The following is a 224,566-nucleotide window of genomic DNA, read 5'->3' on the forward strand; positions in this document are numbered from 1 at the left end:
GCCGGCACGTTCTTCATCACGTCGGCGGACAACCGGCTGATCGCGATCGATCCGGACGTCGCACGCACGAACGCCCTGAGCGAGCGCTTGCTGAGCCTCGATGTCGCGCATCGTGGAAGGGTGTCCGCCGAGCCGCTCTTTCGCGACGGCGCGATCGTGTTCAGCAGCAAGCTCGCGGCAACCGGCTGGACGATCGCCTATGTGCTGTCGTGGGCCGACGTGCTGGCCGGCATCGGCGTGCAGGCCGGCGGGCTCGCGGCGTCGACCCTCGTTGCGATCATCGTGATGTGGCTGCTGCTCGTGCGTTTCCACCGGCGCGTGCTTGTGCCGGTGTATGCACGCTCGGCCCGCGTGTTCGACAGCGAGGCGCTGTGCCGCAGCGTGATCGCGATGGCGCCGGTCGGCATCGGCCTCGTGTCGTTGTCCGACCGGCGCGTGATGCTCGCGAGCGACGCGCTCAAGCAGATGCTGCTGCCGCATGAAGGCGATTACCATGCGCTGTCCGCGCTGGCACTCGAGAAGTACGACGCGTTCGTCGCGAACGGCGGGGCCGGCCGGACGATGACGACCGAGCTCGTGCTCGACGCACGCGGCGATACGCCGCTGCACCTGGAGATCATCGCGCACGGCGCGCGTTATCAAGGCGAGGACGTGCTGATCGCGACGTTCGCCGACATGAGCGCGCAGTGCCGCCTCGTTCATCAGCTCGAGGAAGCGGTGCGCGCGGCCGATTCGGCGAATGCGGCCAAGTCGTCGTTTCTCGCCGCGACGAGTCATGAGATCCGCACGCCGCTGAACGTGATCCTCGGCAACCTCGAGCTGCTCGAGCGCACGGCGCTCGATGCCTCGCAGCAGGGCCGCGTGCGGACGCTGCGCGCGTCGGCCGAAGGGCTGCTCGCGATCGTCAGCGACGTGCTCGATTTCTCGAAGATCGAAGCCGGCGCGATGTCGGTCGAGTCGATCGAGTTCGACGTGATCGCGGTGATCGAGCGCGAGCTCGCGGCATTCGCGTCGGTCGCGAAGGCAAAAGGGTTGCCGCTGTTCGCCGATATCGATGCGAGCGGCGCGCAGCGCATGCGCGGCGATCCGACGCGGCTCGCGCAGGTGGTCGGCAACCTGCTGAGCAACGCGATCAAGTTCACGAGCGCCGGGCGCATCGTCGCGCGCGTGGCGGTCGGGCGAAATGCGCGCGGTGCGCCCGAGATCGCCATCGGCATCGAGGATACCGGCATCGGGATCGACCCTGCGCAACAGGGCAAGCTGTTCAAGGCGTTCTCGCAGGTCGATGCGTCGATCACGCGGCGCTATGGCGGCACGGGGCTCGGGCTCGCGCTGTGCGACCGGCTGGTCGCGGCGATGGGCGGGACGATTGCGGTCGACAGCGCGCCGGGCGTCGGCAGCCTGTTCACCGTGCGCTTGCCGCTGCATACGGGCATTGCGCCGAAATCCCCGGCCGGCGCGGGTGCCGGCCGGACGCTGATCGTCGTGTCGCCGGAGGACGCGTGGCGTGCGTTTGCCTTTCCGCATCTGCGTGCATGGGGGTTCGACGTCGCGATGCATCCGAGTCCGATCGGGATTGCCGCCGGGTGCCTCGCGCGTGCACACGCGATCGTGCTCTTCGGCGATTCCGACCAATGGCGGCGCGAGGAGCTCGACAGCCTCGGCGGCGGTACGCCGGTCGTGCTGGCGACGCCGGACGGCCCGCTGCAGCCGGACGTCGCGGGCCGCACGATCCGCGTGTCGAGTTATTCGCTGAACGGGCTGCGCATGGCGATCGCGCAGGCGCGAGTCGCTACCGCCGAGTCGCCGCGCGGGCCGGGGTGCGCGCCCGATGTCGGGCAGTCGGCGTCGCCGGCTTCCAGCACGCGTGTGCCGCGTGTGCTGGTCGCCGACGATGCGGCGGTCAACGGGTCGATTTTCCGCGAGCAGCTGGATGTGCTCGGTTGCACGGTCCGGTGTGTGTCGTCCGGCGGCGCGGCGCTCGACACGCTCGAGAGCGGCATGTGGGACGTGCTGCTGCTCGGTGCCGACTTGCCCGACATGTCGGTCCGGGAACTGGTCGAAGCCGTTCATGCGCGCGCGTTGCCGTGCGACATGATCGTCGTGGCATCGTATCTGGCGCCCGACAATGCCCGGCGCTACGCGGCATCGAACGTCGCGTATGTGTTAACCAAGCCGGTGACGCTGGCCGACCTGCGCCGCGGCCTCGCCCGCGTTGCGCGGCGGCGCGGGATCGCACTCCCCGCGGGCACGGCGGACAAGCGGCCTGCTTCGGGCGTCATGGCTGCTGCGACGATGCACTGGCCCGGACGGTAAAAAAGAGGCGGCGCGGGGGCGACGCAGATCGCCTGCGTCAGAACAGGGAAGGCAGACACGCCGCATTGCTTCAATGCCGCGTGATTTCGACTGAAGAAGGAAGGGTAAGGCCGTGCGCTATATGGGAAAGGTGTTCGGGCTGCTACTTGGATTCGCGACGTTGCCAGAGAAATCCAGACGGCATTTCCTGATGAAGCTGAACGAATTCATGATGATGTCGCCGTCGCAAAAGCGGCGGGCCGTCACCGAGTGGCAGCATGCCGTGGATGACGAGCCCGGCGAGCCGGACGAAACCGTGGTCAAGCACTAGGGAGCGGTTTCGGCCGCCCGGCGGGACGGGATGGATCGACGGCGTGGGGGCGCCGCCGATCGGACGGGCGTGGGCGGCGGACTGTCGACGGTTCATACCGCAATGTCGTGGTGCGCGCGCCAGCCGGCGAGATGGGCATGTGTGTCGACAGACCGCCACGCTTGATCGTACAGCCGTCTATTATCTTAAAATTGCGCTGCGCACCGCCCGGTTCGCTGGATGCCGCAACGCGATCGTGTTGCGGGATCGATTCGAGCTCCGGCGCGTCGCACAACATCGCACGTCGGGCCGCGTGTATCGGGAGAAAAGTAGAGATGGATGAATTTTTTGTGCGGGTGATGGTGGCGGACGATCATCCTTCGTCCGCGCTCGGGATGTCGCAGGCGCTCGCGGGCAGCAGCACGATCAAGCTGCTCGGCACTGTCTCGAATTCGACCGACCTCGTGGCGATGCTCGACGAGCAGCAGAGCGACGTGCTCGTCGTCGACTATGTGATGCCCGGCGGCAAGTATGGCGACGGTCTGTCATTGCTGTCCTTTCTGCAGCGTCGTTATCCGGCGCTTCGCCTCGTGACGATCACGATGATCGACAACCCGAGCGTGCTGCTCGCGATTCAGAAGCAGGGCGTCGGGTGCATCCTGAGCAAGTCCGATGCGATTTCGCATCTGGTGGGCGCGGTGCACGCGGCCTTCGTCGGGGCCAATTATCTGTCTCCGTTCGTCAAGAGGCTGCTGGAGGACTGCCAGCCGTCGGCGGGTGTCCGCACCCTGACCGCCCGCGAGATCGAAGTCGTGCGGCTTTACGGGGCCGGCCTGACGGTCGGCGAGATCGCCGTCCAGCTTCACCGCAGCAAGCAGACGATCAGTTCGCAGAAATCGAGTGCCATGAAGAAGCTCGGTATCGTTCGCGACGCCGATCTGATTCGCTACGCGAGCGAGGGCCAGCTGCCCGAATTGCCCGAGGCCAGTGCATAGACGGTGTCCGTCGGACACTACCGAGTGACCCGGACGGCGCACGACGCGGTGCCGGCGCCGAGACGACTTCGACGACACTCATGCCAACCAAACTGAAAGCGCTGATCGCGCATGCCGCGGCCGCGGGCCGCAAGCCGTTCGAACCGGGGCGCGTGCGACGGCAGCAGCAATGGCTGCTGTACGGAAGCGGTGTGGCGATCACGGTGTTCGTCCTGGCCTGCGCGGCACTCGTCGTGCGGCTCGACCTGCAGGAATCGGTTGCGCATGAGCGGTCGGAGTTCCTGGTCCGCAAGGCCGACCTGCTGGCGGAGATGGAGGTGGTCAAGGCCCTCCAGAATCGCTACACCGACATCCTCGAGTTGATGGCTCGGCACGGACCGACCACCCCGCCCGATGCACTCGAGCCGTTTGCCGACGGGCGCGGCAGGCTGGCCGTTCTCGGACACGCGGGACGCGTGGCGGTGGCCGCGTTTGCGGCCGATCCGTCGTCTCGGCCAGGGGGCACCTACGCGCCGTTCCTCGCGGCATTTCTCGAGACGGTCGAGAAGACGGGCGTCATGCCGCCGAGGCAGCCCGGCGACCCGGGCATGGGCGGATATCTGATCGATCTGGCGGGCGACTTCGTCATCGTGACCGGGTATCCGCTGGTGAAGTCGACGCTCGCGCTGCCGGCCGGTTTCGACGTGAAGGCATTGATCCGGCAGTTGCAGCCGCCGGCCGATTTCGTATCGGCCGCCGCCGCGCCCGGCAATCGGCCGATTTTTCTGGACAGGCGGCAGGATCCGCTGCTCGGGCGGTCCGTGCTGCGGTTCGCGCAGGCGGTGCGAGATACGCAGGGCAAGCCGATCGCATGGTTTGTCATCGTCACGCGGCCGGAGATCGACGACATCCTGCGTTCCGCGTCCGCCGGCCAGAACTATGCACTGGTCGATTCGAACGCGAATGTCCTGACCGGCCAGCAGGCTGCGCCCGTGCTGACTGCCCGTGCGCTCGATTACGCGCGCGCGGCCGGAGGTGAACGGGCTGCCGCACACCGTGTCGGCACGAATATCGTCATCGGCGATCGCATGCCGGGATTCGACGAGGTACTCACCGCGACGCATTCGTGGCGCAGTGTGTTCGACGACGTGGCCGTCCGCCTGGGTATCGCAACCGGTCTCGCGTTGCTCGCGATCGGAACGGTGTGGTTCGCGATCGTCATGTTCGACCGGCGCGCGCTGCGCCCGGCCAACCGCCGCGCGATCCGGCTGATCGAAAGCGAGGCGCTCAACCGCACGCTGATTCGCACGGCGCCGGCCGGCATCATGCTGCTGTCGCTGGCCAACGGCGACACGATGGCGCGTAACGAAGCCGCACGGATTTACGGCGACGCCGGCACGGCGCCGTTGCTCGGCAAGCGCATCTGGCACGCATACCGCGACAATATCGCGGGCGGACGAAAGCCGCGCGTCGTCACGCACGAATTGGCGGTCGACCGGGCCGGTGGCGGGGCCGCCTACCTGGCCGCGCACATCGTCCGCACCCGCTATCGCGGCGTCGACGTGCTGCTTTGCACGCTGACCGACATCACCGCGCGCAAACAGGCCGAAGACAAGCTCCATGAAGCGCGCGAAGCCGCGGACGACGCGAACAAGGCGAAGTCGACCTTCCTGGCGACGATGAGTCACGAGATTCGTACGCCGCTGAACGCCATCGTCGGCAATCTCGAATTGATGGCGCGCGCGGCGCTGCCCGCCGCGGAACAGCGCCGACTGCGGACGGTCATGTCATCGTCCGACGCGCTGCTGCGCGTGATCAACGACGTGCTCGACCTGTCGAAGGCCGAGTCCAACCAGATGGTGCTGGAAGCCGTGCCGTTCGACCTGCGTGCGGTGCTGCGCGACGTCGCGGCGATCTTTCGGCCGCTCGCCGACGCGAAACGGCTCGTACTCGAATGCCGCGTCGCGCCGGGGTTGGCCGACGGTTACGTCGGCGATCCGACCCGCCTGCGTCAGATCGTGTCGAACCTTGTCAGTAATGCGATCAAATTCACCGAGCACGGCAGCGTGACGATCGACGCGCTGCCGGCTGCCGCTTCCGGCAGGCCGCGCGGCGTCGAAATCGTGGTGCGCGACACGGGCATCGGCATCCCCGCGGAAGCGTTGCCGACGCTGTTCGACGTGTACGTGCAGACCGATCCGTCGATTTACCGGCGCTTCGGCGGCACCGGGCTCGGGCTGCCGCTCTGCGGACGTCTCGCGCGGCTGATGGGCGGCGCGCTGACGGTCGACAGCCGACCGGGTGCGGGGACGCGCTTCACCGCATCGCTGCCGCTGGCGGAGGCGCCGTCCGGATGGCGTGCCGCGTTCGACGACGAGCCCGCGGCGGCGGCGTTGCCGACGCACGCGGACGAAAGCGTGCCGCTGCGCGTGCTCGTCGCGGAAGACCACCCGGCGAGCCGCGTATTGTTGCGGGATCAACTCGATGCGCTGCGCTACGATGCGACGATCGTCACGAACGGCGTCGAGGCGATGCGTGCCTTCTTCGCGCGTTCGTACGACGTGGTACTGACCGATCTCGGCATGCCGGAACTAGACGGCTTTGCGCTGGCGAACTTCCTGCGCGAGCAGGGGGCGACGGTACCCGTGATCGCGATGACCGCGCACGCGACCGAAGAGGATCGCAGGCGGTGCGCGCAGGCCGGCGTCGCGGAAGTCGTGCTCAAGCCGCTGTCGATCGATGCGCTCGGGGCGGTGTTGCAACGCCATGGGGCGCGTGGCGCGACGGCGTTGCAGGCGGTCGATCGCGACGACCGGCAGGCGCCGCCAATGACGGACGCGATTCGTGAACAATTGCGTGCCGCGACGCTGCACTCGCTGTCGACGATCGACGCCGCATTGCCGCGCGGCGACCACGATCGCGTCAAGGGCGAACTGCATTCGATGCGAGGCGGCTTCGCGCTGGCCGGCGACGCAGACGCGAGCGATACGTGCGCGAGAGGCGAGCGCGTGCTGGCCGCGGGCGGTGTCGATGCACTCCGGCCGGAGTGGCCGGAGATGCGCGTGGAGGTGGAGGCTGCGCTGTCGAGATTGTCCGGCGTCTGAACGACGCGACGCCATGCTTGCGGGCGCGATGGCGGGCGATGCCTGCGACGTTGACGGCCGACGACCATGCGCGCCGTGCCGCCGCGCGCACTGAATCGTCGAGCGGTACGCGCCGGCCGAGCGTGTTCATGGACGGCGCGCGAAAACGATGAGGGGCGCACGGTCACCGCACGGCATCGCGCGGAACGGTGCAACGCTCGACCACCGGCTATCCCGCATGCCGCCGCCTCGGGCGGATGCCGAAGGCGGCAGCTTCATGACGCGGAATTGGCCGTCGTGCGCCGGATCGACTGCGGAAGCCCGTCAGCCGTTGCGGAAGATCTCCGCGTAAGCGCTCAAGGCCGGCACGCCGCCAAGGTGCGCATACAGCACCTTCGACCCCGGCTCGAATTCCCCGCGCCGCACCTTGTCGATCATCCCGTGCATCGATTTCCCTTCATAGACGGGATCGGTCAGCATGCCTTCGAGCCGCGCGCACATCCGGATCGCTTCCAGCGCGCCTTCATTCGGCAGCCCGTATTCGGGGCCGGCAAAACGCGTATCGAGCACGACGTCCCGCTCGTCGATGCGGCGCCCGAGTTCGACGATCTCGGCCGTATACCGCGCGATGCGCGTGATCTGCGCATGCGTCTTCTCCGGCGTCGCGGACGCATCGATGCCGATCACGCGGTCCGCGCGCCCGTCGGCCGCGAAGCCAACGACCATCCCGGCCTGCGTGCTGCCCGTGACCGAGCAGGCCACGATGTAATCGAACTTGAAGCCGAGCTGCGCTTCCTGTTCCCGCACTTCTTCCGCGAAGCCCACGAAACCGAGGCCGCCGAGCGGAAGCTCGGAACATCCGGCCGGAATCGGGTAAGGCTTGCCGCCCGCCTGCCGCACGCTGTCCATTGCTTCTTCCCAACTGCGGCGAATGCGGATGTCGAAGCCGTCGGCGACGAGCCGTACGTCGGCCCCCATCATCCGCGACAGCTGGATGTTGCCGACGCGGTCGTATACCGGATCGTCGTAGTTGACCCAGTGCTCCTGCACGAGCACGCACTTCATCCCGAGATGCGCGGCGACGGCCGCGACCTGGCGTGTCTGGTTCGATTGCACGCCGCCGATCGACACGAGCGTGTCCGCACCCTGCGCGAGCGCATCGGGAATCAGGTATTCGAGCTTGCGGGTCTTCTTGCCGCCGAACGCAAGGCCGCTGTTGCAGTCCTCACGTTTCGCATGCAGCTCGACCTTGCCGCCGAGATGCGCGCTCAGGCGCTTGAGCGGCTGGATCGGGGTCGGACCGAACGTGAGCGGATAACGGGTGAAACGTTGCAGGTTCGTCGACGCGCTCCGAGGGACGGTGGACAGGAAACCGGATCGGCGGGGTGCGGCTTGCACGCCGTGTCCCGATGGAAAAATGATTGGCAGGATGGTGCGAAATGGGCTTGCGAAATAAATAATGAAAACCTACGTTATCTGTGAGGTCAGGAATGAATGAATAATTTTGATTCGCAAAATTTCGAGGAAACGCAATGAAATTAGATCGCGTCAGTGCATCGCCGGCCGACGCCGCGGCGGCGCTCGACCGCATCGACCGCGCGATCCTGCGGCAGTTGCAGCAGGACGCGTCGATCTCGAACGTGAGCCTCGCGGCGAAGGTGAAGCTGAGCGCGCCGGCGTGCCTGCGGCGCGTCGAGCGGTTGAAGGAGATGGGATTGATTCGCGGCATCGTCGCGCTGCTCGACCCGAAGCCGCTGGGTGCCGGGATGCTGGTCGTGATCGGCTTCGTGCTCGATCGTTCGACGCCGGAAGCATTCGCCGAATTCGAGAAGGCCGCGCAGAAAGTGTCGGGGTGCGTCGAGTGTCACGTGGTGACCGGCGAATTCGACTACTTCATGCTGCTCCGCACGCGCGACAACGAGAGCTTCAACCGTTTGCATGCCGAACAGTTGCTGTACCTGCCCGGTGTGCGACAGGTGCGCTCGTTCATGGTGCTCAAGGAAATTCTGTCGACGCACGCGTTGCCGGTTTAGCGCGGAGCGCCGCCGATTCACGCCGGTCCGTGTGAGAGCGGCGCATGCGCCGCGGCGTGGAGGGGCCGGGCGAACGCGGCGCTCGGCGGCTTGAAGCCGCTCGACGTGCCCGGTCGCGTTGCCCGATCAGCGCTGCCATGGCGCACCGCCTGGATGCGAGGTCTTGCCGAGACGCTCGCGTGCGTCGCGCACGACGGTCGCATCGAGTGCGCCGTCATCGGCGAGCGCCTTCAGCGCGGCGAGCACGATGCTCGCGCGATCGACCTCGAAGAATGCGCGCAGCGCGTCGCGCGTGTCGCTGCGGCCGAACCCGTCGGTGCCGAGCGTCACGTAGCGGCGCGGCACGTAGGCGCGGATCAGCTCGGGCACCGCGCGCACATAGTCGGTCGCGGCGACCACCGGGCCCTGCGTTCCTTCAAGCATCCGCGTGACATACGACGATGCCGCCCCGTCGCCAAGCCGCGACAGCCGTTCGGCTTCCATCCCGTCGCGGTGCAATTCGCTGAAGCTCGTGACGCTCCAGACGGCCGCGTCGATCCCCCAGCCGTCCTGCAGCATCCGCTGCGCGGCGAGCACTTCGCCGAGAATCGCGCCGGCGCCGAACAACTGCACGCGCGCGGCCGCGTTCGAGGCGGACGGCAGCCGGTGCATGCCCTTCAGGATGCCTGCGCGACGAGCGACCGGATCGTCGCCGGGGATCGACGGCTGCGCGTAGTTCTCGTTCATGACGGTCACGTAATAGAACACGTCGCGCTGCTGCTCGACCATCTCGCGCATGCCGGCATCGACGATCGTCGCGACTTCGTACGCGAACGCCGGGTCGTACGCGCGGCAGTTCGGAATCGTCGACGCCGCGAGATGGCTGCTGCCGTCCTGGTGCTGCAGGCCTTCGCCGCCGAGCGTCGTGCGGCCCGCTGTCGCGCCGACGAGGAAGCCGCGCGAGCGCTGGTCGGCGGCGGCCCAGATCAGGTCGCCGATGCGCTGGAAACCGAACATCGAGTAGTAGATGTAGAACGGCAGCATCGGCAGGTCGTGCACGCTGTACGACGTCGCCGCGGCGATCCACGACGACACCGCGCCGGCTTCCGAAATCCCTTCCTCGAGAATCTGCCCGCGCGTGTCCTCGCGGTAGTAGAGCATCGAGCCGAGATCCTCGGGTTCGTAGCGCTGGCCGAGCGGCGAGTAGATGCCGACCTGCCGGAACAGGCTCGCCATGCCGAACGTGCGCGCTTCGTCGGCCACGATCGGCACGACGCGCGGGCCGAGGTCGCGATCCTTCAGCAGCGCTGCCAGCATGCGCACGAGCGCCATCGTCGTCGACATCTCGCGGTTCGCCGCGTCCAGCGCGAACGCACCCCAGGCCGGTATCGGCGGGACGGTCAGTCCTTGCGATGCCGCCATCCGCCTTCTGGGCAGATAGCCGCCCAGGGCAGCCCGGCGGGCATGCAGGTAACGCATCTCCGGGCTGTCTTCCGCTGGCTTGTAAAACTTCAACTGCTCGACGTCGCTGTCCGACAGCGGCAACCGGAAACGGTCGCGGAACGCCTTCAGGTCGTCGACGTCGAGCTTCTTCTGCTGGTGGGTCGTCATCCGCCCCTGGCCGATCGTGCCCATCCCGTAACCCTTCATCGTCTTCGCGAGGATCACCGTCGGCTGGCCGCGATGGGCGAGCGCGCGCGCATACGCGGCGTGCAGCTTGAGCGCGTCGTGGCCGCCGCGGCGCAGGCGGTCGATTTCCGCATCGGTCAATTGCGCGGCGAGCGTGTCGAGCGCCGGGTCGCGGCTGAAGAAGCGTGCACGGTTGTACGCGCCATCGTTCGCGGAGAAGGTCTGGAACTGGCCGTCGACGGTGTCGGCGAACGCGCGGGCGAGCGCGCCGGCGTGATCGCGCGCGAACAGCGGATCCCAGTCGGAACCCCACAGCACCTTGATCACGTTCCAGCCGGCGCCGGCGAACAACGCCTCGAGTTCGTCGATCACGCGGCCGTTGCCGCGCACCGGGCCGTCGAGCCGCTGCAGATTGCAATTGATCACGAACACGAGGTTGTCGAGCCCTTCGCGCGCGGCGAGCGACAGCGCGCCGAGCGATTCGGGTTCGTCCATTTCACCGTCGCCGAAGAAGCCCCACACGGTGCGGTTCGCGGTGTCCGCCAGGCCGCGATGCTGCAGGTAGCGCATGAAGCGCGCCTGGTAGATCGCGTTGATCGGGCCGATGCCCATCGAGCCGGTCGGGAACTGCCAGAAGTCGGGCATCAGCCACGGATGCGGATACGAGCACAGGCCGGGCCCGGCGATTTCGCGGCGGTAGTGCTTCAGGTGTGCCTCGTCGAGGAAGCCTTCGAGATACGCGCGTGCATAGACGCCCGGCGACGAATGCGGCTGGAAGTAGACGAGATCGCCGCCGGAACCGCCGTCGTCATGCCCTTCGCCCGTCGCCGCGCGGAAGAAATGGTTGAAGCCGACTTCGAACAGGTCGGACGCCGACGCATAGCTCGCGATGTGTCCGCCGAGCTCGCCGTATGCACGGTTCGCGCGCACGACCATCGCGAGCGCATTCCAGCGCAGCGCGGCCGACAGACGCGCTTCGAGATCGGCATCGCCCGGATACGGCGGTTGTTCGTGCGCGGCGATCGTGTTCACGTACGGCGTGACCGGGCCGCGCGATGCAGCAAGACCGCGCGTGCGCGCGTGCGCGGTCAGGCGATCGAGCAGGAACTGCGCGCGATCCTGGCCGACGTGAGCGACGACCGCGTCGAGCGCCTCCAGCCATTCGGCGGTTTCTTCGGGGTCGGCATCGGCATGCGCGAGGCCCGCGCGCCGCGTGGCGTCAATTCCGTTCGACAGGTCCGTCATCGCAGGTCTCCCGCACGCCGGTTCGGGCGGCGCGCAATCAGTGGCAATCGGTCGAATCATGCTACCCGTCGATCCGCAAAATATGCGTCTGATTTCATTGGAGTTTCACGGTCTGATAGTGTAAATATTCCGGTTATCGCCACTCTCTCGGAATATTTCGATCATGAGCGCAAACCCGCGGCGGCTCGACCGCATCGACATCGGCATCCTGAACCAGCTTCAGCAGAACGCGCGGATCACCAACGCGGAACTCGCACGCGCGGTGAACCTGTCGGCCACGCCGTGCTTCAACCGCGTGCGCGCGCTGGAGAAGCTCGGGCTGTTCCGGCAGCAGGTCACGCTGCTCGATCCCGAGCCGCTCGGGCTGCGGATCAACGTGTTCATCCAGGTCAGCCTGGAAAAACAGGTCGAGGATGCGTTGCAGCGCTTCGAGGAGGCGATCTCGCAGCGGCCCGAGGTGATGGAGTGCTATTTGATGTCGGGCGACGCCGATTACCTGTTGCGCGTCGTGATGCCCGACATGCGCACGCTCGAGCGCTTCATCATCGAGCGGTTGACGACGATCCCCGGCGTGTCGAACATCCGCTCGAGCTTCGCGCTGAAGCAGGTGCGCTACAAGACCGCGCTGCCGCTGCCGGCGGCGGGGCTCACGCTCGTCGATCCGGACGAGGCGGCGTCCGACTGGAGTTGAGCGCGCGCCAGCCGACGAAGCGGCGACGATTGCCTGACATGACCGAAAGGAACGGGCCGGGACGCCTGTGGGCTTCGCGACGCGGTGCGGCACGATCGCGTATGCTCGTTTGGTCGCCGGCGAAGGCAGCCGCCGGAGCCGGTTCATTCGTGTGGCGACCGATCAACGAGCGAGGGCATCATGGCAAGACAGACGATGGCGGAATACCTGGCGAAGACGCTGGCGGCAGCGGGCGTCGAGCGCATCTGGGGCGTGACGGGCGACAGCCTGAACGGCCTGTCGTTCAGCCTGAGCCAGATTGGCTCGATCCGCTGGATGCATACGCGGCACGAGGAAAGCGCCGCGTTCGCGGCCGGTGCCGATGCCGCGTCGACCGGCCGGCTCGCGGTGTGCGCCGGCAGCTGCGGCCCCGGCAACCTGCACCTGATCAACGGGCTGTACGACTGCCACCGCAATCACCAGCCGGTGCTCGCGATCGCCGCGCACATTCCGTCGACCGAGATCGGCCTCGGCTACTTCCAGGAAACCCATCCGCAGGAACTGTTCCGCGAGTGCAGCCACTTCGCCGAACTCGTGACGAACGCGTCGCAGTTCCCGCGCGTGCTCGCGCGCGCGATGCGTACCGCGATCGACGAGCGCGGCGTCGCGGTGATCGTGCTGCCGGGCGACATCGCGCTCGGCGACGGCCCGGACGAGGCGCCGGCATGGAGCGAATCGGCGCCGCCGTCGATCCTGCCGGCCGATGCCGATCTCGACCGGCTCGCGGCCCTGCTCAACGCATCCGACGCGGTCACGCTGCTGTGCGGCAGCGGCACGCAGGGCGCGCACGACGAAGTGGTCGCGCTGGCCGACACGCTCGGCGCGCCGGTCGTGCATGCGCTGCGCGGCAAGCAGTTCGTCGAATGGGACAACCCGTTCGACGTCGGGATGACGGGGCTGATCGGCTTCAGCTCGGGTTATCACGCGATGGAATCGTGCGACACGCTGCTGATGCTCGGCACGGATTTCCCGTACCGGCCGTTCTATCCGGCGAATGCGAAGATCGCGCAGATCGACTGGAAGGGCTCGCAGCTCGGTCACCGCGCGCCGCTCGCGCTCGGCCTCGTCGGCACCGTGAAGGAAACGATCGCGGCACTGCTGCCGCGCCTGACGCGCAAGACGCAGCGGCGTTTCCTCGAGAACGCGCTGAAGCACTACGCGGCCGCGCGCAAGGGGCTCGACGATCTCGCGGTGGCCGAGCCGCCCGGCCGCGCGATCCATCCGCAGTACCTGACGAAGCTCGTCGACGACGTCGCGGCCGACGACGCGATCTTCACGGCCGACGTCGGCACGCCGACGTTGTGGGCCGCGCGCTACCTGACGATGAACGGCAAGCGGCAGCTCCACGGCTCGTTCAACCACGGGTCGATGGCGAACGCGATGCCGCAGGCGCTCGGCGCGCAGGGCGCGCATCCGGGGCGGCAGGTCGTGTCGCTGTCCGGCGACGGCGGGCTGTCGATGCTGCTCGGCGATCTGCTGAGCGCGCGCCAGCTCAACCTGCCGATCAAGATCGTCGTGTACAACAACAGCCTGCTCGGCTTCGTGTCGATGGAGCTGAAGGCGGCCGGTTATCTCGATACGAACGTCGACCTGAGCCCGACGGACTTCGCGGCGATCGCGAAGGGCGCGGGTATCTTCAGCGTGCGGGTCGAGCACTCGGAGAACGTCGAGCACGCGTTGCGCACGGCGTTCGAGCATGACGGACCGGCCGTCGTCGACGTCGTGACGTCGAAGTACGAACTCGCGATGCCGCCGAAGATCGAGCTCGCGCATGCGAAGGGCTTCAGCCTGTTCATGCTGCGCGCGATCCTCAGCGGGCGCGGCGACGAGATCGTCGAGCTCGCGAGAACCAACCTGCGGTGACGGCAGCGCGTGCGCCGCATGGCGGCCGCGTCGGGAACGCCGGCGCGGCCGCTCGCATCGACGGCCGGCGCGCGCGCCGCGATAGCGGCCGCGCGGCAGCCGATCCGGCTCGTCGGCGCACGTGAGCGCGTGCATATGCTGCAGTGCGTCGATCGCCGGTCGGGCACGAATTGATCAGGCAAATCAGGGACAATCTTCACGTCGCCTTAAGTTTGCGTTTCCTAGAATCGATTGATCGCCGCGCGTCCCGCGGCGGACCGATTCGCCCAGGAGGATGCGCATGCCGAAGCACCGTGTCGCCGTAGCCTTGTTCCACGCAGTCATCCGCCTGTCGAGGCCGATGACGCAACCGCTCGAGGGTCGCCGATGATGTGGCCGAACGCATGGCGGGTCTCGGCGCTGTTCGTGCGCGAGTGGGTCGGCCGTCCGGCCGCGGTGGGGGCGTTGTGCCCGAGTTCGCGGCACCTGGCGCGCGAGATGGCCGACGCGGTACCGGCTGGCGACGGGCTGGTCGTCGAGCTCGGCGGCGGCACCGGCGCGATCACCGCGGCGTTGCTCGAGCGCGGCGTCGCGCCGCGGCGCCTCGTCGTGGTCGAACGCTCGCCCGCGTTCGTGCGGCATCTGCGACGGCGCTTTCCCGGCATCACGATCGTGTCGGGCGATGCGCGGCAGCTCGAGCGGCTGCTGCCGCCCGATGCGCGCGTCGATGCGATCGTGTCGTGCCTGCCGCTGCGCACGCTGCCGCGCGAGGACGTGGCGGCGATCGTCGATCAATGTCACCGCGTGCTGTCGGCCGACGGCGTGATGATTCAGTTCACGTACGACCTGCGGCCGCCGCGCCGCCATCCGCTCGGCGATGCGGCATTCGTCGCCAGCGGCAGCCGGATCGTCTGGGCGAATCTTCCGCCCGCGCGCATCGTGACCGTGCGCTGCGCCGCCGCGGAATACGCGGGCTGACTCGATCGAAACGTCGTAAGCGGACCCTGGCCGTTTTTTCCGTTTTCGCCGCCGCGCGACAGGGATCGCCGCCGCCGCGCTACACGCGTGCGCGGTTCGTCACTTGCACCGCCGGCCGTAACGCGAGCCGCTTGATCAGGCGGTCGAGCGGCGTCGCGTAGCCGCGCGCGATGACGGCACTCAACCCGGCCGACAGCACCAGATACGCGACGAGCAACGCCAGCTTGCCGTCTCCGTGCGTGCCCGACGGCGGCCACACCGTGCGCAACGCGCCGAGCACGATCAGGTGGAACAGATACAGCTCGTAGCTGAGCCGGCCGCTCCAGCGCAGCGGCGCGAGCACGCGACCGTGCGCGCGTTCGCGTTCGGCATGCGCGCCGATCAGCAGCACGGCGGTGCCGAGCGCCATCGCGGAGATGCCGGGCACATGGCTTTCGGCAATCGGCCACGCGAGATAGAGCGCCGTCATTCCCGCTGCGACGAGCCATTGCACGGGCGCGGCCGCGAGCACCTGCCAGCGCGCGCGTTCGGCCAGCAGCGCGGTGCAGCAGCCGATCGCGATGCCGTCGAAGCATGCAAAGTACGCATAGAGGAAGCCGCCTTCGTCGCCCGGATGCGTGTAGCGATACACGGGGCCGATCGCGGCGATCAGCAGCCAGAACGCGAACAGCCGCCCGTCGCGGCGCAATGCGATGCACAGCAGCGGAAACGACAGGTAGAACACCTCCTCGACCGACAGCGACCACAGCACGCCGAGCGCGTAATTGACCCAGCCGTATGCGCCGATCAGCACGTTCATCCAGAACGTGAGCGACGCGAGGTTCACGAGCCAGTACGACACGGCGATGCCCTGCGGCGCATGGTTCGTGAAGATCGGCACGCCGGCCGCCGCGAGGCCGTTGACGAGCGCGAGCAGCAGAAGCAGGCAAGGGACGATCCGCGCGATACGCGACACGTAGAACGCGCGTACGTCGAGCGCGCCGAGGCTGCCCCAGCGGCGGCGCGCATTCGACGTGATCAGGTAGCCCGAGATCGCGAAGAACATCGTCACGCCGTAGTTGCCGTTGCGCACGATCGCGTGGATCGTGTCCCAGCCGAGCACGCGCGCGAGCGCGGTGTCGCGCAGCGGATACGCGATGTTGAAGTGATGCAGCAGCACGAGCAGGATCGACACGCCGCGCAGCAGGTCGATGCGTGCGTTGCGCCATCCGGTGCTCATGGCGACCGGCCCGCTTCGGCGAGTGCCGGCAGCGCCGCGAGGAACGTGTCGCGCGAGCGCAGGCCGGCATTCGGCGTCTGCCGCGTGTCGTCCTGGATCAGGTTCGCGAACACCAGCGTGCGCGATCCCTTCGTCGCCCAGCCGACGAACCAGCCGTACGCATGCGCGCCGTCGTATTTGAGACCCGGCGAGCCGGTGCCGGTCTTGCCGTGCACGATCCAGCCGCCCGGTTGCGCGTCGATCAGCGTGATGCGCTCGGTCATGTCGTACGCATGCGCGCTGACGGGCAGCGTGCGGCGCACGATCTTGCGCATGAACGCGACCTGTTCGAGCGGCGAGATCCGCAGCGACGAATTGGCCCACGCGCCCATCACGCCGCTCAGTTCACCCTGCTTGCTGGTGACGTCGGCGTTGCCGTAACCGAACGCGCTGGTGTACTGCTGGAAGCGTGCCTGTCCGAGCGCCTGCGCGACCTGCTCCGAATACCAGAAGATCGACAGCTTCATCCAGCGCGCCGGGTCGGTCGGTTCGCGCCACGGCGCACCGCCCCAGTCGGGGTAGCCGGCGTGGAAGTCGAGCGTGGGCGTGTGCTCGTCCGTCAGCACGCCGGCGTCGAAACCCATCAGGCTGATCGCGACCTTGAACGTCGATGCGGACGTGACGCGGGTCGCGCAGTCGCCTTGCTGCACGAGCACCCGGCCGGTGGCGGCGTCGGCGACGACGGTGCAGACGGGATGGGCATGGGCGGATGCGGCGGCCAGGAGGCCCGTGGAGAAGGCCAACAGCGCGGGGCGCCAGTGCTTCAAGTGTTGCTCCCTGGAAAGCGTGCGGAAGTTGCGCGGGGCGGGCGGGGAAGCGGGCAGCCGCGCAATCGGAACGACGGCCTGCTTTGAAGGGGAGGGCGGATCGCGGCCGTCGGGATCACACAGTGTATCGGCTGATCGCGGGCCGTTGACCTGTCATGGTTGACGGGGTGCGTGCGGCTTTCGGCGGATGGGGCTGCCGGCGCCCGTCACGGCACGGCGTGATCCATGAAAAACCCCGCCGGCAGGCTGGCGCTTGCGGGCGGGCGAAGACACCTCGGGCCGACCGGCGCGGGTGTCGCGTGAAGGAGGGAGAACCGGGTTGCGTCAGAACTTGTGGCGCAGCGCGAGGCGCACGGCCACCTGGTTCGACGTCGACGACGGTGCGTCGGTGCCGGGGATGAAAGCGTTGTCGAGGATCGAGTTCGTCTTGTCGCCGGCGATGTGCTGGTACGCGGCCTGCACGTACACGTCGGTGCGCTTCGACAGGTTGTAGTCGGCCATCAGCCCGACCGAGTGGATTTTCGGCTTCGCGTCGCCGGTCGATGCGTCGTACTTCTCGAGCGACAGGACGTACTGCGCGCCGACCATGAATGCCGGCGTGATCTGGTACGAGCCGTTCACCTCGAAGTTCTGGTACTTGATCGCGCTGACCGTCGCCCCCGGCGCGATGATCGCGCCCGGCGTGCCGAGGTAGCCGTTGCCGGTCGGGTTCTTGTAGTTCGAGTTCGTATACGCGAAGCCGACGGTCGCGGGCCCGAACGAGTAGTTGATGCCCGCGCCGAACACGCGCATGCGCTCGGCGATGTAGCTCGCGTCGTTCGCGGTGATCGCACCGGCCGAGCCGTCGCCCGGGCGGTTCGCCTGCAGGTAGGCGGCGCCGATCAGCAGCCCGTTGTTCTGGTACTGCGCGCCGAAGCTGTAGGCGCGGTTGTCCGAGAAGTTCGTGCTGTTGCTGAAGCTGTACGCGCCGCCGAACTGGAAGCCGCCGAAGTTCGGGCTCGCGTACTTGACGGTGTTGTCGAGCCGGAACGAGTTGTCGGTGTTGTCGTTGTCGAATGGATGCGCGAGCAGGTAGCCGCCCCAGTTGCCGTTGGCGGTGGTCGGCGCGAGATAGTCGACGACGGAATCGTACTGGCGGCCGAACGTCAGCGTGCCGTACTGCGTCTGGCTCAGGCCGACGTACGCCTGGCGGCCGAACATGCGGCCGCCCTGGTTGAGGCGGCCGGTGTTCACGTCGAAGCCGTTTTCGAGCTGGAAGATCGCCTTCATGCCGCCGCCGAGATCCTCGCTGCCCTTCAGGCCCCAGCGGCTGCCTTGCGCGTAGCCGCTGGCCATCTCGTAGACGTGGCCGGTGCCGACGTTGTTCGTGTAGTTCAGGCCTTCGTCGATCACGCCGTACAGCGTGACGCTGCTTTGCGCGAACGCGGGCGCTGCGAAGGTTGCCGTCACGGCGAGCGCCGTCAGGGTCTTTTTCATTGAGATCTCCGGGATATCCAGCGTGTATCGGTTGTCGTGAGCGCGTCCGGCGAGGCGCGCCCCCGTCATCCGGGGCGATCCGGCGCCGCGCGCGGCGCCGGCAACGTGCGGCGGCGCGGCAACGGCAGCGTCGGGTCGTGTCTCCTCCGATGACACCGCGCATTCTTCCCAAGCCGATACGGATTCGAAAGCGAGTAATTTCGATGGACGGGATCGGGTTCGCCAATGGGGGCGGCGCAGGCCGTTTCGACAGTCGAAACGGCGGGGACGGCGCGGCCGTTCGACACCGGCCGGGCGGCGTTCGAACAGGCGCCCGCGCCGGGCCGTGACCGGCTGCCTGCAATCGCCTGCAAGGCCCGTCCGGCGGGCCTCCTGGGGGCGACGGCGATCGATTGGCGCCGCCGATTGCAATGATCGGAATTACTCGTTTCCCTAAACAAAATGGCCGCTCGAACATGCAGGCTGACCGGACGTGGATGCATTCACGATGCGCCGGTTGCCGCGCATGCCGCGACGCACAAACAACAGATTCGATTTGGAGACGACCCACCATGCAGATTCGACGACTGAAAACGGTCCTTCTCGCCGCCGCGGCGATCCTGTCCGCGCCCGCGGCCCATGCGGCCGGCGGCGCGTGCGCCGACGGCAAGACGGTCCATTTCGCGGGCATCACATGGGAGAGCGGGTCGTTCGCGACCGAGGTGCTGCGGCAGATCATGGAGAAGGGCTACGGCTGCAGGACGGACGTCGTGCCGGGCAGCACGGCCGCCACCGAAACGGCGCTCGCACGCAACGACCTGCAGATCTGGGCCGAGCAGTGGACGGGCCGCAGCGAGATCACCGCGAAGGCCGTCTCGTCGGGCGCCGTGAAGCTGATCGGCGACACGCTGCCCGGCGGCACCACCGAAGGCTGGTTCGTGCCCGACTACGTGGTGAAGGGCGATCCGGCGCGCAACATCAAGCCGGTCGCGCCGGGGCTCGCGTCGGTCGACGATCTGCCGAAGTACAAGCAGGTGTTCGCCGACGAGGAGGAGCCTGACAAGGGCCGCTTCCTGAACTGCCCGACCGGCTGGGACTGCGAGCGCGTGAACACGCGCCTGTTGCGCGTGCTGAAGCTCGACCAGTCGTACACGAACTTCCATCCGGGCACGGGCGCGGCGCTGGATGCGGCGATCGCGTCCGCGTACCAGCGCGGCGCGCCGATCGTGTTCTATTACTGGGGCCCGGCCGCGCTGATGGCGAAATACAAGTTCACGGCGCTGAAGATGCCGGCCTTCAACGAAGCATGCTGGAAGACGTTGCGCGACGAGAGCAGCACGCACCAGTGCGCGTCGTCGTACATGGTGTCGCGGCTGACGGTCGGCGTGTCGAAGCCGTTCGCCGATGCGAACCCCGATCTCGTCGGCGTGTTCGGCAAGGTGCGGTTTCCGATGGACTTCCTGAACCAGACGATCCTCGAGATGACGACGAAGAAGATCGACGGCGCGGCGATGGCCACGCAGTTCCTGAAGACCCGCCCGGACATGTGGAAGCAGTGGGTGCCGGCCGACGTCGCGCGGAAGATCGCCGGCAGCCTGAAGGGCGCGTAACCTGCGCGCGGCGGTGGGCCCGCGCTCGCCGCCGTCGTCACGCGCCTTCGCGGCGCGACGGAGAATCAACATGAACGGCTTCTTCCTGCACCTGTCGATCGCCGATTGGGTCAACCGCGCGCTCGAGACGTTCGTCGCGCAATACGGCGACAGTTTTCATCACTTCAGCACGCTGCTGCTGCGCTACCTGCTCGTGCCGCTCGAAGGCGCGTTGCGCATGGCGCCGCCGTGGCTCGTGCTGCTGGTCGTCGGCGCGATCGCGTGGAATGCGACGCGCCGCATCGGCCTCGGCGCGCTCTTCATGCTGCTGCTCTACGCGATCGGCTGCTTCGGCCTGTGGGACAAGCTGATGCAGACGCTCGCGCTGATGCTCGTCGCGACGGTGCTGTCGGTCGCGATCGGCGTGCCGGTCGGCATTCTGGCGTCGCGCAGCGCGTGGTTGCGGCGGATGCTGCTGCCGGTGCTCGACGTGATGCAGACATTGCCGAGCTTCGTCTACCTGATCCCGGTGCTGATGCTGTTCGGCCTCGGCAAGGTACCCGCGATCCTCGCGACGATCATTTACGCGCTGCCGCCGCTGATCCGCCTGACCGATCTCGGCATCCGCCAGGTCGATCCGGACGTGACGGAGGCCGCACGCGCGTTCGGCACCACGCGCTGGCAGCTGCTCGTCAACGTGCAATTGCCGCTCGCGCGGCCGAGCATCATGGCCGGCATCAACCAGACGACGATGATGGCGCTGTCGATGGTCGTGATCGCGTCGATGATCGGCTCGCGCGGGCTCGGCGAGGACGTGCTCGCGGGCATCCAGACGCTCGACGTCGGCAAGGGCACGCAGGCCGGTCTCGCGATCGTGATTCTCGCGATCGTGATCGACCGGATCAGCCAGGGCTTCGGTCAGGAGCGGCGCGCGCGGCGGCGGCTTGCGCAGCAGCGCCGGCAGAAGGGAGCATCGCGCGTGCCGTACCGGCTGCCGCGCAACGCGTCGGCGCCGAGCGTCGATTCGAATCAGGCGACGCAATCGTCGCGCGCATAGGAGCGGAGACAGACATGGCGACCATCGACGTCAAACACGTGCACAAGCTGTTCGGGCCGCAGGCCGCGCATGCGCGCGTGCTCGACCTGCTGCGGGCCGGCAGGCGCAAGGCCGACGTGCTGGCCGAAACCGGCTGCAACGTCGGGCTCAACGACGTGAGCCTCGGCATCGAGTCGGGCGAGATCTTCGTGATCATGGGGCTGTCGGGTTCCGGGAAATCGACGCTCGTGCGGCACTTCAACCGGCTGATCGAGCCGACGGCCGGCGAGATCGTGATCGACGGCAGCGACGTGATCAAGCTCGACGCGCACGGGCTGCGCGAGCTGCGCCGCTACAAGGTCAGCATGGTGTTCCAGAACTTCGGGTTGCTGCCGCACCAGACCGTGCTCGACAACGCCGCGTATGCGCTGCGCACGCGGGGCGGGAAGCGGCACGACGCGGCCGACGCGGCGCGCAACTGGCTGACGAAGGTCGGGCTCGACGGCTACGGCGATCATTACCCGGACGAGCTGTCGGGCGGGATGCGGCAGCGCGTCGGGCTGGCGCGCGCGCTGGCGGCCGACACCGACGTGCTGCTGATGGACGAGGCATTTTCGGCGCTCGATCCGCTGATCCGCACCGAGATGCAGGATCAGCTGCTCGAGCTGCAGACGACGCTGTCGAAGACGATCGTGTTCATCACGCACGATCTCGACGAGGCGCTGCGCATCGGCGACCGCATCGCGATCCTGCGCGACGGCACGCTCGTGCAGGTCGGCACGCCCGACGATATCCTGTCGCGGCCGGCCGACGATTACGTGAAGCGGTTCGTCGAGAAGCGCACGAGCGTGAACTGACCTGGCGCGTCGTCTTGCTCAGGCCGCACGGTGCGCGGCCGTCGTCAACACGATCTTGCCGATGTGCACGCCCGAATCGATCAGCGTGTGCGCATCGCGCGCGTCGTCGAGCGAGAAGGACCGAAACACCTGCGGCCTGACCGTGCCGGCCGCGACGTGCGGCCACAGGTGCCGTTCCAGCTCGGCGATGAGCGCGCCTTTCTCCTCGGGCGTGCGCGAGCGCAGCGTCGAGCCGATGTGCGTCAGGCGCTTGGTCATCATCGGCCACACGTCGAGTTCCTTCGCCGGCCCGTTGAGCGCGCTCACCTGCAGGATCCGGCCGTTCATCGCCGCGGCCCGGTAATTGCGCGCGACGTAGTCGCCCGCGATGATGTCGAGGATCACGTCCACGCCGCGGCCGGCGGTGATCCTGTCGACTTCGGCGACGAAATCCTCTTCCCGGTAATGCACCGCGTGATCCGCGCCCAGCCGCAGGCTCGCGGCGCGATGAGCTTCCGAGCCGACCGTCGTGATGACGGTCGATGCACCCATTGCCTTCGCGATCATCGTCGCGGTGGTGCCGATGCCCGACGCGCCGCCGTGGACCAGCACCGATTCGCCGGCCTGCAGCCGTCCGCGCTGGATCAGGTTCAGCCACACCGTCAGGAACGTTTCCGGCATCGCCGCGGCTTCGATCATGTCGAGGCCGGGCGGCAGCTTCATCGTGGTGAGGCGGTGGGCGACCGCGTATTCCGCGTAGCCGCCGCCCGTCACCAGCGCGCTGACCCGATCGCCCGGGACGAATTCGCGCACGGCCTCGCCGGTCGCGACGACTTCGCCCGCGAGCTCGAGGCCCGGGATGTCGGACGCGCCGGGCGGCGGGTGGTAGTGCCCCTTGCGTTGCAGCACGTCCGGGCCGTTCACGCCGGCGGCGTGAACCCGGATCAGCACTTCGTCGGCGTTCGGCCGCGGCACCGGGCGCCGTGTCGTTGCCAGCACCTCGGGGCCGCCGGGGCGGGTGATTTCGACTGCCGCCATGTCGGCGGGAAGGGGCGCGTGCGTACCGGACATGTTTGCCTCGCAACGGGTAGATGAGTGATCGGTGAAAAAAGTATAGGCTTCGGGGTTGATGAATTCGCGCAGCGATTTTCAAGACCACAGATGCAAATTTGCATCACTTCAGGAGAAGGCCTTTGAACTGGGACGACGCGCGGATTTTTCTCGCCATCCACCGGGAACGCAGCCTGCGCGGCGCCGCGCGGGTGGTCGGGCTCGACCAGGCGACGGTCGGCAGGCGGCTCGCGGCACTCGAGCGCGCGCTCGGCGCGACGCTGTTCCTGCGCACGTCGGCCGGTTACGTGCCGACCGCGGTGGGCGAGGTTGCGCTGCGCAACGTGGAGAAGATGGAGCAGTCGGTGATTGACCTGATGCGGCAGACCCAGGGCGTCGACCGGCGCCTTGCGGGTGACGTGCGCGTGACGACGACCGATACGATCGGGCTCGAATTCGTGATGCGCGCGATGCGCAACCTGCACGACGAGCATCCGGACGTGCGTGTGCTGCTCAACACGTCGACGCAGGTGGAGAATCTCGCCAAGCGCGAGGCGGACATCGCCATCCGCACGATCAAGCCCGACAACCCCGATCTGCTCGTGCGCCGGCTTGCTGCGTGGCCGACGGGGTTATACGCGTCGGCGGACTATCTGGACCGGCATGGCGAACCGGTGTCCGGCACCGGCTTCGACGGCCACGATCTCGTGTGCTTCCTGCCGCACCTGAATGCGCGCCGCCCGCTCACGATGGTCGGCGAGCCGGTTCGGGCCGGACGGATCGTGTCGGGGCTGAATTCGAATCTCATGCTGCGCGCGGCGGCGCGTGCCGGGCTCGGGCTCGCCGAACTCCCGGTGCCGATCGCGGAGCGAGACGGGCTGGTGCGCGTGTGGCCGGCGCGTACGTCGGCGCGCCCTTACGAAGTCTGGATGGTGACGCACAAGGATTTGCGGCATACCGCGCGGATGAGCGCGATGATCGATCACATCGTGCGGGTGTTCGACGCCGTGCCGGCATCGGGCGGTGCTTGGGGGGATGCCGGGCACGTGTGACGCGAGCCGGAAGGGCGGCAGGCCGCGACGGGATGCGGGCCGTCCGCGTCGATCGGCGCGGTGCAACGCGCCGCGCCGTGCCGTGCCGTGTTTCATTCCGGTTCGCGTATCGCCTGCCGTTACGGTTCGATCGACAGATACCGCGGATAGCGCCCGCTGCCGTAGTTGTCAGGCATCCTGCATTTCTGGTAACACTGCGTCAGCCGGAACGCGGCCTTCTCCCGGTCCGTGTCGTCGCCGTCCTGCAGCCAGATCGCGTGGCTTTTCTCCGCGAGCAGGATCAGCAGGCGCCGTCTGGTGGCCGACAGGGCCGAACGCTCCAGCAGGTCGCAGACGAGATTGGCCGTGACCATGCCGAACAGCCGGCGGTGCTCGCGGCAGTCGCTGGACGCGAGCAAGTGCATCGCTTCGGCGAATGCCGCTTCCGCCTCGGCCGCGGATTGTTGAAGCGTGATCGCGGGGAGCGCGAGTGCCGTGACGTAGAGGCGATCGTCGGCGTCGAACCGGTCGAGCGGCGCATGCAAGTCCCGCGATTTCTCGAGCACCGCATGCTGGCGATCGATCCGCCGGCGCGCATCGGCCGGTGCATCGTCGTGCGCGTCCACGAGTCGTTCGAGCGCGTCCATTCCCGCTTCCCAGTCGCCGAGATGCTCGCCGAATACATGCGTCACGAGCGCCGCCAGCTCGACGAGGTCCTGCGCGCCCATCGGGCGCGCCAGCCGTTCCCGCAGGCGGGTCGCGACCGCTATCGGCTGCTTCGTATGCTCCTGCCAGTCCCGGATCAGCAATTCGCGCAATGGCTCGTCGTGTACTTGCATTGTTTCCATGCATTCCTCCGTTCGGTTGCACAAATGGTAGGAGCGGGGATCGCGTGTGTACAGTGCAGGTTTGTCAGATATATGATGCATTCAACGCAAATCTGCGAGGAGCGCGGCGTTGAACCGGATCGACCTGAACCTGTTGCTGGCGCTGAAGGCGCTGATCGACGAGGAAAGCGTGTCGCGCGCGGCGCGCAGCCTCGATTTGAGTCCGTCCGCGATGAGCCGGACCCTTGCCCGCGTTCAGGACGCGATCGGCGACAAGGTGCTGGTACGCGCGGGCAAGGGCATGGTGGCGACCGAAACGGCGCGCCGGCTGAAGGCGCCGCTCGACCGCATCCTGCAGGATGTGGAACAGCTGCTCGGTGCGCAGCACCGGTCGATCGACGCGCAACGCGTGTTCAACATCAGCGCCAACGACGGATTCATCGATTCGTTTGCGGTGCCCATCATCGAGCAGGCGTACGCGGCATGGTCGCATGCGAAGCTGCGGTTCCTGCCCAAGCACGAGAAGACGGTGGCGCGGCTGCGCAGCGGCGAAGTCGATATCGAAATCGGCGTGATCGGCGAGACGGGGCCGGAAATCATGGTCCGCAAGCTGTTCGACGACCGCATGGTCGGCGTGCTGCGCAAAGGCCATCGGCTGGCGCGGCGCCGGATGACGCTGGACGCGTACCTGTCCGTGCCGCACATCAGCGTGTCGCGCAAAGGGCGGTTTCACGGGCCGATCGACGATGCGCTCGGCGAGCAGGGGCGCGAGCGGAACGTGATCGCTGTGGTGCCGAACTTCAAATCGGGCATCGAGCTGGCCCGGCGTTCGGACTGGATCGTGCAGGTGCCGGAGAAGCACACCGCTCAGGCCCGGCGAGACGTCGTGACGTTCGAGTTGCCGGTCGCGACGCCGGGGCTGGCGATCTCGATCATGTGGCATCCCCGCTTCGACCGGGACACGGTGCATGCCGGGCTGCGGGACCTGATCGTGAAGGTTTGCCGGCAGGTCGTGGACGCGGGGAACGGCTGAGGGCCGGCGGCCGCCGCCGGCCCTGCCGGCGTGGCGTCACTCACTGTGCGACCGTCTCCCGTTGCGTCGACGGCATGCCGGCCCGCTCCGCCAGCGCAGCCTCCGCCAGAATCAGGTCCGCGCCCTTCTCCGCGACCATCATCGTCGGTGCATTGATGTTGCCGGACGTGATGTTCGGGAAGACCGACGCATCGACGATCCGCAGCGCCTGCAGCCCGTGCACGCGCAGCGACGCATCGACGACGGACGTCGTCGCGTCGGGCCCCATCGCGCACGAGCCGCACAGGTGGTAGATCGATCCCGATTGCTCGCGGAAATACTGCAGCATCGCTTCGTCGGTGTCGACCTGCGGCCCCGGCGAGATTTCCTCGACGGTCATCGACTTCAGTGCCGGCGCGCGCATCAGCGCCCGGATCACCTTGCTGCCCTGCACGGCTTCGTCGAGATCCTTCTGCGTGGTCAGCGCGTTGATGTGGATCTTCGCGGCATCTTCCGCGCGGTTCGACGCGATCTCGATCGTACCGCGGCTGGTCGGCCGGCACGGGTTGAACGCGATCAGGAAGCCCGAATACGGCTCGGGCTTGATGCTCGCACGGTCGCTCTTCGGAATCCGGTACGACAGCGGGTTGAAGTACAGCTGCAGGTTCGGCTCCCGCACGTCAGCCGAGCCGCGGAAGAAGCCGCCGGCCTGGTTCACGCTCATCGCGAGCGGGCCGCGCTTCGTCAGCAGGTAGCGCAAGCCGATCTTCATCTTGCCGAGCAGCGTGCCCATCTCGTCGTTCAGCGTCGGCCGGTTCGCCTTGAAGTAGAAGCTCACGCACAGATGGTCCTGCAGGTTGCGGCCGACGGCCGGCAGCGCATGCACGAGCGGCACGCGCCGGCGCGCCAGCAGCGCCGGATCGCCGACGCCCGACAATTGCAGCAGCTTCGGCGTATCGACCGCACCGGCCGCGAGGATCACCTCGCGCGCCGCGACGAGCGTTTCGTCGCCGCCTGCACCGGCCACGACCACGCCGGTCGCGCGCGTGCCGTCGAACGTCACGCGCCGCACCATCACGCCCGAGCGCAGCGTGAGGTTCGCGCGCCCCAGTGCGGGCCGCAGGTACGCGAAGCTGCTCGAACAGCGCTCGCCGTTCTTCGTGTTCAGGTCGTAGATGCCGGCGCCTTCGAACTGCGCGCCGTTGAAATCGTCGGTGCGCGGCAGGTTCAGTTGAGCGCAGCCCTTCAGGAACTCGTGGACGATCGGATGCACGTCGGCCTTCATCGACGTGATGTGGATCGGCCCCGTCGAGCCGTGATGCCGCGGATCGGTGGCGCCGGCCGCGTGGGTTTCGAGCTTGCGGAAGTACGGCAGCACGTCGTCGTACGCCCAGCCGGGATTGCCGGCATTCGCCCAGTCGTCATAGTCGCTGCGTTGGCCGCGCACGTAGACCATCGCATTGATCGACCCCGACCCGCCGACCACCTTGCCGCGCGGGCAGTACAGCTTGCGGTCGGCGAGCTGCGGCTCGGGTTCGCTGTAGTACATCCAGTTGTAGCGGCGGTTGTAGTAAGTCTTCGTGAAGCCGACCGGCACCTTGAACCAGAACGAGGCGTCGCGTTCGCCCGCCTCGAGCAGCAGCACCGAGTGGCGGCCCGATTCGCTGAGGCGGTTCGCCAGGATGCAGCCGGCCGAGCCCGCGCCGACGATGATGTAGTCGTAGCTCATGTCGTGTCCTGTGCGCTCAGCCCTGCGCGGGCGCGAGATCCTTCACGTCGGCGGGTTTTTCGCCCATCTGCAGGTGCAGCCGCTCGCCCGTGTACGGCGCGTGATGGCGCACGACATCCATGTCGAGCTCGATGCCGAGGCCCGGCTCGTCCGACGGGATGATGTAGCCGTCTTCCCAGCGGATCGGCGTCTTCACGACCTCCGAATGGAACCCGCCCCACGTCATGATGCTTTCCTGGATCAGGAAGTTCGGCGTGCAGGTCGCGAGCTGGATGCTCGCGGCGGCCCCCACCGGCCCGTTGTACAGGTGCGGCGCGATCTGGGCGTAGTGCACTTCCGCGAGCGCCGCGATCTTCTTCGCCTCGAGCAGGCCGCCCACGCGCGCGACGTTCGGTTGCAGGATCGATGCGCCGCCGGCCTGCAGCAGCTTGTGGAATTCGTACTTGGTCGTCAGCCGCTCGCCGGCCGCGACCGGAATCGACGTATGCCGCGCGACGTCGGCGATCGCTTCTTCCTGCCCCGGCGGCACGGGCTCCTCGAACCACAGCGGGTCGTACTTCTCGAGCCGCTTCGCGAGCCGGATCGCCGACGACGGCACCATCTGCCCGTGCGTGCCGAACAGCAGATCGGCCTTGCTGCCGACGGCTTCGCGCACGCGCCGGCAGAACAGTTCGCAGCGGTCGAGCACTTCGAGCGACAGCTGGTGACCCGAGTAGGCCGTGTACGGGCCGGCCGGATCGAACTTGACGGCGGTGAAGCCGAGCTTGACGTTCTCGGCCGCGCATTCGGCCGCGAGATCGGGATCGTCGTAGTCGTATTCGCCCTTCGCGTTCTTCGGATACAGGTACGTGTACGAGCGCAGCCGCTCGTGGATCTTCCCGCCGAGCAGTTCGTAGACGGGCTTGCCGGCCGCCTTGCCGACGATGTCCCAGCACGCCATCTCGAGGCCGCTGACGACGCCCATCATCGTCAGGTCGGGGCGTTGCGTGAAGCCGCTCGAATACGTCTGGCGGAACAGCCGCTCGACGTGGTGCGGATCGTGGTTCAGCAGGTAGCGGTCGAACACGTCGTCGATGATCGGGCCCATCGCCTTCGGGTGGAACGTCGCCGAATAGATCTCGCCGACGCCTTCGATGCCGTCGTCGGTCTTCAGCTTCACGAAGATCCAGTACATCCCGCCGACGTGCGGCGGCGGCACGGCGACGATATGGGTGTCGAGCGAAACGATCTTCATGCGGACTCCTGGATGCGGTTGAGGCGGATTTTGAGGAACGCGGGGGCGCCCGCGCCGCAGAGCGCGATCGCCGCGATATAACCGAAATAGAGCTGGTAGCCGTGCGCGCCGGGCCAGGTCTGCGTCACGTAGCCGTTGATCAGCGGCACGAACACGTCGGGCGAGTAGCCGAGCACCGAGATCAGGCCGATCGCCAGGCCCGCGCAATGCGTCGGCACCTTGCAGTCGTCGAGCAGCGACCAGTACAGGCCGCGGATCGCGTAAGTGAGGATGCCGATGAACAGCACGAGCACGACGAGCATCGCCTGCGGGCTGTGCGCGGGCGCGGCGATCAGCCCGACGAGCGACAGCGCGGCCAGCACCAGCGCCCAGAACAGCACGGACACTTTCGACACACGGTCGCCGAGGAAGCCGCCGCCGATGCCGCCGACGGGGCGCATCCACAGCTTGAGCGTCGTGATGAAGCCGGCCGCCGTCGCGCTGAGCCCGAAGTTGCCTTCGTGCAGGTATGCCGAGAAGCTGTAGGTTGCCCAGAACACCTGGTAGCCGCAGAACACGATCGCCGCGACGAGCCACAGCTCGGGAATCGCCGCGAGCGTCCCGAGGTCGCTCAGTACGTTTCCCTTCGCGCGTTTCGTCGCCGCCGCACGGTTGTCCGTGCGTGCCGGATCCTTCGCCAGCACAAGCAGGATGCCGAGCGCGATGCAGAAGAACGCGTACAGGTGCACGACGAGCTTGAAGCCGGACGCGTCGGTGCCGCCGCGTGCCTGCGTGACGTACGCGAACAGCGTGATCGCGATCGTCGCGAGCAGTGCCTCGACGAGCCCGCGGCCGCCGTCGAGCAGCCCGAAGAAGCGGCCCTGTTCGTCGGGGCCCGCGATCATGTTCACGCGCTTGATCACGGCCGCCCAGAACGTGAGGCCGGTGGTCAGCCCCCAGCCGCCGAAGATCAGCACGAGCGTGTCGAACGACGGGCCGGTCGCGTAGACGAGCCCGAGCGCGCCCGTCGCGAGCAGCGAGAAGCAGATCAGCCAGCGCGGCGACAGGCGGTCGGCGAGCCAACCGCTCGGCAGGTAGCTGACGAGGAAGATCGTGCCGAGCGACGAGTACAGGTAGCCCAGCTGCACGTCGTCGATCCGGAAGAACTGCAGCATCGTCGGCTGGTACACCTGCCGCAGATACAGCATCGGGTAGATCGCGCCCGCGGCGATCACGAGCAGCAGCAGTTGCAGGTAGCGTTGCGCACGGGCGTGCTGCGGCGCGTGTGCGTCGTCGTGCAACGCGAGCGACGCGGCGGGCGTCGACGGTTGGGTCGGCATGATGTCTTCCTCCATCAGACTTCCTGTTCCAGGCGGTCTGCAGATTGGTCTTGTATTGATTCGGATCGGGGGCGCCGCGCACCGGAAACGGTGCGACGTCGTCGTCGCGTCAGTACTTCATGACGACGAGGCGCGTCTGCGTGAATTCGAGCATCCCGTGCTTGCCGTCGTCGCCGCCGAGGCCCGAGCGTTTCCAGCCGGCGTGGAAGCCCTGGTACGGATCGGCCGGCGTGCGGTTCACGTACAGCTCGCCCGCCTCGATCGCGTTCGCGACGGTCATCGCGGTGCGGTAGCTCTCGGTGTAGAGCACCGACGACAGCCCGAACTGGTGGTCGTTCGCGAAGCCGATGGCCTCGTCGATCGTCCGGTAGCGCAGCACGGGCATGATCGGGCCGAAGGTTTCCTCCTGCACGATCTCCATGTCCTGCCGGCAGTTCGTCAGCAGCGTCGCCGGGTAGAAGAAGCCGCGGCCTTCGGGGATCGCACCGCCGGTTTCGCGTGTCGCGCCCGCCGCGATCGCGCGTTCGACCATCCCGTGGATGTGCGTGCGCGCCGAGGCGCTGACGAGCGGGCCCATCCGCGTGGCATCTTCCGCGCGGTCGCCGCTGCGTACCGCGCTCATCTTGTCCTTCAGCAGTGCGACGAAGCGGTCATGCACGCTGTCGTGCACATACACGCGCTCGATTGCCGTGCAGAGCTGGCCGCAGTGGGTCGTCTTCGACGCGACGAGCGCGGTGGCCGCGCGTTCGAGGTCGGCGTCGGGCGCGATGATCGCGGGCGTCTTGCCGCCGAGTTCCAGCGACGGCTTCGCGATGTTCGCCTTGCAGTAGTCGAGTACCTTGCGGCCCGCGTTCACGCTGCCGGTCAGCGTGATCATGCCGACCGCCGGGTGCGTGCACAGCGCTTCGGCCGTCGCGTGGTCCATCGTCAGGACGTTGACGACGCCCGGCGGGAAGCCCGCGTCGTCGGCGGCCTTCGCGATCTCGAACGCGGACACCGGCGTGTGGTTGCTCGGTCGCACCACCACGGTGTTGCCGGCGATCAGCGCGGGCGCGACCTTGCGCAGCAGCGTGTAGACCGGATAGTTGAACGGGATCAGGCAGGCGACGACGCCGATCGGCTCGCGCTGCAGGAACAGGTTCTCGTCGGGCGTGTCGCTCGGGATGATCTCGCCTTCGATCCGGCGCGCCCACTCGGCGTGGTAGCGCGTGATCTGGCCCGCGTAGACGGCTTCGTTCGACGCGTCCTCGACGCTCTTGCCGGATTCCTGCGCAAGCGCCGCGCCGATGTCGGGCGCGCGCGCGGTCAGCGCGTCGGCGAAGCGGTGCAGGCAGGCCGCGCGCTCGGTGCTCGGCAGCTTGCGCCACGCCTTCTGCGCGGCGGCCGCGGCATCCACCGCGACGAGCACGTCGGCCGGCGTGGCGGCCGGCACGCGCGCGAACGGCGCCTCGGTGGCGGGATTGTGGACGACGAAAAACGCGTCGCTTTGCGGGGCGACGAAACGGCCGTTCACGTAGTTGCGTTCGGTGCGCATGAAGTGACTCCTCCGATGAATGCAGGCGGGTCGCTTCGGGTGGCGACACGCGCGGCGCGGGATAGAAGCCATTCTGTTCATGCGTTTAGCGCACGACAAACGACTTATTTTCGCGTCGAGCATGAGAAAAACGCACGTTACTCGGTGAATCGACCGGATTCGCCCGTCCGGCAAGGCTGTCGCGGCGGCGGTGGGACGGGCGCGGGAGGCGGCCCTGTTGCATTTTCCGACGGGTCCGAGTGCGGACCCGCGCGGGAGGCGGTATGGTGTCGCCCGCGGCCGACGGCCGACGGCCGACGCTGGCGCGGAGGCGGTGCGCAGGTCAGCCCAGCGGCACCTGCGGCAGCGGCGACGACGGTTCGAGGTGGCGTTTCGCGAGCCAGACTTCCTGCTGGAGCCAGTCGCGGAACTGGACGATGTGGGGCAGGTTCGTCTGCTCGGGCCGCGTGACGAACCAGTACGACTGGTGGCCGTCGACATGCACGTTGAGCACCTGCATCAGTTGCCCGGCGGCGAGCTCGCGCGCGACCATGTGGCGGTCGGCGATCGTGATCCCGAGACCGTCGATCGCCGCGCGGATCGCATGGTCGAGCAGGTCGAATTCGTAGCCGCCGCGCGTGTCGACGTCGGCGATGCCGGCGGCCTTCAGCCAGTGCTGCCACGTCAGGTAGCGCTGGTCGTCGGTCGCGAGCACGTGCAGCAGCGTGAAGCGGTTCAGGTCGATCGGCGCGCCGTCCTGTCGCAGCCGCGCGTACAGCGCGGGCGCGCAGACGGCGATATGCTGCTCCTGCATCAGCAGCGCGTTGTCGAAGCCGTCCCACTCGCCGTCGCCGAACCGGATCGCGCAGTCGAGCACGCGCGATTCGCCGAGGCTGTCGTGGATGCGGGTCGTCAGGCTCAGTTCGAATTCGGGATGCGCGTCGCGAAGCCGGCCGAGGCGCGGCATCAGCCAGCGCGCGGCGAAGGTCGGCGGCACGTTCGCGCGCAGGCGGTTCAGGTGGGTCTTTTCCTGCAGGCTGCGCACGGTGAGCTCGATCTTGTCGAACGATTGCTGCAGCGCGCGCAGCAGTACACGGCCGGCCGCCGTCAGTTCGAGCTGGTGATGGCGGCGCTCGAGCAGCGTTTCGCCGAGCTGGCCTTCGAGCTGGCGGACCTGGCGGCTCACCGCGCTCTGCGTCACGTTGAGCAGTTCGGCCGCACGCGTGAAGCTGCCGGTGCGGCCGGCCATCTCGAAGGCTTTCAGCGCATTCAGCGCCGGCATCTTGCGTCTCACGGGGCGGTGTCGTGTTTGGTGCGGGATGCTTATTGTAGGCGGGAGACCGAGCGCGCGGGGGCGACGACTGAAGCGATGAAGGATGCCGGACCTCCGGGTTTGCACGGCATGACGGCCGCCGATACGGCGAACGATACAAACGATACAAACGATACGAACGAAGGGGACACACATCATGCGACGCCTGCCATCGTTGATCGCGCTGCGATTTTTCGAGGAGACCGCGCGTCACCTGAGCTTCAATCGCGCGGCGGTTTCGCTGTGCGTGACGCAAGGCGCGGTGAGCCGGCAGATCCGGCTGCTCGAGGAAGCGCTCGGCGCGCGGCTGTTCGAGCGCGATCACAAGGGCGTGCGCCTGACCGACGCGGGCCGGCGGTTGCTGCCGTTCGTCGGGCAGGCGTTCGACACGATCGAGCGGGGCGTCGGTGAAGTCGCCGCCGCGCGGCCGGGCGCGAAGCGGCGCCTGACGGTGTCGCTGCCGCCGACGTTTGCAACGCAGTGGTTTTCGCCGCGCCTCGGCGCGCTCGCGGAAGCATTGCCTGACGTCGAGCTGTCGATCCGCACCGAGCCGGCCGACGATTGCCATTGCCACATCCGCTTCGGGCGCACGGCGCGCGCCGGAATGCAATCCGAACTGCTGATGATGGAGCGGCATGCGCTCGTCGGCGCCCCGCGTTATCGCGGCGACGCGCTCGACGTGCTGCTCGGCCGGCTGCCGTCGCTGCATGTGCTGCACGAGGGCAAGCGTCTCGCGCTATGGGCCGACTGGTGCGAGCAGGCGGGCATGCCGGTCACGCGGATCGGCGACGGTATCGAGTTTTCCACGCTCGAACAGGCGATTCGCGCGGCGCGCAAGGGCGCGGGGCTCGCGGTGGTCGACCTGAACATGATCGAGGAGGAGATCGGCGAGGGCAGCCTCGTTCAGTTGTCGCCGGTGCAACCGATCGGGCCGTTCGGATACTGGCTCGATGTCGAGCCGGAGAGCGTCGCGCTCGAGCATGTGGTTGCGTTTGCCGCGTGGTTGCGACAGCAGGCGGGGAAGCGGGGGTAGGCGTGACGATGTCGGTACCGAGGCGCGGCTGATCCGTTCGTGGAGGCCGGTCGGCTCGGTCCGTCCCCGCCTTGCCGTGCAGGGGTTTCGGTATCTGTGAACGATCGTTACCGGGAACGGGGCGGCGGCGCGATCGTTACCCGTTCGCGCCGCGCGGTTTCGTTTCGTCGCGGCGGTTACGAATCCGGGGGCAGCCCGAAGTGCGCCAGCGTTTGTCGGCGCGCCAGGGCTTCTGCCTGGGCATCCGTGAAGATCGGCAACTGGCACTTCGCGGGATCGATGCGCGCCACGTTGAAGACGTCGCGTCGACGCGGGGCGACACGCGATCGTGCGCAGCCCGGCGGACGGACCGTCGGGCCGAGTCGCGGCCGTGCGTTTTCCGCCGTCAGTGCCCCGACGCCTCCTCCAGCGTCAGATGCTTCGTCTCGGGTGCCCAAGCGATCGACACGATCATCCCGACGAGCAGCACGCCCGCCAGCGCGAACATCGTCGCGTGAAACCCGAGCGTCGCGATGCCGACCGGCAGCAGGAACGTGCCGATCGCCGAGCCGAGCCGGCTGCACGCGATCGCGAGGCCGACGCCGCTTGCGCGCACTTCGGTCGGGAAGCACTCGGGCGGGAACACGCCGACGAGGTTGCTGAACGCCGACATCGTCAGCGTGAACACCGCGAACGCGACCATCATCGCCAGCGCCGCCGACGACGGCAGCATCGCGAGCGCGGCGAGCGACGCGCACGTCACCGCGAACGAGCCGATCAGGAAGCCGCGCCGCGATAGCCGGATCGTCAGCCAGATGCCGATCAGCGCGCCCAGCACGAGGAAGCCGTTCAGCAGCAGGTCCGCGCCGAAGCCCTCGGCGAGGCCGATCGTCGTCAGGATCGTCGGCAGGAACGTGTAGATCGCGAAGTACGGAATCACGAGGCACACGAAGAACGCGCAGTTGAAGACGGTCCGGCGGATCAGGTCGCGCTGGAACAGTCGCGCAAAACCCGTATTCGCATGCGGTTCGGCCGAGCCGTCGAGCATCACGTGCGGCCCGAAGTGCTTCGCGACGATCGCACGCGCTTCCCGCTCGCGGCCCTTGCCGAGCAGCCAGCGCGGCGATTCGGGTGTGCCGATGCGCAGCACCAGCACGATCAGCGCGGGCAAGGCGGCCGACGCGAGCAGCCAGCGCCATGCGTCCGGCGTGACGTCGCTGTAGGCGAGGCCAAGCACGTTCGCGGCCACATAACCGATCGTCCAGATCACGCTGAACGAACCGAGCAGCGCACCCCGATGCTTGCGCGGCGAGAATTCGGCGAGGATCGCGTGGCCGACCGTGAAGTCGCCGCCCATCCCGAAGCCGATCAGCACGCGCAACGCGCACAGTTCGAGCGGCGAGCTGACGAAGCACTGCGCGAACGCGGCCGCCGTGATGATCACGAAGCTCGTCAGGAAGATCTTCTGCCGGCCCATGCGGTCGGACAGCCAGCCGAACACGAGGCTGCCGAAGAAGATGCCGATCAGCGCCGAACAGCCGATCATTCCCATCCAGAACGCGTCGATCGGCATCTGCCTGCCGAGCGCGGCGAGTGCGTAGCCGATCGTGCCGAGTGTGTAGCCCTCGGTAAAATGCGCGCCGAACGTCAGGCCGGCGATCTTCACGTGGAAACGGTTGAGCGGTACGTCGTCGAGCGCGACGGTGCGGCGCGGCGCATCGGCGCCGCGTGATGGCGGCAGCGCGCGTGCGGTGCCGGATTGAACGTGGGCTTGGGTCAAGCTGCCTCCGGAATTGTCATGCGTGAGGCGCGCGGGCGCCGGACGCGCCGCGCGAGTCGTGCGAAACGCCGCGCGGCCGGGCGGCGCGCGGCGCGGATCGACCGCCGGGCGCGGTCAGCGGCCGAGGCCGGCCATCAGCGTGTACTTGAGTTCCACGTATTCGTCGAGGCCGTACTTCGAGCCTTCGCGGCCGAGCCCGGATTGCTTGACGCCGCCGAACGGTGCGACTTCGGTCGAGATGATCCCGTCGTTGACGCCGACCATTCCGCTTTCCAGCGCGCCCGATACACGCCATGCGCGGCCGAGGTCGCGCGTGTAGAAATACGCGGAGAGCCCGAACGGCGTGTCGTTGGCCGCGGCGACGGCTTCGTCCTCGGTCGCGAAGCGGAAGCAGCCCGCGACGGGGCCGAAGGTTTCTTCTTCGGCGATCAGCATGTCCGGCGTCATGCCGGTCAGTACGGTCGGCTCGTAGAACGTGCCGCCGAGCGCGTGACGCTTGCCGCCGGCGAGCACATGCGCGCCTTTCGCGGTCGCATCGGCCACGTGCCGCTCGACCTTGCCGAGCGCCGCTTCGTTGATCAGCGGCCCCTGGTCGACTTCACCGGCGAGCGCATTGCCGACGCGCAGCTTGCGCACGGCGTCCGCCAGCTTGCGCGTGAATGCGTCGTACACGCCGTCCTGCACGAGGAAGCGGTTGACGCATACGCAGGTTTGCCCCGTATTGCGGAACTTCGACGCGATCGCGCCGACGACTGCCGCGTCGAGATCGGCATCGTCGAACACGATGAACGGCGCGTTGCCGCCGAGTTCGAGCGACAGCTTCTTCAGCGTGTCGGCCGACTGCTTCGCGAGCAGCTTGCCGACGCCCGTCGAGCCGGTGAACGACAGCTTGCGCACGACGGACGAACTCGTCAGCGTCTCGCCGATGGCGACCGCATCGCCCGACACGACGTTGAACACGCCGGCCGGCACGCCCGCGCGTTCGGCGAGCACCGCGAGCGCGAACGCGGACAGCGGCGTTTCCTCGGACGGCTTCAGCACCATCGTGCAGCCGGCGGCGAGCGCGGGGCCGGCCTTGCGCGTGATCATCGCGAGCGGGAAATTCCAAGGCGTGATCGCCGCGACGACGCCGACGGGTTCGCGCGTGACGACGATCCGCGAATCCGGCTTCGGGCTCGGGATCACGTCGCCGTACATGCGCTTCGCTTCTTCCGCGAACCATTCGAGAAAGCTCGCCGCATAGGCCACTTCGCCGCGTGCTTCCGCGAGCGGCTTGCCCTGTTCGCGCGTCAGCAATTCGGCGAGTGCGTCGCGGTGTTCGAGCATCAGCTCGCCCCAGCGCTTCACGCGGGCTCCGCGTTCCTTCGCGGTCAGTGCGCGCCACGCGGGAAACGCGTGCGAAGCCGCATCGATCGCGCGCTGCGTGTCGTCGGCGCCGCCTTTCGCGACCTTCGCGATCGTCTCGCCGGTCGCCGGGTTCAGCACCGGATAGGTTGCGTCGCTCGCGCCGTGCGGTTCATGCCATTCGCCGCCGATGTAGTGGCCGGTCCTCAGAAATTCGTTCATCGTGTGTCGTTCCCTCAGTGCTTCAGTCTGCCGCGAAACTGCCCTGCGCCGGGCGCGCTTCGCGCGCAATGCGCTTGCCGGCCGTGTAGTCGTTGATCAGGTCGCACGGCGTGTAGTTGCGCTCCAGTTCGTGCAGCTCGTCTTCGGTGAGCTGCGTTTCGAGCGCGCCGAGTGCCGTGTCGAATTGCGCGACGGAATCCGCACCGACCAGCATGCTCGCGACGCCCGGGCGACTCAGCACCCAGGCCTGCGCGATCTGCGCGGGCAGTACGCCGCGCCGCTTCGCGACCTTCGCGACAGACGCGGCGATCGCGAGCGACGACATATCGCCATACATCTGCGCGGTGAAGAAGTCGGTCTGGTTGCGCGTCGATTGCGGCTCGCAGGTGAGCAGGCCGCGCGCGAGCGGGCTGAACACCGACACGCCGACGCCCTGGTCGATGCAGTACGGCACCATCTCGCGCTCTTCCTCGCGATACGCGAGGTTGAGCTGCAGCTGCATGTTGATCGGCTTGTCCCAGCCGTTTCGTTCGCATGCCTGCATGATCTTCGCGAACTGCCACGTGTACATCGTCGATACGCCGATGTAGCGCGCCTTGCCCGCGCGCACGATGTCGTGCAGCGTGCTCATCGTTTCCTCGACGGGCGTGTTCACGTCGAAGAAATGCAGCATGAAGATGTCGACGTAATCCATCCCGAGGCGCTTGAGCGAGCCGTCGATACCGTCGAGCACGTGCTTGCGCGAATGGCCGCCCGCGTTCGGATAGCTGCCCATGTCGTAGCCGACCTTGGTCGTCACGACGAGCTCTTCACGGCGCGCGTTGCGCTTCAGGATGCGGCCGACGACTTCCTCGCCGACCCCCGTCGAGTAAAAGTCCGCGAGATCGACGAAGTTGACGCCGGCGTCGAGCGCGCGGCGCACGATCGGCTCGCTCTGCGCCTCGTCGAAGATCCACGGCTTCCACTCGGGCGTGCCCATGTTCATCGTGCCGAGACACAGGCGGGACACCTTCAGGCCGGACTGGCCGAGGCGGACGTATTCCATGCTTCCTCCTGGAGCGGCCTCGCCGGCCGCATGTTGTCTGGGTCCGTCAGTTCTTTTTCGGCGTGTAGAACGGGTTCGACACGTCGCGCGCGGCGGCGAACACGGCATCGCGATGCGGCAGCCCTTCCATCGCGGCGACGATCGCGTTGCGGCACGCGCGGTAATTGTTCTCGAACACCGCGTCGAGGTCGTCGGCCCGCGGGTTGACCCAGTTCGCCGACACGACGACCCAGTCGTTCTCCGCTTCCGGCGGCAGCGTGCCGTTCTCGAGCGCTTCGGCGACGGCCTTCGCGATGCCCGCCTGCGACGCGCCCCACGTGGCATTGCCGTGGAAGTCGTTGGCGATCTGCGCCTTGTTCACGTACAGCGTGAGCGGCTTGGTCGGCACGCCCGGCTGAGCGATCACGACGAACGGCGCGTGCCCGGCCGACGGCGTCGCGAGCGCGGTCGCGAACGCCTGCCCGGCCGGGCCGTTGCGCGGGCCGACCAGCACGTTGATGTGCGCGAGGTTGACGCCGGGGCCTTCGAAGCCTTCGCCGATGTAGAGCGGCCTGGATTGGGATGCGGTCATTGCGATGTCTCGTCGATGAAGTTGGTGTGAGGCGATTGTGGTGGGCCGCGACGCGGCCGGTGAATCGATGTTTTCTGATCGAGGTATGAGTTTTCGTCGTCTCCGGGAATGCCCTGGGCCCGGTGCGCAAACGCCCGCCGGGCGGCCCGCGGCCGCCATCGTGACGGCAGGCGCGATGGGGTTGGCGGGTGGGCGTTCGCGTACCGGCTCCGGGTTTGTCATACCCGGGCGGGGGTTGGAGGGCCGGACGCGTCTGGACAACAATCGGCGTACTCCAAGCCCTATCTTTCGTCGTCCCTTCCATTTTCGAAAGCGAGTAATTTCGATGGCTGCCATTCAGAAGCCCGATTGGTCGAAGCTCAGTTCCCTCGATCCGGAGCTGATCCGCGCATTCGTCGCGGTCGTCGAAAGCGGCGGCTTCACCGCGGCGGCGCGGCAACTGCATCGCACGCAGTCGACGATCAGCCTGCGTATCCGCACGCTCGAGGAGCGGCTCGACACGCATCTGTTCATGCGCAACAGCCGGCGACTCGAACTGTCGCGCGACGGCGAGAACTTCCTGATCCACGCACGGCGGATCATCCAGGTGCAGAACGATGCGATCCTCGCGCTGAAGCAGGCGAGCAGCGACCGAGGCATCGTGCGCTTCGGACTGCCGGAGGACTACGCGGAGCTGTGGCTGCCCGACCTGCTGAAGTCGTTCTATGCGATGCGGCCGGGGGCGCGCCTGCACGTGCATTGCCGCACGTCGCTCGAGTTGCTCGACCGGCTGCAGGCCGGAGAACTCGACGTCGCGCTCGTCGTGCGGCATGGGCCGAATGCGGGCGGGCGGCTGCTCGGCCGTCACGACGTCGTGTGGGCCGCGCATCGGGATTTTGCACTCGGCCCGCGGGCGTCGGTGCCGCTCGCGCTGTTTCCCGAGACGTGCTGTTACCGGCAGCGCGGGCTGCAGGCGCTGGCGAGCGCCGAGCGGCCGTGTCATGTCGTCTATACGAGCCAGAGCCCGACCGGCATCAAGATCGCGGTGAACCATGGCGCGGCCGTGACGATGATCGATCGCTGCACGCTGCCCGAGAACTGGCGCGTGCTTGGCGAGGCGGACGGATTCCCGCCGCTGCCGGCGGCCGATCTCGAACTGCATCGCTCGCCCGGCATCTGCGATCCGCTGACCGACGATCTCGTGTCGCTGATCGAATCGATGGTCGACGAACGACGGCGCGCGTCGCTCGAGGCGTTTGCATAGCGCAGCGGTCGCGCGGCAGGGGAGGCGTGGGGTCGAATCGGTACGGCGCGCTGCGCTCTGCATGCCGTTTTTTGCGTCGCCGCGGCATTTTTTTGCACGACGTTTATGCCGTCTCTTCTAAGCTGGGGGACATGTCGAACAGCCGGGACGGCTCCCGTCCGCTCCATGACCTTCATCCATCCCTTTCCCGCCTTCGATGTCGCCGGCCGCCAAATGCGCGCCGGCACCCGCACCCGCGTCATTCCGTTGCCGCCGCCGCGCCCGCGCCTGCAGTTGCCCGTCACGCTGACGGCCGATTCCGGCGAGCACGCGCGCGAGCGGCTCGCGGCGCTGCTGCATTCGCCGCTCGGCGTGTATGTCGTCCGCGCCCGCGCGGTGCGCGACGTGATCCACGTTCATTTCGAGATCGCGCCGGAAGACCTGGACTTCACGCTGCACATGCTGATCGCGCAGCAGGCCGATGCGGTGATCGGGCCCGTCGCGCGCCGGTTGCATGTCGGGCCGCGGGCCCGATGACGCGGGGAACGGTTGTTGCTCGTACACAGACGGTTCGTTTGCTCCGCCGCCGGATCGCCGGTCGCCATGGCTGTCCATCGGCCGGCGGCGCCGGAGGTTCGCGCGCCGCGTCGTGCGCGGCGCTACCCCCTGAATACGGAGTGACCATGTACATCCCGGAAGAAGTGCGTGTCGCGCGGCCGGCAAGCCGCCGCGCGCGGACGGCATCGCTGCCGTCAGGGCAGCAACTCGCGCGTCAGCTGCTGACGACGGTACGCGTGGCCGAAGTGCTGCTGCATCAAGCGATCGTCCTGCCGCCCCGGCATCAGTGGTCGGTCGACACCGAACGGGTCGACGCGATCGGCGGCCCGCTCGCGGCGTGGGAGACCTGCGTGATCTGGCGGATCGGCAAGGTATTCGGCGCGACGGTCAGCCCGGCCGCGCGCGTCAACGATCCCGCACAGGTGGCGGTCGAGATCCGGCTTTATCTGCCTGAGCAGGCGTATGTGGCCGAGCGGCGCGTGAGCATCTTCGGGCGCCGCCACGGCCACCGGTTCGGTGCGACGCTGTCGGTCGCATCGGGCGCGCAGTGGGGCGGGCGGCGCTCCGAGCACGTGGCGCCGGAACACCGGTACGTGTGCGGCGACACGCTCGAAGCGCTCGTCGATGCGGTCGCCGCGCATGTCAACGCGGCGCTGGGCGCGGCAGGGTTCGGCGCGACGCGCTGATCACGCGTCGCCGGTCTGCCCGGTCTGGCGCTGCAGGTCTTCCATCAGTTGTTCCGCGAGAAAGTCGCACGGCGGCCGCTTCGATTTCGTGCTGCGCGCGAGGATCAGTTCGAGCGGCGGCAGGTCCGGCAAGCCGTGCGAGCGGCCGAGCATCGACAGTTGCGCGGGAATCGCGCAGCGCGCGAGCGGCGCGACCGCGAGGCCGGCCTCGACCATGCTGAGCAGCCCGAGCAGGCTCGGGCTTTCATACGACGTGCGGTACGGCACCTTCGCGCGTTCGAGGCTGCGGATCGCGTTCTCGCGCGCGACGCTGCCCGGCATGAACACCGCGATCGGCAACGGCCGTTCTTCCCATACGCGCGGCCCGTTCGTCATCGCGGCCCACGCCATCGGCTCGTGGCGGATGAAGTCGCCGGTCAGCCCCTTGATGCGCGTGCCGCACACGAGATCCACGGTGCCTTCCTTGATCAGCGGCGCGAGCGCACTGCTCGGCAACCCCATCACCTGGATCTCGACCTTCGGATAGGTCGCCGAAAATTTCTTCAGGACCGACGGCAGCAGCGACGACGCGTAGTCGTCCGGCACGCCGATCACGACCTTGCCGGTCACTTCCGGCCGCACCACGGCCGCCCACGCCTCGTCGCGCAGCGCCAGCATTCGTCTGGCGAATCCCAGCAGCACCTCGCCCTCGCGCGTCAGCACGATGCTGCGCGGCTTGCGCACGAACAGCGGCCGGCCGATCGCGTCCTCCAGGCTCTTGATCTGCATGCTCACGGCAGACTGCGAGCGGTTCACGGCCTCGGCCGCGCGGGTCATGTTGCCGGTCTCCGCGACGGCGACGACGGTGGCCAGCACGTCGTGATCGAGCATCTTCATCGGTATCAGGAAAACTGAACGTAACGATCAACATTATGCGTTTTTATTGTTGATGTGTGTCTGCCATAGTGCGATCACGCTGGCGTCCTGCCCACGGGTGGCGCGGCATTCAGGCCGGTCGACCCGGTGTGCAGCACTGAACGAGGAAGCGTGGGGTATCGATGATCGACCATCCGTTGCGCGCCGCGCTGGCCGCCGAATTGCATGCCAGGCCGTTTCTGCGGCTCGCCGAAGCCGTGTCGCTCACGCACTACGCGATCTACGCGGACGGCCAGCCCGATATCCACGAAACGCTGCTGCACGCGCTGTGCCGCGACACCGGCATTGCCGCGCCGCACGAAGGCGCGACGCACCACGCGGTGCAGTCGCCGTGCGGCTGGCACCTGAAGTGGGAGCGTCACACCGAATTCTCGACTTTCACGTTCGTCGCGCCGCGTCGCGACACCGGCTACTTTGACGATCTCGCGATCGAAGGCATTCCGGCCGCGTGGTTCGCGCGGCTGGCCGGCATCCGTTTCGTCGCGGTGAGGATGGAACTGCTGTCGGGCGACGCCGCGCGACGCGTGTGCGGCGACCTGCGGCGCTGGATCGACGGGCCCGCGCTCGTCGGCAGCAACGTGCTCGGCGGCGGCAAGGTGTTCTGCGACTGGCACGTGCGCGACGACGGTTTCATGCGTTTTCTCGTCATCGACGAGGATTTCCGCGAGGAGCAGGGCGGCCGCCTGCTGCAGCGCCTGTATGAAATCGAAACGTACCGGATGATGGCCTTGCTCGCGTTGCCTGTCGCGCGCCGGATGAGCCGCGAGCTCGACGAGATCCACGCGGCGCTGCATGCGTTGATGCAGCGGATGGACGCGAGCGGCGCCGACGGCGACGACACGGCGCTGCTCGTCAAGCTCACGCATCTCGCGGTGCGGGTCGAGTCGCTGGCGGGGGCCGGCGCACGCTTCAGTGCGTCGCGCGCGTACGAAAAGCTCGTGCTGGCGCGCATTCAGGAACTGCGCGAAGAGCGGATCGAAGGGATGCCGACGATCGCCGAATTCATGGAGCGGCGCTTCGCGCCGGCGATGGAAACGTGCCGCAGCGTATGGGCGCGCCACGAGCAGATCGCCGCGCGGATCGCCCGCGCGGTCGACCTGCTGCGCACGCGCGTGAACCTCGCGCAGGAAAAGGACGTGACGCGCCTGCTGGCCGGGATGGAGCGCACCGCGCTCAACCAGCTGCATCTGCAGCATGCGGTCGAAGGTCTGTCGGTGGCGGCTATTTCGTACTACGTGCTGTCGCTCGCGACGGCGGCGTTCAAGGCGCTGCACGTGATGAACCTGCCGGTCGATCCGGAGCTGGCGGAAGGCCTGCTGATCGCACCGGTCGTGTTCGCGGTGATCCACATCACGCGGCGCACACGCGCGCAGCTTGCGCGGTCGGAAGCCGCGCATGACGGTGCGCCCGTGCAGGTGACGGCGTTGAAGCGCGTCGGTTAGCCGATCAAGAACACAATCAAGGAAAGGAGTGGAGATGACTTTTTCGCAGAATCAAGCGGGGTTTTACAGCGGTTTCGATGCAGCGTCCGACGAGCCGGCATCGGACGATGCCGGTGTGCCGGAAGCGGCGCGCGTGACGTCGTATCAGGCCGTGCTGCAGGAACCGATGACGTCGCTCGTCGGGAATACGCTCGATCGGCCGGAGGTCGCGGCGGTGGCGATTCTCGGGTACAACTGACGCGATCGTTCGCGCCGATCCGGCGTAGCGCCGGCGTTCATGATCCGGCCGTCCCTGGGCGTGCCGGACGTGGTTCGCCTTCTTTTTTCCCTTTCCCCGCCCCCAGCGCGAGCGCCAGCTCGACGAACGCACGCGCGGCCGCGCTCCGGTACGCGCCCTTGCGCTGCAGCAGCACGGCCGTGCGCCGCAGGACGGCCGGATCGAGCGCGACGGCGACGAGATCGTCATGCCCCGTCGCGATCGTCGCGGGCAGCAGCGTCGCGAGGTTCGTGCGGCGCACGATCTCGATCACCGCACCCAGCGAATTCGCCTCCATCAGCACGCGCGGCTGCACATCGTGCTCGCGGAAATAGCGGTCGATCTGCACGCGTGTCGCGAACTCCGCGGTGAGCAACACGAGCGACGCGTCGTGCAGCGCGCGCTGGCCGGCCTTGCGTTTTCCCGCGAGTGCATGCCGACGGCTCACGACGAGCGCGAGCGTTTCGACCAGCAGTGCCTCTACTGCGATATCCGCCGACTGCACGTCCTCGAATGCGATGCCGACGTCGAGCTCGTCGTCGACGAGCAGCGTCTCGATACGCTCCTGCGACAGCTCGCGCACCGACAGCGTCACGTCCGGATAGCGGCCGTGGAACGCCTCGACGAGCGGCCCGACGAGATAGCTCGTGAAGGTCGGCGTGACCGCGATCCGCAGCGAACCGCGGCTGAGATCCTGCACGTCGTGAATCGCGCGCCGGCCTTCAGCGAGATCGTGCAGCGCCTGCCGTGCGTAGCGGAAATACACGTCGCCGGCATCGGTCAGCCGCGTGACGCGCCCGGTGCGGTCGAACAGTTGCGCGCCGAGCGTCTCCTCGAGCTGGCGGATCTGCTGCGACAGCGCGGGCTGCGACACGTGCAGCGCGGCGGCCGCGCGCGTGAAGCTGCGGTGCTCGGCGACGGCCAGGAAGTAGTTGATATGGCGCAGCAGCATGGCGATTCCTATAAGGCGTACTTATCCGATTGATCATAAATCAGTCTTTTACGTTATTGGAAGCGCGGCGTAACCTGCCCTTCACCGATTCCACCTGCACCGGAGAACACGCGATGAAGGACATCATCGAAGGCTTCCTGAAGTTCCAGCGCGACGCGTATCCGGAACGCGCCGCGCTGTTCCGCGATCTCGCGCGCAGCCAGCACCCGCGTGCGCTGTTCATCTCGTGCTCGGACAGCCGGCTCGTGCCGGAGCTCGTCACGCAGCGCGAACCGGGCGACCTGTTCGTGATCCGCAACGCCGGCAACATCGTGCCGTCGTACGGCCCCGAGCCGGGCGGCGTGTCGGCGTCGGTCGAATATGCGGTCGCCGCGCTGCGCGTGACCGACGTCGTGATCTGCGGTCATTCGGATTGCGGCGCGATGACCGCGATCGCGACCTGTCAGTGCCTGGACCACATGCCGGCCGTCGGCCACTGGCTGCGCTATGCCGATTCGGCGCGCGTCGTGAACGAGGCGCGCCCGCACCGCAGCGAACGCGAGCTGATCGACTCGATGGTGCGCGAGAACGTCGTCGCGCAACTCGCCAACCTGAAGACGCACCCCGCCGTGCGGCTCGCGCTCGAAGAAGGACGTCTCGCGCTGCACGGCTGGGTCTACGACATCGAATCGGGCTGTATCGACGCCTACGACGGCGCGGCCGGCCGGTTCGTGCCCCTCGCGGACCACCCCGGTGTCCGCGCGACTCCCGCGACGCTTGCCGCCGCGGCCTGAATCCGGATTGCTCCCACCCCACCACGAGGAATTGCCATGATCCAGTCCCAGCACAGCCAGACTGCCCGCCACGCGCTTGCGGAAACCGTCGTGCTCGCGAAAGCGCGCAAGAACCTGTCGTTCGCCGAGCTCACCGAAGGCACGGGCCTGAGCGAAGCGTTCGTCACCGCCGCGCTGCTCGGCCAGCATGCGCTGCCGGCCGATGCGGCGCGCGTGGTCGCCGACAAGCTCGGCCTCGACGACGATGCGGTACTGCTGCTGCAGACGATCCCGCTGCGCGGCAGCATCGACGATCGCGTGCCGACCGACCCGACGATCTACCGTTTCTACGAAATGCTGCAGGTGTACGGCACGACGCTGAAGGCGCTCGTCCACGAGAAGTTCGGCGACGGCATCATCAGCGCGATCAACTTCCGGCTCGACGTGAAGAAGGTCGACGATCCCGAAGGCGGTTCGCGTGCGGTGATCACGCTCGACGGCAAGTACCTGCCGACCAAGCCGTTCTGACGTTTGCGCGGCGCGGTGGCAGCGGTGCCGCATGCGCCCGACGTGCGCCGGCCGCCGAGGGTGCAGCGGACGCGCGAGCGGCACCGCACGGCCGCCCGAAAGGCGGCGTTCTCGGTGGCGTGAGCGTGTGGCGGCGCGCTATAGTCATGCGACGCCCGCCGCGGGTACCGCGCACCCGGCGGCTTCATTCACGCACGCGTTCGCCCGATGACTACCCCTGCCGACGTCACCCTGCAACTGACCGATACCGAACAGCCGGCCGCCCGCCATTTCATCAGCCGCAAGCTCGGCGAATTCAACCATGCGATGACGGGGCGCGCCGACTCGGCCGCGCTCGACGTCTACGTGACCGATCCCGCGACCGGCGAGATATTGGGCGGCCTGACGGGCCGCACGTCGCTCGGCCTCTTTTTCATCGACCTGTTCTACCTGCCCGAATCGCTGCGCGGCGGCGGATTCGGCAGCCGGCTGCTGCGCGAGGCCGAAGCGGAGGCGAAGCGGCGCGGCTGCGCGCGTGCGGTGCTGTACACGATCTCGTTCCAGGCACCGGACTTCTACCGGAAGCAGGGCTACGAGACGTTCGGCGAAGTGCCTTGCGAGCCCGAAGGCGCGGCGCGCGTGTTCATGGTCAAGGTGCTTTGAGCGCTGCGTGGCGGTGCGGGCTACTTCCTGACGCCTGCCGACATCGCGGACGACCGGCCGGCACAGGCAACGCCCGCATGGCGCGCGTTACCGCCCCGGCGCGGCCCGCTCGACGATCATGTCGTAGAGCGCACGCGCGGCCGGTGACAGTTGCGCGCTCTTGCGCGTGACGAGCACGAGCGTGCGCGACACCGACGGCTCGACGAGCTCGATCGTGCGGATCATCGGATACGCGTTCTTCTGGATTGCGAGTTTCGGCACGACGGCCGCACCGAGCCCTTCCGCGACGAGCCCGAGCGCCGTCGAACTGCGCTGCACTTCGTAGAACGAATGCAGCGACACGCCGCTCGTCTTCAGCGCGCCTTCGAGCAGCCCGCGATTGCCGCTCACCTCGCCGGCGAAGATCAGCGGATGCGGCTGCAGCGCCGCCCAGCGGATGCGCCGGCGCCTCGCGAGCGGATGATCGTCGCGGCACACGAGCACGTAGGGATCGTGCGTGAGCGGCACGCTGACAAGTTCGGGATGCTGGTCGCCGGCGATGCTGATGCCGAATTCGGCTTCGCGCCGCAGCACGGCCTGCAGCACCGACGCCGACGCATGGTCGAGGATCTTCACGCGATCGTGCGGGCGATGCCCGGAGAACGCGCGCAGGATGCGCGGCAGGTATTGCACGCCGACCGTCGGCACGCACGCGATCGTGACGTCGCCGCGCTGGCTCAGGCCCGTCTCGCGGATTTCGGTCAGCGCGTCGGACAACTCGTTCAGCAGCCGGCGCGCTTGCGGCAGAAAGCGCCGGCCGATCTCGGTCAGCGTGGTGCGGCGCGTCGTGCGCTCGACCAGCGCGACGCCGAGATAGGATTCGAGCTTGCGCAGCCGCTGCGTGATCGCCGTTTGCGTGACGTGCAGCGTGTCGGCCGCCTGCCGGAAGCTGCCGCCGTCGGCGATCGCGACGAAGGCCTGGACACCGAGCGTATCGATCTTCATCAGAATTTTGAATCAATAACGATATTAAATTCATTTTACTGAAGGTCGGATACGGTCGCAGAATGCGCTGGATCGGCGGCTGCCCGGATCCCGGCGCGCATGCCGCCTCCGCCCACAAGGAGAATCATCGTGACGACCCCACTCGATCAATACGCGAACCAGTACGTGCGGTTCGAGGACGAACGCACGCGGCCGGTGCGCGACCTGCTGGCCGCCGTGCCGAAGACGCCGATCCGTACCGCGATCGACATCGGCTGCGGGCCCGGCAATTCGACCGAGGCGCTGATGGCACGCGCGCCGGACGCGACGATCCACGGGATCGACGCATCGGCGGACATGATCGCGGCCGCGCGCAAGCGGCTGCCGGCGTTGCGGTTCGATCTTGCCGATGTCGCCACGTGGGACGATCCGGGCGGCTATGACCTGATCCTGTCGAACGCGGTGCTGCAGTGGGTGCCCGCGCACGACACGCTGTTCCCGATGCTCGTCGGCCGGCTCGCGCCGGGCGGCCATCTCGCGGTGCAGATGCCGGACAACCTCGACGAGCCCGCGCACCGGCTGATGCGCGAGGTCGCCGCGGCCGGGCCGTGGGCCGACAAGCTGAAAGGGGCGGCGCGTACCGAGCGGTTCGATGCGCGCTACTACCATGCGCTGCTGTCGCCGCTGTGTTCGCGCGTGGACGTGTGGCGCACGACCTACTATCACCCGCTGCGCGGCGGTGCGGACGCGGTCGTCGAATGGTTCAAGGGCAGTGCGCTGCGGCCGTTCCTTGCCGCGCTCGACGATGCCGAGCAGCGCGCGTTCCTCGCGCGTTATCGCGACGCGATCGCCGGGCCGGACGGTTATCCGGTACTCGACGACGGCACCGTGCTGCTGCCGTTCCCGCGCCTGTTCATCGTGGCGACTCGGAAGTAATTCGGCCATGACGTGACGGGCGGCGGGGCGTCAGCGCACCGGCCGCACCGATGCGGGATCGACCGTGCGGCTCCGAGCGGTCTGCCCGTCGCGCAGGTCCTTGTACCAGAACAGCGCGACTTCCCCGGCGTTCTCGCCGCCTGCATACAGGAAGCGGTCGTGGCCGCCGAGCGTAAAGCCCGCGCGCGCATAAGTGGAGCAGGCCGCGACGTTGTTCGCCTGCGTTTCCAGCCGCATGAAGCCGAACCCGTGATGGCGCGCCCAGGCTTCCGCGGCCGCCAGCAGGAATTGCCCGATACCGAGGCGCCGATGCTCGCGGTCGACGGCCAGCTCGGCGATTTCGGCCATGCCGTTCCAGCGCTCGGCGACCGCGACGAACCCGGCGAACCGCCCGCCGGCGGTCGCGCGAAAGAGCGCTGTCTTGCCCGACGCTTCATCGGCCCAGCCGGCCGGATCGAACCCGTAGTTTTTGCGGCGCGCGGGCAACGCGCGCAGGTCGAGCAAATCCTGATACGGCGCATTCAGCTCCCATGCGATGTCGAACGAGAAGTCGCATTGGTCCAGCTCGTCGGCGGCAAGCGAGATCGCCGGTTCGATGCTGATGTGCTCGGCTCGGTCCATATGTCGGTGTCCTGTCTTCGGCGGAGGGTGTGGTCTCGTTGGTGGCGCGATCGCCGGCGCACCGATGTGCATCGAATCGCGCCCGTTCCCGTTCTTCGTTTTCTGCATCTGCACCATTCGCTGCATGCGAAACCGGTACAGACACGGCTGTGTGCCCGCCTGATTATGCTGGATTTCGGCGTCGTCACGGCGTTGCTGCCGGTGCGATGACGACCGCCGCGCGTCGTGTCTCCCATTCGCGACGGCAGTCGATCGTCAGCGGATGAAAGACGACAGGAAACCGAATGATTGTTTACCGTTTTGAACAACTCGACATGTTCTGTCAAACAGTTTGACGGTCTTGGCGCCGTCAAGCATCGCGTCGTCCACTGCTCCACGAATGCCGGAAGAGAGGCTGACCTGCATCGCCGGCGCAACGCGGATCGGCCTGCGTCACCGGTTTTTGCCGCGGCGCGCGTCATGCACGCGCGCCGGCCGGAACGTTGAAGCGACGACGAAACGGCCGCGACCTCAGATGCTGATCGCGATGGGGCCTGCCAGCGGCGTATAGCCGTCGTCGAACAGCAGCCACGCATCGTACTGGCCCGATGCAAGCGTGCTGTTCGCGGTCGACGAGAACAGCAGCGAGCCGATGCTCTTGGGCAGGTACGCCCACGACTTGTAGCCGCCCCGGGTCGGTTGCGCGCCGCGCGGATAGATGCCGACCCAGTTCTTCGGGCTGTGGCGCCACGGCGGCACGACGTAGTCGAACCGCAGCGTGGCGTACGACGACCCCTGCGACGCCAGCGCCGCGACGAATTTCCCGTTCGTATTGCCGATCGCCGAATCCGTCAGCAACGTGCCGGATTGCGTCTGCACGCAGCCGGCGATACGGCGCAGGAAGTTCGGATCGTTCGCGTCGCGGATGCTCGCGTCGTACCAGCCGGCGTCGCCGTACCACGTGACGGCCTGCGTCGCACCGGCCGGTACGCTGACCGACTGCGCGCGGTTCATCCCGTACGCATTGTCGACGAGCTGGAACGTCGTCGTGCTCGAACCGGCCGAATTGTCGAGCGTGATCTGCACGTTGCCGTTCTGCACGTCGTAGCAGAGCGACACTTCGCCGGTCGATCCCGCGTTCCCCGCTGCGCCGATGGTGCCGCGGAACGTCTGCAGGAACCCGTTCGGGCCGTAGATCGAATAGTCGTAGCCGCCCGCCGAATTCAGCGCGAGCGAATCCGTGAGGCACGCGCCGGTGCCGGCGTCGATCGTGTACTGCCGCGGCGTCGTGCTCGTGCCGTCGACCCATGCCTGCAGGTGCACGCCGGCCGCACCCGTGTTGGTCATCGTCAGCGCGAGCGTCTTGCCGGAGCGGTTGACGCGGCCCTGGACGAAGAACTCGTACGGCAGCCGGCACGCGGTGTTGCGGCCGGCCGTTTGCGCCGGAACCGCCGTGGTGGTGGCCGGCGGAATCAGCACCGTCGAGCCGTTCGGGTCCATGTTGCTGGCCGCCGCCGGAATCGCCGGAATCGTCTGGTCGGGATTCGCGAAGTCGAACGCCGACGTGAGATCGCCGCACACCGTGCGGCGCCACGGCGTGATGTTGGTCTCCTGCAGCCCGAAGCGCGCTTCCAGAAAACGGATCACCGACGTGTGATCGAAGACCTGCGAGTTGACCTTGCCGCCTTTCGACCACGGCGAGATCACGAACATCGGCACGCGCGGGCCCAGCCCGATCGGGACATCGCCGCTCGCGGCGCCGTCCGATGCGGCGCCGCTGCCGGCGACGAATTCCGCGGCCGTCGAGACCGTCGACCGGCCGGTGCCGGCGGCGGCGCTCGACGGGACGGCCGGCGGCACGTGGTCGAACAGGCCGTCGTTCTCGTCGTACATCACGAGCAGCACGGTGCTGGCCCACACCGCCGGATTCGACGTCAGCGCGTTGAGCACGTTGCTGACATACCATTCGCCGCCGCTCGCGGCCCACGACGGGTGTTCGCAATACGCATAGGGCGCGGCGATCCACGATACCTGCGGCAGCGTGCCGTTCGCGACGTCGGCCCGCAGTTGACTGAACAGACGGGTGTCGTACTCCGTGCCGCCGCCGGTCGGGTCGATCTGCGTGCCGTCGAGCGCCGGCGCGAGCGGATCATTCGCGCCGAGGTTCTGGTACTGCTTGAAGTTCAGGATGACGTTGTCGCCGTAGTTGCCGTTCCACCAGAGATCCTTGCTCGACCCGTTGTATTCGCCGTAGCCGTGGCCGGCATCGAGGCCGTTGCCCTTGTCCTGGTAGAACTTCCACGTGACGCCGGCCGTGTTCAGGCGTTCCGGCATCGTGGTCCAGCCGGTGCCGGTCATCGTGTTCGTCGTGTACGGCGAATAACCGGCGACGTTGCCGCAGCAGCCGGTCCACAGATACAGGCGGTTCGGGTCGGTCGGGCCGAGCATCGAGCAGTGGTACGCGTCGCACACGGTGAACGCGCTGGCCAGCGCGTAGTAGAACGGGATGTCGTTCTGCGTGAAGTAGTACATCGTGCCGCTGGTCTTCGCGGCGACCCAGTTGTCGTAGCGGCCGTTGTTCCATGCGCTGTGCGTGCCGCTCCAGCTGTGATCGAGGTCGCCGTAGTACGTGTCGCCGTTCGCGACGCCGGAAACGGGCGGCGACGGGTTGAACGGGAACACGTAGGACAGCGTCGATGGCTGGCGCCAGACCGGGTAGCCGCTGGAAATCACGACGGGCCGCGGATCGCCGAAGCCGCGCGCGCCGCGCAGCGTGCCGAGATAGTGGTCGAACGACCGGTTTTCCTGCATCAGGATGACGACGTGCTTGACGTCCTGGATCGTGCCGGTGACGGTGGCGGCCGGAATCGATTGTGCGCGCAGGATGCTTTCGGGCAGCATGCCCGTCACCGCGGTGGCGCCGGCGAGCTTCAGCGCATCGGCGAGGAACTGACGTCGTGTCGTGGGTTTGTTTTGCATGATCGCTCCTTGTCCTGGATGGCGGGTAGGGCCGGGGCCGGTCAATGGCACGCGCTTGCGCAGTGCAGGACCGGCGCGGACGCCGAACCCGGTGCCGACGCGCGCGCGGCGGCGACAGTGCCCGCCGCGCCCGGGTCGCCGTCGCCGCAGGCGGCCAGCGCGCACAGCAGCGCGATCATGAAAACGCCGCGCCAGTGCGGAATACGGCTTTCCGCGGGGCGAGGCGGGACGACTTGATTTCGATCCGATTCGAATCGGATTCCTGATTGATCGGGATGGTTGCTGCGTGCTCCGTATTTCATTTCCCCTCCAGACATGAAAATGGACAGCAGAGAATATCGCCCGAATCAGAACAACTTCATGACAGGCCAGCCGCGTTTGCCGGCGACCTGAGAAAGCTTCGAGTCGGGATTGGTCGCGACCGGATGCGTGACGTAGTCGAGCAGCGGCACGTCGTTGATCGAATCGCTGTAGAAGTAGGTCCGTTCGAAATCGGACGGCAGGTAGCCGAGCGATTTCAGCCATGCCGCCGTGCGCACGATCTTGCCTTCCCGGAAACTCGGCACGCCGATGCTGCGCCCGGTGAACCGCCCGGCCGGCGTGCCGTCGTCGGTATCGAGCTCGATGCCGAGCAGGTGCTCGATCCCGAACTCGGCCGCGATCGGCCGTGTGACGAAGACGTTGGTCGCCGTCACGATGCAGCAGAGATCGCCGTTCTCGCGATGCCGGTCGACCAGCGCGCGTGCCTCCGGTGTAATCGCCGGCCGGATCACCTCGTCCATGAACTGCGCATGCCACCGTTCGAGCTGCGCGCGCGAGTAGCGCGTGAGCGGCGCGAGCGTCACGGCGAGATACGCATCCATGTCGAGCGTGCCGGCCGCATAGTGGCCGTAGTGCTCGTCGATCAGCGCCGTGTGCGCGTCGTCCTCCTGCCAGCCGACCCGCGTGATGAAGCGGCTCCAGGCCTGGTCGCTGTCGAGCGGCAGCAGCGTGTGATCGAGGTCGAACAGCGCGAGATTCTTGTGCATGGGCCTTTCCCTGTATGGCGTATTTACGCGCCGATGAGCTTCTCGATCGCGTCCCTGGCGTTTTTCCCGTCGATGGTCGTGACGCCGTCGAGCCACTTCGACAGCACGCCCGGGTTCTTCTTCGCCCATTCCTTCGCGACCGCGACCGGATCGGCGTGATTCATGATCGGCACCATCAGCTGGTTTTCCTCGTCGGTCGTGAATTTCAGGTTGGTCAGCAGCCGGCCGACGTTCGGGCAGCGTTCGAGATAGCCGGGCGTGACGAGCGTGTAGACCTTCGCCGAGCCGTAGTTCGGACCGAACACGGTGTCGCCGCCGTCGAGATACGCGATCTTGTAGTTGATGTTCATCGGATGCGGCTCCCACGCCAGGAACACGATCATCCGGTGTTCCTGCACCGCGCGCGTGACCTGGACGAGCATCCCGGCCTCGCTCGATTCGACCAGCTTGAAGCCGCCGAGCCCGAATTCGTTCCTGTCGATCATCCGCTGGACCAGTGCATTGCCGTTGTTGCCGGCGCCGATCCCGTAGATCTTGCCGTCGAGCTGGTCGCGGAATCTGGCGATGTCGGCGAAGCTCCTGAGGCCCTTGTCCGACGCATACTGCGGCACGGCCAGCGTGTAGCGCGCGCCGACCAGGTTGGGTTGCGGCAGCAGGTGCACGGCGCCGGCGTCGACGAACGGCTTCACGGTCGGCGTCATGCTCGGATCCCAGTAGCCGAGGAACGCATCGATCTGCGCTTTCTTCACGCCGGCCAGCACGATCGGCGGCGACGCGATCGTCTTGGTTGCCTCGTAGCCGAGCCCGTCCAGGAGCATCATCGCGACGCCGGTGGTGGCCGCGATGTCGCTCCAGCCCACATCGCCGAGCGTCACCTTCCTGCAGGTATCGCCCTCGGACGCATGAGCGGGCGCCGTTAGAAATGCCGCCAGCAGCGTCGCAGCCAGCATCCATGCTTTCTTGATCATGATGGTCTCCTAAGCAAGTGTTTCGGATCGTGTTACCTGATTGGTCTGACGATTGATCGTGTGGATCGGATGAAACAAACGAACCTGGGTCTGGCTTTGTCGTTTTGCGTACCGTATATTAGAAAGCACAAAATCGCAAGATTGCACAAAAATACAACCCGGCGAACGCGAAGGCGAACGCGAACGCGAACGCGAAGGCGAACGCGAACGCGGCCGGGCGAAGCCGGGGCGAGCCGCGCAGCGGTCCGTGCGGTCCGTGCGTCATCAAGTGAATCCGTCAGGAAGGAGTGTTCGAATGATCAGTCAGCTGGAAATCGTTTCCCGCCTGTTGCTGGCGGCCCTGCTCGGCAGCATCGTCGGCATCGAGCGCGAGCGTCTGTCATGGGCGGCCGGGTTGCGCACGCATATGCTGGTGGCCGTGGGCGCCGCGCTGGTGATGATCGTGTCGGCGTTCGGCTTCGCGGATATCCAGGAGGCGAAGAACGTGTCGCTCGACCCGTCGCGGGTCGCCGCGCAGGTCGTATCGGGTATCGGTTTTCTCGGCGCGGGGTCGATCATGTTGCGCGGCGAGATCATCCGCGGGCTGACGACCGCGGCGAGCCTGTGGGTCGTCGCGGCGGTCGGACTGGCGGTGGGCGGCGGCATGTACGTGGCCGCGATCGCCGCGACGGCGATCGTGCTGGCGATCCTGGCCGGGCTGAAGCCGATCGAGAAGCGCTTTTTCGCCGCGCGGCAGCGCTGGGGCGTGCGCATCCTCGCGAGCCGAGGCGCCGTGAAACTGACGTCGCTGCAGTCGATGCCCGGCATCGACCAGGCGCGCATCGTCCAGTTCATCATCGAGCAGGACGACGCGACACCCGACGACGACCGCATCCACGTGGTGTTCTCGAAGATGACGAGCCGCGAATTCCAGGTGGTCCGTCAATCGCTGCAGACCCTCGTCGGCGTCAAAAAAATGGAAGAAAGCGCCGGGTAGACGGCCGTTCGAATAAGATTGACAGACTTTTCCGAGGACATTTCATGTGGCAAGAAGAGCGATACCAGAGGATCCGGCTTCTGTTATCGAAGATGCAGCGCGTGTCCACCGACCGAATCATGGCCGACCTGAACGTGTCGCGCGAAACCGTGCGCCGCGATCTCGTCGACCTCGAGGCGCTCGGTGAACTGAAGCGTGTGCACGGCGGCGCGGTGCAGGTCGGCGACGAAGCGCCGATCGCCGAGCGCGCGCAGACGCACGTGAAGGCGAAGCTGGCGATCGCGCGCGCGGCCGCGCGGCTCGTCACGGGCTCGCAGACGCTGTTCATCGACGCCGGCACGACCACCACGCTGCTGGCCGAGGAACTGGCGAAGTTGTCGGGCCTCACGATCGTCACGAACTCGATCGACGTCGCGCTGAAGATGCGCTCGAGCGACCCGGCGCAAGGCAGGAACGAAACGATCCTGCTCGGCGGGATGATCGGCAGCCGCGCGGCCGCGACGGTCGGCGACGGCACGGTCGCCGAGATCTTCCGCTACCGCGCCGATCTCGCACTGCTGTCGCCGGTGGGCGTCGATGCCGTTCGCGGCGCGACGAACTACGACCGGATGGAAACCGAGGTGGCGCGCGCGATGGTGAGCAACGCGGCGGACGTGGCGATCCTGGCCGATTTCAGCAAGCTCGGCACGAACAGCCGGATCAGCTTCTGCGAGCCCGCTCGGATCGGCACGCTGGTGACCGACCAGAAGGCGGAATCGGTCGACAGCTACAAGCGCATCAGGAAGGCCGTCGGGAACGTCGTGCTGGCATAGCGCCCGCGGGCAGGGGCGATCGGCTGCCGTCTACGGCCGATGTGGCGCGCCGTTTGCACCCGGACCGCTGTCGGCCGACGACGGCGCGCCGCCGCCGTTCCCGGGCGCCGACCGGCTGCCCGCGCCGCGCCGCGTGAAGCGGCTCGCCGGCATCGTCGCGCGCCTGCCGGGGGCCGGGCGCGGCGTTTTCCGTGCAGGCCATCGTGTATGCTTGCCCGCATCGATCACTCGGCGGACAACATGAAGACTTCGGCACACCCCAAGCCTGAGGTGCGGTTCAGGATGCGTATCCAGCAGGCCGACACGATCGCGCTCGGCCCGGGCAAGGTCGCGCTGCTCGAGGCGGTGCGCGAGCACGGTTCGATTTCGGCGGCGGCGCGCAGCCTGAAAATGTCGTACCGGCGTGCGTGGCTGCTGATGGACGAACTGAACCGTTCGCTGAAATCGCCCGCGACGGTGTCCGAGCATGGCGGGCAGAGCGGCGGCGGCAGCGTGCTGACGCCGGTCGGCGAGGAGATCATCCGCCTTTATCGCGGGATCGAGGCGCGCGCTTACGCGGCGTGCGCGGACGACATCGCCGCGCTCACGAAAATGGTGCGTCGCTGACGGGGGCGTTGTGCCGGCGCTGGCCTACCCGTGCCGCAGGCAGAAGCGTGACGGGTCGCTCGCGGCGCCATCCGGCGCGATGACGTCGCGTGCCCGTGCATCGAGCCGTCCGATCAATTCGACGAAGCTCGCGACGCTGGCGGTCCGCAACGGGTAGTACGCGATGTGGTGGCGTTCGCAGATACGCTTGAGCAGGTTCATCGAATCGTGATCGATGCAGTCGACCGGGAAGACGACCATCTGCGCGCCCGGCAGCGCGGCGGCCAGCAGGCCCTTGCGATCCTCGACGCCGCCGTCGTGCAGCGTCACTTCGCCGCCCGACGCCTCGACGATCCGCCGGATCGCCCGGTTCGAACCGGGCCGCCCGCCGACGTAGACGACGCGCCTGCCCTGCAGCATCGACAGCGCATTCGCCGCCGGGGCGGCCGGGTCGGCCGCCGACGCCTGCACCGCCTGTTCGATCGCGCTCGCCTCCGCGCGCAGCGTCTTCACCATCGCCGTCAGGTCGTCGAGCCGCGCGCGCATCGCGCGGGCGCTCGCCTGTTCCGCGGCGATCCGCTCCTCGGCGGCCTCGCGGCGGCTCGTGTGCAGCGCAAGCCGTTCGTCGCGCGCGGCCAGCGCCTCGCGCAGTTCGTGCACTTCGTCGCGCAACGCGCTTTCGGCGGCCAGCGGCCGCGCGTGGTGGCGGGCGTGGAGCGCGTCCCGTTCCTGCAGTGCTGCGTCGCGCTGCGTGCTCATCTCGTGCAGGCGTGCCTGCTGCCGTTCGAGCTTCGCATGCAATGCCGCGTTCTCTTCCTCCAGCGCGACCAGCCGCCGGATATCGGCGCGATTGGCCGCGCCGACCAGGTGCGACAGCATGTGCAGGTCGCCGAATGCGGCCTGGCGCACGCCCATCGTCGTGCGCGGATGCGTCATCAGTGCCCAGTACGCGGGCGGAATGTCGCCGCGCTTGAGCGCTTCCTTCCAGCGCGTGAGCAGTTCGTCCGCGTCCTTTGCGTTGTCGAACGCGCGTATCGCGCCCGCATGGCGTTCGTCGAGCGCCTTGTGCAACGCCTTGGCGCCGGCCGTGCCGTCGATCGCGAGCGCGACGGCCGCGTGATGGATGTCGAGGTCGGTCGCACGCTGCCGGTCGAGGTCGGTGAACTTCGGCACGAGCTTGCGCAGTTCGTGCGTGGTCAGGCAGGTGCCGATGATCGAGCAGTGCAGGTTCGCATCGAGTTCGGACAGGCGCGCGCGGCGCTTCAACTCGGCCTGTTGCGCGCGGGACGGCGCGCAGCACGCGTCGATCCGCGCGCCGGTGGCCGCGGACGGAAGGCCGCCGGACGACGGGAGATCCGCCGTGCGGGCCAGGCGAAAGGGCGGAGCGTGCATGTTGACCTCTATCCGGCACGATCGGACCGGAGACGGATGCGCGAAAGATTTGCGAAATATACCACGGAATATAACGGGAACAATTCCGGGGAAACCATCGGGCGATGCGGGGGATGGTCAGCAGGACAGCGCCGGACGGCAGGGTTGCGGTAGCGCGGCCGGCGCCGCGGGCGAAAGGGGGAGCGATGCCGGCGCGTGGCGCGCCATCACGGATTCGACGCACAGCCCGACGAACAGCACGTCGACGCGCTCGAGCGCGGCAACCGCGTCGCGCATCGCGACCGGGTCGTTGCTGAACGAATCGGAAAACACGTCGTCGCGCGTGCGTTCGAGGCCGCGCGCGTGGCCGATCGCGCGTTCGAGGTCGGGCAGGCGCGTGAAGCGGGCGGCGCGTGCGTCGCGTTCGAGCGTCGCCAGCAGTTCACGAAAGCCCATTGCCGACAACGCTTCGTCCGGCATCGCGCCGGTGTGCGCGGCGGAGAGCATCCGGATGAAACGCACGATGCTGCCGCGCAGGCGCCGGAACGCGTCGACGACATCCGTGACCTGCCGCGCCCGGGTGTCGCTCGACAGCGGCTTGAGTGCGCTGATCTTGCGCATAGGTGGCTGGTCGTGTGTGGCGCGTAGTAGAACGCGATCTGTCGGAATGTGAGGCGTGCTGCGTCTCCGGTTATCGATATATTCTATTGGATATATCAATGGCGGGGCCGACTGATAATGCACCGCTGAAGCTGCTGAGAGCCAGGAGACGTGTTCGAGCGACGCGTGAATCGAGAAAGCGGAAGACTTCGGTGTTGATTAGCGCGTTCCGTCGGTGAGGGATTTCAGTTGTGTATCGATCCAGGACCGGATAGCACCGTCGAGGCGAACGTAAATTCCACCGTCACCACAAGCAGCCAAGCCGGGTGTTTCGATCGCCCGCGAAGTAATGGCAGCCAGAACAAAAGTTTTGGCGCCGGTGATCGCGTCTTTGCTTTCTACAAACAGAGGGCCGCCGCTGTCGCCGTTGCATGTATCCCTGCCAAGCAAGGGGTGTCCCGCAACCAGTTCGAAATGGGCATTACAACCGTAATAGGACGTGTCGCTTGCGCGGCCGCTTGGTCCTTGAACGACACCGGTGCAATCCGGCGACGCGACCGGAAGATCAACCATCATCTTGCGACCGGTGACATTGTCTTCCGTACGCCCGAAGCCGACGGCTCGCAGCGTCGTCGCATTATTAATTTCAGCTGGCACGGCGATCCTGGTCGGTTCGATCCCATCCGGAAAAGCATTCTCCATGAAGACGAGGCCAACATCGGCCATGGTCGCTCGCGGTGAGCCGCACGTTTTCATGACAGCCGTGGACTTGACTCTATATTCGTCACCATTGCCGAGCATATCGGCTCCGACGAACACAGATTCAGTTGCGCCGTCACATATGCAGTGCTGCGCGGTCAGGACAGCGCTTTTGCCGATCACAACGCCGGTGCATAGTCCTTTACCCGTGAGGGCGACCGTATTCACGAATTGTTTGGTTGGGAGCCCGCCGTAGACGCGATCGCGAGATTCGCTTAGCAAGACTAGGAGATTGCGGGTGAATCGTGGATCGCTATCGGTTTTGGTTGGTAGGCGGGGGGGTATCGGTCGCTCTCCACCGTCGACGGGAGTGCCCCCGACGATATCGACGATCGACGAGTGCAACTGCTGCGCGGTTGCTTCCGACAAGTCTTTTGAGTTGTTCCGGAGGTAGCTGGAAATTTCGTTCATCGCTTTGGGTGACGACAGAATACTCGTCGGATAGGCAAGCGCTAGTGCCTTACGAAGCTCAGTGGTGAAGGTTGGTGTTCCCTTTTTTGCGAGTATGGACGCATAAGCGTTCGCCGCGCTTGCTGCCTTTTGCTGTGCGTCGACAAACCCTTGGCCGACAATCGGTGTTTGAACGATTTCCTTGTTGTCGTCGGCGCGGCATGTATTGATAGCGGAAAATATTGTCAGGACGATGTATACAGTTGGAATAACGTGTCTCACGTTCATGAGTAATATCCCCGGATATCTATTGCAATTAGCCTATTTCTGGATCGGGAACAGGGAGCCCCGCCTTGCGATACGCATCGTTGCGGCTGATCTTGGCTTTGAGTAATCCGATTCTCGCTGTCGTAACTTCGGAGCGCGGCGCATTAGCAGCCAAAAGCTCATCTAGTGAGTCTTGCGCACCTTGAACTGCCAGATCGGCGAGCATGACCCCTTGCGCGTTTTGCCGAGCGATATCTTGGGCAGTCTGGCGAGCCTTTTCCTGTTCCGACGGAAGCAGCGACTTGGCGGAGGTTTTGAGCGTTTCCTTGGAGTCGTCGATGGCCTTCGCGAATACTTTTGCCCACTCGGCGCCATGACGAGTTTCCGTCAAGGTTACGTTGGAGAGAAACAAACCGACAGGTGTACGTTTGTCGGTCAGATTGCACCCAGTTAGACGGTTGTCGGCCGTCACGCGGTAGTTCGGGCAGATTTGAGCCGCCCATGCTACTGATTCCCGACTGATCAGGGCGTTGTCTGTCGCGATGTCGAGACGAGCGCTTTCTGCTGCAAGATCGTGAATACATCTTTCATCGTAGTATTTATGATCGGCCGGAAGGGTCTTGTTCTTGCTCTGAATATCGGTGCAATATTTGCGCAGTATTTGCTGTACTTCAGGTCGAGAGAACTCGTCGGGCCGGGGTTCCGGTTTGGCGCGTCTCGATTGCCAGTCGGCATCGAGGATGGTGGCGGCCATGATTTCCCGCGCAGCCTTTTTTTCACGTTGCTTGCGTTCCGCTGTGATATCGGGAAACGACGATGGAAGCGATATTGGGCCGCTGACGAGTCGGCTGAGCGCTGCTGCGCCGAGTTTTCCGTCAGGACCAGGCGACTCGACGGTCATGGTGAATGTCGCAGATGCGAACGGAGCGGACGACGAAAACTGAGTCAGTGACACCGAAACGTTGTAGTCACGTTTTGAAGCAGAAAAGATAGAACGGCTTTCCACTCTGAGACTTTCTACATAAATTGGCTGTAGTCGATACACGCCTTTGTCGTTGTCGCTGTTAATTAATTTTGCTTCGAACCTGAAGTAAGGGGTTTGCAAGCCGGCCAGATCTCCAACGGCCCAGATGCCGAATTCGGGGGCACTTTTCGAGCCCTCAAAGACACCTCGAACGACCACAAGACATCGAATTTTTTTTGATGAATACAGTCCACCAGTTACATCGATCTCGTAAAGGTGGTCATCGATACTTGCAGAACTGGTTTCCGCTTTGTCGCTCACCGCCTTCGTAAGGGCCGCACTGGCATAATCGATACTGGCACCAATGGCATAGGGGATGAGCGCAGCCGCGATTGGAAATATGCGATTACCTGTGTCGCTGACGCGCGGTTCACTTGGACAATGTTCCATCCAAGTGACACGGGTTTGGAGCCCTTGCGCACATGCGAGCGGACATAGGAGCATTGCGGCCAGAGCGACCGTCAGTTTTTTGATGAACATGGCTACCCCCGAACGCGCCCATTTTGTATATAGCTGATTTGAATTTCTTTGTCATCGTGCAGTTTGAGTGATAGGTGATGGTTGCCGCGGATGCAAGCAACAATAGTGACTGCGGATAGCAGGAAACGTCGATGAGATTGATCAGATGATTGAGATCGTGCTGAGAGTTATCCAGTTGCGTCGATATGTCGAAGACGTTCTGTTCTCAAATGCGGGCTCCACGAGGGTGCAGGCGAATCCAGCGTCGAGAGTGAGGCGAGATATCGGGGCTACTGAATACAAGCAATATTTGGGCTGACCCGCATCACTTCAAAAAAGACGACACCGTGCCGCAAGGCAGGGTGTCGTCAACGGCCTGAACGGCCGCGCTCATCGGTTGACCGTCGCCGGCTGCGGCCGCGCGCGCGTCACGGGCGGACGGCAGGCACGATGCCGGGCGTCTCGCCGACGGTCGTGCGGCCACCGTCGCGAAAGAACGCCTGCTCGGCGGCATTGTTCATGACGAGGATGCTGATGCGGCGATTGGTCGGCTCGTCCGACACGTTCCGGTCGAGCGGCAGCACATCCGCGAGCCCGCGCACCTGCAGCAGCTTCGCTTCCCGCAACCCGCCGGCGACCAGCGCGCGCCGCGCGGCGTTCGCGCGATCGCTGGACAACTCCCAGTTCGAATAGCCGGTCGGGCCGCCGGGATAGGGCGTCGAATCGGTATGGCCGGCGATCGACACGCGGTTGTCGACCTCGTCGAGCGCCGCGCCGACTTGCGCGAGGATCGCGGTCGCATAGCTTTCGGGTTGCGAACTGCCCGACGCGAACATCGGCCGCTTGAGCGAATCGACGATCTCGATGCGCAGGCCCTCGTGGGTGATCGCGATCCGGATCTGGTCCTGGTAGGCGCGCAACGACGGACTCCGTGCGATCGCCGCGGTCAGCTTTGCCTTCAGGCGCTCGAGTTTTTGCGTATCGGCGTTGTCGGCGACGGCTGCGGGCGAGCTGGCCGGCACCGGTTGCGCTTTCGTGTCGATGGCCGGCGCGGGGTCCGACAGGTCGCGGCCGCCACCCTGCACGACGCTCGGGCGCGGCGCCTGGGCGTCTTTCCCGCCGGACAGGAGCGTCGACAGCGGCGTATTGAAGTAGTCCTCGATCCCTTGTTTGTCGTACTTCGAGACGGAGCCGAGCAGCCACATCAGCAGGAAGAACGCCATCATCGCCGTGACGAAATCGGCGTACGCGATTTTCCATGCACCGCCGTGGTGGGCGTCATGGTCGCCGCCTTTCTTGCGGCGCACGACGACGCGCGATGCCGAGGCGGGCTGCTTCGACGAACTGGAGCGATGGTCGGCCATGGCGTGTTCCGTTTCCTCGCGTATCCGTTATGCCGCCTTGGGCGACTTGGTCGCGCGGACGGCGTCGTCGAGTTCCTTGAAGCTCGGGCGATCGGCGGTGAACAGCACCTTGCGGCCGAACTCCACCGCAACCGACGGCGCGTAGCCGCTCATCGACGCGAGCAGCACGGCCTTCACGCACTGGAACGGCTTGGCCGCGGCACGGCCTTTCGCGTTGAGCAGATCCGCGAGCGGACCGATGAAGCCATAGGAGAGCAGGATGCCGAGGAAGGTGCCGACGAGCGCGCCGGCGATCATCTTGCCGAGCACGGCGGGCGGCGCGCCGACCGAGCCCATCGTATGCACGACACCCATCACCGCGGCGACGATGCCGAACGCCGGCAGGCCATCGGCCATCTTCTGGATGGCGTTGGCCGCGACCGACGCCTCCGCATGATGCGTATGCAGTTCCTCGTCCATCAGGTCCTGCATCTCCAGCACGTTCACGTTGCCGCTCGACATCATCCGCAGGTAATCGACGATGAAGTCGAGCAGGTGATGGTCGGCGAGCACATGCGAATATTTCTGGAACAGCGGGCTTTGTTCGGGCGCATCGACATCGGCCTCGAGCGCCATCATGCCGTCCTTGCGCGCCTTGTGCAGCAGCTCGTACAGCAGCGCGATCAGTTCGACGTACTGTTGTTTCGTATAGCCGCCGCCCTTGAAGCAGGTCGGCAGGGTCTTGATGGTCTTCTTCAGCGTCGTGACGGGATTGCTGACGACGAACGCGCCCAGCGCGGCGCCGAAAATGCACAGCAGCTCGAACGGCTGCAGCAAGGCAGGCAAATGGCCGCCCACGCCGACAAAACTGCCGATCACCGACCCGATCACGACGATCCATCCGATGGCTACAAACATGATTACCTCGTCCGCGACGTGCGCTGCTGGTTCCGTTGTCGATAAGCGGGCGGGACAGCCCGGCTGTCTCGCTCCATGCCCGCGACGCGATGCCGGTCGGCGGGTGTTGATGCAATAACGGCGCGCGTCGCGGCGGCTGAACCCGTGATTCCACGCATCCCGCGCGATTCGTGCCTGGCACACGTTTGCGGGCGCCGAAGCGCGCGATTTTGTTGATCGAGGTCAAAAAGTACGTGGCGATCGCGCGAGTTTCCGAGTGGAGGCGACCCGGAAACGTCGGCAGCCGAACGGCCTGGCCCGCACGCCGGCAGGGTTTTCATCAGGACATCCAACGCGCCGCACGATCCATCATGGAGAAAGCGCTGTCGCAGCCAACCGCAGGAGGGTGCCCCGTGAATTCCGATTCCACGCCTTCGACCGCCTTCGTGTTCGCCGGCGGCGGCAGTCTGGGCGCGATCGAGGTCGGCATGCTCCGTGAGCTGATCGCGAGCGGCGAACGGCCCGATTGCGTCGTCGGCGCGTCGGCGGGCGCGATCAATGCCGCCTATTTCGGGGGCCGGCCGGACAGGGACGGCGTCGCGATGCTCGCCGCGCTGTGGTGCAGCATCCGCCGCCAGGACATCATGCCGTTCTCGATGCGCGGCATCGTCGCGATGCTGCTGCGCAACCGGCCCCATCTGGTCGAGGCCGACGCGCTGCGCCTGCTGCTGGAAAAGAACCTGCCGTACCGGCGGATCGAGCAGGCCGCGCTGCCGCTGCACATCGTCGCGACCGACGTGCTGAGCGGTCGCGAAGTCGTGCTGTCCGCCGGCCCGGTCGTGGATGCCGTGCAGGCCAGCGCGGCGATTCCCGGCGTGTTTCCGTCGGTCCGCATCGGCGGCGTGGAACTGGTCGACGGCGGCGTCGCGAACAATACGCCGATCTCCGTCGCGATCGCGCTCGGCGTCAAGCGGATCGTCGTGCTGCCGGCCGGGTTCGCCTGTGCGTTGCGCGTGCCGCCGCGCAGCGCGATCGCGCATGCGACGCACGCGCTGACGCTCGTGATCGCGCGGCAACTGGTGCGCGATCTGGAGCTGTACGCGGCCCGCGCGCACATCCATGTCGTGCCGCCGCTCTGCCCGCTCGAGGTGTCGTCATACGATTACTCGAAGTGCGCGCAACTGATCGACGCGGCGGCGCAACGCACGCGCGCGTGGATCGATGCCGGCGGGCTCGCGCAATGTGCGATTCCCGACCCGCTGCGCGAGCACGATCACGCCGCGGCGCTGTCGCATTGAGGCGCGCTCGCGCGCCGCTCGAACGCGTGACCGGCGCACGCGGGCCGCCGGTCCTCTGCCTGGAAATCCGACGTGTACCTGAAAAAAGCGGCACCGTGCCATCCGCCACGGTGCCGCCAACGGCCTGAACGGCCGCACGGGTCAGTCGATCGCGCGCATCGCGTGGCGCAGTTCCTGATAGCTGCGCAGCCCGGTGACGCCGAGTTCGCGGCCGATCCCGCTGAGCCCGAAGCCGCCCCAGCACACGTGCGGGTAGATCAGCTGCGGCGCATTGATCCACACGAGCCCCGCCCGCACGCGCTGCTGGAATTGCTTCGCGACGTCGGCATCGCGCGTGACGACGGTCGCGACGAGCCCGTAACGCGTGTCGTTCGCGAGTGCGATCGCTTCGTCGTCGGTGCGGAACGATTTCACGCAGGCGACGGGGCCGAATATTTCGTCGGTCCACAACGGGTTGTCGGCGGCCGGCTCGGCGATCACGACGGGCGCCATGAAAAAGCCTTCGCCGCCGGCCTCCGCGACCCGTCCGCTGAACGCAATGCGTGCGCCCGCGTCGATGCCCTGCTGGAGCATCGCTTCGACGCGCGCACGCTGTGCGGCCGAGATCAGCGGCCCCATCGCGACCTGTTCGTCGGTCGGCGGCGCGACGACGAGTGCGCGCACGGCCGTCTCGAACGCGGTCATGAAGCGGCGGTAGAGGCTGTCGTGCACGAGAATGCGCGCGGTGGCCGAGCACATCTGGCCCGCGTTCGTGAACGCGCCCGCAATCGCGAGCGGTACCGCGACGTCGAGATCCGCATCGTCGCGGACGATCAGCGACGACTTGCCGCCGAGTTCGAGCGTCACGCGCTTCATGTCTTCGGCCGCGGCCCGCATCACCTTGCGGCCGGCCGCCGTGCTGCCGGTAAACGAGATCTTGTGGATCAGCGGATGCGCGGTCAGTGCCGCGCCGACCTCGGCGCCGCCGTTCACGACGTTGACGACGCCGGCCGGCACGCCGGCTTCGGCGACGATGTCGAGCAGCGCGTGCTCGGTCGGCGACGTGAGTTCGGACGGCTTCAGCACGACCGCGCAGCCGGCCGCGAGCGCGGGCGCGAGCTTCCACGCGGTCGTGACCATCGGGAAGTTCCACGGCATCACCAGGGCGGCGACGCCGACCGCGTCGTGGAACCGCTCGGCCGTGACGGCGTCGCTCGGCAGTGCGACGGGCTCGGCCGCGAACAGCGCTCGGTCTTCGCACAGCTTCGCGTAGTACGCGAACGTCGCGGCGACGTCGCCGACGTCGGCGTCGGCCTCGAACGGCGGCTTGCCGCTGACCTGCATCTGCAGCGCGGCCAGCCGGTCGCGTGCGGCTTCGACGCGCTCGGCGATCGTCGCGAGCACGCGGCCGCGCGCGGCGGGCGGCGTGTCGCGCCAGCCGGCGAAGGCGTCGCGCGCGGCGCGCACCGCGGCGTCGACGTGCGCGGGCGTCGCGAATTCCTGCCAGCCGATCGCGTCGCCGGTCGATGCGTTGAAGATCGGCGCGCCGGCCGTATCGGAATGCGTGCGGACTGGCTGGCCGGCGATGCGCGCGGCGGGCAGCACGAACGCGGGTGCGGAACGGGAAAGTTCGGCGGTGGACATGGGCGTCATCCTGTCGGTCGGGTTAGCGGTAGGCGACGCCCGGCATCACGCAGAGCATCTCGAACGCGAGGTTCGCGCCCGTGAGCGCGGTGGTGCCGGCCGGATCGTACGGCGGCGACACTTCGACGAGGTCCGCGCCGACGATGTTCAGGCCCTTCATCCCGCGCACGATTTCGAGTCCCTGCTGAATGGTGAGGCCGCCGATTTCCGGCGTGCCGGTGCCGGGCGCGAACGACGGGTCGAGCCCGTCGATGTCGAAGCTCAGGTAGACCGGCGTGTCGCCGACGCGTTCGCGCACCTGCGCCATCAGCGGCACGAGCGACTTGTTCCAGCATTCTTCCGCCTGCACGACGGTGAAGCCCTGCTCGCGGCACCAGTCGAAATCGTCCGCGTGGTAGCCGGTGCCGCGCAGGCCGATCTGCGTGACCTTGTCGCATTGCAGCAGTCCGTCTTCCACCGCGCGGCGGAACGGCGTGCCGTGCGCGATCTTCTCGCCGAACATCGTGTCGTTCACGTCCGCATGCGCATCGATATGCACGACGGCAACCTTGCCGTACTTTTTATGCAGCGCGCGCAGGATCGGCCATGCGATCGTGTGGTCGCCGCCGAGCGTGATCGGCCGGCAGCCGTTCGCGACGATCTCGTCGTAGGCCTCCTCGATGCGGCGCACCGAGTCCTTCAGGTCGTACGGGTTGGTCGCGACGTCGCCGATGTCGGCCACCTGCAGCGAATCGAACGGCGCCGCGCGCGTGGCCATGTTGTACGGGCGCAGCAGCACGGATTCGGTGCGGATCTGGCGCGGGCCGAAGCGCGAGCCCGAGCGGTTCGACGTGCCGAGGTCGAGCGGCACGCCGACGAAGCACACGTCGAGGCCGTCGGTCGTCGCGGCCTGCGGCAGCCGCATCATCGTGGCGATGCCGCCAAAACGCGGCATGTCGTTGCCGCCCATCGGTTGATTGAGTTCGCGGGGCATGGGGCCGTCTCCTTTTTCCAGGGTAAAGCGATCGGCCGATGGTAGAGGAGAACGCCTGCGCGAAGATTTTGAAGTCGCAACGTTTACATCGACGGGTCTCGATGCGAGTGGCGCCGCCGCATCGACGCCGCGCAACCGAAGGCGGCCGCGCGGCCGGCGCGGGCGGCGGGCGGTCAGCGGGAGAGGACGGGCGGCGTGGCGGCGTCGTGCGATCCGGCGGAAGGGAACGCGGTGGTGGCCGAGCCCCACGCGGCGAGTTCGCGTTTGGTCCGCACGCCGAGCTTCGCGAACGCGCGCTTCACGTACGACTCGGCCGACGCGACGCGCACGCCGAGGATGCCGGCGGTCTCGGGCACGGTCTTGCCGGAGAGCAGGTGCTTGCAGGTTTCGTATTCGCGTTTCGACAGCTTCACGCCGTCGGCGGCGATGCGCGCGTCGAACTGCGCGAGCGGATGGATCTCCGGTGTCGGATGCGCGACGCGCCGCACGGCGGTGGTCGACGCGTGGAGTTCGAGCAAGGGGAACAGCACGTCGCTGATGCCGCGGAAGCGGTTCATCTCGGCGAGCGTGAACGGCGGCCGGTCGCGGCCGCGCTCCAGCGCGATCGAGTGCTGCGAATAGCGCGTGCCGCGCGCGAGCACGCATTCGTGGCCGATCTGCACGTCGTCGAACAGCCGCTGACGGAATTCGCCGGGCGGGATCGCCGCGATGTCGCGCACGACGAGCATCGTGCCCGTCTTGCCGCGCAACCCGGCGAACAGCGGGTCGCTGTCGAGAAAGCGCTCGTAGTAGAGCGTCATCACGTCGGAGATTTCATGAGGGGCGGTGCCGATGCCGCTGCTGCCGATCCATTCGCATCGGTAGCCGGTGGGCATCGTGCCGTCGACGCGCGAGCGTTCGACGTGCGCGACGTCGAGCGGCACGACGTCGTTCAGCAGTTGCGTGAGGCGCGGCACGAAGTGAGGCGTGCCGACCGTCTCGATCAGCTCGCCCAGCGCCTTGAACGACACGTTGAAGCGGTCGTTGTCGCGGTGGAAGGGGTTCACGTTGAGCAGCATGCGGTTCCCCGGTGAAAAGCGGCGCGATTGTAGCGTCGGCAACGGAAAACGTCATTAGGGGGAAACACCGTCGGTTGTCCTGCCGACCTGCCCGCCCCCGCAAAACATCGCTTGTCCCCCCTGAAGGGGGGCATACCGGGGCAGTGTAAATGAGTAACTTTGTCTCTGCTTTTTTCAATCAAGAGACGAAAGATTCCGATGACCAAACTGATCAAGGACATCCTGCCGCTGGGCGCAGGCGTGGGCGAATTCACGAAGCTCGACTTCGGGATGGACGAAAGCGACTGGCGCGCGGCCGAAGGCAAGAGCGGCAACTACATCGTCGGCTGGTGGGAAGGCAAGGCCGGCTCGGTGGAGTTTCCGGAAACCGCGGCCGACGAAGCGGTGTGGCTCGTCGAGGGCCGGATCGCGCTGACCGACGTCGAAGGCAACCGCAAGGAATTCACGCCGGGCCAGGGTTACCTGCTGCCGGCCGGCTTCGCGGGCCGCTGGGAGACGATCGAGGACGCGAAGAAGTTCTACGTGCTGCTCGAACAGTCGTGATGTCCGAAGCCGCCGCCGGGGTGTCGTCGTCCGTGTGACGCGCATCCGGCGGCGGTTTCGTTTTTCGCGTGTGATGGCTGGGATCATGGAAATGGAAGTCAACGAAGCAAAACAGACCGCGCCGGTGCAGGCGCCGCGTGGCACGCCGGTCGCACCGGTCGCACCGGTCGCGCTGGGCGTCGAGGCGGCGCTCGCGAATACCAGGCTGTTCCCGTACTGGCTCGACAACCCGGCCGCGCCGGCCACCGAGCCGGAACTCGTCGGCGACGTGACGGCCGACCTGCTGATCGTCGGCGGCGGCTTCACGGGGCTGTGGTCGGCCGTGCAGGCGAAGGAACAGATGCCGCACCTGAACGTGGTGCTGATCGAGGCGGGCAAGGTCGCGCACGGCGCATCGGGCCGAGCGGGCGGGATCATCTCGACGTCGGTGATGCACGGGCTGCCGAATGCGGTGCGCGTGTTCCCGAACGACATCGCGGAACTCGAGGCGTTCGGCCATCACAACCTCGATGGCTTCGAGGAAACGCTGAAGCGCTACGACATCGACGCCGACATCGAGTGGAACGGCGAGATGACGGTGGCGGTCGATCCCGAGCACCTTGCGCACCTGAAGGGCGACTACGACCTGCATCGCGAGTACGGCCACGACGTCGTGCTGCTGAACCGCGAGGAAACGCTCGAACAACTGAATTCGCCGCTGTTCGCGGGCGCGCTGTGGTCGCGCAACCGCAGCGGCATCGTGCATCCGGCGAAGCTCGCGTGGGGGCTGAAGCGCGCGGCGCTGTCGCTCGGCGTGAAACTGTACGAGCACACGCCGCTGACGACCGTGACCGACGAAGGCGGCACGGTGTTCGTGACGACGCCGAAGGGCAGCGTGCGCGCGCCGCGTGTCGTGTTCGGCAGCGGCACCGCGAAGGTCGGGATTCCGGACATCAACCGCCGCGTGATGCAGGTGCGCGATCACGTGCTCGCCACCGAGCCGCTGACCGACGAGCAGCTCGCGCGGATCGGCTGGAAGAATCGCCAGGGCGTGTACGACACGCGCACGCAGCTCAACTATTTCCGGCTGACGAAGCACAACAACATCATCTTCGGCGGCCTCGTCAGCTATCACTTCGACGGCGATCCGGAGCCGCACCAGGACGGCCGGCGCGAAACGTACTACCGGCTCGCGGAAGCGTTCTACCGCACGTTCCCGCAACTGAGCGACGTGCGTTTCTCGCACGCATGGGGCGGCCCGATCGATTATTGCTCGCGCGGCTCGGTGTTCGCGAAACGCTATCTCGGCGGCAAGGCCGTGTTCGTCGCCGGCTATACGGGTTTCGGCGTCGCGGCGAGCCGGTTCGGCGCGTTCATGGGGCTGAACATCCTGTTCGACCGCGACAGCCCCGAGCGCAAGCTCGACATCGCGAACCAGAGCCCGAGCTACATCCCGCCGGAGCCGATGCGCTGGGTCGCCGCGAAGATCACGTTCCACGCGTTCGACGGCGCGGATGCCGAAGGCGGCTGGAAGCGCGCGTGGATCAGCGGCCTCAAGGCGATGGGCTTCCCGATGTAAGCGACACGGCGGCCCGGGCCGGGCCGCCGCCATATCCAACTCCCCCGAGGAGACGGTCCGCGCCGCGGACACGGAGAGAGACATCGCATGAACGTTGTGAATCTGCAGGATGAAGCGCGGCAGGAAAGCGCGTTGTTCGTCGTCGTGATGCTGCTGCTCGGCATCCTCGGACCGACGGTTTTCCTCGGCCTGCCGGCGATCGTCGGACAGGTCGAGCGCCATTGGGGCTTCGGCGAAGCGGCGCTCGGGCTGTCGAGTTTCATCGAGGTGCTCGGCGAATCGACGGGTACGCTGCTCGTCGCGTTCGTGCTCGGCCGCCAGCCGGTCCGGCTCGTGCTCGCGGGCGCGGTGACGCTCGCGGCCGGCGCGAACCTCGGCACGCTCGCGACGCACGGGCTCGTCGCCTATTCGACGCTGCAGTTCATCGCGGGCGTCGGCTCGGGCGGGCTGAACGGGATCGCGCTGCGCTACCTGTCGTATTCGCGCGCGCCGGAGCGCAATCTCGGGATCATGCTGATGGGGCAGGTGATGTGGAGCATGGTGCTGCTTGCGTATGTCTTCCCGATGCTGAGCGGCATGTGGGGCGCGCGCGGCGTGTTCTGTTTCGTCGCGTGCGTGCTCGGCATGTTCGTGCTCGCGACACCGCTGTTCCGCCGCGGCGAGACGATGGCCGCGCCGACGCCGGTCGGGGTTGCCGGCCGCATCGACCGCCAGGGCGCGATGCTCGTGCTGTGCGCGCAGCTCGCGCTGTACGGCGGCGTGGGCGTCGTATGGACCTTCCTCGAGAAGATCGGCACCGATGCGGGCCTGAGCGGCAAGTCGGTGTCGCTCGTGCTCGGCATCGCGAACGTCGCGAGCCTCGTGATCTGCGCGGCGATGCCGAAGCTCGGTGCGGGCGCGGGCCTGCGTCGCTGGACGCTCGTGAACCTCGGCGGCTGCGCGGTCGCGGCCGTGCTGCTCGCGATGCCGGCATCGGTCGCGACGTTCACGCTCGGCGCGATCGTGTTCATCGGCTGCTGGACCGGCGGCGCGCTGCTGATCTACGCGACGATTCCGCAGTACGACCTGATCGGCCAGTCGGCCGCGCTGTCGCCGGGCTGCGTCGCGTTCGGCTATGGAGTGGGCTCGGTCGCGGGCGGGTCGCTGATCGAGCGCGCGGGCACGCAGTCGGCATTGATCGCGGCGATCGCGCTGTGCGCGGCGGCGTTCCTCTGCTACGGGCGGCTGCGGCCGGCCGTGTTCGGCATCGCGCGCCCGCTCGCGGCGGTATCGGAGTGACAGGGTTGCGACGCGCGCCGCTGCCGATGGCGGCGCGCGTCCCGTTCGGTTCATCGGCGAAGGCGGCGGGCGGGGCGCGCGAGGCGCGCCGTGCCGGCCGGGCAACGCGCGTACGCGCAGCGGCTTGACGCATGTTTTCGAATACCACCGATCTCGATCTCCGGCTCATCCGGGTCTTTCTGGCCGTCGTCGACGCACGCGGCATCACGGCTGCCGAGGCGTCGCTCGGCGTGCGGCAGTCGACCATCAGCACGCAGCTGTCGGCGCTCGAGGCGCGCGTCGGCTTCAAGCTGTGCGATCGCGGGCGCGGCGGCTTTCGGCTGACGTCGAAGGGCGAACGCTTCGCGGCCACGGCGCGTACGCTCGTCGCGGCGACCTCCGAATTCGTCGCGCGCGTGCGCGACATCGACCGCAAGCTGGTCGGCACGCTGTCGATCGGCCTGATCGGCCAGGCGCCGCTCGTCGAGAACGCGCGGGTGGCCGACGCGATCGGCGCGTTCCGCCAGCGCGACCAGGCCGTCACGTTCTCGATGAAGGTCGCCTCGCCGCAGGAGCTCGAGGAAAGCCTCGTCAACAACCAGCTCGATCTCGCGATCGGCTATTTCTGGCATCGCGTGCCGGGCCTGCTCTATACGCCGCTGTTCACCGAGCAGCAGGTGATCTATTGCGGGCGCGGGCATCCGCTGTTCCATGCGTCGCGGCCCGTGACGGCGGACGATCTGCAGCTTCACGACTGGGTGTGGCGTACCTACCCGGTGCCGGAGGAGCAGTATCCGTTGCCGGAGCGCCGCGTGACCGCGAGCGCGGACAGCATCGAGGCCGCGACCATTCTGATCCTGTCGGGCGGCCATCTCGGCTATCTGCCCGCGCACTACGCGGAGCCGTTCGAACAGCGCGGGCTCGTGAAGGCCGTCGGCCGTGCGACGTTCAGCTTCGACGTGCCGCTGCATCTCGCGATGAAGCGCAGCACGAGCGACAAGCCGATCGTCGACGCGTTCTGCGAGGACTTGCTGCGCGCCTTCAACATCAAGGCGGCCGCGCTGGCCGCGTAAATCCGGGCCGCGCGCTCAGCAGTCGACGAGCGTCCAGTCGAACAGCTCGCGGCGCGTGCGCACGCCGAGCTTCGCGAACGCGCGCTTTACGTACGACTCGGCCGTCGACAGCTTCACGTCCAACTGCTGCGCGGCCTCGGGCACCGAGCGCCCGCACAGCATCAGCCGGCAGATCTCGTGCTCGCGGCGCGACAACTGCACGTCCTGGCGTTCGAGGCGCGCGTCGAAGCTCGCCTGCGATCCGACGTTCACCGATACCGTTGCCACGCGCCGCGCCGCGCAGGTACGCGCATGCAGCTCGAACATCGGGAACAGCAGATCGACCATCTGCCGGAAATGGAACAGCTCGTCCGTCGTGAACGCGGCCCGCCCGACTGCGCGCGCGAGCCCGAGCGCGTACTGCAGGTGCGCGGTGCCGTGCACGAGCAGGCATTCCTGCGCGATGCCGGGTTCGTCGAAGATGCGCCGGCGGAACTCGCCCTGCGCGATGCCGTCGACATGGCGCTGCACGAGCAGCGTGCCGGCCTTGCCGCGCAGCGGCGCGACCAGCGGGTCGGTCTGGCAATAGTGCTGGTAGTAAATGTCCATCACGCGCAGCGTATCGGCCGCGACACGCAGGCTGCCGCTGCCGAGCCATTCGACGACGAAGCCCGACGTGCTGCCCGCGTCCGCGCGCCAGCGTTCGAGGTGCACGGCGTCGGCGTGGATGCTGTCGTTGACGAACGCGGTGACCGCGCCGACGAAATCCGGCGTGCCGACCGCACGCAGCGTCGCGCCGAGCGTGTCGGGGCGCACGCCGATCAGGTAGTGGCCGCGGGCGGCGGGGTCGGGCTGGAGCAGTCGCATGGTCGGGTGCAGGCGGTCAGGGGACAGCGCGACGTTACGCGAACGCCGCGCGTGCGTCAGCCGGGTATTCACCGGTCAACCCCGCGGATTTCGCGCGTTGTCCCCAAAACGACGACAAGACCGGGTACGCGGTGGCGTGAATTCGCCGAAGCCCCCGCGGCGGGGGGGCATACCGGTGTGAATCGTCTGTCTATAGTGAAAGCACTTCGAAAACCTGATGACCACCGAGGACAGGCAATGCAGATTCAACCGACGCAGGTCGCCGCGACGCCGGCGGATTTCGTTCTGACCAACGCGAAGGTCTACACCGTCGATCCGCACCGGCCGTGGGCGCAGGCCGTTGCCGTGCGCGACGGCCGGATCGTCCACGTCGGCGACGTGGCGGCCGTGCAGGCGTACGTCGGTGCGCGGACGAAGGTCGTCGACGCGGCCGGCCGGCTCGTGCTGCCGGGCTTCGTCGAGTCGCACTGGCACTTCGAGACGACCGCGTTCGCGTTCCAGGCGTTCGTGAATCACGAGGATCCGCAGAAGGTGCTGGGCGCGCTGCGTGCCTACGTCGAATCGCATCCGGACGAGCCGGCGATCACCGGGATGGGCTGGGTGCAGGCGACGATCCCGCCAGCCATGCTGCGCAAGGAGACGCTCGACGCGATCTGCGCGGATCGCCCGGTGTGCCTGCTGTCGACGGATTTCCATTCGATGTGGGTGAACTCGAAGGCGCTGGAGATCGCCGGTATCGACGCGTCGACGCCGCCCGTGCAGGCAGGCGCGAGCTGGTTCGAGAAGGACGCGGTGACGGGCGAGCCGACCGGCCTGATCGTCGACGGCGCCGCGTATTCGTTGCTGATGCAGCGGATCAGCGCGGCCGGCCTGCTGCCGACCGGCATCGACCTGTACCTGAAATCGATTCCGCCGTGGCAGAAGAAGCTGTGCGCGGCCGGCGTGACGACCGTGTTCGATGCCGGCTTCTTCGACGCGAGCGGCGACCAGTCGCTGCTGTACGAGACGCTGCAGACGATGGAGCGCGCGGGCGACCTGAAGCTGCGCGTGGTGGGCAGCGTCGCGGTGATCGGCGAGATCGACGATCCGGTCGGCACGCTCGTCCGGTATCGCGAGCAGTACGATTCGCCGCTCGTGAAGGCGCGCGCGCTGAAGCTGTTCCTCGACGGCACCGAGGCGAACCACACCGCCTACCTGCTCGAACCGTACGCGGATCGCCCCGACACCTGCGGCGCGCCGACGATGCCGGCCGACACGTTCAACCGCTATCTGGTCGAAGCCGATCGCGCGAACGCGAACGTGATGGTCCATTGCGTCGGCGACGCGGCGGTGCGAATGGCGCTCGACGGCTTCGACGAGGTCAACCGCGCGAACCCGCCGCGCGACCGCCGCCACGTGATCACGCACGCGTTTCTCACGCATCCGGACGACATCCCGCGCTTTCGCCGCGCGGGCGTGATGGCGAACACGCAGTTGCAGTGGGGCGTGGTCGACGCGTACACCGAGCAGCTGCGCGACCACTACGGCCACGCACGCTGGAGCAACATGTACAAGTTCCGCACGTTCCTCGACGCAGGCGTGACGGTGTCGATCGGCATGGACGGCCTCGCGTGCCAGTGCCGCTGCCAGCACAAGCCGCTCGAGCACATCGAGTCGGGCCACACGCGCCAGCTCGCGGGCGAACCCGATGCGCCGGTGTTTCCGGACATCGCCGAGCGCCTGAGCATTCCGCAGCTGATCGCCGCGTACACGATCCACGGCGCGTACCAGCTCGGGATGGAGCACGAGGTCGGCTCGCTGACACCCGGCAAGCGCGCGGATCTCGTCGTGCTCGAGAACGACCTGTTCGAGGTCGGCCAATACGACATCGGCCGCATCGACGTCGGGCTGACGATGATGGGCGGCCGCATCACGCACGTGGGCAACGATTTCGGGGCACGCACGGGTATCCAGGCGTCCTGACCGGGCATCCCGGCTGACGACGCGGTGACGCCGGCTTTCAGGCGGCTTCCGTTTTCGCGGGCCGCCGCATCCCGGCCGGAACCGGATGCGCCGATTGTGACGCGTGTCCCCCTATTGGCAGGGCAGACCGGCCAATTTCCTCTGGCTACATTTTCCCGGACCGAAGCAACCACCGCTCGCCGGGAGCGGATCACGATACCGACGGAGGAAAACATGGCAGGGGAGTGGAAACGGCATCTGGGGACGGCATGCGCGGCGCTCGCGCTGGGCGGGTTCGCGTGGGCCGGCACGCCCGTCGCGCACGCGGCGGACGTCGTCAACGTGTACAACTGGGGCAACTCGATCGGCAAGGCGACGATCGCGAACTTCGAGAAGGCGACCGGCATCAAGGTCGTCTACCAGGAGTTCGATTCGAACGAGACGCTGCAGGCGAAGCTGCTGTCGGGCACGTCGGGCTACGACGTCGTCGTGCCGTCCGACATCTTCTGGGCGCGGCAGCTGCAGGCCGGCATCTACCGCAAGATCGACCGGAGCCAGGTGCCGAACTACGGGCTGCTCGATCCGGAAATCATGAAGGTGCTGGCGAAGGACGATCCGGGCAACCAGTTCGGCATTCCGTGGACGTGGGGCACCGACGGGCTCGGGATGAACGTCGAGAAGGTGAAGGCCGCGCTCGGCAACGATGCGCCGCTCGACAGCTGGTCGCTGCTGTTCGATCCGAAGGTCGTGCAGAAGCTGAAGCACTGCGGCGTGTCGGTGCTCGATTCGCCGGTCGATGCGTTCGGGATGGCGTTCGTGTACCTGAAGAAGGATCCGAACACGACGAACCCGGCCGACTACCAGGCCGCCTATGAGCTGCTGAAGACGGTGCGGCCGTACATCACGCAGTTCAACTCGAGCAGCTACATCAACGATCTTGCGGGCGGCGACATCTGCCTCGCGCTCGGCTGGTCGGGCGACGTGAACTCCGCGCGGATCGCGGCCGCTTCCGCGAAGAAGTCGTATCACATCAAGTACGTGATTCCGACCGAGGGCAGCGCGATGTGGTTCGACATGATGGCGATTCCGAAGGATGCGCCGCATCCGGACGCCGCACTGAAGTTCGTGAACTTCGTGCTGTCGGAGCAGGAGAGCGCGAACCTGACCAACGACACGTCGTATCCGTCGGCCGTGCCGTCGTCGAGGCATCTCGTGCGCGCCGAAGTGACGAGCGACCCGGCCGTGTTCCCGCCCGCCGACGTGATCCGCCGGCTGAGCCTCAGCAAGCCGGTTCCGCCCGAGCTGATGCGTCTGCAGAACCGTCTCTGGACGAAGCTGAAGACCGAGTAAGCCGGCCGCCGCCTCCCGCACTCCCGCATACCTTTCGCGCGCCCCGCCGCTGATCGCGGCGGGCGGGGGCGCGCTCGTCCCGACGACCACCCAGAACATGAAGATCAAACACATGACGGCGCTGTGCCTGCTCGCATTCGAAGCGGCTTCGGCGATGGCGCACACGGCGCCGCAGGCGCCCGACGCGAGCAGGATGAAGGCGCTGCAGGCGCAGGTCACCGCGCTGCAGCAGCAGGTGAACGAGCTGCGCGCGAGCATGCTGGCGGCGCAGCCTGCCGGCGCCGCACCAACGGCCCATGCCGCCTCGGGCGGCGTGAAGATCGGTTCGATCAGCACGGCGGCGGCAGCCGATTCCGCGCCTGCCTTCACGAACGACGACCTGCAGCAGATGCGCGAGCAGATCGCGAATGCATCGCTGAAGGTCGACTCGCTGCAGGAAGCCGCGACGACCGGCCCGCTCGCGGGCCTGAGCATCACCGGCTACGTCGATCCCGTGTACCTGTTCAACCGCGCGCAGCGTACGTCGGGCTTCCAGTTCCTGAACCACGACCCGGGCGCGTACGATTACTACAACAGCACGATCGGCGACGTCTATCTCGACATCAAGAAGACCTTCGGCGTCGGCCCGATGGCGCCGTCCGCGGAGATCGTGATCCAGCCGAACCGCGGCTTCGGCAACGTGTTCGGCAATTCGCACGGCGGCGTCGGCAACAACATCGTCACGCAGGCGCAGGTCAACGTGCCGCTCACCACGACGCGCACGTTCGAGATCGGCATGATGCCGAGCCTCGCGGGTTACGAAGTGCAGCCGTCGAACCAGATGCTCACGCTCACGCACGGGCTGCTGTACGACTTCAGCGAGCCGGGCAACCTGATCGGCATCGGGCTGAAGGGGTCCAACGCGGCGATGACGCGCTTCTGGCAGGTCGTGATCGGCAACGAGGTGCTGCGTACGGCCGGTGCGATCGCGAACGCGGCGAACAACACGACCAAGACCAACTGGACGCCGACGATCACCGCGCGCTTCGACAACGCGACGTCGACGGCCTTCGACTTCGGGATCTCCGGGATGCTCGGCCGGCAGTCGCTGTTCTCGCCGTGCGCGGTGGCGGGCGGCTACGGCTACCAGTGCAACGGCGCGTCGCCGACCGGCTTCTACAAGTACGTGGAAGCCGACATGACCTATACGCACGACAAGACACAGGTCAACGCGCAGGTCGACTACGGCGAGCTGCAGAAGGGCGCATGGAACGGCGGCACGGCCCGCTGGTACGGGATGTCGCTGCTCGGCCATACGAAGTGGACGACGTCGTGGGTCGGCCGCATGGGCGCGACGCTGCGCTTCGACTACCTGAACAACACGTCGAACGGCGGCGGCGGCACGAACATCCAGTACGGGCTCGCGGGCGGCAACCCGTCGGTGAACGGCACGAGCGGCTTCGGCATCGATCCGGCGTGCTTCCAGGGCTCGGCGACCAACGGCACCGAATGCAAGGGCGCGCGGCGTTATGCGATCACGGCGGACCTGTTGTTCTATCCGACGCAGCAGATCACCGTGAAGGTCGAATACCGCCACGACGCGGCGAACCATCCGGTGTTCCTGAAGAGCAACGGCACGTACGCGCGCAGCAACGACCTCGCCGGGATGCAGTTCATCTACTCGTTCTGACGGCCGGCGCGTGCCGATTTGTTCGTATGGCGAAACACTTTACGGGCCGCGCCGGCCCGGGTCTCATTCGACACAGGAGGTTTGATCTTGAAGCTGCACACATTCGCGACCGACATCACCGATCCGCATGAGCGGGGCCGTCTGATCGGCGCGCGCTTCGCGCCCGCGATCCGCGATACGGTTGCGCGCTATCTCGCGTTCTTCCCGAAGCTCGGCATCGAGCCGCAGCGCGCGCGGGCGATCGGCGAAGCGAGCCTCGCCGCGCTCGACGCATGGTGCCCACGCCTGGCCGCCGAAGTCGAGGCGATCGCCGAGGGCGTCGACCTGCCGTACTGGCAGCTCGCGTGCCTGAACGCGCGCACCGAGATTCTCGCGACCGCGCCCGCGTCGGCCGAAGGCGAATGCTCGACGACCGTCTACGCGCCGGCGGGCCCGCACGCGCCGCGCACGCTGCAGACGTGGGACTGGCACGACAGCCTCGCGCCGCAGGGGCTGCTGATGCAGTTCGCGACGCCGCAGGGCCGCACGGTCAAGCTGTTCGCCGAATTCGGGATGCTCGCGAAGCTCGGCGTGAACAGCGCCGGGCTCGGGCTGCACTTCAACATCCTGCATCACGCGAGCGACGACGGCAGCGCGGGCGTGCCCGTGCATGCGATCGCGCGGCGTCTGCTCGAAGAGGCGACGACGGTGCAGGAGGCGATCGAACTCGCGCGCACCGCGCGCGTGAGCGCATCGACGGTGCTGACCGTGTTCACGCGGCGCGACGCGAACCCGCGTGCGGCGAGCATCGAACTGAGCCCGTCGGGTGTCGGTGTGGTCGTGCCGCGCCCGGACGGCTGGCTGCTGCACACGAACCACTTCCTCGATCGCGCGTTGAGCGGCGGCGAGTGCATGCCCGACAGTTCCACCACGCGCGAGCGCTTCGCGTACCTGAACGAGGTCGTGACGGGCATGACGGGCGCCGATGTGCGCGAACGCGCGGCGGCGATGTGCGGTGCGGCCGGCGACGCGGCCGTCGTGTGTTTCCACCCGGATCCGTCGATGCCCGACACCGAGCGCTGGGAAACGCTGCTGACCGTCGGCATCGATACCGATGCGTGCGCGCTCGACTATGTGGCCGGCAATCCGCACGATCTCGCGCGCGACGGGTTCACGCGGTTCTGACGCGGCACGCAGACAGCGGCAAGGCCGGGACGGCTCGTATGGGCCGCCCTCGTGACGCTCATGCGTCGATGCGCTCGACCTTGCCGACGAGCAGCCCGTACGACAGGCTGCCGGCGAGCGCCATCGCGGCGATGTAGGTGATCGCACGCGAGAAGTCGGCGCCGTCGACCAGCAACCCGATCACGATCGGCGTCGCGATCGCGGACAGGTTGCCGATCAGGTTGAAGACGCCGCCCGTGAGACCGAGGAGCCGCGCGGGCGCGAGCCCCGATACGAGCGACCACGTGATCGACGCGAAGCCGTTGCCGAAGAATGCGATCGTCATGAACGCGATGACCCAGCCCGTCGACGACACGTAGTTCGCGCCGATGATGCAGGTCGAGACCAGCAGCCCCGAGATGATCGGCAGCTTGCGCGCGAAGCCCTGCGACGCACCGCGGCGCATCAGCCAGTCCGACAGCACGCCCGAGCACAGCACGCCGACGAACGCGGCGAGGAACGGCAGCGATGCGAGGAAGCCCGACTTGATGAAATCCATCCCGCGGTATTTGACGAGGTAGGTCGGGAACCATGTCAGGAAGAACCACAGCGTCGAGTTCAGCGCGAACTGGCCGAGGTAGATGCCCCACAGCTTGCGCCGGCCGAGCACGACGCCGAGGTCGCGCCACGTCGACGGCGCGCGTTCGCTGCGTGCCGCGATGCGGTCCTCCAGATCGACGAGCCCGCCGCCGTCGCGGATCAGCGCGATCTCGGCCGAGTTGACGCCGCGAAACGCGCGCGGTTCGCGATAGACGGCATACCAGATCGCGGCCCATGCGATGCCGGCGAGGCCCGTCGCGACGAACACCATGTGCCAGCCGAGATGCACCTGCAGCCATGCGAGCACCGGCGTGAGGAACGCGAGGCCGACGAATTGCCCGGACGTGTAGCCGCCGATCGCACTTGCGCGTTCGCGGGTCGGGAACCACGTCGTGACCACACGGTTGTTGATCGGGTAGGCCGGCGCTTCCAGCGCGCCGACCGCGAGACGCAGCACGATCAGCCCGACGAACGAACCCGCGAAGCCGAGCAGCAGCGTCGCGGCCGACCACAGCGCAAGCGCGCCCGCATACAGCACGCGCGGCGACACCTTGTCGACGAGCCAGCCGCCCGGGATCTGCATCAGCGCATAGGTCCAGCCGAATGCGGAGAACACCAGGCCCGCGCGGACCGGATCGATATTCAGTTCCTTGAACAGCGCGGGTGCGGCGATCGACAGGTTGCTGCGGTCGAGATAGTTGATCACGACCGTGACGAACAGCAGTGCGAGGATCAGCAGGCGCTTGCGGCTCGGCTGCGTGGTTGCAGCTGCGCGGGACGCGGATTCGGGGGCGATGCCGCCCTGCGCGGTCGGGCGCTCAGGCGGTTTCGCGTGGGTGCGTGACGCGGATTGGGCCACGGTCGTCTCCTGTGTTCTATGCCCGGCCTGCGCCCGCGAGCGGGGCGGCCGAATCGGATGGCGTTGGGGCGAACGTTAGAGCCGTGGCGGGACGCGCGTCAACATTTGGACAGGCATCCCTATTAATGGGATGTTTGGCGTTCAGTATGTGGGAACGTGTGGCGGTAGCGCTGTATCGCGCGCCAGTCTGAAACGGGAAGCATAGGTTTGTCGCCCGTATGCTTTAGAGACTCGACCATAGATGCCCGGGTGCACGTCAATTGGACGAGTCTGAAATTTGAAATTCGTGGTTTCCACTCAACATCTTGGCAGTTTTTGACAATTGCCTTTCAGCGTTTCGGTAAGCTCGCGTCCAATAAACCAACCGTGGTGTCGAATGCAGCATCGGAGAAATATCCCCTTCTCGGCCCGGTTATCAATGGAGTGTCGAATACCATGAGCGGCAGCGATATTTAAAATAAGGTTCAAGAGATACTCAATTCTTATTGGCAAGGTGTCGTGAAATCGACAACGGGAAATGCTGGAGGGAATGGTGCGAAAAATTAAGATGATCGAGGATGGGAATTTTCCTCGATGGATGAGATTTAGTTTGATTGTGATGGGGGTGTTGGCGATGTATGTCGCAGTGAAATTCATTCCACCATCAATTTTTGGAGGGATTGTATTATTGGCTGGCTTCGGGGTGGCTTTGATCGGAGGCTTTACAAGTCGCGCCGCGATGTTGAAGATCAAGCCCTTCGATAACAGCTACAAAAAGGCGCGCAAGAGTTACGAAGCGAAGAGCGATGAACGGAACAAGTCCTGAGTCCAATACGCTCAGATATTTTTCGATTTTATAATGTAAACATTTATACTTATTAAATAAAAATCATCATGAAAATCCGATGCCTTGCCGCACTTCTCTTGCCACTCGTTAGCGCATGCTCTGTGCTTGCGCCGGATCTTGCCGACGAAAACCAGGGATTGAAAGGTCAAGCTGCGGAAAGCCTGGAGCAATTCTACGGAACCTACCGCGTGTTGAACATCAAAGGTCGAAACTGGAATGTATCGACGGTATCAGTGATTCGAGGTGACGCTGCCGGAAATAACCTTCCCCTGTTTCGTCTCTACAGGAACGACGGCAAACAGTTCGATGCAATCACGCCACGCGTGTGCGAAACCTCGGGCACCCGTAAGAAACCTGAAGGCAGCACTGGCACTTACGTGACGTGCGGCCTAACCGGAATGATGTCGAGTGAGCCGTTCGTCATCTTCGACAACTTTCCAATGGAGTATTCATCGAACAATCTCATCTTTAAGGAGAAATCGTTCGAAATCAAGCCTGGGGAGTATCGCCTGTACCTTGCTTATAAAAATGGAGGCTCAGCGGACTTCGAACTGGTTCGCGTCAACGACACGAGTTCGAACATACCAGCGGCAAAGTAACTAGGGGTGGTTGCATAGAGTCTGTAGACGTGGTCCAGACAGGTGTCTGCAGGCAAATCGGTCGAAAACGATGCGCCGATAACATGCTTGACTGAATTGCAGCCAACGATCAGATATCTAGAAAAACACACGAGAACTATTCGCCGGGGGAATTCTGCTGCGGCAGCACTGCTGCTTATCGCGACCAGTGTGTCGGCGCAGGAAGCGCCGCGCCTGATCATTCCGGGCAACGACCAGCAAACCCGACAGCAGGAAGAGGCGCGTGAACGCGAACGGGCCGTCTCTGCGCCCGGAGTGCGATCGGACGTGACGGCCAGCGCTGGGTATCCCACGCTACCGTCGGAAACGCCCTGCTTTCGGATTGAGCGTTTCACACTCGACGTACCCGATGCGCTGCCGACTTCCGTGAAAGCGCAAGGAGCATCGGCGTTGCCGATGGATCGCTTCGCATTCGCGCGTGAATGGCTCGAACACTACACCGGACAGTGCGTCGGCAAACAGGGGCTCGACTTGCTCGTCAAGGGCTTGTCGCAAGCCATTCTGGCTCGCGGTTACGTCACGACGCGCGTCCTGCTGCCCGAACAGGATCTGTCGGCCGGTACCCTCAAGTTTTCGCTGATCCCGGGCGTGATCCGTCACGTGCGCTTCGCTGACGATAAGCTCCGCGGCACCTGGAAAACCGCTTTCCCAACGCGTGACGGCGAACTGCTGAACCTGCGCGATCTCGAACAGGGCCTCGAACAGATGAAACGCGTATCGAGCCAGGACGTGTCGATGCAGATCGTCCCGGCCGACGTACCCGGAGAAAGCGACGTCGTGCTCGACGTGAAACGCGCCAAGCCGTGGACCGTCGTCGCGTCGATCGACAACTCGGGTACGCGCGCGACCGGCCGGGTACAGGGCAACCTGTCGCTCGGCATCGACAACCCGCTCGGCCTGAACGACCTCTTCAACATCGGCGTGAGCCAGGATCTCGAGTTCGGCGACAAGCGGCTTGGCTCGCACGGCTGGAACGGCTTCTACTCGATCCCGTGGGGATACTGGACCGCCACGCTGTCGGCCTACACGAGCACGTACTACCAGCAGATCGCCGGCGTGAATCAGACGTTCGTCGCGAGCGGCAATTCGAAGACGGTCGACTTTAAGCTGAACCGCGTGCTGTCGCGCAGCCAGAACGACGTGTTCGGTGCGCAGTTCCGACTGTCGCGCCGCTTCGGGCAAAGCTTCATCGAGGACACCGAGATCCCGCAGCAGCGCCGCAACAACACGTTCGTCGAGTTTGGCCTGACCGATCGCCATTACTTCGGCAACGCGCAGTTCGACGGCACACTTGCGTATCGGCAGGGTATCGGCGCGTTCGGCGCGCAGGATGACATGCTGGCGACCGACGGCGGCCCGACTTACCGCTACAAGATGGCCGTGCTCGATGCGAACCTGTCGGTGCCGTTCGCAATCGCGCAGCAGCCGCTCCGCTACGTCACGACGTTTCACGGTCAGTACACGGGCAACACGCTGTACTACATCGACGACCTGACGATCGGCAGCCGTTATACGGTGCGCGGTTTCGATGGCGAGACGATGCTGGCCGCGTCACGCGGTTTCTACTGGCGCAACGAGCTGCAGATGCCGATCGGGCAGACTGGGCAGGCCGTTTATGCCGGCCTCGACTACGGCCGTGTGTGGGGGCCGCAACCGGTCACGCTGGTCGGCGCGCAACTGGCCGGTGCGGTGATCGGCGTGAAGGGTAGCGTCGGCACGCACTTCGGCGCCTATGCGTACGACCTGTTCGCGGCTACGCCGGTCTACAAGCCGTCCGGGTTCCCTACGGCGCGAGTGACGATTGGGTTTCAGGTCACGGCACAGTTCTGATGAAGGGGCGAGATTCTTGGTCCGCTGTCTTCGGAGACGATGTCGGCGTGGACCGTGAGCTCACGGCTTTTCTGACGGCGCAGATCGCCGCGCTGTTGTCGAAGAGCCGCGAGCCGCAGCCGCGATATCGCGCTGCGGCGGCAGTCTTGTCACGAGTGCCGGATCCAGAACACGCGCGATCTATCGGGGTCCTCAAGTTGCCGTAACTGATGAGCGACGAAAGGGTTCCCGCTGGGTACAACAAATTGTTCCCTGTCAGTTTCCCGTTGCTTCTTCCGAACGGACCCAGCCCTGCACCACACCCGCGTGCGGATTGCGATACCGCACCTTCAGCCACTGAAAATCATCGCTCGCGTCGATCACCTCCACCGTGTCGCCCGCGACGACATAACGGCGCGTGGGCGCATCGATCATTGCGTCGTGCAGCGCCAGGCGCGCCGGATGTACCTTGAACGTCACGTTGCCGCCGCCATACGCCTGCGGTCGGCGCGACACACGCTTGCCGTGCTCGTCGTAGGTCAGCAGCATCGACGCCGGGCCGTTGTCGTCGTCGAGGAGCGTGCGCAGGTCGTCGGGTACCGCTTCGCTGGACTGGTACAGATACATCTTGCCGGCGGTGTCGAAACGGTACGCATCGGTGTACCAGATCGGCCCGCCGCGGCACGAACTGTACAGCGTGCGCTCCTTCGGTTTTGCATCGACGTTGATCAGCTCGTCGCAACTGCCGTGCGGCAGGTTGCCCGCCGGCATCGAAAGCGGCGCGAACTGCTGGCGCGCGGCATCGTACAGGTAGATGCCGTAGCTTTCGTTGACCATGCCGAGCAGCGCATGCACCGCGAGATCGCGGTGGCCGTCGAAGTTGTAGTCGTCGGTCGCGAGGTGATAGTGGCCCTCCTCGTCGGTGGCCGTGACGTCGAGCGTTTGCGTTTTCCCGCTCGGCAGGAAGCGGACCGTGATGCGCGCGCTGTCGGCGCGTTCGACGCGGGCCGTGACGGTGTCGTCGACCTTGAACGTGAGCAGCGGCTTGGCCGCATGCGCGGCGGGGGCGATCGATGCGCACGCGGCGAGCAGCAGCGCGGCGACGCGGGGAAGCGGGCGGAGCCGCGGGGAGTGCGTCACGAGCGGGTGCCGGAGCGAAGCGAAGGGGCGCATGCGGGCAGCCGGTCAGCGTTGCGTGCTGTCGTCGCGATAGCCGCTCTTGCCGACGAAGATCTCCTTCAGCGCGGCGCGCAGCGTGACCGGATCGTACTGGCCGGGCGCGAGATGGATCACGTAGCGCGTGTGGCCGTCGAGCCGCGCGGCGATGCCCGGTTCGATCTCGACGTCGATCGCATCGTCGGTCAGGCGCACCGACAGATCCTTGACGCGCAGGTTGACTTGGTCGCGCACCATCACTTCGATCAGCGCGTCGTCCGGAAAGCGCGACAGCGCGAAGCAGTAGTCCTGCTCCGCATCGTGACAGTAGAGGTTGGCGAAGCTTTCGTCGTCGTCGAGGTCGGACGTCGCCGCGCCGACGGTAGCGTGAAGTTCCATGAACGTCGGTTCCTGCATGAAGATTATCGGGAGGAATGCATGCGTGTTTCGATCGTGGCCGCGGTGTCGGGCGCCGCATCGGCCTGCTCGTCGCGCGCCTTCAGCCACAGCCCGAACTCGCGCATGACTTCGACCACCGGCCGCAACCGGTCGCCGTCCGCGGTGAGATCGTACTCGACGCGCACCGGCACTTCGGGATAGACGGTCCGCTTCACGAGCCCCGCATCCTCCAGCGCGCGCAGGTCGAGCGTCAGCATGCGCTGCGAGATGCCCGGCATGTCGCGGCGCAGGTCGCTGAAGCGCCGCGGCCCGTCGAGCAGATACGACACCAGCAGCAGCCGCCAGCGGCCGCCGAGCAGGCGCATCGCTTCTTCAACGGAACATCCTGTCGCACTCGTTTTCATCGTGCTGAACCCTGGTCGGTAAATTTTTTGTGACTACGGCACAAACGACTGCCGTCTTCCCAGCCGTGCGCCGATGCGAGATATTAGCGCCCGCGTCGCGGCGAATCGATACCTGGACTACCCACGAAGGATACGCATGAAGCTCTATCACGCTCCCGGCAGCTGTTCGCAGGCGATCTGCATCGTGCTGCGCGAAGGCGGCATCGACGCGGAGATCGTCAGGGTCGACGCGCGCAAGCACGTCGTCGAAGACGGCCGCAACTACTACGACGTGAACGAACTCGGCTACGTGCCGCTGCTCGAACTCGACGACGGCACGATGCTGCGCGAAGGGCCGGTGATCGCGCAGTATCTCGCGGACCAGCGCCCGGAAGCCGCGCTCGCGCCGGCCCATGGGACGCTCGCGCGTTACCGGCTGATGGAATGGCTCAACTTCCTCGGCACCGAGATCCACAAGGGCTTCATCCCGTTGCTGTATGCGGTGCAGGCGGGGAAGTACGTCGAGCCCGTCCGGCAGAAACTCGACGGCCGCTTCGCATGGATCGACCGCCAGCTCGACGGCCGGACGTTCGTGACCGGCGGCACGTTCACGGTCGCCGATGCTTACCTGTTCGCGCTGACCGGCTGGGGCAAGGCCGACTGGATGCGCTCGGTGTACAACGCGGATATCGACCTGAGCCGCCATGCGCATCTGCGCGCGTGGTACGAGCGCGTGCGCGCGCGGCCGGCCGTGCAGGCCGCGCTGGCCGCGGACGGCCTGCTGAAGTGAGCTGTGGCGGCGCGTCATTCTGCCGTAGCGACGCGCCGCCACGCAGCGACCGGCCGGGATATAATCGCCGCCATGAAACTGCTTCGGACCTTCATCCTGCTGCTGCTGTGCGCGGTGCTGCCCCTCACCGGGCTGGCAGCCAGCGGCCTGACCGGTGAATGTCCGATGCAGCACACGATGTCGACGGATCCGGATACCGGCATTAACCTGGCGATGTCCGCCGGCATGAGCGGCTGCGATTCGATGCAGCCGTCATCCGCCGATCACGCGAAGGCCAAAGCCAAGGGCGCGGCCTGCAAGGTGACGGCCGAATGCCAGTTCGGCAGCCTCTATCACCCGGTCGCTCGCGTCGACGTCAGCCGTCCCGCCGCATTCGCGAGCACGATCGTCTTCCATTACACGCAGTCCGTCCCGGCCCGCGACCCGAACGGGTTGTGGCGCCCGCCGCGCATCAACTGATCCCGATCTGACCGGTTCACCGCGCACGCGGTGAGGTTCGTCCTGTGCGCAGGACGTGGAATCCTTTTGGGTTCCGACCTGGGGTTACACCATGTCATTCGATTTCAGCACGCCGCGTACGCGGCGTGCGTGTCGGCGCGCGCCCGTACTGTGGGTCGCGCTGCTGGCGGCGGGCGCCGTTCATGCGCAGCAGTCGCCTGTCACGCTCGACGCCGCGCTGCAGTCCGCGACCGATCATTCCGCTTCGATGCAGGCCGCGCAGGCTTCCGTGCTCGCGCGTTCCGAAGCGGCCGTCAAGGCCGGCCAGTTGCCCGACCCGATGCTCAAGGCCGGTATCGACAACCTGCCAGTCAATGGCGGTCAGCGCTTCACCGTCGGCCAGGACTTCATGACGATGCGCCGCATCGGCATCGAGCAGGAGTGGGTGTCCGGCGACAAGCGGCGGCTGCGCACGGCACTTGCCAACGAGCAGGTCGGCCGTGAGCGCGCGGGCCATCTCGCGCAGCTCGCCATCGTGCGCCAGCAGACCGCGACGGCTTGGCTCGACGCCGTCTACGCGAAGCAGGCGCTCGCGCTTCAGCAGGCGCTGCTCGGCCACATGAATCACGAACTCGACGCCACGCAGGCGTCGTATCGCGGCGCGAAGGCGGGTGCCGGCGATGTCGTGCAGGCGCGCGCGATGCTCGCGCAAACGCAGGATCAGGTGCTCAAGGCGCAGCAGGCATACCGCACCGCGCTTGTCGTGCTGGCCCGCTGGACGGCCGTTTCGGTAGCCGACGTGACGGGAGCGCCGCCTGCACCCGAATCCTTCGTGTCGTCGCTGCCGCCGGACGAGCTGCGCTTGTCGCAGCCGGCGCTCGTCGCCGCGGCCGACGACATCGCGGTGGCCGAAGCCGACACGGCGGTCGCGAACAGCGAGCGCAGCCCGAACTGGACATGGGAGATCGCGTACCAGCAGCGCGGCGGCGCGTATTCGAACATGGTGTCCGTCGGCGTCTCGATCCCCCTGCCGCTCAATCGCAAGAACCGCCAGAACCGCGACGTCGCCGAGAAGGCCGCCCTCGAGACGAGGGCGCGCCTGATGTACGAGGACACGCTGCGCCAGGTGCAGGCCGATATCCGTACGCAATCCGAGGCGCTGGCGAGCGGCCGCGAACGCATCGCGAACCTGAGCGCCGCGCTGCTGCCCGCCGCCGACCAGCGCGTGCAGCTCGCGATGGCCGCGTACCGGGCCGGCACGGGGTCGCTCGCCGATACGTTCGCCGCGCGGCGGGCGCAACTCGACGCGCAGTTGCAGCTGCTCGATCTCAGGCGCGACGTGTCGCGGACCTGGGCGCAGCTCGAATATCAGGTCGTGCCGTCGGCGCTGGCCGCCGCGCAGTGAAGGAGAACACCATGAACAAACAAGCACTCGCACGCGCGGTGGTGCTGACGTTCGCCGGCGCGGCGCTCGGCGGCGCCGGCTACTTCGCGGGCGTTCGCCATGCGGCGGGCGGCGCGGCGACGGCCGCCTCATCCGCTGCCGCGCCGTCCGGCACGCAGGATCCGCAAGCGGCACGCAAGGTGCTGTACTGGCACGACCCGATGGTGCCGAACCAGCATTTCGACAAACCGGGCAAATCGCCTTTCATGGACATGCAGTTGCAGCCCGTTTATGCGGACGAAGAGGGCGCCGCACCGGGCATTCGGATCGATCCGGGCCTGCAGCAGAACCTCGGCATCCGGTATGCGACCGTGCGGCGCCAGCAGACGGACGCCGGCTTCGACGCGGTGGGCACGACGCAGTTCGACGAATCGCGCGCGGACGTCGTGCAGTCGCGCGTCACCGGCTATATCGATCGCCTGTACGCGCGTGCGCCGATGCAGCGCATCGAGCGGGGCGCGCCGGTCGCATCGCTGTTCGTGCCCGACTGGCTCGCGCCGCAGGAGGAATATCTCGCGCTGAAGCGCGGCGGGATGGACGGCAGCCTGCTCGATGCGGCGCGCGCACGGATGCGGGCGCTGTCGATTCCGGACGGGATGGTCGCGGCCCTCGAGCGCACCGGCCGTGCGCAGACGCATGTCGTGCTCACGGCGCCGGAAACGGGTGTCGTGAGCGAGCTGAACGTGCGCGACGGCGCGATGGTGGCACCCGGTCAGACGCTCGCGAAGATCGCGGGGCTGTCGACGCTGTGGCTGATCGTCGAGGTGCCGGAAGCGCTCGCGCTGACCGTGCAGCCGGGGATGTCGGTCGACGCGACGTTCGCGGGCGATGCGGCACGGCACGTCAGCGGCCGCATCCGCGAAGTGCTGCCCGGCATCAGCACGGGCAGCCGTACGCTGCAGGCGCGCGTGGAGATCGACAACGCGTCGCTGAAGCTCACACCCGGCATGCTGATGCGCGTGCGCATAGCCGCGAAGGATACGGTGTCGCGCCTGCTCGTGCCGTCCGAGGCCGTGATCGCGACCGGCAAGCGCACGATCGTCATCGTGAAGAACGGCGACGGCCGCCTTCAGCCGGTATCGGTCACGACCGGCAATGACGTCGGTGGCGACACGGAAGTGCTCGACGGGTTGCACGAAGGCGACACGGTCGTCGCGTCGGGCCAGTTCCTGATCGATTCGGAAGCCAGCCTGAAAAGCGTGCTGCCGCGGCTCGAACGCGCGTCGGAGGCAGGTACGGCCGCATCGTCCGCTGCAGCGACCTTGCCGGTCTACGAAACGACCGGCAAGGTCGAGAAGGTGACGGCCGACGACATCACGTTCTCGCATCAACCGGTGCCGGCGCTCGGCTGGGGCGCGATGACGATGGCGTTCGGCAAGCCGTCGGCCCGGGCGTTTCCCGACGTGAAGCCGGGTCAGACCGCGCGGTTCGCGTTCATGCAGACCGACGACGGCTACCGGCTAACGAAGGTCGAGCCGCAGGGAGGCGAACGATGATCGCGCGCGTCATTCTCTGGTCCGTCCGGAATCGCTTCCTGGTGCTGTTGGCCACCGTGCTGATCGCCGCTTGGGGTGTTCATTCGCTGCGGCAGACGCCGCTCGATGCGTTGCCCGACCTGTCGGACACGCAGGTGATCGTGAAGGCGTCGTATCCGGGCAAGGCGCCGCAGGTCGTCGAGGATCAGGTCACCTATCCGCTGACGACGACGCTGCTCGGCGTGCCGGGCGCGACGACCGTGCGCGCGTACTCGTCGTTCGGCGATGCGTTCGTCTACGTGCTGTTCGACGACCGCACCGATCCCTACTGGGCGCGCTCGCGCGTGCTCGAATACCTGAGCCAGGTGCAAAGCCGCCTGCCGGCCGGCGCGACCGTGTCGCTCGGGCCGGATGCGACCGGCGTCGGCTGGGTGTACGAGTACGCGCTCGTCGATCGCACCGGCCGTCACGATCTCGGGCAACTGCGCGCGCTCAACGACTGGTTCCTGAAGTTCGAGCTGAAGGCCGTGCCGGACGTCTCGGAAGTCGCGAGCATCGGCGGCATGGTGCGCCAGTACCAGGTCGTCCTCGATCCCGACAAGTTGCGTGCCTACGGCATCACGCAGGCGGCGGTCGCGGATGCGCTCGGCAAGGCCAACCAGGCATCCGGCGGCTCGGTCGTCGAGCTGGCCGAGTCGGAGTACATGGTGCGTTCGTCCGGCTACCTGCGCACGCTCGACGACTTCCGCCGCGTCGTGCTGCGTACCGACGACGCGGGCACGCCGGTGCTGCTCGGCGACGTCGCGCACATCCAGGTCGGCCCGGCGATGCGGCGCGGGATCGCCGAGTTGAACGGGCAGGGCGAAGTGGCGGGCGGCGTCGTCGTGATGCGCTCGGGCAAGAACGCCCTGACGACGATCGACGCGGTGAAGGCGAAGCTCGCCGGCCTGAAGCGTTCGCTGCCGCCCGGCGTCGACATCGTCACGACCTACGACCGATCGCAACTGATCGAGCGCGCGGTCGGCAACCTGAAGGACAAGCTGATCGAGGAATTCGTCATCGTCGGGATCGTCTGCGCGGTGTTCCTGTTCCATCTGCGCAGCGCGTTCGTCGCGATCCTGTCGCTGCCGCTCGGCGTACTGGCCGCGTTCATCGTGATGCGTTACCAGGGCGTGAATGCGAACCTGATGTCGCTCGGCGGGATCGCGATCGCGATCGGCGCGATGATCGACGCGGCGATCGTGATGATCGAGAACGCGCACAAGCATCTGGAAGCGTACGACCACGCGCATCCGGGTGAGCCGCCGACCGCCGCGCGCCGCTGGGAGCTGGTCGCGGCGTCGGCCGCGGAAGTCGGGCCCGCGCTGTTTTTCTCGCTGCTGATCATCACGCTGTCGTTCGTTCCCGTGTTTTCGCTGGAAGGGCAGGAGGGCAAGCTGTTCGCGCCGCTGGCGTTCACGAAGACCTACACGATCGCCGCGGCCGCCGGATTGTCGGTGACGCTGGTGCCCGTGCTGATGGGCTATCTCGTGCGCGGCCGCATTCCGCACGAGCACGCGAACCCGATCAACCGCGTGCTGATCCGCCTGTACCGGCCGCTGCTCGAGGCGACGCTGCGGCGCCCGTGGTTCGCGATCGGTATCGCGGTCGTCGCGCTCGTGCTGACGGCCGTGCCGTTGTCGCGGCTCGGCAGCGAATTCATGCCGCCGCTCGACGAAGGCGACCTGCTGTACATGCCGACCGCACTGCCGGGCATCTCGGCCGACAAGGCGGGCGAACTGTTGCAGCAGACCGACCGGCTGATCAAGACCGTGCCCGAGGTCGACACGGTGTTCGGCAAGTCGGGCCGGGCCGATTCGGCCACCGACCCCGCGCCGCTCGAGATGTTCGAGACGACGATCCGCTTCAAGCCGCGCAGCACATGGCGGTCCGGCATGACGCCGGAGAAACTCGTCGACGAACTCGACCGGACGGTGAAGGTGCCGGGCTTGTCGAACGTGTGGGTGCCGCCGATCCGCAACCGGCTCGACATGTTGTCCACAGGGATCAAGACGCCGGTCGGCGTGAAGATTTCCGGGCCGGACCTGGCAGGCATCGACGCGATCGCGACGCAGGTCGAGGCGGCCGTGAAGCGCGTGCCCGGCGTGACGTCCGCGCTCGCGGAACGGCTGAACGGCGGCCGCTACATCGACGTCGATATCGACCGGCTCGCGGCCGCGCGCTACGGATTGTCGGTGGCCGACATCCAGTCGGTCGTGTCGTCGGCGGTCGGCGGCGACGATGTCGGCGAAGTGATCGCGGGGCGCGAGCGTTTCCCGATCAACCTCCGCTATCCGCGCGAGATCCGCGATTCGCTCGAGAACCTGCGGCAACTGCCGGTCGTCACCGCGCGCGGCGCGCAGATCCGCCTCGGCGATGTCGCGCGCATCGGCATCGCCGACGGGCCGCCGATGATCCGCAGCGAGAACGCGCGGCTGTCCGGCTACGTGTACGTCGATCTGCGCGGCGTCGACCTGAGCACGGCCGTCCGCGCGATGCAGCGGGCCGTCGCGCAACGGGTCGCGTTGCCGCCCGGCTATTCGATCGCGTGGTCGGGCCAGTTCGAGTATCTCGAACGCGCGGCGGCGACGCTGCGTACCGTGGTGCCCGTCACGCTCGTCGTGATCTTCGTGCTGCTGCTCCTCACGTTCGACTCGGTGGCCGATGCGCTGCTGCTGATGTCGACGGTGCCGTTCGCGCTGGTCGGCGGCTTCTGGCTCGTGTGGGCGCTCGGTCATGCGGTGTCGGTCGCGACGTCGGTGGGCTTCATCGCGCTGGCCGGCGTGGCCGCCGAATTCGGCGTCGTGATGCTGCTGTACCTGAAAGGCGCGCTGCAGCGCCGGCTCGACGGCGGCGAACCGCTGACCGATGCGCTGCTGCTCGACGCGATCCGCGAGGGCGCGGTGCTGCGTGTGCGGCCGAAGGCGATGACGGTTGCCGTCGTGCTCGCCGGTCTCGTGCCGATCATGGTCGGCCATGGCGCCGGCTCCGAAGTCATGCAGCGCATCGCCGCGCCGATGGTCGGCGGCATGGTCACGGCGCCGCTGCTGTCGATGTTCGTCATTCCCGCCGCGTGGCTCCTGCTTCAGCGCCGTCGTGCGTACGGCGCGGGCCGGGCGCGGCATTCCGATGCAGTTCCTTCCGGCACGAACGTGCCACCCATCCCAACCGGAGAATCACGATGAAGATGAATCAATTGATCGCCGCCGCAACCGCCGTTGTCGCGCTCGGCGCTGCCGCCATACCGGCGTTTGCCGCCGGCGAGATGTCGGGCATGGACATGTCCGGCATGAAGATGGCGCCGGACGGCGCGGCCGATTCGCATGCCGCGCTGACCGACGCCGAGGTGAAGAAGGTCGATGCCGCGAGCGGCAGGATCACGCTAAAGCACGGCGCCCTCGACAACGTCGGGATGCCGGCGATGACGATGGCGTTCAAGGCGAAGGATGCGGCGATGCTCGCGCACGCGCAGGCGGGCGACAAGGTCAAGGTGCGGATCGAGAAGGTCGACGGCACGCTGACGATCGTCAAGCTCGTCAAGGGTTCCTGACCGTCGTCGGCAGGTGCGGCGGTCGCCCGCATCTGCGCAGTGAAGCGCGCCGCGCCGACGTGTCCGTCGGCCGGCGCGCCCGGTCCGCGCATCGGCGCATTCAGCGCGTCAGCGTCAGGACCAGATACCCCGCATACCCCGCACCGTTCGCGAGCAATGCCCAGATCGCGAGCCCGCGCGTCCGCGCGTTGACGCGCAGCCACGCGGCCGCCGCGAGCGTGATGATCACGCCGGTCAGCACTTCGGGGCGCGGCTCCCACGGCGTCAGCATGATGCCGATCGCCGGCAGCAGCGTGCCCTGGAACACCATCGCGCCGGTAATGTTGCCGAACGCGAGCGTGTCCTTCCTGCGGCGGATCCACAGCACGCTGTTGACCTTCTCCGGCAGCTCCGTCGCGATCGGCACGATGATCAGCGACAGCAGCAGCGCCGAGATGCCGAGCGCATGCGACACGCCTTCCACGCCGTGAATGAAGCCCTTCGCCCCGCCGACCAGCAGCGCGACGCCGATCAGCAGTTGCAGCGCGATCGTCGCGAGGTTGGTCGGCAGGCCCGCGCGCGACAGGAACATCGCATGCGGCGCTTCGGTGCCGTGCCCGGCATCGACGAGCCGGGTCGACGCGCGGAACGTCATCACGACGTACATCACGTAGAGGCCGACGAGCATCGCGGCGAGCAGCGCGCGCACGGCCCAGTTGTGATGCGGGACGAACATCGCGGCGGTCGCCAGCGAGAACGCGGCGAGGAAGTAGTTCATGTCGCGCACGAAGCCCGTGCGTTCCGGCGCGATCGTGCCGCGCAACCCGCGCGAGCGGATCACGGCGAGCGTCATCAGGAACGTGGTGAGCGTCGCGAGCATCAGCGGCGCGCCGAGGATCGCGCCGACGCCGATTTCCTCGTTCACGGCCTGGTTCGCCGTGCCGCCGGCCAGCGCGAGCAGCGGCACCATCGTTTCGGGCAGCGCCGTGCCGACGGCCGCGAACAGCGAACCGGTCACGCCTTCGGAAATCTTCAGGCGTTCGCCGAGATGTTCGAGCGCATTGGTGAAGACTTCGGCCGCGACGAGGATGACGATCAGCATGAACGCCAGTTCGAGGAACATGAACGTCATGCGGCACCTCCGCGGGCAACGGGGGCGTATGGGGAGAGAGCGGGGAGGAACATGGGGACTCCGTGGTCGGACGCTGACGAACCATGGCGCATCCGCCGCCGTCCGACCAGGAACGACGCGACGCGCCCATGGTCTCGCCAAGCCGATCAGGCCGAACGCGCCACGGCCGCAGGCCGAGTGTGTTGACGCGTTCGCTTTCCGGGGACGGAAAGCAGGCTACTCCCCAAAGACGAAGGGCAGTCTAGCCGAGCGGGTTGCTTTCGACAAGCCTTCATCTCGAAAAAATGTCTCCCTCCACCCTATGGGGAAACCGTCGTGGAGATATACTCCCCTACCCTATACAGGAGCCATCGATGAGTCATACCGTTCGCGACAAACAGAAGCTGCTGAACCGCGTGCGCCGTATCAAGGGTCAGGTCGAGGCGATCGAGCGCGCGCTCGAGGACGAGCGCGGCTGCAACGATGTGCTGCAGCAGATCACGAGCTGCCGCGGCGCGATGAACGGCCTGCTGGCCGTCGTGCTGGAAGACCACATCCGGTCGCATCTCGTCGACGCGGACACGCCGGACGCGCATGAAGGCAGCGCGACCGAGCAGCTCATCGACGTCGTCCACAGTTATTTCAAGTAACCGGATCGGAACATGAGCAAACTCGAGGGGAGTGCCGCCGACGGCTGGCACAGCCATGCGTTTCTCGGCGCCGCGCACGCGCGGAACGAGCGGAAGACCTGGATGGTCATCGGCCTGTGCACGGCGATGATGATCGCCGAAATCGTCGGCGGCACGCTGTTCGGCTCGCTGGCCCTGGTCGCCGACGGGCTGCACATGTCGACGCATGCGGGCGCGATGCTGATCGCGGCGCTGGCCTACACCTACGCACGCAGGCATGCGGACGATCCGCGCTTCGTGTTCGGCACCGGCAAGCTCGGCGATCTGGCCGGGTTCACGAGCGCGATCGTGCTCGCGATGATCGCGCTGCTGATCGGCTACGAGGCGATCGCGCGCCTTCTGTCTCCGGTGCCCATCCATTTCGGCGAAGCGATTCCGATCGCGGTGCTCGGGCTCGCGGTGAATCTCGCCAGCGTGTGGCTGCTGAGCGGCGATCATCATCACGGGCATGGTCATGCGCATGTCCACGATCACGACCATGACGACGCGCATCACGCGCATCACGACCACGGCTCGCTCGCGGCGGCGCATCGCGACCACAACATCCGGTCCGCCTACGTTCACGTGATCGCCGACGCGGCCGTGTCGGTGCTGGCCATCGTCGGCCTGCTGCTCGCGCGGGCGTTCGGCTGGGTCTGGATGGATCCGCTCGCGGGGATCGTCGGCGCGCTGGTGATCGCCAACTGGGCCTACGGGCTGATGCGCGACACGGGCGGCATCCTGCTCGACGTCAACGTCGATCGCAAGCTGACGGACAACGTCCGCCGCGCGATCGAGGCGCTTGGCGACAAGGTCAACGATCTCCATGTGTGGCGCGTGGGCCCGGGGCACATGAGCGCGATCGTGTCGGTCGAAACCGGCGATGCCGCGCGCGATGCGCGTTTCTACCATGCGCTCGTCGCGCGCTTCGACGGCGTGTCCCACGTGACCGTCGAAGTGACGACGCGTGCGAAGGCGGCCTGATCGTGGCCGTGAAATCGCCGTGTATCGACCTGTGCGCGTTCGACGGCCGGACGGGCTTTTGTGCCGGCTGCCTGCGCACGCGCGACGAGGCACGCGACTGGAAGAAGATGACCGATCACCGCCGGCACCAGATACTGAATGACCGGTCGCGCCGCGAGGCGAAGCTGCGGCGCGGAACGGACGCGTGAGCGGGCGGGCGGATTACCCGTCCGTGCCGCGCGGAAAATAAAGCGCGAACGTCGTGCGCCCGTCACGGCTCGCGACCTCCACCTTGCCGCGATGCAATTCCATGATCGACTTCACGATCGCGAGCCCGAGCCCCGCGTTGCGCGCCGCGCCGTGCCGCGACGAATCGATGCGGTAGAAGCGCTCGAAGATCCGTTCGACCTGTTCGGGCGGAATCGCGGCGCCGCGATTCGTGACCTCGACGACCGCATCATTCCCTTGCACCGAAACGGCCAGTTCGATCGCCGACGCGGCTTGCGCGTGTTCGAGCGCATTCGATGCGAGGTTGCTCACCGCGCGCCGGAACAGCGTCGCGTCCGCGACGACCGGCGCTTCGCCGCGCACGTCGATGCGCACGCCGGCTTCGTCGGCCAGCGCCTGGAAATACGACGCGAGCCGGCGCAACTCGCTGCCGGCGTCCAGCTCGGCGGTTTTCAGGTGCTGACGCGCATTGTCGGTGCGCGCGAGAAACAGCATGTTCTCGATCATCCGCTGCAGCCGTTCGCATTCCTCGATGTTCGAATCGATCAGCGTTTCGTATTCCTCGGTCGTGCGGGCACGCGACAGCGTGACCTGCGACGAGCTGATCACGTTCGCGAGCGGCGTGCGCATGTCGTGCGCGAGATCGGACGAGAACTGCGACAGCCGCACGAACGCGCGTTCGAGGCGGTCGAGCATCCGGTTGACCGACGTCGCGAGTTCGCGCAGCTCGACGGGGCCGCCGCGCGCGTCGAGGCGCGCGTTCAGGTTGTGCGCCTCGATGCGCGACGTCTGCCGGCCGAGGCTCTCGACCGGGCGCAGGCCGCGCGATGCGACCGCGTAGCCGAGTGCGCCGACCAGCAGCGCGCCGACGGCCGCCGCGAGCCAGATGTCGACGCGATAGCTTTCGAGCAGCGACTGGCGATCGGTCGCCGTGCGTGCGAGCGCGACCCGGATCGCTTCGCCGGACGGCAGCGATGCACGCGCATACACGCAGCGGGACGTGCCGATGCCGGATGGCGAGCAGGAGAACGGCCCGGCGGCGCCACCGGCTGGATGCGGTGCCGTGATTACCGACGCCAGCGTGTTGCCGGCCGCGTCGGAGTGCTCGACGAGCGGGCGGTCCTGCGCATCGTAGATGCCGAGATAGACCCCGGGGTGCGACAGCAGCACTTCATGGAACACGGCCGGATCGGCGCGCAGCGCGGCTGTCGATCCGCTCGCGTGCGCGAGCTGCAGGAACTGGTTGAGCTTGCCGGAGATCTCGATGTCGTCGCGCCGCGTGAGTTCGGCGGACAGCGAGCGGTACAGGTATGCGCCGGTCAGCGCGAATACGAGCGCGGCGACGACGGCGAACGCGAGCGTCAGGCGCCGCAGCAGCGAATACGAAGCCGGGCTCGCGCTCACGAGCGATCCTCGAGCACGTAACCCATGCCACGGATCGTGTGGATCAGCTTCTTCTCATATGCGTTGTCGATCTTCGCGCGCAGCCGCTTGATTGCCGCATCGACGACGTTCGTGTCGCTGTCGAAATTCATGTCCCAGATCTGCGACGTGATGAACGTACGGGTCAGCACTTCGCCTTCGCGTTCGGCGAGCAGCTGCAACAGCGCGAATTCCTGCGCGGTCAGGTCGATGCGGGTGTCGGCGCGCCGCACGCGGCGCTTGAGCAGGTCGATCTCGAGATCGGCAACGAGCAGGATGTCGCGCGCGTTGCGCGGCGCGCGGCGCAGCAGCGAGCGGATGCGCGCGAGGAATTCGGCGTACGCGAACGGCTTGAGCAGGTAGTCGTCGGCGCCGAGTTCGAGCCCGGCCACCTTGTCCTCGATCGCGTCGCGGGCCGTGAGCAGCAGCACGGGCGTCTGCTTCTGCGCACGCAGCCGCCTGAGCACCTCGAAGCCGTCCAGCGCCGGCAGCATCACGTCGAGCACGACGAGGTCGAAATCCTCGTGCAGCGCGAGGAACAGCCCGTCCTGGCCGTTTTCCGCGATGTCGACCGTGTAGCTCGCCTCCATCAGCCCCTTGCGGAGGTACGACGCCATCTTGGGTTCGTCTTCGACTATCAGTATCCGCATGGTGGGGCAGGCTGTCCGTATTTCCAGCCGGTCAGTGTAACGCCTGAGCTTAAGGTGCCGCGCGTGCGCGAACGATGACCGCCGGATGACGGGATTGTCATGCATCGCCCAGGCGCCGCGTCACCTGCGTTTCATGAAAATCCGGTCATGTTTCGGCCATGTCGTCGTCACCGCGGCGGCGATAACCTGCAGCCGTCTTGTCCCCGGAGCGCGCCGTCGCGGCGCCGCGCCGGCCCAACCGGTCGTTGCCTGCCCGATTCCGCATCCATGTCGTACTGGCGCAAATTCCTCGTCGTCGTGCTGCTGGCGCTGAGCCTGCCGATCCTGTCGTTCGCGGCTGTGTCGATGCAGTGCGCGGGCGCTGCCGTCATGCCGGCGGAGGCGGCCCCGCACGCGCAGGAGGGCCATCACGATCATGACGGTCACGCGCGGCATGCGTCGTCGTGTTCCGCGTGCGTGTCGTGCTGCTTCGGCACGGGCATGTCGGGTGCCGGGGCGGTGCCCGCCGTCACGAGCGTCGGCGTCGCGATCGCCGCGCCTCCCCCATCGGCCGGCGGCGTGTCGTTCCTGACCGGCGGCATCGACCGGCCGCCTCGCGCGATACCCGTCTAGTCCCCGCCCGTGGCCGACAGGCCGCGACCTGCAATTCACGCTGGCGGCCGCACCCGGTCCGCCGGACGACTCACGACGAGATATTTTCATGCGACTGATCACTGCGGCGCTGTTGAGCGCGGCGGCCTTCATGCCGTCGCTCGCGCCTGCGCAAACCCCGTTGCCCGATCCGGCGGACGCCGCCGCGTCGGTGCCGGACGTCACCGTGACGTCCGCGTTCGACGGCTACCGGCCGTATCGCGACGACGAAGGCCCCGGCTGGAAACAACTGAACCGGGACGTGACGGAGCGGCCCGCGAAGCCCGGCAATGCGGCGCGCAACGGCGGCGCGCATGCGACGCACGGAGGGGCCGCGCGATGACGAACCTGGCGATATCGCCGAGGATCGGTGCGGCCGCGGTCGCGCTGGCGTTCCTTGCGGGCTGTACGACGTTTTCGAAGGATGGCGGTTTCGACGCCGTGTCGTCCGCCGCATCGGAACGCATCGGGAAAGACGCGGTGGTCGTCAGGACCGATGCCGACCGCGAGGCCGTCGACAGGCGGACGCAGGAACTGCTGGCCAGGCCGCTGTCGATGGACGATGCGGTGCAGGTCGCGCTGCTGAACAACCGCGGCCTGCAGGCGTCGTACGCCGAACTCGGACTGTCGGAGGCCGACCTCGTGCAGGCCGGCCGGTTGCCGAACCCGCGCTTCGCATTCAGCCGCACGCGCGCCGGCGACGGCGAACTGACGCTCGGTCGCACGTTGTCGGCGAACGTGTTCGCACTGCTGACGATGCCGCTCGCGACGAACATCGAACGCCGCCGCTTCGAGCAGACCAGGCTCGAAACGGCCGATGCGATGCTGAAGGTGGCGGCCGACGCGCGCCGCGCCTACGTGGAAGCCGTCGCCGCCGGGCAGGCCGCGAACTATGCGCAGCAGGTGCGCGACGCCGCGAGCGCGGCCGCCGAACTCGCGCAACGCATGCGGCAGGCCGGCAACTTCAGCCGCCTCGATTACGCGCGCGAACAGGCGTTCCAGGCGGACGCGGTCGCGCTGCACGCGAAGGCGCGCCAGCAGGCGCTGGCCGCACGCGAGAAGCTCACGCGCGCGATGGGGCTGTGGGGTGAGCGCACGCGGTACGCGCTGCCCGAGCGCTTGCCCGACCTGCCGAAAGCGCGCCCGAACCTGCCCGATCTCGAACGCTTCGCGATGAGCAACCGCTTCGACATCCAGGCCGCGAAGCTGCAGACGCAGGGCGTCGCGTCGTCGCTCGGCCTGAGCAAGGCGACACGCTTCGTCAACGCGGTCGATCTCGGCTACGTGAACAACTACGAAACCGGCAAGGGCCACGAGCACGGCTACGAGATCAGCGTCGAGATTCCGCTGTTCGACTGGGGCGGCGCGAAGGTCGCGCGCGCCGAGGCCCTCTACATGCAGTCGGCGAACCGGCTCGCGAAAACGGCGATCGACGCGCGCTCCGAAGTGCGCGAATCGTACGCGGCGTACGTGACGAGCTACGACGTCGCGACCCACTATCGCGACGAAGTCGTGCCGCTGCGCAAGACGATCTCCGACGAACTGCTGCTGCGCTACAACGGGATGCTCGCGAGCGTGTTCGAGCTGCTGGCCGACGCGCGCGAGCAGGTCGGCGCGGTCAACGGCTACATCGATGCGCTGAAGGACTACTGGCTCGCCGAAACCGATCTGCAGATGGCCGTCGGCGGTCGCTTGCCGTCGTCAGGCGCTGCGCCGCGCGCGGCGAATGCCGCCGAACCGGCACCCGAAACCACGCCCAGGGCCGACGCTGCCGCGCAGCCGGTCTCCACTCCCGCGGCGCCACCGGCGCCCGCGACGCAAACGCATCCGGAAGGTCGTTGACATGGTGTCCCGTCGACAATTTCTCAGCGGCTCGGGCGCCGCGCTGCTCGGTGCGGCGATGGTCAGCAAGGCCGGCGCCGCGTCGCTGCCCGAAGCGCCCACGATGGCGAAGACCGGCACGCAGCCGCCGCTCGTGCCGCCGAACGGCCGCCCGTACACACCCGTCGCGACGCTGAACGGCTGGTCGCTGCCGTGGCGGATGAAGAACGGCTGGAAGGAGTTCCACCTGACGGCCGAGCCCGTCGTGCGCGAGATGGCGCCCGGCATGAACGCGAACCTGTGGGGCTACAACGGCCAGTCGCCGGGCCCGACGATCGAGGCCGTCGAAGGCGACAAGGTGCGCATCTTCGTGACCAACCGGCTGCCCGAGCATACGACGATCCACTGGCACGGGCTACGGCTGCCGAACGGGATGGACGGCGTCGGCGGCCTCACGCAGCCGCACATCCCGCCCGGCAAGACCTTCGTCTACGAGTTCCAGCTCGAAGCGCACGGCACCTTCATGTATCACCCGCACGCCGACGAGATGGTGCAGATGGCGATGGGGATGATGGGCATGTTCATCGTGCACCCGAAGGATCGCGGCACGATGCCGGTCGATCGGGATTTCGTGTTCCTGCTCGCCGCGTACGACATCGACCCGGGCAGCTACACGCCGCGCGTGAACGAGATGACCGACTTCAACATGTGGACTTTCAATTCCCGCGTGTTCCCGGGCATCGATCCGTTGCCGGTGCGCGCCGGCGACCGCGTGCGGATTCGTTTCGGCAACCTGACGATGACGAACCATCCGATCCACCTGCACGGTTACAGCTTCGAAGTGGCCGGCACCGACGGCGGCTGGATTCCACCGGCCGCGCGCTGGCCCGAAGTGACGGCCGACGTCGCGGTGGGGCAGATGCGCGCGATCGAGTTCACCGCCGATCGTCCGGGCGACTGGGCGTTCCACTGCCACAAGTCGCACCACACGATGAATGCGATGGGCCACCAGGTGCCGAACCTGATCGGCGTGCCGCAGAAGGATCTCGCGCAGCGTATCGGCAAGCTCGTGCCCGACTACATGGCGATGGGCAGCACGGGCGGCGCGATGGGCGGGATGGAAATGCCGTTGCCCGACAACACGCTGCCGATGATGACGGGCACGGGCCCGTTCGGGCCGCTGGAGATGGGCGGCATGTTCACGGTCTGCAAGGTGCGGCAGGGGCTCGGCCGCACCGACTATCGCGATCCGGGCTGGTTCCGGCATCCGAAGGGCACCGTCGCCTACGCATACACCGGCGAATTGCCGGACGGTTGAGCAGCAGCATGCGGCGGCCGTGCGTATGCGGCCGCCGGTTTCCATTCACTCACACGGGAGTCGACACGATGAAGAAGGGACTGGTTTTGATGGCAACGGGTTGCGCGCTGGCGTTTTCCGCCGCGTCGTACGCGGCCGGCGACATGGCCGGCATGGACATGAGCGGCGGCGCGAAGCAGGGCGCCGACGCGGCGCAGCGCATGTCGCACGGCGAAGTTCGCAAGGTCGATGCGGCCGCGGGCAAGCTGACGATCAAGCACGGCCCGCTCGAGAACCTCGGGATGGAGGCGATGACGATGGTGTTCAAGGTGAAGGACCCGGCGATGCTGTCCCAGGTCAAGGCCGGCGACAAGATCGACTTCGTCGCCGAAGAGGTGGGCGGCGCGCTGACCGTCGTTGAACTGAAGAAGCCGTGACGCGGAGCGCGAACATGACGATCACGATGCTCAAGCGGCTGGCCGGCTTTGCCGCGGCTGGCGCGATCCTCGCGGCCGCGCCTGTCGCGGCCTCGGCGCACGGCAAGCTGGAAAGCGCCGCACCGGCGACGGGCAGCACGGTCGACGTGGCGCCCGACACCGTGCGGCTCGCGTTCAACGAAGACCTCGAACCGGCATTCAGCTCGGTGAAGGTGTCGGACGCGAACGGCAATGCCGTCACGCAGGACAAGGCGAAGGTCGATGCGTCGAACCCGCGCGTGATGACGGTCGCGATGCCGAGGCTCGCGCCCGGCGCATACACGGTGCAATGGGTGGCGATGACCGCCGACGCGCATCGCACGAAGGGCACCTATACGTTCCGGGTGAAAGGATGAACGACGGTATCGTCGGCCTGCTGCGGCTCGTGGCGGTAGCGATCCAGAATGCGGGGTTCGCCGTCGTCGTCGGTGCGCTGCTCGGCGGCCGCTGGCTCGCGCTTGGCGCGTCGGCATGGCAGCACGGGATCGGGCGACGGCTCGTCGCGACGCTGCGGATCGCGTCCGCCGTGTCGCTGCTCGCGAGCGTCACCGCGTTCTGGGCGCACTGCGCGTTGATGAGCGAAGTGCCGTTGTTCGAGGCGGGGCCGGCCGTCCGCGCGATGCTCGCGGGCACGGGCTTCGGTCATGCATGGCTGGCCGGCGCCGTGTTCATGCTCGTCGTCGTGCTGCTGGCGTTCGTCAGGCGCGCGAACGACACGCGTTTTCCGTTCGCGATGTGGGCCGCGCTTGCCTGCGTCGCGCTTGCGCGCAGCAACGGCGGGCATCCGGTGGACGCAGGCCTGTTCAGCGTGCCCGTGTGGATCGACTGGCTGCATCTGCTGGCGATCAGCGCGTGGGTCGGGCTCGTGCTCGTGACGGCATTCGGCGTGATGCCGCGACTCGCCGGCATGCCCGCGAGTGAACGCGCGACGGGCGCATCGTTCGTGCAGTCGCTGTCCGATGCGTCGACGTATGCGCTGGTCGTGCTGTTCGCGACCGGCGCGTACAACGGCGGGCGCGGCGTCGATACGCCGGCCAACCTGCTCGTGTCGACGTACGGGCAGATCCTGCTGCTGAAGCTTTCGCTCGTGTTGATCGCAGCGGCGCTCGGCGGCCATAACCGCTTCTTCGGGATGCCGAAGCTGTTGGCCGCGCTGCGGGACCCGGCTGCCGCGATGCCGGCCGTCTCGTTGAAACGGTTTGGCGCCGTGTTGCGGATCGAGGCGGTCGTGCTCGGCGGCGTGCTGATGGTGGCGGCCGTGCTCGTATCGAGCGCGTTGCCGGGAACGGCCTAGCGCGGCGATGCGGCGGCGACGGCGCGGGGCAATCGTCCGGAGCACGGAGGCGTTCCTGCCAGCCGATTGCCCCGCATTTCCGGGCCCGAACATGCGATCGGTGGGGGTCGCGGCGGGATGACGGGCATTACGTCTGCCTGTCTTTTCATTACCAAAAACTGTCATTGAGCGCCGCTAAGCTTTCGCCACCCTCACAACCGGGATTCCCCGTCATGCGCTCGACAATCCGCCTGTTTGCCCCGCTATTGTTGCTTCCGACGCTTGCCGCGCCGGTATTTGCCGCTCCCGTCAGCCCGAACTGCGGCGGCAGCACGACGCCGATCGCCGATATCCAGGGGCCGGGCGCACCGTCGCCGCTCGCCGGCCAGAACGTGTCGGTCGAGGCGGTCGTCACCGCCGATTTCGGCGGCACGGACGGCTTCGGCGGCTTCTTCGTCCAGCAGGCCGACGCGCAACGCCGCAACCAGCCGGGCGTGTCCGAAGGCCTGTTCGTCTATGCGCCGAAAGCGCGCGCGAAGGCCGGCGATCTCGTGCACGTGACGGGCAAGGTCGAGGAGAAATACGGCCAGACGCAACTGACGCTGTCGGGGGCGATCGCGGTGTGCGCGAACGGCCAGACGGTCACGCCCGCGACGCTCACGCTGCCGGTCGACAGCCCGAACGCGTTCGCCGCGTACGAAGGGATGCGCGTGCGCCTGCCGCAGACGCTGAACGTGACCGACAACTACGAGCTCGGCCGCTACGGCAGCGTGATGCTCAGCAACGGCCGCTTGCGTACGCCGACGAGCGTCGTGCCGCCCGCGCAGGCGCAGACGCAGATCGATGCGAACGCACGCAACCGCCTGATCCTCGACGACGGCTCGAACAAGCAGAACCCGGCGACCGTGCCGTATCCGGCACCGGGCCTGTCGGCCGCGAACCCGCTGCGCGCGGGCTACACCGTGCGCGACGTCGAAGGCGTGCTCGAAGTGCGTTACGGCGCGTGGCGCGTGCAGCCGCTGCCCGGCGCGGCCGTGCCGGCGTTCGACACGCGTCCGAATCCGCGCACCAACGCGCCCGCGCGCGATCCGAAGTCGAACCTGCGCGTCGCGTCGTTCAACGTGCTCAACTATTTCAACGGCAACGGGCTCGGCGGCGGCTTCGACGATCCGAACAACCGCGGCGCGAAGACGTTCCAGGAATTCCAGCGTCAGGAAGCGAAGATCGTCAGCGCGCTGAAGGCGATCGATGCCGACGTGATCGGGCTGATGGAAATCCAGAACAACGGCTACGGCGAACTGAGCGCGGTGCGTCAGCTCGCGGCGAAGCTCGGCAGCCACTGGCGCGTCGTCGATCCCGGCTCGTCACGCCTCGGCGGCGATGCGATCGCGGTCGCGATGATCTACGACAACCGCAAGGTCGAACCGGTCGGCCGCGCGGCGACGCTTGCAATCGACGACAAGAACCGCCAGCCGCTCGCGCAGTCGTTCCGCCTGGTCGACGGCAACAAGCAGACGCCGACGGTGGCCGTCAATCACCTGAAGTCGAAGAACTGCCCGGACGCCGCGAACGACGATCTCGACCAGGGCGACGGCCAGGGTTGCTGGAACCCGACGCGCACGCGCGCGGCGACGAAACTGGCCGACTGGCTGGCCGGCAACCCGACGGGCGTCGCGGGCCAGGGCGTGCTGCTGATCGGCGACTTCAACAGCTATACGTACGAGGACCCGATCCGCGCGCTCGAATCGCGCGGCTACCGCAACCTCGTCGCGCGCTGGATTGGCGCGAATGCGTACAGCTACGTGTACAACGGCGAAGCCGGCTATCTCGATCACGCGCTCGCGACGCTGCCGCTCGCCTCGCACGTGAAGGCCGTGCACGAATGGCACATCAACGCGGACGAGCCGCTCGCGCTGCAGTACACGCTCGCGTACAAGTCGGCCGAACAGCAGAAGACGTTCTACGCGCCGGACGCCTATCGTTCGTCGGATCACGATCCGGTGCTGATCGATATCGCGCTCCCGGGCGGCAAGAAATAATCGACTATCGACGTGCCGCAACCGACGACATGCGGCGACGCCGCATGTCGTCATCCGCCCGGAAATGCCGGCCGGATATCGGGTAAATAATGCCGTCGAATCGAATTGAAATTAACGGAGTCGGTATTTTATGGACGATGCGGTACGTATCGGCATGGCGATTGAAGAAAGGTTGAAGCGAATCGAATCCCGGCGTGAGGGGTGAAGGTTGCCGTGCGGTATTAATCGATCACGGATAATAAAAATGAAAGAAAAATCCTGTCGATCTGAAGGTTTCGTCATCGTCGAGTCAATGCAGGCCGGGCTTCCGGGTTATACGAGAAAAGTAAAATATTCGGCCCGGTATTGCCGATAAAGCGCAGCTTGCACGAATAATTCCGTTTTCTTTCAAATGCCAGACACTGTCCGCCCTTCGCATCATTGCGGGATTTTTAATATCCGAATGATCTTTGACAACGCGGCGCAGCACCGCCTATTTTGTCGATGTCGTAAATTTCGGTAATCAGAATAGAAGTCCAAACTGCAGGGGGCGGTTCAAGCACGATTCTCGCCAGCAGTTTGCTGTGTCTGTATCACGTTCAGTCTCTTGAAGCAGTCCGATCCCAACCGCCTTTTGCGCGAGTGGCGGGTGTTGCTGCGCGTCTCGTCGGCGAAGGCGGCCTTTGTGAAGCGGTATCCGAACCAAAGGACAGAGATGAAACCAGACAGGAGCTGTACCGGCAGCCGCCGTGCTCGTCACGGCCGGATGGCCGGGCTGGGCGTAGTGACCGTCATGACACTGGCGCTCGCGGCCTGCGGCGGCGACGATTCGTCGTCCGTCGGCGCGTCGAGCCTCGCGCAGGCCACGGCGAGCCAGCAGGCCAGCGCGCAAGCGGCCGGCAATCAGGCGCCGGCGGCCAACCAGCCGTACATCGACCCCGTCGCCTACTCGATGAACGCGACCGACGGTCTCGCCGCGGCGCAGGTATCCGAGAAAGCGGCCGTCATGCATTACCAGTGGAAATCCGGCGGCACGACGGTCAACTACACGACGACCACCGGCCACCTGACCGCGCAGGATGCGAACGGCAATGCGGAAGCGTCGATGTCGTACGTCGCGTACACCGCGCCGAGCACCAACGGCAAGCCGCGCCCCGTCACGTTCGTCTATAACGGCGGCCCCGGCTCGTCGTCGATCTGGCTGCGGCTCGGCTCGTTCGCGCCGACACGGGTGGCCACGCCCGATCCCGGGTTCGGCACCACCTGGCCGAACTATCCGCTCGTCGACAATGCCGAGAGCCTGATCGACACCACCGACCTCGTGTTCATCGACCCGCCCGGAACGGGGCTGTCGGAAGCCGTGTTGCCGAACACCAACCAGAAGTACTGGGGTTCCGATGCGGACGTGAACATCATGCGCGATTTCATCCAGCGCTACCTGAACGTCAACAGTCGCGGCACGTCGCCGATTTATCTGTACGGCGAATCGTACGGCACGCCGCGTACCGACATGCTGGCGCTCGCGCTCGAATCGGCCGGCGTGCACCTGACGGGCATCGTGCTGCAGTCAGCCATCCTGAACTACTTCGCGGATGCGGTGGAAGCGGTGGCGATCACGCAGTCGACGGAAGGGCTGCTGCTCGAAACCGATACGGTGGCCGGTTACCTGCCGGGCTATGCGGCGGTCGCGGCGTATTTCAACCAGGTCTCGCCGGCGCCGGTGAACCAGGGGTTGTACGCACTGCAGACGGAACTGTTCACGACGCTGATTTACAACCAGCTGCAGAAGTACTCGCAGTCGTGGGTGTTGAGCCAGCTCGGCATTCCGGATGCGCTCGGCACGCCGGTGTTCCCGAGCGATGCGACGCTCAGGCTGTGGTCGATCCCGTCGAGCCTCACGCAACAGGCGCTGCGCGGCTACTTCAACGCGAATCCGTTCGGCACGAGCCTGCTGCCCGGCACGACGATCGGCCGGTATGACGGACGCGTGTCGTTGCCGAATTCCGATCCGCGGCTGCAGAATGACGGCGACCCGTCCGACATCCTGATCTCGCAGCCGTTCACGAACGCGCTCGCGACGCAGATGCCGGATTACCTCGGCTACTCCGCGCCGAACGCGACGTACCTGCCGCTGAACGACAACATCATCGGCGTATGGGACTTCTCGCACGACGGCCAGCCGATGCCCGACACGATCCCCGATCTGCTCGGTGCGCTGCAGTTGAACCCGAAGCTTCGCGTGCTCGCGGAGAATGGCTATCACGATCTCGCGACGCCGTTCTTCAACACCGAGAAGCAACTCGCGCGGTTGCAGACGGTGAAGGGCCTCAATCCGAAGCTGCAGGTGAACTTTTTCCAGGGTGGCCACATGATCTACCTGGACGACGTCGCCCGGCCGGAGATGAAGCGGGACCTGAAGACGTTCTACAAGGGCGCGCGGATTCCGACGGCGCTGACGCTGCACACGCTGCCGCCGCCGTGGCCGGACGAGAATCCGCCGAGCGTGCCGACCGGCAGCGTCCCGGGCGCGACGGCCGGAACGACGCTGGCGGCGGCGCCCTGAGCGACGGACCCCTTGTCAAAGGAACCCTCTATTCATCCATTGAATGCGAGTGATCATGTCCCTAATCAAATTGATGCGGCGTATGTCTCCGTTGATCGTCCTCGGTGCCGTGACGAGCAGTGCCTATGCGTTGCCGCCGCAAGCGGTGGCGCCGGTGAAGCTGCCGCACGGCGGGCGCGGCGTCGACGGCCCGTTCTTTCCCGCCACGCGGGCGGCGCCGGTGTTGCCGTCGACCGGCGCGGCGCTGCAGCAGCAGGCGCAGCAGCGCGTCGACGCAAGGCTTGGCGGCAATACCGTGCTGAGCAACGGCGCGGCCGTGACGAAGGCGCAGGCGCAGAGCAGCGGCCTGGGTTTCGTGTCGAAGCACTTCGACGAGATCGATGCGAAGCACACCGGGCGTGTGACGATGAGCGACGTGCGGCAGTTCATCCAGCAGCGGCAGGTGCAGGCGCAGCAGGAACAGCAGGACGAGTGACGTAGCAGGCAGCGCGGCGGCCGGTGCGATGGAGAATCGCATCGGCCGCCGAATCTTCGGTAGCGCGCGTGCGGGATCGTCCGGCTTTATCAGATTTCGGCGGCGTAGTGAAAATCCGGAAGCGTGCGCCGGATGCGAGCAGCGTCGCATTCGCGCAAGGGTGGGACGCACACGACGTGCGCAGCGGCGTGTCCGGCGAGAAGGTGCTCGTGCATGCGCAACGCGGCACGCAGCGCTATGAGTACGCGACGTTTCAGGCGAACGACGATCCCGCGCTGAAACTGGCGATCTACACGCCGATGAATGACGGAGAAGGGGGCTGATGCTGCGTCGGCCGGCATCACCTCGCGGTCATGCAACGCAGCATCGGCTTCGTGCGTGAACGCGGGTGACGCGGTATAGCGGGGACGTGCGCGGGTTCAGGCCGTGCGTCGCGCGGACAGGCGATTCCACAACAGGCCGGAGCGGCTGCCGCTTCGGCAATACGCGAGCACCGGCTTCTGCAGCGTGTCGACCAGTGCGCCGAACGCGTCGATCTCCGCGTCGCCGATCTGGTCGCGCTCGACCGGCAGGTAGCGTGCCTCGAGGCCCAGTTCGCGGGCGGCGGCGGCGATCTCGTCGAACGCCGGCTGATCGTCGCCTTCGCCGTCGGGCCGGTTGCAGATGACCGAGCGGAAGCCGGCATTGCGGATCGCCTTCAGGTCGGCCGGCGTGATCTGGCGCGACGCGGAGAACCCGTTCGCCGCCGTCGCGCGGCACTGCTCGATCGCCTTGCGGAAACACGCGATCGCGAAGTCGACGTCCTGCTCCGTCGTGAAGCGGCCGAAGCTGATGCGCACCGTGCGGCCGGCCGTTTCCGCATCGAGGCCGAGCGCGGTGAGCACGTGCGACGGTGCGCCGCTGGTCGAGTTGCACGCGGAGGTCGACGAGACGGCGAGCGCTTCGCCGAGCATGAACGGGAAGAAGCCCGGGGCGTTCACGGTCAGGCTCAGCGTATGCGGGATGCGGCGTGCGGCGGCTGCATTCTGCGTGACGTCGCCGAGCGCGAGCAGCGCGTCGGTCAGGCGTGCGCCGAGCGCGGCGATCCGTGCGGTTTCGCCGTCGAGCTTGACGGCGGCGAGTGCGCATGCGACACCCATGCCGACGATCTGATGCGTCGCGAGCGTGCCCGAGCGCAACCCGCGCTCGTGACCGCCGCCGTGAATCTGCGGTGCGATGCGATCGGCGATCTCGCGGCGCACGAACAGCGCGCCGATACCCTTGGGCCCGTAAACCTTGTGCGCCGACATCGACATCATGTCGATGCCGAGCGCGCGCACGTCGATCGGCGTCTTGCCGAGCGCCTGCGCGGCGTCGACGTGGAGCAGCGCGCCCGCGGCGTGCACGAGGCGGGCGATCGCGCCGATGTCGGTCAGCGTGCCGATCTCGTTGTTCACGAGCATCAGCGACACGAGGCCCGTCTCGGGGCCGATGGCGGCCGCCACCGCGTCGGCGGTGATCTCGCCGTCGCGCGTGGGCGTCAGGAACGTGACCTGCGAGCCGTGCTTCGCCAGGCTGGCCATCGTGTCGAGGATGGCCTTGTGCTCGATGCGGCTCGTGATCAGGTGGCGCTTGCCGGCCGCGTTTTCCGCATAGCCTTTCAGCGCGAGGTTGTTCGATTCGGTGGCACCCGACGTCCAGACGATCTCGTCGGCATCCGCGCCGATCAGTGCGGCGACTTGCGCGCGTGCGTGCTCGACCTTGTCTTTCGCCAGCCGGCCGGCGGCGTGCGAGCTCGACGCGGGGTTGCCGAAGATGCCGTCGAAGCCGAGGCAGGCCGTCATCGCGTCGATCACGCGCGGATCGGCCGGCGTCGTGGCGGCGTAGTCGAGGTAGTGCAGCGGGTGGGTGTCGCTCATTTCCGTCTCTTGCTCATTGCATGGTGACGGAAATGATACGGGGGACAGAAGGGAAAAAGGATCCAAAGTTGGCTGGTAATTCGGCCTGATATGAAATGACGTTTTATCCTGATGCCAAATTGGGGAATTTGGTTCTCATTCGATGCGAGGGCCTTTCTGTCCGGATGAGACGCGCGCCCTCCCGCGTTCCCGGGTGGTGCTGTATCCGGGCGCTTGCAAGTCCATGAGGGATTCCCCGATGCGGCGCGCGTGAGCGCCGCTTCAACACGGCGTCGACGCGCGCGACGCTTCCCTGCCGGTCCTTCCTGCCCGCCGTTCCCGATTATTTGCGTTTCGCGAATGGCGCGTTCGCCGGTTGTTCCATACCCGATTCGCGGCCATACCCCTATCGTGGCGACGTCGGCCGGGCGAATTCGACGCGTCGAATCCGGACGCCAGCCGGCACTTCATTGCGATTCGCATCGCACACAAAAACCATCGGACCGGACCCACGCGCAGGCGCTGCGGCGCGCGCGGGCGAACCGGCGTCCACGGAGACGGACATGAAAGCAAACGAGTGGGATACCGCATACGAGTGGAGGGCAGTCACGCTGCTGGCGCTCGGTTTCGGGCTGGTCGGCCTCGACCGCTGGCTCATCGCGCCGCTGTTTCCTTCGATCATGAAGGACCTGAACCTGACCGCGCAGGACGTCGGCAACTGCATCGGCGTGCTCGGCCTGTCGTGGGGCATCTTCGCGGCGCTGATGGGCGGCATCTCCGACAAGATCGGCCGCAGGAAGGTGCTGATTCCGGCCATCATCGCGTTCTCGCTGCTGTCGGGGTTCTCGGGGCTCGCGGGCGGGCTGCTCGGCCTGATGGCGATTCGCGGGCTGATGGGCGTCGCGGAAGGCTCGTTCTGCCCGACCAGCTTCGCGGCGACGGCCGATGCGTCGCATCCGCGGCGGCGCGGCCTGAACCTCGGGCTGCAGCAAAGCGGTTTCGCGTTGTTCGGTCTCGCGCTGTCGCCGATCATCGCCACGCAGCTGCTCGGCTTCGTGTCGTGGCGCTGGGTCTTTGCGCTGGTGGCCGTGCCCGGCCTGGTGCTCGGCGCGATCATGTTCTTCGTGATTCGCGAGCCGAAGGTGGTAAAGGAAGTCGCCGCGGAACGTGCGCCGGCGTCGCTCGGCCATGTACTCAAGAGCCGCAACATCCTCGTCGCGATGGCCGCACTGTGCTGCGCGATGACGGGCGTCTTCGTGCTCGGCGCGCTGCTGCCGCTGTACCTGACCGATTACCTGGCGCTCGGTACGCAGAAGATGGGCCTCGTCGTCTCGGCGATCGGCTTCGGCGGTTTTCTCGGGCAGTTCGGGTTGCCGGGTCTTTCCGATCTGGTCGGCCGCCGCATCGCGAGCATCGTCGGTTTCGCGGGAACGGCCGCGATGCTCTACCTCTTCCGTGGTCTCGGCCCGCAGCCGCTCGCGCTGTTCGGCGTGCTGTTCGTCGCATCGTTCTTCACGCTCGGGCTGGTGTCGCTGCTGTCCGGCCCGGTCGCGACCGAAGCCGCACCGGTCGGCCTCGTGTCGACGTCCATCGGCGTGGTGGTCGGCGTCGGCGAGATCTTCGGCGGCGGCATCGCGCCGGCGCTGGGCGGTTATGTCGCCGCACACTTTGGCATCCAGAACATTCTGTGGTTGCCGATGTGCGCGGTCCTGCTCGGTATCGTGGTCAGTCTGCTGTTGAAGGAAACCGCGCCGGCCGTGTTGCAGCGCCGCGCGGTCGTGCCGCCGGAGCTGGCGGCCGGAGAGCAATCGCGGTAACGCGCGGTGCGCCGCGCAATTGACATCGATTCGGCGACACTGTGACGCTTTTCACATGACACAGCCCGATTCCCGCGCGGGTAGACTGCCGGTTTCGCTGTCGAAAAAGGGCGCGGTATGGACCGGTTCCTGAGCATCGAGGCATTCGTGAGAGTGGCCGAGGCGAGCAGCTTCGCGGAGGCCGCGCGGCAGCTGGGTGTGACGAGTTCGGTCGTGACGAATCGCATCCAGCAGCTCGAGAAGTTCGTCAACGCGCCGTTGTTCCATCGCAGCACGCGCCACGTGCGCCTGTCGGACGTGGGCGAGACGTTCTATCGCGAGTGCGCGGAGGTGGTCGGGCGCGTCAACGAGCTGACGGACCAGATGCGCGAGCTTCGCGCGACGCCGACCGGGCGGCTGCGTATCCAGATGCTGCCCGGCTTCGCGCTCGATCACTTCGGCGCGCCGCTGGCGGCCTTCAATCAGCGCTACCCGGGCATCCAGCTCGACATCATCGTCAACGACCGTGTGGTCGACCCTGTCGAAGAAGGGTTCGACATCGCGTTCCAGATCTTCCCGCCGATTTCCGAATCGCTGATCGAGCGACGGCTGTTCACGGTCCGGCGTCTCTTTTGCGCGGCACCCGCCTACGTCGACGCGCATGGTGCGCCACAACATCCGCGCGAATTGCTGCAGCACACGACGGCGCTGTATTCGGGCTATCCGTCACGTAACCGCTGGACCATGACGCGCGGCGACGAGGTCGTCGAAATGGAGCTGCCGGGCATGATCCGCTCGAACTCCGTCCACCTGCTGCGCGAATACGCGCTGACCGGCGGCGGGGTCGTCTGTTTGCCGACGCTCGTGGCGAGCGACGCGCTCGTCGCGGGCCGCCTGGTACCGATCCTCACCGACTACCAGCTCGCGCCGCTGAGCTTCGCCGCCGTTTATCCCGCAACGCAGCGACAGGCGCTGAAGGTCAAGGCGCTGGTCGAATTCCTCGCCGAATACATCGGCGACGAATCGCCGTGGGATCTCCCGCTGCTGGCGCGCGGCTGGGTGCGTTGAGCCGCGCGGATTATTCGCGAAACGCAAATGCCGTAATCGCCGTCCGTTGCCTTGTTGCTGCAGTGCGTTGCCCCTAGAGTGGAATCCAACAAGCGGTTCAACTCAGGAGACAGCAATGACCAGCACGGCATTCCACACCGTCTTCGGCTCGCTCGACGGTTACCGGAAGGGCGAGATCGAAATCACCAGCGGCAGCGCGCAGCACTACGCCTTCTCGAACGTCTTCGAGGTGGCATCGAAGTCGGCCCCTTATGAAAAGGTCGTCGCCGGCAAGAATCTCGAATACGTGATCGAAGTGTTGAGGACCGACGGCCAGTCGCCGTGGTTCGCCTGTGCGCACGACGAGTTCACGATCCAGATGGACGGCGAAGTCCGGATCGATTTCATCAAGCTCGACCACCCGCCGAGATCGGGCCGCGGCACCGTGAGCGCCGGCCCGCAGCCGGCCGGCCGGAACATGGGGTACGTCGTGTTGCGCCAGGGCCATCAGGCGCTGCTGCCGGCCGGCTGCGCGTATCGCTTCACCGCGAGCCGGCCGGGCGTCGCGCTCGTGCAGACCGTCCTCGGCGAACTGTCCGTCGAGAAGTGGGCCGAGATCTGCCTGCACTGACCTTCCGACCTCATTCGACTATTCCAGGAGACACGTTATGGCCACCCTCGACACCCTCGATCCGTCCACGGGCTTTGCCGCCGATCTGGTGCGATCGACCGACGCCGATGCCGTGACCGGCTACCGCCGCTTCCAGCTCGGCGAATTCGAATTCCAGCGCGACGAATACTTCGTGAAGATCAGCTGGCCCGCGAAAGGCCAGACGCGCACGCATGCGATGCCGGCGGATGCGTTCCTGCGCGCGATGATGCGTGACGTCGCCTGGGGCTTCTTCTACGGCTGGGTGAACTTCGACCACGTGTTCGGCACGCGCAATCACTACGGCAAGGTCGACATGTATGCGGGCACTTTCAACGGCATCCTGAAGGATGCCGGTGTCGACTACACCGAGACCTTCGACACGCCGACGATCATGGCGACCTTCAAGGCGATGCTGCACGACTGGACGAACGAAGGCTTCGATCCGTTCGCGGCGCCCGAGGAAACGGGGACCGCGTTCGGGCGCAAGCACGGCGACAACGGCTCGGCGATCGAGCGCACGCGTATCGCGACGCGCCGCATGCCGGGTCTCGAAGGCGATTCGCCGCTGCGCGACGCACTGCCGGTCAACCGCGCGTTTCTCGACGTCGCGCAGGACGAGCCGGACGTGCACGTCGAGCCGGGCTTCGAAGGCGAGCTGCACGCGTTCAACCTGTTCAAGTACCTGTCGCGCTCGGACGTGACGTGGAATCCGTCGGTGACGTCGGTGTGCGGGCGCAGCCTGTTCTGCCCGACCACCGAGGAATTCATCCTGCCGGTGTTCCACGGCAACGATCGCGTCGAATGGTTCCTGCAACTGTCCGACGAAATCGTGTGGGACATCGGCGACAAGAACACCGGCGCGCCGCGTGCGCGCATCACGATGCGCGCGGGCGACATCTGCGCGATGCCGGCCGACATCCGCCACCAGGGCTATTCGACGAAGCGGTCGATGCTGCTGGTCTGGGAAAACGCGACGCCGGACCTGCCGCAGCGCTACGAGAGCGGCGAGCTTGCGCCATACCCGATCGCGTTCTGAGCCGCGCGCCAGCGACGGCTTCCGCTTCAGCCCTACACCGAGGACGATTCATGCAAACCCAACTCTTCATCGACGGGCGTTTCGTCGACGCCGTCGAGCGCGGCACGATCGACGTGCTGAACCCGCACGACGGTGCCGTCATCGCGAAGATCGCGGCGGCCACCGCGGCGGACGTCGACCTGGCCGTCGAAGCCGCGACGCGCGCCTTTCCGACATGGTCGGCGATGCCGGCGGCCGAACGCGGCCGTCTGCTGCTGCGCCTGGCCGATGCGATCGAAGCCAACGCGGACGAACTGGCGCGGCTCGAATCGCTGGATACCGGCCACCCGATTCGCGATTCGCGTTCGCTCGACGTGCCGCGCACGGCCGCGTGCTTTCGTTATTTCGGCGGCATGGCCGACAAGCTGCAAGGCTCGGTGATTCCGGTCGAGACCGGTTTCCTGAACTACGTGCAGCGCGCGCCGATCGGCGTCGTCGGCCAGATCGTGCCGTGGAATTTTCCGCTGATGTTCACGAGCTGGAAGATGGGCCCGGCGCTGGCGGCCGGCAACACGGTGGTGCTCAAGCCGTCGGAAATCACGCCGCTGTCGACGCTGCGCATCGTCGAGCTGATGGCGGAAGTCGGGTTTCCCGCCGGCGTCGTCAATATCGTGCCCGGTTACGGTCATACGGCAGGCCAGCGGCTCGCCGAACATCCGGGCGTCGGCAAGATCGCGTTCACGGGGTCGACCGCGACCGGCCGGCGGATCGTCGAAGCGTCGCAGGGCAACCTGAAGCGCGTGCAGCTGGAGCTGGGCGGCAAGGGCGCCAACATCGTGTTCGACGATGCGAACCTCGATGCGGCGATCAACGGCGCTGCGTGGGCGATCTTTCACAACCAGGGGCAGGCGTGTATCGCGGGCTCGCGTCTCGTGCTGCACGAACGGATCGCGGATGCGTTCCTCGAGCGCTTCGTCGCGCTCGCGTCGTCGATCCGCATCGGCAATCCGCTGGATGCGAATACCGAAATGGGGCCGCTCACGTCGAAGCAGCACCTCGAGCGCGTGCTGTCGTATGTCGACGTCGCGCGCGAGCAGGGCGGCCGCGTGCTCACCGGCGGCAGCGCGCCGCAGGATCCGGCGCTCGCCAACGGCTACTACGTGCGCCCGACGGTCATCGAGGCGAAGCGCGCCAACGACCGTGTCGCGCAGGAGGAAGTGTTCGGCCCGTTCGTCACCGTGTTGCGCTTCGGCAGCGACGAAGAGGCGCTCGCCATTGCCAACGCGACGGAATACGGGCTCGGCAGCGGCCTCTGGACCCAGAATCTCTCGCGTGCCCACAAGATGGCGTCGCGGATCAACGCCGGCATGTGCTGGATCAACTGCTACAAGCGCGTCAATCCGGGCAGCCCGTTCGGTGGCGTCGGCAAGTCGGGCTACGGCCGCGAGATGGGTTTCGAGGCCATGCACGACTACACGGAAGCGCGATCGGTGTGGGTCAACGTCGACGGCAACGTGCCGCCGCACTTCAAGCGCTGAGGTTCGCATGGAGCGCTTCGTCTATCAGGGCACGCCCTCCCGCGTGGTATTCGAATGGGGTGCGCTCGACAGGCTGCCGGACGAGCTGGCGACGCTCGGCGCCCGCCGCGCGCTCATCCTGTCCACACCGGAACAGCGGCCTCTCGCCGACCGGGTGACGGACATACTGGGCGAGCGCGCGGCCGGCGTGTGCGCGCAGGCCGTCATGCACGTGCCGGTCGACGTCGCGCGCGCGGCCCGCGAAATGGCCGCCGAACGGGGCGCGGACTGCTGCATCGCGATCGGCGGCGGGTCGACGATCGGGCTGGGCAAGGCCATCGCGCTCGAATCGCCGCTGCCGATCCTGGCCGTGCCGACGACGTATGCCGGCTCGGAGATGACGCCGATCTACGGGCTCACGGAAGGCCGCTTGAAGCGCACCGGGCGCGATGTGCGCGTGCTGCCGCGTACCGTGCTGTACGACCCGTCGCTGACGGTGTCGCTGCCGCCGGGCATTTCGGCGGCGTCGGGCGTCAATGCGATCGCGCATGCGGTCGAGGCGCTCTATGCGGAAGATGCGAACCCCGTGATCAGCCTGATGGCCGAAGAAGCGATTCGCGCGCTCGGCGAAGCGCTGCCTGGCGTGGTGCGCGATCCGGCGGACCGGCCGATGCGCAGCCGCGCGCTGTATGGCGCGTGGCTCGCCGGGACCTGCCTCGGTGCGGTCGGCATGGCGTTGCACCACAAGCTCTGTCACACCCTCGGCGGCACGTTCAACCTGCCGCACGCACAGACGCACGCGTCGATGTTGCCGCATACCGCGCATTACAACCACGCGGCGGCGCCGGATGCGTTGCGTCGCGTCGCGCGGGCGCTGGGCGGGAACGACGCGGCCGACGCCGGCCCGTTGCTGTTCGAGCTGAACGAGCAGCTCGGCATCGCGCCGGCGCTCGCCGCGATCGGGATGCCGCGGGAAGGGCTCGACGAGGCGGCCGATCTCGCATGCAAGAACCCGTATGCGAATCCGCGGCCGATCGAGCGCGCGGCGATTCGCGCGCTGCTTCAGGACGCATGGGAAGGCCGTGCGCCGCGTTGAGCGGCGTGATGCGCCAATGGAGAAAGACTGATGAATGACTCCATCGACCGGAGCTGATCGTCATGGCTCGATTTTTCGCGGTATTGGCGACGGACCAGCCCGGCATGCGCGACGTGCGCGATCGTGTGCGGCCGATTCATCGGACCTATCTGCGTGCGGCTGCCGAGCACGGCGTGGTCGTGCGGCTCGGCGGCCCGACGCTCGACCCGCAGGGCGACGCGATGAACGGTACGCTGCTCGTCGTCGAGGCGGACGACATTCATGCGGTGATGCGGTTCGTTGGTAACGACCCGTATGTGAAGGAGGGGTTGTTCTCGCACGTGGAAGTGCGCCCGTGGGACTGGAGCCTCGGCAACCCCGAGCAGCGGGTGTGAGCGATGGAAGCGAGACGACTCTGCCGCGTTTCCGAGGTGCCCGACGGCGGCGCGCGCGTCGTCGACGAAGCGTGCATCGGGCGTCCCGTCATCGTCGTGCGGCGTGGCGAGCAGGTATGGGCGTACGTGAATCGATGCCCGCACTTTTCCGTCCCGCTCGATTACGTGCCGGGCAATGTCTCCTGCTATCGGTCGCAGGTGCTGATGTGCGCACATCACAGCGCGCTGTTCCGCTTCGACGACGGCGTGTGCATCGACGGGCCGTGCACGGGGGCCGGACTGGAAGCCGTGGCCGTTGACGTGGATTCCTCGGCGTGGGTCATTTCTCGAGAGCCGTGAATCACGGATCCTGATCGGCTAGGGTGCGACACCGGTTCACGTAAAGAATTTCACGATAATCAATCAGTAAAACTAATCATGATTTTGATGGTGATGTAGAAGCCCGAATCAGGGCGATTTTCCACGAGGCAACAAGCGAGCACCCGCCGCCTGGCGCGGTGACGGGCTCGTATTTCCATAAAAAAGACGGAGACAACATGAAACTCAGGTTTGGCGTATTCGCGGTGCTTGCCGTCGCGCAGGGCGCATGGGCGCAGAGCAGTGTGACGATGTTCGGTCTGATCGACGCCGGCATCTCGTATGTCAGCAACGAGGGCGGCGGCAAGAACGTCAAGTTCGACGACGGCATCTATGCGCCGAATCTGTTCGGCTTGCGCGGCACCGAAGACCTCGGCGGCGGATATCGCGCCGTGTTCGCGCTCGTGAACCAGTTCTCGATGGCGAACGGCAGCATCGTCGGGACCGGGATCTTCGGGCGCAATGCATACGTCGGCCTCGACAGCGACCGGTTCGGCAGCATCACGCTGGGGAATCAATACGACTTCATGGTCGACGCGCTTTTCAACAAGGGGAATGCGATCGGGCGGGACATCTCGGGGCTGTACGGTTTCAGGAACGGGCCGTTCCAGCGTCTCGCGCTGCCGGGCAATCCGACCGGCGCATTCGACTGGGACCGCACGGCAGGCAGCAAGCCGATCGCGAATTCGGTCAAGTACACGTCGCCGACGGTCTCGGGCTTTTCCGGCGGCGTGATGTATGCGTTCGGCGGGGTGGCCGGCTCGATCGGCGCGGACAACGCCGTCAGTGCCGGCGTGAACTACGAGATGGGCGCTTTCGGCGTGGGCGCGGCATACACGAACGAGAAATATGGCCCGGCGCCGGGCGTGCCGTCGACCAGCGTGCGCAACTGGGGCGTCGGCATGCACTACGACTTCGGTGTCGTGAAGGCGACGGCACTGGTGACCACCGTGCGGAATGCGTTCAACGATGCCGGTGTGTGGATGGCGGAAGCGGGCGGCCTGTGGCGGATCCGGCCGGACGTCGTCCTGGGCGCGAAGTACATGTACATGAAGGGCAACGAAGCGGTGAACGACAACCACGCGCACCAGGTCAGCGTGGCGCTTCAGTACCTGTTGTCGAAGCGGACCATGGTGTACGTGTCGGCCGATTACCAGCGCGCCAATAGCGGCGCGAATGCGCAGGTGAATGGCGTGCTCGATCCGAACGGTGCGTCGAGTTCGGCAAGTCAGACGGTGGCTCGGCTCGGGTTGCATACGGTGTTTTGAGGGAGCGGAGTCGACGCCGCACGACGGTGCGCGGGTCCGGCTCCGTCGCGTGCGAGGGTTCCCGGCGTCAGCCGGCCGATGCGGCGGCCGCCTTCACCTTGTCCTGCTCCGCCGCCAGCGCCGCATCGGCCGCCTGCGCGCGCTGGATGGCGGGGCGTGCGAGCACGCGGTCGAGATAGTGGCGCACCGCCGGCGTCTCGGGCATCAGTTTGAACATCGTGATCCAGTTCAGCGCGGACGCCCACAGCACGTCCGCTGCGGTGAAGCGTTCGCCGAGCAGATAAGGCCCGTTGGCCAGTTGCGCGCCGATCGTGTCGACGACGGTATCGAAGTCGCCGTAGGGTGACGTCGAATACGGAGCAGGCGGCCGGTTCATCGATCGATCGACGATGGCCGGCTCGAAGCACGATCCGTAGAACACCATCCAGCGCAGGTACGAGCCGCGCAGCGGATCGCCCGTCGCCGGCGCCAGGCCGGCTTCCGGATACAGTTCCGCCGCATAGAGATAGACGGCGGCCTGCTCGGTGACGACCACGTCGCCGTGGCGCAGGGCGGGCACCTTGCCCAGCGGATTGATCGCCCGATAGGCGGGCTCGTGATGCTGGCCGGCGGACAGGTCGAACGCGTGCAGTTCATAGTCGGCGTTCAGTTCCTCGAGCAGCATGCGGGCGCCGGCCGACCGGCTGCGCGGCGAATGGTAAAGGATCAGGTGGCGGTCTGGCGGCATCGCGGACTCCATGGCGTGGTCGGGAAGCGGGCGTCCAATGTAGGCCGGCGCGCGCGGCATCGTCTTGGAAAAATCCGCTGTGGCGGTGCATCATCACGGTATTCCCTCTCGCCGTTCACACCATGTCCGACCTGCGCAGCGTGACCGATAGCCCCAAGGGCGTGGTCGGCCCTCGGGCCGCCCTGCAGCGCTTCCGCCTGAATCGCTACTATCCGTGCGCCGCACTGGCCGGCGTGCTCGATCACCACTGGATCGTCGAATGGGATTTGCGCGACCAGCCGCCCCACGTGCAGCGCACGCTGCCGTATCCCTGCGTGAACCTGGTGTTCGACCGGCGGCAGACGGGCATTTTCGGCGTGGTGTCCGGCGCATTCGAGACGACGCTGGCCGACACGGGGCGCGTCATCGGGCTGCGATTCCGGCCCGGCGCGTTTCGGGCGTTTTTCGGCAAGCCCGTGCATCTGATGACCGACAAGGTGCTGCCGGTGTCGACGCTGCTCGACTGCAGCGATGCGCAGGCCGAGGCGGCGGTGCTCGGTGCGCAGGACGATGCGGGCATGGTATCGGCCGCGGAGTCGTTGCTGTTGCGCGTGCTGCCGCCGCCCGATCCTCAGGTGGAGCGTATCCACGGCTTGCTGCAGATGCTGCAGCAGGACATCGGCATCACGCAGGTGCGCGATCTGGCCGAACGCGCCGGCTTGAGCGAGCGCACGCTGCAGCAGCTCTTTGCCGACTACGTGGGGGTGACGCCGAAGTGGGTGATCTGTCGATATCGCCTGCACGAAGCGGCTGACCGGCTGGCCGGCGGACAGCCGGTCGATCTGGCTGAACTGGCGCAGGCGCTTGGCTATTTCGATCAGGCGCATTTCACGCGCGACTTTCGCAAGCTGGTGGGGAAGGCGCCGGCGGAGTATCGGCGGGAGGACGGGCAGGCATGAGTGTGTGGATGCCCGACGGGCGCCGCAGCGCACATCCCGTTGGTTGTTGTCGGCCGGGCAACACGGTAGTGTGCCCGTGGGCCTGCCGCCGCGCCGACAACGAACCTATGATGGGGCGAGCCGGCCCTCGGTGACGGTCAACACCGAGGGGTGCGCTGCCGATCATTCCACCCTGTAGTGCTCGTCGTTGATCGATCTGCAAGCCAATCAGGAGTGTGTCGTGTTTCACCGGAAATCCAAATGGGGTCGTTCGAACCTGGCGTGCATCGTCGCCCTGGCGACGATGCTGGCGACGGTCACCGCGCACGCAGAGACGGAGACTGTCGACGGCGCGACGCGCATCGCGTCGGCCGTCAATCGCGACGCGTCGCCGGCCCGGCCGATTGTCGGCGACGACCCGGCCGCCATCCGCGATGCGCTGCAGAAGCTGCACGTCGGCACGCGCTCGCCTTCGTTGCGCGACCGGGTTCGCGGCCTGGTTCCCGGTGCGGCCGACCGGCGCGGATCGAATCCCGACCTGGCGGCCGTCGGTCTGGATCGTGACGTGACGTTCGTGGTGCCGGTGCGGTACGGGGTGAGGTACCGGTCGCGGCGGCACCTGTTGACGCTGGATGTCGACCTGTTCGACGCGGAGCGCGGCGACCGGACGGGCATCCTGCTCAGCAAGGTCACGACGGGGCCACGAGGGCGCGGGCTCGTGATTGCGCCCGAAGCGAAGGCAAAGGGATACGTCCAGCACGTCGACGTCATCGAACTCGACGCCGGGGAAGGCAAAAAGACCACCGTTCGTAGCCGCATGCGGCTTTCGCCCGCCGAGTACGCCCGGACGCAGGGCGACTTCGCGCTCGTTTTTTCCGGGCGCCTGGTTCGGCCTTACCTGACCGACCAAACCGAACATGCCGATCCGAGTATCGAGGAGCCGACGGACATCACGACGAGGGTCTCCACGTTGCACGTGGATCTCCACGACATCCGGCTCGTGAGCCCGTCGAGCGGCGTCGTGGTGTCGAAGAAGCTGGCTTTGTCGAAGTAGCGGGTGTCGGCGACGAGGGTATGCCGGCGTGTGGACAGACAAGGGCCGGATCGGTGATGCGGTCCGGCTGAAGCGCCGTTTTCCGGGGCTTCTTGCCCGCCGGCAGGTTTTCGGTATAATGAACCCACGTTCGAAATGCCGAACGTGACACATCAAGCATCCAGAGTCGGATTATCCGACGCCAACCTGCCCTCCCGGGCAAGGTGGACGCCTTCGAGGCGATGCGGCCGATTGACGGCAACGAAACGGGAGCAGCATGGCTGGCACCGGTTCGATAACCTTTCATCCGGAGCAACCATGAGCCAAGTTTCCTCCGCTTCCCGCCCGACCCTCTGTGAAGACTGGTCGCAGTTCCTTCCCGGTTTCACGTTGACGCATACCGTTCATCTCGTATCGAAACGGAATCCGGGCATCGTCTCGACCGCGGCCGCCGTACTCGAAGGTGAAACGGCGACGGTCGACCGGTGGGCCATCACCCGCTGTGGCGACGTGCTTGAGCAAAAAATCGTTCTCGGTGAAATGACGGAAGGGCAGGCGGTGCGTCTGCGCGAACGGCTTGCCGCGCTCGATGGTGTATTGCGCACGAGGGTGGAGCATCATTTCGTGCGGGCGGGGTGAGGCGCGTTCGGATGAACCGGACAACGGCCCGTTGGTGCAGGTCATACGGATCGTGTGTCCACCATCAACATCCGAACACGCGCTTTTGCAATCGTGTGAATGACGTATGCCGCCAGTGGAACTGCGCGCGTGACTTCTCCGGACCGCGTCTCCCGTCAGTGCCTTGACGCGCGCTTCATCAGCGAATCGTGGCGGGTGGCTCGAATTGCGGCAGGGTTCGGTGCTGCTCAAATTTTGGCGTTACGCAATCTCAGCGCGTTCGAGATGACCGAGGCCGAACTCAGGCTCATCGCCAACGCTGCAATCATCGGCGAGAGTAGCAGCCCCGTGAACGGGTAAAGAACGCCGGCCGCCAACGGAACCCCGAGCGCGTTGTAAACGAACGCGAAGCCAAGATTCTGCTTCATGTTTGCGACGGTTGCCTCGGACAGCTTTCGAGCACGCGCGATACCGCGCAAGTCGCCCTTGACGAGCGTCACCTGAGCGCTGCTCATCGCCACATCCGTGCCTGTTCCCATGGCTACGCCGACATCGGCCTTGGCAAGCGCGGGGGCGTCGTTTATACCGTCGCCAGCCATCGCGACGACATGCCGGGCTTGCTGAAGCCGTGTCACCAGATCGAGCTTGTCGGCAGGTTTCACCTCGCCATGGAATTCGTCGACGGCGAGCTTTTCGGCCACCGCCTGGGCCGTGACCACACCGTCACCGGTCGCCATCACGACTCGAATTCCGTTCGCCCTCAATGTCGAAAGTGCCTCCGGCGTGGTCAGCTTTATCGGATCGGCGACCGCCAGCAGTCCGGCCAAACTGCCGTCGACTGCCAGATACATGACGCTGGCGCCTTGTGCACGCAGGCTGTCCGCCTTGTTGGACAGCGATTCGACGGATACGCCGTCAGTCTGCATCAGCGCGGTGTTGCCGAGTGCAAGTCTCCTGCCCGCGACCATTCCTCTCACGCCGATACCCGTTGCGGATTCAAAATTTTCCGTGCGGTCCAAAGTCAGCTTCTTCTCACGGGCTGCCGCAACGATGGCTGCCGCAAGCGGATGCTCGCTGCCTTGATCGAGACTTGCCGCCAGACGAAGCACTTCGTCGGTCGTGTATCCGTTTGCGCCTACGGCTTGCTCGAACGCGGGACGCCCTTCCGTCAGCGTCCCCGTCTTGTCGACAAGGAGCACGTCGACCTTGCGCAAATTTTCGATCGCAGCCGCATCGCGAAAGAGAATTCCGTTTGTGGCGCCTTTTCCGCTCGCGACCATGACGGACATGGGCGTCGCCAGGCCCAGCGCACACGGACACGCAATGATGAGCACCGCCACCGCATTGATGAGACCGAACACCCAGCTGGGCTCGGGGCCAAGGATGCCCCACACGAAGAACGTCAGAAGCGCAACGCTGACGACCCCGACGACAAATACGCCGGCGACCTTGTCGGCCATACGTTGCATGGGGGCACGGGAGCGCTGCGCCTGCGCGACCATCTGCACGATCTGCGACAGGACGGTCTGGGCGCCGACTTTCTCGGAGCGGATGAGGAGACTGCCCGTCGCGTTCATCGTTGCGCCGATGATGTGGTCGCCAACACGCTTCGTGACGGGAATGGGCTCGCCGGTAATCATGGACTCGTCGACCGAACTCGTGCCGTCCGTCACCACACCGTCGACGGGGACTTTCTCGCCCGGCCGCACACGAAGAATGTCTCCGACATGAACATGGGGCAACGGAATGTCTTCTTCGGAGCCGTCCGGGTTGACGCGCCGCGCAGTCTTGGGCGCGAGCCCGAGGAGTGCCTTGATGGCGGCGGACGTTTGCGAGCGGGCCTTCAGTTCGAGCAGCTGCCCGAGAAGCGTTAGCGAAATGATGACTGCCGCCGCCTCGAAATATACGCTGACTCGGCCGTGCGCACTGTACGTATCGGGAAACACGCCGGGGAAGAGGGTGGCGATGACGCTGTAGATGTAGGCCGCGCCTGTCCCGAGCCCGATGAGCGTCCACATGTTGGGGCTGCGGTTCATGAATGAGCGCACGCACCGCTCGAAGAACGGCAGTCCTGCCCACAGGACGACCGGTGTGGAGATGACGAACTCGATCCAGCTCCCGGTGCCGACGTCCATCAATCTGAGGCGATGACCGAACATCGCCAGGACGAAGACTGCGACGGTCAGTGGCAACGTCCACCAGAATCGGCGTTGGAAATCGGCCAGCTCCGGATTGTCGTCTTCGTCGTCGCTGGGCAGAATCGGTTCCAGGGTCATGCCGCACTTCGGACATTGCCCGGGATGGTCCTGGCGAATTTCCGGGTGCATCGGACACGTGTAGATGGTGCCCCCGGGCACTCCTTGTGGTTGCTCAATGGTCGAAGGCTCAACGTACCTGGACGGTGCAGCCTCGAATTTCGTCAAGCAGGCCTGGCTGCAGAACGTGTACCACTTGCCATTGTGTTCGCGGCGGAAGCGTGACTCATCGGTCACCGTCATTCCACAGACAGGGTCGCGAAGCGAATCGGTGGAACGAACGCGCTCGTCCTGGCCCTCACGGTGATGAGCATGTGCGTCGTGTTCGTGCCCGGCGGGATGGTCGTGCTTGTCCATCTCGCGAGCGTGATGTTTGCCCGATGACACGTGCTCGGAAATCCGTGGGTGAGGAAGCTTGTCTTCGCCGGGTTGGCCGCTCATTTGACGCTCCTTTGCTCATCCGTTCCGCTTCCAGTGAGGCTGGCCGGTATCTCGGTTGCGTACAGTGAGACTACATTGCCGAATCGTCGGAGGACGCCTGAGCGATAGGGCGGGAGCAACATTCATTCCGGGCGGCAGTGCCAGCTACGGGTGAGCCGGGCGTTTTCCAGACAAGTTCGGCACAAAGCGCGGCGTATGTGCCGCATATTCACGCCACGCAGCGCCGAACTTCGCCTCCGAATCGCGCTCCTCCTGTATCGCGAGTCGAACGTACATGAAGACCAGGATGGGGAACATGGCCAAAGTCACGAGCGTGGGCCATTGGAGCAGGAAGCCCAGCATGATGACGACGAACCCGACGTACTGAGGATGCCGGATTTTCGCGTAGGGGCCGGTGGTGGCCAGCTCTTTGTCGCGTTGCGCTTCATACAGTACGTGCCAGGCTGTGGACAGCAAGTAGAAGCCGCCCAGTATCAGGAAGAAGCTGAGAAGATGCGGCAGTCCGCCATGCGGGTCGCCGTGCCGGCCGGTCAAGGTCCACCAGAGGTGCCCTGCGTCGTGAGACAGCAAATTCGTTTGCGGAAAGCGCGTCTGCAACCAACCCGACAGCAAATAGAGGGTGAGCGGAAATCCGTACATTTCCGCAAATAGCGCGACGATGAAGGCAGAGAACCCGCCGAACGTTCGCCAGTCCCGCTTGGTTGCCGGCTTGAAGAAGCTGAACGCGAAGATGATGAAGACAAGAGAATTGATAACGACGAGGCTCCATAGCCCGTAACCGTCACCGATGCTGGTCATGACCGTCTCCTGAATCAGGACGCCTGTCGGTCGATTTCGTCCCGTGGTGCCCGTGTCCATGGTGCATAAACAGATGCATCAGCGGGCACGAGAGCAACAGCAGATAGGGCAGCGCCCCAAGGAAGTGGGCGCGGTGTTCGGAAAGCAGGAGGACCAGCGCTATTGCGGTGAACGCGATGAGTGCAACGGCTGACCGCGATTTCCAGAACGGCCGGTCGCCATGCGAGTTGTCATCCACGGCAGTCTCCCATTTCGTACCGTCACTTCTCGGCCGGATGCTCCCGAGCAGCCTGACGGTCCATCATTGCCTGCATCATCATTTGCATCATGTCCATGCGCATTTCCATGCTTCCCCGCCGCGACGACATCGGCATGCCGGACGAGGGAGGCCCCATCATTTCCATCATGCTCATGCCGTTTTGCATGACTTTCATCTGTTCGTCCATCAGGGCGGCGCGTTCTTCAGGCGTCTTCGCGTTCATCATCTTTTCGTGCATGACGCGCATGGCCTGCATTTGGTCGTCCGCGTCGCGTTTCGACTTGCTCGGCGCTTTTGCGGTTGCTTTTATTCGGATGATGGGCGTCGTGTGCTGCACTGTCGCTGGCTGCCGGCGTACCAGCGATTGCAGCGGCACTGACCATGCCGAGCGTCGCAATTGCAATGGCGAGTTTTTGCGGGATTGCCATCTTGTTCTCCATGAGCGCGGTTCTCGGGAGGCGGTCGAACCCTGAAACCACTCTATGCCGACGCCCCTCCGATGGCTTGACGTGGCTCAACGAATCACGCACCGAATTCTTCATATGTAGCGCGGCCATAACGCGATCCAGAGCGAAGACGAGGAGGTGAAGGCCGGAGCGTTTCGTGGAGGGAGACAAATTCTCCGAAAAACCTAACTGGACGGGGCGCGGAACGCTTTTTTCATCGTGCCGAAATTGCGCAAAAAACAGGCCTCACTCCACCGTCACCGACTTCGCCAGATTCCTCGGTTTATCAATATCCGTCCCCCGCGCCAGCGCCGCGTGATACGCGAGCAGCTGCATCGGCACCGTATGCAGGATCGGCGAAAGCGGCCCGTAGTACTCGTTGAGCCGGATCACCTCGATCCCCTCGCCCGGCACCAGCCCGCAGTCCACATCCGCGAACACGAACAGCCGTCCGTTCCGCGCGCTGACCTCATGCATGTTCGACCGGAGCTTTTCGAGCAGCATGTCGTTCGGCGCGACCGCGATCACGGGCATCTCGTTACTGACGAGCGCGAGCGGCCCGTGCTTCAGCTCGCCGGCCGGATAAGCCTCCGCGTGGATATACGAAATTTCCTTCATCTTCAGCGCGCCTTCCAGCGCGATCGGGTAATGCATCCCGCGCCCGAGAAACAGCATGTTGTCGCGTCGTGCGAGCAACTCCGACCACCCCATGATCTGCGGCTCCAGTGCGAGCACTTTCGACATCGCATCGGGCAGGTGCCGCAGCGCGCGCAGATGCGTCTTCTCCTCGTCGTCGCTCAACCGCCCGCGCACCTGCGCCAGCGACAACGTCAACAGGAACAACGCAACGAGCTGCGTCGTGAACGCCTTCGTCGACGCCACGCCGATCTCGATGCCCGCGCGCGTCACGAACTGCAGCGCGCATTCGCGCATCAACGCGCTCGTCGAGACGTTGCAGATCGCGAGCGTATGCATCATCCCGCTCTGCTTCGCGACATGCACCGCGCCGAGCACGTCGGCCGTCTCGCCGCTCTGCGACACCGCGACCACCAGCGTGCGCGGATTCGGCACGCCGTCGCGATAACGAAACTCGCTGGCGATCTCGACGCTCGCCGGCAGCTTGGCGATGCTCTCGATCCAGTACTTCGCGGTCAGCGCCGCGTGATAACTGCCGCCGCACGCGAGCAGCAGCACCGAGTCGACATCGTTGAACACACGCCACGCGCCGTCGCCGAACAGCTCGGGCATGATCGACGACACGTCGAGCAGCGTATCGGCCACGGCCTGCGGCTGCTCGAAGATCTCCTTCTGCATGTAGTAGCGGTACGACCCGAGATCGGCCGCGCCGCTATGCGCGGCGACGCGTTGCACCGCGCGCTCGACGCGCTGGCCGTTCGCGTCGACGATCCAGTAGCGATGCAGCTGAATGTCGGCGACGTCGCCGTTCTCCAGATACGCGATGCGATCGGTGATGCCCGACAGCGCGATCGCATCGGACGCCAGGAAATTCTCGCCTTCGCCGACCCCGACCACGAGCGGCATCCCGTCGCGCGCGCCGACGATCCGGTGCGGCTCGTCGCGGCACATCACCGCGATCGCGTAGCTGCCGCGCAGCCGCGCCACCGCCCGCCGCACCGCATCGAACAGATCGCCGTCGTACAGGTGATCGATCAGGTGCGCGATCGCCTCGCTGTCGGTCTGGCTCGCGAACACATAACCGTGCGCCTGCAACTCCACGCGCAGTTGATCGCAGTTCTCGATGATGCCGTTATGCGACAGCGCGATGCGCGCATTGGCGTCGCTCGGCGAGAAGTGCGGATGCGCGTTGAGCGTGACGGGCGCGCCGTGCGTGGCCCAGCGCGTATGCGCGATGCCCGTGTAACCGGACAGCGCCTGCGCGGCGATGTCGCGCTGCAGGTTGGCCACGCGGTCGACGCTGCGTGCCCGCGCGAGCGTCCGGTCGCGATAGACCACGACGCCGCACGAATCGTAGCCGCGGTATTCGAGCCGCTTCAGGCCGTCGACCAGGTTCGGCAGGATGTCCCGCTGGGCGACCGCCCCGACAATTCCACACATATCGCGCTCCGTAAATGTCCTGTCTGGATCAGTGAGAGCGATGGTAGGGCGGGCTGTATGGAATTAAATTTCAAAAATCAAATGAAAATGAAACGTACCGTAGATCATCTATCATATTGAAATTAAATTTCACTCCCTTGACCGGAAGGAGCCGCCGATGGCCGGCATCACCCTCGACGATCTCGACCTGCGCATCCTCGCGATCCTGCAGGAGGATGCGTCGGTGTCGAACCTGCAACTGGCCGAGCGGGCGCTGTCGTCGCCGCCGACCTGCATGCGCCGCGTACGGCGTCTGACGGAGGCGGGCGTGATCTGCCGGCAGGTCGCGGTGCTCGACCCGGTCGCGATCGGTACGGCCGTCACCGCACTGATCGAGATCAGTCTCGACCGGCAGACAGCCGAGGACTACGACGCGTTCGAAACCTACGTCTGCGCGGAGCCGGCCGTCACGCAGTGCTACCGCGTGTCGCCCGGGCCAGATTTCGTCGTGGTGGCCGATCTCGCCGACGTCGCCGAATACGACGAATTCGCGCGGCGGCTGTTCACCGGCGCATCGAACGTCCGCAACGTGCGAACGTTCTTCTCGACGCATCGCGCGAAATTCGAAGCGAACGCACGGGTCGCGCATGCGACGCGCAAACGCGCGTGACCTGACCATACCGTTCGATCCGCATCACGCAACCGTAGCCGCAACCGCAGCCGCCTCCGGCAGTTGCAGCGGCTTGCCGTATCCGAAGCAATGCGCGGGCTCCGGAAACACGCGCTCCCGCACGTCGTGCGCATACTGCCGGATCGCGTCGCGCATCACCGCATTCGCGTCGGCGTAGCGCTTCACGAAGCGCGGTGTGTACGCATCGAACGCGCCGACCATGTCCTCGGTCACGAGCACCTGGCCGTCGCATGCGGGCGACGCGCCGATGCCGATCGTCGGGATCGTCAGCGTGTCGGTCAGGTGGCGCGCGAGCGCTTCGGCGGTGCCTTCGATCACCACGCTGAACGCGCCGGCCCGCTCGGCCGCGCACGCGGCGTCGAACACGTGCGCGGCCGAATGCGGGTCCATCCCCTGCGCGCGGAAGCCGCCCGTCGCGTTGGCCTGCTGCGGCATGAGGCCGACGTGCGCCATCACCGGGATGCCGCGATCGGTCAGGAAGCGGATCGTGTCGGCCATCTCGCAGCCGCCTTCGAGCTTCACGGCCTGCGCACCGGTTTCGGCGAGCAGGCGCGCGGCCGAACGATAGGCCTGGGCGGGCGATTCCTGGAACGTCGAGAACGGCAGGTCGACGACGACGCACGCCTGCGCGGCGGCGCGTACGACGGCGGCGCCGTGTGCAATCATCATGTCGAGCGTGACGCGCAGCGTATCGGGCATTCCGTACAGCACCATGCCGACGGAGTCGCCGACGATGATCACGTCGGCCACGTCGTCGACGAGTTTCGCCATCGGCGCGGAATACGCGGTCAGCGAGACGAGGCTGCCGATGCCCTTGGTCGAACGGATCGCGGTGACGGTCTTGCGGGTGGTGCGGGTGTGAGCGCTCATGAACGGAAGCCGTGTGAATGAAGAGCCGCCACGGTAGCATCGCATGCGTTCGCGCAATGACCTTCGGAGGACGTCTTATGTTGCTGGCGGGACAATCGGCTGACCCTTACGCGGTGCCGCCGATGGCGCGGCTGCCGAGGCCGCTGTACGTTCGCGCGTTCGGCATTCCCGGCAACGTCAGCGTCGACGCGCACTGTCATCCGTGGGCGCAGCTGATGTATGCGACGAGCGGCGTGCTCGAGGTGTCGACGCCGTCGGGCCGGCAACTGCTGCCGCCGCACTATGCGATGTGGATTCCGCCGCACGTGCCGCATGCGGTATCGACGCGCGATTGCGTCGCGTTCCACAGCCTGTATCTCGATGCAGCGATCGCGCGCGACGACGTGAACGGCGACTGCACGATCCTGTGCATGACGCCGCTGCTGCGCGAGCTGGTGATCGCGACGGGCGAGTTGCCGGTGAACTACGACGAGACGGGGCCGGACGGCGCGCTCGTGTGTCTGATCGCCGACCGGATCGCGCGCATGCAGCCGGCGCCGCTGACGGTGCCGCTGCCGCGCGATCCGCGTCTGCTGAAAATCGCGCGTGCGTTGCATGCCGCGCCGGGCGATACGCGCAGTCTCGACGAATGGGGCCATCAGGTCGGCGCGACGCGGCGCACGTTGTCGCGGCTGTTCCGGCAGGACACGGGGTTGTCGTTCACCGAATGGCGGCAGGCCGTGCGGCTGCTCGCGTCATTGCCGCTGCTCGACGCGGGCGAGCCGATCGGCAGGGTGGCCGCGCAACTGGGTTACGACTCGACGTCGTCGTTCATCGCGCTGTTCCAGGCGAAGTTCGGCGTGACGCCCGGCGCGTATGCGAAGCGTGAAGCGCGCCGGCCGGCGTTGAGCGCGTGATGCGCAGCGTCGCTCAGAACGCGAGCGCCTGCTGCACTGGATGGGACGCGCCGCGCGAGAACCCGGCGCCTTCGAGCGACAGCAACGCGCGCTTGCGATCGATGCCGCCCGCGTAACCGGTCAGGCTGCCCGACGCGCCGACCACGCGATGGCACGGCACGATGATCGATACCGGATTGCGGCCGACCGCGCCGCCGACGGCGCGCGCGCCGCTCATCGGCAACCCGACGCGCTCGGTGATGTCGCCGTACGACACGAGTTCGCCGAACGGAATCGCGAGCAGTTCCTTCCATACGCGGCGCTGAAACGCGGTGCCGCGCAGGTGGATCGGCACCGAGAACGTGTCGCGCGTGCCGGTGAAATATTCGGCGATTTCTTCCGCGACCTTGCGCGCGATCGGCGACATCGGGTGTGCGTCCGCTTCGGTCACGATCGTCACCGGCGGAAAGTATTTCTGGCCGACGAAGTACAGGCCCGTCAACGCATCGTCCTCGATGCGCACGGCGATGTCGCCCAGCGGGCTCGGAATCAGGTGAGCGGGAGTCATCGCGCTGCATCTCCTTGGAGGCGCCACACATGCAGTGCGGCATACGCGCGCCACGGCGCCCAGCGCGCCGCATGCGGCGCGGATGATGGCAGGGTCGCGCGTTCGTTGCGGGCGGGAAGCCACGTATCGTCCGCGGGGAACGCATTCGGCCAGGCCATCGCACGCATCGCGACGTACTGCACCGCGCGTTCGTCGAAGCCGGGCATCGCGCGCAACGCGGCGAGCGTCGCGTCGAGCGGCGCCATCGGTTCGAGCGCGAGTGTGCCGTCGTCGACCGCGCGCGCGAGCGACACGATGGCGCGCGCCGTCTCGCGCGGGATGCCGATCGTTTCGAGGGCCGCAGGCGGCAGGGCGGCCAGCGTCGCGGCGCACGGCAGCGCATGCGCGAGGCCCGGCGGCGCACCTTCGACCGACGCGCCGAAACGTTCTGCGAGGCGTGCCGGCACGGGCGTACCCGTACACGCATCCGCCGCCGCAAGCTGCTCGCCCGCGATCGCGCGGATCGCGATCTCGAGGCCGTCGAACGCGCCGGGCACGCGCAGGCCCGGCGAGCCGCGCGCGAGATCGCCGAGATGCGCGTCGATCACGTCGGGCCGGCTGTCGAGATCGAACAGCCGCCGCACGCGCGCGAGCACGGCCGGAACGACCGGCGTCAGCGCGGGCGACACGGTGACGGCCAGCGCGAAGCGCTGCGGCACGTGTGCGACGGACAGCCAGCCCGTCACGCGGCCGCCGTCGTTCCGGTTCGGCATGGCGACGGCGCGCGCATAACCGCGTGCATCGATCCGCTCGACGCCGTCGATCTGCCGCTGGGCGAGAAAACGCATCAGCTCGTCCCACGCGAACGGCGGCCGGTACGGCAGCGGGAACGTCATGTCGCCGGCGGCGGCACCGGCGCCCTTGCGCAGCCGCAGCGGGTTGAGGCCGTAGCGTTGGCGGAACAGGTCGTTGAAGCGTCGCACGCTGCCGAATCCGGCCGTCGACGCGACGACGGCCAGCGGCAGCGCGGTGTCGGTCAGCAGCCGCTTGGCCATCAGCAGGCGGTGCGTCTGCGCGAACTCGACCGGCGACACGCCGAACTGCGCGCCGAAGATCCGTCGCAGATGCCGCTCGGTCACGCCGACGCGCTGCGCGAGCGCGTCGACGCCGTGCGCATTCAGGAAACCGTCCTCGATCAGCGTCGCGGCCGCGTCGGCGAGATTGCCGGACAGGTCGAGCAGCCCGTGGCCGGGCGCGAGCTCGGGGCGGCAGCGCATGCAGGGCCGGAACCCGGCTTTCTCGGCCGCGGCGGCGGTCGGGTAGTAGCTGCAGTTCCGCGCCTTCGGCGGCTTGACCGGGCAGACGGGGCGGCAGTACACCCCGGTCGTCGCCACGCCGACGAAGAACCAGCCGTCGAAGCGGCGGTTCCGCGCAAGCAGGGCGTCGTAGCAGGTATCGGGATCGAGGCGCATGGGGCGACTGTAACCCATCTCCGTGCCGCATTCTGGCTGGAATCGGACATGTGTATCGGCGGCCGCCCTTCTGCGCGCGCGTCGGGAAAATCCGGGAAAAACGGTTAATGCCACGCTGCGAAACAGTCGTCTCTTTTGCCGCGATCAATTTGAGATGACTCATCGAAATCCCCGACTGACAGGGCGCCGGCAGACGCCCTATCCTTTGAAAAACGTTTTCCAGACTGATTGGCGAAAGGGCCCGCGCGTCAGCGCGGGCCGTCCGCCCCGGCGCCGGTCGCCGGTCAACGAACCCAGTGCGGCGCGACGGGCGCGGCCGCGCATCGGAGACATTCATGCAATCTGCCGTCGTCGGCGCCGTGCGCGCAGCCGCCAGCCGCTACCGCTGGACCGTCTGTGCGCTGCTGTTCTTCGCGACCGTGATCAACTACATGGACCGGCAGATCCTCGGGCTGCTCGCGCCGATGCTCCAGCACGACATCGGCTGGAGCCAGGTGCAGTACGGCCGGATCGTGATGGCGTTTTCCGCGTTCTATGCGCTCGGCCTGCTCGGTTTCGGGCGGATCGTCGACTGGCTCGGCACGCGCGTGTCGTACGCGGTGGCGATGCTGGTGTGGAGCATCGCCGCGATGCTGCACGCGGCGGTCGGCTCGGTGACGGGCTTCGCGTTCGTGCGCGCGCTGCTCGGGATCGGCGAGGGCGGCAATTTCCCGGCCGCGATCAAGACGACGGCCGAATGGTTCCCGCGCCGCGAACGCGCGCTCGCCACCGGCATCTTCAACTCGGGCGCGAACATCGGCGCCGTGTTCGCGCCGGCGATCATCCCCGCGATCGCGGTGGCGTACGGCTGGCGCGCGGCGTTCGTGATCATCGGCGCGATCGGCATCGTGTGGCTCGCGGTGTGGCTCGTGCTCTATCGGCAGGCCGACACGCGCGCACTCGCCGCGGAATACGACGAACCGCGCGACGAAGCCGAGGCGCTCGACGCGGCGAACGCGGATGCCGGCGCGCCGCGCTGGGGCGAACTGATCCGCAAGCGCGAGACGTGGGCGTTCCTGATCGGCAAGTTCCTGACCGATCCGGTGTGGTGGTTCTACCTGTTCTGGCTGCCGAAGTGGCTCAACGAATCGCGCGGGATGGACATGCAGCACATCGGCCTGCCGCTCGTGTGCATCTACGCGCTGACGACGGTCGGCAGCATCGGCGGCGGCTGGCTGTCGTCGATGCTGCTGCGCGCGGGCTGGAGCGTGAACGGCGCGCGCAAGACGGCGATGCTGATCTGCGCATGCTGCGTGCTGCCGATCGCGTTCGTGTCGCAGGTGCAGAGCCTGTGGGTCGCGGTGCTGATCGTCGGCCTAGCCGCCGCCGCGCATCAGGGCTGGTCGGCGAACTTGTTCACGACCGCGTCCGACCTGTTCCCGCGCCGTGCGGTCGCGTCGGTGGTCGGCATCGGCGGGATGGCCGGTTCGATCGGCGGTGTGCTGTTCTCGGAAGTGATCGGCCAGGTGCTGCAGCGCACGGGCCACTACTGGGTGCTGTTCGCGATCGGCGCGTCGGCCTACCTGATCGCGCTGGCCGTGATGCACGTGCTGACGCCGAAGATGAAGCCCGCGAAGCTCGATGCGTGATCGCGTGCCGGCAAACGAACGCGCCGCCCGAGGGCGGCGCGTTTTCGTTCGGCGTGCGGGGCGGGCGCGCGGTCAGCCGGCCGGCGCCGTCGACGCCCGCATGATCAGCCGCGGCTCGAACGTCGAATAGCTCGCGTCGGTGCGCCCCGCGAGCGCGTCGATCAGCTTCTGCATCGCGAGCTCGCCCATGTTCTCGCTCTGGATGTCGACGGTCGTCAGCGCGGGCGCCGCGTATTCGCCGTACGGCACGTTGTCGATGCCGGCGACGGACACGTCCTGCGGCAGCCGGAAGCCGAGCGACGCGGCTTCCTTCATGAAGCCGAGCGCAATCAGGTCGTTGTAGCAGATCACCGCTTGCGGGCGTTGCGGCCCGAGCATCACGCGCGAGCACGCGCGTTCGCCGGCCTCGGCGGTCGGTGCGTGCGCGTCGTGTACGTCGAGCGTGAGCCCCGCTTCGGCGAGGCAATCGCGTGTGCCCTGGATCCGCTCGTCGTTCACGCGCGCGCTGCCGAAGCCGAGATACGCGATGCGCGTGTGGCCGAGATTGAGCAGGTGACGCGCGAGCATGTAGGTCGACAGCCGGTTGTCGATGCCGACGCTCGGAATCGGCAGGCCGGGGCTGCGCCGCAGCAGCACGAGCGGCTTGTTGAGGTCGAGCATCCAGCCGGCTTCCTCGTCGGGCATCCGCGTGCTGACGATCAGCCCGTCGACGCGCTGCGCGAGCGCTTCGATCAGCGAGCGTTCGCGTGCCTGGTTCTCTTCGGTGTCGACGAGCAGCAGCGTGTAGTCGTGCTGCAGCGCGACGCGGTTCGCGCCTTTCACCACGTTCGTGAAGTGCGGGTTGCTGATGTCGAGGATCACGAGGCCGATCGTGCGGGTGCGGCCGGTGATCATCGAACGCGCGAGCGGGTTCGAACGGTAGCCGAGCCGCTCGATGGCCTCCTTGAGCCGCGCCTCGACGGTCGGCGAGAAGCGCTGCGTGCCGTTCACGTACTTCGATACCGTCGCGACCGACACGCCGGCTTCCGCAGCCACGTCGCGGATCGTCGGGGAAACTTTTTTCATCGGAAGGGTAACGTTTTCGTTCGATAACGCCGGATTGTGGCAGAAAAAGCCGGGCTGCGGCCACCGGCCGATATCGGGAAAGTGCGGATGGCTGCGAACAGGTTCGGCCATTGACGTTCGGCCGCGCCCCCGCGTATAGTTGGAAAACGTTTTCCGATTTTGGTCAGATTGTCAGATTCAAGGAGATTCGATGAACGCCTCATCCACCGCCGCGCGCAAACCGTTCGGGCGCCTGCTGCTGACGGGCGCGGCCGGCAACCTCGGCCGCCAGTTGCGCGGCGCGCTCGCCGACTGGGCCGACGTCGTGCGCGTCAGCGACATCGCGGCGCTGGACGACGCGGCCGCGCATGAAGAAATCCGCGTGGTCGATCTGGCCGACCGTCCGGCCGTGATGCAGCTCGTCGAGGGCGTGGACGCGATCGTCCATCTCGGCGGCATTTCGGTCGATGCGCCGTTCGACGATCTGGTCGACGCGAACATCACCGGCACGTACAACCTGTACGAGGCCGCGCGCAAGCATGGCGTGAAGCGCGTCGTGTTCGCGAGCTCGAACCATGCGATCGGCTTCCACCCGGTCACCGAAGTGCTCGACGCCGATTCACCGCTGCGCCCCGACAGCCTGTACGGCGTGACGAAGTGCTTCGGCGAATCGCTGTCGCGCTACTACTTCGACCGCTTCGGGATCGAGACGGTGTGCCTGCGGATCGGCTCGTCGTTCGAAGTGCCGAAGAATCCGCGCATGCTCGTCACGTTCCTCAGCTATCGCGACTTCATCGAGCTCGTGCGCTGCTCGCTGCTGACGAACCGCGTCGGGCACGCGATCGTCTACGGCGCGTCGGACAACCCGGTGAAGTGGTGGGACAACACGAAGGCCGGCTTCCTCGGCTTCCGCCCGCGCGACAGCTCCGAGCAGTTCGCGGGCCTGTTCCCGGTGACGGCGCCGAGCGCCGAGTACGACGATCCCGCGCAGCGGTTCCAGGGCGGCGGCTTCGTCGTCGGCGAGCCGATGGAGCGAAAGGCGTCGTAAGCGTTGCCGGCATCGCCGGCGTCCTGATTCAGCGCAGGATGTCGGTCGCCTTGTGCCGCTCGTCGACCCCGTCGATCAGGATCAGCGGGCCGCTCGCGTGTCGTGCGCGCAGCGGCTGGATCCGCCGGTACGCATCCGATTCGTACCAGGCGCGCGCCGTGTCGAGATCGGGAAACGCGATCGCGATCAGGTCGCCGCGCCACACGCCTTCGCGCACCTCCGGCCGCGCGCCGTGAATCACGAAATGGCCGTCGTACGGCGCGAGCGTGCCGTCGATGCGTTCGAGGTAGCCGACGATGTCGTCGCACATCTCGACGTCGTGCAGGTGGGCGATGGCGTAGGCGGTCATGGCGGGCTCCCGGTCGTTGCGGTTCGTGAGTCGATGGCGCCATGATCGCGGCGCGGGCGACGCGCGTCGATTACCTGCGACGTAAGCCAATCCTCACGGCGGCGCCCGTGTCGCCGCCAGCCGACGCCGTCAAGGCTGGCGGCAAGCCGGATCGGTATCGCGCCGCTCGGCGGAAGCGCACCAGTCGTTCGGCCGCCAGGCTTCGAAGGCGACGGCCTTCGCCGCATTGGCGCGCGTGACACGCACCGGGTCGGCCTTCAGCGCATCGCCGTCGGCGTCCGCGTCGAATCGCCAGTTCCGGAACACTTCGCGATGGAACACCCACGTGCGGTACGCCGCGTCGTAGCGGAACGTCACGCGGTCGCGCCAGTGGCTATGGCCCGCGAATACGCCTTGTTCGACGGTGAACGTGCGCGGCTCGACCGTGAGCGCATGCTCGGCGACGCCGTCGAGATACGGGTCGCCCATGCCGCCTTCTTCGGCTTTCATGATCACGGTGTCGTTGCGCGCCGCGAGCCGGTATCGTCCGTCGTTGCCCTGCACGAAGATCAGCAGCGGGCGTGGCGACGGCGTATGGGTTGTTGAATCGCCGGGCCGATGCGCGACGACGACGTAACCGCTGCGCGTGCCGTCGGTCAGGGGCCCCGAAGCGGCATCCAGCGCTTCGTAGCCGGCCGGCAGCTGCGCGACGATGTCGGCCGGCAGTGCCGACGTGTCCGGGCAACGGATCGACGCATGCGTGTCGTCGCACGTCGACGCGCAGGCACTGCCGATGCCGAAACTCAGCAGCGCGGCGACGAGCCATCCTCTGATACGGGGGAGCGTCATGCGGATAGGGTCATGAGGTTGCGCGGCGCACGGCGACGCGCTTGCGTCGACGCGTCTCGCCACGGTGCGGGTTGATCGAACGGGGAGGTGGAGTCGGTCATGCCCGCTTGCGCGCCGGCCGTACCACGGGTGCGGGCTCCAGCGGCTGGCTGGCCTGCTCGCAAAGCCGGTCGAGCATTCGTTGCGCGGCGCCCGCGCAATCCTCGCCTGCCGGCTTGTTCTCGATTTCGTCGATCAGCGCTTCCAGCTGCTGCCGGTTCTGCGCGAGCCGCTGTTCGAGCAGCGCGATTTCGTCGACCTTGTGCCGCAGCGCGACAAGGAGCTCGTCGCGCGGCCATGCGCCGAGATCGGGCGGCAGCACCGCGCGGATTTCGTCAAGCGCGAAGCCCGCGCGCTGCGCGCGGTCGATGATCGCGAGCCGCGTCAGCGCTTCCGCCCCGTATTCCCGATAGCCGTTCGCCTGGCGGCGGGCCGGTTCGAGCAGCCCGCTCGCCTCGTAGAAGCGGATGCGCGACGCCGCGAGGCCGCTCGCCTTCGCCAGTTCGCCGATTTTCATGGTGTGCTCCAAAAGGGCTTGACCTTAAAGTTGACTTTAAAGTTATCGTTGGGCATCGTCAATCGAGGATGTCCACCATGAATCTGTTTGCGCCGCTGACACTGCCCAACGGGGCGGTGATTCCGAACCGTCTGGCCAAGGCCGCGATGGAAGAGAACATGGCCGATGCGGACCACGCCCCGTCCGACGCGTTGCTGCGCCTGTACCAGGCATGGGCCGACGGTCAGGTGGGCCTGATCCTGACCGGCAACGTGATGGTGGACGGCCGCGCGATGACGGGACCGAACGGCGTCGTGCTCGAAAGCGACGTGCATCTCGACCGCTTCCGGCGCTGGGCGCGGATCGCGCGCTCGGGCGGCGCGCACGTGTGGATGCAGATCAATCACCCGGGGCGCCAGATGCAGGCGGCGCTCGGCCAGACGACGCTCGCGCCGTCGGCCGTGCCGCTCGCGCTCGGCGCGCTGTCGAAGCAGTTCCCGGTGCCGAAGGCAATGACGGAAGCCGATATCCGCGACGTGCAGCAGCGCTTCGTGCGCGCCGCGCAGCTCGCGGAGCAAAGCGGCTTCACCGGCGTGCAGGTTCACGCGGCGCACGGTTATCTGCTCAGCCAGTTCCTGTCGCCGCTGACGAACCGCCGGCAGGACCAGTGGGGCGGCAGCATCGAGAATCGCGCGCGCCTGCTGCTCGATATCGTGAAGGCCGTGCGTGCGGCGGTGTCGCCGGCATTCGTCGTCGCGGTGAAGCTGAACTCGGCCGATTTCCAGCGTGGCGGTTTCAGTGCGGACGACGCGAAGCGCGTGGTCGAGCTGCTGAACCCGCTCGACGTCGATCTCGTCGAGTTGTCGGGCGGCAGCTATGAAGTGCCGGCGATGCAGGGCGAGGCACGCGACGGGCGCACGCTGGCGCGCGAAGCGTATTTCCTCGAATTCGCGCGCGACATCGCGGCCGTCGCGCGGATGCCGCTGATGGTCACGGGCGGCATCCGGCGTCGTGCGGTGGCCGAGCAGGTGGTGAACAGCGGCGTCGCGATGGTCGGCATCGCGACCGCGCTGTCGATCGACCCGAACCTGCCGCGCGACTGGCGCGCGGGCAAGGACAGCGCGCCGGCGCTGCAGCCGATCCGCTGGAAGAACAAGGCGCTGGGCGCGCTGGCCAACATGGCCGTCGTCAAGTTCCAGCTCACGCGGCTCAGCGAAGGCCGCCGCACGCACCCGCAGGTGTCGCCACTGCGCGCGCTGGTGCGGCAGCAACTGGCCGCGCAGTGCCAGACGCGACGGTACCGGAAGTGGATGGCCGGGCGTGCGGCGGGCACGCGGGCGTGAACGGCGCGCGGGTGCCCGCCGCGGCGCTGCCGGAGACCGGCCGGCCGCGTCGCCGCGCATGCCCCGTCAGAACCGGTAGTTCGCCAGCACTTCGAACCGCCGGTCGTTGCCGAGCAGGACCTGCGTCTCGTTGTAGTACGCGGACTGCACGTAGCGCCGGTTGAACACGTTGTACGCGCGCGCGGTGATCGTCGTGTCCTTGCGCGGCTTCCACGCGAGGCCCAGGTCGACGGTCGTGTACGACGGCATCACGAGCTGGTTCGCGGTATCGGCGAAGCGCTTGCCGACGTACTTGACGCCCGCGATACCCGTCCAGTCCGGCGCGAAGCGCCAGCTGACCCACAGGTTCGCGAGCCGCTGCGGCACCGACACCGGCACGTTGCCCGCGCGCGACACCGTCGTGCCGCCGGACGACTGCTGGAAATCGTCGTACTTCGCGCGCAGGATCGACACGTTCGCGTCGACACGCCAGTCCTTCGCGATCTCCGCGCCGACCGTCGCCTCGAGCCCGCGCGACGACTGCTGGCCGACCTGGATCGACTGGTTCGGGTTCACCGGGTCGGCCGTCAGCAGGTTGCGCTTGACGATCCGGTAGGCGGCGAGCGTCCATTCCGCCTTGCCGTCGAGGAACGACTGCTTCACGCCGATCTCGATCTGCCTGCCGGTCGCGAGCGTGAAGCCGGCCTTCGACGCGTTCAGCGACAGCAGCGAGCTGACCGGGTCGGCCGCGACCGCATACTGGCCGTACACGGCGAGACCGGGCCGCACGTCGTACACGGTGCCGATGCGCCAGCCGGTGTTCGCGAACACCTTCGTGAAGGCGCCGCCGTTCACGAGATCGTCGCGGTTCACGCTCGCGTGGTCGTAGCGCAGCCCGCCGATCACCGCCCAGCGCGGCGTGATCGCGAGCCGGTTCTCCGCGAACAGCGCGTACTGGTTCGACTGGCTGCGGTACTTCGGATAGGTGCCGGCCGTGTTGATGAAGCTGCCCGGGTCGAAGCCGAACGGATCGACCGTCGAGGTACCCGAATACGGCGAGTTGTTGTCGTGCTGGAACGTCGTGTGGTTGAACTCGACGCCCGCCGAAAACGTGTTGCGCATGCCGAGCAGCGCGCTGCTCACGGTGGCCGTCGTCACGTTGCCGTACTGCTCCTGGTCGTGGAAGATTTCCGTGTAGCTGCTGCGCCGCACCTGCGCGCTCGACGGCAGGTACGTGTAGTACTCGGCGTCCTTCCAGTGACGGTTGCTCTTCATCCGGTACAGCGTGGTCGTCACGTTCAGGCTGTCGCTCGGCTGCCAGTTCGCCGAGACGGTGGCCCAGCTGTCGCGGAATGCGATGTCGCTGTCGCCGACGTTGTAGTTCTTCCTGTCGAGTGCGCGATCGCGCGCGCCGTTCACGAGCGGCGCGCCGAAGTACTGCATCGGATGCAGGAAGCCGTGCGCATACGACGCCGTCACGTACAGGTCGGGCGTCACGTCGTAGCGCAGTGCGCCGGAGACCGACAGGTTGCGCGAATCGCCGCGGTCGACCCAGTTCGACGAGCGGTTGCCGCTGACGTCGAAGCGGTACGACAGCTTGTCGTTGATCGCGCCGCCGCTGCCAAACGCGGCCCGCGCCGTGCCCTCGGTGCCGCCGCCGACCTGCAGTTCGTTGCGGATCGGCGTGCGCGTCGGCTTCTTCGGCACGATGTTGACCACGCCGCCGATCGCGCCTTCGCCGTAGATCACCGAAGCGGGGCCGCGCAGCACGTCGATGTGGTCGACCGACCATGTGTCGAACGGGAACGTGACGCCGATCGCGCCGTACGGGCGCACGCCGTCGTAGAGTTGCGTGACCGACGACGCGCCGACGAAGCCGCGCGCGGCGAGCTCCGAGTTGCCGTTGCCGGGGTGCGGCGACGCGCTGATGCCGGCGGCGCGGCTCACCGCATCGATGATCGAACGGTCGCCGCGCGTGTCGAGCGCCGCGCGGTTGATCTGCTCGACGCTTGCGGGTGTTTCGAGCGACGACAGCCCGAGATGGCTGCCGGTGTCGAGCGGCTGTGTGAGCGCGGGGGCTTTCCGCGCATCGACGCGGATCGGGGCGAGCGTGGCGCCGGTGCGGTCGACGCCGCTTTCCTGTGCCTGCCCGGCGGGAGAGAAGGCCGCGAGAACGGCGGCGGGCAGCATCAATCTGAACTTCATTGTTTCGGTTTCCTTCGAATGGGTGGCCGCGCTTGCGTCGATCACGCCGCGGCGCGCGTCGCGCGGCCGAACAGCAGCCTGTCGACCAGCCAGACGGCGACGATCGTGATGCCCATCAGCGGGAAGACGATGCCGAGCAGCACGAGCCCGGCGATCCAGCCGCGCATCGGCGGCGTGCCGCGTTCGCGCGACGGTGCGCCCAGCTTGCCGGCCGGGCGGCGCTTCCACCACATCACCGTGCCCGTGACGGCCATCGCGGCCAGCCCGAGCGACAACACCGCGCAAACGATCTGATTCGCGAGCCCGAAGTAGCGGCCCATGTGCAGCGACGTGCCGTACGACACGGCCTGCGAGACCGCGCCGTAGTCGTCGTAGCGGATGTCCTTCAGCACCGCGCCGCTGTACTGGTCGAGATGGATCGTGCGTTCGGCCTTCGGGTCGGCCGGGAAGTACGACGCGGTGAACACGCCGTCCGTGCCGGACGGCAGCGCGAGCGTGTAGCCGCTCGTCACGCCGAGGCCGGCGACGATCGCGATCGCGCGCGTCAGCGGCAGCGGCGCGGGTGTCGGCGCCGACGGCGAATGCGGAACGGGCACGTTGCCGACCGCCCACGGCGTTTGCGGCAACGGCAGGTCGTCCATCACCATTCCCGGCATCGCGTCGCCGGCATCGTGGTGATGCGTCGATGGTGCGGCAGCGTGCGCGTGCGCAGGCTCGGGCGTCGTGGCAGTGCCCGGTCGCGTCGAGCGTACCGATGCGCCGCCCCATGCGCCTTCCGGCGCGCCGAGGTTCACGCTCGTCGCGAGTGCCTTGAAGTTCTTGCCCCATGAGCCGGACCACGGCAGCCCGGTCAGGATGAACGCGACCGTGCCGGCGGCGAGCCAGATGCCGGCCGTCGCGTGGAGGTTTTTCCACAGCGGCCGGCCGCGCAGCGACAGGTCGGGCCGCAGCGCACGCCCGACGCGCGCGGCGCCACGCGGCCACCACAGCGCGATGCCGGTGCCGATCATCACGAAGGTCCAGCACGCGGCGAGCTCCATCAGCAGCTCGCCCGTCTTGCCGAGCAGCAGCTTGCGATGCAGCATCCGGTCGACCTGCATGAAGCGGTTCTCGACGCTCAGCGTGCCGAGCACGCTGCCGTCGTACGGGTTCACGTACACGCTCTCGCGGCTGCCGTCGTGCAGCCGGAACACGTATTCGGCGCTGCGGTCGCGCGCGGTGGAGACCTGCACGGAGACCGGCGTTGCGCCGGCCGGCATCGCGGTGCGGGCGCGTGCGAGCAGCGTATCGGCGTCGAGCCGCGGCGTGGCGCGCGGCTCGACGACCAGCCGGTGCGGATACAGCAGCGGCTCGATTTGCGGCTGGAAACAGTAGAGCGTGCCGGTGATCGCGAGGATCACGAGGAACGGCATCACGAACAGGCCGGCATAGAAGTGCCAGCGCCAGAGCGTCCGGTAACCGGCGCCGGTGGAACGGGTGGGCGAGATGGCCCGATCGACGGTGGTCGACATGGTGTCAGCTCCTCGTGTTCGTCGAGCGGCAAGGCCGGCAACGGCCGGCCGCCGTCAACGCGCGTCGCGTCCGCGTGCGCGCATCGACGCGGCGGGCGGCGCCGCGTGATGCGCGAACGACGCGCGACGCGGCATCGCCCGCGCGATGCGGGCATGCGGATGAACGCTTGAATCAGGTCGGGTGAAACGAACGGCATGAACGCGCATGCACGTCGACGTGCATGCGCCGCAGGGCGGAACGTTCAGCAGAACAGAGGCGGGGCGCGAGAGGGCGGGCGATCGTCGAGGATCGATCGCACGAAGGGAAGACTGTCGACGTGGACGCGGAACCGTCGTGGCGCCGCGGCCGGAAACAGCAGCACCAGCAGCACGAACGACGCGAGCGCGGTGAACAGTGCCGCGCCGAATGCGCACAGGCCGTCGCCGTTGCCGGCGGACGCCGTCTTGTCGGCATGCGCGTCGTGTTTGAGCGCATCGGCGAGTGCCCGCGCATCGTTGGCCGGCGTGATCGGCGCGCTCGCATCGAAGCGGGCGGCCAGCGCGGCGCCGGTGACGATCAGCGGGCCGCGGCCCGAGCACAGCACCACCGAGCCCGCATCCGGACCGTCCGGATCGAGCATCACGGCGCCCGACATCAGCGCGCGGGACAGCAGCGTCACGAGGAGGAACCCCCACAGCAGCTGTCGCGCGACGCCGGGCCGAAGCAGGAAGCGGCGAAGTGCGTTCATGGCGCGCGATTGTACATCCGTTTGCGCGGCCGGGCCGCCGCGCGGCTTGCATCAGCGGGATCGGCCGGTGTGCGTCCGGAAGCGGAACGCGGGGGCTATTCCGGAGCGGCTGATCGTGGGGCCGGCGCGACGTTCGCGGGGCCGTACGACCAGGTGCCGTCGGCCAGCGCGGTCAGCACGTTGCCCGTGCGCGCGTCGTACAGATGCCACTGCTCGTCGGTCGGATCGTCGCCGTACGGCCAGGTCGTCAGCTTGCCGCCGAGGTCGAAGTCGAATACCCACGCTCCCGGTTCGGCGCGCGGCGCGATCGATCTCAGGAACTGTCCGTCGAGCTGCCGCGCGGCGGCCGCGATGTCGCCGGCGCGGGATTCGCTATGCGCGAGTTCACGGCCGTCGAGCGCGATCGACCAGTGGCAGTAGCAGATCCACAGCTGTCCGTCGCCCGCGACGGTCACGCGCCGCGACGCCTGCCTGTCGCGTGCCGGGGCGGCCTGGCCGGAGGCGCCGCCGCGCGGCTCCCGCACATGCAGCGCGGGCTGGCCGAACTCGAACGTGAGGAAGCTGCCCTGGCCTTTCGTCACGGACCAGGCCGGCGTGTCGCAGATGGCCGGCCAGATCCGGTCGAAGTCGGCCGTGTTCACGAGGCGCATGTCGGTGATCGGAGCCCGGCGGCCGTGCCCGTCGCGATGGCCGTCCGCGGCAGCCGGTGCGGTGGGCCGGTTCAAGCCGGATAGGAGTCGTTCACCTTCAGGTTCGCGAGCCGGAACAGCGTGCGCAGCGTCTGCGGATGAATGTCGCGGTGCGACGCAAGCGACGTCAGCATGAAGTCGAGCACTTTCGCGTAGCGCAGCAGCACGAGGCAGCGTGCGAGATCGGGCGTACGACCGCGCATGTCTTCGGCAAGGGTGACCATTTGCGTCGACAGCGTGCGCGCCATCTCGAGTTCCATCTGCTGTTTTTCGGTCCAGTCGGGCAGGGGCTGTTCGAGCACTTTCGCGAGAAAGAGCTGGAACGACGTATCGGACGAGTTGGGCAGCGCATCCATGAAGAGCCTCGTGCGTATGTGGATCGTTCGGGCGCATCCGTGGACGCGCCCGTGGGTGGAGGTGTGTCCGCGTCTTGATCGGCGCGGTGTTCACCCGAACGGAACGCAGGTTCCGTACCAGCGTCGCGAGACGAATGTTGAGTATTGTTGTGGCGTGTTAACGCGACGTCGGCGAGTCCCGCCGGTGCTGGGTCGCGGCGGCGGTCGAGGAAGGCATCCATACGCGCGGCGCGATGTATGCCGCGCATGCAAAACGGCTCGACACGTCGAAATGCTTCAGGGATGTAACGTAACGCCCGCATAAAACCCGTCGCGCGATTCCGTCGACGAACGGCCGGAACGAGGCGTTTCGCGCGTCCCGGCCACGTCCGACGTGCGTTCGCCGGTGCGGCATGCCGGAACGCGGCGCCCGGCGCCGAGCGGCGCAAGCGGGCCGCGCATGCGCCGGGTGTTTCAAAACCGAGACGCTTGCGCGAGCGGCGATCGCTTGCCCGGCCGCCGAACCGGCCCAGCGAAAGGGCGACCAATTGTCCATGGGCAGACGGCGCGCGTTTGCCAACAATCTCCAGATCATCCCTGCGAGGTTCGACATGAGCGTCCACGCCTTCTTCTCGGCCAACCTGCTGCTCGCCTATACGGCTTACTTCATCGGCACGGCCAGCCCGGGGCCGAGCAACCTGGCGATCATGTCGGTGGCCGCGAACCAGGGCCGCAAGGCGGCGCTGGTGTTCGCGCTCGGCGTCATTTCAGGGTCGATGTGCTGGGCGACGGTGGCGGCGCTCGGCGTGTCGGCCGCGCTGCTCGCGTGGTCGAAGCTGCTGGTCGCGATCAAGATTTTCGGCGGGCTGTACCTGCTGTGGCTCGCGTTCAAGTCGGGGCGCACGGCGCTGTCCGGGCCGGCGGCCGCGGCGGTGAACGCGGCGCGCGAGCAGCGGCTGTCGCGCTTCTACGTGCGGGGCGCGATGCTGCACCTGACCAATCCGAAGGCGATTCTCGTGTGGGTATCGATCGTCGCACTGTCGTCGAACGGCGCGGGGGCGTCGCACGGCGCCGTCGTGCCGGGCTGCCTCGCGATCGGCTGCCTGGTGTTCGGCGGTTATGCGCTGGTGTTCTCGATGGACGGCGCGCGCCGGCTGTACGTGCGCGGCCGGCGCGCGATGGACGCGTGTCTGGCCGTCGTGTTCGGCGTGGCGGGGGTTCGGCTGCTGGCGTCGAACGTCTAGCCGCGCGGCAGGGACTGTCATCCTCCGCCGCGCGGGCGCGCGACGGAGGCTCCGACGTCGATCAACCCGGCTTCAGAAAATGAAGCCCGTGTTGATGAACTTCGAGTGGTGATCCGACACGATCGAATCGAGCAGCTGCTTGCTGCTGTCGGTCTGCTTCGCGGCGACCATCGAGCGGATCGAGAACGCGCGCAGCGCGTCGCTCACCGACAGCGTGCCTTCGGCCGAATCCTTGCGGCCGGCGAACGGGAACACGTCCGGCCCGCGCTGGCACTGGCAGTTGATGTTCACGCGGCACACCTGGTTCACGAGCGGATCGACGAGCGCGCCGATCTGCGCCGGATCGGAGCCGAAGATGCTGACCTGCTGGCCGTGATCCGACGTCGTCACGTAGTCGAGCGCGGTGTCGACGTCGTCGAACGGCGCGACCGGAATGATCGGCCCGAACTGCTCCTCGCGGTACAGCTTCATCCCTTCCGACACCGGATACACAACGGCCGGATAGAACAGCGTCTTGCTGAACTCGCCGCCCGAATGGTTGACGACCTGCGCGCCCTTCGCCTTCGCATCGTCGATCGCGTCCGTCATGTAGGCCGTGCGATGCATGCCCGGCAGCGGCGTGATGCTGACGCCTTTCTCCCACGGCATGCCGATCTTCAGTTGTTCGAGCGCCGCGGTGAAGCGCTTCAGGAATTCGTCGACGATCGAGCGATGCACGAGCAGCATCTTCAGCGCGGTGCAACGCTGGCCGTTGAACGACAGCGCGCCGAGCAGGCACTCCTTCACGGTCAGGTCGAGATCGGCGTCGGGCAGCACGATCGCGGCGTTCTTCGCGTCGAGGCCGAGGATCGCGCGCAGCCGGTGCGACTTCGGGTGCTGCTTCTTCAGGTGATCGGCGACCTTGCTCGACCCGATCAGCGCGAGCACGTTGATCTTGCCCGACGCGAGCATGTGCGGCACGACCACCGCGCCCGGCGCGTAGATCGTGTTGATCACGCCCTTCGGGAACGCGTCGCGGAACGCCTCGAGCAGCGGTTCGAACAGCAGCGTGCCGTACTGGGGCGGCTTGAACACCACGGTGTTGCCCATCAGCAGCGCGGGGATCAGCGTCGCGAACGTCTCGTTCAGCGGATAGTTGTACGGGCCCATGCACAGCACGACGCCGAGCGGCGTGCGGCGGATCTGGCCGATCGTGCCTTCCGCGATCACGAAGCGCGAGTTCGCGTTGTCGAGCTCCTTCAGCGCATCGATCGTCTGCGTCATGTACGTGACGGTACGGTCGAACTCCTTCTGCGAATCGGCGAGGCTCTTGCCGATCTCCCACATGATCAGGTTCACGACCAGTTCACGCTGCGCGACCATCCGCTTGATGAAGTCCTGCATGCACGCGATGCGCTGCTCGACCTTCATCGTCGGCCACTCGCCGCGGCCGGCATCGTACGCGCGCACCGCGGCGTCGAGCGCCGCGTCGCTTTCCGTTTCGCCCATCACCGGGTAGCTGCCGATCTCGACCTGCTCGACGCTGCCGTCCGCCTGCCGCACGCATACGGGCGACAGCACGGTCTTGGTCGCGCCGTCCCACGGTCGCAGTGCGCCGTCGACGAGCGACACGCGCTGGTGGATCGGGGCGGAGAGCCGGAACTCGGCGGGGATGTCCTGATAGGCGGGAAACAGCTGCTGCAGGGAGGCGGAATCGGGCATGACGGTCTCGTTTGACGGGGTGTCCGGGAAGGACGGGTGATGCGAATCCTGAGCTGAATGATCCTCGATCCTGAATCGGCATGATGACGCGCACGCGACGGCGCGTCACGCGGAAACCTGGCCGAATCAATGAATGGAACCAGTTCCATTAAAAAGGAACGCCGTCGTGAATGCAAGAATCGCCGAACGGCATGACGGAGGCTGTAAGTATTTGGAAAGATTGTTGCCGAATGGCCGGTATAACGTGCAGGGTGCATTCGCAAACGTTTCACTTCGACCGAATTGAGCGGATAATGGCGCGGCGCGGCGAAGAAAATAATGAAGTGAGCCTGAGAGCAGACGGAGTGAAGAACGGAAGTAGGTCCGCCGCGTTGCCGATGCGAGGTCGGCTGCCCGGAGCGCCGGGTCGGGGTTGCCCGGTCCGGCGCGCACCGGACTTTTGCATGCGTGCTGCCTGCGTGGCCAGATCCTTCGGAATCCTCCCCAGTCTCTCCGCCGTCGCTTCCCGAATCCCGCCTTCCCCCTGATCGTTTCCGCCCGGCGCGGCCAATCCTGGTCTTTCGTTTTTATTACGAAAAGGCCGGTCAAATCTACAAAAATGAAAGGCATTTGTCGGGAATGCAGAGCGTTAAGCAGGCGCACGTTGTGGGCAGGCGACACGTCGAAAATTAATTAAAAACACGAATCATTCTCGTTTAATATTTCGCTCCGTTACGAGCCATGACATCGCGTCACGGCTCTTTCGTGCCGGTCGTGCCGGCCGGCATCCACCCGCGCCGGCCATTCGCGGCCGGCATGCGCGACGGGGCGATCCTCCGCGCGCCACAGCCTTCTTCACGGAAAAGGGTGTCGTCGGCCGATTCGCCGCGTGACGCGCGCGTTGACCGGACACGTTTCCGTTCGCCGTTTTTCTTCACCACCCCTACGTTCACGATGAAACTCAACAAGAGCGCCTGCCATGCGCTTCTGATCGCCGCGTCGCTGGCCGGCGCCCGCACCGCGTTCGCCCAGGCGAGCGATGCCGCGGCCACCTTGCCCGCGATTTCCGTCAACGCGGCCGCCGAGCATGCGTCGTACGACGGCGGCCACTCGCGCGCGGCGACCAAGACCGACATGTCGCTGATGGACGTGCCGCAGACGGTGAACGTCGTCCCGCACGCGGTGATCGAGGACCAGAACGCGACGTCGCTGCAGGACGCGCTGCGCAACGTGCCGGGCGTCGGCTTCTCGGTCGGCGACGGCCAGCGCGACCAGATCACGATCCGCGGCTTCAACAGCATCACGGACCAGTACGTCGACGGCATTCGCGACGACGCGCTGTACTACCGCGACCTGTCGAACGTCGATCGCGTCGAGGTGCTGAAGGGGCCGGCGGCCGTGCTGTACGGGCGCGGCTCGGCGGGCGGCATCGTGAACCGCGTGCTGAAGCGGCCGCTGGCGAACCCGGTGAACGACGTGGGCGTGACGCTCGGCACGCGCGGCGAGCGGCGCGGCGAATTCGACCTCGGCTGGAACGCGAACGACGCGGCGCGCTTTCGCATCACCGGCGCGGCCGAGAACTCGAACAGCTTTCGCGACCAGTTTCAACTGAACCGGCAGGCGATCGCGCCGTCCGCGCAATTCAAGCTCGACAGCGACACCGTGCTGAACGTCGAATTCGACTATCTGCACGACCGCCGCACGTCCGACCAGGGCCTGCCCGCGTATCGCGGCCGGCCGGTGGACGTGCCGATCAACACGTACTACGGTTCGGCCGACGCGGCGAACAGCTCGTACAACGACGTCTCCGCGAAGAGCGCGACGGTGTCGCTCGATCACCGTTTCAACGATTCGCTGTCGTTCCACGGCGCGATCCGCGCGTACGACTTCTCGCTCGAGCGCAAGAACTACGTGACGTACGAGCCGATCAAGACGGCCGCGCACCCGGTCGTCACGCTCGACCAGTCGACGCGCCAGCGTACCGATCACGGCATCGACGGCCTGTTCGAACTCACGCAGAAGACGTCGCTGTTCGGCATGCGCCACGAGCTGCTGTACGGGCTCGAACTGTCGCAGCAGCAGAAGTTCGACACGATCTACGGCGTGACAAAGGTCGCGACCTACGATCTCTTCGATCCGCAACAGGTGGTCCTGCCCGGCGTGCCGACCGGCGCGCGGGCGAAGACGAACGCGTCGACCGTCGTCGGGCTCGCGGGCGTCTACGCGCAGGACCTGATCTCGCTGACCGAGCACTGGAAGGTGCTCGCCGGGTTGCGCTTCGACTACCTGAACCAGATCCGCCACGACTATACGTCGTCGAACGTCAATCTCGACCGCACCGATCACGCGTGGAGCCCCCGTGTCGGGCTGATCTACGAGCCGCTCGACTGGCTGACGCTGTACGGATCGTTCAGCCAGTCGTTCTCGCCGCTCGCCGATACGCTGATCAGCTCCGGCGCGTTCGCGAACGGCGCCGCGCTCGCGCCGCAGAAGACCACCGCGTATGAAGTCGGCTCGCGGTTCGATCTCGGCGGCAAGGCGACTGCCAGCGTCGCGCTGTTCGACATGCGCCAGACCAACCAGCAGATCGGCGATCCGGCGAACCCCGGTTATGCGCTGCCGATCGGCACGCAGCACGTGCGCGGGATGGAGCTTGGCCTGACCGGCGAGATCGCGCCGAAGTGGTCGGTGTATGCGGGTTACGCGTACCTGAACGGCACGGTCGACGGTTCCCCGCAATCGACGGCGGCCGGCCTCGCGTTGTCGAGCAACACGCCGGGGCTGATGCCGCGCCACAGCGCGAGCCTGTGGCTGAAGCGCGAGCTGCCGTACGGCTTCTACGCGGCGGCCGGCATGCAGTTCCAGTCGGCACGTTATGCGTCGGCGAGCGATCTCGTCACGCTGCCGTCGTTCACGGTGTTCAACCTGGGCGCCGGGTATCGCAGCAAGAAGGTCGACGTGACGCTCACGCTCGACAACCTGTTCAATCGCCGTTACTTCATCGCCGCGCACGGCAATGCGGACCTGTACAACATGCCCGGCGATCCGCGCACGCTGACCGCCACGGTGAAATGGCACATGTAACGCGCTTGCGGTGAGCGATGCAGGCCTTCGTCAGGACGGCCTGCATCTCGTTGCCGACGCTCGCGGCGCCGGTTGGCAGGTTGCCGGCGGCGCCGTCATTCGACGTCCTCGTCGTCCTCGTCGTCCTCCGTATCGTCCATCTCCTCCGCGCGCGCCGGCGCCGCATACGCGCTCGCCTGTTCGAGCAGCCAGCCGCGGAACAGCTCCAGCGGCTTGCTGTGGCTGAATTCCGTCGGATACACGAGGTAGTACGCCGAATCGCCGACCGTCGCGGCGTCGCACGGCACGACCAGGCCGAGCTGCTGCAGCTGTTCCTCGACGAAGAACTTCGGCACGAGCGCGATGCCGAGCCCGGCCGCGGCCGCGCTGATCAGCATCGTATGCAGTTCGTAACGCACGCCCTGCATCGTGCGGATGTCCTCGACGCCATGGGTCTCGAACCACTGCGCCCACGCGCCGGGGCGCGTGGTCGAGTGCAGCAGCGGATACGCGAGCAGATCCTCGACGCGCTCGACCGGCCCGTCGAGCAGCGCGGGCGAACAGATCGGCACGACCTCCTCGCCGAACAGGTAGTCGGACGAGGTGCCGGGCCAGGTCGGCTTGCCGTAGTGGATCGCGGCCTCGAAGTGCGTGTCCTCGAACGAGAACAGGTCGGTGCGGCTGCCCATGTTCACGCGCACGTCGGGCGTGCGGTCGTAGAAGCTCTTGATGCGCGGGATCAGCCAGTGCGATGCGAAGGTCGGCAGCACCGCGAGCTCCAGGTAGCCGCCGCCGCTGCCGTGCGCGATGATCGACAGCGTGTCGCGGTCGAGCGTTTCCAGCGCGCGTCGCACCTGCGTGCCGTAGAGCTTGCCGGCGCGCGTCAGCACGACGCGCTGCTTCACCCGGGCGAACAGCCGCACGCCGAGGCTGGCCTCGAGCGTCGCGATCTGGCGCGACACCGCGCTTTCGGTCAGGAACAGCTCCTTGGCCGCGTGCGTGAAGCTCTCGTGGCGCGCGGCGGCTTCGAAAGCCACGAGCGCGCCCATGTTGGGAATCTTGAATTTACGCATGATGCTCGTTTCGTCTGACGAACGGGGCCGCGCCGCGCGAGGGCGGAAGGCGGGCGGGGGACAGGTAATAATTCCAAAAACTCATCACGTGTCAATTTAATCTCGCTTTACGCCCGGCTGCAACCCTTTGAATAATGCTCCCCACGCAAGGTCAGGCGCCCGCCGGGCGGCCGGCCGACGAGTTGCCGGCACGTTTGCCGGCGGTCCCCCGAGACGAGAATCCTGATGCGCAATCCGAATATCGAGAGCTTGCTGACGAAGCTGCTGGGACAGGCGAAGACCGACGCCCTGTTCTCGACCCTGAACATGCCGGCCATCCTCGAAGAATGGGAAGACGGCGTCGTGACGCGCGCGGAAATCGCGCAGGCGATGAACATGGCGCTGTTCGAAGGGCTGCTCGAACGTTCGGCGAACGGCCGCGCCTACACGGCCGAAGCGATCGAAAGCGGCGGCTCGGTCTATTTCGACCACGGCGCGCTGCGCACGGTGCGCTGGCCGCACACGGGCGCGCTGCCGCCGGGCGAAGCCGCGTTCACGCGCATCCTGCGTCCGCTCGGGTTCCGCCTGAACGGCCGCTACCCGCTCGACAAGCTCGGCATGACGGGCCGCGCGTACGCGCACGAAGACGCGCCGGACGAAATCGCGCAGTTCTTCGTCAGCGAACTGCATCCGGAACGTTTCTCGAAGGAGTTCCAGCAGGCCGTGACGAACGTCGTCAGCTCGTCGCGCGATCCGCTGTCGCCGGCGGCCGTCGCGCTGCTGTGGGAGGTCGAGCGCGAAGGCTGGCTGCCGCTGGACGCCGCGCAGGCGCTGCTGCCGGAAATCGTCGGCGCGTTCGCGCGCCAGCACGACGTGCCGAACGAACTCGACTATGAAACGCTGCTGATGGAATCGGCGGAAATGGCGTGGATCGCGACCGAAGGCAACGCGTTCAACCACGCGACCGACCGTGTCGCCGACGTGTTCAAGCTGTCCGACGACGAGAAGGCGAAGGGCCGCCCGATGAAGCCGGAAGTCGAGCGTTCGCGCTCGGGCCGCGTGTTCCAGACCGCGTATCGCGCCGACACCGTCGAGCGCGAGTTCCGCACCCGCGACGGCGGCACGGTGAAGCGCAACGTGCCGGGCTCGTTCTACGAGTTCATCACGCGCAAGCGCACGTTCGACCAGGGCGCGCGCCGCTGGGTGACCGACCTGCGTTTCGATGCGGGCAACGCGCAAGGCATCTTCAAGATGACGGCGAACGCGGCGAAGTAACGCGGCACCGCGGCGGAAGCGACGAACCGGTCGGGCAGGACGTGCATGCGTCCTGCCCGATCTGCGTTGGGGGGCTCGCGATGCAGCGTCGGCGCGCGTCGACGGTCGTGCGGCGAAGCCGTCCGTGGCCGTCGGTCGTGTCGTCGAAGGGGAGGTGTGTGCCGCGAAGGCGGCGGGCGCGTGCCGGGCGCCGCGCCGTCAGAAGACGTGCGTGATCAGATAGAACAGCACCAGCAGCCCGAACGGCACGCCGAGCAGCCAGGCGATCAGGTATTTACCCATATCGTTGTCCTGAATGGCCGCGACGCCATCGGCGCCGCGGCGGGTGAAATTGCCGGATGCGTTACAGCTCGCGATCGAAATCCTTCAACTGCTTTTCGGCTTCATCACGGGCGATCCCGTAACGTTCCTGGATCTTGCCGGCCAGGTAGTCGCGATTGCCTTCGGCTACCGCGAGATCGTCGTCGGTCAGCTTGCCCCACTTGGCCTTCAGCTTGCCGGTCAACTGCTTCCACTGGCCCTTGATCTTGTCCTCGTTCATCGTGTGCTCCTTGGTCGTGATGGGAAAACTGCGGGGGGAGCGCGGCAGCCGCCGCGCGGGAGGTCAGGCCTTCGCCTTCAGGCCGGATGCGTCGACGTGCTTCACGCCCTTGATCGCGCGCGTCACGGCGACGGCCTTCTTCACGGCCGTCTTGGTCGGCAGCACGCCCGTGAGCGTGACGACGCCGTCGACCGTCTTCACGCTGATGTCGGTGCTCTTCACGCCGTCGGTGGTCGCGAGTTCACCCTTCACCTTGGTCGTGATCCACGTGTCGGTGACGGGCTGGTTCGATTCGGTCGCCATGCCGCTGTCGGCCGACGAGGCCTGGGCATGCGCGTTCGTGAGCGGCGCGGCGGACAGCAGGAAGGCCGCGCTGACGGCGAGCAGCGTCGAAAGGTGCGAGGTCTTGTTCATGGATGTTCTCCTTCGATGGGCGTGTTGAATGAATGGATCGACGAGCACGGAGCGTGCCGCGGGTTACCGGGCGATCGGCGTGTCGTAGCCGGGCTCGCGCGGCGGCATGTCCGGGCGCGGCAGGTCCGGCGGCAGCGGCACCGGCGGATCGGTGCCGGGCGGCGGTTCGGGCGGAGCGTCCGGGGCCGGCTCGGGCCGCGTCGGATCGGGTGTCTGATGCAGCTTCATCCGGTTGTCCTCCTCTGCGGTGTGAAAGGGCAGCGCATGAGCGCCGATGCAGTACCAGCGTACCGACGCGAACGCGAGCGGACATCGCGCAAATTCACCGGATCGGCTAGTGCGTTTGCACCGGGAATGGCACGGGCGGGCAGGAACGGGGAATGCATCACGACCCGGGCAACGCGCGGGCACCGGCGCGAGGGCCTTGCCGTGCCGTTGGGCGGGACACCGCACGGTGCCGATGCGGCATGCGAATGTACTATTGGAGGTAGTGCATTCGCGCCTGTCGCGTCCTCGCGCGGTACGCGATCATCACCGCACGCGCCGGCCGGGGCGTGCGGCGTAACGGGGCAATCGGCGGGCGGTCATGTTGACGACAGGGACAACGACTCGATGAACGAACAAGTAGACGAACAGGCGCTCAAGTCGCACACCGACCGGCGCCAGCTGCACCAGATCATCGCGGGGCTCACCGAAGGCGTGATCCTGATCGAGCCCGACCAGCGGATCGTCTGGGCGAACGAGGCCGCGCTCGCGATGCATGGCGTGACCGAACTGGCCGCGCTCGGCGCGGACGTCACCGAATACCGCGAGCGCTTCCGGCTGCGCTACCGGAACAACCATCCGGTGCGCGACGGCCACTATCCGATGGATCGCGTGATCGCCGGCGAGGAGTTCAGCGACGTGACGGTCGAAGTCGAATCGGCCGCCGACGAAACCGTGAGCTGGGTGCACCGCATTCGCAGCCTCGTGCTGACGAACGCGGCCGGCGAACCCGACTGCCTCGCGCTCGTGCTGCACGATGCGACCGAATGGGCGAGCGCCGAGGAGCGCTTCGAGCGCACCTTCAACGCCAACCCGGCGCCGGCCGTGATCTGCCGGCTCGACGACTTGCGCTACGTGAAGGTCAACCAGGGCTTCCTCGACATGACGGGCCACGCGCGCGACGACGTGCTCGGCCGCTCGGTGTACGAGGTCGACGTGCTCGAACAGGCCGAGCGGCGCGAGCTGGCGATCGAACGGCTCGGCGAAGGCGCGACGATCCCGCAGATGGAAGCCGTGCTGAAACTCGCGGACGGCAGCACGAAGGCGGTGGTCGTCGCCGGGCAGCCGATCGACATGAACGGCGAGGCGTGCATGCTGTTCACGTTCATGGATCTCGAGCCGCGCAAGCAGGCCGAGCGCGCGCTGAAGCAGAGCGAGGAGCGTTTCGCGACGGCATTCCGGATGGCGCCGGTCGCGACCGCGATCGTCACGGCCGACCGCTTCGAACTGCTCGACGTGAACGATGCGTTCGCCGCGATGACGGGCCATGCGCAGGACGCGCTGCTCGGCAAATCCGCGGACGAGATCGGGCTGTGGGCCGAGCGCGGCGCATGGCAGCGCATTGAAGGCCGGCTCGCGCGCGACGGCAACGTCCGCAACGCCGACGTGCAGATCCGCACGCGCGACGGTGATGTGCGCGATTGCGTCGTGTCGGCCGATCCGGTCGCGATCCACGGCCGCGACTGCCTGCTCGTCGCGCTGCTCGACATCAGCGATCGCAAGCGTACCGAGATGGAGCTCGTCTATGCGATCGAGACCGCGATGCAGGATGCGTCGTGGTTCAGCCGCACGCTGATCGAGAAGCTCGCGAACGTGCGGCGCGCGAATGCGCCGGACGCGGGCGCGCAGTTGTCGGACCTGACCGCGCGCGAGCGCGACGTATTCGACCTGCTGTGCCACGGCCTTGCCGACAAGGAGATCGCGGGCCGCCTCGGGCTCGCGCCGAACACCGTGCGCAATCACGTCGCGACGATCTACGCGAAGCTCGACGTGCACAGCCGCGGCGAGGCGATCGTGTGGGCGCGCGAGCGCGGGATCGTCGGCGCGGCCGAGGCGAACGGTGCACGCGGCGAGAAGGGCGGCACGAAGGGCAAGGACTGACGCCGACGGTACGAATGCACCACGCACACTGGTGCATCCGCATCTGCCGCCCGCCGCGTTCGCTTGCGATCCTGTCCACTCGGCGGGGCGGCGCGGGCCGCCGCATCGCCGGTTCTCCCTCACCATCGCAGGAGACGACCATGGACAGGAATCGCATCGAAGGCAAGCTCAAACAGGTCAAGGGTTCGGTCAAGGAAGCGCTCGGCAAGGTAACGGGCGACCGCAAGGCGGAAGCCGAAGGGGTGGCCGAACAGCAGGCCGGCAAGATCCAGGAGAAGGCCGGCGAGGCGGCCGACGCGGTGCGCAAGCCGGTGCGTACCGACCGGCGCTGACCGATGACGCGACGCCCGCCGCGGGCGTCGCAAAGGCCGGCCGGGCCGTCGTCGCGACGATGATGCGCGATCGGCATGACCACGGCCGGCCTTTGCCCGAGGGTGCCGCCGCCGCGCCCTCTTGCAGCCTTCCACGCTCGACCCCCCGCCGTACTGGCCGCGGGGTCGCCCGCGAACGCGGAACTTGATGAAAAATCCTCACAACATAGTTCCGATATTTCGTTTGCTGCGCGGGTATTGGCTACCCACAATCCCTTCACCTCTTTCGCGATGAAAGGTTCTTCGGAGACGGAATCGCGGTGATCGGCCGGCCGGTTGGCGCATCGAATGACGCCCCGGCAGCGCATGCCATCACCGACGCGCGAGAGGTCGCCGCCGCGCGGCCGCCGCGCGTTGCATCCCGACCCACAGAAGAAGGATTGCCATGACGTTCCGCATTCGTTCGCTTTCCGGCGTTGCATTGACCGCTGCGCTCCTCGCGTTCCAGACAGGCGCGGCTCATGCGCAGGAAACCGTCGTGAAGGTCGGCGTGGCCGGCCCGCTGACGGGCGGCGGCGCCGCATACGGCAAGGACATCGAGAACGGCGTGCGCATGGCGGTCGACGAAGCGAATGCCGCGCACACGACGGTCGGCGGCAAGCCGGTGAAGTTCGTGATCGCATCGCAGGACGACCAGAGCGATCCGCGTACCGGCGTGCAGGCGGCGCAGCAGCTCGCCGACGCGCAGGTGGCCGTCGTGATCGGCCACTTCAATTCGGGCACGACGCTGCCCGCGTCGAAGATCTACGCGAAAGCCGGCATTCCGATGATCACGCCGTCGGCGACCAATCCCGACATCACGCGCGCCGGGCTCGGCACCGTGTACCGCGTGATCGCGACCGACACGCAGAACGCGGGCAGCGCCGGCGCGTACGCCGCGAGCGTGACGAAGGCGAAGCGCATCGCGATCATCGACGACCGCACCGCGTTCGGCCAGGGCGAGGCCGACGAGTTCGAGCGGGCCGTGAAGGCGAACGGCGGCACGATCGTCGCGCGCGAGTTCACGAACGACAAGGCCGTCGACTTCAGCGCGCAGCTCACGAAGATCAAGAGCACCAATGCCGACCTCGTGTTCTTCGGCGGCCTCGATGCGCAGGCCGCGATGCTCGTGAAGCGCATGCGCCAGCTCGGCATCCGCGCGCAATTCCTCGCGGGCGGCGGCGTGATGAACGCGAACTTCATCAAGCTCGCCGGCAATGCGGCCGAGGGCGCGTCGGTGTGGGAATACGGGCAGCCGCTGTCGCGTCTCGCGAAGGGCAAGCAGTTCGAAACGAAATTCAGGCAGAAGTACGGCGTCGACATGCTCGCGTACGCGCCGTTCGCGTACGACGCGACGTGGATCGCGATCAACGCGATGCAGAAGGCGAACTCGACGAAGCCGGCCGATTTCAACGGCGCGCTGAAGGGCACGCGCTACGACGGCATCACGGGCACGATCGCGTTCACGAACACGGGCGACCTGAAGAACCCGAGCTCGACGCTGTATGAGGTGAAGAACGCCGCGTGGCAGCCCGTCACGACTCAATCGTCGGACTGACCGCAATACGCGCGAGCGGGCTTTCGCGGCGATGCCGGACGTGCTGAAATAGCCGAAGCGATCGCCGGGGAGTCCGCCCACGCGAGGCCGCGCGCGACGCGGCACGAACAACCTACGGGCGCGGCCGGCGGGCTGCGCCTTTCACGTGCAACCGGAGTCAGTCGTGAGTTCTCAAGTCGTCATCGTCGGCGGTGGTGTGATCGGCAGCTCGATCGCTTATTTCCTGCGCGCCACCGATCCCACGGTCGCCGTGACCGTCATCGAACGTGACCCCACCTATGCGCGGTCGTCGTCGGCGCTGTCGGCCGCGTCGATTCGCCAGCAGTTCTCGACGCCGCTGTCGATCGAGATGTCGCTGTTCGGCATCGACTTCCTGCGCACGATCGGCGAGCGTCTCGAAGTGGACGGCGACCGGCCGTCGATCGACCTGCACGAAGGCGGCTACCTGTTCCTCGCGACGCCGGCCGGCGACGCGACGCTGCGCGAGAATCATGCGCTGCAGACGCGCCTCGGCGCCGATATCCGCCTGATGGACCGCGACGCGCTGCGCGCGAAGTTTCCGTGGCTGAACGTCGACGATCTCGTGTCGGGCGCGTACGGCGCGAGCGGCGAAGGCTGGTTCGACGGCTACGGGCTCGTGCAGGCGCTGCGCAAGAAGGCGCAGGCGCTTGGTGCGCGCTACGTGCCGGCCGACGTGAAGGACGTGGTGCGCGACGGGCGCAAGATCACGCATGTCGTGACGGGCGACGGCGAGCGCTACGCGTGCGACACGCTCGTCAATGCAGCCGGCGCATGGGCGCGCACGCTGTCGTCGATGATGGGCATCGACATTCCCGTGTATGCGCGGCGCCGCAGCATCTTCAACGTATCGTCGCCGGCGAAGCTCGCCGATTGCCCGCTGCTGATCGACCCGACCGGCGTGTATTTCCGGCCGGAAGGGCGCACGTATATCTGCGGCACGTCGCCGAGCCCGGATCGCGACCCGGACGACCTGCCGCTCGACGAAGTCGATCATGACCTGTTCGACGAGGTGATCTGGCCGACGCTCGCGAATCGCGTGCCGGAATTCGAGGCGCTGCGCGTGGAGAACTGCTGGTCCGGGTACTACGAGTACAACGTGTTCGACCACAACGCGATCATCGGCTATCACCCGGCGCTCGACAACGTCGTGTTCGCGAACGGTTACAGCGGCCACGGATTGCAGCAAGGGCCGGCGACGGGGCGCGGCGTCTGTGAACTCATTCTGGGCGGGCGTTACGACACGCTCGACCTGTCGTCGCTCGGCTGGGCGCGTGTGCTGGAAAACCGGCCGATCGTCGAAAAGAACGTCGTGTAGCGCGGCGTGACCGCCCGGTCGTGTTGTGGGCGGGATTCTCCTTGTGTCTCAAACCCGTTGGCCCGACGCGTGTCGGGCCTTTTTTTCGTGCGGGTCAGCCGGCGCCATAGACGGCGTCGCGCAGATCCAGCGTGTACTGGCCGTTCATTCCTTCGTAGAGCGTGTTCGACAGCGACACGACGGTCAGCCCGCGTGCGCGATCGACGAACCAGGAATGACCGTAGACGCCACCCCAGCGCCAGGTGCCGACCGATTCGGGCGATGCGGCCGCCTGCGGGTCGCGCAGCACCGAAAACCCGATCCCGAAGCTCGCGCCCGGCAGGTCCGCCAGCTCGAGGTCGCCGGTCTGCACGCGGCCCATTTCGTCGACGAGGTCCGCGGGCAGGATGGCGCCGCCGCCCGCGCGCAGCGTGTCCAGCACCGTCAGCACATCGCCGGCGGTGCCGACCATGCCGGCGCCGCCCGATGCGAAAGCCTGCGCGTCGAGCGCGCGCGACGGCGAGTACGTGACGCCGACGAACCCTGCGTCGATGGGCACCGTCTCGTTCTCGGCGAGCCGGTGCGGCTGCGGCGTGTCGTTGACGTACGGCGTGGCAAGCCGCGCCGGATCGCGCGCGACGAAGGCCGTGTCGCGCGCGCCGAGCGGGCGGAGCACGAGCGCATCGATCGCGTCGGCGAGCGGCACGCTGCAGACGGCCTCGATCAGCGCGCCGACGACGTCGATCGACAGCGAGTAGTTCCAGTCGGTGCCGGGCGCGAACTGCAGCGGCACGCTCGCGATCCGGCGCAGGTTTTCGGCGAGCGTGATCGTCGCGCCGTCCAGCCCGTCGGAGACGCCGGCACGCGCATAGGGGCCGTTCGCGTCGGTCTCGCTGAAGCGATAGCCGAGGCCGGCGGTATGCGCGAGCAACTGTCGCAGCGTGATCGTCGGCACGCGGCCGTCGGGCAGTGCGGGGCGGAACTCGGGCAGCCAGCGCGTCACGTCGTCCTCGAGCGACAGCTTGCGTTGCGCGACGAGCGCCATCGCGGCCGCCGAGACGATCGGCTTCGTCACCGATGCGAGCCGGAACAGCGTGTCCTCGCGCATCGGCGTGCGCGATTCGCGGTCCGCGAACCCGGCCGCGCGGCGGTAGACGAGTTCGCCGTCGCGCGCGACCAGGACCACCGCGCCGACGAGGCGCTGCGTGTCGAGCTGGCGGGACAGGACCGCATCGATGCGCTCGGCGAGCGCCGGATCGATGGACGACTGCCGTGACGAAGCTGAAGAGGAGGTCATCGAGGATTCCTTCGTGAAGGGTCTGGTCGACATGTTATGGGCGGATGGCCGCACGCGTCGTTAACCCTTACACGGAACAGGGCTACGCGCGCGGCACGGGCCGGCGGACAAAATATGCCCCAATCGGCCGGCGGCGTTCGTTAGAATCTGCTTTCGTCGAGGAAATGACGCATCCGCATGGGTGCGGAGCAGTATCGAATCGCAGGCGCCGCGCGCCGCGATTCCATCGTTCATCTTTCACCGGAGGCGAGCATGCCAGGTTTACTTCCCGATGTTGACCGCGAGGGGCTCCTCGAATATTCGGTGGTGTACACCGATCGCTCGGTCAACCACATGTCGCAGCGCTTTCAGGGCGTCATGCGCGACATTTCCGCCACGCTGAAGAAGGTCTACCACGCGAAGGCGGTCGCGATCGTCCCGGGCAGCGGCACGTTCGGCATGGAAGCCGTCGCGCGGCAGTTCGCGACCAACAGGAAGTGCCTCGTGATCCGCAACGGCTGGTTCAGTTACCGCTGGTCGCAGATCTTCGACATGGGCAGCATTCCGTCCGAAACGACGGTGCTGAAAGCGCGTCCGGTCGAAACGGGCCGGCAGGCCGCCTATGCGCCGGCGCCGATCGACGAAGTGGTCGCCGCGATCAACGAGCACAGGCCGGATCTGGTGTTTGCGCCGCACGTCGAAACGGCTTCCGGGATGATGCTGCCCGACGGGTATCTGCGCGCGGTGGCCGATGCCGTGCATGCGGTCGGCGGCATGTTCGTGCTCGATTGCATTGCGTCGGGCACCGTCTGGGTCGACATGCAGGCGAGCGGCGTCGATATCCTGATCAGCGCGCCGCAGAAAGGCTGGAGCGCGTCGCCGTGTTGCGCGATGGTCATGTTCAGCCCGCTTGCGCGCGAACGCATCGATTCGACGACCAGCACCAGCTTCGCGTGCGATCTGCGCAAGTGGCTGCAGATCATGGAGGCGTACGAGGGCGGCGGGTTTGCGTATCACGCGACGATGCCGACCGATAGCCTCACGACGCTGCGCGACGTGATGAAGGAAACCGACGCGTACGGTTTCGACAAGGTGAAGGCCGAGCAGCTCGAACTGGGCGAGCGCATTCGTGCGCTGCTGGCGGAGAAGGGGTTCAGGAGCGTGGCGGCGGCAGGGTTCGAGGCGCCGGGTGTCGTGGTCAGCTACACGGACGACGACGGGATTCGAACCGGGAAGAAGTTCGCGGATGTCGGGTTGCAGATCGCGGCCGGCGTGCCGCTGCAGTGCGACGAGCCGGAGGACTTCAAGACGTTCCGGCTGGGGTTGTTCGGTCTCGACAAGCTGCACGATGTCGATGGCGCGGTCGAGCGGTTCTCGGATGCGTTGAACCGGATTCTTTGACGCGGTTGTTCGGCGCGGGCGCGCACCGGATCGTTGCCGGGACGGTGCGCGGTGGCGTGCGCTGTCCTGGTCTAGCGGTCCCGAATGGGCACGGTGAGTTTCGATGCCGACCCACTCGACCACGTGATCGTTCGAGCGGTTGCCGCCTCCACCGGTGACTGCGCCGAGTTCCGCCTGCTTCAACGCGTCGTCCAGCGCCTGATGCCTCCGACAGAGGCATGCCGCGCATGGTCGTCGGTCTTTACCGACCGGGAAAGGAGACCGGATGCACCGCCGATTTGTCATTCGTGCCGGCCGGCCCGCCGATGCAGACGCACTTACGAAACTGGCATTTCTTTCGAAAGCGCACTGGGGCTACCCCGAGGCGTGGCTGGATCTTTGGCGAGCCGATCTCACGGTGACGCCCGAGATGATCGAAAGCTCGATGGCGTACGTGGCCGAAACGGAAGAACGGATCATCGGGTTCTGGGTGAGGGCTGCGACCGATTCCGATGCGCTTACGCGCGGATGGTTGTTCGTCCATCCGGATCATATGGGGCAGGGCGTCGCACGTGCGCTATGGTCCGCGCTCAGGAAGGAAGCCGCCGCGAAGGGAATCGGAAGCTTCGTGATCGAGGCAGATCCCAACGCCGTGCCGTTCTATATGGCGCTCGGCGCGGAGAAGATTGCCGAGAAAGAGTCGACGCTCATTCCGGGCAGATGGGTTCCGATCCTGCGGGTACCCGTGTGATTTGGCGACGTGGTGCAATCATCGGGGCGACCGAACGGAATTCCACGCTGCAGGCGGACCCGTGTCGTTTGTCCGACTCGCGCGACCGCATCACCCGGCCATCCCGCGCAAATGAAAGGACGCGCGATGCAGGGCGAAGGTAAAGCGATCATGCTCGACGCGACGGCCCACCCGAAGCGGACTGGCCGCGCATACGCGCCGAAGAGCACCGATCCGCGCGATTACCAGCACGCACCGGGTATCGCGGCAGTCATGCCGAAAGCATTTCCCGACGGTTTCGTCGTCGCGGAACACCAGCATCCGCGCGCGCAACTCGTCTACACGACGACGGGCATAGCCGAAGTCCGTGCGAGCCAGTCGCTGTGGATGATCCCGCCGCATCGCGCACTCTGGATTCCACCGGACCTTCCGCATGCGATGCGCGCACACGGCCTCCTCGAAATGCGAACGGCGTACGTCGACCCGCGCGCGTACCCGTCGGCTTATCCGAATCAACCGAGACTGGTCGAGGTGTCGCCGCTGCTGCGCGAACTGATCGTGCGCGCGTCGTCCCTGTCGATCGACACGCATCCCGCCGGACGCGACGATCTCGTCATCCAGCTCATGCTCGCTGAAATCGAATGGTCGCCCGAGCAGCCGTTAAGGCTTCCGTCTGGCCGGGACCGGCGGCTTGCACGCGTCTGCGATGCCATCCTGTCGGATCCGGCCGATCAACGAACGCTGACGGAATGGGCCGGTGAAGTCGGTGCGTCGAGCCGAACCTTGGCGCGGCTGTTCCAGGCCGAAACGGGCTTGTCGTTCAGCCAGTGGCGACAACAAGCGCGTATTTCAGCCGCGCGCCCGCTGCTGGCGTCGGGTTGCTCGGTAATCGCCGTCGCGGCCGAACTGGGCTACGAAACGACGAGCGCATTCTCGACCGTGTTTCGCCGCTTCACCGGCATGACGCCGAGCGCTTACGCGAAATTGTCCGATTCGGCGTAGCACACGTCTTACCGGAACACGCGGGACATGGCGTGCGGGCATATCGTGTCGGTCATCGAATCCACCGACCGAATGAGGCCAGCCGACATGACGCGCCACGACATCGAATTCCCGTCCGAATCCGCGACGCTGCGGGGCTGGTTCTACGTGCCGACGCGGCGCGTCGCCGACAGCGAAACGTATCCTGCCATCGTGATGGCGCACGGCTTTTCGGCCGTGAAGGAGCAGTATCTGGACCGCTACGCGGAGGTGTTCGCCGCGAGTGGTTTTGCCGTGCTGCTCTACGATCACAAGAACTTCGGCGCGAGCGACGGGCTGCCCCGTCAGGAAATCGACCCCGTACAACAGAAGCGCGGCTATCGTGATGCGATCAGCTACCTGCTGACGCGTGCCGATGTCGATGGCGAACGCATCGGTATCTGGGGCACCAGCTACAGCGGCGGCCACGTGCTCGAAGTCGCCGCGATCGACCGGCGCGTGAAATGCGTGGTGTCGCAGGTGCCGACGATCAGCGGATACCAGTCGGGCTTGCGCCGCACGCGTTCCGATCTCGTACCGGCAATGCTGGCGCGTTTTGACGAAGACCGCAGGCAGCGCTTCGCGGGCAGCGCGCCGGCCATGTTGCCGGCCGTCAGTGCCGACCCGTCGGCTGCGTGCGCGATGGCTGGCGCGGATGCGTACCGGTTCTTCACCGAATCGGCCGCGCAGTTTGCGCCGAGCTGGCGAAACGAAGTGACGTTACGCAGTGCGGAGATGTCCCGCGAGAACGAACCGGGCCAGTACGTCGACCGCATCTCGCCGACGCCACTGCTGATGATCGTCGCCGATCAGGACGTGTTGACGCCGACCGACCTGTGCCTCAAGGCATGGGCAAACGCACTCGAACCGAAGCGCCTGCTCCAGATCAAGGGCGGGCATTTCACGCCGTATATCGAGCACTTCGACGCAACCAGTCGGGCAGCGGCGGAATGGTTCACGCAGCATCTGGGCGGCGTGCCGACCTGAGCCCGCGCGCGTCCGACCGGCGCCGCCGTTGGCGCTATGCGTGCCGCTTCGGGTTCCACGCCTTGTGGACGAACTCGAGCCGATTGCCGTCGAAGTCGGCGACGTTCGCCGCGTAGTAGCCGCGAGCGAAGTAGGTGCGATCCGCCGGTTTTCCCTCGTCGATGCCGCCGGCCTGGAGCGCGGCTGCGTAGGCGGCGTCGACCCGTTCGTTGGAGTCGCAGACGATCCCGAGATACAGCCCCGTCTCGCCGGGTTTGCGCTGGCGCAGCCAGATACTCGATCCGACCGCGGTGCCCTTGCCGTACACGTCGTCGCCGATGCCGTAGAGATCGGGGACGCCCTCGGGGCCCGACGCGGAGTCGTAGTTGCCGAAGATGCGCCAGCCGAGCGGTTTCAACGCTGCGGCGTAGAAGGCCAGCGACTTGTCGATGTTGGTGACGGAGAGGTAGACGTGGTCGATCATTGGGCCGCCTTTTTCGGTGTGGGTGCGCAGGGTTGGGACATCACGCTATCGGACCATAACAAACCGGCGATGCGCTGCACAGCGCCGACGATGGTCAAGCGCGGTCGCACGGCAATGGGGGCTCACAAATGACGTGCCGCAAACCGGCGCTGACGCCAGCCGTTGCTTCGTCATATGAAGTAATAGCTGTAATCCCGCATGAAATCTTCTTTCCGGTGACTCGGGCTAGACTGGTCGCGCCTTGTCCCCCCCAAGGCGTTTGGTGACTTCCGCTCGGCCCGCGCTTTCCGGCGCGGGCCTATTTTTTCGAGCGGGTGCTGTCGGCGCTCGAATGAGCGCCAACCGGATGCGCATGGTTTTTTCGAATCCTTTCAGGTGAGCAAGGTATCGACATGCGATCGTCAGGTATCCACAGGATCTCGCCAATGTCACGTCGCGTCGCGTGACGGCCCGGTATGGGGTGAGCGGGTGTTCCTTGTATCCCGCTCATTGGCCCGACGTTGTCGGGCCTTTTTTGTTGGTGAGCGAAGAGGTGTACTGCTGCAGGCAGTGTGTGGCACCATCGCGGTGGTCTCGACATCACACCCGGGTGCAGGCCCGCCCATCTATCCGAGGGGATCTCATGTTTGACCACGTCAAATTCGGCGTCAGCGACTTTGCCGCCAGCAAGGCGTTTTTCCTCAAGGCGCTTGCACCGATCGGGGCAGTGACCGTGGGCGAGGGCGAGCCTTCTTACGGTATCGAGATCAGTACGCCCGCCAAGGCCTCGTTGTGTCTGTTCCAGTCGGACGAGAAACCGGCGCATCTCCACATCGCGTTCGTGGCCGACAATCGGCAGCAAGTCGATGCGTTCTATCGCGCGGCGCTGGAGGCGGGCGGGAAGGACAACGGCGCGCCCGGGCTGCGGCCGCATTATCACGCGAACTACTACGCGGCATTCGTCATCGGGCCGGATGGGCACAATATCGAGGTGGTGTGTCATCAGGCGGAGTAATCGTCGGCGGCTGGCCGATGTCGTCGAAACCATGAACTGACGTATGCATCCGGCATGCACGGGAGTCTCGCGGGATGAGTGACATCGCCATCGATATACCTTTTCCGGTCATCGCGATTATCGTCGGCGCCATCTACTGGCCGGCGACGCTTGCTATCGGGGCGGTCGGCCTGTATTTCGGCGTGACGCGTCTGAGTGGAATCGGGCGCGTGGTCTGTGTCGTCGTTGCGCTGGTGTTTATCGTCGATGCCGGCGCGGGGATCTATGAATCGCTCAGGCAGAGTTTGAGTGCTTCAGCCTGATTGGAGCAGTACGATGGCGTATCGATTTCAGGTGGCGTCGAATGTCCTTCGCGACGGGTTGGGTGTTGAGCTAACCGACACGGAGGGAAATGTGCTCGCCGAAGTATTCAGATGCGACGCCGACCATACCCTGACGGTTTCATTGTTTTGCGACGCGCTGCCGTTTGCGCAAGTGGAGAAATTGGTTCTATTGGCACGGGACGAACTGGTTGCATTTGAAGATGGAACGCCGCTGCCGATTCGTATGGACCGCCACGATTCGTCACCCGGCTGTCACAACCTGAGAGATGGAAACGGATAACGATCGATAGCGATGTATGCGGCATTGCGAGTGAGCTACACTCGGCCGACAATCTGCACAGACGATTCAAATAATACCGGGGCGGGGGCCATCGGCCTCTCGAAAAGACGATGCCAATCAGCAAACTGAAGGCCATGCCGGCGTTTCACACGGACGCGCCGCCGCAGATCCGTCATGCCGTCGCGCTCTTCGCGATTGTCTGGCTCATCGAGGTCGGATGTGCTGTCTGGCTTCAGAGGCTGGGTTTCGATCAACTTGGTGAAGTGCCCGCGGAAAAGGCAACGCTGATGCGTAAGGGCATTGCCCTGATCGCCGTGGTCCAGGCATTCTGGCTGCTCTTGAACGCGAGCCTGATCATCGGCCTTTGCCAGCGACAAAAGCTGGCGCGAACGCTGGAACTGATACTCACGATTGTCACGACGCTAGCCTTCATCGTGATGGCGCCCCCGTTCAGGATGACTCTGTTCGAAGTGTCCTTTTTCGCCAATGCGATTGCGACCGTGCTCATTTATTCGGGCCCATGTTCACGCTGGTTCCAGGGTACGACTTCGTAAGGTCGTTACGTTTGTTATTGCGAATGCGGGTCGGCGAGATGAAGGCCGTCGTGCGACGCCGCGAAGATTCAACGGAAAGACGAGCGTGAATTCGAATGACATCCGCCGAGCCACGGCAGACGACGTACCGGCACTTACGCAGATCCGGAACGATGCGCACGCAAAGAAAGTCGCGCATGGCGACTATGTGTGGGGCAAGGAGGGTGACGGCTTCTCCGAGCGGTGGGTACGAAACCATGTCGCCGAGAAATCGGTGTATGTCGTCGAACAGAACGGCACGTTGGTCGGAACGTTCTCGCTGAGTTTCGACGATGACCCGCACTGGGGGCCGCAAGAACCGGTTGCCGGTTACGTGCACGGGCTATGTGTGCGGCAAGGTTTCAACGGGCTCGGGATCGGCGGCGTCATGCTCGATTGGTGCGCCCGCGAGGTGAACCGCATCGACCGGCGTTTCGTTCGACTCGACTGCGCTGCCGAAAACACCAAGCTCTGCGCTTATTACGAATCGCTCGGCTTCGTCCGCGTGGGGATCAAGTCGGATGGCCGCGACTGGTCGTTGTACGAGAAACCGGTTGCCCCGCACCGACCGGAACGTTGAAGGGTTTCTCTCACGCACTTCGTCGAAGCGAATGAAACCGGCGATGCGCCTTTTTGCCAGAACCGGCCAGATCATCGACAATCTGCAGCCGTCAAATAATCAGAAAGAGAGAGGGTGTATGCGCAGGACCGGCAAGATGTTCGCGGCAATCTTGAGTCTGGCAGTCGTCGGCATTGCCGGCGTTCGGGCGGCCTCCGCCGGCGAATCCGCATTTCCGCGCTACACGCAGACGGAAGGCCAGCTCGATAGCGACGGGCTCCCGCTTTCCGGCGTGAAGCTCTGCGTGCTTCCCGACCATGCGCCGTGCTTCGAGATGCCGCCGGCGCCGCTTCCCGGTTCGTCCCGGGAGGTGTACCAGTTCGGCCTGAATCCTCGCTCCGAACGGCTGCCGATCGCATCGGGCGGCTCGTGGGTGTTCTTCTCGGGGATGTTCTCGGGCGGCGGCAGCGGGATGCTGGAGCGTGTGGCCGTCCTGCGTGTCGGCCCGAATGGCAAGATCGAGAACCTGATGCCCAAAGTGACCGAAACGGAGATGGCCGACCGCGCGATGTGGAAGCTGCCGGACGTTTCGCCCTACCCGGTGTTTGTCCGCGCGGACTATATCTGGGAGAAGGACGAGGATCATTTCGGCAAGCACTTCTTCGAAGTCGACGCGTGGGTGTTCGATCCCGCCGCCAATCAATATGCGAAGCGTTTTTCCTACCGCACAACCAGGCGCTACGACCGCGGCGAGGGCTCGGACCACGTGTTGAGTGCCGAGCGCGCGGAAATCCTGCGCCGCCTCGCCGCGAGCAAATAGCCGCTTATCGCTGCATGTCCCCGTACGTCTCCTTGCACACCGCGCGCAGCGCGTCGACGAGCAGATCGCGCGCGGGCGAGCGCGAATCGGCGGAGCGGGTAAACAGCGCGATCGGCGGCAGCGTCCACACGAGCGAGTAAGGCACGATCGCCACGCCGGCAATCCGCACCAGTTCTTCCGCGATATCGGCCGGCACGATCGACACGGCCTCGTCGCTCGACGCGATCATTTCGCCGATCAGCTTCGACGAGTAGCTTTCGACGATCGGCACGGGCGGCGCGATGCCGGCCGACAGGAACAGGTCGGTCACCTGTTCGCGCATCGGCGTATGCGGCGCGCCGAGAATCCAGTCGAGCGCGTGCAGCTTGTGCCAGTCCAGCGGCATGCGCGCGAGCTTGGCCGCCAGCCGCCGGCTCGCGATCACGCGCGGCTGCTGCTGGTACAGCACTTCGAACGAAACCTGGCCCAGATCGATCGCCGACGACGCGCGGCCGATCACGATGTCGACGCCGTGATCCCTGAGTTGCAACAGCAACTGATCGCTGGTGCCTTCGTGAATCGTCACGGTCAGCCGCCGTTCCATCCGTGCCTGCAACCGCTTCAGCGCCGCCGACAGCAGCTGGCCGGAGATGAACGGAATCACGCCGATGTGCAGATGGGCCGCGTGCCCGGCGGCGACGGCCTCCATTTCGCGGGCGAGGTGGTCGAGATCCTTGATCATTGCCTTCGCGCGCTCCAGCACGACCGTGCCGAGCGCGGTGGGCCGCATGCCGCGCGACGAGCGCTCGAACAGCGGCGTGCCGAACATGCTCTCCAGTTCGGACAGCGCGTTCGTCACGGCCGGCTGGCTGCTGGCCATGTGCTCGGCGACACGCGTCAGCGACCCGTGCTGCTGGATCTGCAGCAACAGCACCAGATGCCGAATCTTCAGACGCGCGCCCAGCCGCCTGACCACGTCGTTTGCGTCAAAATTCATTGACTGGTCATGTATTCATCAGGAAAAAGTGATGGGCCGATATTAAAACAGAATCATCACGTTATGGCAGATCCCTAGAATCACCTCCATGGATCGCGCCGGGACTGGCCTGGCGCCCACGCCGGGACCCAAAACATGAAACAGACAGAGACACAGCAACAGGCCGCGTTCGACTATCACGAGTTTCCGACCCCCGGGAAAATCTCGGTCGTGGCGAGCAAGCCGCTGGTGACCCAGCGCGATCTGGCGCTGGCCTATACGCCCGGCGTGGCGAGCGTGTGCGAGTCGATTGCCGCCGATCCGCTGCAGGCGCACCGCTTCACAAGCCGCGGCAACCTGGTCGGCGTGATCACGAACGGCACCGCGGTGCTCGGCCTCGGCAACATCGGCCCGCTCGCATCGAAGCCGGTGATGGAAGGCAAGGCCGTCCTGTTCAAGAAGTTCGCCGGGATCGACGTGTTCGACATCGAGATCAACGAGACCGATCCGGACAAGCTGGTCGACATCATTGCCGGCCTCGAACCCACGTTCGGCGGCATCAACCTCGAGGACATCAAGGCGCCGGAATGTTTCACGGTCGAGCAGAAGCTGCGCGAACGCATGAAGATTCCCGTCTTCCACGACGATCAGCACGGCACCGCGATTACCGTTTCCGCCGCGTTCATCAACGGGCTGAAGGTCGTCGGCAAGTCGATCAAGGACGTGAAGGTCGTGACGTCGGGCGCCGGAGCAGCCGCGCTGGCGTGCCTGGACCTGCTGGTCGACCTCGGGCTGCCGGTGGAAAACGTCTGGGTGACCGACATCGAGGGCGTCGTCTATCGCGGCCGCACCGTGCTGATGGACCCGGCCAAGTCGCGCTTCGCGCAGGAAACGGATGCGCGCAAGCTGGCCGAAGTGATCGGCGGCGCGGATGTGTTCCTGGGGCTGTCGGTCGGCGGCATCCTCACGGCCGAGATGCTGAAGGCGATGGCGGCGCGTCCGCTGATTCTCGCGCTGGCCAACCCGACGCCGGAAATCTTCCCGGAACTGGCGCACGAGACGCGCGACGACGTCGTCATCGCGACGGGCCGCTCGGACTATCCGAACCAGGTCAACAACGTGCTGTGCTTCCCGTACATTTTCCGCGGCGCGCTGGATGTGGGTGCGACGACGATCACACGTGAAATGGAAATCGCCGCGGTGCACGCGATCGCGGGGTTGGCGGAGGAAGAGCAGAACGAAGTGGTCGCGGCGGCCTACGGCGCGTACGACGTGTCGTTCGGCGCGCAATATCTGATTCCGAAGCCGTTTGACCCGCGCCTGATCGTGCGAATCGCGCCGGCCGTGGCCAAGGCGGCAATGGAAGGCGGCGTGGCGACGCGCCCGCTCGAGAATCTCGACGCGTATGTCGAGCAACTGCAGCAGTTCGTCTATCACTCGGGCGCGTTCATGAAGCCGCTGTTCGCGACCGCGCGTCGGCTCGTGCGTGACGGCGGCAAGGCGCGGATCGTGTTCACCGAGGGCGAAGACGAGCGCGTGCTGCGTGCGGTGCAGGTGATCGTCGACGAGAAGCTCGCGCGTCCGATCCTGGTCGGGCGTCCGGAGGTGCTGCTGGCGCGCATCGAGCGGTTCGGCCTGCGCCTGCGACTCGGTCAGGATGTCGAAGTGACCAATCCGGAGTATGACGAACGCTTCCCGCAGTACTGGACGAAGTATTGGGAACTGCGTTGCCGCGACGGCATTTCGAAGGAAATGGCGCGCGTGGAAATGCGCCGCCGCCTCACGCTGATCGGCGCGATGATGGTGCAGCTCGGCGATGCGGACGGGATGATTTGCGGGACGGTGGGCGAGTATCACAATCACCTGCGATTCGTGGACGAAGTGATCGGCAAGAAGCCCGGTGCGTCGACCTACGCGGCGATGAACATCCTGCTGCTCGATCAGCGGACGGTCGCGCTGGTGGATACGCACGTCAACGACAACCCCGATGCGGAGCAGATCGCGGAATTCACGATCGCGGCGGCCCGGCAGATGGAATGGCTGAACCTGACGCCGAAGGTCGCGCTGCTGTCGCGGTCGAACTTCGGGTCGGGAAGCGCGGCCTCGGGCGTGAAGATGCGCCGGGCGCTGGAGATCATGCGGGAACAGGCGCCGGATATCGAGGCGGATGGCGAGATGCATGGCGACTGTGCGCTGGATGAAGGGCTGCGCGCGAAGCTGCTGCCGATGTCGCCGCTGAAGGGCGCAGCGAATTTGCTGGTTTGTCCGAATGTCGACGCCGGTAACATCGCGTACAACCTGCTCAAGACCGAGGCGGGGAGCAATGTGGCGGTGGGGCCGTTCCTGCTCGGCGTCAATGCGCCGGTGAACATCCTGACTTCGAGCGCCACCGTGCGGCGGATCGTGAATATGGCCGCGTTGACGGTGATCGAGGCGAATCGGGGTGTGGGTGGTTGATTGAATGGCGGGGGCGGTTACGGCCGCCCCTTGTTCGTGCGCATCTGGCCGTTACGAGCCAGCCGGATTCGCTGCGTCTGCCCGGGGGCGGCCCGTGCGATGATGTGCCATGACCAGCATGAGAAATGGAATGACGACTACATTCGACGAGGCGACCACGGCGGCGATCGCCGCGTTTGCCCAACTGGATCTCCACACGGCCGTGCAAGCGATGCGCGCCGAGGCCGATTACGACTACGAACGCGACCAGTGGATCTCGCGCTATATCGACGAGCACGGCGGCGGCGAGGACGATGCAGCCTACGATGCCTTGCACGCGCAGGCCCAGGCCACCCCGGAATACGCGCAGTTCGTCGATACGGTTCGCCGGGAAATCCTGGCGTACTTCGGCGTGACCGACGATCAACTGGACTGGATGATCCTGCTGCGCGATGACGACAGCGATGCGCTTTGGGCGGAAGTCAACCGGCAGCGGAGCGCGTTGGGAACGGGTGAGGTGCGCGGGGATCTCTGATCTTCGTGTTCCATCTGTGCCGGCTTGTCAGAAATTTCAACCATGTCGGCCGAGCGAAGCGCATCGGTCGGGCGAGCGTCACGCTCGCTTTTTTTTTTGATGTTCGTCTACCTGTCAACAACCCGGCCTCACTCCGTCTAAACCCGCGATTTAATGACCAAACCGCAAGACCTAGTGCATAGATATCGTTTGCCGAGCCCTTAATGACTATCGACAATCGTGGCTCGAATTCACCGCCGCGGCGCCAAAAGCGCCCCGGCGGTTGGCACTCGACGGCTATCCCGGCCGCCCGTGCCCTCCAGCTCACGACGACATGTACGCGTTCACTCCCTCATTCCAGAATCCCGCCGGCTCGCCGATCCGCGAACTGTTCAAGTACCTGTCCGAACCGGGCATGATTTCCTTCGCGGGCGGCTATCCGGCCAGCGACCTGTTCGACGTCGACGGCCTGAACGCGGCCGCCGAGCGCGCATACGCACAGCCCGTCCGCTGCCTGCAATACGGCCCGACCGACGGCCTCGCCGAACTGAAGCAGCAACTGATCGCGCTGATGGCGCGTCGCGGCGTCGCGTGCACGCCGGCCGAACTGCTCGTCACGACCGGCTCGCAGCAGGGCCTCGACCTGCTGCTGCGCGTGATGGTGTCGCCCGGCGACGTCGTGCTGACCGAACAGCCGGCTTACCCGGCCACGCTGCAGGCGATGCGTCTGCAGCAGGCGCGCATCGTGACGATCCCCGTCGACGGTGAAGGGCTCGACGTCGACCGTCTTGCCGAGCAACTCGCCTCCGGCACGATCGCGCAACCGAAGCTGCTTTACACCGTTCCGACCTTCGCGAACCCCACCGGCGCGACGCTCACGCGCGAACGCCGGCTGAAGCTGCTGCGTCTCGCGGTGCAATACCGTTTCCTGGTCATCGAGGACGATCCGTACGGCGACCTGCGTTTCGCGGGCGAAGCCGTGCCGTCGATGCTCGCGCTGGCCGGTGAAGTGGACGGCGCGCGCGACTGGATCGTGCATTTCGCGAGCCTGTCGAAGATCGTCGCGCCGGGGCTGCGCGTGGGCTGGACGATCGCGCCGGCCGAGATCGCGCGGCGCTGCGTGATCGCGAAGCAGACGGTCGACCTGTGCAGCGCGCCGTGGACGCAGGCGACCGCCGCCGAATACCTGGCCGACGGCGCGCTCGAACGCCACTTGCCGCGCATCACGGCCGCGTACCAGCGCAAATGCGACGCGATGTGCGACGCGCTGCGCGACGGGTTCGGCGATGCGATCGAATTCCACCGTCCCGAAGGCGGGATGTTCGTGTGGGCGCGGATCGGCGCGGTGCCGTCGGACGTGCTGCTGCAACAGGCGATCGCCAACAAGATCGTGTTCGTTCCCGGCAAGGCGTTTTTCGCGGACAACGTCGACGCAGCGTCGCTGCGCCTGTCGTTCGCCGCGCCGGATGTCGACGCGATCCGGGAAGGCGTCGCGCGCCTCGTGCGCGCGTATGGTGCGGCGCTGGCCGCGTGAGGAGACATCAACGTGAATATCATCGTCAACGAAACGGCATCGACGGGCGCGGCGTCAGTCACGGGCGACAAGCGGCCGCCCAGGCATCGCTCGTCGCAGATCAGCGCGGGGCCGCAATACGTGGCCGACGTGCTCGGCCGCTTCGGCGCGGAGCCGGCGTCCGATGCGGGCGATGTCGCCCCGGCCGTGCTCGGCTATAACTGACCGGCACAAGCACGGCGGCCCGCGTCGCACGCGAGCCGCCGCTGAAACAACCGGTTAAGCTGGCGCGATCGAAACACCGACGATCGCCATCGCCTCATGTCCGACCCGACTTCCGAATCGCTCGCGCAAACCTACGACCGCCTCTGGTCCTGTCTCGAAACCGGCGTCGGCGCGCGGCGCTCGCCGTTCACGATGCTGCAGGCCGCCACGCTCGGCCTCGACGGCACGCCGAAGGTCCGGACGATCGTATTGCGTCAGGTGAGCCGGGCCGATCGCGTGCTGTCGTTTCATACCGATGCGCGCTCGGAGAAAGTCGCGGAGTTGCGCCGCGATCCACGCTTCTCGATCGTTGCGAACGATCTCGACGCGCTCGTGCAGATTCGCGCGCAAGGCATTGCATCGATCTGCGAAGACGAAGCACAACGGCGTGCGATCTGGGCGTCGAGCCGTCCGCATACGCTGCTGCTGTATCGCGCGCCGTTGCCGCCCGGCACGCCGATCGCGTCACCGGAACAAGCGCATATCGACGGCACCGCACCATCCGGCGACGGCTACGAAAACTTCTGCCTGATCCACATGACGGTCACGCGCATCGACTGGCTCGAACTCGCGCGAACGGGGCATCGCCGGGCGGTGTTCGATCTGAACGGTGAAAGCGGCTACGAGGCGCGCTGGATCGCTCCCTGACGCTGATGCAGGACGATCAAGGCGCTCCAGGCATTTAAAGCACTCAAGGCCGCCCGTCCGACGCCGCCTGCCCGGTCATCCACTCGCGCATCACCGCGATCGCATCGTCGTCGCGTCGCTCGGCCGGATACACGAGATAGAACCCCATCGACAGCGGAAACGCGAAATCGAACGGCTTGCACAGCCTGCCGGCCGCGATGTCGCGCTCGACGAGCGGCTCGGTCGCGAGCGCGACGCCCTGGCCGGCGACGGCCGCATCGATCGCGAGCGACGTCTGGTTGAAGCGCAGCCCCTTGTGCGGATCGACGTCGACCGGTTCGGGCAGCGCCGCAAGAAACTCGGGCCACAGGTCGTGCGCGTCATGCAGCAGCACCTGGCCGAGGAGCGCACGCGGCGAAGCCGGCGCAGCGAGCAGCGCCGGGCTGCACACGGCGCACACGTCGAGCGGAAACAGCGCATGCGCGACGAGATGCTTGCCGAACGGCGGCTTGCCGTAGCGGATCGCGAGATCGACGCCGTCGTGGCGGAACGTCGCGATCTGCGGGTCGGCGATCACGCGCACGTCGTAGTCGGGATGGGCCTCGGTGAACCGCGCGAGCCGCGGGATCAGCCACTTCGACGCGAACGACGGCGTCGTGCTGATCGTCAGCGCGGCACGCCGCTTCACGAGCTTGTCGGTCGCGTCGGCGATCGCGTGCAGCGCGCGCTGCACGTCGGAGAAATACGCGGCGCCGTCGTGAGTGAGCGCGAGGCCACGCGGCAGGCGCTCGAACAGCTTCAGGCCGAGCACGTCCTCGAGGTGGCGCACCTGCTGCGCGACGGCGCCCTGCGTGACGCCGATCTCGTCGGCCGCAGCGCGGAAATTGAGGTGCCGCGCGGATACCTCGAACGCGCGAAGCGCATTCAGCGGCGGCAGTCGGGAAGGGCGTGGCGGCATCGTCAGGCTGTAGAAAAACTATCGGCTGGCGGCAGAAATACTGGTTCGACAGTCGGATTCGATGCGCCTACATTACCACCATGGCGGGCCGAACGGCGGCTGCGCGGCAACGGAATCGGAACGAGGAGCAAATCGTGACTGTAGAAAAAGTGGCGTTGATCACGGCGGCAGGCAAGGGCATGGGCGCGGCGATCGCGCGCGAACTGGCGGCGACGGGCTATCGCGTCGCGCTGATGTCGCCGTCGGGCAGCGCGGTGGCGCTCGGCGAGGAACTCGGCGGCTTCGGCATCCAGGGCTCGGTGACGGAAGAAGCCGATATCGACCGGCTCGTGCAGGAAACGGTTGCCCGCTACGGCCGGATCGACGCGGTCGTGAACAACACCGGCCATCCGCCGAAAGGCGACCTGCTGGCGATCACCGACGACAACTGGCATGCGGGGCTCGACCTGATCCTGCTGAACGTGGTGCGCGTGATGCGCCGCGTGACGCCGATCTTCCAGAAGCAGGGCGGCGGCGCGGTGGTCAACATCTCGAGCTTCGCGGCGGATGCGCCCGAGCAGCCGATGCCGGTGTCGTCGGCGCTGCGCGCGGCGCTGAGCGCGTGGACGCGGCTGTACGCGGAACGCTATGCGGCCGAGAACATCCGGATGAACGCGGTGCTGCCGGGCTTCATCGACAGCTGGCCGGAAACGCCGGAGATCGTCGCACGCATTCCGGCCGGCCGCTTCGGCAAGACCGGCGAGATCGCGAAGACGGTCGCGTTCCTGCTGTCGGACGGCGCGGGCTACATCACCGGGCAGAACATTCGCGTCGACGGCGCGATCGTCAAGGCGCTCTAAGCGTTGCACGAAGAGCGGGCGGCGGCGCGGGCCGCTCGCCATGCAGCGACTACAAACGCGTACAAATCAGACAAATCCGGGATACATCAGACCTTTCAAATGGGCGACGCCGTGTGATGAGGGCGCGCCGGATCGAAAGCCTGGGCGCGATCCCGCGCGCGGCATGTTCACTTTCCACTTCACGAAAGGAGATGCCGAACGATGTCTTCCACACCGTTTTCCCCGCTGCGTCGCCACCTGCTGGCCACTTCCGTGGCCGCCGGCGTCTCGGCGATGCTGCCCACCGCGCTGCATGCCGCAACCGGCGCGAGCGGCGTACGCCCGTTCACCGCGCACATTCCCGACGAAACCGTGGCCGACCTGCGCCGCCGCATTGCCGCGACACGCTGGCCGGGCCGCGAGACCGTCGCCGACGAATCGCAGGGCGTGCGGCTCGCGCGCATGCAGGCGCTGTTGCGCTACTGGGGCACCGATTACGACTGGCGCAAGGGCGAGGCGCGCCTGAACGGTTTCCCGATGTTCATCACGGAAATCGACGGGCTCGACATTCATTTCATCCACGTACGCTCGCGGCACGAGAACGCGATGCCGATGATCATGACGCACGGCTGGCCGGGTTCGATCTTCGAGCTGCTGAAGGCGATCGGCCCGCTGACCGACCCGACCGCGCACGGCGCGAGCGCCGACGATGCGTTCCACGTCGTCGTGCCGTCATTGCCGGGCTTCGGCTTCTCGGGCCGGCCGACGAAAACCGGCTGGGGCTCCGATCACATCGCGCGGGCATGGGGCGAACTGATGGCGCGGCTCGGTTATACGCGCTTCGTGTCGCAGGGCGGCGACTGCGGCTCGGTGATCTCGCACCGGATGGCGATGCAGCGCGTGCAGGGGCTGGCCGGGATTCACGTGAACATGCCGGCGACGGTGCCGCCGGATATCGCGACGCTGCTCGCGACCGATGCGCCCGCGCCGGCTTCGCTGTCGCCGAAGGAGCGGGCCGCGTACGAGCAGCTCGCGACGTTCTATCGCGACAACTGCGGCTACTCGGCGATGATGGTCACGCGTCCGCAGACGGTCGGTTATGCGCTCGCGGATTCGCCGTCCGGGCAGGCTGCGTGGATGTACGACAAAATTTCGCAATGGACATACAGCGGCGGCGTGCCCGAACGCTCGATCCCGCGCGACGAGATTCTCGACGACATTTCGTTGTACTGGCTGACGAACACGGCGACGTCGGCCGCGCAGATCTACTGGGAGGATCACTCGAACAACTTCAACGCGGTGGATATCTCGTTGCCGGCCGCGATCACGGTGTTTCCGGGCGAGATCTACCAGGCGCCGCGCAGTTGGGCCGAGCGCAGTTATCACAACCTGATCTACTTCAACGAAGTCGACAAGGGCGGGCACTTCGCGGCATGGGAGGAGCCGGAGTTGTTTGCGCGTGAAGTGCGGGCCGGGTTCCGGCCGTTGCGGCGCGGGTAAGCGGGGTTGCACGACGAATGCGGGCCGGGCGGTGGTGCGGCCCGCATTCGTTTTCAGGCAACCGCCTGCAAGGCCTGCGCAAACCGCTTGTCCGCCAGATACGCAACGTTAAAGCGGCAATACTTCGACGGGCGATCGGCCTGCGGCGAAAACACCGCACCGGGCGCGAGGATCACGCCGCGCGCCAGCATCGCCTGCGCGAGCTGCATCGAATCGGGCCAGCCGGGCAGCGCGGCCCACAGATACAGGCTCTGGTCGCAGGACCGATAGACCTCCGCGCCAAGACGCCCGAGCGCATCGAGCGCGTTGCCGGTCGCGCGTCGCAGCTTCTCCTGAAGGTGATTCGTATGCCTGAGAAAGTGCCCGTCGCTGACGATCGCGTCGAGCGTGCGTTCGCAGTACTCGGAGCTGCTGACATGCGTCAGCATCTTCACGTCGGCCAGGTCGCTCGCAAGCGCCGCATTGCACGCAAGGAACCCGACACGCAGCGCAGCCGACACCGATTTCGAGAAACTGCCGATATAGATGGTCCGGCGCAGCTGGTCGAGCGTCGCGATGCGCGTGAGCGAGCGCGGCCGCAGGTCGGCGAGCGCGTCGTCCTCGACGATGATCAGGTCGTGCGTATCGGCGAGTTGCAGAATGCGGTGCGCCTTGGCCGCGCTCGTATCGGTCGCGGTCGGGTTGTGGCCGACCGATTGCGTGAAGAACAGCTTCGGCCGGTGCGTCGCGACAAGTTCGGCCAGCTTCGCGACATCGGGGCCGTCGATCTCGCGCGGCACGCCGACGATGTTCGCGCCGCTCAGCTTCAGCTTGCCGAACAGCGGGTAGTAGCCGGGGTCGTCGACGAGCACGGTGTCGCCCGGGCGCACGAAGTAGCGCAGCACGAGATCCATCGCCTGGTTCGCGCCGTGCGTCAGCACGATCTGCGCGGGCGGTGCCTCGATTTCGTAGCCGGCGAGCTTCTGCTGCAGCGACTGGCGCAGCGGCAGGTAGCCGAAGCGGCTGCCGTAGCGGAACAGCGACGCCGCGCTCGTGCGCATGATGCGCTGCTGGTACTGGTTCAGCCGTGTTTCCTCGAGCCATTCGATCGGCGGGAAGCCTTCGCCGAGATTGAGCACATCGGGCTTCACGTGCAACTGCTCGCGCATCAGCCACACGATGTCCATCGCGCGGTCGAGCGAGCTCGGTTCGTCGATGTCGGGCGCGGCTGCCGCGCGACGCGTCACGAAGAAGCCCGAGCCGCGGCGCGGCTCGATCAGGCCGTCGGCCGCGAGCATCTCGAATGCACTGATCACCGTGTTCTTCGAGCAGCCGGATGCCTCGGCGTATTCCCTGATGGAGGGCAGTTTCGCGCCGGCCGGCAACACGCCTTCCTCGATCTGTCTGGCGAGATTGTCCGCCATCGCGCCAGACAGGCTGGCTCTTGCACGCTGTTTCATCGGCATGTTCCGTCGGGCCGGCCCACTGTCATGGGTACGGTTGGGTGACTGTCTGCGTCGTCTGTACCTTTTCAAAGGGTACAGCGTGACTATTATTCGGCTATCCGATGCCCGCCGCAAGCACCGACGGGCAATACCGCCACCCCGAGACAACCGACCCGTCATGCCCATCGATTCCGCCTTGCCGAACTTCCGCGCGCTCACGCCCGAGCAACGCCTGTCCCACCTGTCCCGCGCCGTCGGGCTCGACGATGCCGAGCATGCGCTGCTCGCGAAGCCGGGCGCGCTGCCGCTCGAGGTCGCCAACGGGATGATCGAGAACGTAATCGGCACGTTCGAGCTGCCGATGGCCGTGGCCGGCTACTTCCGGATCAACGACCGCGACGTGATCGTGCCGATGGCCGTCGAGGAGCCGTCGATCGTGGCGGCCGCATCGTATATGGCGAAGCTCGCGCGCGCGGCCGGCGGCTTCCGCACGTCGAGCAGCGGCCCGCTGATGCGCGCGCAGGTCCAGGTGATCGGCGTCGACGATCCGTACGGCGCGCGGCTCGCGATCCTGCGGCATGCGGCCGAACTGGTCGCACTCGCGAACAGCCGCGACAAGGTGCTCGTCGGCCTCGGCGGCGGCTGCCGCGACATCGAGGTTCACGTGTTTCCCGACACGCCGCGCGGCGCGATGATCGTCGCGCACCTGATCGTCGACGTGCGCGACGCGATGGGGGCGAACACGGTCAATACGATGGCCGAAACGGTCGCGACGCGCATCGAGGCGATTACCGGGGGCCAGGTACGGTTGCGGATACTGTCCAACCTCGCGGATCTCCGGCTGGCCCGTGCGGAGGTACGGTACGAGGCCGCCACGCTCGCGACCGACGCCTATTCCGGTGAAGACGTCATCGATCGCGTGATCGACGCCTACGTGTTCGCGGCGACCGACCCGTACCGCGCGGCGACACACAACAAGGGCATCATGAACGGCATCGACCCGGTCGTGGTCGCGACCGGCAACGACTGGCGCGCGGTCGAAGCCGGCGCGCATGCGTATGCGAGCCGCAGTGGCCGCTATACGTCGCTGACGACGTGGGAGAAGGCCGCGAACGGCGACCTCGTCGGCACGATCGAGATGCCGATGCCGGTCGGACTGGTCGGCGGCGCGACGAAGACGCATCCGCTCGCGCGTCTCGCGCTGAAGATCATGAACGTGACTTCCGCGCAGGAACTCGGTGAAATTGCGGTGGCGGTCGGGCTTGCGCAGAATCTCGGCGCGCTGCGCGCGCTCGCGACCGAAGGCATCCAGCGCGGCCACATGGCGCTGCATGCCCGCAACATCGCGGTCGCGGCCGGCGCGACCGGCGCCGACATCGACCGGATCGCGCAGCAGATGGTCGCGGCGAAAGACGTGCGCACCGACTTCGCGGTCGAATTGCTCGCGGGCCGCCGCGGCGGCTGACGCGCGGACTGCACGCCGCGTCACGCACGCGGCGTGCGGCGCGCCACGCCGGCCAGGCCGGCGACATATCAATCCAGGAGGAGACACATGGAACAGACCGGTTCAAGCGCGCTCGCACGCGCGCCGCATCGTGCCGGGCCGTTGGCCGGTGCCGATGCGTCGGCCGCGACGCTCGTCGAGGTATGGGGCGACACGGTGGCGACGAAACATCTCGCGTGGTCGGTGCTGCTCGGCATCGCGATCAGCCTCGGAGCGTTCGAGATCGGCCGCGTCGTGCTCGCGTCGTTCGTCCACGACGTGGCGATCGCACGCGCTTACGCGATGCTGATCGGCCTCGGCGGCTGCCTGCTGGCCGGCACGATCTGCGCGGTGCTGTTCAAGCCGAAGCGCACGGTGATCGAACATGCGGCCGGCGGCGCCGAGCGTGACGCGGCATTGCGGCAGCTCGCCGAAGCGTCGGGCGGCCTGGGTTCGGCGAGCGACCTGTCGGCCAGCGCGCGTGCCGAGATGGAGGAACTCGGGCTGCTCGACCTGTTCGCGTCGTACGACGCGTCGTCCGGGCGCGCCCGCGCGGGAGGCCGCTGATGGACGCGCTGCTGCATGCATTGCCGGCCGCGTTCGCGATGGGGCTGCTCGGCGCGATCGTGTTCTCCGCCATCGGGCTGATCTCCGGCACCGACGAAACGACGACGATCGCGCCGCTCACGTTGCTCGTCGCACTGCTCGGCGTCCCGCCGGCCGGCGTGTTCACGTTCTTTCTCGCGGGCGCGGTGGCCAAGCACATCACGCATTCGATCCCGACCGCGCTGCTCGGCATTCCCGGCGACACGATGGCCGCGCCGCTGCTGCAGCAGGCGACGCTGTTGCGCGCGCTGGGCGTGCCGCATATCGCGCTGCGCAAGATGATTTCCGGCGCGATCGTCGCCGCGTTCGTCGCGCTGCCGCTCGCGGTGCTGTTCGCGTCGCTGCTCGCGCCGTTCGGCGCGGCGATCGCCAAGGCCGCGCCGTGGGTGTTCCTCGCGGCGGCCATCGGCATCGCGTACTTTTCCGCGGGGCGCTGGGCGTCGGTGCTGCTGCTCGTGCCGTTCGTGATGCTGGTGGTCGGGCTGCAGGCGCTGACCGGTCGTTACGGCGTGAAGCTGAGCGTCAGCTACTTTCTCGGGATCGCGATCGGGCCGCTCGTGGCCGACCTGTTCTCGATCCTGTCGCCGGCCGAGCGGCGGCGCATGCGCCGCGACGGGCCGTCGACGTTCGTGCTCGCGCCCGACGTGAAAAGCTGGCGCGGCTATTTCCCGAATCCGCTGAAGGTGCTCGACCGCGAGCAGGTCGCGTGGACGGTCGGCACGGCCGCGGTATCGAGCGCGACGTTCGTGTTCAGCCCGGTCGCGATGACGGTGCTGATGGGCGAGGTCGTCGGCGCGCGCGTGCGTCATGCGTACCAGCGGCTGACGACGGTGATCGCCGCGCGCAACGGCGTGACGGAGGCGACCTACATCGCCGAGGCGCTGATTCCGCTGATCGCGTTCGGGCTGCCGCTGAGCCCGGTGGCGGCCGGCCCGGCCGCGCCGCTGTTCAACGCGCCGCCGCGCTTCACGGTCGACGCGGCGAGCGGGCAGATCCACAACCTGCATACGTTGATGAGCTGGCCCGAGTTTCTCGGCTACGGGCTGCTGTCGATCCTGCTGGCCGCGCTGATCGCGTATCCGCTCGCGATGCACCACGCGCACCGCGCGGCATCGTTCGTCGCGCGCAAGCTGAGTCACGAAGCGATCATCGCGACCTTCGCGGGGCTGATCGTCGTGATCGGCGTGTGGGAAGGGCAGTTGCTGGGGCTGGCGGTGATCGTGACGATCGGCCTGTTCGGCGGGATGCTGTCGCGCCTGTTCGCGTTCAACACGGGCGTGCAGTTCATGGGCTACTACGTCGCGGTGCTCAGCGTGCCGGCGATCGCCAGACTGTTCTGACGTACCGCCACACGGTGGCCGCGTGTGCCGCGCGGTCGCCCGAAAGCGTCGTTTCTCGCGCGATTTTTGAATCGCTGTGTGTCGGGTTCGCACGCGGATACGTTGGGATACAAAGCCTCCGGAGGGTTCGGATATAAAACCGGTGAAGCGATTCACACGGCGGCGCGGTGCCATGCGCCGCCGCTGCGAACGGCGACACCTGATTGCCCGCCTGTGCCGCGGGCCTCTTCCTTAGCGATCGACAATGGAGAACGAGTCATGCCCGATACCGTGAACACCCGCCGCCGCCTGATCCTGGGCTCGACGCTGGCGAGCCTGAGCCTGGCCGACCTCGGCTTCAGCGCGCTCGCGCATGCGCAGTCGGCGCCCGATGCACCGGCTGCGAAGCGCCCGGCCGGCGTCGCGTCGCTGGGCACGATCCACCAGATCGACGCGGGCGTGCTCAACGTCGGATATGCGGACCTCGGACCGAGGAACGGCCCCGTCGTGTTCCTGCTGCACGGCTGGCCGTACGACATCTACAGCTATGCGGACGTCGCGCCGCTGCTCGTCAAGGCCGGCTATCGCGTGATCGTGCCGTACCTGCGCGGCTACGGCTCGACGACGTTCCGCTCGGCCGACACGGTGCGCAACGGTCAGCAGGCCGTGACGGCCGTCGACATCGTCGCGCTGATGGATGCGTTGAAGATCGACAGCGCGGTATTCGGCGGCTACGACTGGGGCGCGCGCACGGCCGACATCATCGCGGCGCTGTGGCCGCAGCGCGTGAAGGCGCTCGTGTCGGTGAGCGGCTACCTGATCGGCAGCCAGGAGGCGAACCGCAAGCCGCTGCCGCCGCAGGCCGAATTCCAGTGGTGGTATCAGTTCTATTTCACGACCGAGCGCGGCGAGCTCGGTTATGCGGCGAATCGCGACGCGTTCAACAAGCTGATCTGGCAACTCGCGTCGCCGAAGTGGAAGTTTTCCGACGAGACGTATGCACGCACGGCCGCGTCGTTCCAGAACCCCGATCACGTGGCCGTCGTGATCCACAACTATCGCTGGCGCCTCGGGCTGGCGAAGGGCGAGGCGCAGTACGACGACATCGAGCGGCGCCTGGCGGCCGGGCCGGCGATCACGGTGCCGACGATCACGATGGAAGGCGACGCGAACGGCGCACCGCATCCGGAACCGGCCGCCTACGCGAAGAAGTTCACCGGCAAGTACCAGCACCGGACGATCTCCGGCGGCATCGGCCACAACCTGCCGCAGGAAGCGCCGCAGGCGTTCGCCGATGCGATCCTGCAAGTGGAGCATCTGTGATGCGGGCACGCGTGAGGGTGTGGCGGCGCGGCGCGCGCCGTGCGCTCGTCGCGGGCGTACTGCTGGGTGGGGCGCTGTCGGCCGGCGGGCCGGCCGCGTTCGCGGAGGAGCCGAAGCCGGCGGCGGCATCGCCGATCTACGGCGTGACGATCCCGCCCGGCTACCGGAGGTGGGAAATGGTCGCGCCGGCCGAAGAGGCCGCACCGCTCGACGAGTTGCGCGTGGTGCTCGGCAACCCGGTCGCGATCCGCGCGCTCGAACAGGCGACGCTGCCGTTTCCCGACGGCACGATCCTCGTGAAGCTCGCGTACAAGCGCAGGCAGTCCGACGAGTTCGCGCCGGCGACGGTACCCGGCCAGGCGACGACCGTGCAGGTGATGGTGAAGGACGCGCGTCGTTATGCGTCGACGGGCGGCTGGGGCTTCGGGCGCTTCGTCAACGGCGTGCCGGCGGATATCGGCCAGCATCAGACGTGCTTTGCGTGTCACCAGGCGCGGGTGAAGAACCACGATTATGTGTTCACGCGACTCGCGCCCTGACGCGACGCGGCGGTGTGCGTTCGATGGAAAGGCGTGCCTTGCGAGGCACGCCTTTTTTCATGATGCGTGGCGAGCGTGGCGTGGCGGCATGCATCGGCGAGCGGGTTTGTATCGCACTGTATCTGCGGCCATTCCGGAAAAACTGGCATGCAGAAAGCACCGGTTCCGGAAACATTCGGGATACGTGGGCGGGTTCTACTGTCGACATGCAGCAAACGTTCGGTGCCAGACGTTCGCACCGGGCGCCCAATGATCGACACCTCAACTTCCGTCAAGGAGAACCCTCATGAAAGCCGCTCGAATCCTCGCTGTCGCCGTCCTCGCCGTTGCTCCCGCGTTGTCGTTCGCCGATACCGGCCACGGCCTCACGCGTGCCGACGTGCGCGCCGACCTGGTCCGCCTCGAACAGGCCGGCTACAACCCGGCGCGTAGCGAACCGCACTACCCGGAAGACGTCATCGCCGCGCTGCAGGTCGCGCGTTCCGACCAGAACGGCCCGTCGAAGTCGCAAGGCGACAACGTGGCCGATGCGTCGACGTCTGCCGGCCATCGCGACGCGGTGCAATCGCGTGCCGCGCAAAACGCGGCCGACGACCTGTACGCGCATTCGTGACCCGCTGCCGCGCCTGTCGCAAGCAGGCGCGGCCTTCGTTGCAGCACTTCATTTGAACGACACGACAGAGAAAGGAGCATGACGATGGCCGGTTTGATGAAACGCGTTCTGGTGTCCGCCGCGGTGATCGGCGGACTGTCCGGTGCGGTCGCGGCGCAGGCCGCGCCGAAGGAAGACCTGAAGGGCACGAACGTCGTGCTCGTGCACGGCGCGTTCGCCGACGGGTCGAGCTGGAACCGCGTGATTCCGCTGCTCGAGGCGCGCGGTCTGCACGTGGTGTCGGTGCAGAATCCGCTGAGTTCGCTTGCCGACGATGCGGCCGCGACGAAGCGTACGATCGACGAGCAGAAGGGACCGGTCGTGCTGGTCGGCCATTCGTGGGCCGGCGTCGTGATCAGCGAGGCGGGCAACGACGACAAGGTGAAGTCGCTCGTGTACGTCGCGGCGTTCGCGCCCGACAACGGCCAGTCGATCGCCGACGTCACGCAGGGGCTGCCGGCCCCGTCGTGGGCCGGCGAACTGCGCCAGGACGCGGGCGGTTTCGCGCGGCTGTCGGACAAGGCGATCGCGCAGGATTTCGCGCCGGACCTGCCGCCCGCGCAGCAGCGCCTCGTCGCGGCGACGCAGGGGCCCTGGTACGGCGGGTGCATCTCGGAGAAGGTCGCGCAGGCCGCGTGGCATGCGAAGCCGTCGACGTTCGTCGTCGCGACGCAGGACAGGATGATCGATCCGGCACTGCAGGAAACGATGGCGAAGCGGATTGGCGCGACGCTCACGCGCGTGAACGGCAGCCACGTCGCGATGCTGAGCCAGCCGAAGGCCGTGGCCGACGCGATCATTGCGGCGGCCGAACGCGCGAAGCAGGCGGCGCAGTGAGTGAACACGGTGCCGCGCTTTCGCGAGGAAGCGCGGCGCCGCGCGCGTGTGTGATGTCTTTCCATCAGGAGAAGTCATGACCGAACTCTGGCAACTGCCGGCAACCGAACTCGCGAAGCGCGTGCGGCATCGCGACGTGTCCGCGCGTGAAGTGGCCGACGCCGTGCTCGATCGTCTCGATGCGGTGAATCCGGCGATCAACGCCGTGGTCGAACACCGCCCCGACGACGTGCGGCGGCAGGCGGATGACGTCGACCGCGCGATCGCGCGCGGCGACGATCCGGGCCCGCTCGCGGGCGTACCCGTCACCGTGAAGATCAACATCGACCAGGCCGATTTCGCGACGACCAACGGGACGCGCCTGCAGGAACACCTGATCGCGCACGCCGACAGCCCGGTGGTCGCCAACATCCGGAAGGCCGGCGGGGTTCTGCTGGGCCGCACCAATTCGCCGACGTTCGCGCTGCGCTGGTTCACGTCGAATCTCGTGCATGGCCGCACGCGCAATCCGCGCAATCCGTCGTTGACGCCGGGCGGATCGAGCGGCGGCGCGGCGGCTGCGGTGGCCGCCGGGATCGGCCCGCTTGCCCTCGGCACCGACATCGGCGGCTCGGTGCGTTACCCGGCCTATGCGTGCGGCGTCCATGGAATCCGGCCGTCGCTCGGCCGCGTGCCGGCGTTCAATGCGTCGTCGCCGGAGCGTGCGATCGGCGCGCAACTGATGTCGGCGGCGGGGCCGATCGCGCGCACGATCGACGACCTGTCGCTCGCGCTGCGCGCGTTCTCCGCACCCGATCCGCGCGATCCGTGGAGCGTGGCGGCGCCGTTCGACGGGCGCGAGGTGCCGAAGCGTGCGGCGCTGTGCGTGCGGCCGCGCGGCCTGGCGGTCGTGCCCGAAGTGGAGGCCGCGTTGCGCGATGCCGCGCGCCGGCTGGTCGACGCGGGCTGGAGCGTCGACGAGATCGACGAGACCCCGCCGCTGCGCGAGGCCGCGCTGCTGCAGGAACAGCTTTGGCTGGGCGACGGCTTCGATGCGCTGGCGAACGCGGTCGGGCAGGACGGCGATCCGGGCGCGGCCGCGGTGATCGAGGCCGTGCGCGGCAAGGTGCGCGATTTGCCCGCCGACGTGATCGGCCGCGCGCTGGTTCGCCGCACGACGCTGGCGCGGCAATGGCGGCTGTTTCTGGACGCGTACCCGGTATTGCTGCTGCCGGTGTCGTCGGAACTGCCGTTCCCGGACGATCTCGACAGGCAGGGGCCGGACGGCTTCGACCGCGTGTGGGAGGCGCAGCTCACGTTGCGCGCGCTGCCCGCGATGGGGCTGCCGGGGCTGGCCGTCACGACGTCGGTCGTGAACGGCGTGCCGGTGGGCGTGCAGGTGGTCGCCACGCATCATCGCGAGGATCTGTGCCTGCTCGCGGGGCGCGATATCGAAGCGCGCGGTGCGCCGATCGCGCCGGTCGATCCGGTGGCCTGATTGACTTCACTGACGGGCGCATGCGTCGACGAGGTGCGCTGGCCTCGTCGATGCATGGCGCCCCCCATGCCATTCTGGAATCCATGACAGCGCGCCGCATGCCGCGCTGATCGCCTCCCGCCTCCTTTCAATTTCCTTCGATGGCTGACATCGAACGGTCGTCGTCCTGCCTTTCCTGCCCGCCAGCGACCGCGCACGCATAGCGCGCGTCTGCTATTGCATTCCCCGCGGCGCTGATTAGGAAATGAATTTTTATTGGTTCTGCTTCCCCGGCGGCCCTCGCATAGTGGTGCTGACGGCTATAGACAGCACGCAAGCTGCGACGGCCGAATTCCCGGTGTTTTTGTTCATACGAATCAGCGAAAACAAGGAAGTGTCATGACGGTTGAACTGGAAGAACGAACCGCTGCGCAACAGGCGCTCGAAGACGCGCGCACGGCGGCCGCGGCGGCTGGCAAGTCCTATGCGGGCGGCGTGTCGCCGCAAACCGCGTGGGCGCTGTTCTCGGCAGGCGACGCATTGCTGGTGGACGTGCGCACGGCGGAAGAACGGAAATTCGTCGGTCACGTGCCGGAATCGCTGCACGTGCCGTGGGCGACCGGCACGAGCCTGACGCGCAACCCGCGCTTCGTGCGCGAACTGGAAGCGAAGACCGGCAAGGACGCCGTCGTGCTGTTGTTGTGCCGCAGCGGCAACCGCTCGGCCCAGGCGGCCGAGGCCGCGGCGAAGGGCGGTTTCACACAGGTGTTCAATGTGCTCGAAGGGTTCGAGGGCGACCTCGACGAGCGGCAGCAGCGCGGTAGCCAGAACGGTTGGCGCTTCCGCGGCCTGCCGTGGGCGCAGGACTGATTCACGGCCGTTACGGGGAGAAGGCAGCATGGCCGCATTCGACATCGACGACATCGTTCAATCGCTGCAGACGGTGCGCCGCGCATGGCGCGAGAAGCAGCGGCGCTCGCTCGAACCCGGCGGGCGCGACCTGCCGGCGCGCGAGGCGCTCGCGCAGATCATCGGCGCGCTGAAGGGCGTGCTGTTCCCGATGCGGCTCGGGCCGCCCGACCTGCGGCAGGAGAGCGAGAACTTCCACGTGGCCCATGCGCTCGACGCGGCGCTCAATGCGCTACTCGCGCAAGTGACGCTCGAATTGCGCTACGCGGCGCGTCACCGTCATACCGACGGGGCGCCGCCCGACAACATCGACGCGGTCGCGTCCCAAGCCGTGCAGGCCTTTGCCGCGCGGTTGCCCGAGATCCGCCGGCTGCTCGACAGCGACGTGCTGGCGGCCTTTCACGGCGATCCGGCGGCCGGCAGCGTCGACGAGGTGCTGCTGTGCTATCCGGGCATCCTCGCGATGATCCATCACCGGCTCGCGCACGAGCTGTACGGGCTCGGCCTGCCGCTGCTCGCGCGGATCATCGCCGAGCAGGCGCATGCGGAAACGGGCATCGACATTCATCCGGGCGCGCGCATCGGCGCGGGCTTCTTCATCGACCACGGCACGGGCGTCGTGATCGGCGAGACGGCGATCATCGGCGAGCGCGTGCGCGTGTACCAGGCCGTCACGCTCGGCGCGAAGCGCTTCCCGCGCGATGCGGACGGCCATCTGGAGAAAGGGCTCGCGCGCCATCCGATCGTCGAGGACGACGTCGTGATCTATGCCGGTGCGACGATCCTCGGCCGCGTGACGATCGGACGCGGCGCGGTGATCGGCGGCAACGTGTGGCTCACGCAGGACGTGCCGCCCGGCGAAAACGTCACGCAGGCCGTGCTGCGCAGCGAAGCGAACGCCGCGCCGCGCGCGGCGGCGCGCGTCGCCTAGGAGGCGCGATGAGCGACCTCATCCATCACTTCGGCGCCAACGTGCGCAAGCTGCGCGAGGCGCGCACGTGGTCGCAGGAGCAACTGGCCGAGCATGCGGGGCTGAACCGCTCGTACGTCGGCGAGATCGAGCGTGGCGAGGCGATCGCGTCGATCGTCACCGCCGACAAGATCGCGCGCGCATTCGACGTGTCGATCTCCGCGCTGCTGCCGGGCGCGTACGTCACCTGAGGCTGCCTTATTTCGTTTCCCTTTCGGTTGTACGGGACCTGACGGCTATAGCATGTTGAGCCGGCAGGGGCGTGCTTCCGATAATCACCCAGCGTCATAAGCAATCCCGTTTTTCATCTTAAGAACCCGGAGCCACACATGTCGACCGTTGCAAGCGGCGCGGCTGCGCTGAGCGATCACGCCGCCCGCCAACTAGCGAACGCTACCAAGACCGTCCCCCAGCTTTCCACGATCACGCCGCGCTGGCTGACCCATCTGCTGCAATGGGTGCCGGTCGAGGCCGGCATCTACCGGCTGAACCAGGTGAAGAACCCGGAAGCCGTGCGCGCCGCGTGCACGCAGCTCGAGGACGAAAGCGTGCTGCCGCAGACCTTCGTGCCGTACGAGGAACAGCCGCGCGAATACTTCCTGAACGCGGTCAGCACGGTGCTCGACGTGCATACGCGGATCTCCGATCTCTACAGCAGTCCTCACGATCAGATCAAGGAACAGCTGCGCCTGACGATCGAGACGATCAAGGAACTGCAGGAAAGCCAGCTGATCAACAACCCGGACTACGGGCTGCTCGCGAACGTGACCGACGAACAGCGGATTTTCCCGCTGACGGGCGCGCCGACGCCGGACGACCTCGACGAACTGCTGACGAAGGTGTGGAAGGAGCCGGCCTTCTTCCTCACGCACCCGCTCGCGATCGCCGCGTTCGGCCGCGAATGCACGCGGCGCGGCGTGCCGCCGCCGACGGTCAGCCTGTTCGGCTCGCAGTTCCTCACGTGGCGCGGCATTCCGCTGATTCCGTCGGACAAGGTGCCGGTCGCGGACGGCAAGACCAAGATCCTGCTGCTGCGCGTCGGCGACAAGCGCCAGGGCGTCGTCGGCCTGTATCAGCCGGGTGTCGCGGGCGAGCAGGGGCCGGGCCTGTCGGTGCGCTTCATGGGGATCAACAACCAGGCGATCGCGTCGTACCTGATCTCGCTGTATTGCTCGCTCGCGGTCCATTCGCCGGATGCGCTGGCTGTCCTCGATGACGTCGAAATCGGCAAGTTCCATGACTATCCCGACACCTACCGTTAATCCCGGCCTGGCCGGCGGCGACGCGCACGCGCTGCCGCACGCGCCGCTGCCGGCGGGGTTGCCCGACCCGGCGACGCTCGCGCGGCTCGCGTCCGAGTTCTTCGCGACGCCGCCCGGGCAGGCCACCGCGCCCGAGCTGTCGGCCGGCAGCGGCGCGGTCGGCGGCGTGCCGTCGGCGTTGCCGGCGGCCGCGCCGATCCTCGCGTCGGTCAGCAATCCGGTGCCCGGCGGCTCGCCGCTCGCGGGCCCGGGCGGGGCCGGCACCGGCGTGCCGGGGCTCGCGCTGCCGCAGGGCAAGGTGCCCGGCGCGAACCTCGCGCCGTCCGCGCCGACGCACGTGCTGTCGCTCGGCAACCGCGTGCCGGCGCTCGCGCCGCATGCGGCCGCGCAGAACGGGCTGCCCGACAACGCCGTGTCGATCGCGCCCGCGCTCGAACCGCGCGTCGGCGGCGCGGCGCTCGGCGTGCCGCAGGTGAATGCGCCGGCGCCGGAAGGCGCGGCGAAGGCGTCGCCGTACTACTTCACCGACGGTTCGCTGCAGGGCTGGCAGCGGACGCCGCAGGACATCGTCGTGCCGTCGAACGGCCTCGCGTCGCCGGAAGCGTTCGGGCTGCCGGGCGACGACGCTCTGCGCGAACTGCTCGCCGTGCATCGCGACGTGCCGGTGTCGCGTGCATCGGGCGCCGACGTGCCGCGCTACTTCGTCGACGATACGCATGCCGCCGAGCCGCAAGGTAAGTTGTATCGCGGCGCGCACCCGCCGTTCGACGTGAACGCGATCCGCCGCGATTTCCCGATCCTGCAGGAGCGCGTGAACGGCAAGCAGCTCGTCTGGTTCGACAACGCGGCGACGACGCACAAGCCGCAGGCCGTGATCGACCGGCTCGCGTATTTCTACGCACACGAGAACTCGAACATTCACCGCGCGGCGCATGCCCTGGCGGGCCGCGCGACGGATGCGTACGAGCATGCGCGGGAAACGGTGCGGCGCTTCATCGGCGCGTCGTCGTCGGACGAGATCGTGTTCGTGCGCGGCACGACCGAGGCGATCAACCTGATCGCGAAGTCGTGGGGCGTGCAGAACGTCGGCGAGGGCGACGAGATCATCGTGTCGAATCTCGAGCATCACGCGAACATCGTGCCGTGGCAGCAGCTTGCCGCGCTCAAGGGTGCGAAGCTGCGCGTGATTCCGGTCGACGATTCGGGGCAGGTGCTGCTCGACGAATACCGGAAGCTGCTCAACGACCGCACGAAGATCGTGTCGGTCACGCAGGTGTCGAATGCGCTCGGCACGGTCGTGCCGGTGAAGGAGATCGTCGAGCTTGCGCATCGCGCGGGTGCGAAGGCGCTCGTCGACGGCGCGCAGTCGATCTCGCACATGCGCGTCGACGTGCAGGCGCTCGATGCGGATTTCTTCGTGTTCTCCGGGCACAAGATCTACGGGCCGACCGGGATCGGCGTCGTGTACGGCAAGCGCGCGATCCTCGACGACATGCCGCCCTGGCAGGGCGGCGGCAACATGATCGCGGACGTGACGTTCGAGCGCACGGTGTTCCAGCCGCCGCCGAACCGGTTCGAAGCCGGCACCGGCAACATCGCGGATGCGGTGGGGCTCGGCGCCGCGCTCGATTACGTGAACCGCATCGGTATCGAGAACATCGCTCGCTACGAGCACGACCTGCTGGCGTATGCGACGAGCGTGCTCGCGCCGGTACCGGGCGTGCGGCTCGTCGGCACCGCGCGCGACAAGGCGAGCGTGCTGTCGTTCGTGCTGAAGGGCTATGAAACCGAGGAAGTCGGGCAGGCGCTGAACGAAGAGGGCATCGCGGTGCGCTCCGGGCATCACTGCGCGCAGCCGATCCTGCGGCGCTTCGGGCTCGAGGCCACGGTGCGGCCGTCGCTCGCGTTCTACAACACGTGCGACGAGGTCGATGCGCTGGTGCGTGTCGTGAAGCGGCTGGCGACGCGCCGTTGACGGTGATGTCGTTGTTGCCCGCCTGCGGCGGCCCTTGCGGGTCGCCGCAGGCGTTTTCCCGTTGCGCGGTCAGAATCGTACGACCGGCTTCTTCTCCACGCTGAACCCGTCACGCAGCACGCACGCCGAATCGGCGAAGTATCGGCGGGTTTCCGACAGCAGGTCGGTGTTGCCGCGCCGGCAGAACACCACACCCGATCCTTCCTCCGTCAGCAGTTCGTCGATCAGCGATTCGGGTTGCCCGATATCGGCGAGGTGGACGTTCTGCACGCCGTGCGCGAGCGCATCGAGCGCGTCCCGCACGCAGGGCGCCGCATCGGCGGCCGGATGCTCGGCGAGCCATTGTTCGAGTTCCGTGATGCCGTACAGCCCGGCGAGCTCGCCGAGTTCGCGCAGCCATGCCCCGTCGACCATCATCACCAGCGTGACGGCACCGGTGCATTGCGCGAACAGGCTGCCGAGCCGTTCCGGGCGCAGCACGTGCGCGTGGCCCGCGTCGTCCGGTGCGACCGGCATCACGACGGGCACGAGTCCGTTTTCCAGGAAGGCGTTCAACGCGGCGACGTCGAACCGTGCGACCGCGCTTGCCTGCGTGCGGTCGGGTGCCGCGCGGGCGACCAGCAGGCCGCCGTCGTGACCGTCGATGCCGATCGCCCTAGCACCGTGACCGCCGATCAGGCGCACCAGTTCGTGATTGACGCCGGTCATCGCGGCATGCGCGGCCTCGACCGATTGCGTATCGGCCGCGGCCGGCCCGCCCTGGACGACGACCGGACGAACGCCGGTGAGCGCAAGCAGCGCGACATCCTGTGCGAAGGCCGCACGGGTGCGTGCATCGCTCGCGGCGCCGCCATCGACGATGACGACGGTCTGCCCGTGCAGCGCCTGCATGAACGGCAGCGAGTGAGCCAGGCCGGCTGCGCGTCGCGACATGAGCGTGGGACTTTCAGGGTCTGGGAACATGGGAGTCCGAATGAATGGAGGGAGGTGCCTGTCGCCGTTCGACGCGGCGTCAGTGTGTGCGTTGCATCAGCAGGTGAAGCTCGCCGGGCGTTCGCGCATCGCGCGACGCGTGCCGGAACGCGCGTTCGCTGAAACACCGTGCCGCGTCGGCGAGCAGTTCGAGGTGCGTGCGGTCGTCCGCCCGCGGCAGGACCAGCACGATGAATTCGCGCACGGGCTTGCGGTCCGGCGCGTTGAACGCGAACGGATAGAGCGCGCGGACGAACAGCGCGACCGCCGAGTCGAGCCCGTCGACCCGCGCGTGCGGAATCGCGACGCCCTGGCCCAGACCGGTCGAGCCGAGCTGCTCGCGCCTGGCGAGTTCGGTCCGGATCCGTTCGGCGGATACGCCGCTGCTGCGCGCGATATGGCGCGCGACGAGGTCGAACAACTGGGTCGCGCTTTCGGCCGGGACGTCGAGCAGGATGTTGTCCACCGGGCAGGCGTCGGCGAGCCGAGCTGCGGACGGCGTGTCGCCGCGTCGGCGGGGAAGGTCGGGTTGGCCGCCCACGGCGGCCTGCTGCGTTTGCATGCGGATTGCTCCGTGTCGGGATGACAGGGAAATCCTAGACAAAGCCGCATAAAGACAGTGTCAGAGACAGGGGGGCCGGTATTAAAATTTCATATCGACCGACGATGGAACCGGGCCCGCTACGGACTGGCTCACGTACCCGACAAAACGAACGGCAGCGTGGTCAGCAGGAAGACCGAAATGCCGACGACCGGCGCGCCGAACGCGATCGCCGCGAACGCCACGGCGGCGCTGGTCAGCACGAGCGTTCTCGATACCCGGCGATGCCGGTCGTGCGCCGTTGTCCTGCTGTCGCGGATTGCATCGGTCCGCGCGCCGATCACGTGTTTCCAGAACGTCAGGCCCAGCATGATTGCTCCTGTATGAAAGACGAGCGGGACGCGGCGCGCGATGCGCCGCGCAAGCGTGTCAGCTGCGCTCGAGCTTGAGCACGCGCGAGATCTGCGCGGCGGTGAAGCCGCTGTTGCGCACGTAAGGCGCGCAGTCGAGCGGCGCCGTGAGCGATTCGCTGACGACGTACCGGCCGACGAAGCGGTAGGCATCGGTTGCCGTCTTGATGAACACCGGAATCGCATCGCGTTGCGCGGCGAGCGTCCTGCCGGCCGAGCGCGCGGACGCGCTGCCGTCGCAAAGGATCACGTCGGGCGCGTGCGGATTGAGGTCCGCGCGAAGGCAGGCGGCCACGACCTTGCCGTTCTTCGTCGGCAGGAAACCCTGCTTGCTGCCGCCGCAGGCGGTGTGGATGAATTCGCGTGTGTACTGCTTGTCGATCTCGAACATGACCGGGCTCCGGTAACGGAAATTTCTCTGAATAAAATTCAGGTATGCGCAGTAAATGAGCTGGACCGGCGGATCGATGACGCTTCGTTGCACAGGATGTGCCGCGCACACGCTCGAGCGCATGCATTCCCGATGCGCGGTGATCGCATCGACGTCGTGTTCAGGCGTGCACGGAGAGGACTACGGCGCGCACCGTCCGCCAGGCGGCAGGACGATGGCTCGGGAGGGAGGCACAGGCGTCCTGCCTGTCAGGCAGAAAAGCAACTCGGAGGACGAGGACTTCGGAGGCGCATGTCGCGTGCTCGGTGGTGGATGGCGAACCCATTCTAGTGAACGTATTCGCCGGCGCAAGTAAAAAGGTCGTAAAGGCGTGAGAGCGGTGTGTCGGTGCCCGGTTCGACCTGCCGGCCACCGCATTTTGCCGCTTCCATGCAACAACGCGTGACGACTTGCGTCGCCACGCGTTACGCGTCCTGCCCGGCTGCGCGCGCCGGTGAACCGGCGCGCACGGCCCGTCGTCAGAAATCGAAGCCCGGCCCGCCCGCACCCGGACCGCCCGGTGCGGCAGCCGGCGCCGCATCCTTCGGCGCTTCGAACACGGTCGCATCGGTCGTCAGCAGCAGCCCGGCCACCGACGCCGCGTTTTGCAGCGCCGTGCGCGTGACCTTGGTCGGATCGAGCACGCCCGATTCGACGAGATCGCCGTACTCGCCCGTCTGCGCGTTGTACCCGAAGTTGCCCGTGCCTTCCGCGACCTTCGCGACGACGATGCTCGCTTCCTCGCCCGCGTTCGTGACGATCTGGCGCAGCGGTTCCTCGAGCGCGCGCAGCACGATCTTGATGCCCGCATCCTGGTCGGCGTTCACGCCTTTCAGTTCGCGGATCGCCTGCCGCACGCGGATCAGCGCGACGCCGCCGCCCGGCACGATGCCTTCCTCGACGGCCGCGCGCGTCGCGTGCAGCGCGTCGTCGACGCGGTCCTTCTTCTCCTTCACCTCGATTTCGGTCGCACCGCCGACCTTGATCACGGCAACACCGCCGGCCAGCTTGGCCACGCGCTCCTGCAGCTTTTCACGGTCGTAATCGGACGTCGCCTCGTCGATCTGCACGCGGATCTGCTTCACGCGCGCCTCGATGTTCTTCGCATCGCCCGCGCCGTCGATCACGGTCGTGTTTTCCTTGCCGACCTCGATGCGCTTCGCCTGGCCGAGCTCGGCGAGCGTCGCCTTCTCGAGCGTCAGGCCCGTTTCCTCCGCGATCACCTGCCCGCCGGTGAGGATCGCGATGTCCTCGAGCAGCGCCTTGCGGCGATCGCCGAAGCCCGGCGCCTTGACCGCGACCGTCTTCAGGATCCCGCGGATGTTGTTGACGACGAGCGTCGCGAGCGCTTCGCCTTCGACGTCTTCCGCGATGATCAGCAGCGGCCGGCCCGACTTCGCGACCTGTTCGAGCACCGGCAGCAGATCGCGGATGTTCGAGATCTTCTTGTCGTGCAGCAGGATGTACGGGCTTTCGATCTCGGCGATCTGCTTGTCGGGATTGTTGATGAAATACGGCGACAGGTAGCCGCGGTCGAACTGCAGCCCTTCGACGACGTCGAGCTCGTCGGCGAGCGACTTGCCGTCCTCGACGGTGATCACGCCTTCCTTGCCGACGCGGTCGATCGCCTCGGCGATGCGCTGGCCGATCGATTCCTCGCCGTTCGCGGAGATCGTCGCGACCTGTGCGATTTCCTTGCTCGTGGTGGTCGGCTTGCTGATCTTCTTCAGCTCGTCGACGGCCGCCGCGACGGCCTTGTCGATGCCGCGCTTCAGGTCGAGCGGGTTGAGCCCGGCCGCCACGTATTTCTGGCCTTCACGGACGATCGCCTGCGCGAGCACCGTGGCCGTCGTCGTGCCGTCGCCGGCTGCATCGCTGGTGCGCGACGCGACTTCCTTCACGAGCTGCGCGCCGATGTTCTGCAGCTTGTCCGCGAGTTCGATTTCCTTCGCGACCGACACGCCGTCCTTCGTGACGACGGGCGCGCCGAAGCTGCGTTCGAGCACGACGTTGCGGCCCTTCGGCCCGAGCGTCACCTTCACCGCGTTCGCGAGGATGTTCACGCCTTCGGTCAGTCTTGCCCGTGCGACGTCGCTGAAAATGATTTCCTTGGCTGCCATGATTGCGCTCCGTTATTGATTGACGACCGCGACGATGTCTTCCTCGCGCAGCACGAGAAACTCGTTGCCGTCCACTTTGACGGCCTGGCCCGCGTACTTGCCGAACAGCACGCGCTCGCCGATCTGCAGGTCGGGCACGATGCGCTGGCCGTCGGCATCCTTCCGGCCGGGGCCAACGGCGATCACTTCGCCCTGGTCGGGTTTTTCGGCGGCGCTGTCGGGGATCACGATGCCCGACGCGGTGGTGGTTTCCTGGTCGAGTCGCTTCACGATCACGCGGTCGTGCAAGGGGCGTAGGCTCATCTTTTCGTCCTGTGCTGATCTGTCGGAATTGGCTGGCACTCTTCAACAGAGCGTGCTGACGAGTATAAAAACGGGCAGCGGCGCGATCCAATAACGGATTTGCACAAGCATTCGCGTCGTCGTGCAAAGCGCAGGGAGCCGGCTATTGCGACGCGGACTGCTGGGCGACCGGCGAGCAAATCGGGTGGATCGTCTCGCCGGCGAGCACGCGCTTCACGAACGGAATCGAATCGGCGAGCGACACGTTCACGGTGCCGTTGTGTTCGCGGCCCGCGTACAGGTGTGCCTCGACCGTCGTGCCCGCCGCGCACGCGTCCTTCGCCAGCGCGAGTTCGAGCGGCGCCAGCCCGTCGTCCGCGCCCGCGCCGATGAAGACGGGGGTGGCGAGCTTCAGTGTCGGATATTTCAGGTAGTCGTCCCACCATGCTTTCAGCCGCGCATCGCCGCCCGGCTTGACCGTATTCGCGTGCGTGAGATGCGCGAGCGCCGCGTCGTCCTCGAGCGACGCGAGGCAGCCGATGCGCGATTGCTCGAGAATCGGCAGCGCGCGGTCGGTCAACACTTCGTCGGCGCGCAGTGACGGATCGATCTGCTGCGCCGACAACACCGAGTAGAACTGGTACGCAAGCGTCGGGTCGACGCGGTCGGGATCGCGCCGGTAGGCCGTCTTGAACGGCGACAACGATGCGAGCGTGGCACGCGACGCGTTGTAGATCGTCCCGGTCGCGACGGTCGCGCGGATCGCCAGTTCCGGCGCGTAGACGGGCGCGTAGCCGGCCGCCGCGATGACGGCCGAGCCGCCTTGCGACTGGCCGACGAGCACGACTTCGTTCGCGAGGCCCGGCACGCCGCCGAGCACCGCACGCACGCTGTCGAGCAGCGTGTAGCTGTTCGAGCGGTTGTTGAGCTGCGGATTCGGGCCGGGCGTGCCGAGGCCCTGGTAGTCGGTCGCGACCACCGCGAACCCTTGCTGAAGCCATGCGTTCAGGTAGCGCACGTCGCGATACGAGCGGCCGAACCACGACGGCGCGCAGATATCGGCCATCCCGAACGTGCCGTGCGCCCATGCGACGATCGGCCAGCCGCCGGCCGGTGGTGTGCCGCGCGGCACGAACAGCGCGCCCGACACCGCGATCGGCGTCCGGCCGCCGACGCCGTCGGTCGATGCATACAAGATGCGCAACTGCCGCGCGGCGCCCGCGAGCCCGAGCGTGGCCGGCAGTGGTTCGGAGCGCAGCAGCGCGCCGGGCGTGGCCGGGATGTCGCGGTCCCACGTGTAGAACGCGGACACGCGGCCGTCGCCCTGCAGCGGATCGGGCACGGGAACATGGCCGGGCGAGGCCGCGAGCGAAACGACGGAAGGCACGGCGAGTGCCGAGATGAGCAGCGCGCGCGCGGCAACACCGCGCAGGGGAAGGAGCGTCATGGTCGGATGAAGGTGGATGAGATCGGATGCACCGTGCAAGGCCGGTGCGGGCCGACCACGACGCAAGTTTCGAACCAGCACGTTCGTTGCGCACGCCACGCGCGGTGCGGCGGGCAACCGGTCGGCACCACGCGGATGGTGCACGTGCACGCGCTGCGCGTCGCGCAGCAATCGCGGCCGGTACAGTGTTGCTCCGGCAACAGGCGCACGCTCGCGGATAGCATCGCGCGGGTCGGGCATCGCGCGAGCGCCACGCCGGCCGGCCCGCGCAGCGCGCTCGCCGGGTTGGCACGATTGCTGCTGATCCGGTGGCCGTGCGTCGCGGTGTCGCGACGCGAGTCCCTCCGTCCATCCGATCAAGGAAACCGTTCTCATGTCCGTCACCCAAGCCATCGACAGCGGCGAACTCGTGGCATTCGTCGAGCGCGCCACGCGCGAGTTCACGCAGGCCGCGCGCGTGCTGAAGGAAACGCGCACGCTGTCCGCGACCAACACGTTCCAGGCGTTCCAGCGCGTGCCGGGCACGGAGCTCGTCGTCGCGCTGTCTGCGCCGAGCCCGTGGGCCGCGTCACAGGACATTCAACCCGTCGTCGTGACGCTCGACGGCGACGTGCTGCACGGCGACGCGCGCGCGGGCGGCAACGGCCCGCGTTACGCGGGCGTGTTCCGCGAGGCGCCTGAAGTGGACGTCGTGATACACGTGCATGGCCCGTATCTCGGTGCGTGGGCGAGCGCGCATCGCCCGCTGCCGATCCGTTATGCGCCGGCCGCGCGCTACACGCGGGCTCGCGAGATTCCGGTCTACGTCGATCGTCGCCCGGGCGAGCCGCGCTTCATCGTCGATACGATCCGGCGCGATCCCGACGTGCCGGCAATCATCGAGGCAAACGGCGGCGCGACGTTCTGGGGCAAGTCGATCCTCGACGTATCGAAGTACATCCTGATCCTCGAGGAAGCCGCGTATTTCCAGGCGCTCGCGGAACCGCTCGGCGGCTCGCTCGACTTCGGGCCGGGCGCGCTCGAACAGCAGTGGAAGATGACCGGTCTTGCCTGACGCCGCACGGCGGCCGACGCAATCCGGCCGCCGTCATACCGATAGCTCGATGAATTGGTTCGTGGCCGGCGTGCGCCTTGCTATCGTCGAACCTTCCCCGTTCATCACGCCGGTCGTGCCATGGCCATCTTCAGCTTGCCGGACCCGACTTCGCACGCGATCACGATCCGCGCGAAGGCACTGACGTTCGACGATCCCAAATCGCGGGTGCTGCTCGAACGCATCCAGCTCGTCGCACCGAGCGATGCGACGGTGCTCGTCACCGGCGAGAGCGGCACCGGCAAGGAGCTGATCGCGCGCCTCGTGCATTCGCTGAGCGAGCGCCATGACGGCCCGTTCGTCGCGGTCAACTGCGGCGCATTTTCCGAGACGCTGATCGAAAGCGAGCTGTTCGGCCACGAGCGCGGCGCGTTCACCGGCGCGATCAATGCCCAGCCCGGCTGGTTCGAATCCGCGAATCGCGGCACGCTCTTTCTCGACGAGGTGGGCGACCTGCCGCTGTCCGCGCAGGTCAAACTGCTGCGCGTGCTGCAGGAGCGCGAGGTGACGCCGGTCGGCTCGCGCAAGACCGTGAAGATCGACGTGCGGCTGGTCGCGGCGACCAACGTGAATCTCGAGGCGGCGGTGCGCGCGGGCAATTTCCGCGAGGACCTGTACTACCGGCTCAACGTCGTGAAGCTGAGCCTGCTGCCGCTGCGCGAGCGGCCCGGCGACATCGCGCCGCTGATCGAGCATTTCATCGACACCTATGCGAAGCGGCTGCGCGTGGCCGCGCCGACGCTGACCGACGCCGCACGCGCCCGACTGCATGCGCATGCGTGGCCCGGCAACATCCGCGAGCTGGAGAACGTGATCCACCACGCGGTGCTGATCTGCGCGGGCGGGGCGATCGACGTCGGCGACCTGCAGTTCTCGGCGCTGTCGCTCGCGCCCGACACGGCCGGCGCGCCGGGTGCGGCCGCCGCACCGCCGCGCCGCGCACGCGACGTCGCCGAAGCGACCGAGGCGCTGCGTCATGCGGTGATCGAATTGCTGGATCTGGGCACGCCGGCGCTTTGGCAGCACATCGAGGACACCGTCTACCGCAGCGTGTTCGACTACAGCGATCACAACCAGCTGCGCATGTCGCGCCTGCTCGACCAGTCGCGCAACATCGTGCGAGCGCGGCTCGCGCAGCTCGGTATCCTGAAGCCGCGCGACACGGGCGACGCCGACGCGCGGCTGCGCCGTCAGGCGTGATCCCGCCAGCGCAGCGCGCGCCGCGCGATCCGCTCGCATAGCGCGCTCATCCCGACGGCCAGCGCCGTCACGCCCAATACGCACACGAGCAGCACGTCGGCGCGGGCGCCTGCCTGGGCATTCTGCATCAGGCTGCCGATACCGGCCCCCGTGTTGAACAGCAACTCGCTGCTGGTCGCGGTGATCCACGCGAACGGCACGGCCTGCAGCACGCCCGCGAACAGGTCGGGCAATGCGCCCGGTATCAGCACGTCGCGCCACAGGCCGACGCGCGTCAGCCGATACGACTGCGCGAGTTCGACATAACGTGGATCGACGCGGCGCAGCCCGTCGAAGCTGGCGGTGGTCATCGGGTAGAACGCGGCGAGCGCGATGATGAACACCTTGGCGAATTCGCCGGTGCCGGCCCACAGGCTCAGCAGCGGAATCAGCCCGAGCAGCGGCACGTAGCGCAACGCCTGGAACGCCGGTTCGGCGAGCTTGCGCGCGAGCGGCGAACGCGCCAGTACCGCGCCGAACCCGAGCCCAGCCGCGACGCCGAACCCGAGCCCGAGCGTCGTGCGGCGCAGGCTCGCGCCGAGATCGGTTGCGAGTTCGCCGCTGCGGGCGAGTTCGACGAGCGCCGCGCCGACCTGCTGCAGCGGCACGAATGCGTATTGGTGGGCCGCGTCGCCGGACGAGGCAGCTTGCCACGCGGCGATCAGCAGGGCCGGCACGACGAGGCCGCGCGCGCGGCGGCGCAGCGGGGCGAACGAGAAAGCGCGGGTGGCGAAGGTCATGCCGAAGCGTATCCAGTCAAAGTCAGCGCGCGGGCGTCTGCCAGCGCAATGCGTAGCGCTGCACGAGCGCGATCGAGCGGTCGAGCGCGAAACCGATCAGCCCGATCACGGCGACGTCGACGAGCACCACGTCGAGCCGCAGCATCTGCCGCGCGAGTTCCATCATCTGGCCGATCCCGCTGTCGGCGCTGAGCAGCTCGACCGCGACGAGGGCGAGCCACGCGCGCGCGAGTGCGATCCGCACGCCCGTCAGCAGCGGCGGCAGCGCGGCCGGCAGCAGCACGTCGCGCAGTAGCGCGAAGCGGCCGAGCCCGTAGTGGCGCGCCATTTCGACGAGATCGCGCGGCGCATCGTGCACACCCGTGTACGCGGCCAGCGCAACCGGGAAGAACACGGCCTTGCCGACGACGACGAGCTTCAACGGCTCGTCGACGCCGATCAGCAGGATCAGCAGCGGAATCAGCGTGAGCGTCGGCACTTGCCGCAGCAGGTCGAAGGTCGGCCGCAGGTAGTCGGCGAACAGCCGGCTGCGTGCGAGCAGGATGCCGAACGCGGCGCCGCCGGTTGCGCCGAGCGCGAAGCCGAGCGCGAGGCGATGCAGCGTGATCAGCAGGTTGTCGCGCAGTTCGCCGGTGTCGAGCAGCGTGCGCAGCGTCGCGGCGAGGCGTTCGGGCGGCACGACGAGCTGCGGCGGAAACCAGCGCTGCGCGCTCGCGAGCCACCACAGCGCGGCGAACGTAAAGGGCGTGATCCACCACAGCGCATGTTCGCCGAGCCGCGCGAGGCCGGGCAGGCGGATCGCGCGCCAGCCGTTCGGCGCGAGGGCGCGCATCGCCATCAGCGGCTCGCGACGCGCGCGGCATCGGCGCGCCAGTAGCCGTCGAGACCAAGCTGCTTGAGCGCGGTCGCCACGAAGGTCGGCGCGAGCAGCGCGTTCACGTCGACCGGCACCGACGTCAGGCCGGCCTGGCGGCTGTACGCGACGACATCGCGGTAGTGGCCGGTCAGCGCCGGCGTGAAGAGCGGCGTCCATTGCTCTTTCCACGGCGTCGATTCGTCCGCGTATTCGCGGCGCACGACGCTTTCGGGCTGGCCCGACGCGCTCAGGATCTTCACGTACGCATCGCGGTTCTGCGGCTGCGAGATCCAGTGCGCGGCCCGCACGTAGGCCGTCGCGACGAGCTGCGTGACGTCGGGGTAGCGCCGCACGAAATCGTCGGATGCCCACAGTTCGGCGCGCATCTTCCAGTCGTCGGGCGCGGTCTTGGTCGACCAGATGATCTTGCCGACGTTCTTGTCGACCAGCGAATACGCGTCGGATAGCGTAAAGAAGCCGTCGACGCGGCCGGCCGCGACGGCTGCCGCGCCGGCCTGCGGATCGAGGTTGTAGATCTTGAAGTCGGACAGCTTCAGCCCGTTTTCGGCGAGCAGCTTGCCGAACGTGACTTCCCACGGCCGGCCGCGATTGAGCGCGATGCGCTTGCCTTTCAGATCGACGATCGACTTCGCGGTCGAGCCGGCCGGCACGACCAGATACGTGTTGCTGCCGGCGCCGCCCGGCACGATCAGGCGCGTGTGCGTGCCCGACGCGTTGACGACGACCGACGGCAGGTCGCCGTAGCCCGCGAAATCGATGCTGCCGTTCGTGAACGCCTCGTTGACGAGCGTGCCGACCGCCGCGGTCGACACCGGCACCCATTGCAGCTTCACGTGCCGGGCGGCCAGCGCCTTCTCGAGCGACTTGTCGGCGTCGATCAGCGCGGATGCGCCGGCATATTGCGTCTTGCCGCCGCTCGAGTACGCGACGACGGCAATGCGCACGACCTTGGGCGCGTCTTGCGCATGCGCGGCCGGTGCCGCGAGCGACGCGGCCGCCAGCGGTAGCACGGCGAGCAGCGCGCGCAGCAGGCGGCGCAGTGACGCGAGGGAGAGGGAGTATTTCATGATGGTCCCGAACAGTGAACGAAAAAGGGGCTCACGCGCGTTTCTGCCACGACGGCCGCAGCACGTCGGCGAGCGGGCGCGGGTCGATCCAGTCGGCGACGTCGAAGTCGGTTTCCAGAAAGCCGTGCTCGCGCAGGAACGTCTTGAACTCGTCGAGCGCGGCGACCGATTCGTCGTCGAGATTGACGCCGAGATGGCGGTGCAGCTGGTTGCCGTACGCGGCTCGCACCCAGTCGATCGACGATGCGGTTTCGCCCGCCACGTAGTGAGCGGTTTCGTCGGGATGCGTGCTCGCCCATTCGCCGGCGGCGACCACGAGCTTCAGGAAGCCGGCGACGATGTCCGGATGGTTCGCGAGCACGTCCGCGTTGACGGTCAGCGGGCGCGGCGTGCCGTTGTTGTTGCGGATCGAGCGCTCCGGATGAAAGCCGATGTCGATCACGACGTGTGCGCCGATCAGTTGCGCGATCTCGAGACCCGTCGAGCCTTTCACGTAGATCGCGTCGACTTCGCCGCGCAGCAGCGCGCCGGCTTCGGCCGCATACAGCGCGCGGCTCGAAAAGCCGTGCGGCGACGCGAACAGGTTCGCCGCACGCGCGGGCCCGACGGCCTGCAGCGTGCGTGCGCGCACGTCGACGAGCTCGACGTCGCGCGTGGTCAGTCCGTCGAGGCTCAGTGCATTGACGAAGCCGCGCAGCGCGGACGCGCGAAAGATGTCGATGCGGTCGTCGGGGCGGCTCGGAATCGCGATCCGGCGGCCGCGCAACGCCTTCACCGAGCGGATGCCCGACTCGGGCCGCGCGAGGATCAGTTGCGATTCGTCGACCCACGACAGCCCGATCACGCGCGTGTTGGCGTCGTTCGAGCGCGCCCACATCGCGGGGATGCTGCCGCCCTGGCGGAACGACTGCGCGAGCGTGTGATCGCTGATCGATGACACGTCGTGCCGCGTGGCGCCGCGCGGCGAGCGGATCGCGACGCCGTCGGCCGACGTCTCGCCGTTGAGCCAGCCGAGATGCACGGCGATGCCGAGCGGCGTCGGCACGGGCGATCGGGCGTACCAGAACGTCTGCTGCTTGTCCGATGACGAATCGGGCCTGTCTGTCATGTGTGAGATTCCCCTGTCTGGGTAAGCGTGGTCGATGCGCGGTGTCGCACGCGCGGCCGTTCCACGTTGCAAGTTCCGGGCCAATGAGCGGAAACGGCCGGGCGGCACGCGGCGCGGGCATCCCGGGCGCTGCGCGGCGCGACGGCCGGCGCAACGCCTGTTGCGTGAGCAACAGTCGCGTCGAGTGCTGTTGCGCGTGCAGCACCGGTGTGTCGTGCGCAACAGCACGGCACGGATTCGCTTTCGGGATGCCGGCACCGCGCGGCGCGTGTTCGTCGATGGCCGTCGACGCCCGGCCGGCAAGGCATCGCGCGTGCTCGGCGGCCGCGCCGCACGTCAGCAGGCGTGCGCGTTGGCACACCGCGTGCTTTACAGCGCTGCATACGCGCGGCACGCCGGTGCCGCACGCAATCCGAACGGGCCGACAAGGAGAATCCCGATGGCTGTTGAATTTCTGTGGCGCCTGCCGATGCACGGCGATGGCCGGCGCGCACACGACCTGCATACGCGCGGCGAATGGAATCGCCAGCGCGCGTCGCGCGTCGCGCCGAAAGTCGACGACGACGATTTCGGCTACATCGACTATCTGTCGCAGGTGGCGCGCGCGGCCGACATCGCCGGTTTTCACGGCGCGCTGATTCCGATCTTCCGCTTCACCGAGGAACCGTGGGTCGTCGCGGCGGCGCTGGCGCGCGAGACGCGCCGGCTGCGGCTGCTGATCGCGCTGCAGCCGCATTTCGTGCATCCGGTTTATGCGGCCCAAATGGCCGCGAGCCTGCAGCGGATCAGCCGCGGCCGCGTCGAGTGGAACGTCGTCACGGGCGGCGGCGGTCCCGACCAGCGCGCGTACGGTGACTTCATCGATCACGACAGCCGCTATGCGCGCACCGACGAATTCCTCGACGTCGTGAAGGGCGTCGCGGCCGGCGCGCCATTCTCGTTCGACGGCCGCTTCTACCGCGTCGAAGCCGGCGGGCTGCTGCCGCCGCTGAGCGGCCAGAAGCCGCCGCGGATTTATCTGGCCGGCGCGAGCGACGCTGCGCTCGCGGTCGCGGCGAAACACGGCGACGTGCACCTGAGCTGGGGCGAGCCGCTCGCGAAGCAGAAGGAAGTGATCGACGCGGCGCGCCGCGCGCTCGACCGGCAGAACGCCGAGCGCGACCTGCGCTTCGGCATGCGCATCGACATCCTCGCGCGCGAAACCGAGGAACAGGCGTGGGCCGAGCTGCGGCAGATGTTCGCCACGGTGGGCGACGCGACGCGTGCCGGTTTCGGCGGGCGCGGCGAATCGTCGGAATCGGTCGGCGCGAAGCGCCAGTTCGCATTGCACCAGGGCAACACGCAGCACTTTGACGACCTGATCGTCGGCCCGAACCTGTGGGCAGGAATGTCGCAGATCCGCGGCGGCCCCGGCTGCGTGATCGTCGGCAGCCACGAGCAGGTGGCCGAGCGGCTCGCGGAATACGTCGACATCGGCGTATCGACGTTCATCCTCGCGAGCAACCCGCATCTCGAAGAGGCGTACCGCGTGGGCGAGGAAGTGCTGCCGCTCGTCGACGGCGCGCTGAACGCGCGCGGCACGCAGGCAGCGCTGCGCGTGGCCGGCGCCTGAGCGCGGCGGCGTGCCGCCGCGCATCAACGACAACGACAAGGATACTCACCATGACGACACTCGCTGCGCAGGCCACGGCCTGCGACGCACTCTGGTACACGCGCTGCCCGGTGCCGACCGCGCTCGGCATCGCCGTGCATCGCGGCTGGTTCGACGAAGAGTTCGGGCCGGACGGCATCGTGCTGAATTCGCTGCAGGAGACGGCCGATGCCGACAAGCGCGAATCGCACTTCGATCACAGCCTGCCGCACTCGTTCCGGCAGGGCGGCAACATTCCCGCGCTGTGGGCGCGGGCACGCGGCGCCGATACGCGCGTGATCGGCCTGTCGTGGACCAACGAATTCCAGGCGATCGTCACGCTGCCCGAGCGCGGCATTCGCACGACGCGCGATCTGCGCGGCCGGCGGCTCGGATTGCCGCGCCATCCGATCAGCATCGACTTCTGGCGTGCGGCCGCCCTGAAGGGCTTCCTGAGCGCGCTCGAACTGGAAGGGCTCGGCCACGGCGACGCCGAATGGATCGACCTGCCCGACACGCGCGAGCGCCGCACCGGGCCAGCCTCGTTCACGCGCGGCCCGCACGAGTACGGACTCGAGATCGCGGCGCTCGTGCGCGGCGACGTCGACGCGGTGTTCGTGAAGGGCGTCGCCGGGCTGGAGACCGTGCACCTGATCGACGCGCAGGTCGTCATCGATCTCGGCGCGCATCCCGATCCGCTGGTGCGGATCGGCAACGGCACGCCGCGCACGCTGACCGTCGATCGCGCGCTGATCGATACGCGCCCCGATCTCGTGAGCCGGTTCCTGTCGGTCGTGGTCGGCGCGGGCGACTGGGCCGCGCGCCATCCGGCCGAGACGGTCGCCTATATCGGCCGCGAAACGCATGCCTCCGACGAGTGGGTGCGCTATGCATACGGCGGGGACGTGCACCGCCATCTGGAGACCGGGCTCGCGCCGACGTCGATCGACGGTCTGGTCGCGTTCAAGGATTTTCTCGTCGAATGGGGCTTTCTCGAACGCGATTTCGACGCGCGCGCGTGGATCGACCCGGCGCCGTTCACGCAGATCGACCGGCATCGCCATGCGTGGGTCGCGTAGCGCGCCGCGGCGCGTCATTGCAAGGAGTCGAACATGACAGGGCTGACGATCGAATACGGCGTGCCGCCGGCGCGCCGGCACGTGGCGCGCGCCGCGCCGCGCGCGGCGGTAGTCGCGCGACCTTCGCCGGTGGCGCCGTCCGCGCATGCGGACAAGCGGCCGGCGCCGGCGAGCGGTTGGCGCGGCGCGGGCGCGATTGCACTGGCCGTCGCGGCGCTGCATGCGGGCGTCGTGCTGCTGGCCGCGCGTCCGGCGGCCGCACCGCCGGTGCAACCGCCGCGGCCGCTGCCGATGACGGTGGAACTGACGCGGCCGCCCGAACCGCTGCCGCAGGCCGCGCATCCGCCGCCGATCGTGCCGCCGAAACCGCTGAAGCAGGCGCCGACGCCGCCGAAGCCGCAGATACCCCGCGCGGCCGTTCCGCATCCGGCAGCGGCACCGGCACCGTCCGCCGTGCCGCAGGTGGCGCGCGAGGCTGCCCCTGCGCCCGCGCCAGCGGCACTGGCCGTCGCAACCCCGGCGCCGGCACCCGCACCCGCCGCACCCGTGCGTGAAACCGCGCCGATCGGCGACGCGGCGTACCTGCGCAACCCGGCGCCCGACTATCCGGCGTTCGCGCAGGACCAGGGCTGGGAAGGGCGCGTCGTGCTGCGCGTGCACGTGCTCGCGAGCGGCACGCCCGATTCCGTCGAGGTCCGCACGAGCAGCGGCCGCCGCGTGCTCGACAACGCGGCGGTGGCCGCCGTGAAGCGCTGGACGTTCGTGCCCGCGAAGCGCGGCGACGAAGCGGTCGACGGCTGGGTCAACGTGCCGATCGATTTCAAGCTGGGCTGACCCGACGGGCGGCTCGCCATATTTTTCAAGGAACTCACATCATGAACGGTATCCCGACCACCTTCATCGTCCAGGGCGCGCTCTGGCTGCTCGTCGTCTTCTCCGTCGTCACGTGGACGTTGATCGTCGTGAAGGCGATCCAGAGCCTGCGGTCGAGCGCGCGCAACCGGCGTTACGTCAGCGCGTTCTGGGCCGCGAACAGCTTTCACGACGCGGCCGCGCTCGACAGCGCGAACAGCCCGGTCGGCGAACTCGCCGCGACGGGCTTCGACGCGCTGCGGCGTGCCGACGAGAGCAGCGCACACGATCTGGAACACAGCTGGAGCCGCCACGACCTGCTCGAACGCCATCTGCGGCAGCAGATCCACAATGCGCGCCGGCGCGAGGAAGCGGGGCTCGCGGTACTCGCGTCGATCGGCAGCACCGCGCCGTTCGTCGGCCTGTTCGGCACCGTGTTCGGCATCATCCACGCGCTGACCGCGATCACGCACAGCGCATCGGCGAGCATCGACGTGGTCGCCGGGCCGATCGGCGAGGCGCTCGTCGCGACCGGGATCGGCATCGCGGTCGCGGTGCCTGCCGTGCTCGCCTACAACTTCTTCGTGCGCCGCGTGAAGGCCGCATCGGCCGACCTCGATGCGTTCGCAACCGACTTCGTGACGCTCGCGCAGAAGGCCGGCTTCCGCGTGCCGGTGACGGTACCCGCGGCCGCGCCGGCGCGCCGTGCCGGCGATACCCGTCAGGAGGCGTTCGCATAATGGCCTTCTCGTCCTCCTCCGACAACGACGACGTGCTCAGCGAAATCAACATCACGCCGCTCGTCGACGTGATGCTCGTGCTGCTCGTCGCCTTCATCGTCACCGCGCCGCTGCTCAACAACGCGGTGCACGTGACTCTCCCGAACACAGTCGCGACCGCGCCGGCCGACCGCAAGCCGAACGTCACCGTGAGCGTCGACGCCAAGGGCGTCGTGTATCTCGACAAGCGTGCGGTCGCGCTCGCCGCGGTACCGGCCGAGCTGGCCGCGCTGAAGGCGGGCCGGCCCGACGTCGCGCTCGACCTGCAGGCGGACGAGCACGTGCCGTACGGCACCGTCGCGAAGCTGATGGCCGCGATCGAGCACGCGGGCATCACGCGGCTGTCGGTGCTGACCGCGCCGCGCGGCTGACGCGCTCTTCACGACTTCCTTTGCGAATGCATCCATGAGCACCACGGCTTCACACAACGTTCAATCGATCTGGTACACGCGCTGTCCGGTGCCGACGCCGCTCGGCATCGCCGCGCATCTCGGCTGGCTCGACAGCGAATTCGCCGGCGACGGCATCACCGTGCGCGCGCTGCAGGAAAGCCAGCACGCGGCGCTGCATCACGCGCACGTCGATCATTCGCTCGACAACGCGTTCCGGCAGGGCGGCAGCATTCCCGCGCTGTGGGCACGCGCGGCCGGCGCCGATACGCGCGTGGTCGCGCTGACCTGGGTCGACGAGGCGCAGGCGATCGTCGCGTTGCCGGAAGCCGGCCTCACGCGACCGAAGGACCTGCGCGGGCGCCGCATCGGCTTGCCGCGTCGCGACGGCGAGCGCATCGACATCTTTCGCGCGGCGGCGCTGCGCGGCTTCGTCAGCGCGCTGTCGCTCGACGGGCTCGGCCCCGGCGACGTCGAATGGGTCGACGTGCCGGCGTCGAACCTGCGCGCGCCCGTGTCGACGCCCGCGACCCGCGACGCGGCATTCAGCCACCCCGCGAGCCTGTCGAGCCGGCGGCTCTATGCGGCCGAAGCGGCCGCGCTCGTGCGCGGCGATGTCGATGCGATCTACGTGAAGGGCTCGCTCGGGCTGGAGACCGCGCACCTGATCGGCGCGCGGACGGTCGTCGACATCGGCTTTCATCCCGATCCGCAGATCCGCATCAACAACGGCTCGCCGCGTCCGCTGACCGTCAATGCGGCGACGCTCGAGCGCCATCCCGGCATCGTCAGCCGCTTCCTCGCGCGCGTGACCGATGTCGAAGGCTGGGCGCGCGAGCACGAACACGAAGTGCTCGGCTATCTCGGCCGTGAGACGGGCTCGGGCCATGACTGGCTGCGGCTGGCGTACGGCGCCGACGTGCACCGGCGGTTGCGCACCGATCTCGACGAAGCGTCGATCGCCGCGCTGGACGATTTCAAGCGCTTCCTGGTGGCGTGGCGGTTCCTGCCCGCCGACTTCGACGTGCGCGCGTGGATCGACCGGCGTGCGCTCGACGGCATCGCGACTTTGTCGCGGTGAGCGCGACGGCACGCGTCGCCGACGCATGGCGGCGCGAGCGCTTCACCGGCGGCTTCATGCTGCTGGCGCTCGCGAGCGGCACGACGATCAGCATGGCGCAGCTCGCGACGACGCTGTATGCGCTCGCGCTCGGCGTCGACAGCGCGCGGCTCGGCATCATCGCCGCGATGGAACCGCTCGGCATCGCGCTGATGACGCTGCCGGCCGGGCTGCTGGTCGCGCGCTACGGCGCGCGGCGCGTGTACTTCGCCGCGAGCATGGGGCCGATGCTGCTCAATCTCGTCGTGCCGTTTACCGGCGCGTGGCCGCTGATCGCGCTCACGCAGGCGCTGATCGGACTGTGCATCCCGTTCCGGATCGTGTCGATCAACGGCGTATTCCTCGCGCGTCTCGCGCGGATCGGCCTCGCCCGCGCGGGCTGGTATCGCGCGGCCATGACGGTCGGAACGGGCATGGCGGGGCCCTGGCTCGCCAGCTGGCTGATCGAGGCGCATGGCGCGGTCGCGACCTTCTGCGCGGCGTCGGCGAGCTTCGCGGGCATGGCCTGGTTCAGCCGCCTGCTGCTCGGCGACGCGGAGCCGCCGCCGCGCGGTGCGCAACCCGACGCCGGTGGCCTGCGTGCGTTGCTCGCGCTTGCGTGGAGCCGCGACGTGCGCGAGCAACTTGCGCTGGAAGCGGTGAACAGCGCGACGCGCTCGCTCGTCGGCACCTATACGGTCGTGCTCGCCATCCAGTATCTGAAGTTGCCGCAGTCGGGCGCCGTCGCGCTGCTGACCCTGCAGGGCGTCGTCGCGGTGATCGCGCTGTTCGGGCTGGGGCATGTCGCGCAGCGGATGACGGAGCGCCGCTGCCATGCCCTTGGCCTCGCAGGCGGCGTGGCCGGGCTGCTCGCGTTCGGCCTCGCGCACGACGCGTGGATCGTCGGCGCGGGGCTCGCCGCGTTGTGCGCCGGGTCGTCGCTGGTGCATCTCGTCAACATGCAGCATCTCGGCCGCCACCCGGCCGACAAGAGCCGGGTGTCGAGCCTCTACAACCTCGCGTCGATGACGGGGGCGTTCTGCGGCCCGTTGGCCTGCAGTGCGCTCGTGCCGGTCGTCGGGTTGCGGGCCGTGTTTCTGTGCTGGCTGCCCGTCGTCGTGCTGGTTGCGTTCGCGTTGCGCTTCGCCGATGGGCGGCGCGACGCGATGCGGCCGCTGCCTGAAAAGTTGTCCTGAAGATCGTCGTCGCCGGTGTTGCGTGACAAGCAGTTTGCTTCCCTCCACAGATGCGCATGCAGCAACACCGGCACCATGCGCGCGCCGGAAGCCCCGTGCGACGGGCCTGTCGATGCTGGCATCCGAATTGCATTAGAGAACCCGTGCGTAGCGCGCACATGCGTTCAACCGATCAAACAGGATGACTCATCGATGTTCAGGAAAAAACTAATCGTCACCGCGCTGGGGGGGACTGCTGACGGGCGGCGCCGTATCGTTGCCGGCGTGGGCAGAAGATGGCGCGGCGGCGGGGACGCCGGACGCGCAGCCGGCGCAACAGGCACCGGACGATGCGACCGCGCCGAAGCCGGCGCGTGCGAGCCGCGGCACGGCCGCACGAGAAACGAACCTCGGCACGGTGACCGTGACGGCGCGCCGGCGCAAGGAAAGCATCCAGGACGTGCCGGTCGCGGTGAGTGCGCTGAGCGGCGATGCGATCAAGAACAACGAACTGCGCGTGATCAACGACGTGACGAAGTACGTGCCGAACTTCACCGGGCAATCGACCGAGGGCCGCGAGCGGCCGCGCTGGTTCCTGCGCGGGGTCGGCAGCAACGATCCGTCGGACCTGTCGTTGAGCCCGATCGGCGTGTACTTCGACGACGTGTACATCAACAGCGTGTTCGGGCAGGGTTTTCCGCTGTTCGACCTCGATCGCATCGAGGTGCTGCGCGGGCCGCAGGGCACGCTGTGGGGCAAGAACACCGTGGGCGGTGCGCTCAGCATCACGTCGCAGAAGCCGACCTTCGATGTGAGCGGCTATGGCAAGCTCGGGATCGGCCAGTACAACAGCCGGCTCGCGGAGGCCGCGATCGGCGGGCCGATCGGCAAGAACGACGTGCTGGCCGCGCGCGTGTCGGTGTATCACGAGAATGCCGACAGCTTCTACACGAACACCGTTCAGCAGGGGCGCTTCGGCGGCTTCCACGACAATGCGGTGCGCTTCCAGGTGCTGGCCGTGCCGACGTCGGACACCGACTTCCTGTTCAACATCCACGGCCGAAACTATACGGGCGGGGGCAATGCGTGGCACGCGGAAGGCGCGGGGCCGCGCGGCACGAACCAGTTCGGGTTCGTCGGCTCCACCGATCCGTACACGGTGTCGCTCAATGCGCCGTCGAGCGATCACATCTCGACCTGGGGCACGTCGCTCACCGCGCACTGGCGCATCAACCCGGCCGTGACGCTGACGTCGATCACCGCGTTCGAGGGGCTGCACCGCTGGTACCAGGACGACGAGGATTATTCGGCATTCGACGCGGCGCGCTCGCACGACCGCCTGTCGAGCCGCCAGTTCTCGCAGGAATTCCGGCTCGAATCGCCGCAGGGCGACCGGCTGAGCTGGCTGGTCGGCACGCACCTGTTCACCGAGCAGCTCGCCGAGCAAGGCGCGGGCGGCAGCCCGAGCAGTTCGCCGTCGCCGGCGTACTACCACCTGACCGATCTCTCGCAGCACACGCAGAGCGCGGCGATCTTCGGCAGCATCAAGTACCGCTTCACCGACCGCTTCAACGTGACGGGCGGGCTGCGCTACACGGTCGAGCGCAAGACCATCAACCTGACGGGGCTGCAGGGTACCGGTAACGTGACGTTCAGCGATCCGAACAGCTGGTGGTCGCCTTCGTCGGTGTCGTCGCCGCTCGCGGTCAGCGCGCAGCAGAACCAGACCAACACGTGGCGCGCACCGACCTGGGACCTGACGCCCGAATATGCGCTCAGCAACAACGTGCGCGCGTATTTCCGCTACGCACGCGGCTTCCGTTCGGGCGGCTACAACGGCAACGCCTATACGCAGAGCACCGTGTCGACCGTATCGCCCGAGTACCTGACCGATTACGAGGTCGGCATCAAGAGCGAGTGGTTCGACAAGCGGCTGATCGTCAACGCGAGCGTGTTTCATTACGACTATCGCGACATCCAGGTATTCGCGCTCGCACCGAACCCGTTCGGCGGGCCGCCGGTGTCGACGCTGTCGAACGCGGGGCAGGGACGCGCGGACGGCTTCGAGCTGGAGCTGAAGGCGCAGCCGGTCAACAGCCTGTACCTGTTCGCGAACCTCGGGATGCTGAACACGCGCTACACGGAATTCCGCTACGTGCCGACGGCCGTCGGCAATTCGTTCGCGCGTTCACCGCATACGACGCTGAACGCGGGCTTCGACTATCGCGTGCCGGTGCCGTTCGGCACGCTGACGGCGGGCGGCGACGTGAACTACCGCAGCCGCGAGTATTTCAGCGCGACGCGGCAGACGATGCCGCAACTGTGGCAGGGCGGTTACACGGTGCTGAACGCGCACGTGTCGTACACGACGCCGAACCAGAAGTACATCGTGACGGGCTACGTGACGAACCTGACGAACAAGGTCTACAAGAAGCTCGAGCTGTTGCCGTCATATGGTGCCTATCCGGTGCTGTACGGCGATCCGCGCACGGTCGGAATCACGCTGACCGCGAAGATCTGACGGGTGGCGCATGCCGCGGTGCTGGCGCGTGGCGCGCCGGGCCGCGGCAGGTCGCGGGGTCTGCCGCGACGGCGCACGCCGTCAGATCAGCAGCGATACCGTCCTGAACAGCGCGAGATCCTCCTTGCGCGCCGAGCGCGCGTGCCGGCGGATCACGTACAGCAGGCATTCGATGAAGCAGCGTGCGGCATCGCTCAGCGTGCTGCTGCGGCGCGTGACGATCCCGAGGTCGCGCGGCTCGAACGTTTCCGTCAGCGTCAACGGCCGCATCCGTCCGCCGAACGGCGGTACCGCCGCGAGGATCGTCGGGCACCACGTGCACATGTCGGCCTGTTCGAGCATCGTCTGCAGCATCGCGACCGACTGCGCGCGCACGATGCGCCGCTCGTCGATCCGCGCGCCGTGGCGCGTGAACAGGTAGTCGACGAGCGCGGCCTGCCCGTCGGCCGCGAAATTCAGCACCCAGTCGTGGTCGAGCAGATCGTGGATCGACCGTGCGCGTTCGCGCGGATGGCCGGCGCGCACCATGACCGCCGTGTCGTAGCGCAACATTGGCTCGAACGCGAATTCCTGCGTGCCGCCCGGCTGCACGTGTCCGAGCGCGAAGTCCATGCTGCCGTCGCGCAACAGCGGCTGCGCAACGGCCATCAGCGCTTCGTAGAGTTCGAGTCGCACGTCGGGCATCCGCTCGCGAAAACGCAGTACCGTTTCCGCGAGGAACGTCACCGTGAGCCACGGTGTGACGCCGACGCTCAGCCGGCCCTCGACGCGGCCGCGCATGCGCTCGAGATCGCTCCGCGCATGCTCGAGCTGCTTCAGCACGAGCTTCGCATGCGTGAGCAGCGTTTTCCCGTAGTCGGTGAAGCCGATGCCTTCCGGCGCACGCACGAGCAGCGGCAGGCGCTCGCTCGCTTCCAGCTCGCGCAGCGCACGCGTGACGGCCGCTTGCGACAGCCCGAGCGCGCGTGCCGCACCACGGATGCTGCCGGCCTCCGCGCTCGCGACGAGTGCCTGCAACTGATGCAGCTTGATGGTGCTCATGACGCGATACCCGACAACGAAAGGTTGTCATCATAACGAAACCGCGGCTGTTCGCCTGGATTTTCGCTGCATACGATCCGGTCACGATCGATCATTCGGGCGATCGGCAACCGGAACGTGTCAGGGGGAATCAGGGTTGGAACGGAACCATATCCATCCGGAAATATCGGCGATCGAGGCGGAGATGATCGCGCTGCGGCGCAGGCTGCATGCGCATCCGGAGCTCGGCTTCGACGAGCATGCGACGAGCGCCATCGTCGCCGATTGCCTGACAACATGGGGTTATCAGGTCACGCGCGGGCTCGGCGGCACCGGCGTGGTCGGCACGCTGACGCGCGGCCCCGGGAAACGGCTCGGGTTGCGCGCGGACATGGATGCGCTGCCGATCCGCGAAACGACCGGGCTGCCGCATGCGAGCCGGCATGACGGCGTGATGCACGCGTGCGGCCACGACGGCCATACGGCGATGCTGCTCGCGGCGGCCCGCTGTCTTGCCGGGCGGGCGCGCTTCGCCGGCACGCTGAACCTGATTTTCCAGCCGGCCGAGGAAGGGCTCGGCGGCGCGAAGCGGATGATCGACGACGGACTGTTCGTACGATTTCCGTGCGACGCCGTGTTCGCGATGCACAACGTGCCAGGCTTGCCGGTCGGTGTGCTCGGTTTCTGCGACGGCCCGGCGATGGCGTCGGCCGACGAGGTGCGCGTGCGCGTGATCGGGCGCGGCGGGCACGGCGCCGCGCCGCATACGACGATCGACCCGGTGGTCGTGTGCGCGTCGATCGTGATGGCGTTGCAGACGGTCGTGTCGCGCAACGTGAATCCGCAGGAGCTGGCGATCGTTTCGGCCGGCTCGATCCACGCGGGAACCGCATCGAACGTGATTCCGTCCCACGCGGACCTGACGCTCAGCGTGCGTGCGTTGTCGCCGGACGTACGTGCGCTGCTGGAGCGGCGCATCCGCGAGATCGTGCTCGGACAGGCCGCGAGCTATGGCGCGACGGCCGAGATCGACTACCGGCACGACTATCCGGTGCTCGTCAATCACGCGGTGCAGACGGCCTTCGCGCGCGAGGTGGCGCGCGAATGGGGCGGCGATGCGGCGCTGATTCCGCATCTGCGGCCGATCGCGGCGAGCGAGGATTTCGCATTCATGCTGGAGGAATGCGCCGGCAGCTACCTGTCGATCGGCAATGGCGACGGGGCGTCCGGATGCGGGCTGCATCACCCGGGCTACGACTTCAACGATGCCTGCCTCGCGACGGGCGCGAGCTACTGGATCGCACTCGCCGAGCGATATCTCGGATGACGCGGCCGCACGATTTCGATTCACGATTCACACAAGGAGACAGGCAATGAAACAGTGGATGGCGGTACTCACGGTCGCGCTGGCGGCAGGCGCGGCGCATGCCGGCGACTGGACGGGCAGGGAGATTCGGCTCGCGGTCGATCCGACCTACCCGCCGCTCGAATACAAGCTGCCGGACGGCACGCTGACCGGCTTCGGGATCGACATCACGAACGCGTTGTGCGCGGAACTGCATGCGCGCTGCGTGTGGGTCGAGTCGAGCTTCGACGGGATGATTCCGGGGCTGCTCGCGCGCAAGTTCGACGTGATCGCGTCGTCGATGACGATCACGCCGAAGCGGATGCAGCAGATCGCGTTCACGAACCGCATCTCGAACGCGCCGGCGCGGCTGATCGCGCGCAAGGGCTCGCCGCTGCTGCCGACGGCCGAATCGCTGAAGGGCAAGCGCGTCGGCGTCGAGCAGGGTTCCGCGCAGGCCGACTATGCGGCCGCGAACTGGCAGCCCGCGGGCGTGCAGATCGTGTCGTACCCGAACCAGGACCAGGTGTATGCCGATCTGGTAACCGGGCGGCTTGACGCGGCGTTCCAGGCGTCGATCGCGGCCAGCGACGGGTTTCTGAAAAAGCCGCAGGGCAAGGATTTCATGTTCGCCGGCGCGCCGATCGACGACGTGAAGTACTTCGGGCAGGGCGACGGCCTCGGATTGCGCAAGCAGGACAACGACCTGCGCGACGCGTTCAATCGCGCACTCGCGACGATTCTCGCGAATGGCACGTACGGGAAGATCAACCGGAAGTATTTCGACTTCGACATCCACGGCGCGAAGTAAGCAGCGGCGTACCGAAAGGACGCATTCTAAAAATATCAATAAGGATGGCGAATGAACTGGAGATCGATTGTTGTCGCGCTGCCGGCGCTGTGCGCGGCGCCCGCATTTGCGCAAGGCAGCGTGACGCTGTATGGCCTCGTCGATGCAGGCATCGACTATACGAACAACGTCGGCGGCCATGGCGCGTGGCAGATGGCGAGCGGCTTCGCGCAGGGCAGCCGCTGGGGGATGAAGGGGACGGAGGATCTGGGCGGCGGCTACAGCGCGCTGTTCCAGATCGAGAACGGCTTCAACGTGAACAGCGGCACGCTGGCGCAGGGCGGCCGCCTGTTCGGGCGCCAGGCCTACGTCGGGCTCGGCAGCACGCGTTTCGGCACGCTGACGCTCGGCCGGCAGTACGACTCGGTCGTCGACTATCTCGCGCCGACGACCGCGAACGGCAGTTGGGGCGTTTATCCGTTCTCGCATCCGCTCGACAACGACAACACCGGCAACACGTTCCGCACGAACAACACCGTGAAGTATGCGAGCCCGGACTTCTCCGGCTTCTCGTTCGGCGGCACGTACAGCTTCAGCAACGACCCGGGCTTCGCGAACAACAGGCAGTGGAGCGTCGGCGCGCAGTACGAGCAGGGCGGGTTGCTCGTCGGCGCGGCCTTCCTGAACGCGGACAACCCGGGTGCGACGTCGGGTGGCGCGATCGCGGGCTCCGGGGCGGTCGGCGCGGATGCGAACTTCGTGTCGGCGCGGCTGCGGATCTTCGGCGCGGGCGTCAACTACACGGCAGGGCCCGCGACGATCGGATTCGCGTACACGAACAGCAACGTCACTCGACCGACCGCGAACGTCGGCTACCTGTTCGGCGACGAGACGATCGAGCCGTCGACCGGGCCGCTCGCGGGCGGCACGGTGACGTCGATCAAGTATCAGAACTTCGAGATCAACGGCAAGTACCAGTTCACGCCGGCGTTGTTCGTCGGCGCGCAATACGTGTACACGACGGTCCGCTACGACGCGACCACCGGCACCGCGAAACCGAAAATCCATTCGTTCGGGCTGATGGCCGACTACAGCCTGTCGAAACGCACGGACGTGTACCTGACGGGCGCGTACCAGCGGGTTGCCGGCGATGCGACCGGTTCGTCGCTGGATCATGCGTATATCCCCGGCGCGGCCGATCTGTCGTCGAACGGAAAACAGTTGATGGTGCATGCGGGGATCCGTCACAAGTTCTGACGGAACCGGCGGGAACGCAGGCGGCCGCCCGCCGCCTGCGTTGCTTACGACGCGACGCGGATCACGACTTTCCCGAAATGCTGCCCCGACTGCAGGTACGCATACGCCTGCGGCGCTTCGTCGAAGCCGAACACGCGATCGACCACCGGCTTGATGCGCTTCGCATCGACGAGCCGCACGACGTCGTCGAGCATCGCGCGGCTGCCGACCATGAACCCGTGCAGTCGCCGGACGCCGCCGATCAGCGACAGCAGCCCGAGTTCGGGCCCGCCGAAGCTGCTGAGGCCGCCGATCACCGACACGATGCCGCCCATCTTCGCCGCCGCCACCGAGCGCGGCAGCGTATCGCGGCCGCCGACTTCGACGACCAGATCCGCGCCCGCGCCGTCGGTGAGCCGCAGCACCTCGTGTTGCCACTCGGGCGTGGCGCGATAGTTGATCGTTGCGTCCGCACCGAGTGCGCGGGCGCGTTCGAGTTTCGCGTCGCTCGACGAGGTCACGATCGTGCGCAGCCCGGCCGCATGCGCGAGCTGCAGCGCGATGATCGACACGCCGCCCGTGCCGAGCAGCGCGACGGTCGCGCCCGGCGCCAGTCCGCCGTCGACGAACAAGGCGTTCCACGCGGTGATGCCCGCGCACGACAGCGTCGCGGCTTCGTCGTAGTCGAGATGAGGCGGGATGGCGACCAGCGCGGCTTCGTCGGACACGAAACGTTCGGCGAGCACGCCGTCGAAATGGGAACCGGCCGATCCGGAGACTTTCTGCGGCGTGACCGGCCCGTCGATCCAGCGCGGGAAATACGTGTTGATCACGCGATCGCCCGGCTTGAACCGCGTGACGTCGCGGCCGATTTCGACGACTTCGCCGGCGCCGTCCGCGACCGGGATCAGTGCTTCCGTGCCGATGCCGAGGTAGTCGCCGCGCGCGAACATCAGGTCGCGATAGTTCAGCGAGGCCGAGTGGATCTTCACGACGACGTCGGTCGGCCCGACCGGGCGCTGCGTCGCGTCGATGCGCCGGAGCCCGGCAATGCCGTCGCCCGGTTTGATTTGCCATGCATGCATGTTCGCTCCTGTTCAGAGATAGTCCGGACTATCATAGTGTTGCGCCGGGGGACGCATTGGCGAGAATTTGGCCAATGATTGTCGCCAGTGCGGACACAAATCAGCCATTCCACCGGAGCGGACTTGCATGGATGAGCGGTTGAGGGGCGTTGCCGAATTCGTCGACGTCGTGGAGTCGGGCAGCTTCGCGGCGGCGGCGCTGCGCCTGGGCATGACGCGCTCGGCCGTGGCGAAGATCGTCGCGCGGCTCGAGCAGCGTCTCGGCGCGCGGCTCCTGCAGCGCACGACCCGCCAGATCGGGTTGACCGACGAAGGGCTCGTCTATTACGAGCAGTGCCGGCGGCTGCTGGCCGAACTCGGCGAGACGGAAGCCGCGCTCGACGCGGGCCGCCGCGAGCCGGCCGGGCGCGTGCGGATCAGCGTGCCCGTGCTGTTCGGCCGGCAATGCGTGGCGCCCGTCGTGCGGCGCCTCGTCGAGCGTCATGCGCGGCTCGAAATCGACATGTCGTTCAGCGATCGCGTGGCCGACCTCGTGAACGACGGTTTCGACATCGCGGTGCGCATCGGCGCGCTGGCCGACACGAGCGCGCTCGTCGGGCGGAAGCTGGGCGTGCAGCGCATGGGCATTTGCGCATCGCCCGCGTATCTCGGCCGGCACGGGCGGCCGTCGGGGCTCGACGAACTGGCGTCGCACGTCGGCATCGCGTATTCGCGCGGCGGGCAGCCGACGCCGTGGCGGGTCATCGGCGCGGACGGCGCCGTGCACGATCATCGTCCGGCCGGCCGCCTGAGGTTGGACGACCTGCTGGCGATCGCCGATGCCGCCGCCGCCGGGGCGGGCCTCGCGTGGTTGCCGTGCTGGCTGATGGCGCCGTATGTCCGTGACGGCCGTCTCGCGCTCGTGATGGACAGCGACAGCGTGTCGGGTGCCGAGGTGTACGCGGTGCGGCCGGCATCGCGCCACGTGCCGTCGAAGGTGCGGGTGGTCGTCGACGCGCTGATGGACGAGATTCCGGGCATGCTGGCGTCCGATGACGCCGATGGCGAGCGCGTGCCGCAGCGCGGCGCCCACGCTTCGTAGCGGCCCCGCACGTCCGGGCGGCGATCCAGGTCACGCAGCACTTTGCCGACGCGATGAAGGCGCGCGGCTACGGGCGCATCGTCAACATCTGCAGCCGCGCGATTTTCGGCAGCCTCGATCGCACCGCGTATTCCGCTGCGAAGAATGCGCTGGTCGGCTGCACGCGCACCTGGGCGCTGGAACTGGCCGAGCATGGCGTGACCGTCAACGCCGTGGCGCCGGGCCCGATCGAGACCGAACTGTTCCGCCAGACGCGGCCGGTCGGCAGCGAAGGCGAGCGCAAGGTGCTCGC

General features: G+C 67.1%; 210 protein-coding genes, 1 pseudogene and 2 riboswitches (2 of these 213 running past the window's edge). Of the genes and pseudogenes, 126 read left to right on the forward strand and 85 right to left on the reverse strand.

Translation table 11 applies throughout. The features are described from left to right. From HWX00_RS07470 to HWX00_RS07485, 3 genes are all read left to right on the forward strand, one after another. Positions 1 to 2,316: the 3' portion of an ATP-binding protein gene (locus tag HWX00_RS07470; RefSeq protein WP_175027040.1), read on the forward strand. It extends 762 nt beyond the left edge of the window; the window shows 2,316 of its 3,078 coding nt (coding positions 763-3,078); its start codon lies beyond the left edge, outside the window; the stop codon is at positions 2,314 to 2,316. A 624-nt stretch (positions 2,317 to 2,940) separates the two neighbouring features. Continuing rightward, positions 2,941 to 3,600 (forward strand): response regulator, encoded by a 660-nt coding sequence (locus HWX00_RS07480; protein ID WP_034188543.1) that lies wholly within the window; start codon positions 2,941 to 2,943, stop codon positions 3,598 to 3,600. An 80-nt stretch (positions 3,601 to 3,680) separates the two neighbouring features. Then, on the forward strand, positions 3,681 to 6,683 hold the full coding sequence (locus HWX00_RS07485; protein WP_175027041.1) for a hybrid sensor histidine kinase/response regulator: 3,003 nt from the start codon (positions 3,681 to 3,683) through the stop codon (positions 6,681 to 6,683). A gap of 303 nt (positions 6,684 to 6,986) precedes the next feature. Here HWX00_RS07485 and HWX00_RS07490 read toward each other — a convergent pair whose 3' ends face one another. Continuing rightward, positions 6,987 to 8,030 carry a 1-aminocyclopropane-1-carboxylate deaminase gene (locus tag HWX00_RS07490; RefSeq protein ID WP_175027108.1) on the reverse strand — a complete coding sequence of 348 codons (1,044 nt, stop codon included), beginning with the start codon at positions 8,028 to 8,030 and terminating at the stop codon, positions 6,987 to 6,989. Between the two features lie 164 nt (positions 8,031 to 8,194). On the opposite strand from HWX00_RS07490, the gene HWX00_RS07495 reads away from it, so the two are divergent. Then, positions 8,195 to 8,695 carry an Lrp/AsnC family transcriptional regulator gene (locus HWX00_RS07495; RefSeq protein WP_034188541.1) on the forward strand — a complete coding sequence of 167 codons (501 nt, stop codon included), beginning with the start codon at positions 8,195 to 8,197 and terminating at the stop codon, positions 8,693 to 8,695. Between the two features lie 126 nt (positions 8,696 to 8,821). Here HWX00_RS07495 and mdeB read toward each other — a convergent pair whose 3' ends face one another. Further along, positions 8,822 to 11,548, reverse strand: coding sequence for an alpha-ketoglutarate dehydrogenase (gene mdeB / locus HWX00_RS07500; protein ID WP_175027042.1), 2,727 nt, complete (start codon positions 11,546 to 11,548; stop codon positions 8,822 to 8,824). A gap of 163 nt (positions 11,549 to 11,711) precedes the next feature. On the opposite strand from mdeB, the gene HWX00_RS07505 reads away from it, so the two are divergent. From HWX00_RS07505 to HWX00_RS07515, 3 genes are all read left to right on the forward strand, one after another. After that, the gene (locus tag HWX00_RS07505; RefSeq protein ID WP_049032659.1) at positions 11,712 to 12,239 is read left to right on the forward strand and encodes an Lrp/AsnC family transcriptional regulator; all 528 of its coding nucleotides are present in this window, start codon (positions 11,712 to 11,714) and stop codon (positions 12,237 to 12,239) included. A 180-nt stretch (positions 12,240 to 12,419) separates the two neighbouring features. After that, positions 12,420 to 14,141 carry a ubiquinone-dependent pyruvate dehydrogenase gene (gene poxB / locus HWX00_RS07510; RefSeq protein ID WP_069704398.1) on the forward strand — a complete coding sequence of 574 codons (1,722 nt, stop codon included), beginning with the start codon at positions 12,420 to 12,422 and terminating at the stop codon, positions 14,139 to 14,141. 366 nt (positions 14,142 to 14,507) lie between these two features. Then, entirely contained in the window at positions 14,508 to 15,098 is a 591-nt protein-coding gene (locus tag HWX00_RS07515; protein ID WP_034188538.1) for a class I SAM-dependent methyltransferase, read from the forward strand. A gap of 79 nt (positions 15,099 to 15,177) precedes the next feature. On the opposite strand, the gene HWX00_RS07520 is transcribed toward HWX00_RS07515, so the two are convergent. The 3 genes from HWX00_RS07520 to HWX00_RS07530 all read right to left on the reverse strand — a co-directional run bounded on the left by HWX00_RS07520 (position 15,178) and on the right by HWX00_RS07530 (position 18,599). Continuing rightward, on the reverse strand, positions 15,178 to 16,317 hold the full coding sequence (locus tag HWX00_RS07520; RefSeq protein WP_069704399.1) for an acyltransferase family protein: 1,140 nt from the start codon (positions 16,315 to 16,317) through the stop codon (positions 15,178 to 15,180). Then, positions 16,314 to 17,123: an OXA-1043 family class D beta-lactamase gene (gene blaOXA, locus HWX00_RS07525; protein ID WP_175027043.1), complete on the reverse strand. Its 810-nt coding sequence runs from the start codon at positions 17,121 to 17,123 to the stop codon at positions 16,314 to 16,316. The genes HWX00_RS07520 and blaOXA overlap by 4 nt, the downstream gene beginning before the upstream one ends. Before the next feature lie 324 nt (positions 17,124 to 17,447). Further along, entirely contained in the window at positions 17,448 to 18,599 is a 1,152-nt protein-coding gene (locus HWX00_RS07530; RefSeq protein WP_034188535.1) for a porin, read from the reverse strand. A 551-nt stretch (positions 18,600 to 19,150) separates the two neighbouring features. On the opposite strand from HWX00_RS07530, the gene HWX00_RS07535 reads away from it, so the two are divergent. From HWX00_RS07535 to HWX00_RS07545, 3 genes are all read left to right on the forward strand, one after another. Further along, on the forward strand, positions 19,151 to 20,188 hold the full coding sequence (locus HWX00_RS07535) for an ABC transporter substrate-binding protein (protein ID WP_049028946.1): 1,038 nt from the start codon (positions 19,151 to 19,153) through the stop codon (positions 20,186 to 20,188). Between the two features lie 70 nt (positions 20,189 to 20,258). Further along, complete coding sequence (locus HWX00_RS07540) at positions 20,259 to 21,224, forward strand: ABC transporter permease (RefSeq protein ID WP_034188532.1); 966 nt, start codon at positions 20,259 to 20,261, stop codon at positions 21,222 to 21,224. Positions 21,225 to 21,238: 14 nt separating this feature from the next. Continuing rightward, complete coding sequence (locus HWX00_RS07545) at positions 21,239 to 22,060, forward strand: quaternary amine ABC transporter ATP-binding protein (RefSeq protein ID WP_175027044.1); 822 nt, start codon at positions 21,239 to 21,241, stop codon at positions 22,058 to 22,060. Between the two features lie 18 nt (positions 22,061 to 22,078). Here HWX00_RS07545 and HWX00_RS07550 read toward each other — a convergent pair whose 3' ends face one another. After that, positions 22,079 to 23,110, reverse strand: a complete 1,032-nt coding sequence (locus HWX00_RS07550) for an NAD(P)H-quinone oxidoreductase (protein WP_049028945.1) — start codon at positions 23,108 to 23,110, stop codon at positions 22,079 to 22,081. A 122-nt stretch (positions 23,111 to 23,232) separates the two neighbouring features. Between HWX00_RS07550 and HWX00_RS07555 the strand changes: the two genes are divergently transcribed. Next, positions 23,233 to 24,141: a LysR family transcriptional regulator gene (locus HWX00_RS07555; RefSeq protein WP_051700989.1), complete on the forward strand. Its 909-nt coding sequence runs from the start codon at positions 23,233 to 23,235 to the stop codon at positions 24,139 to 24,141. A 119-nt stretch (positions 24,142 to 24,260) separates the two neighbouring features. On the opposite strand, the gene HWX00_RS07560 is transcribed toward HWX00_RS07555, so the two are convergent. After that, a complete protein-coding gene (locus HWX00_RS07560; RefSeq protein WP_063896734.1) occupies positions 24,261 to 24,968 on the reverse strand; it encodes a hypothetical protein in 708 nt (235 codons plus the stop codon). A gap of 109 nt (positions 24,969 to 25,077) precedes the next feature. Between HWX00_RS07560 and HWX00_RS07565 the strand changes: the two genes are divergently transcribed. Next, on the forward strand, positions 25,078 to 25,980 hold the full coding sequence (locus tag HWX00_RS07565; protein WP_034188529.1) for a LysR substrate-binding domain-containing protein: 903 nt from the start codon (positions 25,078 to 25,080) through the stop codon (positions 25,978 to 25,980). A gap of 40 nt (positions 25,981 to 26,020) precedes the next feature. Here HWX00_RS07565 and HWX00_RS07570 read toward each other — a convergent pair whose 3' ends face one another. From HWX00_RS07570 to HWX00_RS07590, 5 genes are all read right to left on the reverse strand, one after another. Beyond that, positions 26,021 to 27,688, reverse strand: coding sequence for a GMC family oxidoreductase (locus HWX00_RS07570; protein ID WP_175027045.1), 1,668 nt, complete (start codon positions 27,686 to 27,688; stop codon positions 26,021 to 26,023). Between the two features lie 16 nt (positions 27,689 to 27,704). Continuing rightward, on the reverse strand, positions 27,705 to 28,922 hold the full coding sequence (locus HWX00_RS07575) for a mandelate racemase/muconate lactonizing enzyme family protein (RefSeq protein ID WP_175027046.1): 1,218 nt from the start codon (positions 28,920 to 28,922) through the stop codon (positions 27,705 to 27,707). Next, positions 28,919 to 30,241 (reverse strand): MFS transporter, encoded by a 1,323-nt coding sequence (locus HWX00_RS07580; RefSeq protein ID WP_226193680.1) that lies wholly within the window; start codon positions 30,239 to 30,241, stop codon positions 28,919 to 28,921. Before HWX00_RS07580 ends, HWX00_RS07575 begins: the two co-directional genes overlap by 4 nt. A gap of 109 nt (positions 30,242 to 30,350) precedes the next feature. Next, positions 30,351 to 31,775 carry an aldehyde dehydrogenase gene (aldA, locus tag HWX00_RS07585; RefSeq protein ID WP_175027048.1) on the reverse strand — a complete coding sequence of 475 codons (1,425 nt, stop codon included), beginning with the start codon at positions 31,773 to 31,775 and terminating at the stop codon, positions 30,351 to 30,353. A gap of 322 nt (positions 31,776 to 32,097) precedes the next feature. Continuing rightward, positions 32,098 to 33,036: a LysR substrate-binding domain-containing protein gene (locus HWX00_RS07590; RefSeq protein ID WP_049028939.1), complete on the reverse strand. Its 939-nt coding sequence runs from the start codon at positions 33,034 to 33,036 to the stop codon at positions 32,098 to 32,100. 187 nt (positions 33,037 to 33,223) lie between these two features. Between HWX00_RS07590 and HWX00_RS07595 the strand changes: the two genes are divergently transcribed. Further along, complete coding sequence (locus HWX00_RS07595; protein WP_175027049.1) at positions 33,224 to 34,099, forward strand: LysR family transcriptional regulator; 876 nt, start codon at positions 33,224 to 33,226, stop codon at positions 34,097 to 34,099. Between the two features lie 385 nt (positions 34,100 to 34,484). Here the strand turns inward: HWX00_RS07595 and HWX00_RS07600 are convergent, their stop codons facing one another. The 4 genes from HWX00_RS07600 to fae form a co-directional block, all read right to left on the reverse strand. Continuing rightward, a complete protein-coding gene (locus HWX00_RS07600; protein ID WP_226193710.1) occupies positions 34,485 to 35,819 on the reverse strand; it encodes an MFS transporter in 1,335 nt (444 codons plus the stop codon). 153 nt (positions 35,820 to 35,972) lie between these two features. After that, the gene (locus HWX00_RS07605; RefSeq protein WP_175027051.1) at positions 35,973 to 37,424 is read right to left on the reverse strand and encodes an NAD-dependent succinate-semialdehyde dehydrogenase; all 1,452 of its coding nucleotides are present in this window, start codon (positions 37,422 to 37,424) and stop codon (positions 35,973 to 35,975) included. Positions 37,425 to 37,446: 22 nt separating this feature from the next. Beyond that, a complete protein-coding gene (locus HWX00_RS07610) occupies positions 37,447 to 38,469 on the reverse strand; it encodes an aldo/keto reductase (protein WP_175027052.1) in 1,023 nt (340 codons plus the stop codon). A gap of 46 nt (positions 38,470 to 38,515) precedes the next feature. Continuing rightward, on the reverse strand, positions 38,516 to 39,040 hold the full coding sequence (gene fae, locus HWX00_RS07615) for a formaldehyde-activating enzyme (RefSeq protein ID WP_049033642.1): 525 nt from the start codon (positions 39,038 to 39,040) through the stop codon (positions 38,516 to 38,518). Between the two features lie 325 nt (positions 39,041 to 39,365). On the opposite strand from fae, the gene HWX00_RS07620 reads away from it, so the two are divergent. From HWX00_RS07620 to HWX00_RS07630, 3 genes are all read left to right on the forward strand, one after another. Then, positions 39,366 to 40,283, forward strand: coding sequence for a LysR family transcriptional regulator (locus HWX00_RS07620; protein ID WP_124670157.1), 918 nt, complete (start codon positions 39,366 to 39,368; stop codon positions 40,281 to 40,283). Between the two features lie 165 nt (positions 40,284 to 40,448). Further along, positions 40,449 to 40,799 carry a hypothetical protein gene (locus HWX00_RS07625; RefSeq protein ID WP_034188528.1) on the forward strand — a complete coding sequence of 117 codons (351 nt, stop codon included), beginning with the start codon at positions 40,449 to 40,451 and terminating at the stop codon, positions 40,797 to 40,799. Positions 40,800 to 40,945: 146 nt separating this feature from the next. Beyond that, entirely contained in the window at positions 40,946 to 41,506 is a 561-nt protein-coding gene (locus HWX00_RS07630) for a hypothetical protein (protein WP_175027053.1), read from the forward strand. Here HWX00_RS07630 and HWX00_RS07635 read toward each other — a convergent pair whose 3' ends face one another. Next, positions 41,507 to 42,382: a LysR family transcriptional regulator gene (locus tag HWX00_RS07635; protein ID WP_027782171.1), complete on the reverse strand. Its 876-nt coding sequence runs from the start codon at positions 42,380 to 42,382 to the stop codon at positions 41,507 to 41,509. Between the two features lie 161 nt (positions 42,383 to 42,543). Here HWX00_RS07635 and HWX00_RS07640 point away from each other — a divergent pair, with 161 nt between their 5' ends. Together HWX00_RS07640 and HWX00_RS07645 are read left to right on the forward strand one after the other, a co-directional pair. Continuing rightward, positions 42,544 to 43,863 carry a DUF3422 family protein gene (locus HWX00_RS07640; RefSeq protein ID WP_175027054.1) on the forward strand — a complete coding sequence of 440 codons (1,320 nt, stop codon included), beginning with the start codon at positions 42,544 to 42,546 and terminating at the stop codon, positions 43,861 to 43,863. 34 nt (positions 43,864 to 43,897) lie between these two features. Next, positions 43,898 to 44,101: a hypothetical protein gene (locus HWX00_RS07645; protein ID WP_034188525.1), complete on the forward strand. Its 204-nt coding sequence runs from the start codon at positions 43,898 to 43,900 to the stop codon at positions 44,099 to 44,101. A gap of 37 nt (positions 44,102 to 44,138) precedes the next feature. On the opposite strand, the gene cynR is transcribed toward HWX00_RS07645, so the two are convergent. Further along, entirely contained in the window at positions 44,139 to 45,071 is a 933-nt protein-coding gene (cynR, locus tag HWX00_RS07650; protein ID WP_034188524.1) for a transcriptional regulator CynR, read from the reverse strand. A gap of 113 nt (positions 45,072 to 45,184) precedes the next feature. Between cynR and HWX00_RS07655 the strand changes: the two genes are divergently transcribed. The 3 genes from HWX00_RS07655 to HWX00_RS07665 all read left to right on the forward strand — a co-directional run bounded on the left by HWX00_RS07655 (position 45,185) and on the right by HWX00_RS07665 (position 46,993). Beyond that, complete coding sequence (locus HWX00_RS07655; RefSeq protein WP_175027055.1) at positions 45,185 to 45,844, forward strand: carbonic anhydrase; 660 nt, start codon at positions 45,185 to 45,187, stop codon at positions 45,842 to 45,844. Positions 45,845 to 45,880: 36 nt separating this feature from the next. Then, positions 45,881 to 46,351, forward strand: coding sequence for a cyanase (gene cynS, locus HWX00_RS07660; RefSeq protein WP_124608152.1), 471 nt, complete (start codon positions 45,881 to 45,883; stop codon positions 46,349 to 46,351). A gap of 207 nt (positions 46,352 to 46,558) precedes the next feature. Then, positions 46,559 to 46,993 carry a GNAT family N-acetyltransferase gene (locus HWX00_RS07665; protein ID WP_034188521.1) on the forward strand — a complete coding sequence of 145 codons (435 nt, stop codon included), beginning with the start codon at positions 46,559 to 46,561 and terminating at the stop codon, positions 46,991 to 46,993. A gap of 87 nt (positions 46,994 to 47,080) precedes the next feature. On the opposite strand, the gene HWX00_RS07670 is transcribed toward HWX00_RS07665, so the two are convergent. Then, positions 47,081 to 47,977, reverse strand: coding sequence for a LysR family transcriptional regulator (locus tag HWX00_RS07670; protein ID WP_034188520.1), 897 nt, complete (start codon positions 47,975 to 47,977; stop codon positions 47,081 to 47,083). 129 nt (positions 47,978 to 48,106) lie between these two features. On the opposite strand from HWX00_RS07670, the gene tam reads away from it, so the two are divergent. Further along, positions 48,107 to 48,892: a trans-aconitate 2-methyltransferase gene (tam, locus tag HWX00_RS07675; RefSeq protein ID WP_175027056.1), complete on the forward strand. Its 786-nt coding sequence runs from the start codon at positions 48,107 to 48,109 to the stop codon at positions 48,890 to 48,892. Between the two features lie 30 nt (positions 48,893 to 48,922). Here the strand turns inward: tam and HWX00_RS07680 are convergent, their stop codons facing one another. The 5 genes from HWX00_RS07680 to HWX00_RS07700 all read right to left on the reverse strand — a co-directional run bounded on the left by HWX00_RS07680 (position 48,923) and on the right by HWX00_RS07700 (position 54,467). Then, a complete protein-coding gene (locus HWX00_RS07680) occupies positions 48,923 to 49,513 on the reverse strand; it encodes a GNAT family N-acetyltransferase (protein WP_124670154.1) in 591 nt (196 codons plus the stop codon). 510 nt (positions 49,514 to 50,023) lie between these two features. Then, on the reverse strand, positions 50,024 to 52,471 hold the full coding sequence (locus HWX00_RS07685; RefSeq protein ID WP_175027057.1) for a phosphocholine-specific phospholipase C: 2,448 nt from the start codon (positions 52,469 to 52,471) through the stop codon (positions 50,024 to 50,026). A gap of 41 nt (positions 52,472 to 52,512) precedes the next feature. After that, the gene (locus HWX00_RS36750; RefSeq protein WP_226103870.1) at positions 52,513 to 52,650 is read right to left on the reverse strand and encodes a hypothetical protein; all 138 of its coding nucleotides are present in this window, start codon (positions 52,648 to 52,650) and stop codon (positions 52,513 to 52,515) included. Between the two features lie 168 nt (positions 52,651 to 52,818). Beyond that, positions 52,819 to 53,499 (reverse strand): HAD family hydrolase, encoded by a 681-nt coding sequence (locus HWX00_RS07695; RefSeq protein ID WP_034188515.1) that lies wholly within the window; start codon positions 53,497 to 53,499, stop codon positions 52,819 to 52,821. Positions 53,500 to 53,522: 23 nt separating this feature from the next. Then, complete coding sequence (locus HWX00_RS07700) at positions 53,523 to 54,467, reverse strand: choline ABC transporter substrate-binding protein (RefSeq protein ID WP_034188514.1); 945 nt, start codon at positions 54,465 to 54,467, stop codon at positions 53,523 to 53,525. 295 nt (positions 54,468 to 54,762) lie between these two features. Here HWX00_RS07700 and HWX00_RS07705 point away from each other — a divergent pair, with 295 nt between their 5' ends. The 3 genes from HWX00_RS07705 to HWX00_RS07715 all read left to right on the forward strand — a co-directional run bounded on the left by HWX00_RS07705 (position 54,763) and on the right by HWX00_RS07715 (position 56,861). Beyond that, positions 54,763 to 55,443, forward strand: a complete 681-nt coding sequence (locus HWX00_RS07705) for an MgtC/SapB family protein (protein ID WP_069704411.1) — start codon at positions 54,763 to 54,765, stop codon at positions 55,441 to 55,443. A gap of 44 nt (positions 55,444 to 55,487) precedes the next feature. Then, positions 55,488 to 56,255 (forward strand): DeoR/GlpR family DNA-binding transcription regulator, encoded by a 768-nt coding sequence (locus HWX00_RS07710; RefSeq protein WP_034188512.1) that lies wholly within the window; start codon positions 55,488 to 55,490, stop codon positions 56,253 to 56,255. 282 nt (positions 56,256 to 56,537) lie between these two features. Further along, a complete protein-coding gene (locus HWX00_RS07715; RefSeq protein ID WP_034188511.1) occupies positions 56,538 to 56,861 on the forward strand; it encodes a winged helix-turn-helix domain-containing protein in 324 nt (107 codons plus the stop codon). 24 nt (positions 56,862 to 56,885) lie between these two features. On the opposite strand, the gene HWX00_RS07720 is transcribed toward HWX00_RS07715, so the two are convergent. The 6 genes from HWX00_RS07720 to motA all read right to left on the reverse strand — a co-directional run bounded on the left by HWX00_RS07720 (position 56,886) and on the right by motA (position 63,971). Next, the gene (locus HWX00_RS07720) at positions 56,886 to 58,232 is read right to left on the reverse strand and encodes a DUF2325 domain-containing protein (protein ID WP_175027058.1); all 1,347 of its coding nucleotides are present in this window, start codon (positions 58,230 to 58,232) and stop codon (positions 56,886 to 56,888) included. A gap of 117 nt (positions 58,233 to 58,349) precedes the next feature. Next, positions 58,350 to 58,832, reverse strand: coding sequence for a hypothetical protein (locus HWX00_RS07725; RefSeq protein ID WP_175027059.1), 483 nt, complete (start codon positions 58,830 to 58,832; stop codon positions 58,350 to 58,352). 198 nt (positions 58,833 to 59,030) lie between these two features. Continuing rightward, complete coding sequence (locus tag HWX00_RS07730; RefSeq protein ID WP_175027060.1) at positions 59,031 to 60,248, reverse strand: S1 family peptidase; 1,218 nt, start codon at positions 60,246 to 60,248, stop codon at positions 59,031 to 59,033. Positions 60,249 to 60,276: 28 nt separating this feature from the next. After that, positions 60,277 to 61,731, reverse strand: a complete 1,455-nt coding sequence (locus tag HWX00_RS07735; protein WP_175027061.1) for a hypothetical protein — start codon at positions 61,729 to 61,731, stop codon at positions 60,277 to 60,279. A 407-nt stretch (positions 61,732 to 62,138) separates the two neighbouring features. Beyond that, positions 62,139 to 63,074: a flagellar motor protein MotB gene (gene motB, locus HWX00_RS07740; protein ID WP_034188509.1), complete on the reverse strand. Its 936-nt coding sequence runs from the start codon at positions 63,072 to 63,074 to the stop codon at positions 62,139 to 62,141. Positions 63,075 to 63,101: 27 nt separating this feature from the next. Beyond that, on the reverse strand, positions 63,102 to 63,971 hold the full coding sequence (gene motA / locus HWX00_RS07745) for a flagellar motor stator protein MotA (protein ID WP_034188508.1): 870 nt from the start codon (positions 63,969 to 63,971) through the stop codon (positions 63,102 to 63,104). A gap of 350 nt (positions 63,972 to 64,321) precedes the next feature. On the opposite strand from motA, the gene HWX00_RS07750 reads away from it, so the two are divergent. Then, entirely contained in the window at positions 64,322 to 65,248 is a 927-nt protein-coding gene (locus tag HWX00_RS07750) for a patatin-like phospholipase family protein (protein WP_279612806.1), read from the forward strand. 141 nt (positions 65,249 to 65,389) lie between these two features. Here HWX00_RS07750 and HWX00_RS07755 read toward each other — a convergent pair whose 3' ends face one another. From HWX00_RS07755 to HWX00_RS07765, 3 genes are all read right to left on the reverse strand, one after another. Further along, positions 65,390 to 66,871, reverse strand: coding sequence for an aldehyde dehydrogenase family protein (locus HWX00_RS07755; protein ID WP_124608148.1), 1,482 nt, complete (start codon positions 66,869 to 66,871; stop codon positions 65,390 to 65,392). A 22-nt stretch (positions 66,872 to 66,893) separates the two neighbouring features. Continuing rightward, positions 66,894 to 67,844, reverse strand: coding sequence for an agmatinase (gene speB, locus HWX00_RS07760; RefSeq protein WP_034188505.1), 951 nt, complete (start codon positions 67,842 to 67,844; stop codon positions 66,894 to 66,896). 173 nt (positions 67,845 to 68,017) lie between these two features. Continuing rightward, positions 68,018 to 68,902: a helix-turn-helix transcriptional regulator gene (locus HWX00_RS07765; RefSeq protein WP_034188504.1), complete on the reverse strand. Its 885-nt coding sequence runs from the start codon at positions 68,900 to 68,902 to the stop codon at positions 68,018 to 68,020. Positions 68,903 to 69,100: 198 nt separating this feature from the next. Here HWX00_RS07765 and HWX00_RS07770 point away from each other — a divergent pair, with 198 nt between their 5' ends. From HWX00_RS07770 to HWX00_RS07785, 4 genes are all read left to right on the forward strand, one after another. Then, the gene (locus HWX00_RS07770) at positions 69,101 to 69,445 is read left to right on the forward strand and encodes a cupin domain-containing protein (RefSeq protein WP_006484551.1); all 345 of its coding nucleotides are present in this window, start codon (positions 69,101 to 69,103) and stop codon (positions 69,443 to 69,445) included. An 85-nt stretch (positions 69,446 to 69,530) separates the two neighbouring features. Next, the gene (locus HWX00_RS07775; protein WP_124608147.1) at positions 69,531 to 71,003 is read left to right on the forward strand and encodes an NAD(P)/FAD-dependent oxidoreductase; all 1,473 of its coding nucleotides are present in this window, start codon (positions 69,531 to 69,533) and stop codon (positions 71,001 to 71,003) included. An 87-nt stretch (positions 71,004 to 71,090) separates the two neighbouring features. Further along, entirely contained in the window at positions 71,091 to 72,281 is a 1,191-nt protein-coding gene (locus tag HWX00_RS07780; protein ID WP_124608146.1) for an MFS transporter, read from the forward strand. Between the two features lie 131 nt (positions 72,282 to 72,412). Then, the gene (locus tag HWX00_RS07785) at positions 72,413 to 73,333 is read left to right on the forward strand and encodes a LysR family transcriptional regulator (protein WP_034188501.1); all 921 of its coding nucleotides are present in this window, start codon (positions 72,413 to 72,415) and stop codon (positions 73,331 to 73,333) included. A 15-nt stretch (positions 73,334 to 73,348) separates the two neighbouring features. On the opposite strand, the gene HWX00_RS07790 is transcribed toward HWX00_RS07785, so the two are convergent. Further along, positions 73,349 to 74,179 (reverse strand): helix-turn-helix transcriptional regulator, encoded by an 831-nt coding sequence (locus HWX00_RS07790; RefSeq protein WP_034188500.1) that lies wholly within the window; start codon positions 74,177 to 74,179, stop codon positions 73,349 to 73,351. Positions 74,180 to 74,416: 237 nt separating this feature from the next. Between HWX00_RS07790 and HWX00_RS07795 the strand changes: the two genes are divergently transcribed. The 4 genes from HWX00_RS07795 (at position 74,417) to HWX00_RS07810 (ending at position 80,303) form a co-directional block, all read left to right on the forward strand. Then, the gene (locus tag HWX00_RS07795; protein WP_034188499.1) at positions 74,417 to 76,141 is read left to right on the forward strand and encodes an amidohydrolase; all 1,725 of its coding nucleotides are present in this window, start codon (positions 74,417 to 74,419) and stop codon (positions 76,139 to 76,141) included. A 213-nt stretch (positions 76,142 to 76,354) separates the two neighbouring features. Further along, entirely contained in the window at positions 76,355 to 77,470 is a 1,116-nt protein-coding gene (locus tag HWX00_RS07800) for a polyamine ABC transporter substrate-binding protein (protein WP_034188498.1), read from the forward strand. Between the two features lie 97 nt (positions 77,471 to 77,567). After that, positions 77,568 to 79,139 carry a DUF3138 family protein gene (locus tag HWX00_RS07805; protein ID WP_175027062.1) on the forward strand — a complete coding sequence of 524 codons (1,572 nt, stop codon included), beginning with the start codon at positions 77,568 to 77,570 and terminating at the stop codon, positions 79,137 to 79,139. Between the two features lie 87 nt (positions 79,140 to 79,226). Further along, positions 79,227 to 80,303: a C45 family autoproteolytic acyltransferase/hydrolase gene (locus tag HWX00_RS07810; protein ID WP_175027063.1), complete on the forward strand. Its 1,077-nt coding sequence runs from the start codon at positions 79,227 to 79,229 to the stop codon at positions 80,301 to 80,303. Positions 80,304 to 80,361: 58 nt separating this feature from the next. Here HWX00_RS07810 and HWX00_RS07815 read toward each other — a convergent pair whose 3' ends face one another. Continuing rightward, the gene (locus HWX00_RS07815) at positions 80,362 to 81,741 is read right to left on the reverse strand and encodes an MFS transporter (protein WP_175027064.1); all 1,380 of its coding nucleotides are present in this window, start codon (positions 81,739 to 81,741) and stop codon (positions 80,362 to 80,364) included. A 517-nt stretch (positions 81,742 to 82,258) separates the two neighbouring features. Between HWX00_RS07815 and HWX00_RS07820 the strand changes: the two genes are divergently transcribed. The 3 genes from HWX00_RS07820 to HWX00_RS07830 all read left to right on the forward strand — a co-directional run bounded on the left by HWX00_RS07820 (position 82,259) and on the right by HWX00_RS07830 (position 85,035). After that, positions 82,259 to 82,546: a DUF4231 domain-containing protein gene (locus HWX00_RS07820; protein ID WP_226193678.1), complete on the forward strand. Its 288-nt coding sequence runs from the start codon at positions 82,259 to 82,261 to the stop codon at positions 82,544 to 82,546. Positions 82,547 to 82,614: 68 nt separating this feature from the next. Further along, the gene (locus HWX00_RS07825; RefSeq protein ID WP_175027065.1) at positions 82,615 to 83,166 is read left to right on the forward strand and encodes a hypothetical protein; all 552 of its coding nucleotides are present in this window, start codon (positions 82,615 to 82,617) and stop codon (positions 83,164 to 83,166) included. A gap of 177 nt (positions 83,167 to 83,343) precedes the next feature. Beyond that, on the forward strand, positions 83,344 to 85,035 hold the full coding sequence (locus HWX00_RS07830; RefSeq protein WP_226193708.1) for a ShlB/FhaC/HecB family hemolysin secretion/activation protein: 1,692 nt from the start codon (positions 83,344 to 83,346) through the stop codon (positions 85,033 to 85,035). A gap of 255 nt (positions 85,036 to 85,290) precedes the next feature. Here HWX00_RS07830 and HWX00_RS07835 read toward each other — a convergent pair whose 3' ends face one another. From HWX00_RS07835 to HWX00_RS07845, 3 genes are read right to left on the reverse strand one after another with little or no spacing between them, the layout of a single operon-like run. Beyond that, a complete protein-coding gene (locus tag HWX00_RS07835) occupies positions 85,291 to 86,154 on the reverse strand; it encodes an XAC2610-related protein (RefSeq protein WP_175027066.1) in 864 nt (287 codons plus the stop codon). Between the two features lie 45 nt (positions 86,155 to 86,199). Next, positions 86,200 to 86,568, reverse strand: a complete 369-nt coding sequence (locus tag HWX00_RS07840) for a hypothetical protein (protein ID WP_034188610.1) — start codon at positions 86,566 to 86,568, stop codon at positions 86,200 to 86,202. 23 nt (positions 86,569 to 86,591) lie between these two features. Further along, positions 86,592 to 86,972 carry a winged helix-turn-helix transcriptional regulator gene (locus tag HWX00_RS07845; RefSeq protein WP_175027067.1) on the reverse strand — a complete coding sequence of 127 codons (381 nt, stop codon included), beginning with the start codon at positions 86,970 to 86,972 and terminating at the stop codon, positions 86,592 to 86,594. A 136-nt stretch (positions 86,973 to 87,108) separates the two neighbouring features. Here HWX00_RS07845 and gstA point away from each other — a divergent pair, with 136 nt between their 5' ends. The 6 genes from gstA (at position 87,109) to HWX00_RS07875 (ending at position 94,687) form a co-directional block, all read left to right on the forward strand. Continuing rightward, positions 87,109 to 87,741, forward strand: a complete 633-nt coding sequence (gene gstA, locus HWX00_RS07850) for a glutathione transferase GstA (protein WP_175027068.1) — start codon at positions 87,109 to 87,111, stop codon at positions 87,739 to 87,741. A gap of 72 nt (positions 87,742 to 87,813) precedes the next feature. Next, a complete protein-coding gene (locus HWX00_RS07855) occupies positions 87,814 to 88,200 on the forward strand; it encodes a hypothetical protein (protein WP_175027069.1) in 387 nt (128 codons plus the stop codon). Between the two features lie 91 nt (positions 88,201 to 88,291). Further along, positions 88,292 to 89,584, forward strand: a complete 1,293-nt coding sequence (locus tag HWX00_RS07860) for a TolC family protein (protein WP_175027070.1) — start codon at positions 88,292 to 88,294, stop codon at positions 89,582 to 89,584. An 11-nt stretch (positions 89,585 to 89,595) separates the two neighbouring features. Continuing rightward, positions 89,596 to 91,119, forward strand: coding sequence for an efflux RND transporter periplasmic adaptor subunit (locus HWX00_RS07865; RefSeq protein ID WP_175027071.1), 1,524 nt, complete (start codon positions 89,596 to 89,598; stop codon positions 91,117 to 91,119). Continuing rightward, positions 91,116 to 94,322, forward strand: a complete 3,207-nt coding sequence (locus HWX00_RS07870) for an efflux RND transporter permease subunit (RefSeq protein WP_175027072.1) — start codon at positions 91,116 to 91,118, stop codon at positions 94,320 to 94,322. The genes HWX00_RS07865 and HWX00_RS07870 overlap by 4 nt, the downstream gene beginning before the upstream one ends. Further along, positions 94,319 to 94,687, forward strand: coding sequence for a copper-binding protein (locus HWX00_RS07875; protein WP_034188490.1), 369 nt, complete (start codon positions 94,319 to 94,321; stop codon positions 94,685 to 94,687). The genes HWX00_RS07870 and HWX00_RS07875 overlap by 4 nt, the downstream gene beginning before the upstream one ends. Before the next feature lie 100 nt (positions 94,688 to 94,787). On the opposite strand, the gene HWX00_RS07880 is transcribed toward HWX00_RS07875, so the two are convergent. Then, the gene (locus tag HWX00_RS07880) at positions 94,788 to 95,798 is read right to left on the reverse strand and encodes a sodium:calcium antiporter (protein WP_049035875.1); all 1,011 of its coding nucleotides are present in this window, start codon (positions 95,796 to 95,798) and stop codon (positions 94,788 to 94,790) included. Between the two features lie 102 nt (positions 95,799 to 95,900). Then, positions 95,901 to 96,035: riboswitch (yybP-ykoY riboswitch) on the reverse strand. A gap of 116 nt (positions 96,036 to 96,151) precedes the next feature. Here HWX00_RS07880 and HWX00_RS07885 point away from each other — a divergent pair. The 3 genes from HWX00_RS07885 to HWX00_RS07895 are packed head-to-tail and all read left to right on the forward strand — an operon-like array spanning position 96,152 to position 97,617. Further along, positions 96,152 to 96,427, forward strand: a complete 276-nt coding sequence (locus HWX00_RS07885) for a metal/formaldehyde-sensitive transcriptional repressor (RefSeq protein ID WP_034188488.1) — start codon at positions 96,152 to 96,154, stop codon at positions 96,425 to 96,427. 12 nt (positions 96,428 to 96,439) lie between these two features. After that, positions 96,440 to 97,429 carry a CDF family Co(II)/Ni(II) efflux transporter DmeF gene (gene dmeF, locus HWX00_RS07890; RefSeq protein ID WP_175027073.1) on the forward strand — a complete coding sequence of 330 codons (990 nt, stop codon included), beginning with the start codon at positions 96,440 to 96,442 and terminating at the stop codon, positions 97,427 to 97,429. Between the two features lie 2 nt (positions 97,430 to 97,431). After that, a complete protein-coding gene (locus HWX00_RS07895; RefSeq protein WP_034188486.1) occupies positions 97,432 to 97,617 on the forward strand; it encodes a DUF1289 domain-containing protein in 186 nt (61 codons plus the stop codon). A 13-nt stretch (positions 97,618 to 97,630) separates the two neighbouring features. Here HWX00_RS07895 and HWX00_RS07900 read toward each other — a convergent pair whose 3' ends face one another. Together HWX00_RS07900 and HWX00_RS07905 are read right to left on the reverse strand one after the other, a co-directional pair. Next, entirely contained in the window at positions 97,631 to 99,040 is a 1,410-nt protein-coding gene (locus HWX00_RS07900; RefSeq protein ID WP_175027074.1) for a heavy metal sensor histidine kinase, read from the reverse strand. Beyond that, complete coding sequence (locus tag HWX00_RS07905; RefSeq protein WP_034188484.1) at positions 99,037 to 99,708, reverse strand: heavy metal response regulator transcription factor; 672 nt, start codon at positions 99,706 to 99,708, stop codon at positions 99,037 to 99,039. The genes HWX00_RS07900 and HWX00_RS07905 overlap by 4 nt, the downstream gene beginning before the upstream one ends. 267 nt (positions 99,709 to 99,975) lie before the next feature. Here HWX00_RS07905 and HWX00_RS07910 point away from each other — a divergent pair, with 267 nt between their 5' ends. From HWX00_RS07910 to HWX00_RS07960, 11 genes are all read left to right on the forward strand, one after another. Then, positions 99,976 to 100,320: a hypothetical protein gene (locus HWX00_RS07910; protein ID WP_175027075.1), complete on the forward strand. Its 345-nt coding sequence runs from the start codon at positions 99,976 to 99,978 to the stop codon at positions 100,318 to 100,320. 88 nt (positions 100,321 to 100,408) lie between these two features. Continuing rightward, complete coding sequence (locus HWX00_RS07915) at positions 100,409 to 100,681, forward strand: hypothetical protein (protein ID WP_059559876.1); 273 nt, start codon at positions 100,409 to 100,411, stop codon at positions 100,679 to 100,681. Beyond that, positions 100,678 to 102,180, forward strand: coding sequence for a TolC family protein (locus HWX00_RS07920; RefSeq protein ID WP_175027076.1), 1,503 nt, complete (start codon positions 100,678 to 100,680; stop codon positions 102,178 to 102,180). Before HWX00_RS07915 ends, HWX00_RS07920 begins: the two co-directional genes overlap by 4 nt. A gap of 1 nt (position 102,181) precedes the next feature. After that, a complete protein-coding gene (locus HWX00_RS07925) occupies positions 102,182 to 103,477 on the forward strand; it encodes a multicopper oxidase family protein (protein ID WP_059559871.1) in 1,296 nt (431 codons plus the stop codon). 68 nt (positions 103,478 to 103,545) lie between these two features. Next, the gene (locus HWX00_RS07930; RefSeq protein WP_069704436.1) at positions 103,546 to 103,893 is read left to right on the forward strand and encodes a copper-binding protein; all 348 of its coding nucleotides are present in this window, start codon (positions 103,546 to 103,548) and stop codon (positions 103,891 to 103,893) included. A 14-nt stretch (positions 103,894 to 103,907) separates the two neighbouring features. Next, positions 103,908 to 104,288, forward strand: a complete 381-nt coding sequence (copC, locus tag HWX00_RS07935; RefSeq protein WP_034188608.1) for a copper homeostasis periplasmic binding protein CopC — start codon at positions 103,908 to 103,910, stop codon at positions 104,286 to 104,288. Continuing rightward, entirely contained in the window at positions 104,285 to 105,226 is a 942-nt protein-coding gene (locus HWX00_RS07940; RefSeq protein WP_175027077.1) for a CopD family protein, read from the forward strand. Before copC ends, HWX00_RS07940 begins: the two co-directional genes overlap by 4 nt. Before the next feature lie 212 nt (positions 105,227 to 105,438). Beyond that, a complete protein-coding gene (locus HWX00_RS07945) occupies positions 105,439 to 107,244 on the forward strand; it encodes an ExeM/NucH family extracellular endonuclease (RefSeq protein ID WP_175027078.1) in 1,806 nt (601 codons plus the stop codon). Between the two features lie 694 nt (positions 107,245 to 107,938). After that, positions 107,939 to 109,786: a S10 family serine carboxypeptidase-like protein gene (locus HWX00_RS07950; RefSeq protein WP_069704439.1), complete on the forward strand. Its 1,848-nt coding sequence runs from the start codon at positions 107,939 to 107,941 to the stop codon at positions 109,784 to 109,786. 43 nt (positions 109,787 to 109,829) lie between these two features. Then, complete coding sequence (locus tag HWX00_RS07955; RefSeq protein ID WP_049033869.1) at positions 109,830 to 110,261, forward strand: hypothetical protein; 432 nt, start codon at positions 109,830 to 109,832, stop codon at positions 110,259 to 110,261. Positions 110,262 to 110,284: 23 nt separating this feature from the next. Then, complete coding sequence (locus tag HWX00_RS07960) at positions 110,285 to 110,584, forward strand: MmyB family transcriptional regulator (RefSeq protein WP_226103872.1); 300 nt, start codon at positions 110,285 to 110,287, stop codon at positions 110,582 to 110,584. A gap of 96 nt (positions 110,585 to 110,680) precedes the next feature. Here the strand turns inward: HWX00_RS07960 and HWX00_RS07965 are convergent, their stop codons facing one another. Then, positions 110,681 to 112,159, reverse strand: a complete 1,479-nt coding sequence (locus tag HWX00_RS07965; RefSeq protein ID WP_175027079.1) for an aminotransferase class V-fold PLP-dependent enzyme — start codon at positions 112,157 to 112,159, stop codon at positions 110,681 to 110,683. Between the two features lie 542 nt (positions 112,160 to 112,701). Here HWX00_RS07965 and HWX00_RS07970 point away from each other — a divergent pair. The 9 genes from HWX00_RS07970 (at position 112,702) to HWX00_RS08010 (ending at position 121,260) form a co-directional block, all read left to right on the forward strand. Continuing rightward, positions 112,702 to 113,955, forward strand: coding sequence for an MFS transporter (locus HWX00_RS07970; RefSeq protein WP_034188470.1), 1,254 nt, complete (start codon positions 112,702 to 112,704; stop codon positions 113,953 to 113,955). A gap of 117 nt (positions 113,956 to 114,072) precedes the next feature. Beyond that, positions 114,073 to 115,002, forward strand: coding sequence for a LysR family transcriptional regulator (locus HWX00_RS07975; protein ID WP_034188469.1), 930 nt, complete (start codon positions 114,073 to 114,075; stop codon positions 115,000 to 115,002). A gap of 115 nt (positions 115,003 to 115,117) precedes the next feature. Then, positions 115,118 to 115,612 carry a cupin domain-containing protein gene (locus tag HWX00_RS07980; RefSeq protein ID WP_034188468.1) on the forward strand — a complete coding sequence of 165 codons (495 nt, stop codon included), beginning with the start codon at positions 115,118 to 115,120 and terminating at the stop codon, positions 115,610 to 115,612. Between the two features lie 37 nt (positions 115,613 to 115,649). Continuing rightward, positions 115,650 to 116,669 (forward strand): hydroxyquinol 1,2-dioxygenase, encoded by a 1,020-nt coding sequence (locus HWX00_RS07985; protein WP_175027080.1) that lies wholly within the window; start codon positions 115,650 to 115,652, stop codon positions 116,667 to 116,669. A 50-nt stretch (positions 116,670 to 116,719) separates the two neighbouring features. Further along, positions 116,720 to 118,186 carry an aldehyde dehydrogenase family protein gene (locus HWX00_RS07990; RefSeq protein WP_034188466.1) on the forward strand — a complete coding sequence of 489 codons (1,467 nt, stop codon included), beginning with the start codon at positions 116,720 to 116,722 and terminating at the stop codon, positions 118,184 to 118,186. A 7-nt stretch (positions 118,187 to 118,193) separates the two neighbouring features. Then, positions 118,194 to 119,261 carry a maleylacetate reductase gene (locus HWX00_RS07995; RefSeq protein WP_175027081.1) on the forward strand — a complete coding sequence of 356 codons (1,068 nt, stop codon included), beginning with the start codon at positions 118,194 to 118,196 and terminating at the stop codon, positions 119,259 to 119,261. 62 nt (positions 119,262 to 119,323) lie between these two features. Next, the gene (locus HWX00_RS08000; RefSeq protein ID WP_034188464.1) at positions 119,324 to 119,635 is read left to right on the forward strand and encodes a YciI family protein; all 312 of its coding nucleotides are present in this window, start codon (positions 119,324 to 119,326) and stop codon (positions 119,633 to 119,635) included. A 3-nt stretch (positions 119,636 to 119,638) separates the two neighbouring features. Next, positions 119,639 to 119,974: a Rieske (2Fe-2S) protein gene (locus tag HWX00_RS08005; RefSeq protein ID WP_049034746.1), complete on the forward strand. Its 336-nt coding sequence runs from the start codon at positions 119,639 to 119,641 to the stop codon at positions 119,972 to 119,974. A 197-nt stretch (positions 119,975 to 120,171) separates the two neighbouring features. After that, positions 120,172 to 121,260 carry a porin gene (locus tag HWX00_RS08010; RefSeq protein ID WP_175027082.1) on the forward strand — a complete coding sequence of 363 codons (1,089 nt, stop codon included), beginning with the start codon at positions 120,172 to 120,174 and terminating at the stop codon, positions 121,258 to 121,260. A gap of 67 nt (positions 121,261 to 121,327) precedes the next feature. Here the strand turns inward: HWX00_RS08010 and HWX00_RS08015 are convergent, their stop codons facing one another. Beyond that, the gene (locus tag HWX00_RS08015; RefSeq protein ID WP_175027083.1) at positions 121,328 to 121,987 is read right to left on the reverse strand and encodes a glutathione S-transferase family protein; all 660 of its coding nucleotides are present in this window, start codon (positions 121,985 to 121,987) and stop codon (positions 121,328 to 121,330) included. Between the two features lie 122 nt (positions 121,988 to 122,109). Here HWX00_RS08015 and HWX00_RS08020 point away from each other — a divergent pair, with 122 nt between their 5' ends. The 3 genes from HWX00_RS08020 to HWX00_RS08030 all read left to right on the forward strand — a co-directional run bounded on the left by HWX00_RS08020 (position 122,110) and on the right by HWX00_RS08030 (position 124,576). Continuing rightward, positions 122,110 to 122,925: an AraC family transcriptional regulator gene (locus tag HWX00_RS08020; protein WP_124670123.1), complete on the forward strand. Its 816-nt coding sequence runs from the start codon at positions 122,110 to 122,112 to the stop codon at positions 122,923 to 122,925. Positions 122,926 to 123,145: 220 nt separating this feature from the next. Further along, entirely contained in the window at positions 123,146 to 123,958 is an 813-nt protein-coding gene (locus HWX00_RS08025; protein ID WP_175027112.1) for a hypothetical protein, read from the forward strand. 151 nt (positions 123,959 to 124,109) lie between these two features. Next, positions 124,110 to 124,213, forward strand: a riboswitch (SAM-I-IV-variant riboswitch). A gap of 42 nt (positions 124,214 to 124,255) precedes the next feature. Then, positions 124,256 to 124,576, forward strand: a complete 321-nt coding sequence (locus HWX00_RS08030) for a hypothetical protein (protein ID WP_154233749.1) — start codon at positions 124,256 to 124,258, stop codon at positions 124,574 to 124,576. Positions 124,577 to 124,803: 227 nt separating this feature from the next. Here the strand turns inward: HWX00_RS08030 and HWX00_RS08035 are convergent, their stop codons facing one another. The 6 genes from HWX00_RS08035 to glmS form a co-directional block, all read right to left on the reverse strand. Beyond that, complete coding sequence (locus HWX00_RS08035; protein WP_175027113.1) at positions 124,804 to 127,167, reverse strand: heavy metal translocating P-type ATPase; 2,364 nt, start codon at positions 127,165 to 127,167, stop codon at positions 124,804 to 124,806. Between the two features lie 228 nt (positions 127,168 to 127,395). Then, the gene (locus HWX00_RS08040) at positions 127,396 to 128,049 is read right to left on the reverse strand and encodes a methyltransferase family protein (RefSeq protein WP_034188459.1); all 654 of its coding nucleotides are present in this window, start codon (positions 128,047 to 128,049) and stop codon (positions 127,396 to 127,398) included. Then, the gene (locus tag HWX00_RS08045; RefSeq protein ID WP_080287846.1) at positions 128,033 to 128,287 is read right to left on the reverse strand and encodes a DUF2933 domain-containing protein; all 255 of its coding nucleotides are present in this window, start codon (positions 128,285 to 128,287) and stop codon (positions 128,033 to 128,035) included. The genes HWX00_RS08040 and HWX00_RS08045 overlap by 17 nt, the downstream gene beginning before the upstream one ends. Before the next feature lie 22 nt (positions 128,288 to 128,309). After that, the gene (locus HWX00_RS37270; RefSeq protein WP_404823768.1) at positions 128,310 to 128,531 is read right to left on the reverse strand and encodes a hypothetical protein; all 222 of its coding nucleotides are present in this window, start codon (positions 128,529 to 128,531) and stop codon (positions 128,310 to 128,312) included. Then, positions 128,512 to 128,748, reverse strand: a complete 237-nt coding sequence (locus HWX00_RS37275) for a hypothetical protein (RefSeq protein WP_319001513.1) — start codon at positions 128,746 to 128,748, stop codon at positions 128,512 to 128,514. The genes HWX00_RS37270 and HWX00_RS37275 overlap by 20 nt, the downstream gene beginning before the upstream one ends. A gap of 252 nt (positions 128,749 to 129,000) precedes the next feature. Then, a complete protein-coding gene (gene glmS / locus HWX00_RS08055; protein ID WP_175027084.1) occupies positions 129,001 to 130,830 on the reverse strand; it encodes a glutamine--fructose-6-phosphate transaminase (isomerizing) in 1,830 nt (609 codons plus the stop codon). Between the two features lie 157 nt (positions 130,831 to 130,987). Between glmS and HWX00_RS08060 the strand changes: the two genes are divergently transcribed. Further along, on the forward strand, positions 130,988 to 131,479 hold the full coding sequence (locus HWX00_RS08060; protein WP_175027085.1) for an Lrp/AsnC family transcriptional regulator: 492 nt from the start codon (positions 130,988 to 130,990) through the stop codon (positions 131,477 to 131,479). 24 nt (positions 131,480 to 131,503) lie between these two features. Here HWX00_RS08060 and panB read toward each other — a convergent pair whose 3' ends face one another. Then, complete coding sequence (gene panB / locus HWX00_RS08065) at positions 131,504 to 132,370, reverse strand: 3-methyl-2-oxobutanoate hydroxymethyltransferase (RefSeq protein ID WP_175027086.1); 867 nt, start codon at positions 132,368 to 132,370, stop codon at positions 131,504 to 131,506. A gap of 77 nt (positions 132,371 to 132,447) precedes the next feature. Between panB and HWX00_RS08070 the strand changes: the two genes are divergently transcribed. Continuing rightward, positions 132,448 to 133,266 carry an AraC family transcriptional regulator gene (locus tag HWX00_RS08070; protein WP_175027087.1) on the forward strand — a complete coding sequence of 273 codons (819 nt, stop codon included), beginning with the start codon at positions 132,448 to 132,450 and terminating at the stop codon, positions 133,264 to 133,266. A gap of 13 nt (positions 133,267 to 133,279) precedes the next feature. Here HWX00_RS08070 and HWX00_RS08075 read toward each other — a convergent pair whose 3' ends face one another. Beyond that, the gene (locus HWX00_RS08075) at positions 133,280 to 133,813 is read right to left on the reverse strand and encodes a methylated-DNA--[protein]-cysteine S-methyltransferase (RefSeq protein ID WP_049028613.1); all 534 of its coding nucleotides are present in this window, start codon (positions 133,811 to 133,813) and stop codon (positions 133,280 to 133,282) included. After that, positions 133,810 to 135,282: a DNA-3-methyladenine glycosylase 2 family protein gene (locus HWX00_RS08080; RefSeq protein WP_175027088.1), complete on the reverse strand. Its 1,473-nt coding sequence runs from the start codon at positions 135,280 to 135,282 to the stop codon at positions 133,810 to 133,812. Before HWX00_RS08080 ends, HWX00_RS08075 begins: the two co-directional genes overlap by 4 nt. A 317-nt stretch (positions 135,283 to 135,599) precedes the next feature. Here HWX00_RS08080 and HWX00_RS08085 point away from each other — a divergent pair, with 317 nt between their 5' ends. Then, complete coding sequence (locus HWX00_RS08085; protein WP_034188452.1) at positions 135,600 to 136,892, forward strand: MFS transporter; 1,293 nt, start codon at positions 135,600 to 135,602, stop codon at positions 136,890 to 136,892. 72 nt (positions 136,893 to 136,964) lie between these two features. Here HWX00_RS08085 and HWX00_RS08090 read toward each other — a convergent pair whose 3' ends face one another. Then, positions 136,965 to 138,068 (reverse strand): LacI family DNA-binding transcriptional regulator, encoded by a 1,104-nt coding sequence (locus HWX00_RS08090; protein ID WP_175027089.1) that lies wholly within the window; start codon positions 138,066 to 138,068, stop codon positions 136,965 to 136,967. Between the two features lie 79 nt (positions 138,069 to 138,147). Between HWX00_RS08090 and HWX00_RS08095 the strand changes: the two genes are divergently transcribed. Then, complete coding sequence (locus HWX00_RS08095; RefSeq protein ID WP_034188450.1) at positions 138,148 to 138,984, forward strand: NAD-dependent epimerase/dehydratase family protein; 837 nt, start codon at positions 138,148 to 138,150, stop codon at positions 138,982 to 138,984. Between the two features lie 28 nt (positions 138,985 to 139,012). Here HWX00_RS08095 and HWX00_RS08100 read toward each other — a convergent pair whose 3' ends face one another. From HWX00_RS08100 to HWX00_RS08110, 3 genes are all read right to left on the reverse strand, one after another. Continuing rightward, the gene (locus tag HWX00_RS08100) at positions 139,013 to 139,333 is read right to left on the reverse strand and encodes a DUF1330 domain-containing protein (protein ID WP_034188449.1); all 321 of its coding nucleotides are present in this window, start codon (positions 139,331 to 139,333) and stop codon (positions 139,013 to 139,015) included. Between the two features lie 129 nt (positions 139,334 to 139,462). Further along, the gene (locus HWX00_RS08105; RefSeq protein WP_175027090.1) at positions 139,463 to 140,161 is read right to left on the reverse strand and encodes a hypothetical protein; all 699 of its coding nucleotides are present in this window, start codon (positions 140,159 to 140,161) and stop codon (positions 139,463 to 139,465) included. A gap of 97 nt (positions 140,162 to 140,258) precedes the next feature. After that, positions 140,259 to 140,717 (reverse strand): MerR family transcriptional regulator, encoded by a 459-nt coding sequence (locus HWX00_RS08110; protein WP_034188447.1) that lies wholly within the window; start codon positions 140,715 to 140,717, stop codon positions 140,259 to 140,261. Between the two features lie 77 nt (positions 140,718 to 140,794). Here HWX00_RS08110 and HWX00_RS08115 point away from each other — a divergent pair, with 77 nt between their 5' ends. Next, positions 140,795 to 142,039 carry an NADH:flavin oxidoreductase/NADH oxidase family protein gene (locus tag HWX00_RS08115; RefSeq protein WP_175027091.1) on the forward strand — a complete coding sequence of 415 codons (1,245 nt, stop codon included), beginning with the start codon at positions 140,795 to 140,797 and terminating at the stop codon, positions 142,037 to 142,039. 66 nt (positions 142,040 to 142,105) lie between these two features. Here the strand turns inward: HWX00_RS08115 and HWX00_RS08120 are convergent, their stop codons facing one another. From HWX00_RS08120 to HWX00_RS08140, 5 genes are all read right to left on the reverse strand, one after another. Beyond that, positions 142,106 to 144,223, reverse strand: a complete 2,118-nt coding sequence (locus tag HWX00_RS08120; protein WP_175027092.1) for a TonB-dependent receptor — start codon at positions 144,221 to 144,223, stop codon at positions 142,106 to 142,108. A 41-nt stretch (positions 144,224 to 144,264) separates the two neighbouring features. Next, positions 144,265 to 145,734 (reverse strand): PepSY-associated TM helix domain-containing protein, encoded by a 1,470-nt coding sequence (locus tag HWX00_RS08125; protein ID WP_069704458.1) that lies wholly within the window; start codon positions 145,732 to 145,734, stop codon positions 144,265 to 144,267. Positions 145,735 to 145,976: 242 nt separating this feature from the next. Then, complete coding sequence (locus HWX00_RS08130) at positions 145,977 to 146,462, reverse strand: hypothetical protein (protein ID WP_034188443.1); 486 nt, start codon at positions 146,460 to 146,462, stop codon at positions 145,977 to 145,979. A 95-nt stretch (positions 146,463 to 146,557) separates the two neighbouring features. Further along, positions 146,558 to 147,112, reverse strand: coding sequence for a hypothetical protein (locus HWX00_RS08135; RefSeq protein WP_175027093.1), 555 nt, complete (start codon positions 147,110 to 147,112; stop codon positions 146,558 to 146,560). Between the two features lie 71 nt (positions 147,113 to 147,183). Next, complete coding sequence (locus tag HWX00_RS08140) at positions 147,184 to 147,507, reverse strand: DNA-binding protein (RefSeq protein WP_175027094.1); 324 nt, start codon at positions 147,505 to 147,507, stop codon at positions 147,184 to 147,186. Positions 147,508 to 148,097: 590 nt separating this feature from the next. Here HWX00_RS08140 and HWX00_RS08145 point away from each other — a divergent pair. Continuing rightward, the gene (locus tag HWX00_RS08145; RefSeq protein ID WP_175027095.1) at positions 148,098 to 148,730 is read left to right on the forward strand and encodes a LysE family translocator; all 633 of its coding nucleotides are present in this window, start codon (positions 148,098 to 148,100) and stop codon (positions 148,728 to 148,730) included. Between the two features lie 72 nt (positions 148,731 to 148,802). Here HWX00_RS08145 and HWX00_RS08150 read toward each other — a convergent pair whose 3' ends face one another. Together HWX00_RS08150 and HWX00_RS08155 are read right to left on the reverse strand one after the other, a co-directional pair. After that, positions 148,803 to 150,431 carry an NADP-dependent glyceraldehyde-3-phosphate dehydrogenase gene (locus tag HWX00_RS08150; protein ID WP_034188439.1) on the reverse strand — a complete coding sequence of 543 codons (1,629 nt, stop codon included), beginning with the start codon at positions 150,429 to 150,431 and terminating at the stop codon, positions 148,803 to 148,805. Positions 150,432 to 151,162: 731 nt separating this feature from the next. Next, positions 151,163 to 151,375, reverse strand: a complete 213-nt coding sequence (locus HWX00_RS08155) for a hypothetical protein (protein ID WP_124608118.1) — start codon at positions 151,373 to 151,375, stop codon at positions 151,163 to 151,165. Here HWX00_RS08155 and HWX00_RS08160 point away from each other — a divergent pair. Then, positions 151,365 to 153,494, forward strand: coding sequence for a TonB-dependent receptor (locus HWX00_RS08160; protein ID WP_049036145.1), 2,130 nt, complete (start codon positions 151,365 to 151,367; stop codon positions 153,492 to 153,494). The genes HWX00_RS08155 and HWX00_RS08160 overlap by 11 nt on opposite strands. Before the next feature lie 95 nt (positions 153,495 to 153,589). Here HWX00_RS08160 and HWX00_RS08165 read toward each other — a convergent pair whose 3' ends face one another. Continuing rightward, positions 153,590 to 154,546 carry a LysR family transcriptional regulator gene (locus HWX00_RS08165; protein ID WP_059559810.1) on the reverse strand — a complete coding sequence of 319 codons (957 nt, stop codon included), beginning with the start codon at positions 154,544 to 154,546 and terminating at the stop codon, positions 153,590 to 153,592. Positions 154,547 to 154,771: 225 nt separating this feature from the next. Here HWX00_RS08165 and HWX00_RS08170 point away from each other — a divergent pair, with 225 nt between their 5' ends. Then, complete coding sequence (locus tag HWX00_RS08170) at positions 154,772 to 155,800, forward strand: DUF1338 domain-containing protein (RefSeq protein ID WP_034188436.1); 1,029 nt, start codon at positions 154,772 to 154,774, stop codon at positions 155,798 to 155,800. 343 nt (positions 155,801 to 156,143) lie between these two features. Here the strand turns inward: HWX00_RS08170 and HWX00_RS08175 are convergent, their stop codons facing one another. The 3 genes from HWX00_RS08175 to HWX00_RS08185 all read right to left on the reverse strand — a co-directional run bounded on the left by HWX00_RS08175 (position 156,144) and on the right by HWX00_RS08185 (position 156,983). Beyond that, complete coding sequence (locus tag HWX00_RS08175) at positions 156,144 to 156,341, reverse strand: CsbD family protein (RefSeq protein WP_034188435.1); 198 nt, start codon at positions 156,339 to 156,341, stop codon at positions 156,144 to 156,146. A 63-nt stretch (positions 156,342 to 156,404) separates the two neighbouring features. Next, a complete protein-coding gene (locus tag HWX00_RS08180; protein WP_034188434.1) occupies positions 156,405 to 156,755 on the reverse strand; it encodes a BON domain-containing protein in 351 nt (116 codons plus the stop codon). A 63-nt stretch (positions 156,756 to 156,818) separates the two neighbouring features. Then, positions 156,819 to 156,983: a hypothetical protein gene (locus HWX00_RS08185; protein WP_167361896.1), complete on the reverse strand. Its 165-nt coding sequence runs from the start codon at positions 156,981 to 156,983 to the stop codon at positions 156,819 to 156,821. A 384-nt stretch (positions 156,984 to 157,367) separates the two neighbouring features. Here HWX00_RS08185 and HWX00_RS08190 point away from each other — a divergent pair, with 384 nt between their 5' ends. The 4 genes from HWX00_RS08190 to HWX00_RS08205 all read left to right on the forward strand — a co-directional run bounded on the left by HWX00_RS08190 (position 157,368) and on the right by HWX00_RS08205 (position 162,144). After that, complete coding sequence (locus tag HWX00_RS08190) at positions 157,368 to 158,900, forward strand: helix-turn-helix transcriptional regulator (protein ID WP_034188433.1); 1,533 nt, start codon at positions 157,368 to 157,370, stop codon at positions 158,898 to 158,900. Between the two features lie 140 nt (positions 158,901 to 159,040). Continuing rightward, positions 159,041 to 159,232: a CsbD family protein gene (locus tag HWX00_RS08195; protein WP_034188432.1), complete on the forward strand. Its 192-nt coding sequence runs from the start codon at positions 159,041 to 159,043 to the stop codon at positions 159,230 to 159,232. Positions 159,233 to 159,656: 424 nt separating this feature from the next. After that, positions 159,657 to 160,808 (forward strand): branched-chain amino acid ABC transporter substrate-binding protein, encoded by a 1,152-nt coding sequence (locus tag HWX00_RS08200; protein ID WP_175027096.1) that lies wholly within the window; start codon positions 159,657 to 159,659, stop codon positions 160,806 to 160,808. A gap of 163 nt (positions 160,809 to 160,971) precedes the next feature. Next, the gene (locus HWX00_RS08205) at positions 160,972 to 162,144 is read left to right on the forward strand and encodes an NAD(P)/FAD-dependent oxidoreductase (RefSeq protein ID WP_049036133.1); all 1,173 of its coding nucleotides are present in this window, start codon (positions 160,972 to 160,974) and stop codon (positions 162,142 to 162,144) included. 94 nt (positions 162,145 to 162,238) lie between these two features. Here HWX00_RS08205 and HWX00_RS08210 read toward each other — a convergent pair whose 3' ends face one another. After that, positions 162,239 to 163,420 (reverse strand): serine hydrolase domain-containing protein, encoded by a 1,182-nt coding sequence (locus HWX00_RS08210; protein WP_175027097.1) that lies wholly within the window; start codon positions 163,418 to 163,420, stop codon positions 162,239 to 162,241. Between the two features lie 252 nt (positions 163,421 to 163,672). Here HWX00_RS08210 and HWX00_RS08215 point away from each other — a divergent pair, with 252 nt between their 5' ends. From HWX00_RS08215 to HWX00_RS08230, 4 genes are all read left to right on the forward strand, one after another. Then, positions 163,673 to 164,800: an aminotransferase class V-fold PLP-dependent enzyme gene (locus tag HWX00_RS08215; RefSeq protein WP_124608114.1), complete on the forward strand. Its 1,128-nt coding sequence runs from the start codon at positions 163,673 to 163,675 to the stop codon at positions 164,798 to 164,800. Between the two features lie 265 nt (positions 164,801 to 165,065). After that, positions 165,066 to 165,530 (forward strand): GNAT family N-acetyltransferase, encoded by a 465-nt coding sequence (locus HWX00_RS08220; protein WP_049028879.1) that lies wholly within the window; start codon positions 165,066 to 165,068, stop codon positions 165,528 to 165,530. A 126-nt stretch (positions 165,531 to 165,656) separates the two neighbouring features. After that, positions 165,657 to 166,511: an AraC family transcriptional regulator gene (locus HWX00_RS08225; protein ID WP_226193668.1), complete on the forward strand. Its 855-nt coding sequence runs from the start codon at positions 165,657 to 165,659 to the stop codon at positions 166,509 to 166,511. Between the two features lie 87 nt (positions 166,512 to 166,598). Then, on the forward strand, positions 166,599 to 167,516 hold the full coding sequence (locus HWX00_RS08230) for an alpha/beta hydrolase (protein ID WP_175027098.1): 918 nt from the start codon (positions 166,599 to 166,601) through the stop codon (positions 167,514 to 167,516). A 34-nt stretch (positions 167,517 to 167,550) separates the two neighbouring features. On the opposite strand, the gene HWX00_RS08235 is transcribed toward HWX00_RS08230, so the two are convergent. Next, on the reverse strand, positions 167,551 to 167,979 hold the full coding sequence (locus HWX00_RS08235) for a VOC family protein (protein WP_175027099.1): 429 nt from the start codon (positions 167,977 to 167,979) through the stop codon (positions 167,551 to 167,553). Positions 167,980 to 168,601: 622 nt separating this feature from the next. Between HWX00_RS08235 and HWX00_RS08240 the strand changes: the two genes are divergently transcribed. From HWX00_RS08240 to HWX00_RS08265, 6 genes are all read left to right on the forward strand, one after another. Next, complete coding sequence (locus tag HWX00_RS08240) at positions 168,602 to 168,973, forward strand: VOC family protein (RefSeq protein ID WP_034188424.1); 372 nt, start codon at positions 168,602 to 168,604, stop codon at positions 168,971 to 168,973. Between the two features lie 74 nt (positions 168,974 to 169,047). Beyond that, complete coding sequence (locus HWX00_RS08245) at positions 169,048 to 169,275, forward strand: hypothetical protein (protein ID WP_049028877.1); 228 nt, start codon at positions 169,048 to 169,050, stop codon at positions 169,273 to 169,275. Positions 169,276 to 169,288: 13 nt separating this feature from the next. After that, positions 169,289 to 169,576: a hypothetical protein gene (locus HWX00_RS08250; RefSeq protein ID WP_080287844.1), complete on the forward strand. Its 288-nt coding sequence runs from the start codon at positions 169,289 to 169,291 to the stop codon at positions 169,574 to 169,576. A 110-nt stretch (positions 169,577 to 169,686) separates the two neighbouring features. After that, entirely contained in the window at positions 169,687 to 170,130 is a 444-nt protein-coding gene (locus tag HWX00_RS08255) for a hypothetical protein (protein WP_034188422.1), read from the forward strand. Between the two features lie 85 nt (positions 170,131 to 170,215). Next, entirely contained in the window at positions 170,216 to 170,728 is a 513-nt protein-coding gene (locus HWX00_RS08260) for a GNAT family N-acetyltransferase (RefSeq protein WP_175027100.1), read from the forward strand. Beyond that, positions 170,703 to 171,527, forward strand: a complete 825-nt coding sequence (locus HWX00_RS08265) for a hypothetical protein (protein WP_226103873.1) — start codon at positions 170,703 to 170,705, stop codon at positions 171,525 to 171,527. The genes HWX00_RS08260 and HWX00_RS08265 overlap by 26 nt, the downstream gene beginning before the upstream one ends. 4 nt (positions 171,528 to 171,531) lie before the next feature. Here HWX00_RS08265 and HWX00_RS08270 read toward each other — a convergent pair whose 3' ends face one another. After that, positions 171,532 to 172,503, reverse strand: a complete 972-nt coding sequence (locus HWX00_RS08270) for a LysR substrate-binding domain-containing protein (RefSeq protein WP_049028874.1) — start codon at positions 172,501 to 172,503, stop codon at positions 171,532 to 171,534. 135 nt (positions 172,504 to 172,638) lie between these two features. Between HWX00_RS08270 and HWX00_RS08275 the strand changes: the two genes are divergently transcribed. The 5 genes from HWX00_RS08275 to HWX00_RS08295 all read left to right on the forward strand — a co-directional run bounded on the left by HWX00_RS08275 (position 172,639) and on the right by HWX00_RS08295 (position 177,857). Then, positions 172,639 to 174,939: an NADP-dependent malic enzyme gene (locus HWX00_RS08275; protein ID WP_069704467.1), complete on the forward strand. Its 2,301-nt coding sequence runs from the start codon at positions 172,639 to 172,641 to the stop codon at positions 174,937 to 174,939. 130 nt (positions 174,940 to 175,069) lie between these two features. Next, complete coding sequence (locus HWX00_RS08280; protein WP_034188417.1) at positions 175,070 to 175,453, forward strand: hypothetical protein; 384 nt, start codon at positions 175,070 to 175,072, stop codon at positions 175,451 to 175,453. Positions 175,454 to 175,766: 313 nt separating this feature from the next. After that, positions 175,767 to 176,966 carry an aminotransferase-like domain-containing protein gene (locus tag HWX00_RS08285; protein ID WP_175027101.1) on the forward strand — a complete coding sequence of 400 codons (1,200 nt, stop codon included), beginning with the start codon at positions 175,767 to 175,769 and terminating at the stop codon, positions 176,964 to 176,966. Positions 176,967 to 176,978: 12 nt separating this feature from the next. Continuing rightward, entirely contained in the window at positions 176,979 to 177,170 is a 192-nt protein-coding gene (locus HWX00_RS08290) for a hypothetical protein (RefSeq protein ID WP_175027102.1), read from the forward strand. A gap of 96 nt (positions 177,171 to 177,266) precedes the next feature. After that, positions 177,267 to 177,857: a pyridoxamine 5'-phosphate oxidase family protein gene (locus tag HWX00_RS08295; protein ID WP_049035274.1), complete on the forward strand. Its 591-nt coding sequence runs from the start codon at positions 177,267 to 177,269 to the stop codon at positions 177,855 to 177,857. 43 nt (positions 177,858 to 177,900) lie between these two features. On the opposite strand, the gene gcvA is transcribed toward HWX00_RS08295, so the two are convergent. Then, complete coding sequence (gcvA, locus tag HWX00_RS08300) at positions 177,901 to 178,794, reverse strand: transcriptional regulator GcvA (RefSeq protein ID WP_069704470.1); 894 nt, start codon at positions 178,792 to 178,794, stop codon at positions 177,901 to 177,903. A 134-nt stretch (positions 178,795 to 178,928) separates the two neighbouring features. Here gcvA and HWX00_RS08305 point away from each other — a divergent pair, with 134 nt between their 5' ends. Then, a complete protein-coding gene (locus HWX00_RS08305; protein WP_034188601.1) occupies positions 178,929 to 179,633 on the forward strand; it encodes an SDR family oxidoreductase in 705 nt (234 codons plus the stop codon). Positions 179,634 to 179,834: 201 nt separating this feature from the next. Then, positions 179,835 to 181,112 (forward strand): epoxide hydrolase family protein, encoded by a 1,278-nt coding sequence (locus HWX00_RS08310; RefSeq protein ID WP_124670107.1) that lies wholly within the window; start codon positions 179,835 to 179,837, stop codon positions 181,110 to 181,112. Positions 181,113 to 181,165: 53 nt separating this feature from the next. Here HWX00_RS08310 and HWX00_RS08315 read toward each other — a convergent pair whose 3' ends face one another. Further along, positions 181,166 to 182,551 (reverse strand): aminotransferase-like domain-containing protein, encoded by a 1,386-nt coding sequence (locus tag HWX00_RS08315; protein ID WP_175027103.1) that lies wholly within the window; start codon positions 182,549 to 182,551, stop codon positions 181,166 to 181,168. 163 nt (positions 182,552 to 182,714) lie between these two features. Here HWX00_RS08315 and HWX00_RS08320 point away from each other — a divergent pair, with 163 nt between their 5' ends. The 13 genes from HWX00_RS08320 (at position 182,715) to HWX00_RS08380 (ending at position 195,867) form a co-directional block, all read left to right on the forward strand. Next, complete coding sequence (locus HWX00_RS08320; RefSeq protein WP_175027104.1) at positions 182,715 to 184,001, forward strand: hydroxymethylglutaryl-CoA reductase, degradative; 1,287 nt, start codon at positions 182,715 to 182,717, stop codon at positions 183,999 to 184,001. 87 nt (positions 184,002 to 184,088) lie between these two features. Further along, a complete protein-coding gene (locus HWX00_RS08325; RefSeq protein ID WP_034188410.1) occupies positions 184,089 to 184,586 on the forward strand; it encodes a hypothetical protein in 498 nt (165 codons plus the stop codon). Further along, on the forward strand, positions 184,586 to 185,965 hold the full coding sequence (locus HWX00_RS08330) for a tripartite tricarboxylate transporter permease (RefSeq protein WP_069704472.1): 1,380 nt from the start codon (positions 184,586 to 184,588) through the stop codon (positions 185,963 to 185,965). Before HWX00_RS08325 ends, HWX00_RS08330 begins: the two co-directional genes overlap by 1 nt. Before the next feature lie 258 nt (positions 185,966 to 186,223). Next, positions 186,224 to 187,267: an alpha/beta fold hydrolase gene (locus HWX00_RS08335; RefSeq protein ID WP_124670105.1), complete on the forward strand. Its 1,044-nt coding sequence runs from the start codon at positions 186,224 to 186,226 to the stop codon at positions 187,265 to 187,267. Further along, entirely contained in the window at positions 187,267 to 187,806 is a 540-nt protein-coding gene (locus HWX00_RS08340; RefSeq protein ID WP_175027105.1) for a cytochrome P460 family protein, read from the forward strand. The genes HWX00_RS08335 and HWX00_RS08340 overlap by 1 nt, the downstream gene beginning before the upstream one ends. 286 nt (positions 187,807 to 188,092) lie before the next feature. Beyond that, positions 188,093 to 188,419, forward strand: coding sequence for a DUF4148 domain-containing protein (locus tag HWX00_RS08345; protein ID WP_175027106.1), 327 nt, complete (start codon positions 188,093 to 188,095; stop codon positions 188,417 to 188,419). A gap of 84 nt (positions 188,420 to 188,503) precedes the next feature. Further along, positions 188,504 to 189,295, forward strand: coding sequence for an alpha/beta fold hydrolase (locus HWX00_RS08350; RefSeq protein WP_034188599.1), 792 nt, complete (start codon positions 188,504 to 188,506; stop codon positions 189,293 to 189,295). Between the two features lie 76 nt (positions 189,296 to 189,371). Beyond that, a complete protein-coding gene (locus tag HWX00_RS08355; protein ID WP_124670103.1) occupies positions 189,372 to 190,772 on the forward strand; it encodes an amidase family protein in 1,401 nt (466 codons plus the stop codon). A gap of 378 nt (positions 190,773 to 191,150) precedes the next feature. Beyond that, complete coding sequence (locus tag HWX00_RS08360; RefSeq protein ID WP_049030959.1) at positions 191,151 to 191,621, forward strand: rhodanese-like domain-containing protein; 471 nt, start codon at positions 191,151 to 191,153, stop codon at positions 191,619 to 191,621. A gap of 28 nt (positions 191,622 to 191,649) precedes the next feature. Then, positions 191,650 to 192,591, forward strand: a complete 942-nt coding sequence (gene epsC, locus HWX00_RS08365; protein WP_034188403.1) for a serine O-acetyltransferase EpsC — start codon at positions 191,650 to 191,652, stop codon at positions 192,589 to 192,591. A gap of 8 nt (positions 192,592 to 192,599) precedes the next feature. Continuing rightward, positions 192,600 to 192,821, forward strand: a complete 222-nt coding sequence (locus tag HWX00_RS08370) for a helix-turn-helix domain-containing protein (protein WP_034188402.1) — start codon at positions 192,600 to 192,602, stop codon at positions 192,819 to 192,821. A 138-nt stretch (positions 192,822 to 192,959) separates the two neighbouring features. After that, the gene (locus HWX00_RS08375) at positions 192,960 to 193,892 is read left to right on the forward strand and encodes a family 2A encapsulin nanocompartment shell protein (protein ID WP_034188401.1); all 933 of its coding nucleotides are present in this window, start codon (positions 192,960 to 192,962) and stop codon (positions 193,890 to 193,892) included. Beyond that, positions 193,867 to 195,867 (forward strand): family 2A encapsulin nanocompartment cargo protein cysteine desulfurase, encoded by a 2,001-nt coding sequence (locus HWX00_RS08380; RefSeq protein ID WP_175868102.1) that lies wholly within the window; start codon positions 193,867 to 193,869, stop codon positions 195,865 to 195,867. The genes HWX00_RS08375 and HWX00_RS08380 overlap by 26 nt, the downstream gene beginning before the upstream one ends. Before the next feature lie 69 nt (positions 195,868 to 195,936). On the opposite strand, the gene HWX00_RS08385 is transcribed toward HWX00_RS08380, so the two are convergent. The 7 genes from HWX00_RS08385 to HWX00_RS08415 all read right to left on the reverse strand — a co-directional run bounded on the left by HWX00_RS08385 (position 195,937) and on the right by HWX00_RS08415 (position 202,069). Continuing rightward, positions 195,937 to 196,830, reverse strand: a complete 894-nt coding sequence (locus HWX00_RS08385; RefSeq protein ID WP_175029263.1) for an amino acid kinase family protein — start codon at positions 196,828 to 196,830, stop codon at positions 195,937 to 195,939. Between the two features lie 49 nt (positions 196,831 to 196,879). After that, positions 196,880 to 197,401: a PTS sugar transporter subunit IIA gene (locus HWX00_RS08390; protein ID WP_059559755.1), complete on the reverse strand. Its 522-nt coding sequence runs from the start codon at positions 197,399 to 197,401 to the stop codon at positions 196,880 to 196,882. Positions 197,402 to 197,532: 131 nt separating this feature from the next. After that, positions 197,533 to 197,751, reverse strand: coding sequence for a hypothetical protein (locus tag HWX00_RS08395; RefSeq protein ID WP_226103875.1), 219 nt, complete (start codon positions 197,749 to 197,751; stop codon positions 197,533 to 197,535). 58 nt (positions 197,752 to 197,809) lie between these two features. Continuing rightward, on the reverse strand, positions 197,810 to 198,181 hold the full coding sequence (locus HWX00_RS08400) for a DUF6697 family protein (RefSeq protein WP_059559752.1): 372 nt from the start codon (positions 198,179 to 198,181) through the stop codon (positions 197,810 to 197,812). Positions 198,182 to 198,699: 518 nt separating this feature from the next. Beyond that, on the reverse strand, positions 198,700 to 200,340 hold the full coding sequence (gene groL / locus HWX00_RS08405; RefSeq protein WP_175029264.1) for a chaperonin GroEL: 1,641 nt from the start codon (positions 200,338 to 200,340) through the stop codon (positions 198,700 to 198,702). Positions 200,341 to 200,352: 12 nt separating this feature from the next. Next, positions 200,353 to 200,643, reverse strand: coding sequence for a co-chaperone GroES (locus tag HWX00_RS08410; RefSeq protein WP_034188396.1), 291 nt, complete (start codon positions 200,641 to 200,643; stop codon positions 200,353 to 200,355). A 142-nt stretch (positions 200,644 to 200,785) separates the two neighbouring features. Then, the gene (locus tag HWX00_RS08415) at positions 200,786 to 202,069 is read right to left on the reverse strand and encodes a lipase family protein (protein WP_175029265.1); all 1,284 of its coding nucleotides are present in this window, start codon (positions 202,067 to 202,069) and stop codon (positions 200,786 to 200,788) included. Positions 202,070 to 202,442: 373 nt separating this feature from the next. Here HWX00_RS08415 and HWX00_RS08420 point away from each other — a divergent pair, with 373 nt between their 5' ends. Next, positions 202,443 to 203,123: a class II aldolase/adducin family protein gene (locus tag HWX00_RS08420; protein ID WP_034188394.1), complete on the forward strand. Its 681-nt coding sequence runs from the start codon at positions 202,443 to 202,445 to the stop codon at positions 203,121 to 203,123. A 120-nt stretch (positions 203,124 to 203,243) separates the two neighbouring features. Then, on the forward strand, positions 203,244 to 204,362 hold the full coding sequence (locus tag HWX00_RS08425; protein ID WP_059559743.1) for a sigma-54 interaction domain-containing protein: 1,119 nt from the start codon (positions 203,244 to 203,246) through the stop codon (positions 204,360 to 204,362). Here HWX00_RS08425 and HWX00_RS08430 read toward each other — a convergent pair. The 4 genes from HWX00_RS08430 to HWX00_RS08445 are packed head-to-tail and all read right to left on the reverse strand — an operon-like array spanning position 204,353 to position 208,193. Then, positions 204,353 to 205,141: an ABC transporter permease gene (locus HWX00_RS08430; RefSeq protein ID WP_049030693.1), complete on the reverse strand. Its 789-nt coding sequence runs from the start codon at positions 205,139 to 205,141 to the stop codon at positions 204,353 to 204,355. The genes HWX00_RS08425 and HWX00_RS08430 overlap by 10 nt on opposite strands. A gap of 22 nt (positions 205,142 to 205,163) precedes the next feature. After that, on the reverse strand, positions 205,164 to 205,979 hold the full coding sequence (locus tag HWX00_RS08435) for an ABC transporter permease (protein ID WP_034188391.1): 816 nt from the start codon (positions 205,977 to 205,979) through the stop codon (positions 205,164 to 205,166). Beyond that, positions 205,979 to 207,085 (reverse strand): PhnD/SsuA/transferrin family substrate-binding protein, encoded by a 1,107-nt coding sequence (locus tag HWX00_RS08440; RefSeq protein ID WP_049036333.1) that lies wholly within the window; start codon positions 207,083 to 207,085, stop codon positions 205,979 to 205,981. Before HWX00_RS08440 ends, HWX00_RS08435 begins: the two co-directional genes overlap by 1 nt. Positions 207,086 to 207,116: 31 nt before the next feature. Beyond that, positions 207,117 to 208,193 (reverse strand): ABC transporter substrate-binding protein, encoded by a 1,077-nt coding sequence (locus HWX00_RS08445; protein ID WP_034188389.1) that lies wholly within the window; start codon positions 208,191 to 208,193, stop codon positions 207,117 to 207,119. A 439-nt stretch (positions 208,194 to 208,632) separates the two neighbouring features. On the opposite strand from HWX00_RS08445, the gene HWX00_RS08450 reads away from it, so the two are divergent. The 8 genes from HWX00_RS08450 to HWX00_RS08485 all read left to right on the forward strand — a co-directional run bounded on the left by HWX00_RS08450 (position 208,633) and on the right by HWX00_RS08485 (position 217,717). Beyond that, positions 208,633 to 209,805, forward strand: a complete 1,173-nt coding sequence (locus HWX00_RS08450) for an LLM class flavin-dependent oxidoreductase (protein WP_034188596.1) — start codon at positions 208,633 to 208,635, stop codon at positions 209,803 to 209,805. Positions 209,806 to 209,855: 50 nt separating this feature from the next. Next, positions 209,856 to 210,902 (forward strand): ABC transporter substrate-binding protein, encoded by a 1,047-nt coding sequence (locus HWX00_RS08455; protein ID WP_034188388.1) that lies wholly within the window; start codon positions 209,856 to 209,858, stop codon positions 210,900 to 210,902. Between the two features lie 33 nt (positions 210,903 to 210,935). Continuing rightward, the gene (locus HWX00_RS08460) at positions 210,936 to 211,736 is read left to right on the forward strand and encodes an energy transducer TonB (protein WP_175868103.1); all 801 of its coding nucleotides are present in this window, start codon (positions 210,936 to 210,938) and stop codon (positions 211,734 to 211,736) included. 41 nt (positions 211,737 to 211,777) lie between these two features. Continuing rightward, a complete protein-coding gene (locus tag HWX00_RS08465) occupies positions 211,778 to 212,494 on the forward strand; it encodes a MotA/TolQ/ExbB proton channel family protein (protein ID WP_175028505.1) in 717 nt (238 codons plus the stop codon). Next, positions 212,494 to 212,904 (forward strand): ExbD/TolR family protein, encoded by a 411-nt coding sequence (locus HWX00_RS08470; protein WP_049036336.1) that lies wholly within the window; start codon positions 212,494 to 212,496, stop codon positions 212,902 to 212,904. The genes HWX00_RS08465 and HWX00_RS08470 overlap by 1 nt, the downstream gene beginning before the upstream one ends. Before the next feature lie 34 nt (positions 212,905 to 212,938). After that, on the forward strand, positions 212,939 to 214,003 hold the full coding sequence (locus HWX00_RS08475) for an ABC transporter substrate-binding protein (RefSeq protein ID WP_034188384.1): 1,065 nt from the start codon (positions 212,939 to 212,941) through the stop codon (positions 214,001 to 214,003). After that, positions 214,000 to 215,217, forward strand: a complete 1,218-nt coding sequence (locus tag HWX00_RS08480) for an MFS transporter (RefSeq protein ID WP_175028506.1) — start codon at positions 214,000 to 214,002, stop codon at positions 215,215 to 215,217. Before HWX00_RS08475 ends, HWX00_RS08480 begins: the two co-directional genes overlap by 4 nt. Before the next feature lie 256 nt (positions 215,218 to 215,473). After that, a complete protein-coding gene (locus HWX00_RS08485; RefSeq protein ID WP_244131156.1) occupies positions 215,474 to 217,717 on the forward strand; it encodes a TonB-dependent receptor in 2,244 nt (747 codons plus the stop codon). Positions 217,718 to 217,798: 81 nt separating this feature from the next. On the opposite strand, the gene HWX00_RS08490 is transcribed toward HWX00_RS08485, so the two are convergent. Continuing rightward, a complete protein-coding gene (locus tag HWX00_RS08490) occupies positions 217,799 to 218,758 on the reverse strand; it encodes a LysR substrate-binding domain-containing protein (RefSeq protein WP_069704478.1) in 960 nt (319 codons plus the stop codon). Positions 218,759 to 218,942: 184 nt separating this feature from the next. Here HWX00_RS08490 and HWX00_RS08495 point away from each other — a divergent pair, with 184 nt between their 5' ends. Genes HWX00_RS08495 through HWX00_RS08505 form a run of 3 tightly spaced genes read left to right on the forward strand, consistent with a single transcriptional unit; the run spans position 218,943 to position 222,129 of the window. Then, positions 218,943 to 220,064, forward strand: a complete 1,122-nt coding sequence (locus tag HWX00_RS08495; protein WP_175028529.1) for a M20 aminoacylase family protein — start codon at positions 218,943 to 218,945, stop codon at positions 220,062 to 220,064. A 46-nt stretch (positions 220,065 to 220,110) separates the two neighbouring features. Beyond that, positions 220,111 to 220,893 carry an ABC transporter substrate-binding protein gene (locus tag HWX00_RS08500; RefSeq protein WP_175028507.1) on the forward strand — a complete coding sequence of 261 codons (783 nt, stop codon included), beginning with the start codon at positions 220,111 to 220,113 and terminating at the stop codon, positions 220,891 to 220,893. Between the two features lie 51 nt (positions 220,894 to 220,944). Continuing rightward, entirely contained in the window at positions 220,945 to 222,129 is a 1,185-nt protein-coding gene (locus HWX00_RS08505; RefSeq protein ID WP_124670089.1) for a porin, read from the forward strand. A 44-nt stretch (positions 222,130 to 222,173) separates the two neighbouring features. Here the strand turns inward: HWX00_RS08505 and HWX00_RS08510 are convergent, their stop codons facing one another. Next, positions 222,174 to 223,193, reverse strand: a complete 1,020-nt coding sequence (locus HWX00_RS08510) for a zinc-dependent alcohol dehydrogenase family protein (protein WP_175028508.1) — start codon at positions 223,191 to 223,193, stop codon at positions 222,174 to 222,176. A gap of 127 nt (positions 223,194 to 223,320) precedes the next feature. Here HWX00_RS08510 and HWX00_RS08515 point away from each other — a divergent pair, with 127 nt between their 5' ends. Next, positions 223,321 to 224,274 (forward strand): LysR family transcriptional regulator, encoded by a 954-nt coding sequence (locus tag HWX00_RS08515; RefSeq protein WP_059559717.1) that lies wholly within the window; start codon positions 223,321 to 223,323, stop codon positions 224,272 to 224,274. An 8-nt stretch (positions 224,275 to 224,282) separates the two neighbouring features. Continuing rightward, positions 224,283 to 224,566, forward strand: a pseudogene (locus HWX00_RS08520) (SDR family oxidoreductase); its annotated part runs 139 nt beyond the window's last position; the annotation flags it as partial.

Source organism: Burkholderia seminalis DSM 23518, from assembly GCF_902832885.1.
GTDB lineage: Bacteria > Pseudomonadota > Gammaproteobacteria > Burkholderiales > Burkholderiaceae > Burkholderia > Burkholderia seminalis.

What these genes read in the sequence shown, in the direction of transcription:
- HWX00_RS08425 (WP_059559743.1), top strand. Translation starts at nt 203,244, where the DNA reads ATGGCCATCTTCAGCTTGCCGGACCCGACTTCGCACGCGATCACGATC.
- HWX00_RS08035 (WP_175027113.1), bottom strand. Translation starts at nt 127,167, where the DNA reads ATGGACAAGCACGACCATCCCGCCGGGCACGAACACGACGCACATGCT.
- HWX00_RS07540 (WP_034188532.1), top strand. Translation starts at nt 20,259, where the DNA reads ATGAACGGCTTCTTCCTGCACCTGTCGATCGCCGATTGGGTCAACCGC.
- HWX00_RS07765 (WP_034188504.1), bottom strand. Translation starts at nt 68,902, where the DNA reads ATGCTGCTCAACGTGAACCCCTTCCACCGCGACAACGACCGCTTCAAC.
- HWX00_RS08410 (WP_034188396.1), bottom strand. Translation starts at nt 200,643, where the DNA reads ATGAGCCTACGCCCCTTGCACGACCGCGTGATCGTGAAGCGACTCGAC.
- HWX00_RS07705 (WP_069704411.1), top strand. Translation starts at nt 54,763, where the DNA reads ATGATCAGTCAGCTGGAAATCGTTTCCCGCCTGTTGCTGGCGGCCCTG.
- HWX00_RS08460 (WP_175868103.1), top strand. Translation starts at nt 210,936, where the DNA reads ATGACAGGGCTGACGATCGAATACGGCGTGCCGCCGGCGCGCCGGCAC.
- HWX00_RS08020 (WP_124670123.1), top strand. Translation starts at nt 122,110, where the DNA reads ATGTCCGACCTGCGCAGCGTGACCGATAGCCCCAAGGGCGTGGTCGGC.
- HWX00_RS07800 (WP_034188498.1), top strand. Translation starts at nt 76,355, where the DNA reads ATGGCAGGGGAGTGGAAACGGCATCTGGGGACGGCATGCGCGGCGCTC.
- HWX00_RS08275 (WP_069704467.1), top strand. Translation starts at nt 172,639, where the DNA reads ATGAAACAGACAGAGACACAGCAACAGGCCGCGTTCGACTATCACGAG.
- HWX00_RS08225 (WP_226193668.1), top strand. Translation starts at nt 165,657, where the DNA reads ATGCAGGGCGAAGGTAAAGCGATCATGCTCGACGCGACGGCCCACCCG.
- HWX00_RS08115 (WP_175027091.1), top strand. Translation starts at nt 140,795, where the DNA reads ATGAATCTGTTTGCGCCGCTGACACTGCCCAACGGGGCGGTGATTCCG.
- HWX00_RS07485 (WP_175027041.1), top strand. Translation starts at nt 3,681, where the DNA reads ATGCCAACCAAACTGAAAGCGCTGATCGCGCATGCCGCGGCCGCGGGC.
- HWX00_RS08470 (WP_049036336.1), top strand. Translation starts at nt 212,494, where the DNA reads ATGGCCTTCTCGTCCTCCTCCGACAACGACGACGTGCTCAGCGAAATC.
- HWX00_RS07535 (WP_049028946.1), top strand. Translation starts at nt 19,151, where the DNA reads ATGCAGATTCGACGACTGAAAACGGTCCTTCTCGCCGCCGCGGCGATC.
- speB (WP_034188505.1), bottom strand. Translation starts at nt 67,844, where the DNA reads ATGCCCCGCGAACTCAATCAACCGATGGGCGGCAACGACATGCCGCGT.
- HWX00_RS07480 (WP_034188543.1), top strand. Translation starts at nt 2,941, where the DNA reads ATGGATGAATTTTTTGTGCGGGTGATGGTGGCGGACGATCATCCTTCG.
- HWX00_RS07820 (WP_226193678.1), top strand. Translation starts at nt 82,259, where the DNA reads ATGCTGGAGGGAATGGTGCGAAAAATTAAGATGATCGAGGATGGGAAT.
- HWX00_RS08040 (WP_034188459.1), bottom strand. Translation starts at nt 128,049, where the DNA reads ATGACCAGCATCGGTGACGGTTACGGGCTATGGAGCCTCGTCGTTATC.
- HWX00_RS07750 (WP_279612806.1), top strand. Translation starts at nt 64,322, where the DNA reads ATGGAGAAAGCGCTGTCGCAGCCAACCGCAGGAGGGTGCCCCGTGAAT.
- HWX00_RS07575 (WP_175027046.1), bottom strand. Translation starts at nt 28,922, where the DNA reads ATGAAGATCGTTTCGCTCGACACCCATATCGTCGCCGTGCCGCCGCCG.
- HWX00_RS36750 (WP_226103870.1), bottom strand. Translation starts at nt 52,650, where the DNA reads ATGATCGCGCTGCTGTGCGCGCTGGCCGCCTGCGGCGACGGCGACCCG.
- HWX00_RS08010 (WP_175027082.1), top strand. Translation starts at nt 120,172, where the DNA reads ATGAAACTCAGGTTTGGCGTATTCGCGGTGCTTGCCGTCGCGCAGGGC.
- HWX00_RS07825 (WP_175027065.1), top strand. Translation starts at nt 82,615, where the DNA reads ATGAAAATCCGATGCCTTGCCGCACTTCTCTTGCCACTCGTTAGCGCA.
- HWX00_RS08160 (WP_049036145.1), top strand. Translation starts at nt 151,365, where the DNA reads ATGAAACTCAACAAGAGCGCCTGCCATGCGCTTCTGATCGCCGCGTCG.
- poxB (WP_069704398.1), top strand. Translation starts at nt 12,420, where the DNA reads ATGGCAAGACAGACGATGGCGGAATACCTGGCGAAGACGCTGGCGGCA.
- HWX00_RS08015 (WP_175027083.1), bottom strand. Translation starts at nt 121,987, where the DNA reads ATGCCGCCAGACCGCCACCTGATCCTTTACCATTCGCCGCGCAGCCGG.
- HWX00_RS08345 (WP_175027106.1), top strand. Translation starts at nt 188,093, where the DNA reads ATGAAAGCCGCTCGAATCCTCGCTGTCGCCGTCCTCGCCGTTGCTCCC.
- HWX00_RS08165 (WP_059559810.1), bottom strand. Translation starts at nt 154,546, where the DNA reads ATGCGTAAATTCAAGATTCCCAACATGGGCGCGCTCGTGGCTTTCGAA.
- HWX00_RS08465 (WP_175028505.1), top strand. Translation starts at nt 211,778, where the DNA reads ATGAACGGTATCCCGACCACCTTCATCGTCCAGGGCGCGCTCTGGCTG.
- HWX00_RS07995 (WP_175027081.1), top strand. Translation starts at nt 118,194, where the DNA reads ATGGAGCGCTTCGTCTATCAGGGCACGCCCTCCCGCGTGGTATTCGAA.
- HWX00_RS08120 (WP_175027092.1), bottom strand. Translation starts at nt 144,223, where the DNA reads ATGAAGTTCAGATTGATGCTGCCCGCCGCCGTTCTCGCGGCCTTCTCT.
- HWX00_RS37275 (WP_319001513.1), bottom strand. Translation starts at nt 128,748, where the DNA reads ATGGAGAACAAGATGGCAATCCCGCAAAAACTCGCCATTGCAATTGCG.
- HWX00_RS07710 (WP_034188512.1), top strand. Translation starts at nt 55,488, where the DNA reads ATGTGGCAAGAAGAGCGATACCAGAGGATCCGGCTTCTGTTATCGAAG.
- HWX00_RS07980 (WP_034188468.1), top strand. Translation starts at nt 115,118, where the DNA reads ATGACCAGCACGGCATTCCACACCGTCTTCGGCTCGCTCGACGGTTAC.
- HWX00_RS07785 (WP_034188501.1), top strand. Translation starts at nt 72,413, where the DNA reads ATGTTTTCGAATACCACCGATCTCGATCTCCGGCTCATCCGGGTCTTT.
- HWX00_RS08515 (WP_059559717.1), top strand. Translation starts at nt 223,321, where the DNA reads ATGGATGAGCGGTTGAGGGGCGTTGCCGAATTCGTCGACGTCGTGGAG.
- HWX00_RS07605 (WP_175027051.1), bottom strand. Translation starts at nt 37,424, where the DNA reads ATGAACGAATTTCTGAGGACCGGCCACTACATCGGCGGCGAATGGCAT.
- HWX00_RS08295 (WP_049035274.1), top strand. Translation starts at nt 177,267, where the DNA reads ATGTCCGACCCGACTTCCGAATCGCTCGCGCAAACCTACGACCGCCTC.
- HWX00_RS08495 (WP_175028529.1), top strand. Translation starts at nt 218,943, where the DNA reads ATGATCGCGCTGCGGCGCAGGCTGCATGCGCATCCGGAGCTCGGCTTC.
- HWX00_RS07685 (WP_175027057.1), bottom strand. Translation starts at nt 52,471, where the DNA reads ATGCAAAACAAACCCACGACACGACGTCAGTTCCTCGCCGATGCGCTG.
- HWX00_RS08180 (WP_034188434.1), bottom strand. Translation starts at nt 156,755, where the DNA reads ATGAACAAGACCTCGCACCTTTCGACGCTGCTCGCCGTCAGCGCGGCC.
- HWX00_RS07735 (WP_175027061.1), bottom strand. Translation starts at nt 61,731, where the DNA reads ATGTTCATCAAAAAACTGACGGTCGCTCTGGCCGCAATGCTCCTATGT.
- HWX00_RS08190 (WP_034188433.1), top strand. Translation starts at nt 157,368, where the DNA reads ATGAACGAACAAGTAGACGAACAGGCGCTCAAGTCGCACACCGACCGG.
- HWX00_RS08175 (WP_034188435.1), bottom strand. Translation starts at nt 156,341, where the DNA reads ATGAACGAGGACAAGATCAAGGGCCAGTGGAAGCAGTTGACCGGCAAG.
- HWX00_RS08510 (WP_175028508.1), bottom strand. Translation starts at nt 223,193, where the DNA reads ATGCATGCATGGCAAATCAAACCGGGCGACGGCATTGCCGGGCTCCGG.
- HWX00_RS07865 (WP_175027071.1), top strand. Translation starts at nt 89,596, where the DNA reads ATGAACAAACAAGCACTCGCACGCGCGGTGGTGCTGACGTTCGCCGGC.
- HWX00_RS07645 (WP_034188525.1), top strand. Translation starts at nt 43,898, where the DNA reads ATGACTTTTTCGCAGAATCAAGCGGGGTTTTACAGCGGTTTCGATGCA.
- HWX00_RS07625 (WP_034188528.1), top strand. Translation starts at nt 40,449, where the DNA reads ATGACCTTCATCCATCCCTTTCCCGCCTTCGATGTCGCCGGCCGCCAA.
- HWX00_RS07505 (WP_049032659.1), top strand. Translation starts at nt 11,712, where the DNA reads ATGAGCGCAAACCCGCGGCGGCTCGACCGCATCGACATCGGCATCCTG.
- HWX00_RS08090 (WP_175027089.1), bottom strand. Translation starts at nt 138,068, where the DNA reads ATGGCCGAACCTGTTCGCAGCCATCCGCACTTTCCCGATATCGGCCGG.
- HWX00_RS08070 (WP_175027087.1), top strand. Translation starts at nt 132,448, where the DNA reads ATGTTGCTGGCGGGACAATCGGCTGACCCTTACGCGGTGCCGCCGATG.
- HWX00_RS07725 (WP_175027059.1), bottom strand. Translation starts at nt 58,832, where the DNA reads ATGCGCAAGATCAGCGCACTCAAGCCGCTGTCGAGCGACACCCGGGCG.
- HWX00_RS07875 (WP_034188490.1), top strand. Translation starts at nt 94,319, where the DNA reads ATGAAGATGAATCAATTGATCGCCGCCGCAACCGCCGTTGTCGCGCTC.
- HWX00_RS08060 (WP_175027085.1), top strand. Translation starts at nt 130,988, where the DNA reads ATGGCCGGCATCACCCTCGACGATCTCGACCTGCGCATCCTCGCGATC.
- HWX00_RS08135 (WP_175027093.1), bottom strand. Translation starts at nt 147,112, where the DNA reads ATGCGCCTCGTGAACACGGCCGACTTCGACCGGATCTGGCCGGCCATC.
- HWX00_RS08200 (WP_175027096.1), top strand. Translation starts at nt 159,657, where the DNA reads ATGACGTTCCGCATTCGTTCGCTTTCCGGCGTTGCATTGACCGCTGCG.
- HWX00_RS08475 (WP_034188384.1), top strand. Translation starts at nt 212,939, where the DNA reads ATGAGCACCACGGCTTCACACAACGTTCAATCGATCTGGTACACGCGC.
- gstA (WP_175027068.1), top strand. Translation starts at nt 87,109, where the DNA reads ATGAAGCTCTATCACGCTCCCGGCAGCTGTTCGCAGGCGATCTGCATC.
- HWX00_RS07985 (WP_175027080.1), top strand. Translation starts at nt 115,650, where the DNA reads ATGGCCACCCTCGACACCCTCGATCCGTCCACGGGCTTTGCCGCCGAT.
- HWX00_RS07595 (WP_175027049.1), top strand. Translation starts at nt 33,224, where the DNA reads ATGCGACGCCTGCCATCGTTGATCGCGCTGCGATTTTTCGAGGAGACC.
- HWX00_RS07720 (WP_175027058.1), bottom strand. Translation starts at nt 58,232, where the DNA reads ATGCACGCTCCGCCCTTTCGCCTGGCCCGCACGGCGGATCTCCCGTCG.
- HWX00_RS08420 (WP_034188394.1), top strand. Translation starts at nt 202,443, where the DNA reads ATGTCCGTCACCCAAGCCATCGACAGCGGCGAACTCGTGGCATTCGTC.
- HWX00_RS08075 (WP_049028613.1), bottom strand. Translation starts at nt 133,813, where the DNA reads ATGACTCCCGCTCACCTGATTCCGAGCCCGCTGGGCGACATCGCCGTG.
- gcvA (WP_069704470.1), bottom strand. Translation starts at nt 178,794, where the DNA reads ATGCCGCCACGCCCTTCCCGACTGCCGCCGCTGAATGCGCTTCGCGCG.
- HWX00_RS07880 (WP_049035875.1), bottom strand. Translation starts at nt 95,798, where the DNA reads ATGACGTTCATGTTCCTCGAACTGGCGTTCATGCTGATCGTCATCCTC.
- HWX00_RS08400 (WP_059559752.1), bottom strand. Translation starts at nt 198,181, where the DNA reads ATGTTCGAGATCGACAAGCAGTACACACGCGAATTCATCCACACCGCC.
- HWX00_RS07770 (WP_006484551.1), top strand. Translation starts at nt 69,101, where the DNA reads ATGACCAAACTGATCAAGGACATCCTGCCGCTGGGCGCAGGCGTGGGC.
- HWX00_RS08440 (WP_049036333.1), bottom strand. Translation starts at nt 207,085, where the DNA reads ATGAAATACTCCCTCTCCCTCGCGTCACTGCGCCGCCTGCTGCGCGCG.
- HWX00_RS07530 (WP_034188535.1), bottom strand. Translation starts at nt 18,599, where the DNA reads ATGAAAAAGACCCTGACGGCGCTCGCCGTGACGGCAACCTTCGCAGCG.
- HWX00_RS07680 (WP_124670154.1), bottom strand. Translation starts at nt 49,513, where the DNA reads ATGGACCGAGCCGAGCACATCAGCATCGAACCGGCGATCTCGCTTGCC.
- HWX00_RS07560 (WP_063896734.1), bottom strand. Translation starts at nt 24,968, where the DNA reads ATGGAAACAATGCAAGTACACGACGAGCCATTGCGCGAATTGCTGATC.
- HWX00_RS08370 (WP_034188402.1), top strand. Translation starts at nt 192,600, where the DNA reads ATGAGCGACCTCATCCATCACTTCGGCGCCAACGTGCGCAAGCTGCGC.
- HWX00_RS07620 (WP_124670157.1), top strand. Translation starts at nt 39,366, where the DNA reads ATGGCTGCCATTCAGAAGCCCGATTGGTCGAAGCTCAGTTCCCTCGAT.
- HWX00_RS08395 (WP_226103875.1), bottom strand. Translation starts at nt 197,751, where the DNA reads ATGCTGGGCCTGACGTTCTGGAAACACGTGATCGGCGCGCGGACCGAT.
- HWX00_RS08230 (WP_175027098.1), top strand. Translation starts at nt 166,599, where the DNA reads ATGACGCGCCACGACATCGAATTCCCGTCCGAATCCGCGACGCTGCGG.
- HWX00_RS08130 (WP_034188443.1), bottom strand. Translation starts at nt 146,462, where the DNA reads ATGAACGCACTTCGCCGCTTCCTGCTTCGGCCCGGCGTCGCGCGACAG.
- HWX00_RS08285 (WP_175027101.1), top strand. Translation starts at nt 175,767, where the DNA reads ATGTACGCGTTCACTCCCTCATTCCAGAATCCCGCCGGCTCGCCGATC.
- HWX00_RS08340 (WP_175027105.1), top strand. Translation starts at nt 187,267, where the DNA reads ATGCGGGCACGCGTGAGGGTGTGGCGGCGCGGCGCGCGCCGTGCGCTC.
- HWX00_RS07550 (WP_049028945.1), bottom strand. Translation starts at nt 23,110, where the DNA reads ATGTCCGGTACGCACGCGCCCCTTCCCGCCGACATGGCGGCAGTCGAA.
- groL (WP_175029264.1), bottom strand. Translation starts at nt 200,340, where the DNA reads ATGGCAGCCAAGGAAATCATTTTCAGCGACGTCGCACGGGCAAGACTG.
- HWX00_RS08240 (WP_034188424.1), top strand. Translation starts at nt 168,602, where the DNA reads ATGTTTGACCACGTCAAATTCGGCGTCAGCGACTTTGCCGCCAGCAAG.
- HWX00_RS07905 (WP_034188484.1), bottom strand. Translation starts at nt 99,708, where the DNA reads ATGCGGATACTGATAGTCGAAGACGAACCCAAGATGGCGTCGTACCTC.
- fae (WP_049033642.1), bottom strand. Translation starts at nt 39,040, where the DNA reads ATGACCGCATCCCAATCCAGGCCGCTCTACATCGGCGAAGGCTTCGAA.
- HWX00_RS08095 (WP_034188450.1), top strand. Translation starts at nt 138,148, where the DNA reads ATGAACGCCTCATCCACCGCCGCGCGCAAACCGTTCGGGCGCCTGCTG.
- HWX00_RS08245 (WP_049028877.1), top strand. Translation starts at nt 169,048, where the DNA reads ATGAGTGACATCGCCATCGATATACCTTTTCCGGTCATCGCGATTATC.
- HWX00_RS08270 (WP_049028874.1), bottom strand. Translation starts at nt 172,503, where the DNA reads ATGAATTTTGACGCAAACGACGTGGTCAGGCGGCTGGGCGCGCGTCTG.
- HWX00_RS07790 (WP_034188500.1), bottom strand. Translation starts at nt 74,179, where the DNA reads ATGCGACTGCTCCAGCCCGACCCCGCCGCCCGCGGCCACTACCTGATC.
- HWX00_RS08255 (WP_034188422.1), top strand. Translation starts at nt 169,687, where the DNA reads ATGCCAATCAGCAAACTGAAGGCCATGCCGGCGTTTCACACGGACGCG.
- HWX00_RS08125 (WP_069704458.1), bottom strand. Translation starts at nt 145,734, where the DNA reads ATGTCGACCACCGTCGATCGGGCCATCTCGCCCACCCGTTCCACCGGC.
- HWX00_RS08445 (WP_034188389.1), bottom strand. Translation starts at nt 208,193, where the DNA reads ATGACAGACAGGCCCGATTCGTCATCGGACAAGCAGCAGACGTTCTGG.
- HWX00_RS08335 (WP_124670105.1), top strand. Translation starts at nt 186,224, where the DNA reads ATGCCCGATACCGTGAACACCCGCCGCCGCCTGATCCTGGGCTCGACG.
- HWX00_RS07840 (WP_034188610.1), bottom strand. Translation starts at nt 86,568, where the DNA reads ATGGAACTTCACGCTACCGTCGGCGCGGCGACGTCCGACCTCGACGAC.
- dmeF (WP_175027073.1), top strand. Translation starts at nt 96,440, where the DNA reads ATGAGCAAACTCGAGGGGAGTGCCGCCGACGGCTGGCACAGCCATGCG.
- HWX00_RS08490 (WP_069704478.1), bottom strand. Translation starts at nt 218,758, where the DNA reads ATGAGCACCATCAAGCTGCATCAGTTGCAGGCACTCGTCGCGAGCGCG.
- cynS (WP_124608152.1), top strand. Translation starts at nt 45,881, where the DNA reads ATGATCCAGTCCCAGCACAGCCAGACTGCCCGCCACGCGCTTGCGGAA.
- HWX00_RS07590 (WP_049028939.1), bottom strand. Translation starts at nt 33,036, where the DNA reads ATGCCGGCGCTGAATGCGCTGAAAGCCTTCGAGATGGCCGGCCGCACC.
- HWX00_RS07915 (WP_059559876.1), top strand. Translation starts at nt 100,409, where the DNA reads ATGCGACTGATCACTGCGGCGCTGTTGAGCGCGGCGGCCTTCATGCCG.
- HWX00_RS07975 (WP_034188469.1), top strand. Translation starts at nt 114,073, where the DNA reads ATGGACCGGTTCCTGAGCATCGAGGCATTCGTGAGAGTGGCCGAGGCG.
- HWX00_RS08500 (WP_175028507.1), top strand. Translation starts at nt 220,111, where the DNA reads ATGAAACAGTGGATGGCGGTACTCACGGTCGCGCTGGCGGCAGGCGCG.
- HWX00_RS07715 (WP_034188511.1), top strand. Translation starts at nt 56,538, where the DNA reads ATGCGTATCCAGCAGGCCGACACGATCGCGCTCGGCCCGGGCAAGGTC.
- HWX00_RS07780 (WP_124608146.1), top strand. Translation starts at nt 71,091, where the DNA reads ATGAACGTTGTGAATCTGCAGGATGAAGCGCGGCAGGAAAGCGCGTTG.
- HWX00_RS07855 (WP_175027069.1), top strand. Translation starts at nt 87,814, where the DNA reads ATGAAACTGCTTCGGACCTTCATCCTGCTGCTGCTGTGCGCGGTGCTG.
- HWX00_RS07635 (WP_027782171.1), bottom strand. Translation starts at nt 42,382, where the DNA reads ATGAAGATGCTCGATCACGACGTGCTGGCCACCGTCGTCGCCGTCGCG.
- HWX00_RS07930 (WP_069704436.1), top strand. Translation starts at nt 103,546, where the DNA reads ATGAAGAAGGGACTGGTTTTGATGGCAACGGGTTGCGCGCTGGCGTTT.
- HWX00_RS07910 (WP_175027075.1), top strand. Translation starts at nt 99,976, where the DNA reads ATGTCGTACTGGCGCAAATTCCTCGTCGTCGTGCTGCTGGCGCTGAGC.
- HWX00_RS08140 (WP_175027094.1), bottom strand. Translation starts at nt 147,507, where the DNA reads ATGGATGCGCTGCCCAACTCGTCCGATACGTCGTTCCAGCTCTTTCTC.
- HWX00_RS08150 (WP_034188439.1), bottom strand. Translation starts at nt 150,431, where the DNA reads ATGCCCGATTCCGCCTCCCTGCAGCAGCTGTTTCCCGCCTATCAGGAC.
- HWX00_RS07845 (WP_175027067.1), bottom strand. Translation starts at nt 86,972, where the DNA reads ATGAAAACGAGTGCGACAGGATGTTCCGTTGAAGAAGCGATGCGCCTG.
- HWX00_RS08330 (WP_069704472.1), top strand. Translation starts at nt 184,586, where the DNA reads ATGGACGCGCTGCTGCATGCATTGCCGGCCGCGTTCGCGATGGGGCTG.
- HWX00_RS07515 (WP_034188538.1), top strand. Translation starts at nt 14,508, where the DNA reads ATGATGTGGCCGAACGCATGGCGGGTCTCGGCGCTGTTCGTGCGCGAG.
- HWX00_RS08385 (WP_175029263.1), bottom strand. Translation starts at nt 196,830, where the DNA reads ATGTTCCCAGACCCTGAAAGTCCCACGCTCATGTCGCGACGCGCAGCC.
- HWX00_RS07965 (WP_175027079.1), bottom strand. Translation starts at nt 112,159, where the DNA reads ATGAGCGACACCCACCCGCTGCACTACCTCGACTACGCCGCCACGACG.
- HWX00_RS07805 (WP_175027062.1), top strand. Translation starts at nt 77,568, where the DNA reads ATGAAGATCAAACACATGACGGCGCTGTGCCTGCTCGCATTCGAAGCG.
- HWX00_RS08170 (WP_034188436.1), top strand. Translation starts at nt 154,772, where the DNA reads ATGCGCAATCCGAATATCGAGAGCTTGCTGACGAAGCTGCTGGGACAG.
- HWX00_RS08280 (WP_034188417.1), top strand. Translation starts at nt 175,070, where the DNA reads ATGACGACTACATTCGACGAGGCGACCACGGCGGCGATCGCCGCGTTT.
- HWX00_RS07920 (WP_175027076.1), top strand. Translation starts at nt 100,678, where the DNA reads ATGACGAACCTGGCGATATCGCCGAGGATCGGTGCGGCCGCGGTCGCG.
- motB (WP_034188509.1), bottom strand. Translation starts at nt 63,074, where the DNA reads ATGGCCGACCATCGCTCCAGTTCGTCGAAGCAGCCCGCCTCGGCATCG.
- HWX00_RS07950 (WP_069704439.1), top strand. Translation starts at nt 107,939, where the DNA reads ATGAAACCAGACAGGAGCTGTACCGGCAGCCGCCGTGCTCGTCACGGC.
- HWX00_RS07730 (WP_175027060.1), bottom strand. Translation starts at nt 60,248, where the DNA reads ATGAACGTGAGACACGTTATTCCAACTGTATACATCGTCCTGACAATA.
- HWX00_RS08195 (WP_034188432.1), top strand. Translation starts at nt 159,041, where the DNA reads ATGGACAGGAATCGCATCGAAGGCAAGCTCAAACAGGTCAAGGGTTCG.
- HWX00_RS08185 (WP_167361896.1), bottom strand. Translation starts at nt 156,983, where the DNA reads ATGAAGCTGCATCAGACACCCGATCCGACGCGGCCCGAGCCGGCCCCG.
- HWX00_RS07990 (WP_034188466.1), top strand. Translation starts at nt 116,720, where the DNA reads ATGCAAACCCAACTCTTCATCGACGGGCGTTTCGTCGACGCCGTCGAG.
- HWX00_RS07655 (WP_175027055.1), top strand. Translation starts at nt 45,185, where the DNA reads ATGAAGGACATCATCGAAGGCTTCCTGAAGTTCCAGCGCGACGCGTAT.
- motA (WP_034188508.1), bottom strand. Translation starts at nt 63,971, where the DNA reads ATGTTTGTAGCCATCGGATGGATCGTCGTGATCGGGTCGGTGATCGGC.
- epsC (WP_034188403.1), top strand. Translation starts at nt 191,650, where the DNA reads ATGGCCGCATTCGACATCGACGACATCGTTCAATCGCTGCAGACGGTG.
- HWX00_RS08145 (WP_175027095.1), top strand. Translation starts at nt 148,098, where the DNA reads ATGAGCGTCCACGCCTTCTTCTCGGCCAACCTGCTGCTCGCCTATACG.
- HWX00_RS07795 (WP_034188499.1), top strand. Translation starts at nt 74,417, where the DNA reads ATGCAGATTCAACCGACGCAGGTCGCCGCGACGCCGGCGGATTTCGTT.
- HWX00_RS08435 (WP_034188391.1), bottom strand. Translation starts at nt 205,979, where the DNA reads ATGGCGATGCGCGCCCTCGCGCCGAACGGCTGGCGCGCGATCCGCCTG.
- HWX00_RS07630 (WP_175027053.1), top strand. Translation starts at nt 40,946, where the DNA reads ATGTACATCCCGGAAGAAGTGCGTGTCGCGCGGCCGGCAAGCCGCCGC.
- HWX00_RS08455 (WP_034188388.1), top strand. Translation starts at nt 209,856, where the DNA reads ATGACGACACTCGCTGCGCAGGCCACGGCCTGCGACGCACTCTGGTAC.
- panB (WP_175027086.1), bottom strand. Translation starts at nt 132,370, where the DNA reads ATGAGCGCTCACACCCGCACCACCCGCAAGACCGTCACCGCGATCCGT.
- cynR (WP_034188524.1), bottom strand. Translation starts at nt 45,071, where the DNA reads ATGCTGCTGCGCCATATCAACTACTTCCTGGCCGTCGCCGAGCACCGC.
- HWX00_RS07520 (WP_069704399.1), bottom strand. Translation starts at nt 16,317, where the DNA reads ATGAGCACCGGATGGCGCAACGCACGCATCGACCTGCTGCGCGGCGTG.
- HWX00_RS08450 (WP_034188596.1), top strand. Translation starts at nt 208,633, where the DNA reads ATGGCTGTTGAATTTCTGTGGCGCCTGCCGATGCACGGCGATGGCCGG.
- HWX00_RS08105 (WP_175027090.1), bottom strand. Translation starts at nt 140,161, where the DNA reads ATGACGCTCCCCCGTATCAGAGGATGGCTCGTCGCCGCGCTGCTGAGT.
- HWX00_RS08080 (WP_175027088.1), bottom strand. Translation starts at nt 135,282, where the DNA reads ATGGGTTACAGTCGCCCCATGCGCCTCGATCCCGATACCTGCTACGAC.
- HWX00_RS08375 (WP_034188401.1), top strand. Translation starts at nt 192,960, where the DNA reads ATGTCGACCGTTGCAAGCGGCGCGGCTGCGCTGAGCGATCACGCCGCC.
- HWX00_RS08315 (WP_175027103.1), bottom strand. Translation starts at nt 182,551, where the DNA reads ATGAAACAGCGTGCAAGAGCCAGCCTGTCTGGCGCGATGGCGGACAAT.
- HWX00_RS07700 (WP_034188514.1), bottom strand. Translation starts at nt 54,467, where the DNA reads ATGATCAAGAAAGCATGGATGCTGGCTGCGACGCTGCTGGCGGCATTT.
- HWX00_RS07885 (WP_034188488.1), top strand. Translation starts at nt 96,152, where the DNA reads ATGAGTCATACCGTTCGCGACAAACAGAAGCTGCTGAACCGCGTGCGC.
- HWX00_RS08390 (WP_059559755.1), bottom strand. Translation starts at nt 197,401, where the DNA reads ATGCAAACGCAGCAGGCCGCCGTGGGCGGCCAACCCGACCTTCCCCGC.
- HWX00_RS07495 (WP_034188541.1), top strand. Translation starts at nt 8,195, where the DNA reads ATGAAATTAGATCGCGTCAGTGCATCGCCGGCCGACGCCGCGGCGGCG.
- HWX00_RS07970 (WP_034188470.1), top strand. Translation starts at nt 112,702, where the DNA reads ATGAAAGCAAACGAGTGGGATACCGCATACGAGTGGAGGGCAGTCACG.
- HWX00_RS07755 (WP_124608148.1), bottom strand. Translation starts at nt 66,871, where the DNA reads ATGTCCACCGCCGAACTTTCCCGTTCCGCACCCGCGTTCGTGCTGCCC.
- HWX00_RS08030 (WP_154233749.1), top strand. Translation starts at nt 124,256, where the DNA reads ATGAGCCAAGTTTCCTCCGCTTCCCGCCCGACCCTCTGTGAAGACTGG.
- glmS (WP_175027084.1), bottom strand. Translation starts at nt 130,830, where the DNA reads ATGTGTGGAATTGTCGGGGCGGTCGCCCAGCGGGACATCCTGCCGAAC.
- HWX00_RS07955 (WP_049033869.1), top strand. Translation starts at nt 109,830, where the DNA reads ATGCGAGTGATCATGTCCCTAATCAAATTGATGCGGCGTATGTCTCCG.
- HWX00_RS08320 (WP_175027104.1), top strand. Translation starts at nt 182,715, where the DNA reads ATGCCCATCGATTCCGCCTTGCCGAACTTCCGCGCGCTCACGCCCGAG.
- mdeB (WP_175027042.1), bottom strand. Translation starts at nt 11,548, where the DNA reads ATGACGGACCTGTCGAACGGAATTGACGCCACGCGGCGCGCGGGCCTC.
- HWX00_RS08085 (WP_034188452.1), top strand. Translation starts at nt 135,600, where the DNA reads ATGCAATCTGCCGTCGTCGGCGCCGTGCGCGCAGCCGCCAGCCGCTAC.
- HWX00_RS07545 (WP_175027044.1), top strand. Translation starts at nt 21,239, where the DNA reads ATGGCGACCATCGACGTCAAACACGTGCACAAGCTGTTCGGGCCGCAG.
- HWX00_RS07870 (WP_175027072.1), top strand. Translation starts at nt 91,116, where the DNA reads ATGATCGCGCGCGTCATTCTCTGGTCCGTCCGGAATCGCTTCCTGGTG.
- HWX00_RS08220 (WP_049028879.1), top strand. Translation starts at nt 165,066, where the DNA reads ATGCACCGCCGATTTGTCATTCGTGCCGGCCGGCCCGCCGATGCAGAC.
- HWX00_RS08430 (WP_049030693.1), bottom strand. Translation starts at nt 205,141, where the DNA reads ATGACCTTCGCCACCCGCGCTTTCTCGTTCGCCCCGCTGCGCCGCCGC.
- HWX00_RS07570 (WP_175027045.1), bottom strand. Translation starts at nt 27,688, where the DNA reads ATGAGCTACGACTACATCATCGTCGGCGCGGGCTCGGCCGGCTGCATC.
- HWX00_RS08005 (WP_049034746.1), top strand. Translation starts at nt 119,639, where the DNA reads ATGGAAGCGAGACGACTCTGCCGCGTTTCCGAGGTGCCCGACGGCGGC.
- HWX00_RS08505 (WP_124670089.1), top strand. Translation starts at nt 220,945, where the DNA reads ATGAACTGGAGATCGATTGTTGTCGCGCTGCCGGCGCTGTGCGCGGCG.
- HWX00_RS07640 (WP_175027054.1), top strand. Translation starts at nt 42,544, where the DNA reads ATGATCGACCATCCGTTGCGCGCCGCGCTGGCCGCCGAATTGCATGCC.
- HWX00_RS08415 (WP_175029265.1), bottom strand. Translation starts at nt 202,069, where the DNA reads ATGACGCTCCTTCCCCTGCGCGGTGTTGCCGCGCGCGCGCTGCTCATC.
- copC (WP_034188608.1), top strand. Translation starts at nt 103,908, where the DNA reads ATGACGATCACGATGCTCAAGCGGCTGGCCGGCTTTGCCGCGGCTGGC.
- HWX00_RS07940 (WP_175027077.1), top strand. Translation starts at nt 104,285, where the DNA reads ATGAACGACGGTATCGTCGGCCTGCTGCGGCTCGTGGCGGTAGCGATC.
- HWX00_RS08235 (WP_175027099.1), bottom strand. Translation starts at nt 167,979, where the DNA reads ATGATCGACCACGTCTACCTCTCCGTCACCAACATCGACAAGTCGCTG.
- HWX00_RS07695 (WP_034188515.1), bottom strand. Translation starts at nt 53,499, where the DNA reads ATGCACAAGAATCTCGCGCTGTTCGACCTCGATCACACGCTGCTGCCG.
- HWX00_RS08350 (WP_034188599.1), top strand. Translation starts at nt 188,504, where the DNA reads ATGGCCGGTTTGATGAAACGCGTTCTGGTGTCCGCCGCGGTGATCGGC.
- HWX00_RS08210 (WP_175027097.1), bottom strand. Translation starts at nt 163,420, where the DNA reads ATGACCTCCTCTTCAGCTTCGTCACGGCAGTCGTCCATCGATCCGGCG.
- HWX00_RS08215 (WP_124608114.1), top strand. Translation starts at nt 163,673, where the DNA reads ATGCCAGGTTTACTTCCCGATGTTGACCGCGAGGGGCTCCTCGAATAT.
- HWX00_RS07945 (WP_175027078.1), top strand. Translation starts at nt 105,439, where the DNA reads ATGCGCTCGACAATCCGCCTGTTTGCCCCGCTATTGTTGCTTCCGACG.
- HWX00_RS07665 (WP_034188521.1), top strand. Translation starts at nt 46,559, where the DNA reads ATGACTACCCCTGCCGACGTCACCCTGCAACTGACCGATACCGAACAG.
- HWX00_RS08360 (WP_049030959.1), top strand. Translation starts at nt 191,151, where the DNA reads ATGACGGTTGAACTGGAAGAACGAACCGCTGCGCAACAGGCGCTCGAA.
- HWX00_RS08325 (WP_034188410.1), top strand. Translation starts at nt 184,089, where the DNA reads ATGGAACAGACCGGTTCAAGCGCGCTCGCACGCGCGCCGCATCGTGCC.
- HWX00_RS08380 (WP_175868102.1), top strand. Translation starts at nt 193,867, where the DNA reads ATGACTATCCCGACACCTACCGTTAATCCCGGCCTGGCCGGCGGCGAC.
- HWX00_RS08355 (WP_124670103.1), top strand. Translation starts at nt 189,372, where the DNA reads ATGACCGAACTCTGGCAACTGCCGGCAACCGAACTCGCGAAGCGCGTG.
- HWX00_RS08110 (WP_034188447.1), bottom strand. Translation starts at nt 140,717, where the DNA reads ATGAAAATCGGCGAACTGGCGAAGGCGAGCGGCCTCGCGGCGTCGCGC.
- HWX00_RS07580 (WP_226193680.1), bottom strand. Translation starts at nt 30,241, where the DNA reads ATGCCGACCCAACCGTCGACGCCCGCCGCGTCGCTCGCGTTGCACGAC.
- HWX00_RS08100 (WP_034188449.1), bottom strand. Translation starts at nt 139,333, where the DNA reads ATGACCGCCTACGCCATCGCCCACCTGCACGACGTCGAGATGTGCGAC.
- HWX00_RS07775 (WP_124608147.1), top strand. Translation starts at nt 69,531, where the DNA reads ATGGAAATGGAAGTCAACGAAGCAAAACAGACCGCGCCGGTGCAGGCG.
- HWX00_RS07925 (WP_059559871.1), top strand. Translation starts at nt 102,182, where the DNA reads ATGGTGTCCCGTCGACAATTTCTCAGCGGCTCGGGCGCCGCGCTGCTC.
- HWX00_RS37270 (WP_404823768.1), bottom strand. Translation starts at nt 128,531, where the DNA reads ATGAACGCGAAGACGCCTGAAGAACGCGCCGCCCTGATGGACGAACAG.
- aldA (WP_175027048.1), bottom strand. Translation starts at nt 31,775, where the DNA reads ATGCGCACCGAACGCAACTACGTGAACGGCCGTTTCGTCGCCCCGCAA.
- HWX00_RS08000 (WP_034188464.1), top strand. Translation starts at nt 119,324, where the DNA reads ATGGCTCGATTTTTCGCGGTATTGGCGACGGACCAGCCCGGCATGCGC.
- HWX00_RS07610 (WP_175027052.1), bottom strand. Translation starts at nt 38,469, where the DNA reads ATGGAATACGTCCGCCTCGGCCAGTCCGGCCTGAAGGTGTCCCGCCTG.
- HWX00_RS08310 (WP_124670107.1), top strand. Translation starts at nt 179,835, where the DNA reads ATGTCTTCCACACCGTTTTCCCCGCTGCGTCGCCACCTGCTGGCCACT.
- HWX00_RS07670 (WP_034188520.1), bottom strand. Translation starts at nt 47,977, where the DNA reads ATGAAGATCGATACGCTCGGTGTCCAGGCCTTCGTCGCGATCGCCGAC.
- HWX00_RS08250 (WP_080287844.1), top strand. Translation starts at nt 169,289, where the DNA reads ATGGCGTATCGATTTCAGGTGGCGTCGAATGTCCTTCGCGACGGGTTG.
- HWX00_RS07860 (WP_175027070.1), top strand. Translation starts at nt 88,292, where the DNA reads ATGTCATTCGATTTCAGCACGCCGCGTACGCGGCGTGCGTGTCGGCGC.